Raw genomic sequence first — 223,419 nt, forward strand, 5'->3', positions numbered from 1 at the left:
ATCGGGATCATGTCCGGCCACTCTTGACACCAGGGTGGCCGGACATTTGCATAGGCGCTCAGGACATCCATGACTGGCGCGTTCGCGCGGGGGACACGTGAACTACAACTGGAACTGGGGAATCTTTTTCCAGCCGAACCCGATGGGGACCGGCACCTATCTCGACATGCTGCTGTCGGGCCTGGTGCTGACCCTCAAGACCGCGGCGCTGGCCTGGGTGATCGCGCTGATCACCGGCTCGATCGTCGGCGTGATGCGTACGCTGCCGTCGAAGGGGGCGAACTGGTTCGGCTTTGCCTATGTCGAATTCTTCCGCAACATGCCGCTGCTCGTGCAGCTCTTCCTGTGGTACTTCGTTCTGCCGGAGCTGCTGCCAAAAGCTGCCGGCACCTGGCTGAAGCAGCTCCCGAACGCGCCGTTCTGGACGGCCGCGATCGGCATCGGCTTCTTCATGTCGGCCCGCGTCGCCGTGCAATTGCAGGCCGGCATCGGTTCGCTGCCGCGCGGGCAGAAGATGGCCGCAACCGCGCTGGGCCTGACCACGGTACAGGCCTATCGCTACGTGCTGCTGCCGATGGCCTTCCGCATCATCCTGCCGCCGCTCACCTCTGAATTCCTCAACACCATCAAGAACACGGCGGTCGCGATCACCATCGGCCTGCTCGAACTGACGGGACAGGCGCGCTCGATGCAGGAATTCTCCTTCCAGGTGTTCGAGGCCTTCACCGCCGCGACCATCCTCTACCTCCTCGTCAACGCCGTCGTCGTGACCGGAATGCGCTTCCTCGAGCGCTGGGTCGCGATCCCCGGCTACATTACGGGGAAATAAGCGATGTTCGGCAATCTCGATTTCGACGTCATCCGCCGCGCGCTGCCCTACCTGTTCTTCGAGGGCATGACCTTCACGCTGACGCTGACGGGGCTCGCTGCCCTCGGCGGCCTCATCTTCGGCACGGCACTCGCGCTGATGCGCCTCTCCGGCTACAAGCTGCTCGGCCGCATCGCCGGCGTCTATGTCGACTTCATGCGCTCGCTGCCGCTGGTGCTGGTGATCTTCTGGTTCTACTTCCTGGTGCCCTATATCGGGCAGTGGGTGACCGGCGCCTCGCGCCCGATCAGCGTCGGCGCCTTCGCATCCTCGCTCATCACCTTCATCATGTTCGAGGCGGCGTATTTCTCGGAGATCATGCGCGCTGGCATCCAGTCGATCTCGCGCGGACAGCCGGCCGCGGCGAGTGCCCTGGGGCTGACCTACGCCCAGACCATGCGCTACGTCGTGCTGCCGCAGGCCTTCCGCAACATGCTGCCGGTGCTGATCACGCAGACCATCGTGCTGTTCCAGGACACCTCGTTGGTCTACGTCCTGTCGATCACGGACTTCCTGGGCGCAGCCAGCAAGGTGGCGCAGCGCGACGGGCGCCTGGTCGAAATGTATCTGTTCGCAGCCGTGGTCTATTTCACCATCTCCTGTATCGCGTCCTACGGCGTCCGCCGCCTCCAGGCGCGCATCGCCATCATTCGCTAGGGCTCCCCCCTCATGATCGAAATCAGCCACGTCAACAAATGGTACAGCCCGAGTTTCCAGGTGCTGACCGACTGCACCACCAGCGTCACCAAGGGTGAGGTCGTGGTGGTTTGCGGCCCCTCCGGCTCGGGCAAGTCGACGCTGATCAAATGCGTCAACGCGCTGGAGCCGTTCCAGAGCGGGGACATCCTGGTCGACGGCATCAAGGTCAATGATCCCAAGACCAACCTCCCGAAGCTGCGTTCGCGGGTCGGCATGGTGTTCCAGCACTTCGAGCTGTTTCCTCACCTGAAGATCATCGACAATCTCTGCCTCGCGCAGGAGAAGGTGCTCGACCGGTCGCGCGACAAGGCGAAGGCGAAAGGCATGCAGCTGCTGGAGCGCGTCGGCCTCAAGGAACAGGCGCAAAAGTATCCCGCGAACCTGTCCGGCGGCCAACAGCAGCGCGTTGCGATCGCCCGTGCGCTCGCCATGGATCCGATCGTCATGCTGTTCGACGAGCCGACTTCCGCGCTTGATCCGGAAATGGTTAGCGAGGTGCTCGACGTCATGGTGGATCTAGCTCATGAGGGCATGACCATGATGGTTGTCACCCATGAGATGGGTTTTGCCCGCAAGGTCGCCAACCGCGTCATCTTCATGGACCGCGGCGAGATCGTCGAGGACGCGGCGAAGGAAGACTTCTTCGGCAAGCCCCGTAGCGACCGCGCGCAGAAGTTCTTGTCGAAGATTTTGTCGCACTAATTACCGCCGTCATTCCGGGATGCGCCGAAGGCGCAGGCCCGGAATCCATCGGGCGGCAATGCCCGGGGCAGAACGGATTCCGGGCTTGTCGCTTCGCGCCGCCCCGGAATGACGAATAGAGGGGTGATCCGTCCCCCTAACTGGCGTATAAGCGCGCCAAATTCCCCATCTCGCCAGGAGACCTGCCTTGGACCCGATCGCCTATGTCAACGGCTCATTCGTCCCGCTTTCGGAAGCCAAGATCTCGGTGCTCGATCGCGGCTTCCTGTTCGCCGACGGCATCTACGAGGTCTCCGCGGTGCTCGACGGCAAGCTGGTCGATAATGCCTCGCATCTGGCGCGGCTGGAACGCTCCGTCGGGGAGATCAAGCTGAAGCTGCCGGAGACGATCGAGCGCATCACCGAGCTCCAGAAGGAGCTGATCGCGCGCAACAAGCTCCAGGACGGTCTTGTCTATCTCCAGGTCACGCGCGGCGCCGACAAGGGGCGCGACTTCCCGTTTCCCAAGGCGGACGTCAAGCCGAGCCTGGTGATGTTCACGTCCGAGAAGGACATCATCAACGCGGCGGCGGCGAAGACCGGCATCAATGTCATTACGGTGCCCGACATCCGCTGGGAACGCCGCGACATCAAGAGCGTGGCTTTGCTGGCGCAGGTTCTGGCGAAGCAGGCCGCGGCCGAAGCCGGCGCGGGCGAGGCCTGGATGCTGCAGGATGGCTACGTCACCGAGGGTGGCTCCTCGTCGGCGTTCATCCTGACCAAGGACGACGTCATCGTCACCCGCAAGAATTCCAACGCGATCCTGCCGGGCTGCACCCGCAAGGCCGTGATCGCGCTGGCCGAGGAGCGCCAGCTCCGCGTCGAGGAACGGTCCTTCACGGTCGCCGAGGCGCTCGCCGCCAAGGAGGCGTTCATCACCTCGGCCTCGTCCTTCGTGCAGCCGGTGGTCGCCATCGACGGCAAGACAATCGGCGACGGCAAGCCCGGCCCGGTGGCGACGCGCCTTCGCGAGATCTACGTGGAGTTCGCCAGGGCGACGGCGGTCTGAGCCACGCCCACCGCTGTCATCGCCCGGCTTGAACACTTGACCGGGCGATCCAGGACGCCGTGACGGCAGTGATAGGCCCGATGGGCCGCGGCGTCCTGGATGCCGCGCCTTCGCGGGGCATGACAGTTGCGGATGCCTCACGCCACCGACGCCTTCACCTTCACCGGATGCACTGCGCGGAACGCGATCGCGAGCCTGTTCCAGGCGTTGATGGCGCCGATCAGCATCGTCAGGTTCACCGTCTCCTCATCGGAGAATTGCGCGCCGACCTGTTCGTAGATGTCGTCCGGCGCATGCGTCTGCGAGATCAGCGTCACCGCCTCGGTCCAGGCCAGCGCCGCGCGCTCGCGGTCGGTGTAGAGCGGGGATTCGCGCCAGGCATTGAGCAGGTAGATGCGCTGCTCGGTCTCGCCGCGCTTGCGCGCGTCCTCGCTGTGCATGTTGATGCAGAAGGCGCAGCCGTTGATCTGCGACGCCCGGATCTTGACCAGCTCGATGAGCGATTTCTCGATGCCGGTCGACTGGATCTGCTCCTCCAGCGCCATCAGCGCCTTCATCGTCTCGGGCGCGGCCTGGAGGTAGTTCATGCGAGGCTTCATGATTGTCTCCTTGCTTCTTGGGTTGAGGTCAGTGGGCGCCACCGGCCGAGGTCTGGCCGGGCTTCTTCAGGAAGAGGACGGCGAGCAGAGCCACGATCAGCGCCACGCCGAGCAGATAGAAGGTGTCGCTGAAAGCGAGGATATAGGCCTGCTTCTGCACGATACGGCCGATCGCGACATAGGCGCGATGCGCGGCATCCGCATGGTCGAGGACGCCGTGATTGACGAAATACTGGGTGAGTTGCTCCAGCCGCGTGCGCGTCGCCTGCTCGAATATCGAGACCGACTGCATCAGTACGTTGGAGTGATACTGCTCGCGCTTGGTCAGAACGGTCTGCAAGATCGCAATTCCGACCGCGCCGCCGAGGTTGCGCATCATGTTGAACAGGCCCGACGCCGAGCCTGCGTTCTCGGCTTCGATGCCGGCGGTTGCGACTGCCGACAGCGGCGCCATGACCAGTGCCTGCCCGATCGCGCGAACGATATTGGGCCACAGCAGCTGGTCGGCGGCGTAGTCGCTGGTCATGGTGATGTTCATGAAGTTGGAGGCCGCAAACAGCACGAAGCCGATACCGATCACGATGCGCGCATCGAGCTTCTGCATCAGACGCGGCACCAGCGGGATCAACACCAGTTGCGGCAGTCCGGTCCAGGCCAGCACCATGCCGATCTGCTCGGCATTGTAGCCCTGGATGCGTGACAGATACTGCGGCAGGATGAACACCGAGCCGTAGAGCGCGATGCCCAGCAGGAAGTTCGCGAGCATGCCGAAGCCGAAATTGCGGCGTACCAGCAGGCGCAGGTTCAAGAGCGGCTTCTTCACCGTGAGCTCGATGATCAGGAAGGCGGTCAGCGCCACCGCCGCGATCACCGACAGCTTGACGATGAAGGGTGAGCCGAACCAATCGTCCTTGTTGCCCTCCTCGAGCACGGTCTGCAGCGCCGATAGGCCGATTGCCATCGTGACGATGCCGGCCCAGTCGCCCTCGCGCAGCAGCGAGAGTTTCATCGGCTTGGCCTCGAGCGCGTACCAGAGCATGCCGACCATGATCGCGCCCGGCACGAGGTTGACGTAGAAGATGTACTGCCAGCCGAAATTCTCGGTCAGATAGCCGCCGATGGTCGGGCCGATCGCCGGTGCGAACGTCGCCGACAGCGCGAACAGCGCAAGGCCCACCGGCTGCTTTCCGCGCGGCAGCAGGGTGATGATCAACGTGAAGGCCATCGGGATCAGCACGCCGCCGGTGAAGCCCTGGATGGCGCGCAGCACGATCATCTGCGACAGGTCATGCGCCAGCGCGCAGGCCGCGGACAGGACCAGGAACAGGATCGCGTTGGTGAGCAGATAGATGCGGATCGAGAACACCTGCGCCAGCCAGCCGGACAGCGGGATCACCACGATCTCGGCGACCAGGTAGGAGGTCGAGATCCAGCCGCCGTCGTCGATACCGGCGCCGATCGCGCCCTGGATGTCGGCGAGCGAGGCGTTGACGATCTGGATGTTCAGCACCGCCATGAAGGCGCCAAGCGTTGCGCCGATCACCGCGATCCAGGTTTTGGCCGGCACCGACGAAGCGGCGGGTGCGGGAGTGCTGACGGCGGATGCGGCGTCGAGGGCGGATTGAAGCGTGCTCATGGAAGCCTCGTCTCGGCTACGGAGACAGGATGCGGATGATTTCGACAATCGAGGACGTTCTGGAACGATCTTGCGACAGGGTTTGACAAACCTGCCGGGTCCGGGTCAGCCGCCGTGCGGCCTCAGCATGTTGTCGGCGAGACGCCTCGCCGTCTCGCGCTCGGCCAGCACGGTCGCCTTGGTGTCGATGGTCGGCACCGCGGACATGCCGGGGCGAAGCAGGCCGGTGAGGCTGTGGTCGTCGAGCACGATCTTCACCGGAACGCGCTGCACGATCTTGGTGAAGTTGCCCGTGGCGTTGTCGGGCGGCAGCAATGCGAATTCCAGCCCGCTCGCCGGCGACAGGCTGTCGACATGGCCGTGCAGGACCCGATTGCGAAAACTGTCGACATACAGTTCGACCGGCTGGCCGGGCCGCACATGCGTGAGCTGGGTCTCCTTGAAGTTGGCAACGACATAGACCGCATCGAGCGGCACCACGGCCATCAATTGCGTGCCGGCCTGCACGTATTGGCCGACGCGCAAGCTACGGGCGCCGATCGTGCCATCCACCGGCGCTGTGATCTCGGTATAGGACAGGTTCAGCGTTGCCTGCTGCGCGACCGCACGCGCACGTTCGAGCTGGGCTGCGGCCTGGGCCCGCTGGCTGGTGAGCACGTCGATCTTGCGCTGTGCAGCCACAAGGCCGAACTTCGCGTGCTGCAATTGCGCGCTGCTGGCGCGCAGCGCCGCGTCGGTCTGCTGCGCCCGCTGGATCGTGCCGGAGCCCGACTTCATGAGGTCGTCGTAGCGGGCGCGCTCCTCTTGTGCGAATTTCAGATTGGCGTCCGCAGCAGCGACGTCGGCCGTGCTTTGCTCGATGATCGGCTGTTGCAGTTCGAGCTGGGCGTCGATGTTGCGCACGGAAGCTTCGGCAGCCGCGACGTCGGCGCGGGCCTGATCGAGCGCTGCCCTGAAATCGCGGTCGTCGATCTTGGCCAGCTGCTGGCCTGCCTTGACCTTCTCGTTGTCGCCGACCAGGACCTTGGCGATGTAGCCGGACACTTTCGGCGCGACGATCGTGGAATCGGCCTTCACATAGGCGTCGTCGGTGGATTCGAGGTACCGGCCGGTCTTCAAATAGTCGTAGCCATAGTCGCCGGCCACCGCGATGCCGAGGATCAGCGCCAGTCCGATGGCCGCCCGATTGATTGTCCGGCGAGACAGCTGCAGGCCGATTTTTGCAGTTGTTCCAGACACATAAGAAGCGTTCGACATGACATCCTCGGAATTCCCGGTCGCCCGTTCGAAGGGCGTGCGCATTGACGAGGACAAGATGCGTTGTCCCGATGGTTGTGATAATCCCGGTATTATTTGAAGCATTATCAAGCAATCGCGGATAATCGGAGCTTTCGGCCATGGACCGCTTCACCAGCCTGACCGCCTTCGTCCACGTGGTCGAAAACGGGGGCTTTTCCGCTGCCGCCCGCCGCCTCAACATGTCGACGACCATGGTGAGCAACCACGTCCAGGCGCTGGAGGACCGGCTCGGCGTGCGGCTACTCAACCGCACCACGCGGAAGGTGAGCCTCACGGAAATCGGCAAGGCCTATTACGATCGCTCAACCCAGATTCTCGCAGATCTCCAACAGGCCGACGACATCGCGAGCGAATTGCAGTCGGTGCCCCGCGGCACCCTGCGCATTCACGTCGCCACGCACATGGTGCCGCTTGTCGCGCCGATCGTGGCGAAGCTGCTGTCGACCCATGCGGAACTCAGGATCGATCTGCGCATGGGCGAGGCCGATGTCGATCTCATCGAGGAGGGCTACGACGTTGCCCTGCGCATGACGCCGCCGCCGGATTCGAGCCTGATCGTGCGGAGACTTGCCACCTGGCGTCACGTGCTGTGCTGCTCGCACGATTATCTCGAGAAGCACGGCCGGGTGCAGAAGCTCGATGAGCTCACCGGGCACAATTGCGGCCGGCACTTGAACTATCCATTTGGCGACGAATGGCGCTTCCTTGACCGCAAAGGCACCCCGGCATCCGTTCGCATCTCGGGCAGCTTCGTCACCAACAGCGGGGAAGCGCTGCGGAAGGTCGCACTGGAGGGCGCCGCTGTCTGCCTGATGGCGGGGTTTCTCATTCAGGACGATCTCGAGACCGGCCGCCTCGTGCGCCTCTTGCCGGAATATCGGACGGTCGAGCTGTCCATGAACGCGGTCTATCCGCATCGCCATCATCTGTCGGCGAAGGTCAGGACCTTCATCGACCTGCTCGCGCACCACAGCGCCGAGCAGCAGAAGCTGATCAACCCTTATTCATGAGCGACGCGGCGGCGGCAACCGGCCAAACACGCTGTCGAGTGCCATGCCGATCGCCAGCAGACGACGATCACTTCCCGCGGGGCCGTCGAGCTCGAGCCCGATCGGCAATCCGCTGCTGGCTCCGAGCGCGACCGGGATCTGGATTCCGGGAATGCCGGCATTGCTGCCGGGATCGGTGTTCTGGATGAACAGCGCGAAATTCTCCAGGCTGCTGGAATCAGGGTTGGAGGGGATGGCGACGCGCGGCGTGGTCGGAAAGACGATGGCGTCGAGCTTGTGTCCGGAGAACGTGTTGGCGTAGAGCGCCTGAAGCGCAGGCCGCGCGGTCTTGACCGCGGCGTCGTAGATCGGCTTGGCGTCGACAAGCGTGTCGCCGGGACCCGGCAGCTTTCGCGGGATCACGAGGCCCTCATAGGTACCCTTGACGTCGGCGCTGGAGATGCCCTGCGCCAGTGCCTCGACGCTGAGGCCGGTGCCGGTATGGGCGAGATAGGCGACCAGGTCGTCATAGGCCTCGTACATCGCGACTGGAAAGCTGACCTGGCCATTGAGCTCCGCCAGTTGGGGCATCTCGATCTCGACCACGACCATGCCCTGGGCTTTCATCTGCGCGACTGCCCGATGGAAGGAGGCCTCGGTGTCGCCGTCGAGATTGGCCAGCATCGCCTTGGCAATGCCGATGCGGACCAGCTTGAGATCCGCAGGCAGGACCGCATCGCCGCCCGCAATGACGCGGTCGAGCAGCGCGACATCGGCCATGGTCGCGGCCATCGGGCCGGCGGTATCGCGGGTGTGCGAGATCGGCGCGATGCCGTCTTGCGGATAGCGCCCGACCGTTGGCCGCAGCGAGGCGCACCCGTTCAGCGCGGCGGGCACCCGGACCGATCCGCCGGTGTCGGTGCCGAGCCCGCCCGCGACGATGCGTGCGCCGATCGCGGCGCCCGTCCCGGACGAGGAGCCGCCGGCGATCAGGGACCTGTCATAGGCATTGCGTACGCCGAACTCGGCGCCGGTCTTGAACGCCGTGTTGTAGCCGGAGATGCCGAAGGCCAGCTCGTGCATGCTGGTCTTGCCGAGGATGATCGCTCCCGCGGCGCGCAGCTTTGCCACAACGGGTGCATCGGTCCCTGGAACGTAGTCCTTCAGCGCCGGGGTACCGGCACTACAGGGCAGCCCGGCCACCTCGATATTGTCCTTGATTACCACGGGCACGCCGCCGAGCGGCTTGCTCCTGTCACCCTTGGCGTCGAACGCCGCGGCGGCCTCCAGGGTACCGGCCTCGTCCAGCGTGATGAAAGCGTTGAGATCGGCGTTGGCTTTGGCGCGGGCAAGAGCTTCCCGGGTGAGCGCGGTACTCGTGATTTTCCCGGCGCGGAGGTCGGCCGTGGCCTGGGTCAAGGTCAACTCGTCGTAATTCATGAGGCGTCACCCGATTGCAGAGGTACCGTCAGGGCGCCTCCGCCACGGAAGCTGAAGCTTCGCGGGCGCCGCGTCAACCGGTGGCGTGGATCTTTGCCGGAGATGGCGTGCCTCGTTCGAAAAGCAGCCGCTCGACTTCCGCCTTCACCTTGCCGATTGCGGCATCCTTCACCGGGCCATAACCGCGGATCTCCAAGGGCGCCTTTGCAATCGCGACGAGATCCGCAAGACGCGCCGTGTCGAGCCCGCCGAGCATCCGTTCGATCAGGCCCTCATACCAGGCGACCAGCTCCCGCTCGGCTCGCCGTTCCGCGGCGGAGCCGAACGGATCGAACCGCGTTCCGCGCAGCCCCTTCAAGCGCGCGAGCACGGTCAGAGGCATCTGGATCCACTGTCCGAAGGCCCGTTTGCGCGGACGTCCGCGTGCGTCTCGCCTTCCGGGCAGGAACGGCGGGGCGAGGTGATACTGGATGCTGAAGCCGTCCTCGAACTCGCGCTTCAGCTCGTCGAGGAAGCCGCTTTGCATGTGCAGCCGGGCCACCTCGTACTCGTCCTTGTAGGCCATCAGCTTGAACAGGGTGCGCGCGACGGCCTCGGTCAGCGCCTCGCTGCTCAGGTCGGCTTCGGCGTTGCGGACTCTTGCGACGATCGCCCGGTATCGCGCGGCATAGGCCGCGCTCTGATAGGCCGTGAGGAAATCGACGCGCCGGGCGATGAGCTGGTCGAGGGTCTCGGCTTGGGGCGCATCGTCCGCACTCGGCAGAAGATCCGGATCGGCCGCGGCGATCCGGCCCCAGGCGAAGGCCTGCTTGTTGCGTTCGATCGCGACGCCGTTGAGCTCGATCGCGCGCAATAGGGCTTGCAGCGAGACCGGCACCAGTCCGCGTTGCCAGGCAAAGCCGAGCATGATGATGTTGGCATAGACGGCATCGCCGAGCAGCCGCTCGGCCAGCGCGTTGGCATCGATCGCGCAGAGATTGCTCTCGCCGATCACGTGGCCGATCGCACGCAGGCGAGCTGGCGAGGCGAGATCGGCATCGCGGAAGCGGACGACGTCGCCGGTCGGCATCTCCGCGGTGTTGAGCGCAGCGCGCGTGCCTTTCCGGTAGGTTCCGGACGCCTTCGGTGATGAGCTGACGACGAGATCGCATCCGATCAGCGCGTCGGCCGCGCCCTGGTCGATGCGGACCTGATGCAACGCGTCGGGGCTGACGGCGAGGCGGATGTAGCTCAGCACCGGACCGAATTTCTGCGCGAAGCCGGTGAAGTCCAGGACCGAGACGCCGCGGCGTTCGAGATGCGCAGCCATGCCGATCAGCGCGCCAACCGTGATCACGCCGGTGCCGCCGACGCCGGTCACCAGCAGATCGTAGGGTCGCTCGAGCGTTGCGGGCGTGGGCAGGGGTAGCGTGGCCGCGCGGCCGACCGCGTCGATCTCGCTCGCACTCTTCTTCCGGCGCGCCGCGCCTTCGACGGTCACGAAACTCGGGCAGAAGCCGTTGAGACAGGAGAAATCCTTGTTACAGGCCGACAGGTTGATCTGCCGCTTGCGGCCGAACGGCGTCTCCTTCGGCTCGACGCTGAGGCAGTTGGACTCGACCGAGCAATCGCCGCAGCCTTCGCAGACGAGGTCGTTGATGTAGGCGAAGCGTTTGGGATCGGCCAACTGGCCACGCTTGCGGCGGCGTCGCTTCTCGGTGGCACAAGTCTGCTGATAGATCAGGACGGACACGCCGGAGACGTCGCGCAGTTCGCGCTGCACGGCATCCATCTCCTCGCGCCCATGGATGGTGACACCGGTCGGCAGGCCGGCAGGCGAGAACTGTGCGGGATCATCCGACACCAGCGCGATACGCACCACGCCCTCGGCGCGGACGCTGTGGGCGATGGCATGCACGCTGACCGGGCCGTCGACCGGCTGGCCGCCAGTCATCGCGACGGCATCGTTGAACAGGATCTTGTAGGTGATGTTGGCCCTGGCTGCGATCGCCTGCCGGATCGCCATCGAGCCGGAGTGATAATAGGTGCCTTCACCGAGATTCTGGAACACGTGCTTGTTGCCGGTGAATCTTGACGAGGCCGCCCAGTTCACGCCCTCGCCGCCCATCTGGATCAGCGAGGAGGTCTCGCGGTCCATCCAGCTCGCCATGAAATGGCAGCCGATGCCGGCGAGGGCCTTGGATCCTTCCGGCACTTTCGTCGACGTGTTGTGCGGGCATCCCGAGCAGAAATATGGCGTTCGCGTTGCGCCGCTGACGTTGATGGTGCGCGCCGCTTCGGGCATCAAGGCGGCTGCACGTGCGGCGAGATTGAGGCCCGGAAACATCGGGTCGAGCCGGCGCGCGAGCACAGAAGCGAGTGCCCGCGGCGACAATTCGCCGATCCAGGAGATCAACCTTGTCCCTCGCTCGTCGTGCTTGCCGACCATGCGTTCGGGCTTGCTGCCGGGATAGTCGTAGAAATATTCCTTGAACTGGCTTTCGATGATGCCGCGCTTCTCCTCGACCACGAGGATCTCGCGCTTGCCCTTCACGAAGTCCATGGCGTCATGCAGCGCCAGCGGCCAGACCATGCCGACCTTGTAGATGTCGATGCCGATGCTGCGGCAGGCCGCTTCGTCGAGGCCCATCAGCCGCAGTGCTTCCATCAGATCGAGATGCGCCTTGCCGGTGGTGACGATGCCGTAGGTGGCGTTCGGAATGTCGTAGATGTGCCGGTCGATCGGGTTGGCCTTGGCAAAGGCGTAGACCGCGTGCTTCTTCGCCTCCAGCCGTTCCTCGATCTGCGGGCCCGGCAGGTCGGGCCAACGATAGTGCAGGCCGCCGGGAGGCGGCGTGAAGTCGGGCGTGAGAAAAGCGCGCGGCGGGCGCAGCCCGACGGAGGCGCCTGATTCCACGATCTCGGAGATCGCCTTGAAGCCGACCCACATGCCGGAGAAACGGCTCAGCGCATAGCCATATTCGCCGAACGCCAGATATTCGCCGACGCTTGCCGGATGCAGCGTCGGCATGAACCAGCTCATGAAGGCGACGTCGGACTGGTGCGGCATCGAAGAGGACACGCAGCCATGGTCGTCGCCGGCGACCACCAGCACGCCGCCATGCGGCGAGGAGCCATAGGCGTTGCCATGCTTGAGCGCATCGCCGGATCGATCGACGCCGGGGCCCTTGCCGTACCAGAGCCCGAACACGCCGTCGACTTCGCGATCGGCCTGCGTTTCGACCTGCTGCGAGCCCAGCACCGCTGTCGCCGCGAGGTCTTCGTTGACGGCCGGAAGAAATTCGATGCGGTCCCGTTTGAGCCGTTCCTGGATGCGCCACAGTTCGAGGTCAACGCCGCCCAGCGGAGAGCCGCGATAGCCGGAGATGAAGCCGGCGGTATTGAGCCCGGCCGTACGGTCCCGGCGCGCCTGATCGAGTGCGATGCGGACGATGGCCTGCGTGCCCGTGAGGAAGACGCGGCCCTCCTGGCGCTCGTAGCGGTCGGAGAGCTCGTAACTGTCGAGTGACGGAATGGCGTCCATGGCGGACCTCGCGCGGCATCCTGCCGGATGATGAAAGGTTATGCCCGGGCCGCCGGTAGGTCTTACCTATTCGCCCTACACGTGTTGGCAATTTGGTAGAATTTTGCATCTTATGCGTAAATTTGGTAGAGTTTGCCGCCTGAGAGGTGCGCATGATCGAAGAGCAGGACACCAAGATTCTCGCCCATCTCCAGAGGGACGGCCGTGCCACGAACCAGCAGCTGGCCGATGAGGTCGGCATGTCCACTTCCGCCTGCTGGCGCCGGGTGCGGGCGCTGGAGGACAGCGGCGTCATTCGCGGCTATGCGGCGCTGGTGGCGCGAGAGCAGGCGGGCTTTGCGATGTCGGCCATCCTCCACGTCTCGCTGGAGCGGCATGACGCGAAGTTCGTCGACGAATTCGTGGCCAGGGTCACGACGCGCCGCGAGGTGCTGGAGTGCTTTGCGACCACGGGCGACGCCGACTATCATCTGCGCGTCGTCGTGCAGGACATGGCGGCCTACAACCGCTTCCTCGACGAGTTCATGTTCCGCATCCCCGGCATCCGCTACGTCCGCAGCAATGTCGTGCTGAAGGAGATCAAGACCAGTGTGGCGTTGCCGTTTTGAGGGAGCGCAGGACGACACGGTGGACGCAAGGTGGGCAACTCCATCCCCTCACCCTGAGGAGGCCTCGCAGCGGCCGTCTCGAAGGGCGAGGCCGAGAGGCGGGCCTTCATCCTTCGAGACGCTTGCGTCGCAAGCTCCTCAGGATGAGGATCACCGCTCCTCCCGGACAAACCTGTTCCGCAACGTCCCGACGCCCGTGATCTCGACCTCGACGACGTCGCCATGCTTGATGTCGGGCGAGGCACCGTCGGTGCCCATCCAGATCACGTCGCCGGGCCATAGCGTGAAATACCTGGTCAGCTCGACCAGGAAAGGCACCACGCCGAAGATCATGTCGGCGGTCGCGAAGCGGTTGGTCTCCTTGCCGTTGACGCGGACGATCGTTTCCATCTTTTCGAGATCGGCTTCGGTCTCGATCCACGGCCCCATCGGCTTGAACGTGTCGGCATTCTTGGAGCGCCACAGGCTGCGATCCGCCTTCTGCCAGCTGCGCTCGCTGACGTCGTTGCCGATGGTATAGCCGAACACGCAATCCATCGCGTTCTGCTCGGTGAGATGCTTCACCTTCTTGCCGATGACGACGACGAGTTCGCCCTCGTAATGGATCTTGTCCGTCGCGAAGGAGGGGATCACGACCTCCTCGTCATGCGCGATCAGTGCGTTCTGCGCGCGATAGCCGATCTCGGGCCTGTCCGGGACGGCCGGCACCTCGCCGCGCTTGTCGGCGGCTTCCTTGAGGTGCTTCAGATAGTTCAAGCCGACGCAATAAAAGGTGCGCGGGATCAGCGGCAGTTCGATCTTGACCTCGGACAACGGCAGCGTCCGCGAGGTGCGCTGCCATCCGGCGAAGGGATCGCCATCGACTGCGATCACCCGGTCGCCTTCAACGATCCCCCAGGACGTCTTGCCCGAGGCGGTGAATTTCAGCCAGCGCATGTCTTCTCCTCGTTATTCCGCAGCCTCGCGCGGCTGCAACTTCCAGGCGCCGGCAGCAGGCCGCTCGAGCCCGAGATTTTCCCGTAGCGTCCTGCCGCGATAGTCCGTCTGGAACAGGCCACGACGCTGCAATTCTGGGACGATATGCTTGACGAAATCGGCGTAGGAGCCGGGCACGTAGGTTGCGGCGATGACGAAGCCATCGCAGCCGCGCTCCACGAACATCTCCTCCAGCTTGTCCGCGATCTCCTTGGGACCGCCGACCATCGCGTCCTGCACTTGCCCGCGGCCGGAGAAGGTGACGAAGTCGCGGGCGCTCGGGTTGCTCTTGCCTGACGCCTTCAGCACGCCGTCGCGGATGCCCAAGATGCCCTGCATGCTCTTCAGTTCCTCCGTCGTCAGCGGCTCGTCGAGATCCTTGGAGGCGAAATCGTAGTTGAGTGCTTCGGCGAGCAGCGACAGAGCGTCGATCTGGAGCGGCAGCTTGTCGATCAACGCCATCTTGTCCTCGGCCTCAGCCTTGGTTGCGGCGCAGACCGGCGTGGTCAGGTTGCACAGGAACATCTGGTCAGGGTTGCGGCCGGCCGTCGCCGCTTCGTTGCGCACGGCGGCGTAGCCGTCCTTGGCGGCGGCGAGATTGCGCGCGGCGGTGAAGATCACCTCGCCCCAGCGCCCGGCGAAGCGCTGGCCGCGGCCTGAAGCGCCGGCCTGGATGATCACGGGATGGCCTTGTTGCGAACGCGGAACGGTGAAGGGCCCGCGCGACCTGAAGGCCGGTCCCTTGTGGTCGAGCCGCTTCACCTTGGTAGGGTCGGCGAAGCGACCGCTTTGCTTGTCCATGATCAGCGCGCCGTCTTCCCAGGTGTCCCAATGGCCGAGCACGACCTCCATGAACTCGTCGGCACGGTCGTAGCGGGAATCATGCTCAGGGTGGGAGTCGCGGCCCATGTTGAGCGCTTCGCCGTCATTGAGCGAAGTGACGACGTTCCAGCCGGCGCGCCCGCCCGACATCAGGTCGAGCGTTGCGAAGCGGCGCGCGACGTCGAAGGGCTCATAGTAGGTGGTCGAGCAGGTCGCGCCCAGGCCGAGCTTCTCGGTGACCATGCCCATCGTGGTCAGCACGATCAGCGGATCCATCTTCACGCAGCGGATGCCGTATTCGACGGTGTGGGCGTGGTCGCTGCCGTAGCGGTCCGGCATCGCCAGGCGGTCGTCGAAGAAGGCCATGTGGAACCTGCCGGCTTCCAGGATCCTGGCGATCTCCTGATAATAGTCCGCCGACATCGAATCGCTGCGCGAGTCAGGATGCCGCCAGGAGCTCGGCAGGTTCGTGCAGTTCTGTGCCTGGAGGAAGCCGACCAATATCATCTGCCGATTCATGCTGCTGGTCTCCTGATGCCGTCAGGCCAGATCGAGCACGGCGTCGAGCCTGTACTCACGCGCCAGAGCGCGCAATTTTTCCCATGTGGCATCCTCGATCGCGATGCCGTCGCGCAGGCGCGCGCCGCTGCTCGCGCAAGCCCTCGATCTCACCAGGACAGTAGACGTCCGCGGCATGGCGTTCCCTCGGTTTGGTGCCCGTGACAGGCTGCTTGTTGGGTGCCATCGTTTCAAAGCGCAGGAGCGATATCAATCTCCCGTAAACCATCGCAGGGCTGCAAATTCGTAGAGAGAACGCACCTTGACCGATGATTCGTCCCGCGCGGCGGCGTTTCCCGCAGTTTTGCGTTGCTCATTCGCTGCTCGTTCACTTTGATCGACGGTTTGCAGTGCGCAATAACGACCACTTAGGCGATCGCCGCTGATAAAGTCACCGGGATAAATAGGCAGAAATGCCCGGGAGCTGAGATCGTGCCGACGACACTCGCGCGCACCTTTGCGGCGTTGAGCGCCATCAATGAAGCGATCCTTTACGCGAGATCGCCGGAGGAGCTGTACCAGAAGGTCTGCGACGCCGGATTTTCGAGCGGGGATTTTCTGGCCGTGGCCGTGTTCCTGGTGGAGCCGGACGGCCGGCGGCTGTGCTATGCGGCCGGCTGTGGCGATGACATTCCGCGGCTCCGTTCGATTGTGATCACGACGGAAGCCGGCACGCCTGAAGGATCCGGCGTCGGCGGCGAGGCGTTTCGCGATCAGAAGCTGTGCATCAGCAACGACTATCTGAACGATCCGCGCTCGCTGGCGTGGCGCGAGGGCGCCGCCAAGGCTCACATCGGTGCGGCCGCGGCGCTGCCGCTGCTCTGCAACGGCAAGAGCGTCGGCGTATTGTACGTGACGCGCAGCGAAGCCAACTCGCTGAGCGAGCAGATGGTGTCGCTGTTCGAGCGCATGTCGGCGAACATTTCCTATGCGCTGGACAATTTCGCGCGCGAGACCGCGCGGCAGGCGAGTGAGCGGGCGACACGGCGGCTCAACCGCATGTTCGGCGCCATCAGCGCCACCAACGAAGCCATCCTGCGCGCCAAGACCGAGCAGGAGCTGTACCAGCTCGTCTGCGACGCTTCCGTGCACAGCGGCAAGTCGCTGGCGACCATCGTGCTGCTCCGCGAGCCGGATTCGCACTGGATGAAGCCTGTCGCCGCCACCGGGCAGAACCTCGAGCTCGTCACCCAGGCGCGCTATTCGATCGATCCGGAGAATCCCTATGGCAAGGGCATCTCGGGCGAGGTGTTCCGGACTCAGAAAGCCATCGTCGAGGACGATCTCGCCAGCCGCACCAAGGGCTCACCCTGGGAGCAGGCCAACGTCGACACCGGCGTTGCCGCGTGCGTCGTCGCGCCGCTGATCAAGTGCGGCGAAAGCGTCGGCGTGCTGCTGTTCTTCATCAGCCGCTCCTGGGCCAAGGACGAGGAGATCGTCGCACTGCTGCTGCGCATGGCGGAGAATGTCTCGTTCGCGATCGAGAATTTCGGCCGCGAGGCCGAGAAAGCCAGGATCGCCGCGGAAGAAGAGTGCCTGGCGCGAATGTATGCGGCGCTCAGCGCCACCAACGAGGCGATCCTGCGTGCGCGGTCGCGCTCCGAGCTGTTCGACCTCGTCTGCGAGGCGACCGCGAAGGGAGCCAAGTTCACCTCGGCCACCATCGCGCTGGTCGATCGTCGGGCCGAGCTGCTCCGCGTCGTCGCCTGCTACGGACCGAATGCGGATCAGGTTCGCAACTTCACGTTCTCCAGCTCCGACCGGGTGCCCGAGGGGCGCGGACTGACGGGCACGGCGTTCCGCACCTGCCAGCCCGCGGTCAGCAACGACGTGCTCGCCGATGATCGCATCGCGCCTTGGCAGGCCAGCGCCCGCCGCAGCGGCATCGCATCCGCCGCGGCGTTGCCGCTGTTCAACGGCGACCGGGTGGAGGGCGTCTTTCTGTTCAACTCTCCGGAGCGTGGCACCTTCACGCCGGAGCTCGTCGAGCTGCTGCGCAAACTTCAGGCCAATGTCGCCTTCGCCCTCGAAAGTTTCGACCGCGCCGACGAGAAGGCGCGAGCGGACAAGCAGCGCAATCGTCTGAGCGGCATGTTCGAGGCGCTGAGCGCGACCAACGAAGCCATCATGCGCGCCAAGACGCGCGAGGAGCTGTTCGAGGCGGCCTGCCAGGCGGCCGTGCTCGGCGATCTCTTCGCCTCGGCGACGATCGGCATCATCGATGAGGAGCGCGAGCTCGTTCAAGTCGTTGCGGTCAAGGGGCGCCTGAAGGAGCGCATGGCTGGACGGACCTGTAACATTTCCGCCGACCACCCCGAGGGTCAGGGCATCATCGGCACCTCACTCCGAACCCGCCGGCCCAGTGTCATGAACGACTATCTGAACGAGCCGCGGTCGGCATACTGGCGCACAAAGGCCATCGAGGATGGAACGCGGGCTGCGGCAAGCTTCCCGCTTCTGAGGGCGGGCGACAAGCCGGTCGGCATCCTGCTCTTCCTCGCACTGGAAGAGGATACGTTCACCCCCGATCTGGTCGAGCTGCTCGAGCGCCTGGCGGAGAACGTCTCCTTTGCACTCGACAATTTCGATCGCGCCGAGGAGAAGGTTCGCACCGAAGCGCAGAAGGAGCGTCTGACGCGCATGTTCGCGGCTTTGAGCGCGACCAACGAGGCGATCATGCGGGCGAAGTCGCGTGCCGAGCTGTTCGAGCTCGTATGCCTTGCGGCATCGAACGGTGCCAAGTTCACCTCGACCACGATCGCGCTGGCCAGGGCCGGCACGGACCAGCTCGAGATCGTGGCCGCCGCCGGCCCGTCCGCCGACACCACGCGCAACGTCCGTCTCTCCATCGATCCCGAGCGGCCCGAGGGGCGCGGCATGAGCGGCACGGCGTTCCGCACGCGCCGGCCCTGCATCAGCAACGACTATCTCAACGACGACCGCGTCCGTGTCTTCCACCCCATCGTGCGCGGGGACGGCGCGCGGTCGGGCGCCGCGTTTCCGCTCATCTCGCACGACCAGGCCGTCGGTGTCATGATCTACATGTCGACCGAACCGGCGACCTTCACGCCCGAATTCGTCGAGCTGTTGCAGCGTCTCGCCGACAACGTCTCCTTCGCCATGGAGAATTTCGATCGCGCCGACGAGAAGAAACAGGCAGACGAGCGGATCGAGTATCTCGCCTCGCATGACAGCCTGACGGACCTGCCAAACCGCGAGATCTTCAACGAGCTGCTGCACGCGGCGATCGACACCGCGCAGCGTCGCGATCACCGCTTTGCGGTGCTGTTCATCGATCTCGACCGTTTCAAGGTCATCAACGATTCGCTGGGTCACGAGGCCGGCGACCTGCTCCTGCTCGAAGTCGCGAACCGGTTGCGCGGCGCGCTGCGGGCCAGCGACGTGGTGGCGCGACTCGGCGGCGACGAGTTCGTGGTGATCCTCGATCAGTGCGGCGAGATCGACGACGTCCAGCGCATCGCGACGGGGCTGCTCGCGACGCTTGCCGAGCCGATGGAGCTGGCTGGCCACGAGTGCCACACTACGGCGTCCATCGGCATCGCGATGTATCCGGCCAACGGCTCCGACGCGCAGACCCTGACCAAGAACGCCGACATGGCGATGTACCTCGCCAAGGAAGACGGCAAGAACGGCTATCGCTTCTTCTCCAAGGAGGTGAAGACGCAGTCGATCGAACGGCTGTCGCTCGAGAGCGCACTACGCCGCGCGCTGGAGCGCGAGCAGTTCTCGCTGAACTACCAGCCCAAGGTGGACATGGGGACCGGCCAGATCACGGGGGTCGAAGCGCTGCTGCGCTGGGCTCATCCCGATCTCGGCAATGTCTCGCCGGCGCAATTCATTCCGCTTGCGGAGGAAACCGGGCTGATCGTGCCGATCGGCCGCTGGGTTCTGAATGAGGCCTGCGCGCAAGCCATGGCCTGGCAGCGCCGCGGCCTGTTGCCGCTGTCGATGGCGGTCAACCTGTCGCCACGCCAGTTTGTCGACGAGCATCTGTTGCAGGACGTCGACGAAGCGCTGGCCGCCAGCGGCATGTCGCCTGTGCTGCTCCAGCTTGAGGTCACCGAGAGCATGATGATGCGCAATGTCGGTCGTGCGCTCAAAGTCCTCGACTCCATCCAGAGCCGCGGCATCCGCCTCGCCATCGACGATTTCGGCACCGGCTATTCGTCGATGTCGCTGATGAAGCACTTTCCGATCGACACCATCAAGATCGACCGCTCCTTCGTGCGCGACCTGCCGCAGGATTCGGAGGACCAGGCGATCGCACAGGCCATCATCAGCATGGGCAAGGCACTCGGCATGACCGTCGTCGCCGAAGGCGTCGAGAATGCCGAGCAGGAGGCGTTCCTGCGGACCCATGGCTGCGACGAGATGCAGGGCTTCCTCATCTCCAAGCCGCTGCCGGCGCGGCAGATCGCGGAGTTGCTGCGCCCGATGGTGCTGCCCGTCGCGCCGCCGCTCCAGCCGGAGCGGGATACTGTCGCCGAGCAGGCCGCGGCTCTACGGTTGAAAGGCGCTGTCGTCTGACGGCAGCGGGTGCAGCTCACGGGACTCGTCAGCCTCGCGTTCCGCCTTGCGCGGAAAATCGTCCGGCCATGGCAGTGAGGTCTGATCCTCGAACAGGGCGAGCAGCAGGCACGCTCCGTCGGCAAAGGTCGATCCGTCGCCGAGGCCGAGCGTGGACGACCACGCACCCGGCATCGGCTGGTGCGCGTCGCGCACCGCGATCGCGGGTCCCCACCACCAGGCCGGCGCCGGCGACCGTTCGTCCTCGGGCACAGCGAGCCAGCGGGCGAATTCGTTCACCACGCGCTCGAATTGCAGGCTTGCGGCCTGATGCATTCGCTCCGTGCTCCTTGTCGCGCCTGAAAGCAGGCCGATGCGCGCACGCGGTCGTGGTCCTGAAGCTTTGAAGAACGCCGCGTCGCGCAGCCACGTATGCCGCTCCATCGGCGGCCATACCACAAGCACCCGGCGGCCGGAAAAGCGGCCGGCGCGGGTTTTCATAGTCTCTTCATTCCCTTTAGCGGCTTAAGGTGCCCGTCGGCAAGCTGCAATACGGTCGCCCTAGCGCGATCTGAACGGATGCGCCTTCTGGTGCCAGGCCCACGCCGTGCGGATCACCGTGGGCAGATCGGAGTGGCGCGGCACGAAGTTCAGCACGTTTCTCGCGGCAGAAGGATCCGCGACCAGATAGGTGGGGTCGCCGGCGCGGCGCGGCTTGACGCTGTGCGGCACCTCGCGCCCGGCCTCCTGCCTGATCGCGTCGAGGATCTCGCGTACGGAGAAGCCGGAACCGGTGCCGAGATTGAAGCTGCCGCCGGCATGCCCTTGTTCCAGAAGCTTCAGTGCCGCGACGTGCGCGGCCGCAAGGTCCGTCACGTGGATGTAGTCGCGAATGGCGGTGCCGTCGGGCGTATCGTAATCGTCGCCGAACACCGCGAAGTCGACATGGCCCTGCAGCGCCATCATCGCACGTGGAATGAGATGGGTTTCGTTGTCGCGCAGTTCGCCGATCCCGCCGGCCGGATCGGCGCCGCTGGCATTGAAATAGCGCAGGCAGAACGCACCGAAGCCGTAGGCGGTGCGGTAGTCGGCGAGCATGCGCTCGATCATCAGCTTCGATGCGCCGTACGGATTGATCGGTGCGCAGGGGAAGTCTTCCGGCAGCGCCTTGGAATCGGCGTTGCCGTAGACGGCGCCGGTCGAGGAGAACACGATGCGATGGCAGCCCGCGTTGCGCATGGCCTGCAGCAGCGACAACGTGCCCTGGACGTTGTTGATGTAGTATTTCTGTGGGTCGGTCATGGATTCCCCGACGAGGCTCGCCGCCGCGAAGTGCATCACTGCCGTGACCTTGTGGTCGGCGAAGGCGCGCGCCAGCGTCGCGCCATCGAGCAGATCGCCCGTCACCAGCGGGCCGGAGACGAAGCTGCGATGACCTGTCGAGAGATTGTCATAAACGACGGGCTGATAGCCGGCGGCGGTCAATGCGCGGCACGCATGTGAGCCAATATAGCCCGCACCCCCGGTGACGAGGACGGTCGGTCGGTCGGTCATGTCGTCTTCTGCTCTTCTTCTAGCGGATGGGGCGGTTGCGGCTGAGGAGAAGATAGAGCGCGCGGGGGTTGGTGGTCAAATAGCGCCAGAGCAGGCGGCGTGGCTCGAGCAAGGTGCGCCAGGCCCATTCGAGCCCGATCTTCTGCATCCATTGCGGCGCGCGGGAACGGCTGCCTGACAGGAAATTGAACAGGCCGCCGGACGTCTTGATGACACCCACATTGGTGAGATGCGGCGTGAAATCTCTTACGAATGCCTGCTCATTGGGCACGCCGAGGGCGACCCACAAATAGTCCGGTGCAAGGGCATTGATCTCCTCGACCTTGGCACGCAGCGCCTCGCCTTGCAGATAGCCGTGGCTGCGTCCGACGATTTTGAGCCTGGGATACATCTTCTGGACGTTGTCGACCGCGGCGGCGTTCTCGGCCTCGCTTGCGCCGAACATGTAGAACGTGCGGCCGACGGCCTCAGCCTTGCGCGCAACGATATGAAACAGGTCCGTGGTCGCAACGCGCTCCGGCAGCGGGAACCAGGATTGCAGCTTCGAGGCCGCGACCAGAGGCTGACCGTCCGCGTTGATCAGGTCGGCGGCGCGGAACAGCCGCTCGGTCTGCGGCTCGGTCGAGCAGCGTGCCAGCACCTCGCCATTGGCCGAGGTCAGGAACAGCGGGCGGCCGATGCGACTGTCAGGATCGGTCGCCTCGATCATGAAATCGGCGGTGGCTTCCAGGTCGAGCGCGGCCATGCGAAGCCCGCCGACGGTAATTCTCGGCACCTCGGCAGTCGCTGCCCGTCCTTCGAGGTTGACGCGGCGCTCAAGCATATTGTCTGCCTCGATGGCGCGTTTGGATTGCAGGGGTGAGCTCGTCGAGCACGACGCCGACGAGCTTGCGCTCGGCGGGGCCGAGCGCGGCCAGGATCTCTTCCAGGCTGTCGTTGACGTCGAGGCTGGTCGGCAGCACGGCCACCAGCGAGTCGGTGTCGTCGAGCAGCTTGCGGCCGCCGGCCGAGAGCGGCATCGCCGGGCCGTCGAGGATCACGAGATCATAGCCGCCGGCGGAACGGGCTTGCGCAATCGCCTTGCGGATCGCGGCGGCAGCCTTGTCGGCATCGCCCTCCGCGGCGGGCAGCACCGAGATGCCGTTGACCGTCTTGATCTCGCGTGCGTCCTTGTTGCCGATCGAGAGCCATCCGAGCCTGCTCGGTTCGCTCTTGCTGGGACGGCTGACCTTGTTCGAGAGCGAGCGTGCCTGATGGTCGGCATCGATCATCAGCACGCGGGCGCCGTCGCGGGCAGCGGCCAGCGCAAAATTCAGCGTGGTCACGCTACGTCCGGTGGTTTCGCCGGCACCGACAAGCGCGATGACCGGCATCGCCTTGCCGCCGGCGCGCCGGACGACCGCCGCGCGCATGTCACGCCAGGCGTTGAGCAGTGTCGTCAGCGGAAAGCCGGGGCGGAGCGTTGGCCAACCCAGCCGCGTGAGGTCGACGCCGCCGCCCGTAGCGAGGATGGCGCCGAGCGTGTGGATGACGTCGGCTTCCTGGAAGCGTGCGATCAGCGGCTTCTCGATCACGGGCCTTTCGACCATCGAAGGCTGGAGCGGGGGCGCGACAAGTTCCGGCGGAATCTGTTCGACTTCCGGAACCCGCGAGGCCGGCGGAGGCCGCGACGCCTCCGGCGGGGGCGCGCGCTGCGGAGCTCTCATTGCATCTGCATCCGGCGCCGGCGCGCGCTGTGGACGGGCAGGCGCCGGTGCTGGTGCGATCGCGCTGGTGAATAGCAACTCGGCTGCGACGAACCAGCTCGAGGCCGCGATCGCCCCGAAGATGAAGCCGATCATGGCGAACAAGCTCATCGCGGGCGGGAACGAGCGCCGCTGCGGCACCGTCGCCTCGCCGATGACGCGGGCCGCCGACGTGTTCAGGCTCTCCTGCTCCTCGGTCTCGCGGGAGCGCTTGAGAAAGGACTGATAGACGTCGCGGCTGGCATCGGCTTCGCGCTCGAGCTCGCGCAGGCGCACGGCGGCCTGGCTGAGCTGGACACTCTGCCGCTTCTGGGCCTCCAGCGCCCGGTTGAGCGAGGCTTCGAAATCGCGGGCGCGTGTCAAATCATTCTTGGCCGACTGGGCGAAGCGGTCGATCTCTTCGTTGATGGTGCGCTTGAGGTCCTCGACCTGCTTCTCGGTCTGGCGCAGCGCCGGATGGCGCGGCCCGAGCTCGCCGGCCTGCTCCGCATATTTCTTGCGGGCATCGGCATATTGCGCGCGCAGATTCGCGATCGTCGGCGACTGCAGCGCCTCGGGGATCGCACCTGCATCCGTGGCCGTGCGCCGGCTCGCCTCGATCTGGTCGAGCCGCGCCTGCGCATCCATCGTCGCCGCACGGGCCGCGGAGAGCCGCTGGTTGCTGGCGGAGAGTTGCTGGTCGCTGATCAGCGCATCCTGGGTGCCGACGAAATTGTTTTGGGCCTTGTAGGTGGCAAGCGCAGTCTCGGCGTTGCGCAGCCGGTCGCGCAGCTCCTTCAGGCGGCTGGAGAGATCGTTGGTGGCGCGCCGTGCGGCCGACGCCTGCGAGTTGCGGGATTCGGCGAGGTAGGCATTGGTCAGTGTGTTGGCCAGCATCGCCGCTTTCGCGGGATCCGTCGACCAGACCTCGATGTCGACGATGAAGCTCTTCTCGGTCTTGCGGACGGTGATGTGCTTGTTCAATGCGTCGAGCGCAGCAAGCTGCACTTCATTCTTCTCCGCGGCGGACGGCGCGCGGGGGTGCAGGCCGATCAGGCCGAGCAGCGACGACATCAGGCTCCTGCCGTCGCCACCGCCGAATTCCGGATCCTTGTCGAGACCTGCCTGCTGTATCACCTGGAGCAGTACGCTGTTGGACGTGATCAGGCGCGCCTGGCTCTCCACCACCATGGACATGCCGGAGATGTCCTGGGCGCGGGGCGTGAGCTCGCGATCGACGAGTTGGAGCTCGCGCGGGTCGACATAGAGCTGAGCGGTGGCGGTGTAGCGGGGCGTCACGCTCTTGCCGGCGACGACCGCGAGCGTCGCGCCGAGCAGGGCGGCCGCCGCGATCGCGACCTTTCGCCGCCAGAGCAAATTGACGAGCTCGAGCACGTTGAAGCCGGCCTGAGGCTTCCGTTGCGGGGCCGCCGGTCCGGTTCGATCGATCGGCTGGTTATAGTCAAGCATGATCCCCAGCTTTCATTCCAACTGCCGCGGGCTGAGGGGTTACTCTTCGCTTTACGCCACGCACCCGGCATATGGGTGCCCAATCAACGCAACAGGGAAAATTAACCATACTCGCTGAGGGACTATTCACGGAAATGGCAAACAAAGCGTTTAAGCGCATGCCACCCCTGCGCGCGTCCTCGTGACGCTTGCGATACCGGGATCTTCCAGGGATTAACGATTCGTTACCGCGCGCAGCGTGGCCGCGAGCCGTCGCTCGTCCAGCGATGGGCCGGGCACGCGTCATGGCCGTCAGCGCTTCCGCAGGATGACATGATAGTCGCCGCGACGGACGTCGGTGCCGCGCGGCAGCACGGCGTTCAGCACCGCGGCGCCGGCGTCGACCAGGGCCGCAAGCAACGGCTTGCGCCGGCGCATCTCGGGGTAGCGCGGGCTCTCCACCTCGCGTCGATAGATCATCTCGAGGCTGTTGGCGGTCGCGAAAGCTTCGAGCCGGGGCAGCGTCACCAGCGGATGGAAGAACGTCGGGAACGGCGGCTCGCCGGGCAGACCGGCGTCCTTGATGCCGCGGATATGCCGGTAGAACCAGACGTGAAACCAGTGCGGCGAATACTTGGTGACGACTCCGGAGAGCGAGCGCGGATTGGGCGCGCCGATCAGGATCATCCCGCCGCGCTTGAGCGCGTCACGGAAATTCAGGAGCGCGGCGTCGACGTTCGGCAGATGCTCGATGACGTTGTAGCAGATCACGAGGTCGAAGGTCTCTCGCCCAAAGCTGTAGGTCTGGACGTCGCCGAGGATCGCCTCGTCGGCGTAGGTGTTGTTGCGGACCTGGTCCTCGTCGATGTCGACGACCGTGACCTTGCTGCGGCTCAGCAATTCCGGTGGCAGGACGCTGCACGAGCCGCCGCCGGCCTCATAGATGGCGAGCAGGTCCTGCGGCAGCTCGCGGCACAGCACGTCGTGGACGGCGAGCAGGCTGTCGCGGGCCTCGCCGGGGACGAGATCATGGAGCGCCTGGGTGGGTGTTGTGGCCGCGGAGACATCGATTGCCGTGGCTGTCGCGAAGTCGATCGTGGCTGGCTTGTTCATGATTTTCTGGCCGCGCTTGTTCTATTCAAATTTACAAGAAAAGACTCGCTCGCCCGAAGAGCAAATCCGATGCCGCGCCGTCTCACTGATCGCAGTGCTTACGGCCGGGTTAATGCGTATGGGCGTTAACTACGGCATTGTTCATGTTGAGACGTCGACGGCGCACTGGACCGCGAATTGCACTAACACGCGTGCGAGGTTTTGCGGCAGAAACACGCGAAGGCGGTTAAGCGTATGGTGTCGTGCCAGGATGACTGGAGATTACCGGGATGGCGTGGTGGATGTGCCGCGCGCCGATCGGTCATTTTGGCACGCATCTGTCCCGCAGCGACGTGCCATCGCGGCACGAGGCCGATCTGCGCGATCGAAGCAGGGCTTTCTCAACATATCTCGGCCATCTAGGACGTCATGACTTTGATCCCGACAGACCTGTCCGCCACGCGCATCTCGGACGTCGTGTGCGATCCCAACCGGGAGATCGTGGCGAGCTCCCGCGTCATCGATCTGTCGGTAGGCATTGTCGTCTGCATTCCCTGCTTCCGGCGCCCGCAGCATCTGCGGCTGACGCTGGACTCGCTGGCGAGCCAGCGTACACCCCGCTCCTTTGCCGTCGTCATGGTCGAGAACGATGCTGCGCGGCGCGAGAGCGCGCCGGTCGCCGCTGAGTATCTCGCCGATGGCCGGCTCCAGGGCGTCTGCCTCGTCGAGAAGCGGCAGGGGAACTGCCAGGCGATCAACGCCGCATTCGAGACGGCGCAGGGGCTGTTTCCCGCCGCGACTCGTTTCCTGATGATCGACGACGACGAGATCGCTTCACCGGACTGGCTCGAACTGATGGTCCGCACTGCGGAGGCGACCGGTGCCGACGTGGTCGGCGGGCCGGTGCTGCCGGTCTTCGACGACGACAGCAAGCCCTGGCTTTCGCGTCATCCCGCCTTCTGTCCCGCCTACGATTACAGCGGAGCGGTGCCGCTGATCTATGGGTGCGGCAACTGTCTGATCACGCGTGCCGGCTTCGAACGGTTCGATCGTCCCGCGTTCGACCTGCGCTTCAATTTTCTCGGTGGCGGCGATTGCGATTTCTTCGTGCGGTGCCGGGACGCCGGCATGCTGTTCCACTGGACGGCGGAGGCCGTCATCACCGAGACCGTGCCGCACAACCGCACCAGCCTCGGCTGGATCGCAAAGCGCGGCCTGCGCATCGGTGCGATCAACTATCGTGTCCAGTACAAGGCCGCCCAGACCGCGGCGGCGCGTGCGCGGGTCTTCGCGCAGATGCTTGGGCGGGTGCCGCTGTCGCTGGTCCGCGCCGCAGCCTTGCTGAGGTCGTCGAAGGCAGTCGTCGCGATGCATCCCGTGATGGTTGCGCTTGGCGCGGCCCTGGCGGCCTTCGGGCTCGAGCCGAGGCCCTATGAAGCCTCGAAGATCGTGTCTTGATGCCGCGGCGGCGGACTAGATGCCGAAGCGGGCGAGCACGACCCTGATCGCGGCGCGTGGCAGCGATCTGAGCGACAGCCGGCCGATCATCGCGAGATAGGCGAAGGCTTCGCGATATCTGCCGAAGCGAACCGCTTGCATCGCCGAATAGGTGACGAGGTGAATCTCGGCGGCCTGGCGCAATCCGCTCGCCGTGCCCTCGGGGAGTCGCGCCAGGATCAGCCCGTCGTCGAAGACCCGCGCGACCGCAGGCAGGAAATCCTGCGGGGTTCGCACCGCCGCGTTCATCGTGTTCGACGTATGCAGGCGATAGTCGAGCAGAAGCTTCGGCGCGAATGCGAACTCGCCGATCGCTGCAAGGCGGCACCAGCAATGCCAGTCCTCGCAATATCTGAGCGAGACGTCGAAGCCGCCGACGGCGCGGAAAGCGTCCGCACGTGTCAGCACAATGCCGCCGTTGACGATGAAGTTCCCGGCCGTGAGCTGCACCAGCACGTCACCGGACGGCTTGCGGCGTCCCTTCAACAGGTCGCGCCGGCCGATCTGCCGTCCTTCGCCATCGATCGTATTGTAGTCGCCGTAGACGAGAATCGCGCGCGGAGCACCGCGCGCCGCCGACAGCAGCGCCGCGACCGCACCGGGCCGCAGGCGGTCGTCGGCATCCAGGAAGAGAAGCCACTCGCCGCTCGCATACCGGGCGCCGAGATTGCGTGCCGCCGATACGCCGGCAGCGTCGTTGTGCAACAGGCGCAGCCGCGGATCGCGCACGGCGCGGACGATTGCCACGGTATCGTCGGTCGAGCCGTCGTCCACGACGATCACCTCGCCGACATCGCCTTGCGTCAGTGCGCTCGCGAGAGTTTCGGCGAGATAGGCCGCTGCGTTCTTGGCGGGAATGACGACGGACACCGCGACCGAATTCGCCGGCAGCAGGCTGCGCAGGCCTGCCGGCACGCGCGGCGCAACCGGAAGTTCGAGAACATCGTCGGCGGTGATCAAGCGGCGGCTCGTCTTTTAATGGACCGTTAACCAGGACGCATCTGCCGCGCTTGCCAACGCCAGCATAGGCAACCTCGGCCGTTGCGGATGATATCCCCATTGCGGTCGAAGCGTTGCCGCGAAGGTCTGCGCGGCGCCGGTTTCGTGTATTAGCGTTAAGCCGGTACCAAATCCGACGAGTGCGGCGCGGCTCGGCGGCATCCGTGTCCGCCATCGTCGCGATGCTGGTTGACGGATGGTTAACGGGGATGAGCTAGAACCCGGAGCTTCTCCGGCCCCACCACCTGCCCATGGATTGCAGCTTGGATCGCAGCGCCGCTGACATCACCGACGTCGAGACCCGGTCGTTCGGCCACGTCCTGCGCGATGGGCTCGCGAGGCTGAATGCCGCGCACGCGGCGCGCTGCCTCGTCGCCGTCGCGGCGCTGCTGCTGGTGCTGGTCACGCTCGATCCGTTCCCGGACCTGCGCAATCCCGACCTCGTCACCGTCGTCGGCGGACGCATGGCACTGACCTACATCTCCTTCGGCCTCCTGGCTGCGGTCGCGGTTCTGCTCGCCGCCGCCACCGACGCTCCGTCGCTGAGGACCCTGGTGACGCCGTTGCACCTCTGCCTCGTCGGCTGGCTGCTGATCAACATCGCCTTCTCCGAGAACCGCGGCGTTTCGCTTCAGCGGTTCGTGCTCGCGGCCAGCGTGACCTCGCTCGCCGTCTTGCTGCCGTTGCTGCCGCCGACGCAGCGCAGCTTCAACCTTTGCGTGGGTGTCGCCGCGCTCGTGCTGCTCGCGCTCTGCTATCTCGGAGTCTTCCTCGCGCCGCAATACTCGATCCACACGGCCCTCGACATCACCGAGCCGCAACTTGCCGGCGACTGGCGCGGCAGCTTTGCCCACAAGAACATCGCGTCGCCGGTAATGACGATCCTGGTCTATGTCGGCATCTACCTGTCCGCCGTGGGCTCGTTCGTGATGGGGCCGGCTGTCGCAGCACTGGCCGGCATCTTCCTGATCTTCACCGGCGGCAAGACGTCCTCGGTGCTGTGCCTTGCGATCTACGCGCTCGCCTCGCTGGTCTATGTCACGCCGGGCCTGTGGCTGAAGCGGATCATCTGCTTCGTGCCGCTGATCCTGATGAACCTGTTGACGGTCGGCAGCGTCCTCAGCCCGGCGCTCGGGGCGATGACCCGGCTGCTTCCGCTTGATCCCACCTTCACCGGCCGTTCGGCGATCTGGGAGTTCGCGCTTGCGGCCGTCGCGGAGAAGCCGATCATCGGTCACGGCTATGCGGCGTTCTGGGACGACGTCACTGCGCGGCAGACCGCGCAGGGCGCCGAATGGGCGACAACTGCAGCGCACAGCCACAACAGCTATCTCGACCTCGCGGTCACCATCGGTCTGCCGGGGCTGATGCTCGTGATCCTCGCCTTCGTGGTCGCACCGCTCGGCAACTTCCAGACGGCCCAGGCCCACAGCCGCAGCGGCGCACTGGCCAAGCTGTTCCTGACCGTGTGGTTGTTCGGCCTGTATTACGGAGCCACCGAGACCTTCCTGCTCGAACGGCAGAATCCGATCTGGTTCATGTTCGCTCTTGCCGTGGCCGGCCTGCACTTCCTGGCAAGGTTCCAATGCGTCGAGCAGATAGAGCCGAAACGCTGACAGCTTGTCGCAGCCAAGCCGCCGGTGACACCGGCTTAACGATAAGCGCCGAGGGTGCTTGTGGTCTGCAGCAAAACATAATCTACCGGGAAACATTCAGTAGTCGTATGTCCAGCGGAATGACGTTTCTCAGCGTCGAGCAACTAGACGGCCAGGTGTCCAGCACGTCGGGAATCGCAATCGATTTCGCGCGTGACTGGCGGCACGTGGCCTCGCGCCTGAGCACCGGGCACCGCACCGCGTTCCAGCATGTTGACTGGCTCGACGCCTGGTACGAGGCGTTTCGCGACGTCTCCCCGCTGATCGCCGTGATCTTCGATGTCGCCACTGGCAAGGACATCGCGATCGTGCCGATGATCAGCCATGTCAGGCGTGGCATCCGCATCGTCGAGTTCGCAGACCTCGGGGTCTCCGATAACAATGCGCCGATCCTGGCGCTCGATGCTGCGTTGGATGCGGGGTCGACGGATGCAATCAACAAGGCGCTGATCGACGCGTTGCGCGCGTTGCCCGATCGTTTCGATCTGCTCCGCCTGAGGAAGATGCCGGCGCAGGTCGGAGGCAAGCCCAATCCGCTGGTGTCGCTCGGGCGGATCGGATCCTCCTCGCTCAATGGCAATCTCGTGCTGATGGGCGATGACTATCGCGACTACCAGGCCGCGATCAAGCGCCTGCAGATGCCGCGCTGCTGGCGAGTCTTCAGCCGCCATGCCGGCGCGCGATTCGAGATCGCCACGGACGTCGGGCGCGCGCATGAACTGCTGGACGTGATGGATGCGCAGCAGCAGGCGCGCATGCAAAAGCTCGGCTCGCCGTTCGTCCTCAACGACGAGACCCATGCGTGGTTCTATCGCGAGGTCGTTCGCCAGGGCGTCGCGGAAGGTTATGCCATTGTCTCGGCGCTGGTGTGCGACGAAGGCGTCGTCGCCACCGCGCTCGGCGTCAAGCATGGCGCGACCTATCTCCTGCTGCGCATCAGTCACGCCAGCGATGCATGGTCGAGCTGTTCGCCGGGTCTGCTCGTCACCGAGCGCACCATGGCCGCGCTGCATGCGCAAGGCATCCGCCGCTTCGATCTCAGTATAGGCAACCAGGATTACAAGCGGCGCTTCGGCGCCGAAAAAGTGCCGCTGACCGATGTCAGCGTCGCGCTGTCCTGGCGCGGTTTGCCCTACGCATGGCGCGATCATGCTGCGCAAGGCCTGCGCCGCTATCCGAAACTCGCCGCCCTCGCGGCGCGGGCGATGGGCAAAGGAATTCGATAATAGAGTGCTGCAGGGTGCAGCGTTCGCGTCGTTCGAACAGGCTTACGATCCCGCGCAACTGGCGCAGCGAAGCCGGCCGCGCGAGGCGCGGAACAGGCTGCGACAATACCAGCGGCGCGCAAGTGCCTGCGCGGGCTTGCGGATCATCTGCGCGATCAACAAGAGTTCGAAGGCCATTCGTATCGTTCTTTGTCGAGTATTCCCGTCATAGACGGGGCGGCATCCTCGAATGAGAATGCCGCCCGAGTCGCATCTGCCATGCAGCCGGTCGTAAGCTGAGCTGCGAGGCTCAGCCGTGCAGTTTCTTGGCGGTCTCCGCGATCTGGCGGCCCTGATAGCGAGCGCCGGCGAGCTCGTTGGCACTGGGCTGGCGGCTGCCGTCGCCGCCGGTGATGGTGGTGGCGCCGTAGGGCGCCCCGCCGGTGACCTCGTCGAGTTTCATCTGGCCGGCGAAGCCGTAGTTCATGCCGACCACCACCATGCCGAAATGCAGCAGGTTGGTGATGATCGAGAATAGCGTGGTCTCCTGGCCGCCGTGCTGGGTCGCAGTGGAGGTGAAGGCGCCGCCGACCTTGCCGTGCAGCGCGCCCTTGGCCCAGAGCCCGCCGGCCTGGTCGAGGAAGTTCGCCATCTGCGAGGCCATCCGGCCGAAGCGCGTGCCGGTGCCGACGATGATCGCGTCGTAGTTCGCGAGATCCTCGATTCTAGCGACCGGCGCGGCCTGGTCGAGCTTGTAGTACGAGGCCTTCGCGACCTCGGTCGGCACCAGCTCCGGCACGCGCTTGATGTCGACGGTGGCGCCGGCTTCGCGCGCGCCTTCGGCGACGGCATTGGCCATGGCTTCGATATGGCCATAGGCGGAGTAGTAGAGGACGAGAACTTTGGTCATGGTGGTCTCCGTTGGATTCAGGTTTGATGGATGATTGTTCGGGTCGTGATGCCCGGGCTTGTCCCGGGCATCTACGTTCTTGTTTGCTCGTGGAAAGGCGTGGATGGCCGGGACAGGCCCGGCCATGACAAGGAGATAGCTAGGCCGCGTCGACGAGCACGAGCTCGGAGTCTTCGAGCGCCGTGATCTTCAGCTTGGCCTCGTCGCGGATCGCGGCGCCGTCGCGGGCATTGACGCGGACGCCGTTGATCTCGACGGAACCCGCCGCGGGCACGAGGTAGAGATGCCGCGACTGCTGCGGCTCGTACTCGGCGCTCTCGCCGGCCTTCAGCGTGGTGGCGAGCACCCGGGCATCGGCGCGGATCGGCAGTGCGTCCGCATCGTCCCCGAATCCGCTCGCAATGGTGACGAGCTTGCCGGAGCGGTCCGCCTTCGGGAACGGTTTCGAGCCCCAGGTCGGCTGGCCGCCTCGCGCGGTCGGCTCGATCCAGATCTGGAAGATCCGCGTCCTGGTCGGCTCGAGATTGTATTCGGAGTGGCGAATGCCGCTGCCGGCGCTCATCACCTGCACGTCGCCCGCTTCCGTCCGGCCCTCGTTGCCGAGGCTGTCCTGATGGGTGATTGCGCCTTCGCGCACATAGGTGATGATTTCCATGTTGGCGTGGGGATGGGCGGGAAAGCCGGTGTTCGGTGCGATCTCGTCGTCATTCCACACCCGCAAGGCGCCGTGGCCCATGTTGTTCGGGTCATAATGGCTGGCAAAGGAAAAATGATGCTTGGCCTTGAGCCAGCCATGGTCTGCGCCGCCGAGCTTTGCGAAAGGTCTGAGTTCGATCATCTGTGCAATTCCTTGACGTGAATGGGCCGCGGTTCCGATCAGCGCCGAACCCGCCGTCGACATCGGTCCTGAATTTCTGATGACCCTTGGATAAGCCTGTCTATGTGGTGTAGAAATAGAAACTGTTGAAACTCATTGTTTCCTTAACCGTCCTCATAAGGCCGCTCGCATGGCAAAACTCCCCGATTTCGAAGCGCTCGCGATTTTCGCGAAAGTCGTGGAATTACGGTCGTTTGCGGGGGCTGCGGGCGAGCTGGCGATGTCCAAGGCGACGGTGTCGAAGGCAGTGACCCGGCTGGAGGAGCGGCTCGGCGCGCGGCTGTTCAACCGCACTTCGCGCCGGCTCGCGTTGACCGATGCCGGTCACAAGCTTGCCGACCGCGCGACGCGGTTGCTGGCCGACGGCGAGGCGGCGGAGAACGAGGCGCTGGCGCAATCGGTCGCGCCGCGCGGGCTGGTGCGGCTCGCCGTCCCCATGACGTTCGGCATCAAGGCTGTGGCGCCGCTGCTGCCGGAGTTCTTCGAGGCCTATCCGGAAGTCTCGGTCGATCTGCACTTGAGCGATGCGACCATCGATCTGATCGGCGAGGGTTTCGACATGGCGGTGCGGATCGCGCGGCTGCCGGACTCTTCGCTGATCGCGCGGCGGCTCTTCACCATGCCGCGCTACACGGTCGCCGCGCCGTCATACCTGAAACGCCACGGCAGACCGACGCATCCGATGCATCTCGCCCAGCACAAGTGCTTCAGCTACGCCTATCTCTCGACGCCGAACGTCTGGCACTACACCAATTCGGCCGGTGAGCAGGCCAGCGTGCGGCCGGGAGGACAGCTTCGCGTCAACAACGGCGAAGCCGTGATGCCGGCACTGATCGCCGGCCTCGGCATCGCCGAGCTGCCTGAATTCATCGTCGGCGAAGCCATTTCCTCCGGCGAGGTCGAAGTCATCCTGAAGGACTGGACGCAGGCCGAAGGTGCTGTGCACCTGGTGACGCCGCCCGGCGGCCCGCGTCCCGCCCGGGTCGAGGCGCTCGGCGATTTCCTGGCGGCCAAGCTGCCGGGCACCTGCAAGCGGCGGACGCGCGGAAGGGCGAAAGCGTCGTAGAACGAGCACCTCCAACGACCTCGATTGCTTCGTCGCAAGAGCTCCTCGCAATGACGGTGCTGAACTACGATACATCCACGCCGTCGATCGCGACGATGCGCAAGCTCGGCTTCAGCGTTTCTTCCAGCTGCGACTTCAGTTCGTGAACGCGAGGGTCGTTGGAACGCTTCGCGCACACCGCATATTGATGGACGGATTGCGCCAGCGCGCGCCGCGCTTCCGGTGTTCGCGTCAGCTCGGGCTTTGAAAGCCGCAAGACGATCGCGGCGAGATTCACCAGCATCTCGTCCAACGCGAGGTCGATGGTTCCAACATTTCGCATCGCTCACTCCCTCGGGAGGGCAACGGCGGGTCCCCGGGAGCCGTTCCTGGCTCCCCCGAATATGGTTGACGCTTCGTAAACATCTCGCTTTCCTGTCCATCGCCGCGCCAGGCTGGAGCGAAACCAATCTTCATGGCCGGACGCAATATCAGGATGCGCAGTCCCTGGCGCAGTTCATAGTGGCCGGCAGCGCGCGTCTGATCGCGGCAGTTCTGAAGACCGGCAAGGTGGAGCAGGCCTAGAACCCGGTGCGCAGCACGCCGCGCACCGTGTGCCGGTCATATCCCGGCGCAAACGCGCCCTCGTAGGACGCCTTGAATGAGGTCGCAGTCGTGAGATCCCATCGGATCTCCGCGCCGGTGAGCGCGACCGTCCGCGCGCGTTCGACGCCGGTGATCGCGAAGGGAATGCCGGGGGCCCCCTCCAGGGCCGCCGTGGTGGACGCCGCGCTGCCGGTAAATTCGTGGCGGACGGCGAGGGTCGCGCCGAATTGTGCCGTCTGGCCGTTCGGCATCATCGCTTGGTGATGGGTGCGCAGGCCTGCCGTGCCATAGGCGACGTCGAAGCTGCCGGCCTGCACCAGCTGGTTTACGCCCGGTGCACCCGTTTCGGTCAGACTGCCTTGCCGTGTCGAGTACCAGTCGGCCTTGGCGAACGGCTCCGCCGTGAATCCCCATCCGGTCGCAAAGGGGCGTGCGACGCCGAGCGAGGCGGCAAAGGTGTTCGCCCGCGAGGAGGCGGTCGCCGTTTCGCCGAGGAACGCGATCGAGCGAGAGGATTCGAGCGCCGCGAAGGAATAGCTGATGGCGGATGCGAGATTGAAGCCGCCCCTCTCGCCGCGCGCGTAGAAGCCCACATGGCCGGCATTGGCGTCGATCCGGTCGGCGCGACCGGCCATCCGCAGCTGGCCGGTCGATGCGCCGATCGCAAGGCCTGCCGTGAGGCCAGGCATGTGCCAGAGATCGGCGCCGAGCGCTGCGCCGGCAACGGTCGTGTTCGTTCCGAAGGCAATGCCGCTCGCCGCCACCTTGTCCCAATTGCCGTAGCCGCCGAACCAGACGCTCCGCGCCGGCGTGGGGCGCCGGCCGGCGAGAGCCTTGCCGATCGGATCCGCCGGCTCCGGGGCGTAGGCGGTGGCCGACATGCGCAGGGTTTCGCCGCGCGACTGCGTGCCCGCATTCCACATGAAGGTCTGGAACATGTCGGCCTGATCGGCAACGAAGCGGCGTCCATCGGCGTGAACTTGACCGGCAAGATCATCGAGGCCGGCCTTGATGCCGGACGCATCGAGTGCGGCGAGCGTGTTGATCGCCGCGGTCAGCGTCCCCGATGCGCCGCCGAGCTGTGCCTGGTCCAGCGCGCCGGCCACCGCGGCCTGGTTCGGCGACAGGCCCGACAGCGTGCCGAAGCCACCAATCTGCTGAAGAATGAAATAGACGTTGTTGACGTCGTAGCTGAGCTGGCCCGAAACCAGCGGGCTGCCCGACGTCGTGAGGCTGGCGAAGCTGCCGCTGACGCCGCCTGTCGCGGTCAGGATCGTATACTGGGTGTTGGCGATGAAGCCGGCGCCGAGCGGCACGATCTGCACGGTGCCGCCATTGAGCGCGGCGGTCCCGGTTGCTGCGATCCTGTCGGACTGGCCGGCAGCATTGATCTCGACCTGGAAGGTCGATCCGGCATTGAAGGCCACGTTGCCATTGACGTTGAGCGTGCCGATCGAATTGCCGGGTGCGATCGTGCCGCCACTGCTGACGACGAGCCCACCCACCGTGCCGGTGCCGCCGACATAGCCGCCATTCACGGTGACCACTGACGGCAACGTCCCGTTCACGATGAGGCCGCCGGCGTCCACCGTTGTGGCGCCGTTGAAGGCGGTGGTGCCGGTCAGGGTCCAGACCGAGGAGCCCGTCTTCGTCAGCTGCTCGAACTCATCATACTGGAGAGCCGGGCCGCCGAGATTACCGAGGTCGAACGAGGCGCTGCCGATGCCACCGAAACTCAGCGTGTCGGTGCCGGTCCCGCCACGTACGGTCCCGGTGATCGTCGAGCCTGGGGCGAGGGCGAGCACGTCATCGCCCCCGGACAGGTCGATCGCTCCGCTGCCGCCGCCCGAGATGGTTCCGAGAGTGAGGATTGTGTCGGCGCCGGAAGAGCCCTGGATCGCGATCATGAAGCCGCCGGAAATCGTGCCGGTATTGATGAGAGTGTTGCCCCCGGCAGCGAATTGCACGCCGGTATGGTCGCCGCCGATCGAACCGCTCTCGTAAACGAGGACGACGTTGCCATTCGAGGTCCCGCTTATTCGGAGTCCCGTTGTGTTTGCTCCGGTGCCGACTGCGGTCCCGCGGATGTTGATCAGATTGTTGTTCGAATTGTCGATGACGATCGCCGCCTCGGCGTTGCCCGTACCTTCCGCGATCCCGCCGGCCGCGATCGTCACATTGTTGCTGTTCGATCCGTTGGAGAGCAGAACGGTTCCGCTGTAGGTCGAGACCGTCGCTTGATTGTTGACGGTTACACGCGAAGCGATGGTGCCGTCGAAAGTGATTGCCGGAATTCCGGCCCCCGGCGTGAGCGAGGTCGTCGTCCCGTCGCCGACGTTGACCGTGACGTTGCTGCTGCCAGTGGCGTTGATGTGATCGGTGTTGCCGACGCCGGTGCAGGTCGCCACGTCGCCCGAATCGAGCGCGCCGATCGTGCCGGTGCCGGCCACGGTGCAGGCGGCGAGAGCTTGACCGGGGACCACTACAAGAAGCGAAACCAGCGCCAGCGCGGTGGTGACGAGCAGCTTGTTGCGCAGGGCAGAGGCCCTTGTGGCGCTATGTGCGCAGGTCGGTATTGCAGTCGACATCGACGATTTCCTCATTCCAGCACAATTGCTAGCGGGGACGTCGTCGCGATTCTTGGCGCTGTGCGAAATGCCTTATGGCGAAAGACGCAAGACGCCGGTTTGCGCCACCCCTGTTGCGGCGATGCCACGGACTGTGCCGCCAGCGGGGCGGCGCGTCGCCAAGGGAAGTGGGCTAAAGCGCAAATTCAGTTGGCCTGGGGCGCAACCTCACTTGAAGCGTGTTGCGCGCTGCAACAAACGCGATATTGCTGGGTCCGGAATGAGCTCGGAGACCCGCTTTCATGGCGGCCGATGACCAATCGATCCATGGCGCGCCGCGCCTCGGCTATACCGGCGAACCGCACGGGCCGGCCTATGAGATGTGGCGGGAGGAGTTTTGCCGCCGCGTGATGGCAGCCGATCTTGCGCCCTTGTCCGACGGCTCGTTTCACTGCGACGTCAAGGCGTTGATGTTGCCGCAGGCAACGATATCCTTCTGCAACGGCACGCCGATCAGGTTTATGACGCTCGGCGCCAGCGACAATCTGGCGTTACTGATGGCGCCGGATTCGCGATTGCAAGCTGTCATGGGCCGTCGTGCGCTCGAGGTCGCGCCGCTGGGCATCAGTCTCATCGACGCCTCCATCAAGGGCGCATTCGTCGCGCAACTCGAGAAAGGCGGCAACAAGGCCGCTTTGTTCGACCGCAGGACGCTGCTGTCGTATTGCCCCGATGCCGAAGACAGCGTTGCGCGGCCGCTCGATCATGACCCCGCGCTCACTGCGCTGCTGCATCGATATTACGACTTCGCGGTTCAGCACGCCCCGGGACTCGATGCGCTGGCGCAGCACGCCGTTTCACAACACCTGATGGATTTGATGGTGCTGGTGCTCGGCGGCCGGCGCGACGCCACCGATCAGGCAAGAGAGCGCGGCCTCGCCGCGGCTCGGCTGGAAGCCATCAAGGCCGATATTCTGGCACGGCTCGGCGACGGCGGGCTCACGCTCGCCGACCTCGCGCGGCGCCATCGCGCCAGCCCTCGCACCATTCAGTTGCTGTTCGAGCGCAGCGGCGTCACGTTCTCGGAGTTCGTGCTGGAGCAGCGGCTGCTGCGGGCGGCACGGCTGCTGTGCGATCCGATTCACCGGGCGGGCAAGATCAGCGGCATTGCCCATCTCTCCGGCTTCAACGACGTCTCGTATTTTCACCGGACATTTCGGCGGCGTTTCGGCATGACGCCGATGGACGCGAAGGCGCGGCACGCGGAAACGGGCAACAAGCCGTAGCCGGAAGGACGTCTTCGGTCCGTCCGGGACTCCGAGCGGTGGCGCGGGAGTCGCTGCCGCTGACAGCGCGGCCAGTTGCGGCGGTGAAGAAGACCGGCGAGGTGGAATAGGTTCCTGCGGACCTTTCACATTTTTTTGTTGGTCCAGAACCGGCTCTCGCCTCATTGGTTGAAGAGATTTGCCGGATTGGAGAAGGACCGAGACATGCGAGCAGAGCGGATTGTGCTGGGTGTGGCGCTTGCGGTTGGCGGCATCGTTGCGCAGGGCGCAGCATTCGCTGAGGAATACCGCGGCACGATGGAACAGCAGATGGCTTGTACGCCCGATGTATGGCGTCTGTGCAGCGACCAGATTCCCGATGTGAATCGCATCACGGCTTGTTTGCAGCAGAACACGCCGCAGCTCTCGAGCGGCTGCCGCGCGGTGTTCCAGTCCAACAACCAGATGCCGCAACAACAACAGGTGCCGCGCAATCGCGCCGCTCCGCCACCGCGTTACAACGCGGCGCCGCCACCTCCGCCCGCACAGCCGCAGCCTTACGACGAGGATGACTAGCCGCTCGGAAGCATGATCCGGAAAAAGTGCGCGGCGGTTTTCCGAAAGGATTGTGCTCAAACAACGAGCTCAGTCGCGATGACGATCGTCCTCATCGCGTCGCGATTTAGGGACGGTGCTCACAGACATCGACCCACTCGGCGGCGACCAGCTCGGCCAGCCGATCAGGCGTGATCCGCACCGCGCTGTGGGTCGAGCCTGCGGCCGGAACCACGACGTCGAACGCCTTCAGCGAGACATCGCAATAGATCGGCAGCGGCGATTTCAGGCCGAAGGGGCAGACGCCGCCAACCTCGTGCCCGGTGATGTCGGCGACTTCCTCCAGACCCAGCATCTTCGGCTTGCCGCCGAACTGCGCTTTCACCTTCTTGTTGTCCATGCGTGAGGTGCCGGCGGCGACGATCAGGATCACGCGCTCGCCGATCCGCAACGACAGCGTCTTGGCGATCCGTCCCGGCTCGACACCATAGGCTTCGGCCGCCAGCGCCACGGTCGCGGAGCTGATCGGGGATTCGATGACGGAGATATCGGGGGCTTTTTCGGCGAAGAAGGCGCGAACGGATTCCAGGCTCATTCCGGGTAGCTCATTGCAATCTCACAGGGCGGCGATCCTAAGCGATTCCCGTTAGCTCGGAGAGCGAGCGGACGCGGTAGTCCGGCGCAAAGCCAAGCTCGTCCATCTGGGTGCGGATCGCCCTGAACATGGTGAGCGGTGCCACGAGTTCGTTCTCGACGCAAGCCAGCGCCATGGCTTCGGGCGTGACGCGTTCGATCCAGGCAACGTTCAATCCGAAGGATTTCGCACCAGCAACGTCCCAGGGATTGGAGGAGACGAACAGAACCTCGTTCGGCGCGGTGCCGAGCACCTCGCCGATCAGCTCATAGGCCTCCGGGCTCGGCTTGAAAATCTTCTTCGCGTCGACGCTGATGGTGGCATCGAGCAGGGCATCGAGGCCCGAATTGTGCACGAGCGCATTGAGCATGTCCGGGCTGCCGTTGGAAAGGATGGCGAGCTTGCGCGGCTTCAGCGCCGTGAGCGCTGCCGTCGCGTCCGGATAGAGATCGAGCTGCAGGTATTTCTCGATCACACGCTCGAATGCGTCGTTCTCGTATGCGAGTCCCAGCATTCGGAGCGTATAGGCGAGCGAGTCGCGGGTGACGACGGCAAAATCCTGGTAGCGCCGCATCAGTGAGCGCAGCCATGTGTATTCGAGCTGCTTGATGCGCCAGACCTGCGTGATGATCTCGCCATAGCCCGGAAACGCATCCTCGGTGATCTCTGCGACCGACTGGATGTCGTAGAGCGTTCCGTAGGCGTCGAAGACGACGGCTTTCATGCTCATGACCCGTTCCCTTGGATCGTTGCAGGCGCGCGGACCAACTATACCGATACGGACCGCTTACTGTCGTTTTGTATTCCAGGTCGCCCGCTCGGCGAACACCTGGCTGACCTCCGCCATATGCTCCGTGCCCCAGGAGCAGAGCGGCACGAGGGCCTGGGCCAGGCTGCCGCCCAGAGGCGTGAGGCTGTAGTCCACACGCGGCGGCACCTCCTTGTAGTCGGTCCGCTTGACCAGGCCGTCGGCCTCCAGCTCCTTGAGCTGCTGGATCAGCACCTTGTCGCTGACGTCGCGCACGGCTCGACGGAGTTCGCCGTAGCGGGTCGGGCCGTCCTGGGCGAGGAAGTACAGGATCAGCGGTTTCCATTTGCCCGAGACGACCCGCAAGGTCGCATCCAGGCCGCAAGTGAAGCCGGGCAGATTCGGCGTACAACGCTGGACGTCTGCTTGAGCCTGCGCCGGCGGGGAGAGGAGGTCTGAACGATCTGATGACATTTTTTGGGTACTTACCAAAAGGTGCATACTTGTCGATAGGTGGGTAGGCCGCCAGCTCAGTGCAACCCTAGTGAAGGAGCACATCATGAGCAGACTAGAAGGCAAGACGGCGGTGGTGACAGGCGGCGGAACCGGCATTGGGCTTGGAGCCGCCAAGCGGTTCGTCGATGAGGGCGCGTTCGTCTACATCTTCGGGCGGCGGCAGGAGCCGCTCGACGCTGCCCTTGCGCAGTTGGGGTCCTCGGCGCGCGCCGTCAGGGGCTCGGTGACGGATTTGTCCGACCTCGACCGGCTATACGCAACAGTCAAAGCCGAACGCGGCGGACTCGACATCCTGTTCGCCAATGCCGGGACCGGACTGTTTGCGCCGCTCGGCGAGATCACGCCCGAGCACTACGATCACATCTTCGACGTCAATGTGAAGGGGCTGGTGTTCACGGTGCAGAAGGCCCTGCCGCTGATGCGAAAGGGATCATCGATCATCCTGACCGGTTCGAGCACGGGCGTGATGGGCACGCCGCAATTCAGCATCTACAGTGCGACCAAGGCGGCGATCCGCAACCTTGCGCGCAGCTGGGCGCTGGACCTGCGCGGCACGGGCATCCGCGTCAACGTGCTGTCGCCGGGACCGACCAAGACGGAGCTGGCGCTGGAGGTCGTGGGCGAGGAAGCATTCGATGCACTCGGCAGCTCGACCCCCATCGGGCGTGTCGGCGACCCGAGCGAGACCGGGGCCGTGGCCGCGTTCCTGGCGTCCTCGGACAGCAGCTTCATGACCGGCGGCGAGGTCTTCGTCGATGGAGGCCTTGCGCAGGTCTGAGATCTTGGGTCGGAAGCCTTCCGCTAGATGTCAGGAGGACGGTGCGCTCCCTCTCCCGCTTGCGGGCAGGGCAATCGCATATGGTGTGCACGATGCCGCGGCAGTGGCAGTCGGCTCCCTCTCCCGCTTGCGGGGGAGGGCTGGGGTGGGGGCTGTCTCCGCATTGGGAAAGTCATCGTGTGGAGAAAGCCCCCGCCCGCCGCGCTTCGCGCGTCGACCTCCCCCGCACGCGGGAGAGGTTGCAGCGAGCCAGTGGCGCCTCAGGCGATTCCACCCACAGCCGTTCCGCTCAGATCCCCAACAGCTTCCGCGCGTTGGCCTTCAAGACCTTCGGCCGGATCTCGTCGCGGATGTCGATCTTGGCGAAGTCGGACAGCCAGCGGTCCGGCGTGATCACCGGCCAGTCCGAGCCGAACAGCATCTTGTCCTGCAGGATCGAGTTGATGTAGCGCACCAGGATCGGCGGGAAATATTTCGGCGACCAGCCCGAGAGGTCGATATAGACGTTCGGCTTGTGGGTCGCGACCGACAGCGCCTCCTCCTGCCAGGGGAAGGAGGGATGCGCGAGGATGATCTTGAGGTCGGGGAAATCGGCCGCGACGTCGTCCATGTACATCGGGTTGGAATATTTCAGCCGCATGCCCATGCCGCCGGGCATGCCGGAGCCGACGCCGGTCTGGCCGGTGTGGAACAGCGCGATCGCGCCGCCATTGTTGATCTCTTCATAGAGCGGGTAGGCCATGCGGTCGTTGGCGTAGAAGCCCTGCATGGTCGGGTGGAATTTGAAGCCGCGGACGCCGTATTCCTCGATCAGCTTGCGCGCCTCGCGGGCCCCGAGCTTGCCCTTGTGCGGGTCGATCGAGACGAAGGGGATCAGGACGTCGAGATGCTCGGAGGCGACCTCCAGCATCTCGTAATTGTTGTAGCGGCGGAAGCCGGTCTCGCGCTCGGCATCGACAGGGAAGATCACCGCGGCGATGTTCTTGGAGCGGTAGTAGGCCGCGGTCTCCGGCACGGTCGGTGGATGCTTGTTCGGCGACTTGAAGTACTCGGCCATCTGCGCCTGGAAATCGTCATAGCCATCGTCGGGATGGCAGCCGCAGGGCTCCTCGGCATGAGTGTGGATGTCGATGGCGACGACATCGTCAATGTTCGGCAGCTTCAGCTTCGGCATTGGTTTCCTCCCGACCGGTTGCCAAATTGATTATATGATATAACGAATTTGGCAAGGCATTGCGGCAGGTTATCGGTCGGTAGAACGGGCCGATCCGGCCGCTTCTACTGTGCATGGGGTTGTTTTCACGAATTTGCTGGCCCGAACCGGGGCAGTGAACATTGACATCACCTCCCGCCATGCCTTAAGAACCGCCCCGTCCCGGGCGGTCGGTCCGCCAGCGGGAAAGATCTCATTTTGCCACATTCGCGCGTGCCGAAACGGTAGTGCCGAACACGGCCTTTCGAACGTTCAGGATTCTGCCATGAAGGTCCGTAACTCGCTGAAATCGCTGCGCGGTCGCCATCGCGCCAACCGCCTGGTCCGCCGCAAGGGCCGGGTTTATGTGATCAACAAGGTGCAGCGCCGCTTCAAGGCACGGCAGGGCTGATTCTCGCCCGGCCGGACGCCTTCGCGCGCCCCGCAAGACCACGGCTCACACGAGTTTGACGCCGCCTTTGCTTTGCAAGGGCGGCTTTGCGCGTTTAGACTTTCATCATGGCAGTCAGATTCCCTCATCCGCGTACCCTGTGTCTGGCCCTTGCGCTTGCAGCCGTCGGCTTGGCTCCGGCCCTGGCGCAGCAGGTCGAGCCGCCCGGCAAGCAGAAGAAGCTGCCCGAAGCGCCGGCCAAGCTGCCCAAGGTCGATCGCGGCAAGAATCTCGATTTCCTGTTCGGGGCGCTGAAGGCCGCTCCCGATGAGGCCAGCGCCAAGCATGTCGAGGCGCGGATCTGGGCAATCTGGCTCCAGACCCCGAGCGACACCGCGGCGCTTCTGATGTCACGCGCCAAGACCGCGGTCGATGCGAAGAAGATCGACGTCGCGATCAAGCTGCTGGATTCGGTCATCAAGCTCAGGCCCGATTACATCGAGGCCTGGAATCGGCGGGCGACGCTCTATTACATGCAGAACGACTATGGCCGCTCTCTCGCGGATATCCAGCAAGTGCTGGTCCGGGAGCCGCGCCATTTCGGCGCGCTCGCCGGCCTCGGCATGATCATGCAGGAGGTCGGCGACGAAAAGCGCGCGCTGGACGCCTACCGCAAGGCGCTCGCCGTCAATCCGCACCTCGAAAAGATCCCCGATCAGGTCAAGGCGCTGACCGAGAAGGTCGAAGGTCGCGACATCTAGGGCACGATCCGTAGCGGGAGTGCAGCGGCTTTCCGAAGAAGATCGTGCTCAAGAAATAGGGACAAGTTGATCAACTGCCGAGCGGTTGCGGCGTGTCCGGATTAACCACGATCCGAAGCGAGCCGTCGCGAGGGCTATTGCGGGACCTGCTGCAGGCCTACCTGCAGGGCAGGGAGCACAGCCATGAAGCGTTTGGGAGTAGCAGCCATATTGCTGCTCGCGTCGGGAGCGGTGAGCTTCGCCGACGGATTGTTCTGGGTGGTCGGCAACCGCGCCACCGGAAAATGCAATATCGTGACCAGCAATCCCGTGATCATCGGCGATATCTGGTTCGGCGACGGTCCCTACAAATCCAGGGCCGATGCCAAGCTTGCCCGTTCGACGATCCGCGTCTGTCCCCCGGTCACGTCCGAGGAGGAGAAAGAGGAAGACGGTACGGACTAGTCTGCACTTCGCTCAATGCAGGACGCTGCTGCCGCGCTCGACGAGGCCGCGGTCGGCGGCTGCGGCGTAAGCCTTTGCAAGCTCGGTCTCGAGATGCTCGTTGATCAGGAGCAGAGCCCGCACGGCACCGCGCAAGTCACCATTGCAGCTCGCGACAATTTCGTCGATTGCAGTGTCGTTGGATCTGAAGCTCATTGAAAATTCTCCGGTCAAACCAGGACAAATCCTGCCGGTCTTTCCCGCATCGCCCGAGGTATGCGAGGAGGATCGGCACCTACCCGCGCCTAGATGGCGGAACCGACCATGGCGATTATATGGAAGCGGCGATGACGGCTGCATGAAGCTGGTCCGGGGCTTGCGTGCTCTCCTGGAATATCGTTGATTTTGTTGAATTTTCTCGTTCTGTAATTATGCACATATCCACAGCCCCGGGATTTTCAGTGGAAGCGCGGAAAGCCGGCGGCGAAACTGCCATGCGATCAGACCCGTAGCTGCCCTGTGCCCAGGACCACCCGGATTTTCTCCATGATCGTGATGTCAGTCGTGACGGCGCTGGTCCTGCTGGCACTGGTCACGCAGGCGGGAATCGTCGCCGTGCAACGCGCCTTTCCCCCTCAGGGCCGGATGGTCGAGGTCGACGGCGCGAGGCTTCACGTCGTCGATATCGGTCCCCGCGATTCGGGTCTTCCGATCGTGATGCTGCACGGCGCGAGCTCCAATCTCGAAGCGATGCGACGGCCGCTCGGCGACATCCTCGCCGGGGACCGCCGCGTGATTCTGATCGATCGACCCGGCCATGGCTGGAGCACGCGCGGGCGGCGGCAGGATTCGACGCCGCAAATCCAGGCGCGGATGATCGATGAGGCGCTTCACAAGCTCGGGATCGATCGCGCGGTTTTCGTGGTGCATTCCTGGAGCGGGGCCCTCGGCGCGCGGATCGCGATCGATCATCCGCAGCGCGTTGCCGGTCTCGTCATGCTCGCGCCCGTCACTCATCCCTGGCGCGGCGGTGTCGGCCGCTACAACGAGATCATCGCAACGCCCGTGATCGGCCCGCTGCTCGCCTACACGATCACGCTGCCGCTCGGCTATGTCCTCGCTGAATCCGGCGCGCGCAACGTCTTCCTGCCGCAAACCATGCCGGATGGCTTCGTCAAGGACTCCGCGACGCCGCTATTGCTGCGCCCGCGCGAGTTCATCGCCAATGCCTATGATCTGGTGACTCTGAAAGAGTCGGTCGCCGGGCAAGTCGCGCGCTACGGCGAGATAAAGGCGCCGGTCACGATCGTTGCCGGTGAGCCCGACAAGACGGTGAAAACCAGCATCCACGCGCGCCCGTTCGCCGCAGCGGTGCCCAATGCGAAGCTGATCGTGCTGCCCGACCTCGGCCACATGGTGCAGAACGCCGTGCCGGATCTCGTGAAGGCGGAGATCGAGACGATGTTCGGCAGGATCGTCCCGGCGCAGGCGGCCGCCGATTGAGGCGCTCTCAAGCGAAGTGGATAGCAGTTCGCGTGAAGAAGACGCGTCAGCTCTGGCGGCCGCCTCTTGTGCGCCTACTGCTTGATCTTCCCGTCCTTGTCGTATTGGGCGAGGAAGGCCCAGAGATTGTTGATCTCGGTTTCGTTCTTGATGCCGGCGAACGCCATCTTGGTGCCGGGAATCTTGGCCTTGGGGTCCTTGATATATTCCTTGAACGTGGCCTCATCCCAGGTGATGCCGGAATTCTTGTTCGCGTCCGAGTAATTGTAGTCCGGCGCGGTTCCCGACTTGCGGCCGTTGAGGCCGTTGAGCTCGGGGCCGACCTTGTTCTTGGCGCCTTCGCCGATCGCGTGGCAGGCCAGGCATTTGTTGAACGACGTCTTGCCGGCCGCGACATCCTGCGCCATCGCGGCAGGTGCGGTGGCAATCACGGTGAGGATCGTCAGTGCGCCAAAAGTCAGTTTTGTCATCGGGTGCTCTTCGTCTCTTCCCTGGTGGGTCTGGTCAGTCTCTTGCCTGATCGACAATCGCCGGCCCGCCGCTTTTGGCAGGCCTGCTCGGCTTGGACAAGCCATCAAACCATGACAGGTTTCACGATTTCCTACTTGTCCCAGAGCGAACTCGCGGAACATCGTCGATCCGACTTTCGGATGGCCTACCCAAGCAGACGCGGACGTGATTGATTTGCCGCGACAAATTTGATCGTGAGCGATGAGCCGGAAGGATATGTCATGACCATCATGATGCCTGCGAGCGACCAGGCGGTGCTCGCGCGCCGCGCGGAGATCATTGCTGCGTTGCGCGCAATCGTCCCCGGTGAGGGCGTGATCGACAGCGCAGCCGAGATGCGGGCGTATGAATCCGACGGGCTGACCGCCTACCGCCAGCCGCCGATGGTCGTGGTGCTGCCCGATACGACCGAGCAGGTCTCGCTCGTCCTGAAATATTGTGCTGCGCAAGGCATCAAGGTGGTGCCGCGCGGCTCCGGTACGTCGCTGTCCGGCGGCGCGCTGCCGCTCGAAGACGGCGTGCTGCTGGGGCTCGGCAAGTTCAAGCGTATTCGCGAGATCGATTTCGACAATCGTGTCGTCGTCACCGAGCCCGGCGTCACCAACCTTGCGATCAGCCAGGCGGTCGCGCATGCCGGCTTCTACTATGCGCCCGATCCGTCCTCGCAGATCGCCTGCTCGATCGGCGGCAATGTCGCCGAGAATTCCGGCGGCGTGCATTGCCTGAAATACGGCATGACCACCAACAACGTGCTTGGTTGCGAGATCGTGCTGATGAGCGGCGAGATATTGCGCATCGGCGGCAAGTCGGCGGAGAACGCAGGCTACGATCTGATGGGCGTCATCACCGGCTCGGAAGGCCTGCTCGGCGTCATCACCGAGATCACGGTGCGCATCCTGCAGAAGCCGGAGACGGCGCGCGCGCTGATGGTCGGGTTTGCAGAGGTCGAGGCGGCCGGCGAATGCGTGGCGCGCATCATCGGTGCCGGCATCATTCCGGGCGGCATGGAGATGATGGACAAGCCCGCGATCCACGCCGCCGAGGCCTTCGTCCATGCCGGCTATCCGCTCGACGTCGAGGCGCTTCTGATCATCGAGCTCGACGGTCCCAAGATCGAGGTCGACGAGCTGATCACGCGGGTCGAGACCATCGCCAATGCCTGCGGCTCGACCACGTGCCAGATCTCGACCTCGGAGGCCGAGCGCAATTTGTTCTGGGCCGGCCGCAAGGCCGCGTTTCCGGCGGTGGGCCGCATCTCGCCGGACTATCTCTGCATGGACGGCACGATCCCGCGCGGCGCGCTGCCGAAGGCGCTGGCGCGCATCCGCGAGCTCTCGGAGAAGTACCAGCTCGGCTGCGCCAACGTCTTCCATGCCGGCGACGGCAATCTGCACCCCTTGATTCTCTACGATGCCAACAAGCCCGGCGAGATCGAGCGTGCCGAAGCGTTCGGGGCCGACATCCTGCGCGCCTGCGTCGAGTTCGGCGGCGTGCTCACCGGCGAGCACGGCGTCGGCATCGAGAAGCGCGACCTCATGCCCGAGATGTTTTCCGAGATCGACCTCAACCAGCAGCAGCGGCTGAAATGCGCCTTCGATGCGCAGGGCCTGCTCAATCCCGGAAAGGTGTTTCCGACCCTGCACCGCTGCGCCGAGCTTGGCCGCATGCATGTCCATGCGGGCAAGCTGGCGTTCCCGGATATTCCGCGGTTCTAGGTCCGCAGTGACGGTGCACCCTCTCCCCCTGCGGGGAGAGGCCGACGCGCGTAGCGCGGCGGGTCAGCGACTATCTCTCCGCGCCACCTTCTCCCACAACAAGGGAAGAAGGAAGAAGAGCCCTCACAGCAATCCGTATTGCGCCCGCTCGCGCTTCGCCAGGAGCGGCAGGGCTTCACCGGCGATGAAGGCCTTGAAATGCGCACTCTCCTGATGCGCCTTGAAAGCGGCCTCGTCGCGGAACAATTCGTAGAACAGGAACTGGGCCGGATTGTCCTTGCCGCGCGAGATCAGGAACAGCTTGACGCCGTCCTCGCGCTGCGCGTCCGGCAGGAAGCGGTCGAGAATCCCTGCGACCTTGTCGGCCTCGCCGGGCTTTGCCTCCCATTGCGCGACGACGAGCAAGCCGCCGCCGTCGACGGCGTCGCTGAGGGATTTCTGCGTGGCATAATGGTTCATGGGTCTTCCTCCTCGCTGCAGGACTTCAGTCTCGATCGCGATCGGTGTGAGCTTGTAGCGAGCGCCGGTCCGATTTGGTTCGCCGGTCATCGAAGTGTCGATGTCGTGAACGCTTCGATGATGACCGAAACGTTGCGGAGGTCCGGTGGAGGTCCCGAGCGCGCCGGCCATGGGCGTCCGGCGTCACGCCCCATTTGATTTTGGCGGCGAATTTCGCTACCGCCTTTTCCCGTGGACACGCTTAAAGTCAGAGACGCCAAGGACGTTGAAGAGGTGGTGCGCGCGGCGATTGCCAATGAGCAGCCGCTCGAGATCATCGGCCATGGCTCCAAGCGCAGCATTGGCCACGCGATGGCGACCAACGCCGTGCTCGACGTCTCCGCGCTGAACGCCGTCACCTCCTACGAGCCCAACGAGCTGATCATCACCCTCCAGGCCGGGGCGCCGGTCGGCGACGTGCTGTCCCTGATCGATGCCAAGAACCAGCAATTCGCCTTCGAGCCTGTCAACACCGCGCCCCTGCTCGGCACACCGGCCGTCGGCACCATCGGCGGCATGATCGCGGCCGGGCTCGCCGGGCCGCGGCGCATCCGGGCGGGCGGGGCGCGCGACCATCTGCTCGGGGCGCACGCCGTCTCGGGTTTCGGCGACAGCTTCAAGACCGGCGGCAAGGTGGTGAAGAACGTCACCGGCTACGACCTCTGCAAGCTGCTGGCGGGGTCCTGGGGCACGCTGTCGGTGATGACGGAGGTCACGCTCAAGGTCATGCCGAAGCCGGAAGCCGAGCGGACGCTGCTGCTGCGCGGGCTGGAGGATGCCGCCGCCAACAAGGCCATGACCGCGGCGCTTGGCTCGCCCTTCGATGTCTCCGGTGCCGCGCATCTGCCGAAATCGGCATCCCGGGCCGGGACCGAGGGGATTGGCGACATCGCAGGCCAGGGGGAGGCGCTGACCGTGCTGCGGCTCGAGGGCATCACCGCCTCCGCCGCGCACCGCGCCGGATCGCTGCGCGAATTGCTGGCGCCGTTCGGAACCGCGACGCTAGTCGAGGATGGGGCATCTGCGGCGCTGTGGGCCGCGATCCGCGATGTGCTGCCGTTTGCGGCCGGCGGCGCGCGCGGCGCCTGGCCGGTGTGGCGGATCGTCTGTCCGCCGGCCTCGGGCGCGGCACTCGGCACGCAATTGGTACGCGAGACCGGGGGCGATTTGATCTACGACTGGGGCGGCGGGCTGATCTGGGCGGCAGTGCCACCGAAGCCGGACGCGCATGCCCCGGCCGTGCGCGGGCGTACGAACGCGGTCGGTGGCCACGCCACGCTGATCCGGGCGGCCGAGGATGTCAGGCGCACGATCGACGTGTTCCAGCCGCAAGAGCCCGGCATTGCCGCGCTGAGCGAGAGGGTGCGTGCCAGCTTCGATCCGAAGACCATTCTCAACCGGGGACGCCTGACGCGAGGCGCTGCGTCATGAAGACCGAATTCTCGCTCGCGCAACTCGCCGACCCCGACATCGCGGAAGCCGACAAGATCCTGCGTGCCTGCGTCCATTGCGGCTTCTGCACCGCAACCTGTCCGACCTATGTGCTGCTCGGCGACGAGCTCGATAGCCCGCGCGGCCGCATCTACCTGATCAAGGAGATGCTGGAGAAGGACCAGGCGCCGACGGCCGAGGTGGTCAAGCATATCGACCGCTGCCTGTCGTGCCTTGCCTGCATGACGACCTGCCCCTCGGGCGTGAACTACATGCACCTCGTCGACCAGGCCCGGGTCAGGATCGAGCAGCGCTATCAGCGGCCGCTGCCCGAGCGGCTGCTGCGTCAGGTGCTGGCCTTCGTCCTGCCGGACCCGCAGCGCTTCCGCATCAGCATGTGGCTGGCGCGGCTGGCGCGTCCGCTGAGCGTCCTGCTGCCGACGCCCCGGCCTTCGGCGACGCCCGGATTGGTCCAGCGCATCAAGGCGATGCTGGCGCTGGCGCCGAACCAATTGCCGCCGGCCGGGCCCGCCGCGGGCAGCGTATTCGCGGCGCTGGGCAAGAAGCGCGGGCGTGTAGCGCTCCTCCAGGGCTGCGCCCAGCAGGTGCTGGCGCCACGCATCAACCAGGCCGCCATCAGCCTCCTCACCCGTCACGGCATCGAGGTGGTCCTTGTCCGGGACGAGCAGTGCTGTGGCGCGCTGACCCATCACCTTGGCAACGACCGGGATGCGCTGGCGCGAGCTCGCGCCAACGTCGCGGCGTGGCGCAAGGAAGCGGCCGGCGAGGGGCTCGACGCCATCCTGGTGACGACCTCCGGCTGCGGCACGGTCGTGAAGGACTATGGCTATCTCCTGCGCGAGGACTCCGCGTTCGCGGCCGATGCGGCGAAGGTGTCGGCGCTCGCCAAGGACATCACCGAATACGTCGCCGGCCTCGAACTCGCGGCGACTGCGAGACAGGACGACATCGTCGTCGCCTATCACTCCGCGTGTTCGTTGCAGCACGGGCAGAAAATCACGGGCCTTCCGAAAGAATTGCTTTCCAAGAATGGATTCGTGGTGAAAGATGTGCCCGAGAGTCATTTGTGTTGCGGTTCGGCGGGGACCTACAACATTCTCCAGCCCGAGCTTGCGGGCCGGTTGCGCGACCGCAAGGTCGCCAACATCGCAAGCGTCAAGCCGGACATGATTGCCGCGGGCAATATCGGCTGCATGGTGCAGATTGCCAGTGGCACGTCAGTTCCGGTCGTACACACGATTGAGCTTCTCGATTGGGCTACGGGCGGGTCGCGGCCGACATCGAATGCACAAGCTTGAGCTTTCAAGGGCTCGAGCTTTTGTCCGAAGGTGACGGCAGAACGACGCCCGATCGACCATTGTTCGGCGGCAACAGGAGGACCACGATGGCGAAAGCGAAGAAGAAGAAAAGCAAGAAGGCCAAGAAAGCGAAGAAGGCCGTAGCAGCGAGGAAGACCGCAAAGAAGGCAGCCAAGAAGTCCGCAAGAAAGTCTGCCAAAAAGACTGCGAAGAAAACTGCAAAGAAAGCTGCGAAGAAGTCTGCCAAGAAGGCAGCCCCGAAGAAAGCCGCCAAGAAAGCCGCCAAGAAGGCTGCAGCGAAGTCGGCCAAGAAGGCCGCTCCCAAGAAGGCCGCAAAGAAAGCGGCACCGAAGAAGGCGAAGGCAGCTCCTGCTCCGAAGCCGTCGGCACCGGTGGAAGCTCCGGCTCCCGAGCCTGCCTCCGAGACAAGCTGGGCGATGCCTTCGTCTTCTGCGGAACCCGCGCCGGCAGAGGGGCAGGGGTAAGCCCGGCCGCTCCCTGGCTCTTGAAGCGATCTGCAATCAGAAGGGCCGCGGCGCCGGGCGCTGCGGCCTTTTTGCATCGTCGCAAGCTGATTCAGTCTCAGCCGTTTGCCGCGCCTGTCTGATTCGTGGCCTGGGCGTCACCCAGCCGAAGACCCCCGGACTTACACGGGCTTCCTGTGCACTTTGGAATGAGAAAAATGTGATCGAGAAGCAACACAGGCGGACAACCTTTCGTGAATTGGTCAAAACGCCTAAAAAGTCGGCAGATGCCCGCGCTTTTTGCTTCACGGTTTCTATCCGCCAATCCAGATTGTCGCAGTAATGAATTTGCAATCAGGTCGAGCGCCCCGGGGGGCTTCCGGGATCCGACTGGGGTTTAAGAACTGGTGATGGGGATCGAAATGAAAAAAGTGGCTTTGTTGGCAACGGCGCTGGCATTGATGACGACGGGTTCGGCTTTTGCGGCAGACTTGCGCGTCAAGGCGCTGAAGGCCCCGCCGCCCCCGGCCTTCGATCCGTGGGATGTCGCTTTCGGTGCCGGTATCACGAACGATTACATCTTCCGTGGTATTACCCAGTCGAACCACAACCCGTCGGTCACGGCCTATTTCGAGCCGCGCTACAACGTCAACAAGGACCTCCAGCTCTATATCGGTACGGCCGCTGCGAGCATCTCGTTCCCGAACCGCGCTGCGGCAGAAGTCGACATCTACGGCGGTATCCGCCCGACCTTCGGCATGTTCGCCTTCGACTTCGGTGTCTGGGGCTACCTCTATCCGGGCGGAAGCTGCTTCGGTTCGCAGGGCACCCTCGCGCAGGGCAATTGCGGTACCTCCCTGGATAACTCCCAGGGCGCGATCGGCCTTCCGATCAACGGCAACTTCGCCAAGAAGGACGCGAGCTTCTTCGAAGCCTATGCCAAGCTGAACGTCGCCATCAACGACCAGTGGACGGTCGGCTTCAACGAGTACTATTCGCCGAACTTCCTGAACCTCGGCGCCTGGGGCAACTACGCCTCGGTCACGGCCAAGTGGACTGCGCCGAGCACGACTTTCGGCGCCAGTGGCGTCGGCATGTATGTGTCGGGTGAGTTCGGCCGCCAGTGGCTCGGCACGTCCGACATCTTCTACGGCATCGCAGGCGATCCGGTCTACGCGAACGGCATCAAGGAGCCGAGCTACAACACCTGGAACGTCGGTGTCGGCTTCACCTACAAGGTGTTCACGCTCGATCTGCGCTACTATGATACCGATCTGTCGAAGGGTGACTGCAACGCCTTTACCAGTGACTTCTCCGCCACCAACTCGAGCCCCGGCTTCGTCACCCCGATCAACGGTGGTGCGAACGCAGCCACGGCTTTCGGCTCTAACTGGTGTAGCGCTGCTGGCGTCGCCAAGCTCTCCGTCGACCTGACGGCGATGACCAACCTGAAGTAAGTTTCTTTCCGAGACGACTTGGCAAGGGCGGCAGGACAACCTGCCGCCCTTTTGCTTTGGGGCTCGTGAGAAGGATGCTCGACCGCTGAGCGAGAGTGCGAAGGGTGGGGCTGAAGACCGGCGCTGACGCCTCGCACTCCGTGATTGCGCTTGCAGTGTTGATTTATGGATGTGAACCGCATCTCGTCCTCGTGCCCCGGACGCAACGCAGCGCTTCCCCGGCGATGCGAAGCATCGTCCGGTTCAGCGGTGCGCTGCAGAGCCGGGGGCCCATCCTCCTGAAGTACGACACCTGGGTCCCGACTCTGCGCCTCAACGCGCCGCGCTCGGCTCGGCTGCAGCCCGTTCGCCGCCGAGAACGTGGATCGTACCGTCCTTCACCAGCGCCACCTTGCGCGTGTGGAAGGCGTCGAGCGTCGAGCGGTGGCCGATCGAGACGATGGTGGCGTGCGGCAGCTTCTCCGTCAGCAGGCGGTAGAGCCGAGCCTCGGAGGGTTCGTCGAGCGACGCCGTGGCCTCGTCCAGGAACAGATAGTCCGGGACATGCAACAGCGCGCGCGCAAGCCCCAGGCGCTGCTGCTCGCCGAGCGACAGCATCCGGTTCCAGTGGCCGTCCTCCCCCAGCCGCTCGGCAAGGTCGGGCAGCCCGACGGCGATCAGTGCATCGCGGACTTGCGCGGCGCCGAACGCGCTGGGCGCTGCCGGATAGACAACGGCATCGTGCAACATGCCGACCGGAAAATAGGGCCGCTGCGGCAGCATCATCAGCTTTGCCTTCTCGGGGATGACAACCGTCCCGGTACCGAACGGCCAAATGCCGGCGATGGCCCGGAACAGCGTGGACTTGCCGGAGCCGGACGGTCCGGTCACCAACACGCGCTCTGACGTCTCGATGGTGAAGGCCTTGGCGGCAACCAGCGGCGTGCCGTTGGGCAGGTTCACGCAGAGCTGCTCGAGGTCGATATGGCGGCCGCCGCCGGCGACCTCCAGCGCGATGGCAGGCTCATGTGCCGGCAGGTTCGCGGCTGAATCGACGGACATCTCGAAGCCATCGAGCCGCGCAACGATCGAGCGCCACTCCGCCAGAGACCGGTAGGCCGTGACGAAGAACGACAGCGCGCCCTGCACGCTGGAGAAGGCGGATGCGGTCTGCATCATGTCGCCGAGCTGAATCTTCTTGGCGAAGAAGGCCGGCGCCACCAGTACGTATGGAAAGATCACTGCGGCCTGCTGATAGCTGGCCGTGAACGCGGTGAGGCGTTTGGTCCGGCTCATGATGGCGTACCAGTTGGCGATCACGAAGCCGAAGCGATCGAGCAGGCGGGCCCGTTCGGCGCCTTCACCCCTGAGCAGCGCGATCTGCTCGGAATTCTCGCGGACACGGACGAGATTGAAGCGGAAGTCGGCCTCGTAGCGCTGCTGCTCGAAATTGAGGTTGACCAGCGGCGCACCGATCCAGTGCGTCAGCAGGGTGCCGAAGATCGCGTAGATCAGCGCGCCCCAGCACAGATAGCCGGGGATCATGAGATCGGTGCCGAACAGGTGTAGCGGCGCGGCGTTGGATAGGCCCCAAAGGATGATGACGAATGAGAACAGCGTCACGATCGACGAGAGCAGGCCGAGCCCGATGGTCAGGGTCTGCTCGACGAAATTCTTGACGTCCTCGGTGATGCGCTGGTCCGGGTTATCGGCCGCATCGCCCTTGAGCTGCATGCGGTAATGCGTGGCGCTCCGGAGCCATTCGCCGAGATAATGCCGGGTGAGCCATTGCCGCCAGCGAATCTGCAGCCACTGGTTCAGGTAGAGCTTGTAGACAGCCAGCGCGATATAGGTGGACGCGAGCGCGACGAAGATCCAGATCTCCCTGACGAAGGTGTCCCAGTCGCTGTTCTGGAGCGCGCTGTAGAACCGGTTCTGCCACTGGTTGACGAGCACGTCGATCGCGACCAGTGCCAGCTCCATCGCGACCACGGCGGCGAGCAGGCCGCGGCCGGCCCATTTGTCTTCCGATCGGAAATAAGGGACGGCGATTCGCCAGACGATCGCGAGCGTGGCGCTGATGTTCTTCACAGAGCAGGGTCTCCTCGGGAGATGTGCATAACGGCCCAGAGCCAAACACTTGAGGCGATGGCGGAAACGGGCGCGCTTAGACTAAAGTTGCAAGATCTGCAATTTGCGTTGGATTGTCGCAGCCCACAACCCTAGCATGGGGTTCGATGGCGCGGGGCAGGGTGGTTCGGGATTTCGCGAGCTTGTGAGCGGACGGGAACCGCCTGCATTCGCGAGGAATTGGCGTCCAGCCCGGGGTTATCACTTTCAGCGTCAAGCAGGACGGCTCTCCACGCGGGCCGCCTGCCGCAACATGCGTGGGGAGAAAGTCCATGTGGAATCAGATCTATGATCCTCTCAACAGCCCGGTGCTGTCGACCATCGCGGCGGCGGTGCCGGTCGTCACGCTGCTGATCCTCATCGCCAGCGGCCGCGTCCAGGCGCATATCGCAGCCGTCATCGCCGTGATCGTGACCAACCTGATCACGATCTTCGTCTTCACCATGCCCGCGAACATGTCGATCCGCGCCTCGGTGCTGGGCATCGTCACCGGGTTCTTCCCCATCGGCTGGATCGTCCTCAACGTCATCTTCCTCTACCAGGTGACGGTGAGCACCGGCCGCTTCGAATTGCTCAAGCGCGCCATCGGCGGCGTCACCGAGGACCGGCGGCTGCAATTGCTGCTGATCGCGTTCTCGTTCGGGGCGTTCTTCGAGGGCGCCTCCGGCTTCGGCACGCCGGTCGCGATCACCGGCGCGGTGCTGATCGGGCTCGGCTTCTCGCCGCTCGCAGCCTCCGGCCTGTCGCTGATCGCCAACACCGCACCGGTCGCCTATGGCGCGCTGGGCACGCCGATCCAGGGCCTCGCTTCGGTCACTGGCTTCGATCCCTACATCCTGGGCGCGATGGTCGGCCGGCAATTGCCGTTCTTCTCGCTGATCGTGCCGTTCTGGGTGGTGTGGGCGTTCGCCGGATGGAAAGGCATGAAGGACGTCTGGCCGGCGATCCTCGTCACCGGCATATCGTTTGCCGTCCCGCAATTCGTGATTTCGAACTACATCAATCCCTGGATCGTCGACATCGGCGCCTCGCTGATCTCGATGGGGGCGCTGATCCTGTTCTTGAAGGTGTGGCAACCGAAGCAGCTTTGGCTGTCGCCGGCGCTGCGGGGCCACGATGAATCGGCCTCGACCATGGCGGCGGCAAGGCCGCTCGACAAGACGCCGCTGACGCAGGCCGAGCTCTTCAATGCGCTTCTTCCCTGGATCATCGTCTGCGTCGTGATGCTGATCTGGGGCAACGGCGCCTTCAAGGGCTGGGCGAACTCGATCTTCGTCTGGAACTATCCCGTGCCCGAGCTGCACCAGATGATCAACAAGATGCCGCCCGTCGCTCCAGGGCCGACGAAAGAGGCTGCGGTGTTCAGCTTCACATACCTGTCGTTCACCGGCACGGGCATGCTGCTTGCCGCGATCATCTCCGGCGTCCTGATGGGCGTCGCTCCCGGCCGGCTCGTGGCCGAGTATGGCCGCACCATACGTCTGTGCGCGATCTCGCTGATCACGATCTCGGCCATGCTCGCGATCGGCACCTTGACGCGTCTGTCCGGCGTCGACGCAACGCTGGGTCTCGCCTTTGCCGCGACCGGTGTGCTCTATCCCTTCTTCGGCACGCTGCTCGGCTGGCTCGGCGTGGCGCTGACGGGATCGGATACATCGTCCAATATCCTGTTCGGCAACCTCCAGAAGATCACCTCCGAGCAACTCGGCCTGTCGCCGATCCTGATGGCCGCGGCGAACTCCTCCGGCGGCGTGATGGGCAAGATGATCGATGCCCAGTCGATCGTGGTCGCCTCCACCGCGACCAACTGGTACGGGCATGAGGGCACCATCCTGCGCTTCGTGTTCTGGCACTCGATCGTGCTGGCGTGCCTCGTCGGTGTGCTCGTGACGTTGCAGGCCTATGTCTGGCCGTTCACGGCGATGGTCCTGAAATAGCCGCCGGCGTCTCGTTCGAGGCAAATCCCCGCGAGGTTCGCCTCGCGGGGATTTTTTGCATCCGGGCGAACCTTCTCAATGGCAGCGCCATCTTATAGAAGGTGCCGCAAATCAGGTCGGTCGAGAGGTCTCATGGTTTCGCTCATGCGATTGGTGTGTGCGGCAGTTGCAATGCTCGCGATGTCCACGCTCGCGCGTGCCGAGGACGGTTTCCCGTTCGGCACCGAGATGACGCTCGAAGCATTGCCGCAGCCCGGCTCGAAGCGGATTCCGAACATCGAGATCGGCGACCATGGCGAAGTCGTGCTGGAACTCTGGTGCAAGGGCGGCACGGGCCAGTTCTCGGTTGCCGGCAACACCGTGATCTTCGTTCCCGGCCAGATCCAGGACCGTTCCTGTCCGCCGGCGAAGGCGCAGGCCGACGACGAGCTCGTGGCCGCCCTCGGCAGCGTCGAAACCTGGAGGCGACAGGGCGACGTGCTGACGCTGATCGGCCCCAAGCCGCTGCACTTCAGGACGACGGGGAACTAGGTCTCTCGAACGTTGCTCTCTTGTCCCGGACAAGGCGCGTCGCGCAAGCGATGCGCCGCAGAGCCGGGATCCAGCTTCCTATCCGCGACTTCGCTTGTGGCCTCTGGGCCTGTTCTCTGCAGCGCATCACTGATGTGCTGCGCTGCGTCCGGGGCACGAGAAGCCTACTTCCACTCCGATTTGTCGGCGTCCCAGCGCTGGCCCTTCAGCTCCTTGGCAAGTGCCTCGATCGAGCCGTTGTCGTCAGGCAGATCGCCTTCTTCGTCCAGGCTCGCGTCGTCGGACAGATTGAGCTTGGCACCGCTGCTCTCGTCGGCGGTCGTGGTCGCGGGGCTGCCGATCCAGAGCATGAGCTTGTCGGTCGTGCCGGGCTTGTCCGGCGAGACGAGCCCTGCGACCTCGATCGTGTCGGTGAGATCGAGCGCCGGATAATCCTGGTTCGGCCGCTTGAACACCAGCTTGAGCTTGCCGGTCGCGGGGTTGAAGTTCTGCGAGACCGGCTTTGCCGCGAGTGTCCTGCTCAGCACGCTCGCCACCGCGGTCGCGAGCTTGCCCTTGTTGATCTTGTCGCCCTCGCGCCAGTCCGCGGCGGGGAAGCGGATGGCGCGGTCCATCTCGACCATGCCCGCGGTCCAGCCCGCGGCCGTGACGCCCGGCATCGCCTTGAATTTCGACAGCAGCGCGCCGGCGCGCTCGGGATCGACCGACATGTTGATGGTCTGCTCGCCTGCGCGCAGGGCGTCGCAGCCGACGGTGAGGCTGGCCAGCGTCACCTCGACCTCCTGGCCCTTCAAACCCTTCAGGAAGTCGGTCGCCGCGTCGAGCTTGACCTTGACTGCGATCGCTTCCGGCGAGACGTCGGTGAAATCCTTCGGCTGCGGCGTGATGCCGTCGTCGGAGGTCTGGTTGTCCAGAAATTCCCTTTCACTGAGATCGGAATTGTCGGATGAAGTGACCTCGGTCACCGCCTGGCCGATCGCGATCTGGCCGCGGAATTCGAACGTGTCGACGGACTGTTTGCGCGTCAGCTTGACGCTGACCGGCGACTTCTCACTGATGCTCTGCGTCGTTCCCGTGAGCGCCTGGCCGGCGACATGGAGATTGACGACGAAGCGGTCCTTGCGGTCGGAGCTTTTCGCGATCGGGTAGCAGACGTCGAGCACCGCCGCGGTGACCGTCTTGCCCTGGCGCGTCTCCTTCAGGATCACGTCGGCATTGCCGTCCATCAGCCCGTCGATCGAGGTGAAATAGCGCGTCTCGATGCCGCCCGGCGCCGTCGCCTTCGGCGACAGCTTCATCTGGGCGGAGGCGAACTCGGGCGAGACGGCGAGCAGAGCCGCCAGAAGGGCAATCGAACAAACCGGAAGCGCGCGCATCGACGAAGACCTCGGGCAACGGGCATGATCCGGAAAAGTGTGAAGCGGTTTTCCGAGAGGATCATGCCCAGACAGTTAGAATCGGCGCCACCGTAGTGGTTTTTGGCTGCCGGTTGAATTGGAAAGCGGAGAGGCAGGGTCGGCAAAAAAGAAGGCCGCCCGGAGGCGGCCTTCGCAATACTGCAATGGAACGGAGCCTAGAAGCCACCCATGCCGCCGCCGGCCGGCATGGCCGGCGCAGCTTCCTTCTTCGGCAGCTCGGCGACCATGGCTTCGGTGGTCACCAGCAGGCCCGCCACGGAGGAGGCGTCCTGGAGCGCGGTGCGCACCACCTTGGCGGGATCGATGATGCCCTTCTCGACCATGTCGACATAGTCCTCGGTCTGGGCGTCGAAGCCGAAGGTCTCGGACTTGTTCTCCAGGATCTTGCCGACGACGATCGAGCCTTCCACGCCCGCGTTCTCGGAGATCTGGCGGATCGGGGCTTCCAGTGCCTTCAGCACGATGTTGATGCCGGCCTGGACGTCGTCATTGGCGTTGGTGAGACGGCCCACCGCCTTCTTGGCGCGGAGCAGCGCGACGCCGCCGCCGGGGACGATGCCTTCCTGCACCGCAGCGCGGGTGGCATTGAGCGCGTCCTCGACGCGGTCCTTCTTCTCCTTGACCTCGATCTCGGTGGCGCCGCCGACGCGGATCACCGCGACGCCGCCGGCAAGCTTGGCGAGGCGCTCCTGGAGCTTCTCACGGTCGTAGTCCGAGGTGGTCTCCTCGATCTGGGCCTTGATCTGGCCGACGCGCGCCTCGATGTCGGGCTTCTTGCCGGCACCCTTGACGATCGTGGTGTTCTCCTTGTCGATCACCACCTTGCCCGCGCGTCCAAGCATCTTCACCGTGACGTTCTCGAGCTTGATGCCGAGTTCCTCGGAGATGAGCTGGCCGCCGGTGAGGATCGCGATGTCCTCCAGCATGGCCTTGCGGCGGTCACCGAAGCCCGGCGCCTTGACGGCCGCGACCTTGAGGCCGCCACGCAGGCGGTTGACGACCAGGGTAGCCAGCGCCTCGCCCTCGACGTCCTCGGCGATGATGACGAGCGGCTTGCCCGACTGCACCACGGCTTCCAGCACCGGCAGCATGGCCTGCAGGCCCGAGAGCTTCTTCTCGTGCAGGAGGATGTAGGCATCCTCGAGCTCGGCGGTCATCTTCTCGGCGTTGGTGACGAAGTAGGGGCTGAGATAGCCGCGGTCGAACTTCATGCCTTCGACGATGTCGACCTCGGTGTCGAGCGACTTGTTCTCCTCGACGGTGATGACGCCCTCGTTGCCGACCTTCTGCATCGCCTGGGCGATCATCTTGCCGATGGCGGCGTCACCGTTGGCCGAGATGGTGCCGACCTGGGCGACCTCGGAGGAGGCGGCGACCGGCTTGGCGCGCTTCTCGATGTCCTTGACCACGGCGGCGACCGCGGTGTCGATGCCGCGCTTGAGGTCCATCGGGTTCATGCCGGCGGCAACCGCCTTGGCGCCTTCGCGCACGATGGCCTGGGCCAGCACGGTCGCGGTGGTGGTGCCGTCGCCGGCGGTGTCGTTGGTCTTCGAGGCGACCTCGCGCAGCATCTGGGCGCCCATGTTCTCGAACTTGTCCTCGAGCTCGATCTCCTTGGCGACGGTGACGCCGTCCTTGGTGATGCGGGGCGCGCCGAACGACTTCTCGATGACGACGTTGCGGCCCTTCGGGCCGAGCGTCACCTTGACGGCGTTGGCGAGAATGTCGACGCCGCGCAGCATGCGGTCGCGCGCGTCTCCGGAAAACTTGACGTCTTTGGCAGCCATGTCTGCAATCCCTCGTGTTTCGTGATGTGTCTTGTTCGTGCTGTTTCCTGCCGCGCTCTCTCCGTCTTACCGGGCTTGTCCGGCCTTCACGGCCGTAGCCGCTTCGGCGGGGCAAGCCCGGGCATGACGATGGAGCATTCAGCGGCCGTTCAGGCAGATGGCCTTAGGCCAGCACGCCCATGATGTCCGACTCCTTCATGATCAGGAGCTCTTCGTTGTCGATCTTGACCTCGGTGCCCGACCACTTGCCGAACAGCACGCGGTCGCCGACCTTGAGGTCGATCGGGATCAGCTTGCCGGTCTCGTCGCGGCCGCCGGGCCCGACGGCGACGACCTCGCCCTGTGACGGCTTCTCCTTGGCGGTGTCGGGAATGATGATGCCGCCCTTGGTCTTTTCCTCGGCGTCGATACGTTTGACCACGACACGGTCATGCAGCGGACGAAATTTGGATTTAGCCATGACGTTTCCCTTTGGAGGCTCGCTTCGGAAGGAGTGGAAGTCGGTGGGGCGGCGCGTCCGTCCACCCTCTCCCCGAGAGACCGAACGGCGCGCTTAGCAATCGGGCTTTCCGAGTGCTAATAGTGCGCCCGGAAATATGGCTTGGCCGCGATCCTGTCAAGCAAAGGTGGTTAAGCGATTGTTGAGGCGGATATAGGATGGTGGCATTGGAAACTTGTTCGGGGCGCCGGCGTACAGCAGGACGTCATTGCTCCGGCAGCGGTTTTGCGCTTGGCTGCGGGAGGGGTGCGGCCGTCGTCTTGTTCGGGGGAATGCCATGATCAGTTCAGCTCACGCGCGCACGGTTGCCAATCTGGCGGCAGCCTCCTGTCTGGCGCTGTTGCTGGGCGCCTGCGGCGGCGGCATGAGCCTGCCGTCCTTCTCGTCGTCCTCTCCGCCGCCCGAAGCCGAACCCGGCACAGCGCCGGAAATGCCCGCCACCATCCGCGCGGACGAGATCGTCGGCCGCTGGGGTCTCGCCTCGTTCCAGAACCCGGCCGACCGCGCCCGCACCGAGGCTGCCGCCCGGGCGCAGTGCAAGAACCCCTATGTGATCACCGCGGGCTCCTCCGGCGGCGTGATCATGCATCTCGCCGACCAGGCGACGCCGCAGGAACTGCGGCTGAAGGGCTCGCCGAGCGGCAAGAACTACATAGGACCGGCGGGGCCGACCCCTGGTGAGCAGGATCGCGAGATCATCTCCTTCGACGGCCGCGTCCTGATCACCCGCTTCATCGACAAGGACGCCGCCACCCGCTACGGCAACATGGTCTACGTCCGCTGCGCGCCGCGGGCGTAGTTGCTCCGTCATTCCGGGGCGGTCCGCAGGACCGAACCCGGTATCTCGAGATTCCGGGTTCACGCTTTGCGTGCCCCGGAATGACGAGGTGAAACAGAATCTGAAAACAAAAGAAGCCGGCTTGCGCCGGCGTTTTGTTTTTCCGTATCCCGCGTCCGCTCAGTCGAACAGCGCGTCGATGTCGTCCTGCGAGGCATGGCCGACGTCGCCGGCGAGCTTCGGGCCGTTGAGGAGCTTCTCGTCGTCGCTGCGGTTGTCGACATGCGCGGGGACATGGGCCTTGATGGCGTCGACGCCGCCCCAGATGTCCATCATCGCATTGATGTGCTGCTCGATGAACTTCATCGTGGTCATGACCTTGCTGATGCGCTGGCCGGTCAGGTCCTGGAAGTTGCAGGCCTCGAAGATCGAGATGACACGTTCCTGGATGTCGTCGGCCAGCCGCTTCTGCTGATCGGCCGAGTCCACCTTGGACATCGCGCTGGCGGCCTGGTCGATCGATTCAGCGGCTTCGAGGATCTGCTGGGTCGCCTGCTCGGTGCCGCCGACCACCGCGCCGAGCTCGCCATTGACCTTGGCCATCTCGCCGCCGTCGAAGCTCTTGCCGTGCAGCGTCGCGATCTCGCGCTTGGTGCGGTCGATGGCGTCGTGGATGAGGTCGAGCTCGACCTTCAGCTTCTCGCACTGCTCGATCTGCGCCCGGTAGGTATCGAGCATGGTGCGCGCTTCGGCCAGCTCGTGGGCCGTCGAGGCGTCGATCGCCGCCATGGCTGCGCTGCCGGACAGTGGGGCGGTGCCCTTCGCCATCTGTGCGCGGATCGCGCGCAGCTCGGCCATGATCTCGCTATGCATCGGGGGGGCCTCTTCAACTACATCTGAAATGGGCATCTCGCCACCGACGATATCCTCGACACGAAAACGTTTGCGGTGAACAGCCATCAGGAAACTCCCCCACCTCATTCACGCGTCTTTGTAGGCACAAGCGATTTAACACGAAGTTCACAGCGGGAACTGCCAGGCGGCCGCGGGCGACGCTGGGCGAAGAAGCGATTAACCATGGACGCGCGGCGTTCATGGAAAATAAACGCTGATCGTCAAATTGCGCCGCCACTCGCGACGTGGTGAATCCAAACGGCCGATGCGTTTACCAAACGAAACGGCTTTTGCTCTTTATTGACCACGTCGCGGGCGCCGATCAGCCAGGCAGCTTCCGCGACGCATGTGATCTAGACGAAACAGTACAGAGTACGTCGATGTTCAAGAAAATGTCTGTCGCGCTGCTCGGCAGCGCTTGCACCTTCATGGCCGGCACCAACGGCGCCGGCGCCTTCGACAACAGCGTTCCGAACGATCCGCCCGCGGTGCTCTACGCGCCGCAGGTGCCTCCGGCGCCGGTGCGCGTCGCGTCCAATTCGAACATGGGCGGCGGCTTCATCGAGTTCCTGTTCGGCGACGGTCCCGGCCGCGGTCCGGCCTACGCGCCGCAGCAGCCGGTGTATCAGCAGCAGCCGGCCTATTACGATCAGCGCCGGCTGCCGCCTATGGGCGAGCCGCAGATGCAAGGCGCAGCTCTCCAGCAGGAGGCGATCGATCCGCGGCAGCGTCCGTTCGATCCGAAATTCGAGAAACAGCTCGTTGACTATAACGGGAAGGAAAGTCCCGGCACGATCGTCGTCGATACGCCGAACAAGTTCCTCTATCTCGTCGAGGGCAACGGCAGGGCGATGCGCTACGGCATCGGCGTCGGCCGTCCCGGCTTCACCTGGTCCGGCGTGAAATCGATCACCGCCAAGCGCGAATGGCCGGACTGGACGCCGCCGGCGGAAATGCTCGCGCGCCGTCCCGATCTGCCCCGGCACATGGAAGGCGGTCCGGAAAATCCGCTTGGCGCCCGCGCGATGTATCTCGGCTCCACGCTCTACCGCATTCACGGCTCCAACGAGCCCTGGACCATCGGCACCAACGTCTCCTCCGGTTGCATCCGCATGCGCAACGAGGACGTCATCGACCTCTACGGCCGCGTCAATGTCGGCACCAAGGTCGTGGTGATGTGATCGTCGTTACCCTCTCCACTTGTTGCAGGGAGAAGGAAGAGCCTCCGGGCAAGACACATCTCATGAAAACGGCCGCCTCATCGGCGGCCGTTCGCTTGCATGCGTAGTAGATCGGCGTCACGCGTAATCGCTGCCGCCGTCGTCTCCGTCGCCGAAATCGCTGTCGTCGGCCATGTCCATGTTGTCGTCGCGATTGTCGTCGTAGTTCTGATCGTTGTTGTCGCGATCGTTCGAGGCCTGGTCCAAGAAGCCCTGGCGGGAATCCTGGCTTGAGCCAATGTCGTTGAGGCCGGCATCGCGCGACAGCGATCCGCCCGACTGGTCGCCGCCGCCCCAGGGGCTGCGGTCGCCCAAGGCGTTGGTGTCGCCGAAGGCCTGCTGATGCGATCCACCCATCATGCCGCGGATGCTCGAGAGCAGCAGCGAGCCGCCGACGACGCCGGCCGCGGCCGCGGCCGCCGTGCCGAGGAACGAGCCGCCGCCACCACCCGCGGGCGGGACACCATAACCTTGTCCCGGCCCTTGCACCGGTCCTTGGCCGTAAGCCTGTCCATAAGGTGGCTGGCCGTAGCCCGGCTGCGTCTGCTGCATCGCCTGGCCGGTGTTCCAGACCGGTCGCTGCTCACGCGGCGGCACGTTCGGAACCGAGCCGCGCGAGGGGCTGCCGCCGAACAGCGAGTCGCGCATGGTGTCGAGGAAGCCACCGGACTGGGCGGGCTCGGGCGCCTGGGCGGCCTCCAGCTCCTGGATGCGATTATGAGCGCGCTTCAGCGCTTCGTCCTGCAGCAGCGTGGTCTGCACCAGCGCATAGACGGCGCCGGGCGCCTTGCGCAGACCGTCGGAGATCGCGGCGACCGCATCGGGATCGCGCGGTGCATTTTCCAGCTTTGAAAGCCGGTCGAAAAGGTCGTCGACGAGCTGGCGTTCCTGCGGCGTCATGATCTGTCTCCTTTGCGCAAAATCAAGCGCGCAGGAGATGTAGGGTTCCATTGTGGCCCCAACAGTGCCGGCCGGATTAAATTTCCGTATGCGACAAGCTGCCTCCTGGCCCGCGTCTCGCTGGGTTCATCCCAGTGTCACGTTGCTGTCCGACAGCAGGCGCGCAAAGGCGTCGCTGGCGAGATAAGCATGCTCGCGCTCGCGGACATCGGTCATCGGGTCGAGGCCGGCGAGGACGTCATCGACGAAGCCGGGATGGCACATCACGAGGCCGCCATCGGGGAGCCCTTCCAGGAACTGCCGCATCAGCGCGCCGAAATCGGCGGCGCGCGTGAAATCATAGGCGCCGGCGAAGCCCGGGTTGAAGCTGAGGCCGGCGCTGCCGGCGCGGCGGCGGAATTGCGCGCTGAGACTGTCGAGCACCATGGCTTTTGGTGAGGCCAGCCGTTGCCTGAGCGGCAGATCGCGGCCGCCCTGACGCACCCAGGCGTTTGGCGCAGCCTCAGCGACCGCATCGACGAAGCCGTCGCGGACCTGCGGGTAGAGCTGCACATGCTGGTGGCCGTCGACGAAATCGGGGGCGCGCCCGAACGCTTCCATGAAGGCTGCCAGCTGCGCCTTGACTTCGTTGCGGAAGAATTCCCGGTCGAGCCGCCGCAAAACGCCCGCGCGCAGCAGCTTCGGAAACGGCATGAACATGTCGCCGTCGAGCGGTCGGAAATGCATGGTGAGCGGCCGGAACGGCGCCGACAGCGTCACGTGCAATCCGATCGTGCAGCGCGGGTTCGTCTTCGCTGCGGACTGAAGCGCCTCGATCTCGCTGCGCACGATCGCCGGACCCACCATCATCACCGAGGTGGCGTTGAGGCGGCCGCGTTCGATCAGGTCGCGGATGGCGCGGTTGACGGCCGGGCTGATGCCGTAATCGTCGGCGCAGAGCCAGATTCGCCGCGGGCGCGCGGCCGCGCTCATTCGGCCGCCGTCCTGTTCGGGGCGTCGTCGGCCTTGCCGGCCTCGGAGTGCTTCTCGCTGTGCTCGGCGACGAAGTAGATCGGGCGCGCCTTGAGCTCGGAGAGGATCTTGCCGATATATTCGCCGACGATGCCGATCATGATGAGCTGCACGCCGCCGATCGTCATCAGGCCGATCACGAGCGAGGGATAGCCGGGCACCTGCTTGCCGGTCGTGAACACCTCCCAGAGGATCGACAGGCCGAACAGGAAGGCACCTCCGGCGAGAATGACGCCGAGCAGGCTGGCGAAGCGCAGCGGTGCCACCGAAAACGAGGTCAGGCCCTCGATCGAGAGGCCGAGCAGGCTTGCGGCGTTGAAGGTGGTGACGCCATGGACGCGCGCCGCGGGCTCGTAGTCGACGCGGATCTGGCGAAAGCCGATCCAGCTGGCGAGGCCTTTGAAGAAACGGTTGCGTTCCGGCAACTGCCGGAGTGCGGCGACCGCGCGCGGCGAGAGCAGGCGGAAGTCGCCGGCGTCCTCGGGAATCTTCTGGCGTGCGCCCCAATTGATCAGCGCGTAGAAGCCGTGCACCGCGACCCGGCGCAAGAAGGGCTCGTTGTCGCGATGCGCCTTGGCGGTGTAGACGACGTCATAGCCGTCATCGATCCAGTGCCGCACCAGCTGTTCGATCAGCGCCGGCGGATGCTGGCCGTCCCCGTCCATGAACATGACGGCACCGAGCCGGGCATGGTCGAGGCCGGCCATCAGCGCGGCCTCCTTGCCGAAATTGCGCGACAGCGACACCACCTGGACGTCGATCGCGTCGGCGGGCAGCGACCGCGCGATCGACAGCGTCGCATCCTTGCTGCCGTCGTCGACGTAGACGACCTCGCAAGTCAGCCGATAGCGCTGCCGCAGCGTCTTTGCGAGATCGCAGATACGCTGATGCAGGGCAGCGAGGCCCGCCGCCTCGTTGTAGACGGGGACGACTATCGACAGCCCCTTCGCAGCGGCGCTCGCTGCGGTGGTCGTCATGCCGGAAACGTCAGAGCCCAGCGTCATCGATCAAGGTTCCAGAGGCGTTTAGATGTTCTCAACAGCATATGGTAGCTGCCGCTTGCTGTCGCCATGCTGAACGAACCTCGGGCTCACTGCCCGAGGAACGCCTCGAGCTTGGCGAACAGCGGGTTCTCCCGATCGAACACGTAGTCCAGCGAGACCACCGAGACGGTCTCGGCGCCATGCTCGCGCAGGAAGCTCGCCAGCGCATAGAGCTGACCCGGCGGGCAGTGCAGCGTCAGCATGCCTGACGAAGTCGGACCGCCGAACGGAGCCTCGACGCCGTATCGGCTATGGGCCTCGCCGAGCAGGGCGGCGTCGCATTGCCGGAAGCGGGTGCGGACTTCGCGGTATTTGTTGGCCCGCGCCCGCGCTGCGATGTGATCGAGGATGACACGCGCCGTCTCTCGCGCCTGCGGCGACCAGTCGGCCCCTTTGGATGCGACCAGATTGGCCTGGCTGCGCAGGATTGTACCGTCGTCGAGCACGCGCAAGCCGTTGGCGGCGAGCGTTGCGCCCGTGGTGGTGATGTCGACGATCAACTCGGCGCTGCCGGCCGCCGGCGCGCCTTCGGTCGCGCCTGCGCTTTCGACGATGCGGTAATCGGTGATGCCGTGGGTCTGGAAGAAGCCGCGGGTGAGGTTGACGAACTTGGTCGCGACCCGCATCCGCATGTGATGCTGCTCGCGGAAGCCGGTGGTGACATCGTCGAGGTCCGCCATGGTGCGGACGTCGATCCAGGCCTGCGGCACCGCGACGACGACGTCGGCATAGCCGAAGCCGAGCCCTTCGATCAGCGACACGCGCTTGTCGGCATCGGCGATGTTCTCGCGCACCAGGTCCTCGCCGGTGACGCCGAGATGCGCAAAGCCGCGGGCGAGTTGCGAGGCGATCTCGCTCGCCGAGAGATAGGCGACCTCGACATTGTCGAGACCTGCGATCGTGCCGCGATAGTCGCGGGCGCCGCCGGCCTTCGACAGCTTGAGACCGGCGCGGGCGAAGAAGGCCTCGGTGTTCTCCTGAAGGCGGCCCTTGGAGGGAACGGCCAGAACGAATGGCGCGCTCATGACTTAAGCTCCCACCTTGCGGCCGATCTTCGTCAGCGCATCCACCCAGACCGAGAAGCCGACCGCGGGGATCGGCTCGCTCGAGCCGAGCTGGGTCATCAGCCCGTCATAGCGGCCGCCCGCGACCAGCGGCTCGGCGCCGTTGCCCCGGTGATGCAGCTCGAATTCGAAGCCGGTGTAATAGTCGAGGCCGCGCCCGAACGCCGTCGAGAAGCGGGTCTGCTTCACCTCGATGCCGCGCGCCGCCATGAAGCCGACGCGGCTCTCGAACTGATCGATCGCCGGGGCCAGATCGAGCTTCGCGTCGGTCGTGAGTGCGCGCAGCTCGGCGATGGCGTCGTCGGGATTGCCTGATATCGACAGGAAGCGCTTGAGCACGGCGATCGCCTCGCGCGGCAGCGCGCCGCCCTTCAGCGTCGATTGCTCGAGGAAGCGATCGGCGATCTCGGCCGTGGTGCGCCCGCCGACATTGGTGGTGCCGGCGATCGACATCAGGTCGGTCACGAAGGCGAGTGCCGCCTTCCGATCGGAGCCGGCGAGGGCGGCCAGCACGCCCTCATATTCGCTGCGCGTCGCGGTGCTGGCGGCTGCCAGCCGCTCCAGATCCTGCTCCAGGCTGATCTTGCGGTTGAAATCCTTGACCAGGCGGCGGCGCCAGACCGGATAGAGGTTGAGTGCATCCAGCAGGGCATTGAACAGCGCGACATCGCCGGTACGGATCTCGACATCGCGGACGCCGAAGGCGGCGGTCGCCTCCAGCGCCAGGGCCAGCATCTCGGCATCGGCCGCGGCGCGGTCCTGGCGGCCGAACGATTCGATGCCGGCTTGCAGGAATTCGCTGGCCTGGCCGCTACGGTAACGAAACACCGGACCGAGATAGCTGAACCCGGCCGGCTGGCCGGCGCGGGTCGAGGCGAGATAGTCGCGCGCGACGGGAATCGTCAGGTCCGGGCGCAGGCAGAGCTCCTCGCCGGAAAGGTCTGTGGTGAGGTACAGGCTCTTGCGGATGTCCTCGCCGGAGAGATCCAGGAACGGCTCGGCCGGTTGCAGGATGGCGGGCTCGGCCCGGACGTAACCGGCCTGCGCGAACGACAAGAGCAGCGTATCCGCCCAGGCGGAGCCGGCAGCATTTGAGGTGGCAGTCGCGGTCATCTCGGGGTCCATCGGCCCGGTGGAACCGGGCAGGGCAAGGAAGGAATGGGAGTTGGCGCAGCCCTTAGCACGGCCCGAAAGCGCTTTCGACCTCCAAAGGATCAATCGCTTAACGAGTTTGGAGCGACGCCGGCCCCCGTCGGCAGGGTGTAGAACGCGGCATCGATCAGGTAATTTGATACCGAATTCCGATGGATCACGTTTCGTCGCGGGATGCGCCGGACGAGGGGGGCGGCTTCATTCGGTTGGGCCGGGGACTGGAGCCGGTTCCTCGGTCACGGCAAAGCTCGACCCGGCCGTCGCGGTCCCCGCTGCTTCCGCGAGTTGTTCCGCCAGGTCGAGGACCCTTCCCCTTCTGCCGGGGTCCGCGAGGCGAAGAAACGCCTTGATGAGCCGCAGCGACTCGCGTGATCGCGCCTCGGGCACAAGGTCGTCATTCATTGCCTTGTCTTCCATCGCGATCGCCACCGCCGGCGGCGCCGGCATCGTCCAATCTGTTGGATGCGCGCTCGCGCAATGAAGTCCTGGCGGCCGGGGTCCGGCGGGCACGTCGAAGGTCTCGCCGACAACGATGTCCGGATGCAGCAGCAGGCCGGCGCCACAATGAGAAACTACGGACGGCTGGCAAGTCGTCGCATACTCATTTTGGGTATGGCCGATGATCCGTTCGCCGTAGCCATCGTCTACAAGATGAATGTTGGTTTTCGATTCATGCGCAATGCTTCAGATATTATCCGGACGGTCTCGCGGCATACGCTAGCCTATATGCTGTTCTCGATGAGCGAGTTGTTCCGGCACTACGACGAATTCGATCCGCTGGACCTTCTGATCATTCATGCGGTCCTGAACGCCAATGTCATCCACGTGATGAACGATCCGGCGTTGGACGAGAAATTCTCCAGCATTCATGCCGTCGAGCCGGACGTGATCAAGCAGGGGGTCTCTCGTGCCGCACTCTCCCGCTTCCTCAGCCTGCCACTGGAGACGGTTCGCCGTCGCGTGACGGGACTGAAGAGGCGGAAGATTCTCGCCGAGACGAAGGCCGGACTCATCGTGACCGAGCAGAACGCATTCAGGTTTGGAAATAACCACGAGCTGCAGAAGACGAACATGCTGTTGCTCGCGAAGCTGCTTCGCGATCTCAAGCGTGCCGGCATCAGCGGGCCGGATGATCTGCGCGCCTCCAGGGGCGCGACGTCCGCAAAGAAGGCAAGGTAAGCGACACGATATGGATCAAGGCCATCTCGATACGGCGCGCGACGGAGCGCGAGAGCTGGCGACGGACCGCTTGATGTCCTTCCAGCAGCTCAAGCCATCGTCGGCCCTCGAGCTCAGGGCATATGACATCGACCATTTCGGCGAGACCGAGAGATATGCCGGCGCTTCCAGCATGCCGTTGTCGGTCGGGGCGACGGCAATCATGCGGGCCCGGCTCAGCCTGCCGACCCTGACCCTCTCTCTGGTGAAAACCGTCCCGAGGATCGTTCGCGGCTATCAATTGACCGATGCCGCCGCCGTCGTGGTGCCGATGGATCACGTGACCTCGGCCCGCATCAACGGGCAACCAATGGGCCGTTCCATCGTCGTTCTGACGGGCAGCTCCGATTGCCTGGTCTATGAGCCGGAGGGCCGGCTGATGGCAGTCGTGTATCTCAGTCCGCCGCAGCGCGAACCCTGGGCGCAGCTGGGTGACGGCTATCGCCTGGTGAACCCGCCGTCGGACGTTCTTGCCTCGCTGCGTCGCCTGATCTCCGTTACGCTGGAAACCGCGGCTCATGACCCGGACTTCCTGAACGAGCCGATGTCGCTGACCGCCGTCGAGCAGTCCCTGCTCAGCACGATGGACTCTGCGCTGCGCACCAGCGCGAGCGGCGGACCTGCATCGTCCGCCACGGATGGCTATCGGCGGATCGTCGCGGACATGGAAAGATTGATCCGGCAAGACCCGACGGTCTGGCCCAGGACGCCCGAGCTGGCCGCGCAGGTGGGCGTGTCCGTCCGGACTCTCCAGAGCGCGACACAGGCCATTTGCGGCATGAGCCCGCATCGCTACAGCCGGGTCCTGCGGCTCTGGTCGGTGCGCAAGCAGCTGCGCATCGGTCCCGGGCGGCGCAGTGTGAAGGCCTGTGCAATTGCGCACGGCTTCTGGCATCTGAGCGAGTTCGCGGCGAGTTACAGGGCGGCCTTCGGGGAGCTGCCGTCCGAGACCCTGCACCGCGCGATGCAGGAAACGATCTCAAGCGCGATGCGATCGGGATGAATCGTCATCGCGCTTGAGGTTATTGTTTGAGCATGATCATTCCGGAAAACCGCTGCACGCTTTTCCGGATCATGCTAGCCGCGCCCACCGCCCCAGTCGCCCAGCACCGCCTGCACCAGCGCCAGCGCCGCCACCGCGGCGGTGTCGGCTCGCATGATCCGGGGGCCGAGGGCCAGCCGCAGGATCTTGGGCTGCCGCAGCAGCAGTGCCCGTTCCTCCTCGGCGAAACCGCCTTCGGGGCCGATCAGCACGTCAATACCTCCGCCGGCCTCACGGGTGTCTTGCAGGCTCTGAACGGGGTCCTGGACCTCCGCCGCCTCATCGCAGAAGATCAGCAACCGGCCCGCGGCGCGCTGGCTCAGGAAGCGCTCCAGCGGCACCGGCTCGGCAACGGTGGCGATGCTGAGGATGCCGCATTGCTCGGCCGCCTCGACCACGTTGGCGCGCATTCGTTCGGTATTGACCCGGGAAGCCTGGGTGAACCGTGTCAGGACCGGCTGCAGGGCGGCGGCGCCCATCTCGATCGCCTTCTGCACCATGTAATCCAGCCGGGCATGCTTTAGCGGCGCGAAGACGTAAGTGAGGTCGGGTAGCTGGTCCTGGGGCCGGGTCTGCTGGAGGATCACGAGGCCATCCGGTCGCTTGCGGCCCTCGATGGCCGCCTGCCACTCGCCGTCGCGGCCGTTGAAGGCCAGGACTTCGGCCCCGGCGGCAAGGCGCAGCACGTTGCCGAGATAGTTGCTCTGGTCGCGGTCGAGCGGCACCCTGGCGTCCTGGACGAGGGCGGCATCGACGAACAGCCGGGGAGCGCGAAAATCGTGGGAGGGCATCGTCAGAGGTCCGATTTGCCGCCGTTCTTAACCGAAACCAGTAGTTTTGGGGGTAAATATCGCCGGATTGGTGCGTCCCAGCGCCGCGCTCTTGCCCTATTCCACGGGTTGTTAAGGGCCGGCGGGAATCGTAGAAAAGCGAACACGCTGGTCGCGCTTCAATTGGGAAGACGCCGCCCCCGTAAGCTCCTGCCGGAGAGACTGCCTTCATGATCCGTCGTCTGATGGTTCCGATCACTGCCGCCATGGTCGCCATGGGTGCCGCGGGCGCCCATGCGCAAAGCGCCTTCCCGGCGCCGCTGCCCGGTCAGGCTGCTACCAGCTCCCCCTTTCCGCCCGTGAACGGCGCGGCGCCCGTCGCCTCCGTCGGCACGACGCCGCAATCGTCGTTTCCGGTGAACGGCGCCGCCCCGGTCGGCGGTGCCGGCGCCTTCAGTGCGGCTCCGCCGACGCAAGCCGGTCCCGGTGAGGACTGCATGAAGGCGTTCATGCCCCTGCGCGAGGAAGCCGAGAAGCGCGGCAAGCTGATCAAGGCGGCGAGCGACCGTCACGCGCCGCCGGACGAGGCCTGCAAGCTGATTCGTAATTTCAGCCAGGCCGAGACCAAGATGATCAAGTACATCGAGACCCACGCCGCCAAATGCGGAATCCCGGCGCAGGTCGGCGCGCAGATGAAGGACGGTCACAAGAACACAGAGGCGATGGCGGCGAAGGTCTGCAACGTCGCGCTGCAGATGCAGCAGCAACAGGCGCGTCCGGCCGGCCCGTCCCTGAGCGAGGTACTCGGTTCGGGCTCTGCGCCGGAGGTCAATGCCGGCAAGAAGGGCGGCAGCACCTTCGATACGCTCAACGGCAACGTCCTGACCCGATGAGCGAGACATCCGCCCGCGTTGCCGATTCTACCGGCAACTGGGTCGATACGCTCGCGCCGCATTGGGCGCGGCCTTACCTGCGCCTGTCCCGCTTCGACCGTCCGATCGGCTCCTGGCTTCTCCTGATGCCATGCTGGTGGTCGGCGGCGCTCGCGAGCGGCATGGCGCATGACGTCCGCGGCCTGCCGCTCACCATCGGGCTGTTCTTCATCGGCGCCTTCGTGATGCGCGGGGCAGGCTGCACCTGGAACGACATCACCGATCGCGATCTCGACGACAAGGTCGAGCGCACGCGCTCGCGGCCGTTGCCGTCAGGGCAGGTGACCACGAAGCAGGCGCTGGCCTTCCTGGTCGCGCAGGCGCTGATCGGCCTCCTGGTGCTGCTGCAGTTCAACCGCTTCGCGATCGCGACCGGCATCGCCTCGCTTCTGATCGTCGCGATCTATCCCTTCATGAAGCGCATCACCTGGTGGCCGCAGATCGTGCTCGGGCTTGCCTTCTCATGGGGCGCCTTGATGGGATTCGCCGTCACATTGGGACACATCGACGTCACCGCGCTCGTGCTCTATGCCGGCGCGATTTCCTGGGTGATCGGCTATGACACGATCTATGCGCATCAGGATGCCGAGGACGACGCGCTGATCGGCATCAAGTCGACCGCGCGCCTGTTCGGCGCGCACACCCACCAGGCGCTGATCCTGTTCTACGGGCTCGCGGTGATGTTGATCGGCATCGCGCTGGCCTCCGCCGATGTGCGCTGGCCGGCCTGGCTCGGGCTCGTGGCCTTCGCCGTGCATCTGGCCTCGCAGATCGTGCGCCTGAAGATCGAAGATCCCGAGCTGTGCCTGCGCCTGTTCAAGTCGAACCGTGACGCGGGCTTGCTGCTGTTCGCGGGATTGCTGGCCGACGCGGTGATGCGGGCGTAGGTCTCGTAGGGTGGGCAAAGGCGCACTTGCGCCGTGCCCACGATCTTTCTCCATTCTATGGAGGAGGTGGGCACGCTTCGCTTTGCCTACCCTACGGCACCTCTGGTTGCCGCTTAATTCCGCGCGATGATCTCGCGCTCGCCCTGGTGAACCAGCAGCTCGCGCGCCATGGCGACACGCCGGCGCATCAGGAATTTCGGGCGGCGGGCGCGGATCGCGTTGGCGCGGCGACGGCGCGGCGCGGGCTTGCGGGCGCCTTCGTCGAGCTGCGGCAGCGCGAAGAGCTCGCTCCAGATCGCCCAGGCTTGCGCGATCTCGTCGGCATCGGCGCCGACCAGCAGCGGAATGGACAGCGAGGGATCGCGATGCACGAGGACGAGCGTCTGCACTTCGTCATTGCCGCGCAAGGCGACGCCGGTGAAGTCGGCAACGCGCACGTTGATCGCCATCTGCATGCCGCGGACGGCACGGCGCAGCACGACACGCTCGCGATGAAGCTCGATCTGCCTGACATGTCCGTCGGCGCGCGGGTCATGCGCGTCGAAGCGGACCGGAAGGGAAAGGGGGTCGAGCCGCAAGGAGCGGCTCGACCCGGCGGGAGCGATCCCGCATGTTGCTGTTTGACGCCTCACGGCTTTAGTTCTCCCCGCCGGGATTATGCTCCCGGTCGATGCGAGGACCTTAGCGCGGCCCTTTCCGAAACCGCTTAAAAAGCCTGGTTAACCCACCGTCACCGCTGCTCATGATTGACAAGACCTTGGCGCGCATGATTGACGAGACGTTGCGTCGAAGTTGCGAATCTGAGCTTTTGGCGGGCTGAAAATGCTTGAAGTCCGCGCTATCAGGGCACATCTGTGAGTTCCGGCCCCGAACCCCGCCCCAACAGGATTTCGTTCGTGAACTCTTCACCAAGCTCGACGCTTTCGACCCAAACATCGTCGCAGGCCAATCGCGACCTGTTAGATCAGTCCGCGCTCTCCGATCTCGCGCAGCGGCTGGTCGAGGCGGCCAGGCGCGCCGGCGCGGATGCGGCCGATGCGGTCGCGGTGCGCGGCGTCTCGCAAGGCGTCGAGGTCCGCGACGGCCGTGTCGAGGAATCCGAACGGTCGGAGGGCGACGATGTCGGCCTGCGCGTGCTGGTCGGCCAGCGCCAGGCGGTGGTCTCGACCAACGACGTCAGCGGCGATGCCGTGACCAAGCTTGCCGAGCGCGCGGTCGCGATGGCGCGCGTGGCGCCCGACGACAAATATGTCGGCCTCGCCGATCCCGCGCTGCTCGCGCGCGACTTCCCCGATCTGGACCTGCTCGATCCCGATGTGCCGGCGACCGCCGAGCTCGAGCGCCGCGCGCTCGCGGCCGAAGCTGCGGCGCTCGGCGTGAAGGGTGTGACCAAGTCCGGCGGCGCCTCGGCTTCCGCCGGCATCGGCGGCATGGTGCTCGTGACTTCGACCGGCTTCCACGGCTCTTACCTGCGCTCCAGCCAGGGCATTTCCGCCACCGCCATATCGGGCGAAGGCACCGGCATGGAGCGCGACTACGACTTCACCTCGGCGCCGCACGGCGCCGATCTGCTGTCGCCGGAGACGGTCGGCCGTTCCGCCGGCGAGCGCACCGTGGCGCGCTACAATCCGCGCAAGGTCGAGACCTGCAAGGTGCCGGTCGTGTTCGATCCGCGCGTCGCGGGCTCGCTGGTCGGCCATCTCGTCGGCGCCATCAACGGCGCCTCGATCGCGCGCAAGACCAGCTTCCTGAAGGACAGGCTCGGCCAGCAGCTCTTCGCCAAGAACATCCGCATCATCGACGATCCCTTGCGCAAGCGCGGCCTGCGCTCGCAGACCTTCGATGCCGAGGGCGTCGCGGTGAAGAGGACCGCGCTGGTCGACGAGGGCGTGCTGACGACCTGGCTGCTCGATTGCGCCACCGCGCGCGAGCTCGGCCTCGCCACCACCGGCCATGCCCATCGCGGCGTCTCCTCCTCGCCGTCGCCCGGGCCGTACAATCTGCATCTCGAGCCCGGCACGCCGACACCGGCCGAGCTGATCTCCGACATCAAGCAGGGTTTCTACGTCACCGATCTGATCGGCTCCGGCGTCAACGGCGTCACCGGCGATTACAGCCGCGGCGCCTCCGGTTTCTGGATCGAGAACGGCGAGATCACCTATCCCGTCAGCGAAGTCACGATCGCCGGGCATCTGTTCGAGATCTTCAAGTCGATGCAGCCCGCGAACAATCTCGAGTTCCGCTACGGCATCAATGCGCCGACGGTGCGCATCGAGGGTTTGACGCTTGGCGGACGTTGACGCGCACTCTCTGGACGAAACCATCCTGGCCCGCGACGCGGCGCTGCTGAAGGACACGGTGCGGGAAGCGGGCGCGCTTGCGCAGTCGATGTTTCGCACCGAGCTGAGGAAGTGGACCAAGGGCGCGTCCTCCCCGGTGTCGGAGGCCGACATCGCGGTCAACGATCTCCTCGAAGCGCGCCTGCGCGCGGCGACACCCGACTATGGCTGGCTGTCGGAGGAGAGCGCCGACGATGCGGCACGGCTGTCACGGCGGCTGACATGGATCGTCGATCCCATCGACGGCACGCGCAACTATCTGGGCGGTCATGACGAGTGGTGCGTCAGCGTGGCGCTGGTGGAGGACGCCTCGCCCGTTCTCGCCGCGGTGTTTGCACCAGCGAGCGACGAGTTCTTCTTCGCGGTGCGCGGCCAGGGCACGACGCTCAACGACAAGCCGGTGCGGGCGACGTCCGGATCCGATCTCGACTTCACCCGCGTCGCCGGCCCGAAGCCCCTGGTCGAGCGGCTGAAGCCGTCGCTCGGCGAGATCAAGCTGCATCGGCGAATCGGCTCGCTGGCGCTGCGGCTGTGCCGGGTGGCCCATGGCGCGCTGGATGCGGCTTTTGCGGGGGGCAGCAGCCATGATTGGGACCTTGCGGCGGCCGATTTGATCGTGCAGGAAGCGGATGGTAGGATGAGCGACCTCTCCGGAGAACCCATCCTCTATAACCGCCGGGAAGTGGCGCACGGAGTGCTGGTGGCAGCGGGACGCGATCGTCATGCGGGCATTGTCGCGCATTTTCGCAACCGTCCCTTGGCCTGAAGCGCTTCGTCGTGCTTGTCGGACACTGCTTTGCCGGGCAGCCCGTTAGGAACAGAACTCATGCCAGATAGTGCCCCGCAACAACTGCTCCACCTCGTCATCGGCGGCGAACTCGTCGATCTCGAGCACAACATCTTCAAGAATCTGGACGATGTCGACATCGTCGGCCTCTATCCGAACTATGCCGCCGCCCACGCCGCCTGGCGCGCCAAGGCGCAGAGCACGGTCGACAACGCACAGATGCGCTATTTCATCGTCCATCTCCACCGGCTGCTCGACCCGAATCAAGAACCGGCGCGTTGAAAAGACTGCTTCGCAATACGCTGCGAAGCAGCTGGCTTCAGCGTGCCGTCGGGGTCCTGGCGGCCGAATATCTGCGTCTGGTCTGGCGGACCAACAAATTCACGTTCGATCCGCCTGATGTCTATGGACGCGTCGAGCCGCAGCTCCCCGCGATCTTCGCGTTCTGGCACGGCCAGCATTTCCTCACGCCCTTCATCAAGAATCGGGACAAGGCCTCCTATCGGGCCAAGGTCCTGATCTCCCGCCATCGCGACGGCGAGTTCAATGCGATCGCGGCCGAACGGCTCGGCATCGGCACCATCCGCGGCTCCGGCGACCATGGCGGCGCGTTCCACCGCAAGGGAGGTGTGGGCGCCTTCAAGGAAATGGTGCGGACGCTCCAGGCCGGTTGTAATGTCGCGTTGACCGCCGATGTCCCCAAGCGCTCGCGCGTGGCGGGGCTTGGCATTATCATGCTGGCACGGGAATCGGGACGGCCGATCATGCCTTTCGCGATGGCGACCAGCCGCTTCGTCCGGCTCAAGAACTGGGACCGCACCACCATCAATTTGCCGTTCGGGCGCGGCGCACTGGTCGGCATCAAGGAAATCCACGTTCCCGCAGATGCCGACGCCGCCGCGATGGAAGCGTTGCGGCAGGAGCTGGAAGACACGTTGAACGAAGCGACCCGCCGCGCCTACGCCCAACTCGGCCGTCCGGGACCGGAAGATGCCTAAGTCGCTGCCCATTGCGCTGCCGATCACGCTGCGGATGTATCGGCGCCTCGCCTCCGGCCTGGTGCCGCTTGCGCCTGCACTGATCAAGCGGCGGCTGAAGCAGGGTAAGGAGGATCCTGCGCGCGTTGGCGAGCGGCGGGGGCTGTCCCGCGACGTGCGGCCGCATGGCCCGCTGGTCTGGATCCACGGCGCCAGCGTCGGCGAGGTGCTGGCCGCCGCGGCGCTGGTCGGGCGCCTGCGCGATCTCAATCTGCGCATCCTGCTCACCTCGGGCACCGTCACCTCGGCGGCGGTGGCGGCAAAGCGCTTTCCGCCTGACGTGATCCATCAATACGTACCGTACGACTCTCCGCGCTATGTCGCGCGCTTCCTCGATCACTGGAAGCCGTCGCTGGCGCTGTTCATCGAATCCGACCTGTGGCCGAACCTGATCCTCGCCGGGGCGGCGCGTCGGGTGCCGATGGTGCTGATCAACGGACGGATGTCGCCGCGCTCCTTCCCGCGCTGGCGGCGCATGCACGGCACCATCTCGGCGCTGCTGTCGCGGTTCGACATCTGTCTTGCGCAGTCGAAGACCGATGCCGAGCGCTTTTCCGCGCTCGGCGGCCGCGACGTCGTCACCACGGGCAATCTCAAGCTGGACGTGCCGGCGCCGCCGGCCGATCCCGCAAAGCTTGAACGGCTGATGGCGATGACGCGCGGGCGTCCGATCATCGTGGCGGCCTCGACCCATCCGGGCGAGGACGAGATGCTGATCGCGGCGCATCGCAGCCTCTCCGGCTTCTTCCCGCAGCTTCTCACCGTGATCGTGCCGCGGCATCCGGATCGCGGCTCCGCGATCGGGGGCCTGGTCACGTCCTCCGGCCTGAAGCCGAGCTTACGCTCGCGCGAGGAGCTGCCGACGGTCACGACCGACGTCTACGTTGCCGACACCATGGGCGAGCTCGGCCTGTTCTACCGTCTCTCGCCGATCGTGTTCATGGGCGGATCGCTGATCCCCCATGGCGGCCAGAATCCGATCGAGGCGATCAAGCTCGGCGCGGCGATCGTCCACGGTCCGCACGTCTTCAACTTCGCCGACGTCTATGAAGCGCTCGACGGCAGCGGCGGGGCGCGCCAGGCCGATACCCAGGAGGCGCTGGTCAAGCAGCTCGGCCTGCTCCTGGCCGAGCCGATGGTGCGCGACAAGATGCAACGCGCAGGCGCAGGCGTGGTCGAGCAGCTCGGCGGTGCGCTCGATCGCACCATGACCGCGCTCGAGCCGTATCTGCTGCAGTTGCGGATCGAGATGGGGGCCGCGAATGCGTGAGCCGGCCTTCTGGTACCGGCCACATTCCCCGCTATCGCATGTCCTCTTTCCGCTAGGTGCGCTCTACGGCGCCGTCACCGCATGGCGCATGCAGCGCGACGGCGTGGACGCCGGCATTCCCGTGATCTGCGTCGGCAACTACCATGTCGGCGGCGCCGGCAAGACGCCGACCGTGCTGGCGCTGACGAAGCTGCTTCGCGAGCTCGGCGAGACGCCGGTCGTGCTCAGCCGCGGCTATGGCGGGCACCTGAAGGGCCCGGTGATGGTCGACCGCGCCCGTCATGCCGCGGCCGACGTCGGCGACGAGCCTCTGATGATGGCGCGTGACGTCCCGGTCGCAGTCGCGCGCGACCGCCTCGACGGCGTCGCGCTGGCGAAATCGCAGGGCGCCACCGTGATCGTGATGGATGACGGTTTCCAGAACCCGCGTCTTCTGAAGGACGCATCGCTGATCGTGATCGACAGCGAGCGCGGCCTCGGCAACGGCCAGGTGTTTCCCGCAGGCCCCCTGCGCGCGCCGTTGCAGGCGCAGCTCGCGCGCACCGACGCGCTGGTGCTGATCGGCGATGGCCGTGCCGCCAACGATGTCGCGGCCGAGCTTGCCAAGCGCGACAAGCCGGAGCTGCGGGCACGCCTGAAGCCGATTGAGGCCTCGCTCGCTCAGCTGTCCGGCAAGCGGGTCTTCGCGTTCGCCGGCATCGGCGACCCCGGGCGTTTCTTTCGTACCCTGCACGCCAGCGGCATCGCGGTCGCGCGCACGCGCGCCTTCGCCGACCACCACTCGTTTTCGCAGGAGGAGATCGCGGCGCTCGCAGCGGATGCCCAGCGCGAGCAGCTCACGCTGGTGACGACGGAGAAAGACCTTGCACGCCTGCGCGGCCGCGCGGACGTGCCCGAGGGCATCGTGCCATTCGCCGTTCAGCTCGAGTTCGACGAGCCGGCAAAGCTGCGGCAATTGATCAGCGATCATCTCTACAGGGCGCGCGAGCGGCGGTTCAGCGCGCGTTGATCTCGTGCACTAAAGCATGATCCGGAAAAGTGCGCAGCGGTTTTCCGAAAAGATCATGCTTGCTTAGACAACAACCTAAAGCGCGATGACGATTCATCCTGGTCGCATCGCGCTTTAGGCAAGCGTCTCTGCCATAGCTCATACGGCGCGGGTGACGAATTCTCTTCCGCGCTCTTGGCAGTTGATGTAGCCTTTCACGAGAGCCGTCACCAGGACGTGCCGAACTCCCGGCAATCATAGACGGCGTTTATGCCCACGGCGGGCGCGATCTTATTATTTCAGATGTGACGGCCGCAACGACCAGTTCGGAGCGGCAGGGAGAGTCATTGCCAAAAGCAGAGGAGAACATGCCATGCATTTTTGCCTCACCGGCCAATACACACCACGCGCTCTCAACGCCATCTTGGAAAACCCGGCAACCAATCGCCAGGAGGCCGCCAGGAAGCTCATTGAAGCGGCCGGTGGAAAACTGATTTCAATGTACAGCGTTGCGGCCGACGGCCCCGGCGTCCTCGTGATCTTCGATGTGCCTGATCCCAGTGCGGCTCCGGCCATTTCCGGCCTGACCGTCACGGCGGGCACCCTGCAGGACGTGAAACTGGTCAGGTTGTTCACGCAGGACGAGATCAAGCAGGTCCGTCAGAACGCGGCGAAGCTGCGTTCTTCGTATACCCCGCCTGGAAGCTGATATCCGGATCTGACGCGCAGCCGCCGCAGTCGAACGACGCGGCGGCTGTGCTCATGTCGAAGCCAGAACATGTCTGCAACGAAGCGAGGGAGCCTGCTCACCACGCCCCGACGGCCATCAATGCGACGATGGTCGCGCACGACATGCAGGCCACGATGACAGTGTAGCATTCGGGTGTATTCATTGCTGTCTCCCAAACTGTCGCCAATTGCCTGGTCACTGCTACGCGAGTGATCGCCGGTCTTGCGGCCGCTTCAGTTCGGCATGCCCTGACCGGTCTTGCGGCCTGCGTCCGTTCTCTCATCGTCGTCCTGCTTCGCAGGATGATGAGCCGCTTCGCGAGTTTCAGAGCGTTGAGCTGCGATCAGAAGCTGCTTGCGCATCTCGGCGAGACGGGCTCGGCAATATTCACGATAGAGCAGGTCTAGTATGGCGGGCATGATCACCCCCATCGTTTGACTTTCAATTTACAGAAATTCCACCGCGAATTTTCGCGATGATCATAGCCCGTCAGATGACTCTTCGATATGAGCCCGTTCACAGACTGTGCCAATTCCGAAGCTCGATGGCTGTTTGGTTGTTCTGCTCGTCTGCGCGCAAAATGGAACAGGGCTGGTGACCTGACATGCACTTCTTACCTGACATGCACTTTAGCAGTGATTTGTTTCGCCGAGACTTCATCAAACAACTTAAGGGCGCCGAACGGCAACGAAGCATCCAACCACAGCGTGCGTCTTCTCGGTCCTGCAGGTCATTCAGGCGGCATTCATCGCAAGACTTCTATCGGTTCGGACGATCGGGAGAATGCGATGAAATTGCCGTCCGCGACTGTCGCCGCCAGCCTTGTGTGTCTGATCATTGCGCCTGTGTTTGCTGCGCAAGCGGCGCCGTCCGCTGCTCCGGCAGCGACGGTGCCGGTTCCCGCCACCAAGCGGGTCACGTGCTTTGCTACGACGCAAAACCTGAAGGGACAGGACAGGCGCGACCAGTTGCAGCTCTGCATGGCGCAGGCGCGGGTCGATTGTCTGAAGCAGGCGATCGATCAGAAAATCGTCGGAGAGGCCCGGAAGGATTTCATCAAGACCTGCGCAGGCTCGTCGGATGGCACGGCGCAGCGATAGCCGCGCGCCGCGGACGTTACGCCTGCGGCTTGAGCGCGCCGGGGAAATGCCGCTGCAGCACCGCGGCGGGTGTGGCGTAGGCCTCCTGCAGATCCACGCTCCAGTACTTCAGCTCGTCGAGCGGAATCCGCGTGTCGGTGATCGCGCAGCGCACGAAGGTCCCCGGCGAGATCACGCGGAAATCGCCGTCGAGATACTGCACCTGCGCTTCGCCATGGCCCGAAGGGCCGAACTTGTTCAGCACGGTCGAAAGTCTCCGTGGAAGGCCCCTCCCAGGAAGAACCCTGGAGGGCACGATGTGTTGGCTTGGATGTAGCATAGATAAGGGTGGCTTGTCCGCCCGTCAAACCCACCGGTTCGTGATGTTTTACCGCCGTTTCTGCGTGATAAGGCTTCGAGCGAAGGATCGCTGGTTCCGGCATCTTCTCCGGCAGAGTCCGATGCGCTTTCGACTGACCACCCTGTTCCTGGCGCTGCTGATATCGGCCGCGCACGCCGGATCGGCGCCGCAGCCGGTCGACATTCCGCTCGCGTCCGGGGTCCTCCATGCGCAGCTCTACAAGCCCGAGGGCGAAGGCCCGTTTCCGACCGTGATCGCGCTGCATGGTTGCGGCGGCCTCGGTGGCCATTCCGATCCCGTGCTGCCGCGCTATCGGGATTGGGCCGAGCGCCTGCTCAAGGCGGGCAATGCCGTGCTGCTGCCGGATAGCTACGGCTCGCGCGAACTCGGGCCGCAATGCCGCGTCAGGGAGATGCATGTCAAGGCGCGGCGCGAGCGCGTCGCCGATATCGCGGCCTCACGCGCCTGGCTGATGAAGCAGGCCTGGGTGGCGCACGACCGCGTCAGCCTGATCGGCTGGGCCAACGGCGCGAGTGCGCTGCTCTGGGCGGTGCGCCCGCAGAGCGCGGCGCGCGATCTCACTCCGGATTTCCGTGCCGCGATCGCGTTCTATCCGGATTGCCGGATCTCCGCGGGTCTGGGGTGGAGCACGCGAGTACCGACGCTGGTGCTGATCGGCGCCGATGACGACGTGTCGTCGCCGCCGGCCTGCCGCCAGATGGTGGACGGCGCGCGCGGCCGCAGCGCGCTCGCGCGCATCGTGGTCTATCCCGGTGCCGATCACGATTTCGATCGCACCAGCATGCCGCTGCACGCAGCTGCCGGCAGCCGCGACGCCGCCGCGCCCGAACACGGCCATGTCGGCCTGGACGCCGAGGCGCGTGCGGAATCGCAGAAGGACGTCGCACGCTGGCTGGCGCGGTAAGGGTGCTGCCGTAAACCCGGATAGAGCGACTTCGCCCGCCATAGATCGGCGGAAGCGGGGCCGCCCGGGGAACAACGTGGGCGGGCAGCCCCGCATCGACCACCGCCCTGCACAGAGCATGGCCGACCGGGAATCTACGGCCCCATGCCGCGCCGGTTTCGGCTGCGACCGTGCCATCTTTCGACCACGATGGCGGTTAAACGCATTCACATGCGCAACCGCATCGTCCTCTTCGCCTCCGCCCTGATCGTCTTCACTGTCGCGATCTTCCTGTTCGAAGCCCGCGCCGGCGCGCCAATGCTGGCGCCGGAACATTGCGGCTTCTGGACCACGATCGACGCGGGATTGTCGTGTAGGTAGGGCACGCCGTCTCCACACACGCCGTCATTGCGAGCGCAGCGAAGCAATCCAGAATCTCTCCGCGGAAGGATTCTGGATTGCTTCGTCGCAAGGGCTCCTCGCAATGACGAGATGAGAGAGCGCTCGTTGGTCGCTTGTCAGAACAGGCTGCCCTGATCCACCTTCTTGGCCACGCGCTTCGGTGCCGGCTTTGCCTCCTGCGCGGCCGGCTTGGGTTGCGGCGGCGCGCGCGTTGCGGCGGGGTCCGCGCGATCCGCATCCGCCGTCGCGCCGACGCGGCCATCGGCGAATTCGATCTCGACACGTGCGCCGGGACCGATCGACTCCGCCGCATGCAGGGGATGGCCGGCCTCATCGCGCACCAGCGCAAAGCCGCGCGCGAGCACGCTGCGATAGGACAGCGCGGAAAGCAGCTTGCCGCTGTTCTCGACCCTTGTGTCGAGCCGGTGCAGCAGCGTCGCCAGCGCGCGTTGCGCCCGTTCGGCCAGCCGATGCGTGCGCTCGCGCTGGCGGGCAATCGCGTTGCGCTGCGCCTGCGCATTCGAAAGCTTCGATGCGCGCAGGCGCACCTCCAGCCCGGCAAAGCGATCGCGCCGCCGTCGCAACAGCGAGCGCGCGGACAGGCCGAGCCGCTCGCCGCAAACCGTGAGACGATGATCGGCCTGCGAGATCTGGCCGTGCAGCACGCGCAGCGTCAGCTTCGAGCTTGCGGCGGTGAACCTGCGGAAATGCGCATGCGTGTTGGCCTTGAGGCAGCGGGGCAGGGAGGCGCCCGCCGAATCCAGCCGCTGCCGCGGGATCGCGAGCAGATCGCCGGCCGCGGGCAGTGCACGCGCGGCGGCGCGCAGCTCGCTGCGGCGGCTCTCCTGGGCGCGCTGCCAATAGGCGCGGGTGCGGCGGCCGAGATCGGCGACCTCGACGAACAATTCGCTGCGCACCGGCACCGCCATCTCGGCCGCCGCCGTCGGCGTCGGCGCACGCTTGTCGGCGACGAAGTCGATCAGCGTGATGTCGGTCTCGTGGCCCACCGCCGAGATCAGCGGGATCATGCTCTCGGCGGCCGCGCGGACCACGATCTCCTCGTTGAACGACCAGAGATCCTCCAGCGAGCCGCCGCCGCGCGCGACGATCAGCACGTCAGGCCGCGGGATCTTGCCGCCCTCGGGCAGCGCGTTGAAGCCGCGGATCGCGGCCGCGACCTGTTCGGCCGAGCCGTCACCCTGCACCTTGACCGGCCACACCAGCACGCGGCGGGGAAAGCGGTCCTCCAGCCGATGCAGGATGTCGCGGATGACGGCGCCGGTCGGCGAGGTCACGACGCCGATCACCTCCGGCAGCCACGGCAGCAGCTGCTTGCGCGCCTCGTCGAACAGGCCTTCGGCGGCGAGCTTCTTCTTGCGCTCCTCCATCAGCGCCATCAGCGCGCCGATGCCGGCCGGCTCCAGCGCCTCGATCACGATCTGGTATTTCGAGGAGCCCGGATAGGTCGTCAGCTTGCCGGTGGCGATGACCTCGAGCCCCTCCTGGGGCTTGAAGCGCATCCGCCCGTGCACGCCCTTCCAGATCACCGCCTCGATCTTGGCGCTCTCGTCCTTGAGCGCGAAATAGCAATGGCCGGACGAATGGGCGCCGCGGAACCCTGAGATCTCACCGCGGACCCGGACATGGCCATAGGTGTCCTCCACCGTCCGCTTCAGGGACTGCGAGAGCTCGGAGACGGTGAATTCGAAGGCGTTGTTGAGTTGTTCCGCAGGCGGCATCTAGCAAACGATTCGGCATTTTGGGGTCGAGCCGGACGTTAGGGATTTTCGCATCGCGGCGCCAATCGATTCGACGAGGCGCGGAACCGCTTCCGCGGAAGGCTGCTTGACTCGTGTGTAATTTCATATATGAAAGTTAAAAATCATATATGAATAAAGAGGAGGAAGCGGACCCGATGAGCGTGGCCGATCCCGACGATCCAGCTCGACGCATGTTTGCGCAGTACCGGCTCAAGCCGAATAGCGGGGTCAATCCGCCCTATTCGCCAGCCTACCCGGTCGAGTGGGGCTGCACCTTGCGGACCGTCGAGATCACGACGCGTGTCGCGCCGGGCAAGGTCGCGGCCCTGCTCGCCGACACGCCGTTCGAGATCGCGAGCGATCGCGTCGCCTTCCGCTTCATGCGTTCGCCCGGCCACTCCCTGGCCGTGCACACGGGCGAGATGTTCGACCTGATGATCTCCGTGCCTGTCCGGTACAAGGGACTTTTCACCGAGACGCATATCTTCATGTATTGCAGCGATCCCATGGGGATCTGCGCCGGGCGCGAAGTGTTCGGCTACACCAAGAAGGACGCCCACTACGCCTTCGACGAGCATCCGGACGGCTCGATCACCGGATGGGTCCGCCGCCGCGGAATTCCACTCGCCGATTTCGCCTTCACGCCGGATGCATCCGCACCCGTCGTCCGCATCGTCGATGGCGACGAACTGCCGGCCGGCGAAATCCATGTGCGTCGCCTGCCGCATCCTGAGCGCCTCGGCATCGCCTATGCGGACATCGCTTACCGCCGCACCCCGTTGAAATACTCGCAGCCGGTGCCGGGCCGTGCCGCGATGACGCTGCACGCCAGCGAGTACGATCCGATTGCCGAGCTCGAGCCGGAAATCCTCGGCGCGCATTTCATGGTGTCGGAGGTCTATGGCGGCGGATTCGAGGTCGAGGACCGGCGGCTCATCGAGCGGCTCATTCCCTGACGACAAGATCAGCCTGCGCGCGATGTACGTGCGGGCGGCGAATACCGGGAAGAAACACGCGCGAGGCAAAGGAGGGATTCGACATGGAAGGACGATTTCGGGTGAGCCGCCGGCGGCTGCTGGCCGGCGCCGGCGGACTTGCTTTGGGCATGACGGGACTCGGTGCGCGGGCGCAGGAGGCAAAGCCGCTTCGCATCGGCGTGCTGACGGACATGTCCAGCCTCTATGCCGATGTCACAGGCCCGGGCTCGCTGCTGGCTGCAAAGATGGCGGTCGAGGATTTCCAGGCTTCGGGTCCGAAGATGACCCGGCCGATCGAGATCATCAGCGGCGACCACATGAACAAGGCCGATGTGGGCGCCAACATCGCGCGCGAATGGATCGATCGCCAGGGGGTCGATGTCATCGTCGACGCGCCGAATTCGGCCGTCGCGCTCGCGGTCCGCAACATCGTGCAGCAGAACAACAAGACCCTGCTGGTCTCCGGCGCCTCGTCGTCGGACCTGACCGGAAAGTCCTGCTCGCCCAATCTCGTGCACTGGACCTACGACACCTACGCGCTGTCGTCGGGTGTCGCGCGCGCCGTCGTCGAGAGCGGGGGCAAGAGCTGGTTCCTGCTCACCGCCGACTATGCCTTCGGCCATGCCATGGAAGGCGACATCAAGACCGTCGTGCAGAAATCCGGCGGCAAGGTTCTCGGCGGTGTCCGCACGCCGATCAACACGCAGGACTTCTCCTCCTTCCTGTTGCAAGCCCAGTCGTCGAAGGCGGAGATCATCGCGTTGATCAATGCCGGCGGCGACACCATCAACTCCATCAAGCAGGCGGTCGAGTTCGGCATTCCGCAAGGCGGCCAGCGCGTCGTCGCGACGGTGCTGTATCTCAGCGACGTGCATTCGCTCGGCCTGAAGATCGCGCAAGGCCTGCAGTTCACCGAATCCTTCTACTGGGATCTGAATGACGACACGCGCGCCTGGACGAAGCGCTTCGCGCCGCGCAACAACGGCCGCTATCCGACGGCTTTGCATGCGGGCGCCTATGCCACGACGCTGCACTACCTCAAGGCCGTCGATGCGCTCGGCGCCTCCATCGACGGCAAGGCCGTCGTTGAGCAGATGAAGAAGCTGCCGACCGATGATCCCCTGTTCGGCAAGGGCAGCGTGCGCGCCGACGGTCGCAAGCTGCACAACATGTATCTGTTCGAGGTGAAGACTCCCGGCGATTCCAAATATCCCTGGGACTATTACAAGCTGGTCAAGACCATCGCGCCGTCCGAGGCCTGGCGGCCCTTGGCGGATGGCGGCTGCGAATTCCCCAAGTCGTGAGCGGCACGGACCGGCCGCCGGTCGCGCTGGTCACCGGCGGCGGGGGCGATATCGGGCGCGCCATCGCGTTGAGGCTGGCGCGGATGAGCGCTGCGGTCGCGATCGTCGACCGCGACGAGGCGGCCGCACGCGCCACCGCGCAACTGGTCGAGCAGGGCGGGGCAAGGGCGCTCGCCATCCGCGCCGATGTCTCGCTCGCGCAGGATACCATCGCCTTCGTCGAGGCGACCGAAACGCGCCTGGGGCCGATCGGCATCTTCGCCAACAACGCCGGCATCGAGGGCGTCGTCGCTCCTGTTCACGAATACCCCGACGAAACGTTCGATCAATTGCTGCAGGTGAACGTCAAGGGCGTGTTCCTCGGCCTCAAGCACGTGATCGCAAGGATGATGCAGCGCGGGACGGGCGCAATCATCAACACCGCATCGACCTCTGCGATCCGGGGGCGCGCAGGGCTCGCCGGCTATGTCGCCTCCAAGCACGCCGTGCTCGGGCTGACACGCACGGCGGCGCTCGATGTCGCCGGGACCAGGATCAGGGTCAACGCCGTTCTGCCCGGACCGGTCGAGTCGCGCATGATCCGGGAACTGGAAGGCCAGGCGCGTGACAGCGCCATCGCGTTGCGCCGAAACGTTGCGACCGCGCATGGGCGGCCGCAGGACGTCGCGAACGTCGTTGCGTTTCTCGCCTCCGACGAGGCTGCGCATGTGAATGGTGCCGCCTGGGTCGTCGACGGCGGGATGACGCTGGCCTAGCGCCTGACGCTTCGCCGTCAGGAGACAGCGACTGCGTGCCCCCGATGGCCAGACAGGCTGGCGAGGTTGGCTTCGGGCTGCCGCATCGCGGCAAGTCCCTGCTTCATCGTGATTTGCGGCGCGTAGCCCAGCTCGGCCTGCGCCTTGGCTGTGCTGATCGTGAACGGCTTGCCGATAAGGCGCAGCATCTGGCGCGTGATTGGCGGCTCGCCGCTGAGGCGCAGGATGCGCCACGCTGCTCCCATCAGGCCGGCCATGGTCCAGGCCATTGCGAACGGGACGGACTTGTCTGGCGGGCTGACCCCGCGGGTGGCGAGCAGCGACGAGATGAAGCTCCTGAGGGTGCTCTGCTCCGCATCTGCGACGAAATACGCCTCGCCGCCGCGCCCCCGATCTGCGGCGAGTATCAGCGCGGTGCATAAATTGTCGACGTGACAGCTCGACATGGCCTGCGTGCCTCCAGCGACCCATTGCCACCGGTCAGCCTTCACAGTCTCCACCATGTGATCGAGAGTCGGCATGTTGCCTCCCCAGATAAAGGGCGGCCGCAGCGCGATCGTCTCCAGGCCCGGGCGGACGCCGCTCGCGGCCAGCAAGGCGCGTTCGCCTTCAGCTTTCGATGAGGCGTAGGGCGAGAAGGCGCGGACTTGTAACGGAAGGCTCTCGTCGGCATTCAACATCGGCTCGGGATCACCCATGACCACCGCCGCTGCGCTGACCGCGACCACGCGGCGCACGCTGGCCGACGATGCTGCCGCGTTCACGACAACGCGCGTGCCCTCGACGTTGGTTCGATCGAAAAGCTCTTGCTTGCCCCAAAGCTTGAAGTGCGCAGCGGCGTGAAACACGATCTCGCAGCCTTGCATCGCCGTTCGCAGCGCCTGCTCGTCGTCGAGCGCACCCCGAACTGGTGTCGCTCCGAGCGCCTTGACTTGCGCCTCGCTCGAAGCGCTTCGGGCCAGCGCCCGCACCTGCCAGCCCCGGGCGAGAAGCTGCGAGATCAGGCGGCCGCCGACAAAGCCGGAGCCGCCGGTCACGAGCGCAATTCGGGCCTGTTCGGATGGCTTCAGGGGATCAGTCATGGCGAACCTCTCGGGCTGAATGGAGCCCGATGATGTCGCGCGTCCGTTCAAAAGTCAACGAACATAATTCATATTTTGTTCGGATTTGCACGCAGGGCGGCTTTGCTGTACTTTTTCGCCAGGAAACGCAGGTCGATATGCCCTCAAGTCCCTCTTCCGACGACAATTCGTTCCGAGAGCAGATTCTCGAAACCGCTCGAGCCCAGGTGCGTCGGCATGGTGAGGCAAAGACGAACGTGGTCGACATCGCGCGTGCGCTTGGCACGTCGCACACCACGATCTATCGCCACTTTCGCTCCAAGGCCGACATCTTCGACGCCCTCGTCGTTGAGATGATGCGCGACGAGGAAGAGATGGCGAAAAAATTCGTCGAGGCGAAAGGATCCTTCGCCGAGCGCCTGGAGGGCATGGTGATGGCGCTGCACGCCCGCAAGCGCGAACGGTTTACTGCCGACGCAGAGGTCTACGGCCTGTACCGCCGGATCGTGGAGGAGCGGCCGGAGATCATCGCGGCGTATTCGAAAGCGATGACGTCTCTGGTCGGCCGCATCCTGGCTGATGCAAGAAAGCGCGGTGAGATCCGGGTCGATGATGTCGAGGCCGCGGCCGGTGTCGTGCGGGACGCGGTGACCGTGTTTGTCCATCCCGTCCACGTGGCAACCGCCGTTGCGGCCAATCTCCCCAGCGAGAGGATGGCTCGCAACGTTGTGCGCACGATTTGCGCCGGATTCAAAGCGGGTGCCAAACTGACGTGAACCCGGCGTTGGCGCGCTGATCGACCCGGAGCGGAAGTCGCGCCCGGCCGGGCTGTCGCTCGCAGCGCGCCTCAGGTCTCTCGCTCAGGCTTTGCCGAGATCAGGCGTGAGATAGCCTCGGCACTCTCAGACGGCTTCAGATTATTTACATCGAGGGTGAGTGCGGGGTGAGGCATTGATACCATGCAGGCGTCGAACTGCGAGCGGAGTGCGCGCAGTAGCGACAGATCCCGCATCTTGCCGAAGGCGGCACGATCTTCATCAACCAGGCGTCGCTCTTGCTCGGCCTGTTCCAGGTGAAGTGCTACGAAGATGACTTCGCCGCCATTCCGCTCCACCAGTTCTTGTACCCGGACCGGAAAGTCTTCAGCCACCGTCGGCTCGGGGGCGAATGTGAATATCAACGATCGCTTCTGCTTGGCAGCTTCCTCGAACACGGCCATCCAGAACTGTTCACGTAAACGCGAGAATGCCTCCGTGCCAAACGGAAATACCGCGCCAACTGCGTCGACGACGAGGTGATTGTGAAACAGCGCAATCCCTGTCCGGGAGGCAAGATGGCGCGCGATAGTCAGTTTTCCCGAGGCGACTTGCCCATAGATGAAAATAAGCTGCATCGGATCGTAATATCACAGGGACTCCCTCGAAGGCTTCTCCCGGAGTCGCCACGTCCAGGCATTGCGGCCGCTCCAATGTCGCCTGTTGGCCCCGGAGCTGACATCAGGACGCAGGGATTGGCCCTTTCGGGAACTTCAGGCTTGGTGCAGACTTCAGGCCATATTTCGAAGAATTGGATAGGGTGCTGCCGATGCCAATTTTCCTCGATCGACACGATCTCTCGGGGCTGACCGCCGCCGATATCGCCGAGGCGCATCGCAAAGATCTGGAAGTGCAAGATCGATACGGCGTTCGTTTTCTAACGTACTGGTTTGATGAATCGCGCGGTACGGGCTTCTGTCTCATTGACGCACCGGATATCCGAACGGCGATGAGGGTTCATGACGAAGCTCACGGCGACGTAGCGAAAGATGTCATCGAAGTGGACCTCTCGGCGGTCCAGGCGTTTCTGGGGAGGGTGTCCGACCCGGTCCCTGGCGGCGGGGCAGACGATGTCAAATTCGATTCAGCGCTGCGAGCTATCATGTTCACCGACATCGTTGGCTCCACCAGCATGACGGAGCGTCTTGGCGATGCCCGTTCAGTGGAGATGGTTCGGGCTCATGACGCGCTGGTGCGCCGGGCCTTGAAGGACGAGGGCGGGCATGTGGTGAAGCACACCGGCGATGGTATCATGGCATCCTTTGCCGACGCCTCTGCCTCCGTGCAATGCGCCCGCGCCATCCAGCGTGCATTTGAAGCCTTCAATCTGGCAAGCACGGAGAAGCTTCAGGTGCGAATTGGCATCGATGTCGGCGAGCCGATCGCTGACAGCAACGACCTTTTCGGTGCGACCGTTCAACTGGCCGCACGTTTGTGTCAGTTGGCCGAACCGGATGCTATTCTCGTATCGAAGGCTGTACAGGATTGCATCCGGGATCGCGTGCAAGTTTCAAGCTTGGGTGCCTACCATCTCAAAGGCTTTCAGCAGCCCATTGATGCATACGGAATCGAATGGCGTTAGCTGTCGCGACTGCTGGCGACGTTGCGTTTGGCCCTTGTGCGACCCTGGAAGATTGCTGCTTCTCCGCCGCTGTCGGGTCTGAGTGGACCTCACGCGACGAGCCGCTTGTGAGCACACGTCCCAGCGGGTTGGCTTCGGCTGGAAGGGATTGCTGCGGATCGTTCACCTCTCCCGCTTGCGGCGGGGGCAAGGGGACTTGGCCTATTGAATATTGTTTCTTTGAGGATCCACCCTCTCTCGAGCCCTTGTCCGCAAGCGGGAGAGGGCGTGCACCTCCGTCGTTGCAGCAATGGAGCCTCATCCCACCATGCGTCAGGAAACGCCGCCGATCTTCTCGGAGACGATCTTGGCCGCGCTGCGCAGCTCGGCGGCGATGGTGCTGGCTTCCGCGGCTGGGATTTGCTCCTGCTTCACCAGCGGGACGGTCATCGCGGCCACCGCGCGGCCGGAAGCTTCGATGATCGGGCAGCTATAGGCAAGGATGCGCGTATAGCCGTCGTCGTTGGAGAAGTTTCCCCCCTCCGCCGAAATGCGGTCGAGCGCCGCGAGCGCCTTCCTGGTGCTGATCCGGTCATTGGTCGCGATGACCTGCGCAAGCTCCTCGCGCCGGCCCTCGAGCTGGAAGGCCGCCAGCACCTTCGCCGAAGCATATTGCTGGGTGAGCGGAAACACCGCGCCGACCTTGACCGACCAGCCCATCAGCCATTCCGGCTCGATCCGGGCAATCACCATGAACTGCTCGCCGTGCAGCACCGTGAGATGACAGGACAATTGCACGCGCGAGGCCAGCTGCTCCATCACCGGCAGCGCCGCCTTCAGCAGCCGCTCGGTCGGCGGGAATTGCGAGGCGATCCGGAACAGCTTCAGCGTCAACGTGTATTCGCCGGTGGCGGGGTCGCGCGCGACATAGCCGCGCCGCTCCAGCGCCACCAGCATCCGGAAGATCTCGCTGACGGAGCGCCCGACGCGTTCGGCAAGCTGCTTCTGGCTCATCCCGCGTGCAGCGCCCGCCAGCGCCTCCAGAAGGTCCAGCCCTTTTTCCAGGGCGGGCGCGCCCGGCTGCGGCTTTTCAGGGTTCATTCATCAGGCCTGTTGGGTCCACTGCCGGGAGCACATGTTGGCAGTGCGCTTTCGTGTACCCGATCACCCGAGCCCTTCTGGGAACTCTGAAAGCGAATGTTCTCGCCGCAGTTTCGGTAGCAATCGCTAGCGTGATCTTGTTGGAGTTCCTTGTGAATAACAGTGTGACAGGTGGGAATCTTCGGGCGATGCGATGTCGGACGCATATTACCGGTTCGTCAGAACGCAACCGGTGATCGCACAAACCGACGACACGAATGCGATGAGAATTTGTTCGTCTGATAATTGTGAGAAGATCGGAAAGTCGGTCGCATTGCCGGAAGGTCCCTTGTCGTATTCGTCGACCCGGACAACATTGAGGTAACGGCCTGTGCTGGCCCAATCTTTGTCTGCTTCACGGTGCTGAATCCACGCTCTTTTAAAGCCGCCCGGACCGATTTCCCATTCGATATAGGGCTGACCTTTGCCGTCCTTCTTGATGTTCATTCCACTGTGCTCCGATGAATATGCGCGACAATGAGTAACGACGAGACCCTAACCCTACGCTCGACCAGGGTTGTTCGGAACTCATCGAATAGCGATAGCAGCTCCTTCGCCTTAGCTTCGTCTAATGGCCCGTCCGGAAATGGGCCTTCCTTACCGCTCCAAATCGCATGAAGATACTCAAGCACGAGTTGGTATAACTCGAAGCCCTTTGTTGGCGGCTCCTTGTCGTCGTCCGCTTGATTTCGGATGCGGCCGATAAAGACCTGTCCCCATACGAAGCCAAGAAGGGTGATAGGCGGCTGGACCAAGGTCAGCTCTGCTACCTTTGCCCCCAACTGTTCTAGTTCGCCGCGTAAGGCGTCGGCAGCCTCCTCTAGCTTCTGTTGCTTCTCGGGGCCGTCCGCCATCAAAGCTGCTTCGAACCCGGACACGTTTGATCCTCCTTATCTGAACTGTCGCCCCATCTTGCATAGGTTCACGATACGAACAACCAAAGCGAGCATGGTGCCTGTCCTACGCCGCGCAAGTCATGCAAAATAGAATCCCAAGGATTCCAAAAATGTGCGTAGAGGCAGCTCAAAGGCAGCTGTTAGACATTGATCTAACGTTCGTTGCTGCAGTCAGCATCGGCAACATTCGTTATACCGCCGAAAGCCGAGGTAAATTCCGGAGCTTCGCCAACCGACTGGCACATAGCAGCGGACAATGAATCCCGGCTCGCGCCTAAGCAGCTCGCCCTCGGAATGACGGGAAATTCGGGGGAAAGCCCCCCTTGAGCCCCATCCCGATTCGTGCGACCTCCGCCCCCATCCAAACCCCTCATCCTGAGCCCCTGATGCACATTCTCCTGCTCGGTTCCGGCGGCCGCGAACATGCCCTGGCGTGGAAGATCGCAGCCTCTCCCCTGGTGACCAAATTCTGGTGCGCGCCCGGCAATGCCGGCATCGCCAGGGAGGCGGAATGTGTGGCGCTCGATGTCGCCGACCATGCCGCGGTGATCGAGTTCTGCAAAAAGAACGCGGTCGAACTCGTGGTGGTCGGGCCGGAGACGCCGCTGGCGGCCGGCATCGTCGATGATCTCACAGCTAGCGGCATCAAGGCGTTCGGTCCGAGCAAGGTCGCGGCCCAGCTCGAAAGCTCCAAGGGCTTCACCAAGGCGCTGTGCACCGAGTTCGGCATTCCGACCGGCGCCTACAAGCGATTCACCAACGCCGATGACGCCCGCGCCTATGTCCAGAGCCAGGGCGCGCCGATCGTGGTCAAGGCCGATGGGCTTGCCGCCGGCAAGGGCGTCGTCGTCGCCAAGACCGTCCGCGAGGCCGAGGACGCCATCGCCATGATGTTCGAGGGCGCCTTCGGCGAGGCCGGCGCGGAGGTCGTGATCGAGGAGTTTCTGCCCGGCCGCGAGATCAGCTTCTTTGCGCTGTGCGACGGCGAGACGGCGATCCCGCTGGCCTCCGCCCAGGACCACAAGCGCGTGTTCGACCACGATGTCGGCCCGAACACCGGCGGCATGGGCGCCTATTCGCCGACGCCGCTGGTCACGCCCGCCATCCACGACGCGATCATGGCGAAGATCATCCTGCCGACGGTGGCCGGGATGAAGCAGCGCGGCACGCCGTTCCGCGGCGTGCTCTATGCCGGAATCATGCTGACGACGCAGGGGCCAAAACTGTTCGAGTTCAACGTCCGCTTCGGCGATCCCGAGTGCCAGGTGCTGATGCTGCGCATGATGAGCGACATCGTGCCGGCCTTCCTTGCGGCCTGCGATGGGCAGCTGAAGAATTTCGACCTGCGCTGGCATCCGGAGTCCGCGCTCACCGTGGTGATGGCGGCGAAGGGCTATCCCGGCGACTACCAGAAGGGCACGCGCATCCAGGGGCTGGAGGAGGCCGCCAAGGTCGAGACCGTCGAGATCTTCCACGCCGGCACGGTGGCCAAGGACGGCGCGATCCTCGCCAATGGCGGCCGCGTGCTCAATGTCTGCGCGCTGGGGGCGACCGTGACCGAGGCGCAGAAGCGCGCCTATCAGGCCGTCGACCGCATCGACTGGCCCGAAGGCTTCTGCCGCCGCGACATCGGCTGGCAGGCGGTGGAAGCGGAGAAGGGCAAGACTTAGCTTGTCATTCCGGACGGCGCGCAAACGCGCCGATCCGGAATCTCGAGGCTGTGGTGTCACCGCGCCGCCACATCGATGTTCCAGAATGTGCAATCAGCTGTTGGGGTTAGCGGCCCCGCCGATAATACCGCTACTGTGCATGGGGTTGTTTTCGACATTTGGTGTGTCGGGGCGGCTCCGGGACTGACCAGACAAGGATGCAGAAAGATGTCCGACCTCGCCGACCTCTATCCGGGCTTTGCCGCCGAATGGATCGATACCTCCTTCGGCCGCATCTTCGCCCGCGTCGGCGGCAAGGGCCCGCCGCTGCTGCTCCTGCACGGCTTCTCCGAGACGCATGTGATGTGGCACCAGGTGGCGCCCGAGCTTGCCGAGCACTTCACGCTGATCATCGCCGACCTGCCGGGCTACGGCTGGTCGGACATGCCCGCGAGCGATGCGCTGCACATGCCCTACAGCAAGCGCGCGATGGCGAAGGCCATGGTCGAGGCGATGGAGCGTCTCGGCCATGTGCACTTCGCGCTCGCCGGCCACGACCGCGGCGGCCGCGTCTCCTACCGCCTCGCGCTCGACCATCCCGGCCGGCTGTCGCGCCTGGCCGTGCTCGATATCCTGCCGACCTATAATTACTGGGAACGGATCAACCGCGCCTATGCCCTGAAGATCTATCACTGGACCTTCCTGGCGCAGCCCTATCCGCTGCCGGAGACGCTGATCTCGAGCAATGGCGAGTTCTTCCTGCGCTTCAAGATGGCGAGCCAGACCAAGTCGAAGACGCTCGATGCCATCGACCCGCGCGCGCTCGAACACTACCTCGCCCCGTTCCGCGATCCCGCCCGGGTGCACGCGATGTGCGAGGACTACCGCGCCGGCGCCTATTTCGACTACGACCTCGACAAGGCGGATTTCGAGGCCGGCAAGAAGATCACGATCCCGATGCTGGCGCTGTGGGGCAATGCCGGCATCGCCCAGGCCGCCGCGACGCCGCTGGACACGTGGAAGCAATGGGCGACCAATCTGGACGGCATGCCGGTCGATTCCGGGCACTTCCTGACCGAGGAGAATCCGGAGGTGACCGCGAAGGCGCTGCGGGAGTTCTTCTCCGCGGGTTAACGCCGCTCGCGAAAGAACTCCTTGAGCAGCCGCGCCGCCTCGCTCTCGCCGACGCCGGAGTACACGTCCGGTGCGTGGTGGCAGGTCGGCGAGGCAAAGAAGCGCACGCCGGATTCCACCGCGCCGCCCTTGGGATCGGCGGCGCCGTAATAGAGCCGCCGGATCCTTGCAAACGAGATCGCGCCCGCACACATGGTGCAGGGCTCCAGCGTCACGTAGAGGTCGCAGTCGACCAGGCGCTCGCTGCCGATCTTCGCGGCGGCCTCGCGCAGCGCGATGATCTCGGCATGGGCGGTCGGATCATGGTCGGTCAGCGTCCGGTTGGCGGCGGTGGCGATGACCTCGTAATCGCGGACCACCACGCATCCGATCGGAACTTCGCCCGATTTTCCGGCGTTTTCGGCCGTCAGAAGCGCCAAATCCATGAAAGAAGGGGCTTTCAAGCCTCGTATCATCGCCAGAAACCTGCTACTAGCTCCGCCTTCAGCAAGAGTGAATACCGGATCTGCCTGAGCATGCGGCTCGCAGCGAGCGCGCGCAATGCTCATCGCGCTACCCCCCTTAGGTGAGATTATTCATGCCTCGCGACAGCGACAAAGACAACGATTCCCGCGGCCGGCGAGGCCCGCCGAAGGGCCGGTCCGGCAAGCCGCGTGGCCCCGAGAAGAAGTTCGCCAAGCGCGGCCCTGAGGGCAGGGGCGATGCCCGCCCGGCCCGTGGCGACCGCGACAGCCGTCCGCCTCGCGCCGACCGCGGGGATCGTCCGTTCCGCCGCCGCGAGGAGGGCGATGCCCCGCGCCGCGATTTCAGCGACCGTCCGAAATTCAAGCGTGACGACCGTGGTGGCGAGGGGCGCGGCGAGCGCAGCTTCAAGCCGCGCGGCGACCGTCCGTTCTCCGACCGCACCTCGCGCGATGGCGAGAAGCGGCCGTTCAAGCCGCGCGGTGATCGTCCGTCCTATGGCGGCGACCGTCCGCCGCGCAGCCGGGATCGCGACGATTCCCGTCCGGCCGGCCGGTTCGGCGACAAGAAGTTCGGCGACAAGCGGCCCTATACGCCGCGCGGCGACCGTCCGGACCGCAAGTTCGACGGCGAGCGGAAGTTTTCGCGGGGCGCGCCCGATCGCAGCGATCGTCCGCGTGATTTTGGCGACCGCCCGCGCGGTGGCGAACGTAGCGGGTCCAAACCCTGGCAGAAGCGCGATGCAGCACCGCGCGGCGACCGGCCGCCGCGCAAGGACTTCAGCAAGGGCCCGCGCAAGGATTTTGGCGACCGTGACCGCAGCGGGGACAAGCCCTGGCAGAAGCGCGAAGGCGGCGAGGACCGTCCCCGGTTCTCGCGTTCGCGCGACGATCGTCCGTCGGGCGAACGTCCGTTCCGCGAACGGCCCAAATTCGATCGCCCGCGCGATGATCGTCCGAAATTCGATCGGCCCCGTCGCGACGGCGATGGCGAGCGTGGCGGCGACCGTCCGAAATTCAACCGTCCTCGTGAGCGATCCGAGGGCCGTGCCGACTGGCACGAGCATCCGCGCAGCGAAGGCCGTTTCGGCGATCGTCCGCGCCGCCAAAACGAGGATGAGAGCAGGATTTTCGAGAAGCGCCCCGCCTTCGGCGGCCGCGGCGCCTATCGCCAGCGCGATCGCGATTTCGAGGGACGGCCGCGTCGCGAAGACGCGCCGAAGCCGAAGAAGGCCGGCGAGCGCATCGCAAAGGTGCTGGCGCGCGCGGGTCTTGCCTCGCGCCGCGACGCCGAGGAGATGGTCACGCAGGGCCGCGTCACGGTCAACGGCCGCGTGATCAACTCGCCGGCGCTGGACGTGACGCAGAACGACGCCGTCGCCGTCGATGGCAAGCCGTTGCCGCCGCGCGAGCGCACGCGGCTGTTCCTCTATCACAAGCCGCGCGGGCTGATGACGACGCATGACGACCCCGAGGGACGTCCGACGGTGTTCGACAACCTGCCGGAAGGGTTGCCGCGCCTGATCAGCGTCGGCCGGCTCGACTTCAACACCGAGGGCCTGTTGCTGCTCACCAATGACGGCGGGCTCGCGCGCACGCTCGAGCTGCCCGACACCGGCTGGCTGCGCCGCTATCGCGTCCGCGCCCATGGCGACGTCACGCAGGCGCAACTCGACGAGCTCAAGAACGGCATCGAGATCGAGGGCGTCAAGTATGGTCCGATCGAGGCGACGCTCGAGCGCGACCAGGGCGCCAATGTCTGGCTGGTGTTCGCGATCCGCGAAGGCAAGAACCGCGAGGTGCGCAATGTCTGCGCCCATCTCGGGCTCGAGGTGAACCGGCTGATCCGGGTCTCCTATGGCCCGTTCCAGCTCGGCGAGATCCCCGAGGGCCAGGTCGAGGAGGTCCGCTCGCGCGTGCTGCGCGAGCAGCTCGGCGACAAGGTGATCGAGAAGTCGGGCGCGCAGTTCGACGTACCGCAGAAATCGGCTGCAGCCGATGACGATGCGCCCCGCGAAAGCAAGCCCGCCAGCAAGCGCGCCGTGATCAACGACCGCAAGGGCCGCCGCGTGCTGGTGCAGCGCACCGGCAGCGAGGAGGCGCGGGAGCGCAACGAGATGGACGCGAGCGGCTACGGCCCGCCACGCCGTCCCAAGCGCGGTTATCACGGCAAGCGCGACCTGACGCCGCGGGACGGCGAGTAGGTCCAATGGGTGGAGCGAGCCTGGCACCGCGTAACTGGTTGTCATGGCCGGGCTTGACCCGGCCATCCACGTCTTGCTTGCGCCTACAGCTGAAGAACGTGGATGCCCGGGACAAGCCCGGGCATGACGGAGCGGTGTGATGCGCGTCGTCGGTGGCAGGTTGAAGGGGCGCAATCTGGCCTCACCGTCCTCGCGCGACATCCGCCCCACGGCGGATCGGTTGCGCGAGTCCGTGTTCAACATCCTCGTGCACGCCTACGAGGATCCAATCCAGGACGCGCGCGTGCTCGATCTCTTCGCCGGCACCGGCGCGCTCGGTATCGAAGCCGCGTCACGCGGGGCGAAGTTCACGCTGTTCGTCGACAACGGTGCCGAGGCGCGTGCGCTGCTCCGTAGCAATGTCGAGGCGCTCGGCCTCGGCGGCGTCACCAAGGTCTATCGCCGTGATGCCACCGATCTCGGCCCTGCGCATCCCGTCGAACCGTTCTCGCTGGTGTTCCTCGATCCGCCCTATGGCAAGGGATTTGCGGAGAAGGCGCTCGCGAGCCTGCGCGACGGCGGCTGGCTGACGCCGGGCGCGCTGCTGGTGGTGGAGGAAGCGAAGGCCGCGCAGTTCGTCACGCCCGAGGGGTTTGAGGAATTGGAGCGGCGCGCGTATGACGACACGGAGTTCGTGTTTTTGAGGAAGCCGTAGCGTCACTGCGTAGGGTGGGCAAAGCGAAGCGTGCCCACCATCGATGTCGAGTGCGCGGATACATGGTGGGCACGGCGCGCGAAGAGCGCGCGCCTTTGCCCACCCTACCGGAGCGCCACTCACCTCCGTCCGAACAGCTTCTCCACGTCGCTCAGCTTCAGCTCGACATAGGTCGGCCGGCCGTGATTGCACTGGCCGGAGTTCGGCGTCTCCTCCATCTCACGGAGCAGCGCGTTCATCTCCTCCGGTCTGAGCCTGCGGCCAGCGCGCACCGAGCCGTGGCAGGCCATGGTGGCGGCGACGTGCATCAGGCGGCGCTCCAGCGGCAGCGCCTCGTCCCACTCGGCCATGTGCTCGGAGAGATCGCGCAAGAGGCCGCCGGCATTGGTCTTGCCGAGCAGCGACGGCGTCTCGCGCACCGCGACCGCGCCGGGGCCGAAGGATTCGATGGCGAGGCCGAACGAGGCCAGCTCCTCGCTGCGCTCCAGCAGGCGCTCCACCGTCGCCTCGTCCATCTCGACGATCTCGGGGATCAGGAGGATCTGCCGCTGCACGCCATTGGCAGCCAGCGAGGCCTTCAGCCGCTCGTAGACGATGCGCTCATGCGCGGCGTGCTGGTCGACGATGATCAGGCCGTCGCGGGTCTGCGAGACGATGTAGGTCTCGTGGATCTGCGTGCGCGCTGCGCCCAGCGGGCGATCGACGAGGTCGCCGCTTGGCTGTGATTCGAACCGCACGTCCGCGCTGGGCGCGCCGACATCGAATGCAGCCTGCACGCGCTCGGCGAAGGCGGGGGCGGCGGCGCCTTCGAAGGACGGCATGGGCGCGACCGGGGCGGCTGGAGAGACCCGCCAGTCCCAGCTAGCGGGACGCGGCGTGAAGGCAGGCCGGAACGAGGACAATGCGCTCTCGCCGCCGTTGGCGGCGGTGCGCCGGCCCTCGCGCGCGAGTGCTTCCTTCAGCCCGTGCACGATCAATGCACGCACAAGGCCGGCGTTGCGGAATCGTACCTCGGTCTTCGCCGGATGCACGTTGGCGTCGACCTCGCGCGGATCGAGCATGACGAACAGCGCCAGCACCGGGTGACGATCGCGCGGCAGGTAGTCGGAATAGGCGGCGCGCACCGCCCCCAGGATCAGCTTGTCGCGGACCGGCCGGCCGTTGACGAAGAGATATTGCCCGAGCGCGTTGGCCTTGGTCAGCGCCGGCGCCGCGGCATAGCCGTCGACCACGACGCCCTCGCGCTCGGCATGAACCTCGATGGCGTGGCTGCGGAATTCGGCTCCCAGAATATCGCCGAGCCGCGTCAGCCGTCCGGCGGCGCCGGGCAGGGCGGCGGCCCAGGTCACCGGCGCGCGCTCCTCGCCCGCGAGCGTGAAGGCAATGTCCGGCCGGGCCATGGCGAGGCGCCGCACCACCTCGCGGATGGCTTCCGCCTCGGTGCGATCGGTCTTCAAGAACTTCAGTCGCGCCGGCGTCGCGTAGAAGAGGTCGCCAACCTCGACGCGGGTGCCGTGGGCCAGCGCAGCCGGCATGATCTCGGACTTCGCGCCGCCCTCGACGGTGAGAGCCCAGGCATGCGGTTCGCCGGCATGTCGCGTGGTGATCGAGAGACGCGCTACCGAGCCGATCGAGGGCAGGGCCTCGCCGCGGAACCCGAGGGTGCGGATCTGGAGCAGGTCCTCGTCGTCGAGCTTGGAGGTGGCGTGGCGCTCGACCGCGAGCGAGAGATCCTTTGCGGTCATGCCGCTGCCGTCGTCAGTGATACCGATCCGCCGCCGCCCGCCGCCGTCGGTGAAGACGTCGATCCGGCTCGCGCCGGCGTCAATGGCGTTCTCGACCAGCTCCTTGACCACGCTCGCCGGACGTTCCACCACCTCGCCGGCGGCGATGCGGTTGACGACCTGTTCGGGTAATTGGCGGACGGGCATGAATTCGATCGGGCTCGGTCTTGGATTCGTTGACGTTCTATTCTAGGCCGTGTTGCGTCAAAAGCATGCGTTGGGCAACAGCCGCATGACGGGCTGGGGAAGAAGACCCCCTATCACATTGAAGACATTGGACGTTCGGGACAATGCCGCGGTGTCGATGGACCGGCTGTCGGCCGTGGTTGTGATTGTGAGGCGCCGGGCAGCGGTGTAGCATCGTGAAAAAACGGCAACAGGACGGGAGGACGCCATGTGCCATCTCTTCGCGCATCAGCCCCAACGCGATTACGAGTCCCAGACACGGTCTTTGCGGATCGGTGGGCACTGCACGTCGATCCGTCTGGAAATGGCGTTCTGGGACACGCTGGAGGAGATCGCGGCCAAGGAGAGCATGAGCCTCGGCAAGTTCCTGACCACGCTCTACAACGAGGTGCTCGACCATCATGGCGAGGTCAACAATTTCGCCTCGCTGCTGCGCTGCTCCTGCCTGATCTATCGATCTCGAAGCGTTGCGCCGGTCCGGGAGTTCAAGGCGATTGTTGCGCCCATTCTCGACGCGGCCGAATAGCTGCTGAACCCTCGGTGTCGTCCATCGGGCTACGCGAGTCCCTCCACATCGTCATTGCGAGGAGCTCGCGACAAAATTGCGTAGCAATTTTGCGCTGATGCAACGAAGCGACCAGAATCCTTCCGCGCCGGCAGTCTGGATTGCTTCGCTTCGCTCGCAACGACGGGGGAGAGAGCGGTTTGCCCGTCGGGCGTTAGATCTCCTTCTTCTGCATCGCACCGGCGATGTAGTCCGCCTGCCGGATCGCGAGCGCGACGATGGTCAGCGTCGGGTTGCAGGCCGCGCCGCTGGTGAACTGGCTGCCGTCCGAGACGAACAGGTTCTTGATGTCGTGGCTCTGCCCGAACTTGTTGACCACGCCGTCCCGGGGCTTTTCGCTCATCCTGTTGGTGCCGAGATTGTGCGTGCTCGGATAGGGCGGTGTCGGATAGGTCACGGTGGCGCCGACGGCGTCATAGACCGCGGCGCCCTGCTTGTAGGCGTGCGCGCGCATCGCGACGTCGTTGGGATGGTCGTCGAAATGCACGCTCGCGACCGGCTGACCGAACTTGTCCTTCACGACCGGATCGAGCGTGATGCGGTTGGTCTCCTGCGGCATGTCCTCGCCGACCAGCCACATGCCGGCCATGCGCGGGTAGCCGTCGAGCGCGGACGTGAACGAGCGTCCCCAGGCGCCGGGGTTGAGGAACGCCGCCATGAACGGCAGGCCGATCGACAGCGTCTCCATCTCATAGCCGCCGACGAAGCCGCGCTTGGGATTGTTGGCGGCCTCGTCGCGGATGATGCCGGCCATGGTGGTGCCGCGATACATGTGCACCGACTTCTCGAACACCGCGTAGACGCTGCCGGTCATGTGACGCATGTAGTTGCGGCCGACCTGACCGCTGGAGTTGGCGAGGCCATCGGGGAACATGGGCGAGGCGCTGTTGAGCAGCAGCCGCGGGCTCTCGATCGAGTTGCCGGCCACCGCAACGATGCGCGCCTTCTGACGCTGCATGGCGCCTTGCTCGTCGGCGTAGACGACACCGGTGACCTTGCCGCTTGCGTCGTGCTCGATCTTCACCACCATGCTGCCGGGGCGGACCTCGAGATTGCCGGTCGCCTCGCCCTTGGGGATCTCGGTGTAGAGCGTCGACCATTTGGCGCCGGATTTGCAGCCCTGGAAGCAGAAGCCGATCTGCTGGCACGAGCCCCGTCCGTCGCGCGGCTGACTGTTGATGGCCATGTTGCCGGTGTGCACGGTCTTGTAGCCGAGCTTCTTCGCGCCGGCCTCCAGCACCTTGAAGTTATTGTTGCCGGGCAGGCCGGGAATGCCGTTGGTGCGAGTCACGCCCATCTTGTTCTCGGCCTTCGCGTACCACGGCTCCATCTCGGCGAGCGTGACCGGCCAGTCCAGCAGGTTTGCACCGGGAATGTTGCCGTAGGTGCTCTTCACTCTGAACTCGTGCTCGTCGAAGCGCAGCGAGGCGCCGGCCCAATGCACGGTCGAGCCGCCGACCGCCTTGACGATCCACGCGGGAAGACCGGAAAAATCCTTGGCGACGCGCCATGTGCCCGACGTGGTGCGCGCATCGGTCCAGGCGAGCTGGGAGAAGCTCTCCCATTCGTCGTTGATGAAGTCGTGGTTCTCGATGCGGGGACCTGCCTCGAGAATGACGACCTTGACGCCTTTCTGCGCGAGCTCGTTGCCCAGCGTGCCGCCGCCTGCACCGGAGCCGACGATCACCACGACGCTGGAGTCGTTCAGATCGAATTTTGCCATATGCGTTCTCCTGAACCGTTGGGGTGGCGATCTAAGCCTTCGGCAGCCAGTCGATGTCGGCAAAGCCGCGGTTGATGTAGCCGCCGAGCTCGGCGGAGGAGCCCTCGTAGCCGAACCGCGGCCAGACCTCTTTCTGGTTGTAGAGCGAGACGACGAGATCGCCGCGTACCTTCTGGAAAAAGGCGCTTTGCTCGATCTCCTTCAGGAGCACAACGCGGTCGGCTTCCCAGGCCACTTCGACATAAGGCACCTTGTGGCGGTCGCGCGCGTTCTGATCGAGCCGCGCAATGCCGTCGCTGATCAGCGATTTGACGGCGGGATCCTTCGCCGCCTTGCCGTCCCACGGCTTGATCGCGGTGATGTAGTAGCTGTCGCCGAGCACGTCGTGCGGATAAATATCGCGCGCGACCTTCAGCAGCGTCTTCATCGTGGCGGGTGAGAGTGCGCTCGTCTCTTCGGCCCAGGCGTTGTCGATGCTGACGCCAACGCTGGTCGCAACGGCCGCGACCGGCACGGCGGTGGCCGCGCCCTTGAGAAAGACGCGGCGGCTGTGCTTGCTTCGACGATCGATTTCTCTCATGGCATGTCCTCCGTAGATTTTTGATTTTGGTTTGGTCAGTTGAAACGGCCGCCCCGCTGGATCACTTCGATCTTGTAGCCATCGGGGTCACTGACGAAGAAGAAGCGCGCCAGCGTTCGGCCGTCGTGCTTGAAATCGCGTAAGGGGCCCGGTGCGAGCTTTTCGCGTTCGAAGCGGGCATGCTCGGCATCGATGTCCTCGACCACCACGGCGAGATGGCCGTAGCCGTCGCCGAGTTGGTACGGCTCCTTGCGATCGAAATTCACCGTCAGCTCGACCTCGAAAGGCGAGGAGGGGTGACGCAGATAGATCAGGGCGAAGTCCGCGAACTTCAAATGGTCGGTGACCTCCAGGCCGAAGGCACGCTTGTAGAAGTCGAGCGAGCGCGCCTCCTCCAGCACGCGGATCATGGAATGGACCGGCTTTGCCATTCAGTTCAGCTCCTTGAGGTAAGTGATGATGGCGGCGCGTGTCTCGGGCCTGGCCTGCCGATAGGCCATGATCACACCGGGGATGACGGCTTGCGGATTGGCCAGCCACGCGTCCAGCCGGGCCTCGTCCCAGGTGAAGTCAGCTTTGGCGAGGCCGTCCGAATAATGAAAGCCCTCGACCTTGCCGGCGGCCCGGCCCACGATTCGGACCAGCGGCGGACCTTGTCGCATCGGGTCCGAGAGATTGGTGGTATGGCACACCGCGCATTGCTGCTTGAACAGCGTCGCGCCATCCGGCGGCTTTGCCGCCGGCAATGGCATCTGCGCGTCGGCGCCTCGCGCCATCAGCACCATCGCGGTGCACAATCCCAGCACGATCGTGCGCATCGCCAAGAGCTCGCTCATCCACGTCAAATCCAGCGTGTGCAAACTCTAGTCGGCGTCAAAGATGTGGTGGTAGTAGCGGGCTGTTTCGCGGCAAGCGGAAACGTGTGGGGCGCGTGTGATGTTCCGCGGCGCCTTATATGCGGAGCACAATTCCGCGAAACCGCCGTCAAATCCCTCAACGATCACCACACCATCCGGATTGCATGACGATCACGCCGCTCGAACTCTCGACGCGATGACATGGCCGGTGCAGATGAGCGGCGTGGGGAGCCGCCGAGCCGTTCCTCGCGAAAGAATCCAGGAGAAATGGATGAAGTTGGTCAAGACCTCGATGATCGCATGCGCTCTATCGGCTCTCGTTGCCACGCCCGTTCTCGCGCAAGGCGCGCCACCTGCCAAGTCAGGCGGCACCGTGCAGAGCAAACCGATGCAGGGCAGCACCATGGGCAGCGGCGACGAAGAAATGAACCCTCAGGCGGGCGCGGCGGGTGAGAAGACCGGCATGAAGTCGACCAAAGGCACCAGGGGCACGGTCGGCACCACGGGCAGCGCTACGCACAAGGGAACGGCTGACGACGCCGCGACGGGCGGCGCAGCCCCGTCCAAACGTTACTAAAGCATGATCCGGAAAAGTGCGCAGCGGTTTTCTGAAAAGAACATGCTTAAACAACAACCTAAAGCGCGATGACGATTCATCCTAATCGCATCGCGCTTTAGTCTCGCCGGGTGGATCGGCAAAGCTCCGGTCGCCTCGCGGCCGGAGCTCTTTGCCGCACCGGCTAGTCGTCGAAGCTCCGGCCGCGTCCTGCCTTGACGTCACTGCGGTGCTTCTTGCCCTCGAGCCGGCGCTGCTTGGAGGCGAAGGTCGGCCGCGTCGCGCGCCTCGGCGTCGGCCTGATCATCGCTTCGCGCAGCATCTCCGTGAGACGGTCGATGGCATCCTGACGGTTGCGCTCCTGGGTGCGGAAGCGCTGCGCCTGGATCACAATGACGCCGTCCTTGGTCATGCGCTGGCCGGCAAGGCGCGCAAGCCGCAGGGCCGCGTCCTCCGGCAAGGTCAGCTTGCGCGTGTCGAAGCGCAGCTGTGCCGAGGTCGCGACCTTGTTGACGTTCTGCCCGCCCGGGCCGGAGGCGCGGACAAAACCGATCTCGATATCGTCCTCGTCGATGACGAGATTGCGGGATATCCGCAGCATGTAGGCACCATCCGTGATGTCTGGACATATCGCGGACGCTCAGGTTCGGCAATGGCGCTCATGCAAACGCAAATGGCCGGGCAGGGCCCGGCCATTCAGGACGCGCTTGCAGAAGAGATCAGTTCGACTTCGGCGTCGCAGCCGCCGGTTGGGCCGCGGCCTGCGGGGCGCGGCCGACGACGACGGTGAGGAGGCCCTGGCCCCAGAGGCGCTTGGCGGCCGCCTTGGCATCGTCCAGCGTCACGGCGTCGACGATGGCGTTGCGCTTCTCGATATAGTCGATCGGCAGCTTGTCCTGCTGATATTGCAGCAGCGCCTGGGCCAGCTTGGAGGAGGTGTCGAGCGCCAGCATCTGCGAGCCCTTGAGGTAGGACTTGGCCTCGTCGAGCTCCTTCTGCGTCGGACCCTCCTCGGCCATGCGGCGCACCTCCTTCTCGATCGCGTCGATGGTGTCGCCGGCGCGGTCGGCGCGCGTGCCGGTGTTGCCGATGAAGATCGCCGAATGCTCCATCCAGAGCAGCGATTCGAACACCGAATAGGCCAGTCCGCGCTTCTCGCGGACCTCGCGATAGAGCCGGGAGGACAAGCCGCCGCCGCCGAGGATGTGGTTGACGACATAGGCCGCCATGAAGTTCGGATCGCTGCGCTTCACCCCGGGGCCGCCGAAGGTGATCACGGTCTGCGGCACGTCGAGCGTCACGAAGGTGCGTTGCGGCGGCTTTGCAGCCTCGACATCGGGAACCGGCGTCAGATTGGCCTTGGCAGGCAGGCTGCCGAATGTGTGGTCGAGCAGCTTGCCCAGGGTCGCCGGATCGACGTCGCCGACGACGGCGATCTTGAGCCCGTCCTTGGCGAGGACGCGGCCGACATAGTCCCTCATGTCGGCGACCGTGATGGTCGGCACGCTGTCGAGATTGCCGTTGGTCTGCCGGCCGTAAGGATGCTCGCCGAAGGCGACTTCCAGGAACTTGCGGCTCGCCAGCGAGGTCGGATTGGTGGTCTCGCGGCGCAGGCCCGAGATGACCTGCGAGCGGATGCGTTCGACGTCGGCGGTGTTGAAATGCGGCGAGGTCAGCGCGCCCCTGAGCAGGTCGAAGGCCTCGTCCTTGTTGTCGCGCAGCATGCGCAGGCTGCCGCGAAACGTATCGCGGGTGGCGTTGAAGGAGAGCTCGATGGCACGGCGATCGAGCCGTTCATGGAACGTCTTGGAGTCGAGATCGCCGGAGCCTTCGTCGAGGAGATCGCCGACCAGATTGGCGACGCCCGGCTTATCCTTCGGGTCCTGGGAGGAGCCGCCGGCGAAGGAATATTCCATCGCGATCAGCGGCACGGTTGCGTCCTGCACGAACCAGGCTTCGATGCCGCCGGGCGAGATCAGGTGCTGGATTTTTGCGGCGGCATGTGACGGCGAGATAGCGGCGAGCGCGAGCGTCGCGCCGCTGGCAAGGGAGAATGCAACGCGTCGAAGGAAGGGATAGGTCACGAACGCTTCTCCTCGCGCTTGGCGGTAGCGGTGTCCTTGATCAGATAGCCCGTCACCGAGCGCTTCTTCTCGAGCCATTTCTGCGCGACGGCGCGAACCTGCTCGGCGGTGACGGCGCGGATGCGGTCGGGCCAGCTCCGGATGTCCTCGATCGACAGGCCCGTGGTCAGCGCGCCGCCGTACCAGCGCGCCAGCACCGCCTGGTTGTCCTGGGCGTAGATCGCCTCGGCGATGAGCTGGGTCTTCACGCGCTCCAGATCCTCGGCGCGGATCGGGTTCTGCGCAACGCTGGCAATGACACCGTCGACCGCCTGCTCCACTTCTGCGAAGCTGACGCCGGGCCTCGGCGCAGCCGAGATCGCGAACTGGGTCGGGTCGAGCGAGATGCTCGAATAGCTGGCGTTGGCGGAAACCGCGAGCGGCTTGTCGACGACGAGCGCGCGGTAGAGATAGGAATTGCTGCCGCTGCCCATCAGCTGCGCCAGCACGTCGAGGGCCGCGCTCTCGCCGGCTGCTGCCGTGGTCGCGGAGGGCACCAGATAATAGCGCCGCATGCTCGGCTGCTCGACGCGCGGGTCGGCCAGCGTGACGGTGCGCGGGGCGGCGGGCTCCGGCTCCTGCGGACGGACGCGCCGTGCCGGAATCGCGGGCTGCGCCGGGATCGAGCCGAAATTGCGCTCGACCAGCGGGCGGATTTCGGCGGCGTCGACGTCACCGGCGATCACCAGGATCGCGTTGTTCGGCGCATAAAAGCGGCGATAGAAGGCGAGCGCATCCTCGCGATCGAGCTTTTCGATCTCCTGATGCCAGCCGATCACCGGACGCCCATAGGGATGGTTGAGATAGAGCGCGGCCATGATCTGCTCGTTCAGCCGCGCATCCGGATTGTTGGCGACGCGCATGTTGTACTCTTCGAGCACGACGTCGCGCTCAGGCAACACGTTCTCGTCCTTGAGGACGAGGCCCGTCATGCGGTCGGCCTCGAACTCCATCATGGTCGGCAGCTGCTCTTTCGGCACACGCTGGTAGTAATTGGTGTAGTCGACCGAGGTGGAGGCGTTCTCGTTGCCGCCGACGCGAAGCACGGTCTGGGAGAATTCTCCGGCCGGATGCTTCGAGGTGCCCTTGAACATCAGGTGCTCGAGGAAGTGCGCCAGCCCGGACTTGCCGGGAGTCTCGTCCGCCGAGCCGACCTTGTACCAGATCATCTCGGTGACGACGGGCGTGCGGTGATCCGGGATCACCACGACCTGCATGCCGTTGCTGAGCGTGAAGCTGGCTGGCGGAGCCGATGTTACCGTGGTCTGGGCGAGGGACGTGCCGGCTGAGAGGACACTCGTCGAAAGCAGCGCGGCAAGGAGGCAGGCAGCCGATCGGTAAGAGGACATCATGATCCTTTTGAAAGGCCGAGCCCGGATGTCCGGCTCGGAGGCACGGCATGCTACACCGTGCGGCTGAGGCTTCGCGTCACGAAGCAGAGAACGCATGTCGTAGGCAAGTTACTGATAGGCAATTTACGGCTGCGCCGGGCGTGCAGGGATGCGCCGGCGCCGGCCTCGCTTTTGTCAGGATGTCGCAGTGGACAGGAACGCTATTGTTCCTTCTCCTTGCCAGACATGATGTCGTAATACATCCGCCGCGACTTGTCCGGCCCGGCGCCATAGGCGTAGTTCGGCGATGGCGTCTGGTAGCCCGGCGGCGGCTCGACCAGCGACTGGCGCGGCGGCTCCGACGTGAACTCCTTGGACTCGGAGCTGTTGCCGCCCTTCATCATGTTCCACAGACCGCCGGTGAAACCGAGCTCGGCGGGGCTCAGCGACGGGTTGCCGTTGGTGCCCGGCTGAATCGGATCGTTGCTCGTGCGGGGCGCCGCGGCGACCTGGCCGGCCTTCATCTCGGCAGGCGTCAGCGGCTGGGCGGCCTGCCAGTTCTCCGTTGCCTTGGTGGCCTTCTTGCGCGCGGCGATGGCTTCCTTGCGGCGCTTTTCTTCGGGGTCCTTGGGCCAGTTCGGCGCAGCCTTGGCTTCGGTCGCAGGCGGCGGCAGATCGAGCTTGGGCGGCACCACCAGCGGCGAGCGCTCGCGGTATTCGATGCCCTTCTTTTCCATGCTCTTGGCGCCGATGCCGGACATCAGATTGTCGATGAGCCTCTCTTCGAAGGTCATATCGTCTTCCTCGTCGTCGTCACCGGCGCGGGCCGCGCCGGTCGACATGACGAGGCCGATGCCAAGTGCGACAGCGGACAATTTCAATGCCCGCCAGAGCCCCCACCGGAGGTCTCGCACCATCGAATCGCTGGTCATCGCGCTGCGCATTGCTTTACCTGTTCCATATTGTGGCAGATCGCCGCGCGCACGCGGCTCTCATCCTCGCAAAGGCCGGGTTCCACCGCCGGTCCGTATCGGCCGGGATCAGGGCGCTTTTGCGGCGGGTACCCCCAGGAAGGAATCATACAATAGCGCCGCCACCCCAGCAACGATGGCCACGTCGGCGAGGTTAAACACATACCAATTATAGGTTTTTCCGGCGATCTCGATGTGGAGCAGGGCGAAATCCACCACCGCGCCATAGGCCAGGCGGTCGATGCCGTTACCGATGGCGCCGCCGATGATCAGGCCGAGCGCGATCGTAGCAAGCATGGTGTGCGAGCGGGCCATCCAGATCGCCAGCGCGACCACCGCGATACCTTTGACGGCCATCAGCGCGAGCTGCGCTGCCTGGCTGTCGTTCTGGAGCCAGCCGAAGCTGATTCCGATGTTCCAGGCCAGCACCAGGTCGAAGAATGGCGTCACCCGCACCGCCCCGCGGCCGGCGAGGTCGAACACATTCAGGAGCCAGAGCTTCGAGGCCTGGTCTGCCACCAGCGTGACCATTGCCGCGAGGATGCCGGCGCGGAGCGGGGTCATGGGCGACCGATCAGACGCTCACCCCCAGCGCCTTCCATTCGCGCAGCGCCTTGGCGTCGCGCGGGGTGACGTCGGGGTATTCGGGGTCCTCGCCGACGGTCGGCGAGATCTTCCAGGAGCGGGCGCATTTGGTGCCGACCGCCTTCTCCACCACGACCGCAACGCCGGGCACGGCATCGAGACGGAACGCCGAAGCCGGCGCCTCGCCCTCCCGCACCTCGTAGTTCGAGGTGATGCAGATCTCGGCGAGATCGGTGTCGAACAGCGTCATCAGCATGTCGCGGTCGGCGACATAGATCACCGGCGACGCCTCGAGCGAGGAGCCGATGTTCTTGGCGGCGCGTTCGAGCTCGAGCGCCCCGGTGACGACGCGGCGGACGTTGCGGATCGTTTCCCACTTTGCGGCGAGCCTGTCGTCGCGCAGGTCTTCCAGGTCGGTCGGGAACAGCGTCAGATGCACGGACGGCTCGGCGTCGGGCCGGTACATGCGCCAGCCTTCCTCCGCGGTGAAGCTGAGGATCGGCGCCAGCCATTTCAGGATCGAGGCGCACAGCAGGTCGATGGTCGTCAGCGCCGCCTTGCGCGTCAGCGAAGAGGGCGGATCGCAATACAGCGTGTCCTTGCGGATATCGAAGTAGAACGCGGAGAGCTCGCTGTTCAGGAAGGCGGACAGGATCGCGACCACGGTCTTGTAGTCGAACTCCCGATAGGCCTTGCCGATCGCGGTGGCGCGCACCGCGAGTTCGTGCAGCATCAGGCGCTCCAGCTCGGGCATCTCGGCGGGCGCGACTGCGTCGGTCGGCTTGTAGTGATGCAGCGTGCCCAGCATCCAGCGCACGGTGTTGCGCAGCTTGCGATAGGTCTCGACGGTGTTCTTCAGGATCTCGGGCCCGATGCGCTGGTCGTCGGTGTAGTCGCTGGATGCGACCCAGAGCCTCAGGATGTCGGCGCCGGAGTCCTTGATGACGGACTGCGGCTCGATGGTGTTGCCAAGCGACTTCGACATCTTGCGGCCGTCCTCGGCCTGGGTGAAGCCGTGGGTCAGCACGATGTCGTAGGGCGCGCGTCCGCGCGTGCCGCAGCTTTCCAGCAGCGAGGAGTGGAACCAGCCGCGGTGCTGGTCCGAGCCTTCCAGGTACATCACCGTGTCGGTGCCGCCGTCGACCTTGCGCTTGATGCCTGACAGCCCCGGGAAATGCACGGGGTCTTCGAGCACGAAGGCGTGGGTCGAGCCTGAATCGAACCAGACGTCGAGGATGTCGTCGACCTTCTGCCAGTCTTCGTTCGCGCGCGCCCCGAGGAAGCGCTCGCGCGCACCCTTCGCGTACCATGCGTCGGCGCCTTCTTTCTCGAAGGCTTCACCGATGCGCGCATTGACGGCCTCGTCCTGGAGGATCTCGGCGGAGCCGTCGCCCTTCTCGCGCACGAACACGGCGATCGGCACGCCCCAGGCGCGCTGGCGCGAGATCACCCAGTCCGGGCGCGCCTCGATCATGCCGTTGATGCGGTTCTCGCCCGACGGCGGCACCCATTGCGTCACCGAGATCGCGTGCAGCGCGCGGGCGCGCAGCGTGTCGCCGGCCTTGGTCTTGCCAGCCGTCGCAATCGGCTTGTCCATCGCGATGAACCATTGCGGCGTGTTGCGGAAGATCACCGGCTTCTTGGAGCGCCAGGAGTGCGGATATTGGTGCTTGAGCCGGCCGCGCGCGAGCAGCATGCCTCTGTCGACGAGCGCCTTGATCACGGCCTCGTTGGCATCGCCCGTCTCGCCCTTGTCGGTGATGACGCGCTTGCCGGCAAAACCCGGCGCGTGATCGGTGTAGGCGCCGTTCTCGTCGACGGTGTAGGGGATCGCGGTGTTGATGCCGCGCGCGTCGAGATCGCGCGCCTGCGCCGTCCAGACATCGAAGTCCTCGCGGCCATGGCCGGGCGCCGTGTGCACGAAGCCGGTGCCGGTGTCATCGGTGACATGGTCGCCGGGCAGCAGCGGCACGACGAAGTCATAGCCGCCGCCAAGGCCCTTCAGCGGATGGGCACATTCGATCGCGTCCATGGTGTCGCCGGGGACTTCGCGGACCTTCTCATAGGCCGTCACGCGCGCCTGCTTGAAGACTTCTTGCGCAAGCGCGTCGGCGAGGATCAGCAGATCGCCGGTCTTGGCCCAATTGTCGGCGGGCGCGTCCGTCACCTTGTAGAGGCCATAGGCGATCTTCGGCGAGAACGAGATGGCGCGGTTGCCGGGCAGCGTCCAGGGCGTGGTGGTCCAGATCACGACGCTTGCGGAGGCGAGCGCACCATGCGCGGGCGAGGTCACCGGGAATTTCACCCACACCGTATCGGAGGTGTGGTCCTCGTATTCCACTTCGGCTTCGGCCAGCGCGGTCTTCTCGACCACGCTCCACATCACCGGCTTGGAGCCGCGATAGAGCGTGCCGTTGGCGGCGAACTTCATCAGCTCGCGCGCGATCTGGGCTTCGGCGGGATAGCTCATGGTGGCGTAGGGATGGTCCCAGTCGCCGATCACGCCGAGGCGCTTGAACTCCTCGCGCTGCACGCCGAGCCAGTGCGTGGCATAGGCGCGGCACTCCTTGCGGAAATCGATCATCGCGGCAGAGTCGCGGAAGTCGGGCTTCTGCTTGCCCTTCTTGCGGTAGTGCTCTTCCTCGACCTTCCACTCGATCGGCAGGCCGTGGCAGTCCCAGCCGGGCACGTAGTTGGAATCGAAGCCGAGCATCTGCTGGCTCTTGGTGACGAGATCCTTCAGGATCTTGTTCAGCGCCGTGCCGATATGGATGTTGCCGTTGGCGTAGGGCGGGCCGTCATGCAGCACGAACTTGGCCCGGCCCTTCGCAGCTTGGCGTAGCTTCTCGTAGAGGCCGATCTCGTACCAGCGCTTGAGGATCTCCGGCTCGCGTTGCGGCAGGCCGGCGCGCATCGGGAATTCGGTCTGCGGCAGGAACAGGGTTTTCGAATAGTCTTTGGCTTCAGACTTTTGGGACTTCTGCGGCTTTTCGGACATGAGGCTGACTGGCTCGGAAGGGCGCGGGAACGGATCGCGATGCGGAATCGCGGGAGTGAAACGACAAAATCCCGGTCTTGCGCCGAGCCAAAGGCTCAGGCGGAAGCCGGGCCGCTAATCCCTATGATGCGCCGCGCAAACATGGGCCTCTCCATAGCAGGGGGCCAAGGGAAGCGCAAAGGGCTAGGGACCCAATTCGGCGACGCGAGACGCTATTGCGGAATTCCATGGCGCAGTTAATGTATTGATTAACGGAGATAAATTCCATGAGCGCAGGCCACCTTGCTGAGGTCTTTGAGGAGCTCAAGCAGATCCGCCGACGCGGCGGGAAGCAAAATGCTCAGGCGCATTCAGAAATTGCATCATCGCTTGAAGACGCCTACGCGGTGTTGATTGAGGCTGGTCAGCGTGAGACCGCGGACCTGCTCCGTGTCGTGATAGTTGAACTCAAATCGCTCGAGAAATCTGGATCTTTGGTCAGGGCTTTGGAGATCAAGACGCTCGCTGATCGCGTTTTTGGCGATCCGGCAAAGGCGGAGACTTGGCTGCAGCGACCAAATCGCTCTCTATCAGGTCAGAAACCGGCCGACTTGCTAGAGGATGAACTGGGAGCAGCCGTTGTTCGTGAACTGTTAGAACGGATCGATCACGGAATCTTTGCCTGAGTTCACAAGATGGAGCTCTGGCGAATTTCCAACTACGTCGATCTTTCCGGGATTGGTGGCCTGAGGGCCGCAGGCCGGTGGCATTCTCAGGGCAAGCGGATCGTTTATCTTGCCGATCACCCATCGAGCGCATTGTTGGAAATGCTGGTTCACATGGACCGCGATCTCATACCGTCGACGTACCAGCTGCTGCGGATTTCCGTCCCTGAGGGCATCAAGGTCGAAACCGTCGAATCAGAATTGCCTCCGGATTGGCAGTCGCACACGATTGTCAGCCGTGAAATTGGTGATCGATGGCTTGATCGGTCAACCAGTGCGCTCTTGCAGGTGCCCTCGGCGATCAGCACGCAGGGATCCAACTTTCTCCTGAACCCTGCACATCCAGACGCGGCGCGCGTTGGCGTGGCCGAGGTGATCCAGGCGCCGTTCGATCCACGGCTGGTCTGATTGATCAATCGATCACGCCCAGCCTCGGAAACGCGTCCGGGGCGGCGGCCAGGATAGCGCGGGCGCGGGCGGAATCGTCGTCCATCTGGCGGATCAGGGCCTCCAGGCTGTCGAATTTCAGCTCTTCGCGGATGAAGCCGATGAAGGCGCAGTCGAGGCGCTGCCCGTAGAGGTCGCCCTTGAAGTCGAACAGGAAGATCTCCAGGAGCGGGGCGCCATTGTCGAAGGTCGGACGGCGGCCGAAGCTGGCCACGCCGTCGAGCCGCCCGGCACCGCGGCCGACCCGCACCGCGTAGATGCCGTGCTTGAGCCCGCAATTGGCGTCCAGGCGAATGTTGGCGGTGGGATAGCCGAGGTCGCGGCCGCGCTTTTCGCCATGGATGACCTCGCCCGTAATGAACCAGGGCCCGCCCAGCATGGTGGTCGCGTCGTCGAGCTGGCCCTCGGCGAGGGCGATCCGGATCGCGCTGGAGGAGACGGGCCGCTCGTCGATATCGACATGCGGTTGCACGTCGACCTCGATGCCGAGCCGGGGCGCCTCGTTGACGAGAAGGCTCGGCGAGCCGACCCGTCCCTTGCCGAAATGGAAGTCGTAACCGACCGCGATGCCGCTGACGCCGAGGCGCCCGATCAGGTCATGGTGAATGAAATCTTGCGCGCTGGTTCCGGCGCGCGCCTTGTCGAAGGTCATGACAACGGCGCCGGCCAGCCCGGTGCCGGCCAACAGCCGCAGCTTGGCCCGCTCGTCCGTCAGGCGGAATTGCGGGGTGTTGGGGCTGAAAAACCGCCGCGGATGCGGCTCGAAGGTCAATGCCAGCGCAGGGCGGCCATGCGTCCGGCCCATCTCCAGCGCTGCCGCGATCACCGCGCGATGGCCAAGATGAACGCCGTCGAAATTGCCCATGGCGACCACGGCGCCCCTCGGAATCGCGGAATCCGGCGTTGTGTCGCGGATAACGGTAAAAGGCGGAGCCATCAGGGGAAATTCTCGAACCGGGCAGGACCGCCCGGACCGTGGCGCGACCGGCCTGACCGAGTCAAGCGGGGGGAGCGCAGAGATTGAACACGATTTCAGTCCTTTGGCGATGTCCGCAATTAACGCGCTGTTTAACGCCTTGATGCTAGTCCTTGAGGCGTGGAACTGCCGGGCTCCGGCTTGGCAGGTCCGATCCTAATATTCCTGGGTTTGCGTTGGGGGAGTCGAGATGGCGGTTGATTTGTCGATGCCGGTTCTGGTGGTGGATGACTACAGCACCATGATCCGTATCATCCGGAATCTGCTGAAGCAGCTTGGCTTCGAGAACATCGATGATGCCAGCGACGGTTCGGCAGCGCTGAACAAGATGCGTGGCAAGAAATACGGGCTCGTGATCTCCGACTGGAACATGGAGCCGATGACGGGTTACGACCTCCTGCGCGAAGTCCGCGCGGATCCGAACCTCGCCACCACGCCTTTCATCATGATCACGGCGGAATCCAAGACCGAGAACGTGATCGCGGCCAAGAAGGCCGGCGTGAACAACTACATCGTCAAGCCGTTCAATGCGGCGACGCTGAAGACCAAGATCGAGGCGGTCTTCCCGGACATGGCGAGCGCGTAAGCGCGATCGTGTCCCGGACAAGGCGCGTCACGCCAGTGACGCGCCGGCAACTGTTATGTTGATGGTGCGATTTTATAGGGTTTTCGGTCGCGCAGCATTGCGTTGAGGATGGTCAGCAGCTTCCTTGCGACAGCAATGAGGGCGAGCTTTGCTGGTTTGCCGGCCAGACGGAGCCGGTCATAGAAGATTTTGAAGTGATCGGCGCGACGAACGGCGTTGAGAGCAGCCATGTAGAGGGCGTCGCGGACGCGCTTTCGTCCGCCGCCGATCTTGCGCTTGCCACGATAAGCCCCGCTATCGACATTGAAGGGAGCCAGGCCGGCAAGAGCGGCCACCTCCTTTGGCCCGAGACGCCCAAGTTCGGGCATCTGGGTGAGGAGTTGCATGCAAGCGACGGGTCCCACGCCGGGCACCGAGCGCATCAACTGTGCATCATTGGCAAGCTCCGGTTCGGCTTTGACGAGCGCATGAATCTCAGTGTCGATTTCGGCGATCTCATCATTGAGGACCTCGATGAGGCGAGCGATGCGTTCCACCATGGCGCGGTCCTCGGCTTCGCTGCGGCGGTTCTTTTCCTGGGCCCTCATGGCAACCAGTTGGTCCCGCCGTTTTGCAAGCCTTGCCAAAGTGTTGCGAGCAGGCGTCGCGGCCTGCTCGGTGGCGGGCTTCATGGCGCGGGCAAAGGCCGCCAGCATCCGCGCATCGATCGGATCGGTCTTGGCGAGCTGGCCGCTGGCGCGGGCAAAGTCGCGGGCACGGGCCGGATTGATCCGGGCAAAGCGGATGCCGGCCCGATGCAGAGCCTCCCGAAGCTCGAGGTCATAGACCCCCGTAGCCTCGAAGACGATCAGCGCATCGCATCGCCAACGCGCCACCAGCTGTGTGATGGCCTGTGTCGCGTTGGCGATGCGTTCCGCTACGCCGATGGCCTCATCGAAAATATCAAGGTGATGTTTGGAGATGTCGATCCCGACGCAACGAGAGGATATGATCACGGTGCCTGTCCCTGTGATGCGAGGTCTGTTGACGCAGCCTCGTGCAACTGTTCAGGTTGATAGATGGAACGGGCGGGAGACCGAGCCGGCTCACGGCGTCAAGCGCCAAGGACCCAACGGCTTCCCGCCCACCATCATCATGCCAGACTTCCCAGACACAGGGACCCAGTCCATCCACGATATCGCTTGTGGCTTATGGGCCCCGGCTCTGCAGCCCTTCGAGCTGCGTCCGGGGCACGACATTTTCTACCACTTCAATTCGCGCATCAGCGCCTTCGGCGGGTGGCCGAACAATTCCACGACCGATGTCGGGTCGAGCTGGTCAAGACCCTCGAACTCCTCGGCATGGATGCCGCGGGTCACGAACAGGCAGTCGATGCCGAATTCGCGCGCGCCGGTCAGGTCGGTGCGGACGGAATCCCCGATCGCCAGCACCTTCTTGCGGTCGATCTGGTTGCCCTGGCGTTCCCCGGCGAGTGACATGGCGCGCTCGTAGATCGGCCGGTGCGGCTTGCCATAGAAGATCACCTCGCCGCCGAGCTCGCGGTAGAGCTCAGCGATCGCTCCGGCGCAATAGATCAGCCGGTCACCGCGTTCCACCACGATGTCGGGGTTGGCGCAGACCAGCGTCAGCTTGCGCTCGCGTGCCTTCAGCATCATGCCGCGATAGTCTTCCGCCGTCTCGGTCTCGTCGTCATAGAGGCCGGTGCAGACGATGTAGTCGGCTTCCTCCAGCGGCGCGGTCACGGCATCGAGGCCGCGGTAGATCGAGTTGTCGCGCTCGGGGCCGAGCCAGAACATCTTGCGGCCGGGATGCTCGGCGACATAGAGCCTGGTCAGGTCGCCTGAAGATACGATCGCGTCGTAGGTCTCATCGGGGACACCGAGCTTGCGCAATTGCCGCTGGACCGAGTCGGCCGGGCGCGGCGCGTTGGTGATCAGGATCACTGTACCGCCGCGGCTGCGATAAGTGTGCAGCGCCTCGCAGGCTTCGGGGAAGGCTTCCAGTCCGTTGTGGACCACGCCCCAGATGTCGCTGAGCACGACGTCCACACCGCCCACGAGCTCGCGCAGGCCTTCGGCAAAATGCAGCGTGGTCATGATCTGCGCGGTCGATCAGATGCGGCGCGCGAGCGCCGCGTTGCCGGTGATGCGTTGTGGCGGAGGCGCAGAAGACGTCGCGCCTGAGCTGGGTGTGCCGGAGCCATGAGGTCCCTGAATGTCTTTCGTCTGGTTCGGCGGGGCCCCGGCGGTAGCAGATGCCCCCTCCGGCCGCAATGGCCGCGGCGGCGCGAACAGGAACCCCTGTCCGAAGCGCACATCGTAATCGAGCAGGTCGACCACCGCGCGCTCGCCCTCGATCCGCTCGGCGATCAGGTCGATGCCGAAGCGGCCGAGCAGGTCGGAGAGATCGGAGGGGTGGATGTCCGAGGTCGAGGCCTGCCTGGGATCGAGCAGCAGCGTGGCCGGCACCTTGATGAAGCGCACCCCGCGATCAGCCAGTTCGCGCGGCTCGATGCGCAGATCCGTGACATGGTCGATCGAGAAACGGAAGCCGCGCTGGGCGAGCGCCGCGAGATTCTCGGTCTCGGCCGGGCCGAGATTGCGGAACGTCGACTGCTTGAACTCCAGCACCAGGGAGGGCGCCAGCGCCCGGTTGGCTTCGAGGAAGTCGAGGCATTGCGCGAAGGTGGTGGAATTGCCGAGCGTGGAGGCTGCGAGGTTGCAGAACACGCCGACGTCCTTGTTGCGCACCATCAGGCGCCGCAGCACCTGCACGCAGCGCAGCATCACCATGTTGTCGATGCGGCCGATCAAGCCCGAAGCTTCCGCGATGCTGATGAACTCCTCGGCGGCGATCAGCTGGTCGTGCTCGTCGCGCAGGCGCGTCACCGCCTCGTAGAACCGCACCTTGCGCTGCGGCAGCGTCACCATCGGCTGCAGGAATATGTCGATGCGGTTCTCGTCGATTGCATTGCGCAGCGTCGCCAGCATCTGGGTCTGGCTGCGTCCGTTGCCGGTCTGAACCGGGGTGGCGGGCTGGGCCTGGACCGCCGGCGCCGGCCGGGGCGGCACGGGAGGCGGGGGAGCGGCGACCGGCTTCTCCTCGAAGGGGGCAGCCAGATCGATCGGCGTCTCCGGCTCGGGCCTCATGACCGGGGCGGGGGCCGGCGCGTGACCGGCCAGCAGATCCTCATGGGCCGACACGGTGGTGGCAAGCTGCCTGACCAATCCGCCGAGTTCGTTGATCTCGCCGATCACCGACTGGACGCGGTCGGAGTTGGCCGAATTGGACGAGGCGATGCGGCCCTCGATCGCGGCGAGCCGGCGGCCGAACTCGGCCACCTGCCGGGCGAGGTCGGCGGTGCCCCGCGAGAGGTCGGCGATCTGCCCGCCGACGTCGCTGCGGTCGCGCAGCCGCATCGACACGGCGTTGTAGAGGATCAGGAACGTCAGCGCGGTCAGCGCGACGATGGCCGATTCCGTTCCGCTGATGCCGGCGACCGAATAGAGCACGAGCCCGAGCGAGGCCGCGACCAGGACCATGCAGATGGCGATGAAAATCGTCGAAATGCGAATCATGCCGCGCGTTATGCCTCAAGAGCTGACTGCTTCACCGGGAAAACACGGGTCGCGCTCCAACCCGTCACGGCTCATGCTCCCCCAAGCAATGCATGACCCTAACATCATTGTTGATTCGAGGGGATAGTGAGTGTCTGGCAGCCTGCATCAGGCCCGCTGCGGCTCCGTCCGGAAATCAAGGCGCTCTCAGCGTAAAATAACGCTGCTCTCAAGGCCAGCGGGCCGCATGCGCCCTATCGTCCCGGCGTTTTCAACCCCAGGAGATTTGCCCATGTCGATATCCGCAGCCCTGAAACAGCCCACACCCCCGCCTGACCTTGCCGCCGTCAAGCAGCGCCAGCACGGCGCCTGGTCGTCGGGCGACTATGCCGTTGTCGGCACCACCTTGCAGATCGTCGGCGAACAGCTCTGTGAGGCAATCGACTTGCGCGCCGGCAGCAAGGTGCTTGACGTCGCCGCCGGCAACGGCAATGCGACGCTGGCTGCGGCGCGGCGCTGGTGTGACGTCACGTCCACCGACTACGTGCCGGCATTGCTCGAGCGCGGGCAGGAGCGCGCGGCGGCCGAACATCTCAAGGTCGAGTTCCGCGAGGCGGATGCCGAAGCGTTGCCGTTTGCCGATGCCACCTTTGACGTCGTGCTCTCGACCTTCGGCGTGATGTTCACACCGGATCAGGACAAGGCCGCCTCCGAGCTCGCGCGGGTCTGCAGATCCGGAGGCAAAATCGGCCTCGCCAACTGGACGCCGCAAGGTTTCATCGGCCAGCTATTCAAGACCATCGGCCAGCATTTGCCGCCGCCGGCGGGGGTGAAGTCACCGGCGCTGTGGGGCACGGCTGCGCGGCTGGAAGAGATGTTCGGAAGCCAGGCTTCCGAGATCGCCGCCGAGCCGCGCATGTTCGTGTTCCGCTATCGCTCGCCGGACCACTGGCTCGACATCTTCAAGACCTTCTACGGGCCTACGCTGAAGGCGTTTGCCGCGCTCGACGAGAGTGGCCAGGCTGCGCTGAAGCGCGATCTCCTGGCGCTGCTCGGGGAGTTCAACCACGCCGACGACGGCACGATCGTGGTGCACAGCGAATATCTGGAAGCCGTGATCACCAAGCGCTGATGGCCCAAGATGCGGTCGGGCCGGCTCCGGCCTGACCGCACCGATCAAAATGGCGCGGTGGCGCCGACCGTATCGGCCGAGACGGCTTCGCGGCTGCCGAGCGGTTTCGGCTGCCCGGTGGTCGTGTCGCGCAGCGTCTGCCGCTCGATCTCCGAGTTCAGCTCGGCGCCGAACATGATGACGATCGCCGACATCCACATCCACATCATCAGGCCGATCGCAGCACCGAGAGAGCCGTAGGTCGCGTTGTAATTGGCGAATTCCGAGAGGTACCAGGAGAGCAGGGCCGAACCGGCGATCCAGAGGATCGCGGCCGTCACGGCGCCGAGGCTCAGCCATTGCCAGCGCGGCGCATCACGGCTGGGAGCGAAGCGGTAGAGGATGGCGAGTGCGACGAGCAGGATCAGGAACAGGAGCGGCCATCGTGCCAGCGCCACGATCAGCTTGCTTTCAGGCGCCAGGCCGAGATGATTGAGCGCAAGCGGGAAGGCGACAACGGCCCCCACCATCAACAGCAGCGCTACGATGCCGCCGACGGTAAAGGCCAGCGAGACCACGTTCAGCCGGACGAAGCTGCGCTTCTCGCGTTCCTCGTAGGCGACGTTGAGGGCGTCGAAGATCGCCTTGACACCGGCATTGGCGCTCCAGATCGCAAGCAGCAGGCCGAACAGGAACGTGACACCCAGCGTGGCGGTGCCGTTCGACACCACGCGCGCAACCTGGTCCTCGACGATCTGGAACGAGCCCTCGGGCAGCATGGTCGCAAGCGTGTGGAGGTTGGCGCTGATCGTCGCCGGGTTGGCGAACAGCCCATAAGAGGAGACGAGCGCCGTGACTGCGGGGAAGATGGCGAGCAGCCCGAAGAAGACGACGCCGCCCGCCGTCGCGAGCAGGCGATCCTCGTCGATGCGCTGATAGGTCCGCCAGAAGATATCCTTCCATCCCGCCCAGGGGATCGTGAACGGGCTCTTCGCCTGGCGGCCCCGGCCGGGCTGCGTCGCCGCGCTGGCCGGGTGCGTTTCCGGTGAGCTCGCTTCGCCGTTGCGGTGGTCTTGCGGGGGCCCCGGCCGGATCAGTCCCGAATCCTGAAAGTAGCGCTCCGCCGTCAGCACGAAGACGGCCGTCGCCGCCACCAGCAGCCAGGAGTCGATCTGCTCGGAGCGCCGCGCCGGCATCACGCATCCAGACTGTGCCTGTGGCGCCGCCGGCGGGCGGCCGTCAACCCGACCAAGCCGACGGCTGCGAGCATCAGGCCGAGCTGCACGGGGCGGTTGGCGCGGGCCGGCCAGGCCTTGCCGTGATAAGCCTTGCCGTCATCAACCTTGCTGTCCTGACCGCGTTCACCCGGCGCAAGCGGCACGAGGGGAATCGTCGTTGCGACCTCCTTTACCGCCTGCTTGACCGTTCCACGTGGGATCCGCGGCGTCGCGACCGCCACGCGCAGACGGCTCGCAAGCGGCACGATCGGCTTGGCCTTGCGTTTCATCTGCGCCATTGCCACCCCGGCACAGACCGCAGCCAGCGCCAGCAGCAGGGCGCCGACGGCACCAAATCCCCAGAATTGGCCGTAAGTGATCGCGATCCAGCGGTACAGGGCGATCAGTCCGACGAAAAATGCTGCGACAACGAACAGGCCCGCGACCGCGAACAGTCCGCCGGCCACCGCGTAAGATGTCATTCTGCCGGTTGCGCGGCCGGTCTGGTCACGCAAATAGGATTGAGCGGCGCGTTTGACGTGATTGAGCTTGAGCGCCATGCCGGCGCGCAGCAATTCGCCCGATGGCGCGAGCATGCGGACATCCTCCGAGAGCGAGAAAATTCCTCGGGGGATGAACGTGGCGGTATTTGACTTGTTCCGACGGAGCGGGATCCGCCGTGCTGAATCAGCCGAGATCGGCGGCTGCGATCCAGAACACCTCGCCTTCGGAATCCTCGGTGTCCAGCCAGAGCAGCGGCAGCTCCGGAAAGGCTTCGTCGACCAGCTCGCGGCCGCGACCGATCTCGCAGATCAAGCCGCCATCCGGCGTCAGGTGATCGGGCGCATCGCGCAGGATGCGGCGCACCACGTCGAGACCGTCGGCGCCGCCGTCGAAGGCGAGCTGCGGCTCGGCCCGGCACTCCGGCGGCAACGCCGCCATACCTTCGGCATCGACGTAAGGCGGGTTGGTGATGATCAGGTCGTATCTGTTGTCGCCGAGCGGGGCGAACAGGTCGCCGCGATAGAGGTTGATCCGGTCCTCAAGCCCGTAATCGCAGACATTGCGCGCGGCGACTTCAAGTGCCCCCTTGGAGATGTCGACGGCATCGACGGTGGCGTTCGGGAAATGATGCGCGGCGAGGATCGCGAGGCATCCCGACCCCGTGCAGAGGTCGAGCACGCGCGCGACCGCCGTGGGGTCGTCGATCAGCGAGCCGGCCTCGCCGCCAACGCCGAAATGCGAATCCAGGAGTTCGCCGATGAAGGAGCGCGGAACGATGACGCGCTCGTCGACATAGAAGGGCAGGCCGCGCATATAGATCTTGTTGACGAGATAGGCGGCCGGTTTGCGTGTGGTGACGCGCTTGTGGATCAGGTCGAGCAGGATCTTGCTCTCGGCGGCGGTGACGCGAGCGTTGGCAAAGATCTCGAACTGTTCGGGATTGAGATGCAGCGCCTCGCAGACCAGGAAGGCGGCTTCCGCGACCGGATCGGTGGTGCCGTGGGCAAAGGCGAGCCTGGCTTCGACGAAGCGGCTGACCGCGTAGCGGACGAAGTCGAGCAGCGTGAGAAGCTCGCCGCGTCCGACCTTCGCAAGCTTCGGCGCCGCGCGGCCGCGCGGGGGTTTTTTCGAGACTTTTGCCATCAGGATTTGGTCCAGCGCGCGGCGGCTTCGTCGTCGCGGGCATGGGCCTCGACCCAGCCCGTGCCGGTGGCGCTCTCTTCCTTCTTCCAGAACGGCGCGCTGGTCTTGAGATAGTCCATCAGGAACTCGGCCGCCTGGAACGCGGCCTGCCGGTGCTGCGAGGCGGTCAGCACCAGCACGATGTTCTGGCCCGGCATGAAGCGGCCGACGCGGTGAATGACCGTGACGCCGTTCAGCGGCCACCGCGAGGTCGCCTCGTCGACATGGCGCCCGATTTCTTCTTCTGCCATGCCCGGATAATGTTCGAGCGTCAGCGCGGCGATCTTGGCGCTGTCCTCGTCGGCGCGGCAGATGCCGGAGAAGCTCACGATCGCGCCGATGTCGGTGCGGCTGTTCGTCAGGAGCGCGATCTCGCGCGCGATGTCGAAATCGCCCTCCTGGATGCGGATGGTGACGGGGCAGGTCATGATCGTGTCGCTTCGATGGTGCCACACCTCTCCCATAGGGAGAGGTCGCGCCGAAGGCGCGGGTGAGGGGAGCCGCCCTCTCGTGAGACCTGTGCCCCCTCACCCGGATCGCTGACGCGATCCGACCTCTCCCCGTCGGGGAGAGGTGAGGCGACACCGTACGCTCGTCTATTCGAGAACATCGGTCTAGCCGCCGGTCATCGGCGGGAAGAACGCGATCTCGCGCGCGCCCGCGATCGCGGCGTCCGATTTGACGTGGGCGTGGTCGATTGCGGTGCGGATCACCTTTGGCTTCTCGAACGCATACGCATAAGCCTCGCCCTGGCCGGACAGCCAGGCGATCAGATCCTCGACGGTGCGCACGTTCGGGGGCGGCTCGATCGTCTCCTCGGCCTTGCCGACGCGTTCGCGCACCCAGGCGAAATACTTCACCTTCATCCCTCGTCCTCCTTGATGAGGTGATGGATGCCCGCGCGGAAATAGTCGTAGCCGGTGTAGATGGTGAGGATCGCCGAGGCCCACAGCAGCGCCAGTCCGATCATCGAGACGATGGGCAGCACCTCGTCGCCAGCCGGGCCGGCGAGCAGGAAGCCGATCGCAACCAGCTGGACCGTGGTCTTCCACTTCGCAAGCTTGGTCACGGGCACGCTGACGCGGAGCGCAGCGAGGTATTCGCGCAGGCCCGAGACCAGGATCTCGCGGCACAGGATCACGATGGCGGCCCACAGCGACCAGCCGTGGATGATGCCGTCGGCGGCAAGCATCAGCAGGCAGGAGGCGACCAGCAGCTTGTCGGCGATCGGATCGAGCATCCGGCCGAATGCCGATTGCTGATTCCAGATCCGCGCGTAATAGCCGTCGAGGTAGTCCGTGACCGCAGCCGCAATGAAGATGGCGACCGCAACCCAGCGCAGCCACAGCGGCTGATCCAGGATGGACTGCGCATAAATGCATCCGACCACGACCGGAATCGCGGCGATCCGGCCATAGGTCAGGATGTTCGGGAGGGACATCGCGCGCCTGGTCGTCCCTCGTGTCGTGGCGATGTTCATCCGTCCTACCAATACCGCTCGGGCCTGAAGGTCAACCGTTCCGCTTCCCAGATGGGTGCGGGATACGACGACCATATGACCGCGGTCCCCCTTTAGTTCATCCCGGCTGGGGATGGAAATACTCGAAAATCCTGCGGGCGCTCTCGGCGCTCACCCCCGGAACCTTGCCGAGATCGGCGATCGAGGCCCGCTCGATCTCCTTCAAGGTCCCGAAATGATGCAGCAAGGCACGTTTGCGGGACGGGCCGATGCCCGGAATCTCCTGCAAGCCGGCCTCGCGGATGTCCTTCTTGCGCAGCTTGCGGTGCGAACCGATGACGAAGCGGTGAGCCTCGTCGCGCAGGCGCTGAATGAAATAGAGCACGGGATCGCGCGGCTCGAGCTTGATGGCCTCGCGTTCCGGCATGAACAGGGTCTCACGGCCGGCATCCCGGTCCGGCCCCTTTGCGACCGACATCAGCGACACCTGGGTCAGGCCGAGATTGGCGAAGATCTCGCGGACGGCGTTGAGCTGCCCGCGGCCGCCGTCGATGATGACGAGATCGGGCCATTGCGGGAAGTCGTCGTCCTTCGCCTTGATGTTTTCCTTGGCCGCGCCCTCCTCGGGCGGGTTGATCAGGCGTTTGAAGCGCCGCTCGAGTACCTCGCGCATCATGGCGAAGTCGTCGCCGGGCGTGATCCCTTCCGACTTGATGTTGAACTTGCGGTACTGGTTCTTCACGAAGCCGTCGGGGCCGGCGACGATCATGGCGCCGACCGCATTTGTGCCCTGGATGTGACTGTTGTCGTAGACCTCGATGCGCTTGGGCGCATGCGGCAGGCCCAGCGTCGTCGCGATGGCGTCGAGCAGGCGGCTTTGCGTGGCGGTATCCGCAAGCTTGCGGCCGAGCGCCTCGCGCGCATTGGTCAGCGCATGGGTGACGAGTTCCTTCTTCTCGCCGCGCTTGGGCGTGGTGACCTCGATCTTGTGGCCGGCCTTGATCGACAGCGCATTGGCGAGCAGCTCGCTCTCCTCGATCTCGTGCGACAGCAGGATGTTCTTCGGCGGCGGCTTGTCGTCGTAGAACTGGGCGAGGAACGAGCCGAGCACTTCCTCCGGGGTGTACGTCTTTTCCGCGCGTGGGAAATAGGCGCGGTTGCCCCAGTTCTGGCCGGTGCGGAAGAAGAACACCTCGACGCAGGAGAAGCCACCCTCCTGGTGGATGGCGAACACGTCGGCTTCTTCCACCGTGCGCGGATTGATGCCCTGCTGCGACTGGATCGCCGAGAGCGCAGCAAGGCGGTCGCGGTAGAGCGCGGCGCGCTCGAATTCGAGCTCACCCGCCGCCTTCTCCATCTCCCCGGCAAGCTCCTGCTTCACCGCATGGCTTTTGCCCGAGAGGAAGTCGGTCGCCTCGCGCACGAGCGTCGTATAGCCGGGAAAATCGATCTCGCGGGTGCAGGGGCCGGCGCAGCGGCGGATCTGGTAGAGCAGGCAGGGCCGGGTGCGGCTCTCGAAGAAGGAATCGGTGCAGGAGCGGATCAGGAATGCGCGCTGCAGCGCCGTGATGGTTCGGTTGACCGCGCCGGCGGAGGCGAACGGGCCGAAATAGCGCCCGGGCCGGGTCTGCGCGCCGCGATGTTTCAGGATCTGCGGCGCCCAATGGTCGCCGGTGATCAGGATATAGGGAAACGACTTGTCGTCGCGCAGCTGAACGTTGAAGCGCGGCCGCAGCTGCTTGATGAGGTTCGCCTCGAGCAGCAGCGCCTCGGTCTCGGTGTTGGTCGAGACGATCTCCACGGTGACGGTGGCGGCGATCATGCGCAGGATGCGGGCCGGCAGCGGCGCACTCTGGCGCGCATAGCTGGACAGGCGCTTTTTGACGTTCTTGGCCTTGCCGACATACAGCACGTCGGAATTCGCATTGAGCATGCGATAGACGCCGGGCGAGGTGGGGGCGAGCCGAACCGCGCGTTCGATCGCCTCGTGGCCGGTCGCGAGCGGGCCTTCGCCGACGGCGCCACTTTCTTCCAGGATATCAGGTAGCCGCGCATCGTCCTCGTCGTCGCCGCTTGCGCTGGCGGGATCGAGGTCCGGCGGCGCCGTCTCCTGTTGGATCTCCTGGGGCGGGCCATCCGGTGCCATGCCGCGCGGGGATTTGCGCGCGCGTGCGTCGTCCGGATTGTCGGTGGAATCGTGAACCATGGGACGAATTTAGGCGCTGGGGGTGTCGATTTGAAGTTCCGGCCCTGCCGCACGCACAGGTCCCGGTAACGCTTCCTTAAGTCTGTTAACAGCGCAGTAACCCGACTTAACAGCCCTTTAACTTAAAACTCTCGATAAATCCTACGCGAAAAGTTCTTGGTTCCGTAACCATGCATGGCCGGCGCGGCGGCGCGGGCATCGCGCAGGTTGCGACAGTTGCGTTGGAGTGAGTGATGAAGGGGCTCGTTGTGGGCGCGGCCGCGTTGGTCGCGGCCGGCTGGACGGCTTCGGCAGAAGCCGCCGATCTCAGTTATGGGCAGCGTGCGCCCTATACCGTCAACCAGCCGCTCAATGCCTATAGCTGGGCAGGTCCCTATCTCGGCGGCAACATCGGCTATGAATGGGGCTCGGTGGACAACAACCCCTCGAAGCCGTCGGGCTTCGTCGGCGGTGTGCAAGCCGGCTACAATTTCCAGAACGGTCCGTGGGTGTTCGGTGTCGAGGGCGACATCCAGGCCGCCGGCGCCGACGACACCTTCGCGCCTTGGAAATTCTCCAATCCGTGGTTCGGCACCCTGCGCGGCCGCGCGGGATATGCGTTCAGCAACGTGCTGTTCTACGGCACCGCCGGCCTTGCGTTCGGCGAGCTGCGTGGGCAGACCTTCGGCTGGACGGAGTCGCACACCACCGCGGGCTGGACCATTGGCGCCGGCGCGGAAGTGGGCCTCGCGCCGAACTGGAGCGTCAAGCTCGAATATCTCTACATCGATCTGTCCACGAGTCAGTTCGCGATTACGGGCGTGTCAAACGGCTATAGCGCCAGCGTTGTCCGCGCAGGCGTGAACTATCACTTCTGACGTCTCAAGAAGAAAATACCGGACCAGCCTCCCGGCCGCTCGCGGCCGGGATTTTTTTCGCGCCAGGCTCGCTAGGCGAGGATCACCAGATTGACCGCCTTCGGTCCTTTCCCCTTCTTGTCCGGTTCGACTTCGAAAGTGATACGCTGTCCTTCGGCGAGGTCCTTCAGTCCCGCCCGCTCCACAGCGGTGATGTGAACGAAGACATCGCGACCGCCGTCGTCAGGCTTGATGAAGCCGTAGCCGCGCTCGCCGTTGAAGAACTTGACCGTTCCCGTCATGGCCATCGGGAAACTCCCCCTCATTGCTCCTCCGCCGCGACGCAGATTCACGTCACGACATGACCGGGCCTTACGGAGCCCGGGAGCTGGCCATCCTTGAACGGACCATCGGTCCGGCCGGATCTTTCTTAGGCCTTCACTCCGCCGCAACCATTCGCGGAAGCGGAACGTAAAGCCAGTCACGGAAACAGCATAATACGGTTCTTCGCAGATTGACTACCGGTCCTGCATATTTTTCCCAAGAATGCCGGAGTGTTACGGCTTGGCTCTACGGCTTGGGCACCTCCAATCGGAATCTGGCAGCTCCACCCTGGCCGAGCGGCATTTCCAGTTCGGGCAGGATGGTCTTGAGTTCGCCTTGCAGCGTGTAGGGCGGATTGACGATCAAAAGCCCGGTCGATGTGAGGGGCCCGCCATCGACTTGCGGCGCAGCGCTGAATTCGAGACGCAGGCATTTTCCCGGCGGTTTTGCTGCGGCTGCGAGCCGCGCCACAAGCTGCGCCAGCGTGTCGGTGGCACGCCGGCTCTTGGCGGGATACCAGATTACATAGATACCGGTTGGCCATTTCGCGAAGGCTGTCGAGAAGGCTTCGCCCAGCCGTTCGAACTCGTCCTTGGCCTCGAAGGGCGGGTCGATCAGCACGAGGCCGCGCCGCTCCTTCGGCGGCACGAAGGCCGGCAGTGCCATCCAGCCGTCGAGATCGACCACGCGGGCCTGCTCGTCGCGGCGCAGCACGTCGATCAGCGATTTCCGCGCCTTCGGCTCGAGCTCGCATGCGACGAGCCGGTCCTGCGGCCTGAGCAGGCCGCGCGCGATCAACGGCGAGCCGGGGTAGGCCTTGAGCTCGCCTTTCGGGTTGAAGGCGCGGACGATGTCGAGATAGGGCTTGGTCAGCGCCGCGGTCTCGTTCGACAGGCGCGCCTGCAGCAGCCGCGCAATGCCGGTCAGCCATTCGCCGCTCCGCCGCGCCTCGTCGCTGTCGAGATCGTAGAGGCCGGCGCCGGCATGGGTGTCGATGACGCGGAACGCCGCCGGCTTGTCCTGTAGATAAGTGAGGATGCGCGCCAGCACGATGTGCTTGATGACATCGGCGAAGCTGCCGGCGTGGAAGGCGTGGCGGTAGTTCATGGCGGAGAGTTACGACATCGCGCGATGAAAGTAACTCCCGTCATTCCGGGGCGGTGCGCAGCACCGAACCCGGAATCCATGTGTCAGCAATGTTTGTGGCAAGATGGATTCCGGGTTCGCGCTTCCGCGCGCCCCGGAATGACGAACTCTACCCGCCCCTGATCGGCGGCATCGTCACCTGGTCGCGGCGGCAGGCGCGGCGCTCGATCTCGTCGCAGGCGCGGAATTGCAGGTCCTTGCCGAGGCAGATGCGGACCTCGGACAGCCGTGTCCGGTTGCAGGTGACCGAGATGCTGGCATTGCTGAGGCCCGGATTGGCCTTGATGAAGGCCTCCTCGACCTCCGCCGGCGCCACGGTCTTGGCCTGCGACAGGTCGAGATAGTCGGCCGGGATCTTGATCGCGGCGCGCGCCTTCCGGATCGTCTCGAAATAGCTGCGGCCCTCGAGCCCGGAGCAGGTGCCATGCTTGTCCCATTCGTTGAAGATCAGGCCCGGCGCCGGCATCAAATCGAGCATCGAGGACACGATGTTGCGGTTCAGCCGCGGCGCCGGGCGCTGGCAATATTCCGGGAAGCCGTTCTCATATTGCGGCCACAGCCCATGCACGACGAAAGCGTAGGGCCGTCCGCCGCACTGGATCTGGGAGCGGCCGCCGCGCTCGGCCGCCTCTTCGCAGAACGAGGGCGACCACGACAGCGCGAGCACATAGAAGTCGAACTCGCCCGGCGCGTTCTGCCGCTTGTCCTGGGCTTTCGCGCCGCCGGCGAACGTTGCCAGCCCGGCGGCGAGGGTCAGCGAGATCATCAGACGGGACAACGGACGCAATCTGGGATGAAACATGGCAACGCCCCTCAACTAGACAGTGCGCGCAGTCTAGCAGGCAAAGAGAACATTTCAAGAACAAAATGCGAGCCGACTGTCGTCTGCGGGTTGATCAGCCCGAATCAGTCGCTCTTCGGATCAGGGCTTGGCGGCGCGGCAGGCCGGATTGTAGGCCCAGTTGCGGTCGAGCCCGACCACGCACCATTCGACACCGTCGCCGTAGCCGGCAAAGCCGCCATCCTCCATGATCGAGAAGTGCACCTTGCGCACCTTGCCGTCAGTGAGCAGGGCGTCGCCGGTGCAAAAGCGGCGCGGAATGTTGTCGGACTGCCAGGGTCGAAACGCGACCTCGCGAACGGAGGAGAAGCTGGTGATCTTCAACGAGGAATTCCAGAACGAGCTCTCTTTTTCCCAGAACTGGGTGGCGATCGTCGGCAGGGCCTTGTCGCAATCGACGACGGCGCCGTCGTAGCGCGGTCCGCTCAGCCAGAAATTCAGCTCGAGCGGATTGGCGGCCCTGGCCTCGCCGAGCGACAGCGCCCCGAACATGAGGCCGAGCAGAGCGGCAAAGCGAAGCGATTTCGGGGAGGGGGCGCGCATGGGTCAATCCAGACAGCTTAGGTCTTGCGAAGTTCGGACGGTGCCGCGAAGGCCGGGGGAGGTCAAGTGCAGGGCGGCAACACTTGGCGAGGAGTTGACCGGGACGTCGCGGCCAACCGGGCTTCTGTTCTTTTCACTTCCATCCCGGCACCGTAGACTGGCGCCAGCCAATTGGAGTGACGGGAATGCGAATCATTGCGGCCGCTGGCCTTCTTGCCCTGGGTATGATGGCGGGCCAGTCGGCGCGGGCCGACATTCTTCCGGTGCCGCCGTTCAAGGGCAACGACACCGGCGGCATCATCGCCTATTCGATGGCGACCCAGGTCGACGCGCGTCAGGTCGCGGTCGATCACTGCGCACGCTACGGCAAGGTCGCCAAATTCCTCGCGGTGCAGGGCTATGATGGCGGCTACATCTCGTTCGCCTGCCGCTGGGTACCCTATGGTGCCGCCGATCGCCCGATCCGCACGCTGTACTGAGGCGCTGTCGTAGCGCCGCACTCTCTCGGCCGGGAGCCTCCCACATGACGCGCAAACTCGCTTTGCTCGGCTCGACGCTTTGCCTCGCGTTGTCGGCAGGCAGCGCCAGCGCCGACGACCTGCCGGTGCGCAAGGCTGGTCTTTGGGAAATGAAGCTGATCACGACCGGCTCGCCGGTGCCCGAGATGACCATGCAGCATTGCACCGACGAGACCGTCGACAAGGAGATGAGCAACAACGTCTCCCCGATGGCCAGGCAGATCTGCGCCAAGCAGGAGATCAAGAAGACTGCGACCGGCTATGTCAGCGATTCCGAGTGCAACGTCGCCGGCGTCAGCACGACGTCGCATGCCGAGATCACGGGCGATTTCAACTCGGCCTACACGGTGAAGACCACCTCGCACGCGCAGGGCGGCGTCGCCGGCGCGGCCGGCCGCGATAGCAACATGACGCTGCAAGCCAAGTGGCTGGGCGCCTGCAAGCAGGACCAGAAGCCCGGCGACATCGTGATGCCCGGCGGCTTCAAGATGAATGTGCGCGACATGGACAAGCTGAAGGCGCTGCTGCCGAAGTGAGTTGGTTTTCCCCTCTCCGCTTGTGGGAGAGGGTGGCTCGCCGCGCAGCGGCGAGACGGTGAGGGGTTTCGTTCGGCGCGTGGCTCTCCTGCTTTTGAATTTGCAGACGCGCCCCCTCATCCGGCGCTTCGCACCGCCTTTTCCCACAAGGGGAGAAGGAAGATCGCAGCTACACCGGAATCCGCACGCTCGCCCTTAATCCTCCCATCGGGCTGTCACCCAGCGTGATGTCGCCGCCATGCGAGCGGGCGATGTCGCGGGCGATGGCAAGGCCGAGGCCGGTGCCGCCTTCGTCCTGGTTGCGGGCGTTGTCGAGCCGCAGGAACGGCTTGAACACTTCTTCGCGCAAGTGAGCGGGAATGCCCGGGCCGTCGTCGTCGACCGTGACGGTCAAATAACGGTGATCGCGCTGGCCGGCGATCGCGATGTTCCTGCCGTAGCGCGCCGCGTTGGTCACGAGGTTGGCGAGGCAGCGCTTGAACGAGGCCGGCTTCACCGTCACCACGGGCAGGCCGTGGAACGCGACGGTCGCGTTGTGGCCGTGGCGTTCGGCATCGCTGCGCAGCTCTTCGAGGGCCTGGGCCATGTCGGTCGGCTGCGACTGCTCGCCGGAATCGCCGCGGGCGAAGGCGAGGTAATCCTCCAGCATCATCGACATCTCGTCGACGTCCTTGCGCATGCCCTCGAGCTCCGGACTGTCGCCGATCAGCGCCAGCTCGAGCTTGAAGCGGGTCAGGATGGTGCGCAGATCGTGGCTGACGCCGGCGAGCATCGCGGTGCGCTGCTCCATCGTGCGCTCGATGCGCGACTTCATTTCCAGGAAGGCAACTGCCGCGCGCCGCACCTCGCGCGCGCCCCTCGGGCGGAAATTCGGCGCCTCGCGGCCCTTGCCGAAGCTTTCGGCGGCATCCGCAAGCCGCAGGATCGGCTTGATCTGGTTGCGCAGGAACAGCACGGCGACGATCAACAGGATCGAGGACGTGCCGACCATCCAGAACAGGAAGATCTCCGAGTTCGAGGCATAGGCGGCGCTGCGCTGCGCGAACACGCGCATCACGGCGTCGTCGAGCTGGATGCGGATCTCGACGAGGTTGGAACGGCCGACCGTGTCGATCCAGAACGAGCGCCCGATCTGGCGGCCGAGCTGCACCGACAGCGTCTGGTCGAGCAGCGAGAAGAACGGCTTTGGCCCCGGCGGCGGCATGTCGCCGGCGGGCAGGAAGTCGACGACGAGGCCGAGGCGCTGCTGGGCGATGCGGCGGATCTGGTCGCGGTCCTTGTCCTGCGGATAGCCCTTGTAGACGTCGATCAGCGCGGCGATGTCCTGCACCACCGCAGCCGACAATCTGCGCGTCACAGTGTTCCAGTGCCGCTCCATGAACACGAAGGCGACGACCGATTGGAGCACCACCATCGGCACGATCATGATGAGGAGCGCGCGGGCGTAGAGGCCGGTCGGCATCCAGCCCTTGAACGCGTTGCCCATCCAGCCATTGGCGGCGGAGACGCGGCCGGCGGCGCTTCGCAGCAGCGTCAGGCCGGTATCGATCGTGCTCATCGGTCGCGCTTCACTGCTCTGGTCTCAAGGCGAGGCCACCAGCCGGTAGCCGATGCCACGGACCGCCTGCAGAAATAGCGGATTGGCGGGGTCGGTCTCGATCTTGCGCCTGAGACGGTTGATCTGTACGTCGACGGCGCGCTCGTTGACGCTGCCGTTGCCGGTCAGCGCGCTGCGCGGCACGGTCTCTCCCGGTGTTTCCGAGAGAATCCGCAGCATCTCGCGCTCGCGGTCGGTGAGATGGATGACCTCCTCGCCCTGGCGCAATTCGCCGCGCTCGAGATGGTAGACGTAGGGACCGAAGGCAATTTTCTCTGCGATCGCGACCTGTGGCGGCGGGGCGGCGCGCTTGAGGATGTTGTTGATGCGCAGCGCCAGCTCGCGCGGCTCGAACGGCTTTGCCACGTAATCGTCGGCGCCGATCTGCAAGCCCTCGATGCGGGATTCCGGTTCGTGGCGCGCCGTCAGCATCACGATCGGCACCGAGGAGGAGGTCCGGATGAAGCGGGCGAGATCGAAGCCGGTTTCGCCCGGCATCATGACGTCGAGGATCAGGAGGTCGAAATGCAGGCCCAGCAGTTTCGAGCGTGCATCGCCGGCGCTCGCTGCGGTGGTGACGCGGTAGCCTTCACTGGCGAGAAAGCGCGAGAGCAGATCGCGGATGCGGCGGTCGTCGTCGACCAGGAGCAGATGCGGGGCATCGTCGGCGGGTTGCACCGGCGGGCGGGCGAGCGTGGCAGCGAGCGGCACGGTCACTCCTTGGCGTCGTGGTTGACGGAAGCGAAGATCGTCTCGAGCACCTTGTCCGGGTCGTCGCGGTCGATCATCGCGCGCAGGAAGCGCTTCACGGTCTCGGCGTCCTGCGGAGCCATCTCCGCGAGCGCCCTGTTGATCCGCGTGGTCTGGAGGCCGGCGAGCTTCTGCACCAGCGCCTCGCCCTTCGGCGTCGCGTAGAGCAGGCGCTGGCGGCGATCATTGTCGCCGGTCTTCTGCACGATGTAGCCCTCGTCCAGCAGCTGCTTGAGCACGCGGCCGAGCGACTGCTTGGTGATGCGCAGGACGTCGAGAAGGTCGGCGACCTTGAGGCCGGGATAGCGATAGACGAAATGCAGGACGCGGTGGTGGGCCCGGCCGAAGCCGAATGCCTCCAGCTCCTGGTCGGGATCGCCGACGAAGTCGCGGTAGGCGAAGAACAGCAGCTCGATGATATCCCAGCGCAAATTGCCTCCAGCGTCTGCGGCCGGCCTGGGCTCGGCGGCGTCGTGAGAGGAAGTCGCGAAATTTATGTCAGGCATATTGACGTATCTTGGGTTCAATGTTACAAAACGATCGACCCGCACGAAATTTTAGATCGCTTCGCGTCGGGTAGCATCGGAGCAAGGCGCCGGAGAGAGCCGGACAGGCGACGACGGCCGGATCAGATCTACCGTGCGATTGTCGAGCGGCATTTCGGCAAAACATACTGGACTTCCGCCTTCCGCAAAAGCATGTCCTCGGCGACATGCTGTCCACGGAAACCGGCCGTAAAAAGGCTGGCGGTGGTCCGGCAGAAACCAATCGAAGCCAGCCGGGCCCCGAAAGCGGGCAGGCGGGCGCCAGAACAGCGCCGCCACCGGCAGCGGGAGGCAAGGACATGAGCATGAAATTCGACATCCAGCCCGCATCCAATCCAACCCCCGAGAAGGACCGCGTCGCCAAGCTGGTGGACCCCGGCTTCGGACGGGTCTTCACCGATCACATGGCGATCGTCCGCTACAGCCAGGCCAAGGGCGGCTGGTACGACGCGCGGATCGAGGCGCGCGCCAACTTCCAGCTCGATCCGGCTGGCGCGGTCCTGCACTACGCCCAGGAAATCTTCGAGGGGCTCAAGGCCTACAAGCGCGACGACGGCGGGGCGAACCTGTTCCGCCCCGACGCCAATGCGCGGCGCTTCAGGGACTCGGCCGACCGCATGGCGATGGCCCAGCTGCCGGAAGACGTCTTCATCGAGGCGGTCGAGCAGGTCGTGCGGATCGACCGGGCCTGGATTCCGGGCGGCGAGGGCAGCCTTTACCTGCGCCCCTTCATGATCGCGAGCGAGAACTTCCTCGGCGTCAAGCCGTCGTCCGATTACATTTTTGCTGTCATCGCTTCGCCGGTCGGTTCCTACTTCAAGGGCGGGCCTGCGCCGGTCTCGATCTGGGTGTCCGAGAATTACACCCGCGCCGCTGTCGGCGGCACCGGCGCCGTCAAATGCGGCGGCAACTACGCCGCGAGCCTGCGCGCCCAGGCCGAAGCGATCCAGCACGGCTGCGATCAGGTCGTCTTCCTGGATGCGGTCGAGCGCCGCTACATCGAGGAGCTCGGCGGCATGAACGTGTTCTTCGTGTTCGACGACGGCTCGCTCTCGACGCCGCCGCTCGGCACCATCCTGCCCGGCATCACCCGCGACTCCATCATCACGCTCGCCCGGGACGCGGGCAAGACGGTGCGCGAAGAACCGTATTCGCTCGACCAGTGGCGCAAGGATGCAGCCAGCGGCAGGCTCAAGGAAGCCTTCGCCTGCGGCACCGCCGCGGTGATCTCCCCGATCGGCAAGGTGCGCTCGGTGAGCGGCGACTTCGAGATCTCTGGCGGCGGCGCCGGCCCTGTCGCCATGGGCCTGCGCAAGCAGCTCGTCGACATCCAGTACGGCCGCAACAACGATCCGCACAACTGGATCCGGAAGGTGTTTTGAGGTCTTCACCCTCCCCTGGAGGGCAGGGCAATCGCATTTGAATATTGCAGCGGTCGTCATGCCCGGGCTTGTCCCGGGCATCCACGTTCTTGTGCTGCATGGAAAGGCGTGGATGGCCGGGACAAGCCCGGCCATGACGCTGTGGAAACAGTCGGTACCCATAGCCACATCTCATATGCGATAGCCCTGCCCCTCCAGGGGAGGGTAAGAAGCGCAACGTTTGTGGCTTATTGCGCACCGAACGCGCTGCTGCCGGCATGCGACAAAGCCAGGACACAACAAGCATCCTGGACATTCCGATCGTGGCTGCAAAACTCTCCCAACCCGTGAAATGGGTCGTTCTCGCCGCAATCACCGGCCTTTCCGTCTTTGGCATCCTCACCATCGGCCCGACGCACGAGGTTGTTGCGCAAGACCGCTCGCCGATCGTCGACGTGCGCACCAGCGATCCCGAGATGAACGCGGCGATCGCGCGGGCCCGCGGCACGCTCCCGACCTTCTGGGCCTCCTACGAATCGCCGAAGGCGGCGGAGACCGGGCATGCCCTGAAGGTGCGTTTCTCGACCCGCAAGGGCGGCGAGCACATCTGGATCGGCGAGGTGAAGAAGCTGCCGGATGGCACTTATTCCGGCCTCTTCGCAAACGAGCCACGCGACTTGCCGGGCAAGCACGCCGGCGACAAGGTCACGTTCAGCGACGCCGACATCTCGGACTGGATGTTCATGCGCAACGGCAAGATCGTCGGCGGCGAAACCATCAAGCCGACGCTGAAATCGCTGCCGAAGGCGGATGCCGACGCCATCAGGGCCCGGATGGAGCAGCCGTAACGGCAAGCCAGCGGTTGCCGCCTCGCGCCCCGGCTGGTAAACGCCGCGCATGGCCGAGAAACCCAAGAAACCGCAGAAGCTGAAGGCGCGCCTGCCGCGCGGGCTCGAGGATCGCGATCCCGCCGCGATCCGGGCGACGCGCGAGATGGTCGAGAAGATACGCGCCGTCTACGAGCTCTACGGCTTCGAGCCGGTGGAGACGCCGGCGATGGAATACACCGACGCGCTCGGCAAGTTCCTGCCCGACCAGGATCGTCCGAACGAGGGCGTGTTCTCGTTCCAGGACGATGACGAGCAGTGGATCAGCCTGCGCTACGACCTGACCGCGCCGCTCGCGCGCTACGTGGGCGAGCGCTACGGTACCGACGGTCTGGTCTTGCCGTACCGCAGCTACCGCGTCGGCTATGTCTTCCGCAACGAGAAGCCCGGCCCCGGCCGCTTCCGCCAGTTCATGCAATTCGACGCCGACACGGTGGGCTCGGCGACGCCGGCGGCGGACGCCGAGATCTGCATGATGGCGGCCGACACGATGGAGGCGCTCGGCATTGCGCGCGGCCAGTACGTCGTGAAGGTCAACAATCGCAAAGTGCTCGACGGAGTTCTGGAAGCCATCGGGCTCGCCGGTGACGAGAACGCAGGCCGCAGGCTGACCGTGCTGCGTGCGATCGACAAGCTCGACAAGTTCTCTGTCGACGAAGTGCGCAAGCTGCTGGGTCCCGGACGATGGGACGGCGGTGAAGAAGGCAAGGGCGACTTCACCAAAGGCGCCAACCTGAGCGCGGCGGAAGCTGACGTTGTTCTCGCCATCACCAAGCCGCGCGACGATTGGAAAGAGGCCATTGCTGCGGCGGAAACTTACCTTGCCAGGAGCCCAGTCGGTCAGGCCGGCGTGAGCGAGCTTGAAGAGATTGCCGGGCTGGTGACGGCGTCGGGTTATGGCGCGGATCGCATCAAGATCGATCCCTCCGTCGTGCGCGGCCTCGAATATTACACCGGACCGGTCTACGAGGTCGAACTCCTGCTCGACACCAAGGACGAGAAGGGCCGCCCGGTGCGGTTCGGCTCGGTCGGTGGCGGCGGGCGCTACGACGGCCTCGTCTCGCGCTTCCGCGGCGAGCCGGTGCCGGCGACCGGTTTCTCGATCGGCGTGTCGCGGCTCCAGGCCGCGTTGACGCTGCTCGGCAAGCTCGACACGCGGCCGGAATTCGGCCCCGTCGTCGTCACCGTGTTCGACCGCGACCGTGTCGCCGACTACCAGAAGATGGTGGCATCCTTGCGCACCGCCGGCATCCGTGCCGAGCTCTATCTCGGCAATCCCAAGAACATGGGCAACCAGCTCAAATATGCCGACCGCCGCAACTCGCCTTGCGTCATCATCCAGGGCTCGGATGAAAAGGCGCGCGGCGAGGTGCAGGTCAAGGACCTGATCGAAGGCGCGAAGGCCGCCGCCGCGATCGCCTCCAACCAGGAATGGCGCGAGACCCGGCCGGCGCAGTTCTCGTGCAGCGAAGCCGACCTGGTTTCAAAGGTGCGTGAGGTCCTCGCGCGCCATGACGTAAAGTGGGGATAGCCATTCCGGCGGGCGTCATGCCCGGGCTTGTCCCGGGCATCCGCGTCCTGTTTGATGCGCACCTTCATGAAGGACTGGGGCGTGCCCGGTCATTGCGACAGCAGCAGGGAGACAACGATGCCTGAGATCACCATCAGCATGGCCGAAGGCCGAACCGACGAGCAGAAGGCCGGCATGATGCGCGACATCACCCAGGCACTGGTGAAGAATCTCGGCGTCGATGCCGACGCCGTCGTCATCCAGATCAACGAAGCCCCGCTCCGCCACAAGATGAAGGGCGGCAAGACCTTCGTGGAGCGCGCGGCGGCGGCGAAAAAATAGTTTCGGCTGGAGCAGTAAACACGACTGTCGTCCCCGCGAAGGCGGGGACCCATAACCACAGGGAGTGGTTATCGAGCGAACTGGTAACTCCGAGTCCTCGTCAAACTACTCCCTGTGGCTATAGGTCCCGGATCGGCGCTCCGCTTCGCTGCGCTTGTCCGGGACGACAGCGGAGTTTGAGGCACTATGGATGCACGCGACTTCATCACAACAGGCATGAGTGCCGAGCGCACGCTGGTGGTCCCGGCGGAGCGCACGGTCGGGCATTTCGTGCCCGGCATGCCGTTTGTTTATGCGACCCCGATGATGATCCTGGAGATGGAGATGACTGCGGGCGATGCGATCCGCTCGGCGCTCCAGCCGGGCTGGGTCACGGTAGGCACCGAGGTCGACATCCGGCATCTGGCCGCGGCGCTGGTCGGCGCGACGGTACGGACCACGGCGAAGGTGGTTGCGGTCGAGCGCCGCGTCATCCGCTTCGAGGTCGAGGCTTTCGAGGGCACGCGCAAGCTCGGCGAGGGCCGCCATGCCCGCGGTCTCGTCAATGTCGAGATGTTCAACAAGCGGCTGGGGGCGTAACGCGCGCCACCTGTTACTTCGCCAATTCCTTGGATCGCTGCGTCGCCGCCGCGACCGCGCGGATCATGAGATCGCGCAGGCCGGGCTCACCCATGAGCACGCCGAGGGCCGCGGCGGTGGTGCCGCCGGGCGAGGTGACGTTCTGGCGCAGCGTGGCCGAGGGAAGCTCCGACTGGTGCAGCAGCTCGCCGGAGCCGGCGACGGTCTCGCGGGCGAGCTTCGTCGCCAGCGCTTCGGGCAGGCCCGCTTCCACACCGGCGCGGGCGAGCTCCTCGGCGAGCAGGAACACATAGGCCGGCCCCGAGCCGGACACGGCGGTGACCGCGTCCATCAGGCCTTCGTCCTCGACCCATTCCACCGCGCCGGTGGCGCGCAGCAGCGCATCGGCCACGGCACGCTGGGCGGCGCTGACGCTGTTCGCTGCAACGGCGACGGTGATGCCGCGGCCGATCGCGGCTGGCGTGTTCGGCATCGCGCGCACCACGGTGCCGCCGCAGACTTCGGCAAGCGAGGCGATCGTGGTGCCCGCCATGATCGAGACCACCAAGGTCTGGTTCGAGACGAACGGTTTCAGCTTGGCGCCGGCCTCGCGGAACATCTGCGGCTTCACCGCGACGACCAGCGTCTCGACGGGGCCGGCGGTCTTCGCATCGGGATTGAGCACGACGCCCTTGGCGGCGAGTGCGGAGATCTCGGGCGAGACGTGCGGCTCGATCACCGCGACGCGGCGCGGATCGAGCCCGCCTGAAAGCCACCCGGTCAGCATCGCGCCGCCCATCTTGCCGGCGCCGGCGAGCAGGATGGTGCCGGTGATGTTTTGGAGGGGATTGCTGTTTGCCACTTTGATCACCCAAGCAAGAGGTGTCGTCCCTGCGAACGCAGGGACCCATAACCACGGGGCGGTTCTAATGGATGGAGGGCAGAGCAACAAGCACCGCACGCTACGGCGAAATCACGCGGTATGGGTCCCTGCGTTCGCAGGGATGACGATGAGGTGAGAGCGTGGTCGCCTCACAGCGCCGGGAAGGTGAGGCGCGCCTTACGCCTCGCCCACCGTGTCGAACATTGCTGCGTCCATGGCTTGCGCGGTGGTTTTGCCGGCCCACACCACGAACTGGAACGCCGGGAAGTAGCGCTCGCAGGCGTGGATGGCGCCGGCGAGCATGGCTTCGCACTGCGCGGTCGAGGCGATGAGGCCGCCCGGCAGCACCAGGGCCTGGCGATGCATCACCATGCCGGTGTTGATCCACAGGTCGAAATGGCCGACCCACAGCTGCTCGTTCACCGCTGCGACGAGCCGCTGCACCTCGCTCCGCCGCGGCAATGGAATCTTCATGTCGAAGGCGCAGGCCAGATGCAGCGCCTCGATCTCGCCCATCCAGGTGAAGGAGAGCTGGTAGTCGGTCCATTGTCCCTTGGAGACAATCGTGAGTTCGTCTTCGCCGGAGCGTTCGAACGGCCAGTTGTTGCTGGCAGCGATGTCCTCGACCACCGCGAGCGGATGGCTTCTGGAATCGATGGTGCCTTCGAGCAGGGACATGCCGTCTCGACCTCTTGCCTTCTTGTTGTCTTTAAATACGCACGCGGTTGGGCCCGGCGCGCGCTCCCTAGACGCTAACCGCGATCCCCGGAGTCGCTCTCGCGATCCCCTCGGATCAGCGCGGGCCTTTCGCGGATCAAGTGATGTGATTTGCGGAATCTGCGCAACGGGGTCCCGAGTCCGTCCACAAGCCAGGACTCCTTCGTCCACAGCTCATCTCCGCCACAATTATTAACGTGCGGCGGTGCCAATCCCGACCAAGGAGAACAAACCGGAATCGGATTCGAGCCGGCGCCGACGGTTCATTCCGCCTGGCGAGATCCCAACCGCCAAGAGGGCCTCAACCCCGGCATGGGACCATGCGATTTGCCCATGCGGAACGCGCTTGCCGCGCCGGCCCGCCGGCGGCATATTTCCGGGCAGGCCGTTCATCCCGGACGGCCGATGTTCTCAGGGCGGGGTGAAAGTCCCCACCGGCGGTAAGGGCCGAAAGGCCCAAGCCCGCGAGCGCCTTCCGTGAGGGGTATCCCGAAGGGAAGGGTCAGCAGATTCGGTGCAACTCCGAAGCCGACGGTTAAAGTCCGGATGAAAGAGAACGGTCGCTGGCAGACGCATCGAGACGATGCGGCTGTTTGTCGTTCCGTGTGCCCTGATTCTGGTCCTTAAACCGAGGAAAGCCATGAATCAGATGCTGCAAGATCCCCAAGCCGAAACGTCCCAAATACAGCCGCCGCCGGTTCCCGCGGACCCGGCACCTTCGCATCCGCGCTTCGCCAAGCCGCAGCGGGTGGCTTTCGTGCAGGCCTGCTGGCACCGCGACGTGGTCGCGGAGGCCCGCATCGCCTTCATGAAGGAGGCGGAAGCCCGTCACCTCACCCACGTCGACGTGTTCGAGGTGCCGGGTTCGTTCGAGATCCCGCTGCACGCGCAGGTCCTCGCCAAGACGCGGCGCTACACCGCGATCGTCGCCGCCGGCCTCGTCGTCGACGGCGGCATCTACCGGCACGAATTCGTTGCCGACACCGTGATCAAGGCGCTGATGGATGTGCAACTCCGCACCGAGGTGCCGGTGTTCTCCGCGGTGCTAACCCCACAGCAGTTCCACGAGACCGAGGTGCACTACGACTTCTTCCGCAAGCATTTTGCCATCAAGGGCGTCGAGGTCGCGGCAGCCTGTGCGGAGACGTTGCACGGCCTGGAGCGCCTGCGCGGCCAGGTCGCGGCGGGAATCGTGGGGTAGGCAATGGTCATTCCGGGGCGCGCGTAGCGCGAGCCCGGAATCCATTTATCGACACGGAATGCTGCAAGATGGATTCCGGGTTCGGCGCTGACGCGCCGCCCCGGAATGACGGTGTCAGTCGAACAGGCTCGACACCGATTCTTCCGCCGCCGTACGTGCGATCGCGTCCGAGATCAGGCTGGCGATCGGCAGCGTGCGGATGTTCGGCGCCTTGCTCACCGCCTCGGTCGGCAGGATCGAGTCGGTAATCACGAGCTCCTTCAGCCTGGAGTTCGTGATGCGGGCGGCCGCCCCGCCGGAGAGCACGCCATGGGTGATGTAGGCGTAGACGTCCTTGGCGCCCTTGGCGATCAGCGCGTCGGCCGCGTTCACCAGCGTGCCGCCGGAGTCGACGATGTCGTCGACCAGGATACAGCTGTAGCCGGAGACGTCGCCGATCACGTTCATGACCTCGGACTCGCCGGGACGCTCGCGGCGCTTGTCGACGATCGCGAGCGGGGTGTTGATGCGCTTGGCGAGGCCGCGGGCGCGGGCGACGCCGCCGACGTCGGGCGAGACCACCATCACCTTGCCGAGGTCGAAGCGTTCGCGGATGTCGCGCACCATCAGGGGGGCAGCGAACAGATTGTCGGTCGGGATGTCGAAGAAGCCCTGGATCTGGCCGGCATGCAAGTCGAGCGTCAAGACGCGGTCGACGCCGGCATGGGTGATCAGATTGGCGACGAGCTTGGCCGAGATCGGCGTGCGCGAGCCGGAGCGGCGGTCCTGCCTGGCATAGCCGAAATAGGGGATCACTGCGGTGATGCGGCGTGCCGAGGAGCGGCGCAGCGCGTCGGTGATGATCAGCAGCTCCATCAGGTTGTCGTTCGCCGGAAACGAGGTCGACTGAATGATGAAGGCATCCGAACCGCGGATGTTCTCCTGGACCTCGACGAAGATCTCCATGTCGGCGAAGCGCCGCACCACCGCCTTGGTCAGCGGCATGTGGAGCCCTTGCGCGATGGCCTGCGCGAGAGCCGGATTGGAGTTGCCGGCGACGAGCTTGATGGAGCCGTTCTTGCCCGACATGGACGCTTCCTCCCGCGCTTTGCTGGATACGACGTTCAACATCAGAAAATACCCACTGGAAGCACGGTTACGACGGGCGAGGAAATATCAGGCCGGAGGCTGCAATGGCAACCCGGGATGCTACGTTTTCCCTTTGAAAATCCAGAGTCGGGTCAACGGCTTGGCCGCAACTTGAGGCCGTGGTTTAGCGAGGGTTATTGCTCGGCATAGCCGAGGGCCGAGGCCGGCATGTCCGACCGCGGAGCGTCCTTGATGACGCTCGCCACCGCCGGTCCGCGCAAGGCCGGAGCCGCGCCCGGTGCATCCGGCGTTCCGTTGATCATGTTGGAAAGTCCGCTGAATCCGGCCTGGGCGATCTTCCGCAACACGAGATCGTCAGCAGCCGCCCAAGCATCACGTGTCGCGTCGCGGCCGCCCTTGGCCGAGGTCGGTTCCTCGCCGGAGAGGCGCAGCGCCCGCTGCTGGTTGGCGTCGTAGACGTCCCAGACCCAGGCGATCACCGTCTTGCCGCGCACCACCTGGGCGGAGAGGTAGCTGCGCACGCGGTAGGCGGCCGTGCCCTCGCGGGAGACCACGGACAGGCTGCGCAGCTTGGATTCGCTGTCGAGCACCCCGACCATGCGGTCGAACACCTGCGGCGGCGGTCCGTCGATGGATTCGAACGCCACCGTGGCGCCGCCACCGCCGCTCGGCGCCATCGCATAGGAATTGCCCGGCGCGTTGCCGCCGGCGCAGCCGCCAAGCGCAGTCGCAGCCGCCAGCAGCACGACCGCTAGCACGCGCGACCCCGCGCGGCGCAGAAAAGATGACGCTTCCCTCATTATGGAGGGCAGCGATATCGTTAAAACGCATTAACGTCTAGGGCGGCGGCGCCACAGGCTGCTGTCATCCGTGTCTAAGCACCGTCATTCCGGGGCGATGCGAAGCATCGAACCCGGAATCTCGAGATTCTCTGGTGCGCAAGCGCACCATGGTTCGGCTCTTCGAGCCGCCCCGGAATGACGGCGTGTTGCCCCTGTGTTCACGCTTCGAGCGCGATCGCGTGAACGTGCCGGCCGTAGTCCGGCTCCTTGCGATGCACCGAGCGGCGATAGCTGAAGAAGCGCTCGTCGGCATAGGTGTCGAGGCCGAGATCGTCGATCATCAGGATGCCCGCCATGTCCAGCCGCCTGCGGATGAAGCCGGCGAGATCGAACATCGCGTGGCCCTCGCGCACGGACGGGATGAAGAACATCGCGTTCTCGGCGTCCGCCTCGATGAAACGCGTCACGAACTCGTTGCCGACCTCGTAGCTCTCCTGCCGGATCAGGGGGCCGATCGCGGCGATGATGCCGCCGCGCGTTGCGCCGAGCGTCTCCATCGCCGAGATCGTCGCTTCCAGCACGCCGGTGAGTGCGCCCTTCCAGCCGGCATGCGCGCCGCCGATCACGCGCGCATTGGGATCGACGAACAGCACCGGCCCGCAATCGGCAGTGGAGACGCCGAGCGCAACGCCTGGCGTCCTGGTCACCAGCGCGTCGCCCCTGGGTCGTGGCCCGTTCGGCCACGGCGCATCGGCCACGAGCACGTCGGGCGAATGGATCTGGTGCAGGCTGAGGAAGCGCTCGGGCGCGACGCCGACATGCTCGGCCATGCGGCGGCGGTTCTCGGCGACGAGGGCCTGATCGTCATGGGAGCCGAGCCCGCCGTTCAGCGCGGAATAGATGCCGCCGGAGACGCCGCCTTCGCGGGTGAAGAAGGCATGGCGCAGGCCCGGCACGGCGGACAGCAGCGAGGAAGCCAGCGTCATGAGGTCTCTCCGGCCTGTTCGAGATCGCTGAGGCCGGCAAGGCCCGTCAGCCGCGGCTCGGAGATGCCGAGCACCTTGAACATCGAGCCCATGCCGCCGCGCCCGGTATCGGTCAGGCGCTTGAGCGCGACCGAAATGTCGGTGGCGACTTCGGGTGTCGCCTTCTGCATCAAGGCCGCGGCGCGGGTGTCGATGCCGATCCGCTTGAGGAAGTCGCCTTGCGTTACCGGGCCGTGCACGCGGGCGCCGACATCCTCGGCCGCGCGCGCCAGCGCCTGGAAGTCGACATGGGCGGTGACGTCGGCCTGGCCCGGGGCTTTCAAGGGATCGGTGAAGCTGTGGCGCGCGATGGCCTGGAAGGTGTCGCCGGCATCGCTGCGCAGATGGCCGTAGTCGATGATGAGCGCCGCGCCGTCCTGGTCGCGCACGCGCGTGGCGAGCTTCATGATCTCGCCGTCGGGCCGCCACTCGAAGACCGCCCCGATGGGCGCCGCGCGCACCAGAGGCGGCAGCAGCACCTCGAAGCGCGGTGTCGGCTCCGGCGCCGCGCCGAACTGAAGCTTGCCGTTGGGGTCGATCTCGATCACACGCTCGTGCCAGCCGTTCTCGAGCCGCACCATCTGGCGGACCGGCAGCACGTCGAAATATTCATTGGCGAGGATGATGCTTGGGCCGTCCGGTACGTCGTCGATGCTGTCATGCCAGGCGATGTTGCGCACGTTCGCCAGCATCGCGCTCTGCCGTTCGCGCAGGACGAGATTGACCTCGACCAGGTGGATGTTGAGCGCCTGGTAGAGCGGCGGCAGCACGCGCAATGCGCGCAGCGCATCCGCCATCATGGTGCCGCGGCCGGGGCCGAGCTCGATCAGCCGCAGGAATTGCGGCGAGCCCATGTGCTTCCAGACCGAGGCAGTCCACAACCCTAAGAGCTCGCCGAACATCTGGCTGACTTCGGGGGCGGTGGTGAAGTCGCCCTCGCGCCCGAGCGGATCGCGCGAGACGTAATAGCCGTAGCGCGGATGCATCAGGCACAATTCCATGTACCGCCAGACCGGCATCGGGCCTGAGGATTTGATCAGCGCCTTGATCTCGTTCAGGAGCGGCGAGTCGGTCACGGCTGTCTTCTCGAAATGAACTAACGAATGGCCTGGAGGGGCTTCGCCGCCCCCCGCTTGACAGCCCATACAATAAGTAGCGCGCCGACGATAAGCATCGGGATCGACAACAGCATGCCCATGGTTAACCCGCCCCAGAGGAAACCGAGCTGCGCGTCCGGCTCGCGGAAATGCTCGCCGGCGATGCGGGTCAGGCCGTAGATCAGGATGAACGCGCCGAGGATCATGCCGGGGCGCTTCAGCGCGCCGAAGCGGATCATGATCGCGAGCACCGTGAACAGCAGGATGCCCTCCATGCCCGCTTCGTAAAGTTGGCTCGGATGGCGCGGCAGCTGCGTCGGATCGTTGGGGAAGACCATCGCCCAGGGCAGGCTCGCATCCGTGGCGCGGCCCCACAATTCGCCGTTGATGAAGTTGGCGATTCGTCCGAGCAGCAGCCCGACCGGGGCGACGGCGGTGGTGATGTCGCCGAGCGACAGGATCGGGATCTTGTTGCGATAGGCGAACCACATCACTGCGACGACGCAGCCGAGGAAGCCGCCGTGGAAGGACATGCCGCCCTCCCACAATCTGAAGATCGCGGCGGGATGATCGATGAAGAAGGGCAGGTTGTAGAACAGCACGTAGCCGGTGCGGCCGCCGAGGATGATGCCGAGCGTGACCCACAGGATGAAGTCGTCGACCTGCACCAGCGAGATCGGCGCCGGTCCGCCCCACAGGCGCTGGTTCTTCAGGAGCGAGCGCGCATAGAGCCAGCCGAACACGATGCCGCAGATATAGGCCAGCGCATACCATCGGATCGCGAATGGACCGATCTCGATCGCGATCGGCTTGAAGGCGGGAAAGTCGATCAGCAGAAAGGGCATCGCGCCTTCTATGTCTGGACGAGATTGCGGCGACGGAGCACCAGCAGCGGGCGCCGCGTGATTCTTCTTATGCAGGCACGTTGAATACGATTGCAAGGAAACCGGTTCATGACAAGGATACCGGCGATCGGCTCTTGAACCGTTCGATGCGGATTGCCATTGTCTTTTCGACAGTTCGCGCAAAGTTTATCGGAGGCCGAAATGACCCAGACCAGCAACCGGTTGTTCGACGAGATCGGCCGCCTGATGAACGACGCCGCCGGTGCCGCCCAGGGCGTCAAGCGCGAGTTCGACACCGTGATGCGCACCCAGGCGGAGAAATTCCTGCGCGACATGGACCTCGTCAAGCGCGAGGAGTTCGAGGCGGTCAAGGACATGGCGCGCCTCGCGCGCGAGGAGAACGAAGCGCTGAAGGCAAGGATTGCAGCGCTGGAGGCCAAGCTGGGCGGGTAATAAGACGGCCGGACGTCTCTGACCCTCCCCTGGAGGGGGAGGGTCGATCGCGCGTAGCGCGAGCGGGGTGGGGTGACAGTCTCTCCGCGTTGAACAGTGCCCGTGGGGAGAGATCACCCCACCCCGTCTCACATTTCGCTGCGCTCAATGTGAGCCTACCCTCCCCCTCCAGGGGAGGGTAGGAACCCGTTCCTGCCAGCCCATTCTCCTTGTCATTTCCGCATCTTCCGGGTAAAAGCCCGCCACGTTCGCGGCCCCCGCACCCCTGGAGGCTTGCTGCGGATGATGCCATGGGCCGCGCTGCGGCCCATTAACTTTTGCAAAAACAAGGACTTAACGACATGGCGACGACCGTCAAGGAATTGAAGGCGACCGCACGTCCGAAGAGCGGCAAGGGGGCCGCCCGGGCTGAGCGTCGCGCCGGCAGAGTGCCCGGAGTGATCTACGGCAACAACCAGCCCCCGCTGACGATCTCGATCGAAGATCGTGAACTGCGCCAGCGCATCCTCGCCGGCCGGTTCCTGACCACGCTGGTCGACATCGACCTCGAGGGCAAGAAGCACCGCGTGATTCCGCGCGACTACCACCTCGATCCGGTCAAGGACTTCCCGATCCATGTCGACTTCATGCGGCTCGGCGAAGGCGCCACCATCCGCATCAGCGTGCCCTTGCACGTGGTGAAGGCGGAAGGCTCGCCGGGCGTGAAGCGCGGCGGCACCGTTAACATCGTCGCCCACGCGATCGAGCTCGAATGCGGCGTCGAGAGCATTCCGCAGTACATCGAGGCCGATGTCGGCTCGCTCGAAATCGGTCACTCGCTGCATCTGTCGGACGTCAAGCTGCCGGCCGGCGTGAAGGCGCTGACTCGCGAGGACGCGACCCTCGTCACCATCGTGCCGCCGTCCGGCTACGCCGAAGAGCAGAAGGCCGCGGCTGCGGCGGCTGCCGGTGGCGCGGCTCCGGGCGCTGCGGCGGCTCCGGCGGCTGGTGCGGCTGCTCCGGCTGCTGCTGCTCCGGCGGCGGCTGCCAAGGCTCCCGCCGGCGGCGACAAGAAGAAGTAATCTCTCAAGGCTGGCGCGCGGTCCCTGATCGCGCGCCGAGCGAGGGGCGCGCCGCGTCATGCGACTCTTTGTTGGGCTCGGCAATCCCGGCGCGAAATACGCACGCAACCGGCACAATATCGGCTTCATGGCCGTCGACGAGATCGCGCGGCGTCATGGTTTCGCACCATGGCGCCGCCGCTTTCAGGGCGAGACCTCGGAAGGCACGCTCGGGTCTGAGCGCGTGATCCTGCTCAAGCCCACGACCTACATGAACGAGTCCGGCCGCAGCGTTCAGGAAGCGGCAGGTTTCTTCAAGATCGCGCCAGGCGACGTCACCGTGTTCCATGACGAGCTCGAGCTGCCGCCGGGCAAGGTGCGGGTGAAGATCGGTGGCGGCATCGCCGGCCATAACGGGCTGCGTTCGATCTCGGCGCATATCGGCAACGACTACCGTCGGGTCCGGCTCGGCATCGGTCATCCCGGCGTCAAGGAACTGGTGCACGGCCACGTGCTGTCGGACTTCGCCAAGGCCGACAACGAATGGGTGGCGACGCTCTGCGATGCCGTCGCCGAGCACGCTGGCCTGGTCGCCAAGGGCACGGACGCGACCTTCGCCAACAGGGTGCATCTCGCCATGCAGGCGAAGGGATTTTTGAGCAAGGACGACAACGGAGAGAAATCGAACTGATCTCTCTCCGTCACGGCCGGACAAAAGCGCGAAGCGCGTCTTTGCGCCAGATACCCGGCCATCCACGCCTTTCTTTCTCCGCGGAGCGAAGGACGTGGATGCCCGGCACAAGGCCGGGCATGACGACTTCAACGAACGCACGCGCCCGCGGCGCGAAGACTGGAAGAGACCATGGGATTCAAATGCGGGATCGTCGGATTGCCCAATGTCGGCAAGTCGACCTTGTTCAATGCGCTGACCGAGACGGCCGCGGCGCAGGCCGCGAACTATCCATTCTGCACCATCGAGCCGAATGTCGGCGAGGTCGCCGTGCCCGATCCGCGGCTGGAGAAGCTGGCCGCCATCGCCAAGTCCGGCCAGATCATTCCGACGCGGCTGACCTTCGTCGACATCGCGGGCCTCGTGCGCGGCGCTTCCAAGGGCGAAGGCCTCGGCAACCAGTTCCTCGCCAATATCCGCGAGGTCGATGCCATCGCGCATGTGGTGCGCTGTTTTGAAGATTCCGACATCACCCATGTCGAGGGCAAGATCGCCCCGCTGGCCGACATCGAGACCATCGAGACCGAGCTGATGCTCGCCGATCTCGACAGCCTCGAGAAACGCGTCGACAATCTCACCAAGAAGGCCAAGGGCAACGACAAGGACGCCAGGGAGCAGCTCGATCTCGTCAACCGCACCCTGGTGCTGCTGCGCGAGGGCAAGCCCGCGCGCCTCGTCGAGCGCAAGCCCGAGGAGGAGCGCGCCTTCTCCATGCTCGGCCTGCTGTCGTCCAAGCCCGTGCTCTATGTCTGCAACGTCGAGGAAGGCTCGGCCGCGACCGGCAATTCGTTCTCGAAGGCCGTGCAGGAGCAGGCCGCCAAGGAAGGCGCGGTCGCCGTCGTCATCTCCGCGAAGATCGAGTCCGAGATCGCCACCATTTCACGCGAGGAGCGCGCCGAGTTCCTGGAGACGCTGGGGCTGGAGGAAGCCGGCCTCGATCGCCTGATCCGCGCCGGCTACACGCTGCTCGACCTCGTCACCTACTTCACCATCGGCCCGAAGGAAGCGCGCGCCTGGACCATCCATCGCGGCACCAAGGCGCCGGCCGCGGCCGGCGTGATTCATACCGACTTCGAAAAAGGCTTCATCCGCGCCGAGACCATCGCGTATGAGGACTACGTCGCGTTCGGCGGCGAAGCCGGCGCGCGCGATGCCGGCAAGCTCCGCCTCGAAGGCAAGGAATACGTCGTCGCCGACGGCGACGTGATGCATTTCAGGTTCAATACGTAAGCTGGATTTCGTGCCCCGGACGCAGCGCAGCGCTTCCCTGGCGATGCGAAGCATCGTCCAGTGCGGTGCGCTGCAGAGCCGGGCCCAGAAGTCTTGATTGCGGAGGCATGGTCCCGGCTCTGCGTCGCGTCATTTCATGCCGCGCCGCGTCCGGGACACGAGGCCTCACCGTATCCCGCCGCCCTGGTCGCGGATCGCGCCGAGATGCTCGTTGATGCGGAAGACGATCAGGATCAGCTCCGCGACGATGCGCGAGAACACGATGCCGACCACGACGCTGGCGATCGAGGAGAGCAGCACCAGGAAACCGCCGAACGGGCTGATCGCCATCGCGGCCAGGCCAGAGAAGATGCCGGAGAGGCCGAACAGGCAGATCAGCGCGATCACCAGCCAGTAGAAGGTCTTGATGATCGTCGGCGTGATGAAGCGGTCCCATTGAAACAGGTCGCTGAATGAAAACATCGCTCTCCCCAGGGGCAAATCAGGCCTCGGCCGTCGGTAGATCCGACTCAGGATCAACGCCGACACCCCATATGTAGCACGAGCCATGCGGGCCGGCGGGTTGAGATTGCCGCAAAGTGCGGCCACAATCTGTCATTTCCGCCAACCCATCCCAAGATGACCCTGACCTTCGAAGATTTCCCGCCCGGCCGGTTCGGAACGTTCGGCCCGCGCCATGTCACCCGCGACGAGATATTGGCCTTTGCCGCCGAGTTCGATCCGCAGCCGATGCACCTCGACGAGGCGGCGGCGGCGAAAAGCATGCTGCGCGGCCTGTCCGGCTCGGGCTGGCACCTGTGCTCGCTGATGATGCGGATGATGGCCGACGGCTTCATCACCCGTGCCGCATCGCTCGGCTCGCCCGGCGTGGATGAGGTGCGCTGGATGTCGCCGCTTCGACCCGGCGACGATCTCATGCTCGAGGTCGACGTGGTGGAGGCGCGCGCCTCGAAGAGCCGACCGGAGCTCGGCATCGTCAAGTTCAAATGCACCGTGCGCAACGCGGCGGGACAGGCCCTCGCCGAGATGACCTCGCCGATCCTGATCAAGCGGCGCGAGGGAGCGGCCTGATGCGGTTCTTCGAAGACATCGCGATCGGACAGCGCCGCGAGATCGGCAGCTATACGTTCACGGCCGAGGCCATCAAGACGTTCGCCGCAAAGTTCGATCCGCAGCGTTTTCACCTCGACGAGGAGGAAGGCAAGAACTCGCTGTTCGGCGGGCTCGCCGCCTCCGGCTGGCATGTCGGCTCGGCCTGCATGAGCCTGCTTGTCGCCGACGGCCAGCGTCTGGCGCGGGAAGCCGCTTCGCGCGGCGAGGAGGTCGCGGTGTGGGGCCCGTCGCCGGGCTTTCGCGACCTGCGCTGGATCAGGCCCGTGCTCGCCGGCGACATCGTTGCTTTCGTCAATGTCGTCGTCGACAAGCGCACCTCCGCCTCGCGCCCCGGCTGGGGCATTCTGACGGCCCGGACCACCGGCACCAACCAGCGCGGCGAGGAGGTCTATTCGATCACCGCCAGCGCGTTCGTGCCGACGCGTGCAAACAGCGCTTAGACTCGTTCCAGAATGAACGTGCAAATGAGTGCGCGAGTGTTGCCCGCGCGCTATGGACGCGATTCCGGGTGGCTGCCATAAGCCTGCGCAACATGGTTACCGCGAGCAGTTTGGCGGAACCAGTGAGTTGCTAACTAATTATGAACCTGTCGCTGTCTATTTGAAACGAATTGGCTGAGGACAGGGGACGAGGACCATGGCAGATCGCGGCGCACTCAAATTCGTTGGATTCATCTTCGCGACCGCGACGCTCGCCGTGATGCTGGTCGCCGGCATGGTGGTGAAGGGCTATGCCGATGGCGGCTACACCCTCGACGCCTCGACCGTGGAGGCCGCCCGATAAGGGGGCGCTGATTTCTGAAGCATGATCCGGAAGAGCGCGCAGCGGTTTCAGGAACGATCTGCTTAAACGACAATCTGGACCGCGATGACGCTTCATCCGAATCGCATCGCGCTTTAGGGGGCGGCGTCCGGCCCGCTGTCAGCGGCTGTAGACGAACGCCAGCAACGCGACCGCAACCGCCAGCAATCCGACAAAGCGCAGCATGATCGTGCCGAGCTGATTCGGCGCGGGCTGCAGCGATATAGGGTCCGTGTTGTCGGGCCGAATGCTTTCCATGACGTGTCCCCAGGGCCCGGCCAAAACGGCCACGAGCGCTTGGCGTTTGTCGCCGGAGCGGGGTGGAGGGTTCAAAGGTGGGGCTCTGCGTCGAGCCGCGTGACCGCCTGTTCACTGCCGCGCTGTCATGTCCTTCGCAGCAACACCCTCCACCGCCATGCCCCGGCTCGACCGGGGCATCCAGGACGCCGCGGCCTCTCGGCTCCTGCCTCACCGTCCCGGGAGTACTGGATCGCGCGATCAAGTCGGGCGACGACACCTTCGTTCGGGAGATCGCACCCCCAAGAATCAAAACCAAGAATCAAAACCGCCGCGCCCCTTCCGGAACGCGGCGGCCGGTGATGCGGTGCTTTGCGATCAGCTGTTGCGCAGGCCGTCGGCGGCGCGCTTCCACTGCGCGACGTTGTCGGCGATCATGCGGGTCGACTTCATCGCAGCCTGGCTGAGCTGGGCGTAGCCGGAGATCTCGCGCTGGACGCGCTGGCCTTCGGCGTGGAGCAGGTCGCGCAGGCTCTCGAGCTCGGAGATCAGGTTCTCGATCTCGGCGAGCGACGTGCCGGCGACGCGCTGGATCAGCGAGTTCACGTTGTTGACGGTGGCTTCCGCGCTCGGGTCGAGCGGCGGCGCGTCGGTCGTGGAGGCTGCCGGGCGGCGCAGATAGGCGATGTCGTTCCGGACGAAATCGCGGATGCCGGCTTCGACCTCGGTCACGGCGGCGAGGTTGGTGTCGACCGTCTCGGTCTCGGTGGCTTCGATCTTTTCGGGACGGGTGGCGTTCATCGTTATTCCCCTGTTCGCGTTGAGCGCAGCGCGAGTGTCCCCCGCACGACGACGTCTGTGAGGCTGCCCCATCAAGGCGTCCGAATTTGGCCGCAAATGGGCCGAGATGCGGCAAGGGGGGACGATTCAGGGGTTTTGCCGTGGCGCATGGTTAGGAGAGTGTGAATGCTGTCGCGGCGACGACAATCCTATCCCCTCATGGTGAGGAGCGCGCTCTTCGCGCGCGTCTCGAACCAGGCAGGCCCGGCTGTGGCAGAGGGGCCTCGATCCTTCGAGACGCGCTCCTTCGGAGCGCCCTCAGGATGAGGGGAGAAGGTGGAGCGAAGGGCTCACCAGCTCTTCTTGAAACCTGCCGTCACGCTCTTGTTGATCGCGCCCTGCGAGGTCTCGCCGACCGAGCCGGAGACGGTGACGTTGTCGAACAGCTTCTGTTCGGCGCCGAATCTGTGCAGCCATTTGTCGTCGGTGGTCGACAGCGTCTGGCCGGCGGTGATGCTGGTGCCGGTGTCGGTGAGGGTGACCTTGGCGGTCTGGTCGGTCTCGTAATTGCGCGTGACGTGGCCGCCGATGCCGGGGACTGCGGTGGTGCCCTGCTGGTTGACGCTGTAGCCGTTCTGCAGCGTCAGCGAGGTGTCGCCCGACAGCGGCACCGACTTGGTCAGCGATGCCCCGATCTTGCTGTGCTCGGCGCCGGGATCGACCCGGGCTTCCACGGCGGTCTTGTCCCAGAGCGAGCCCGCGCCCGGCGCGGTCGCGGTGGCCCAGGCACTGCCGGAGGATTGCGGCAGGCTGCCGCCATTGGTGGCCTTCTGCGCCAGCAGCTCGGACATCGTCCGCGGCTCGCTCGTCACCGTCATGTCGGCGCCGATCCGCGTATCCCAGAACGAGAACACGGATTGCTTCACGGTCACGGCCGAGGAGCCGTTTGCATTGGGGTTCGAGGACCAGTCCAGGCCGTCCCTGGCTGCGGCCTGGGCGCGCTTCTTGGCGGCCATGGGGTCGATACCGGTCCCGGCATCGACCGCGAGCTGGCTCCAATCGAGCTTGTCGACATCGATGCCCTTGAGCACGTCGGGGTCGTTGGCGTCGGGGGTCTCGGCGGCCTCGGTCTCGGCCTCCTCGTCGGGCACTGCTGCGACCGGCGGAATGATCTGCGCCTGTAACGTCAGCACCGAGCCCAGAATGAATGCGGCCGCCAGCACCGGCAGCCTGGTCCAGCCAAACCCTGTCGAGAATTCCATCGTCCTGCCCGCGAACCCCAGCGCATGCTTGCCGATAGTATAGATCGACGTTCGGCCATGCGCCATTCCGCTCACAGGATGCTGATCCATCGTTGCGGAATTGTGGCGGTTCTCCAAAGGGGACGCGAACCAACGGGCCGCGCGAACCGCGCGCGCCCGACGACGAGCTTTTGATGCGACGGCATCCGGCGGGGCTGGAGGCCAGGACGTCGCGATAGCCTTGTCGTCGGTCCCGACAAGCGGGGCCCGTTGGCGTCCCCCCTAAAGCGCGATGATCATCATCGCGCTTCAGGTTGTTGATTGCGCATGATCTTCTCGGAAAACCGCTTCGCACTTTGCGCTAACGCGGCCCTTCGGGTCCGGATCATGCGTTAGCCGACGCTGGTCATCTTCGGCAGATGAATGGCGCGGCCGAGTGCCTGCTCGACCAGATCGAAGGTGTCGATCAGCACGCGCATGCTGGCAAGCTTGCCCGCCCTGAACTGGGCGAACTGCGCCACGCGCAGGCTGATCGGCCTGTTGGAATCCAGTGCGGTCAGTGAATAGCGCAGCATCGAGGCGGCGGAATCGACGCCGAGCATGATGCTCTCGCGGTCGAAGCGGCGAACGTGGAAATTGTCGGCGATCTGGCGGATGACGTCGAGCACGGCCTCCTTGCCCTGGCGCGCGCCGAGGAACGGAAACATGTCGATCGGGCCGTAGAGCGCCCACTCGACGTCCTCGTCGATGAGCGCTTCGATGTCCTCGAAATGCCGGTCGTTGATCGCGCGGTGCAACGCGCGCGAGAAACGCCAGAGGCTGTGCTCTGTCATTTTGGGCAGTCCTGAAGCTGGCTTGCGAAAGAAACGGAAAACAACCCCATGCACGGTCTCGTGCCGGGGCTCAACTCGTTTGTATACGAATAAAATAAGGGGCTTCGGCCAAAGCGCAATTCACATTTTTGCAATGCACCATTGAGCGGAATTTGTAAGATTTACAACAGAACCCCGTAATCTTCCGGGTCCGCACGCAAGCCCCGGATGCGGGTTCCGGGCGAGGCGAGAAGCATCAATCTCCTCGCGCCCCCGTGATCAGCGGCCCGATCTCCCGCTCCAGCACCTGCTGCACCAAGTCGTAGGAATCGATGATTTCGCGGATCTCCGCCACCAGCCCGCCGCGGAAGGTGTAGAACACCGCCATGTCGAACTGCACGATGCGGCCGTTGCTGCGCTTCCTGAAATAGGCCTGCATGTAGGTCGCGACCGCCTCGCCCTCGGCGAGGATGTGCGGCGCCTTGTAGCGGATTTCCGAATAGCGCGACCAGACCGTCTGCCAGAGCTCGCGCAGCTCGGCCTTGCCGTGGCGCGGCCCCATGTGCGGCAGCACGTCGATCGGCGCATGGGTGAGGAAGTCGACGTCCTCGGTGCAGCAGGACAGCGCCGTCTCGATATCGCCGCGCGCGAAGGCCTCGAGCAGATGCACGATGCGTTGGCGATTCAGCTTCTCGACCGTCATCCTGCCCGTCCTCGTCTGGCCCGTGCCGTCGCGCAGTGCCAAGGCGCGGTCGCGCGCACCGGCAGTTCGCGAGGTCACAGGGACGTTGCAGACGATATGACGCGCGAGCGCCATGCCTGGTTCATGGCATGCAATTGCGGGTTGAATTGCGGTATGCAGCAATTCCCGCCCATCCGGTTGCGTGGCGCGCATGGCGCAATGCGCGCGGAGCAGGCTGCCTGGTGCACCCAGCCTGTCGCCTCGTTCCAGCTCGTGATGATCGTGCTGCTGCAGTCGGTAATGACGGCGAGCGTGGGGTGAGGAGAGCAAATCTCTCCTCGTCATTCCGGGGCGCTGCGAAGCACGGAATCCATAGCCACCACTCGCGCGGTTACGCCTACCTCTTCTTCCACCCACCCCTTCGCCCCGGCATCCCGCCCGTCGACTTCGGCGCCGGCCCGAACTCCGGACCGGACTGCCGCGAGTCCGTCGGCTGGATGATCCGGCTGGTGCTGCCGAACGGCTTTGACGGCAGGCTCGGGTTCTCGCGATAGGGCAGGGATTCCGGGCCGTGCATCTCGTCGAGATGCGGCTTGTGCACTTTCGAGCCGCTGCCGCCGCCGCTGGCCTTCAGCGCGGAGCTCACGGTCTTCTTCTTCATCGCGCTGACCGGCAAATTCGCCGCGTCGCCGTACTTCTTGCTGCCGGCATAGGCGCCGGCCTTGCCCTGCACGGTTCGCTGCTTCGCGGTGGGATCGTCGACCACCGCGAGCTCGGTCGCGCGCAGGCGCTTGACCTCGTCGCGCAGGCGGGCGGCTTCCTCGAAGTTCAGGTCGGCGGCGGCCTCGCGCATGCGGGTTTCGAGATCGGCGAGCACGGCCTCGAAATTGTGGCCGATCGAGATGACGTCGTCGGTCATGTCATGGCCGCCGACCTCGACCAGCACGTGGTCGCGCTCGTAGACCGAGTTGAGGATGTCGCCGATCTGCTTCTTCACGCTCTCCGGCGTGATGCCGTGGGCGGTGTTGTACTCGACCTGCTTCTCGCGGCGGCGGTTGGTCTCGGCGATGGCGCGCTCCATCGAGCCGGTCATCTGGTCGGCATAGAGGATCACCTTGCCGTCGACGTTGCGCGCGGCGCGGCCGATGGTCTGAATCAAGGACGTTTCGCTGCGCAGAAAACCTTCCTTGTCGGCGTCGAGAATCGCGACCAGCGCGCATTCGGGGATGTCGAGGCCTTCGCGCAGCAGGTTGATGCCGACCAGCGCGTCGAACGCGCCGAGGCGCAAATCCCTGATGATCTCGATGCGCTCGATGGTGTCGATGTCCGAGTGCATGTAGCGGACGCGGATGCCCTGCTCGTGCAGATATTCGGTGAGGTCCTCCGCCATGCGTTTGGTCAGCACCGTGATCAGCGAGCGATAGCCGGCCTGCGCGGTGGCGCGCACCTCGCCGACGAGATCGTCCACCTGGGTCCGCGCCGGGCGGATGTCGACGGGCGGATCAATCAGGCCCGTCGGGCGGATCACCTGCTCGACGAAGACGCCGCCGCTCTCGTTCAGCTCCCAGCTGCCGGGCGTGGCGGAGACGGCGACGGTCTGCGGCCGCATCATGTCCCACTCCTCGAAGCGAAGCGGGCGATTGTCCATGCAGGAGGGCAGGCGGAAGCCGTATTCGGCCAGCGTCGCCTTGCGGCGGAAGTCGCCGCGGAACATGGCGCCGATCTGCGGAATGGTGACGTGGCTCTCGTCGGCGAAGATCAGCGCGTTGTCGGGGACGTATTCGAACAGCGTCGGCGGCGGCTCGCCGGGGCGGCGCCCCGTGAGATAGCGCGAATAGTTCTCGATGCCGGCGCAGCTTCCGGTCGCCTCCATCATCTCCAGGTCGAACGTGGTGCGCTGCTCCAGCCGCTGGGCTTCGAGCAGGCGGCCCTGGTCGTGCAGCTGGTCGAGCCGCTGCTTCAGCTCCGACTTGATCGACTTGATCGCCTGCACCAGCGTTGGGCGCGGCGTCACATAGTGCGAGTTGGCGTACATCTTGATGAATTCGAGCTCGTCCTGCTTGTGGCCGGTGAGCGGGTCGAACTCCTCGATGGTCTCGATGGTGTCGCCGAACAGGTTCACGCGCCAGGCGCGGTCTTCGTAGTGCGCGGGGAAGATGTCGATGACGTCGCCGCGCACCCGGAACGTGCCGCGGGTGAAATCGGCCTGGGTGCGCTTGTATTGCAGTGCGACCAGGTCTGCGATGAGCTGGCGCTGGTCGATGCGCTCGCCCTTCTTCAGCGCGAACGTCATCGCGGTGTAGGTCTCGACCGAACCGATACCGTAGATGCAGGACACCGACGCCACGATGATGACGTCGTCGCGCTCCAGCAGCGCGCGCGTCGCCGAGTGGCGCATGCGGTCGATCTGCTCGTTGATCGAGGAATCCTTCTCGATATAGGTGTCGGTGCGGGGGACGTAGGCCTCCGGCTGGTAGTAGTCGTAGTACGAGACGAAATACTCGACCGCATTGTCCGGGAAGAAATTCTTGAACTCGCCATAGAGCTGGGCGGCGAGCGTCTTGTTCGGCGCCAGGATCAGGGCGGGGCGCTGCGTCGCCTCGATCACCTTGGCCATGGTGTAGGTCTTGCCCGAGCCGGTGACGCCGAGCAGCACCTGGCTGCGGTCGTTGCGGTTGATGCCCTCGACCAGCTCGGCGATCGCGGTCGGCTGGTCGCCCTTGGGCTCGTAGGACGACTTGATCTCGAAGCGCACGCCGCCTTCGGACTTCTCCGGGCGCGGCGGCCGGTGCGGCGTCCACACCTTCATGGAGCCGTCGCCCTTGCGGAACTCCGGCCGGCCCTCGCGGATCAGCGATTCCAGCGCGTCCGCGGTGGCCTTGACGCCGAGCGCCTCCATCTTGCTGCGCGGCGGGCGCGCCAGCGCCTCGGCATCGTCCTCCTCGGTGGGAAGGCCGAGCTGCCGCGCCAGTTCCGGATCGAGCGTCGGAATCGTGGCCGCGGTGCCGTAATTGGCCTGCGGCGCCTCCTCCAATCCTGCGAGCTCACTGGACTGACGGGCGCCCGGCGGCTGCGGATTGGGCCGCAGCGGCATCGGCCGCGCGGTATCCTGAGGGAACTCCTTCGGCGTCGAAGCGCGCGCGCGATGCGCAGCGGCCTCGCCTCCCGCGCGGCGGTCGCGCGAATTGTCCGGCGGCGGCTGAAGCCCGGTGCCCGACCCCAGGCCCGCATCGCCGCGATTGATCGCGGGATTGAGCAACTCGGCCAGCGCCGGCCCGATCGGCTGCACGTCGGGGCGGTGTGCCTTCGAGTTCGGAGCCTTGGTTTTCGGGGATTTTGCGGGGGGAGCAGGTTTCTTCGCCATCAGCCGAATATGGGACGAGTCCGCCCCGCAATAAAGGGCGAATGGCCGCCGCCATGCAGGCTGCTGACAGCAGGTTGGCAGCAGGCCGGGACCTTCAGGCCGCCGCCAGCGGCCCGCCGTCGTCCCCGGCCGGGACATGCGGCTCGAGGATGTCGAGATGGATGCCGCCGCAATCGCTGCAGCGCATGGCCCAGTACTCGCATCCGGCGCGGCCGGGGATCACGCGGAGCACCGCGAGATCGCCGTCGCATTCCGGGCAGTTGGACAGCACCGCGCGGATGTAGATCCGCGGCCGCGCTGCGTCGGTTTCGATGATGGACATGACCGGTGTTCCCCCTGCGCGCTTTTTCTCTGGTCCGCCCGCGGACCCGCTGGGCTATTCGTCGTCGCCTTCAGCCCGCCGGCGGAAGCGATCGATGTGGTGCTTGGCATCGGCGATCGCCGCATCGGGATCGGGCCAGGCGAAGCCGACTTCCATGGCAGGAAACAGCACGCCGTCGATGGCTACCGGGCTGAAATCGGCCCGGCGGATCCGCGCGTGCCACAGCCCCTTGCCAGCTTCGAAGGATTCGATGTCAAAGCCGTCGTAAAGGGTCGTCATGAGTGTAGGTCCCACTTTTTTTCGGAGGGTCAGGGGACCACGATTGCGGGTTTTAGAATGTGAAGCGGTTCACAAGCGACGCGGCTTTTTTTGCTCAAGCTTGTCGAAAAGACTTCAGTTCCGCGCGCCGGCGCGGCCGATCCGGCGGGGGCGGGCGGCGGGTTCCGAGGCCGCGCGCATGATCCAGCGGCGGAAGGCGGCAAAGTCGCGCTGCTCGGTTTGAAAGCTGCGATAGAGCAGGTACCAGCGCATGCCCTTGGGCACCGAGAGATCGAAAGGCGCCACCAGCCGGCCGGCCGCGAGATCGTCGTCGATATAGGGGCGGATGCCCATGGCGATGCCGAGCCCGTCGGCAGCTGCCTGCAACGCCTGGCCGTAGAACTGGAACTCGGGCCCCCGCGCGTTGATCCGCGCAACGCCCGCGGCCTTCAGCCAGATCGGCCAGTCCTCGGGCGAGTGCGCGACGCGGATCAGGCTCGGTCCCTTCAGGTCGGCCGGACGCTTCAGCCCGCCCGCGAGGCGTGGCACGCAGACCGGCGTCAGGTCGCCGGCAAACAGCGGCTCGGCGACGAGGCCGGGCCAGTCGCCGGTGCCGAGCTTGATGCCGCAGCTCCAGTCCTCGCCGAACGGCACCGACGCGCCGCCGGTGGTGAAGCGCACCTCGATGTCGGGCTCCTCGTTGCGAAACTCGGACAGGCGCGGGATCAGCCAGCGCATCGCAAAGGTGTGGCCGACGCCGATGGTGAGCACGCGCACGCTCGAGGGCGCCGTCACCTGCGCGGTGAGGCTCGCCAGCGCATCGAAGATCGGGGTCAGCCCGCTCTGATAGGCGCGGCCGGCCTGCGTCAGCACCAGGCGGTTGGCCTTGCGCTCGAACAACGCGACGCCGAGCCGCTCTTCGAGCAGATGCACCATGCGGCTGACGGCGGCCGCCGACACGCTCAGCTCCAGCCCGGCCGCAGCAAAGCTGCCGGTCCGCGCCGCCGCCTCGAACGCCTTGATGCCGTTGAGAAACAGCAGTCGCCGCAAATGCCCGACCCTCAGGAAAGCTGATGCCAGGGCAAGATAACTCAGTTTGCGGAGAGGGGGCAAGCAAGGCACGTTCCGCTCCCCTGACCCGAGAACCTGGAGATCCTGCGCGTGACGCCCCTCATGATCGCGGCCCTCGGATTGCTGATGGTCGCCACCGCATTCCTGTCCGGGCTGTTCGGCATGGCGGGCGGGCTGGTCCTGATCGGCGTGCTGCTGGCCCTGATGCCGTTGCCGACCGCGATGGTGCTGCATGCGATCACGCAGATGGCCTCGAACGGCTGGCGCGCGTTCCTGTGGCGGGCGCATATCCGCTGGCGGCCGGTCGCAAACTATATGGTCGGCGCTGCGGTCGCGCTCGCGGCCTGGTCGCTCACCCGCTACGTGCCGGACAAGCCGGTCGCGCTGCTGATGCTGGGTGCCACGCCGTTCATGGCGCGGCTCCTGCCGGCGAACATCAAGCCCGATCCCGACCGTCTCTGGCAGGGCACGGTCTACGGCACGATCTGCATGGGCCTGATGCTGATGACCGGCGTCTCCGGTCCGCTGCTCGACACCTTCTTCCTCGGCGGCAATTTCGGCCGGCGCGAGAAAGTCGCCACCAAGGCGATGTGCCAGCTCGTCAGCCATTTCACCAAGCTGGTCTATTTCGGCGGCATCATCGACCAGGCGGCGAGCCTCGATCCCGTGCTCGCCGGCGTCGCGATTGCCGCCTCGATGCTCGGCACCACGCTGGCGCGGCGCATCCTCGAAGCCATGACCGACCAGCAATTCCTGGCATGGTCGAACAAGCTGATCACCACCATTGCCTGCTACTACATCGCCTATGGCGGCTGGCTCCTGGTTCGTACCCCGGTGCTGGCCGCCTTCGACAAGGGAGGTTTGCAATGAGCCGCAACGCCGATCCGCTGGTGCTGGACTTCGTCGAATGGGTCGCGCGCGAGCCGCGCGCCTATGCCGAGGTGATCGCGACCTGGAAGACCTCGTGCCCGCGCCTCACCATCTGGGAAGACGCCGCCGACCGCGGCTACGTCGCCCGCGAGACAATAGCCGGCGTGGGGCTGGTCATCGCGGTGACGGAGGACGGCGAGAGATTGCTGCGCACGAACGGGCGGTGATACGCACAGTTGTCTCCACATCGTCATTGCGAGCGTCAGCGAAGCAATCCAGAATGCGTCCGCGGCGGCAGTCCGGATTGCTTCGTCGCACCAGCGCAAAATTGCATTGCAATTTTGTCGCGAGCTCCTCGCAATGACGGAGCAAGCGGAGGCCTTGCATGTCACTCAAACTCTATGAACTCGTCGGCACCGACGCTTCGCGCCCCTTCAGCCCGTATTGCTGGCGCACGCGGATGGCGCTGGCGCACAAGGGGCTGGCGGCGGAATCGCTGCCCTGGCGCTTCACCGAGAAGAGCACGCTTGCGCCGCACGGCTCGGAGAAGGTGCCGGTGCTGTTGCACGACGACAAGGCGGTGGTCGATTCCTGGACCATCGCGAATTATCTGGAAGACAATTTTCCGGATCGTCCGTCGTTGTTCGGCGGCGAGGGCGGCCGCGCCATGGCGCGCATGATCAACGCATGGGGCGACATCGCCATCGTCGGCGGCATCTTTCCGCTTGTAGTCGCCGACATCCCCAACAACCTCGCCGAGGTCGACGCCGCCTATTTCCGCAAGTCGCGTGAGGCGCGCTTCGGCGGCAAGAGCCTGGAAGAGGTGATGGCGAGCCGCGACACCGGCGTGGTCGCGTTCCGCAAGTCGCTGGAGGTGATGCGGCAGGCCTTGAAGAAACAGCCCTATCTCGGCGGCAACGCGCCGAACTACGCCGACTACATCGTGTTCGGCGGATTTCAATGGGCGCGCGTGGTCAGCCCGTTCAAGCTGCTGGAGGCGGATGATCCGGTCTATGCCTGGCGGGAAAAGCTGCTGGACGCGTTCGACGGCATGGCGCGGAAGTCGCCGGGATTTGCGGTGTAGCTTCGTGGGGTGGGCAAAGGCGCAAAGCGCCGTGCCCACCATCTCGCTCGATCGCCAAAAAATGCGTGGGCACGCTTCGCTTTGCCCACCCTACGACACGGCCTCCGCCGCCGCTTTCCTCAAGCACTCCCGGCACAAGCAATCCTCACCCGCGAGCGGCATCGGCAGTTTTGCCGTCTCCTCCGCGCACCAGCAGCTTCCCGAGAGGTCGCAGCCGAACTCGGTGCCGCAGCGGGAGCAGGCGAGGCGGCGCGGTTCCTGCAACGCGGATTCTTTCGGATTTGTCATGATCTACGCCGAAGCTTCGCCGTCATTTTCATGTCGGGTTCATCTGTCGCTGCGGTATATTACGCGCCGCGAACGTAGCAGGAAAGCGGCTCCAACGCGCGAAGGACAGATCGATGGCCCGCGACACGCAAGCTGCCCTCGTCGCGCTCAACCGCTTTGGCTTCGGCGCCCGCGGCGGCGCGTCGGGCGATCTCATCAACGCAGCATCCGACCCGCGCGGCTTCGTGAAGGCCGAGCTTGCGCGTCCCAACGGCGTGCTGCTGGAAGCGCCGGGACTGCAATCGACGCCGCAACTCGGGCAGGCCGTCTTTGCCTATCAGGACCAGGTCAAGCAGGCGCGCGAGGCGGCGAAGGCCGCCACGCCCGCTGAGACGCCGCCGGCCGCGCCGACCGAACGGAACGCCGGGCTCCGCCGCAATCCCTCGCTGAACGCGGCGGCGACGGAGATCGCCGGCCAGATGGCGGATGCGAAGCCTGTGGACAATGCGGCAAAGCCGGACGCCATGCAGCCCGACGCCGCGGCACCGCCGGCCGCAAAGCCCGCGCCGCAGCCGCTCAACGTGATCCAGAAGACGTTTCGCGCCGAGGCACTGGCGCGGCTGCAGCGCGCGACGCTGGCCGAGTGCGGCTTCACCGAGCGCCTCGTCGCGTTCTGGTCCAACCATTTCTGCATCTCCGCCAGCAAGGGCGAGCTGACACGAATCTGGGCGGGCGCGTTCGAGCGCGAGGCGATCAGGCCGCACGTGCTCGGGCGCTTCGCCGACATGCTGAGGGCGGTCGAGCAGCATCCCGCGATGCTGTTCTTCCTGGATAACCAGCAATCGCTCGGCCCGGATTCGCGCGCCGGGCAGAATCGCAAGCGCGGGCTGAACGAGAATCTCGCGCGCGAGATCATGGAGCTGCATACGCTCGGCGTCGGCGGCGGCTACACGCAAGGCGACGTCACATCGCTCGCGCGCATCATCACCGGCTGGACCTTCGCCGGCCGGCAGGGGCAGCTAGGGTCGCCCGGCTCCTTCGTCTTCAACGTCAATGCGCATCAGCCCGGGCCGCAAGTCCTGCTCGGCAGGAGCTACGAGGCCACCGGGCTCGCACAGGGCGAAGCCGCGCTCGCCGACCTCGCGCGCCATCCGTCGACCGCGAATTTCATCGCCGCCAAATTCGTCCGCCACTTCGTCGCCGATGATCCGCCGCCGGCGCTCGTCGGGCGCCTGCGCGATGTCTTCGTCAAGTCCGACGGCGATCTCAAGGCGCTTGCCATGACGCTGGTCGATTCCGATGAGGCGTGGAGGGCGCCCCTGACCAAGATGCGCAGCCCTTACGATTTCCTGGTCGCGAGCGGCCGGCTGCTCGCGCAGGTGCCGGAGGACCCGAGCCGCTATCTCAACGGCCTCAACCTGCTCGGTCAGCCGCTATGGTCACCGCCCGGCCCCAACGGCTTTCCCGACACCAATGCCGCCTGGGCCGCGCCCGAAGGCATCAAGCTCAGGCTGGACATTGCGGCGCAGATCGGCGCGCGGCTCGGCAACAACATCGATCCGCTTGACTTGCTCGAATTTGCCGCTGCAGACGCGGCCTCGATCGAAACGCGCAAAACCATCGAGCGCGCGGAGTCGCGGCAGCAGGCGCTGGCGCTGCTGTTGATGTCGCCGGAAATGCAGAGGAGATGAAGATGATCGACTGCGTCGAAAACCGGCTCCTCACCTCGCGCCGCGGCCTGCTGCTCGGCGGCGCTTCCTTCGCGGCCTGGGCCTACCTGCCGAAATTCGCCCGCGCCGCCGATGGGCGCGATCCACGATTGATCGTGGTGATCCTGCGCGGCGCGCTCGACGGTCTCTCGACCGTCGGGCCGATCGGCGACCCCGACTATGCCGGCCTGCACGGCTCGATCGCGCTCACCGCCGATGGTGCGCATCCCGCGATCATGCTCGATTCCTTCTTCGCGCTGCATCCGGCAATGCCGGAATTTGCGCGCATGTATCGCGACAGGCATGCGGCGGTGATCCATGCGGTGGCGACGCCCTATCGCGACCGCTCGCATTTCGACGGCCAGGACGTGCTCGAAAGCGGCTTTGCCGGCCCGGGCCGCGTGCAGTCCGGCTGGCTCAACCGCGCGCTGGAAGCGCTGCCGCGCGGCGAACGCGTGTCGAGCGGTCTCGCCGTCGGGCCGACCACACCGCTGGTGCTGCGTGGCAACGCGCCCACCGTCGGCTGGGCGCCGGTGGCGCTGCCGCAGGCCGATGACGACACCGCGATGCGCCTCACGGAGCTCTACCGTCACCGCGATCCCGCACTGGCCTCGGCGTTGTCGCAAGGCCTCCAGCTCGACAAGGTCGCAGCCGGCGCAGATATGAAGGCGAAGGGCGGCAACGCCGTCGCGCAGATGCGGCAGGTCGCGCGCGGCGCGGCGAAGCTGATGGCGGCCGATGACGGCCCGCGCATCGCCGCGCTCGCCTTCGACGGCTGGGACACGCATGCCAATGAAGGCGGCCCTGTGGGGCGTCTCGCCTTCCTGCTCGGCGGCCTCGACGGCGCGCTCGCCGAGTTCGAAAGCGGCCTGGGGGATCGATGGCGCGAGACTGTCGTCGTCGTCGCCACCGAGTTCGGCCGCACCGCGCGCATCAACGGCACCGACGGCACCGATCACGGCACGGGAACGATCGCGCTGCTCGCCGGCGGCGCGGTGAAGGGCGGCCGCGTCATCGCCGACTGGCCTGGCCTCAAGCTCGCCGACCTCCATGAGGCCCGCGACCTCAAGCCGACGACGGATCTGCGCTCCGTGATCAAGGGCGTGCTGCAGGACCGGTTCGGCCTGTCCGACCGCGTGCTGGCGGAGACGGTGTTTCCGGATAGCGCGAGCGCAAGGCCGATGAAGGGGTTGGTGGCTTAGGCCGTCATTCCGGGGCGCGCGGAAGCGCGAGCCCGGAATCCGTTCATCGACTTGTTCCGTGGCGAAATGGATCCCGGGCCTGCGCCTTGCGGCGCATCCCGGAATGACGACATGATGGGCCGGGCATCAGGAGAGACCACCCAATGTACATTGCCATGAACCGCTTCCGCGTCGCCAAGGGCTCCGAGGCTGCCTTCGAGCAGGTCTGGCTTTCGCGCGACACCCATCTCGACAAGGTGCCGGGCTTCGTCGAATTCCATCTGCTGAGGGGCCCCGAGCTCGAGGACCACACGCTCTACGCCTCCCACACCGTGTGGGCGAACCACGCCGCGTTCGAGGCCTGGACCAAGTCGGAGGCGTTTCGCGCGGCGCATCACAAGGCGGGCGACAACAAGCCGCTTTATCTCGGCCATCCCCAGTTCGAGGGCTTCGAGGTGGTGCAGACGGTCGGGCGCGGCGCGAAGTAGCGCGCCGCAGAGCTCAGCCCAGGGTGATCTTGTCGATCTCCGCCATCTCATCCGCGCTGAGCTTCCAGGCGATCGCCTTCACGTTCTCCTCGATCTGCTCGACGCGCGTGGCGCCTGCGATCACGCTCGACACCTGCGGGCGCGCGGCGAGCCAGGAGAAGGCGAGTTCCAGCATCGAGCGGCCGTGCGCCTTGGCGAAGGCCTGGAGCTTCTCGACCATGTCCTCGTTGCGCGGCGTGACGTAACGGTCGCGCAGCGCCGGCGCCTTGGCAAAGCGCGTGTCGGCCGGCGCCGCCGCGCCGCGCTGGTACTTGCCCGTCAGCAGGCCGCTCGCGAGCGGGAAGAACGGCAGCAGGCCGAGCCTGTACTCTTGCGCCGCCGGCAGCAGGTCCTTCTCGATGTCTCGCACCAGCAGTGAGTATTCGTCCTGGCACGAGATGAAGCGGCTGACATTCATCGCGCGCGCGGCGAATTCGGCTTCCGCGATCCGCCAGGCCGGGAAGTTGGAGTTGCCGATGTAGCGCACCTTGCCTTGCCGGACGAGGTCGTCGAGCGCACGCAAGGTCTCCTCCATCGGCGTCAGCGGGTCGTAGTCGTGCTGCTGGTAGAGGTCGATGTAATCAGTCTTGAGTCGCCTGAGGCTGGCCTCGACCGCATCCATGATGTAGCGGCGCGAGGCGCCCTGCCTGGTGCCGTCGGTCGCCATCGGCTTGGCATATTTGGTGGCGAGCACGATGTCCTTGCGGCGATCGCCGAGCACGGTGCCGAGCACCGTCTCCGAGCCGCCCATCCCGGCATAGATGTCGGCGGTGTCGAACAGCGTGATGCCGAGATCGAGCGCGCGATGGATCACCTTGCGCGATGTCTCCAGATCCGTGCGCTGGCCGAAATTGTTGCAGCCGAGCCCGACCGCAGACACGCGAAGGCCGGAGGCGCCGAGATTGCGAATTTCCATGGGAGATCCTGTCAGATGAGCAGCGGCACATTGTGACCACCGTGCGCCGCATCAGCAAGCTGATGCCCGCGCTGCTGCCATGCAGACAATCCCGGACAAAAAAATGCGGCCCCTGTCAGACGCGGCGACTGACGGGGGCCGCTTTGGGGCGCTTGATCGGTGACGGGGGGCCTGACCAGACGCAGGCGCAGCGTAGTCTTGCTGTGTTACGCCCGGGTGACAGGCGGAGTTATCCACAAGGCTTCAGGGCGCAGGACTCAGAAGATCTTGCGATAGACGATGAAGCCGGACCGCTCCGCGACCTTGTCGTACAGGCGCTGCGCCGTCAGATTGGTCTCGTGCGTCTGCCAGTACACGCGCGTCGATCCCGCGAGCTTTGCCCGCTCATAGACGCCATGGATCAGCGCCGAGGCGACGCCCTTGCCGCGCGCGGATTCGAGCGTGAACAGGTCCTGCAAATAGCAGGACGGCTCGATCGCGGTGGTGCTGCGATGAAACAGATAATGCGTCAGCCCGAGCAGGCGGCCGTCGTCCTCGGCCACCAGCGCATGCATCGGCTCATAGGCATCGAAGAAGCGCTGCCACGTCATCTTCGTAATCTCGGGCGACAGGGCGGTCGGGCCCGAGCGGCCGTAGAAGGCGTTGTAGCCGTCCCACAGCGGCAGCCATTGATCGTAATCCTGCCTGGTCAGGGCGCGAATGGTGAGGGACATGAGAGAATTCCAGGATCGATGAAGCGTCCTTCATACGTGATGAAGGGTGCGCCGATCAATTGCGCCATCACTTGGACGGTTGGGCATTGGGTGAATCGATGCAGGCTCAGAATCGGATCACCTCTCCCCGTCGAGGAGAGATGATCCCCGGGCGCCGTCAGAGCTTGATTTCAACATGCTCTACTCCGCGACGCGCAGGTAGCGGGTCAGCTTGCGGTTTGCGGGGTCGCGCAGCGAGCGGTAGTAGTCGGCGCGTGATGGCTCGTCAGTGTGGCGCACGAGGTCGGTCACCGGGGTGTAGCTCAGCATGCGTCCACCGTCGGGCAGCGCGGTGCAGACGAAGCGCAGCACCTCGCCGTTGCTCAATTTGATGTTGATCGGCGTGGCATCGCCGCCCCGCACCATCTCCATGCGTCGTGCGATGAAGGTGCCGAGCTCGTCCTCCGGCAGCTCGAACGCGCCGGTGTCGCGGCCGTGATACATCAGCGCGATGAAGGGTGGCTTGCTTTCGGCGATCTCGTCCGGCACCGCAAAATAATCGCGGAACGCGCGGTTGATGAACTCGGCCCGGGTCTCGGCATCGAGCAGCACGATGCCGATATCGACCTGGTCGAGCGCGGCCGACAGCCGCGCGGCCGTGGCGTGGCTCCGGCGCTCGGCCGCGACCGTGCCGAGCAGCCGCTCGCGCATCAGGCCGGTGATGCCGGCGGTGCCGACAGCCGTGACGGCCAGGAGACCGAGCCGGACCAGATCGGCGGCGCCATAGCCGGAAACGCCGTGGCGGTTGAGGAAGAACAGCGCCGCGCCGATCACTGCGACAACGGCCGTCGTCATGGCGGAGGCGAGCCCCGCGAGCGCGCCGGCGAGAGCCACGATGCAGACCAACAGCGGCGCGGGCGAGGGGGTGGAAAAAAGGCGATCGAACAGCATTGCCAGCAGCAGGGCCGCTGCCGTCAGCGCCGGACCGGAGATCGCGCGCCATCCGAACCGCATGGACCAGTCTCGCTCCTCACGAACGAGGTCAGGCCGCAACACTGACTGATTGTTGCGTGACTGCGATGCGGTTTCGTGCGGCGTGCTTAAGGCGCGCTTGCGTGCACCCCTCAAGCTTTCCGATGATTTTAGACCATGTGCGCGTGCTTGACGCGCTGTTGCAGTGCGGGCGCATTCAGCGTCGACGTCCCGACGCCCTTGCGCGTGCCGACGATGATCAACAGCGACGCCGCGACCAGGATGGCCGCGGTCAGGGTGATTGCAACGACTACCACAGGTGATTTCATCGACGTCCTGTCGCGATGCCGGTCGGCGCGGGCCGCACGGTGCCCTGAAGGTAGGTCCAGGATGAAACGGGAATCAGACCGGCAGGCCCATCGCCATGGTCGCCTTGGTCGATAGCACCGTCAGGGTGACGATCAGGCACAGCGAGAGCGCGGCGACGGCTAGCGAGGCCGCGACCGCATGGGTGAGCCGGGAAGACGCGACGGTAGCGGATGGGCTCTGAAAGCCTGCCGTGCCGGACGCCCGCATCATGGTCTAAATCCTTCAACACGCGAGCGAATCACCCGCGACTTCCTGGAATTTCCCAGTTTCAACCGGCAATATTGCGGCGGCTATCGCGCCAAAAATGGCGAGATTGCGGCAAAGGGGGCCCTTATGCCCGCTATTCGCCCGGGCGCGGCGCCCGTCAGGCGCCCGCCGCGATGCTGGCGGGGTCGTCGATGTCCGCCGGGCGCCAGTCCATGGTCACGAAACCGGGTGCGGCTTCGACGCGCTCGAGCCAGTCCCGGATCGCCGGGAAGGTGGAAAGATCGAAGTCGCAGCGGTCGGCGAGGTGGGTGTAGCCGTACAGCGCGATGTCGGCGACCGTGAGCTGGCGCGCAGCGAAGTAGGCGTTGGTCTTGAGATGGTTCTCCATCACCTGGAGCGCGCCATAGCCGCGCTCCATCCAGTCCTCCAGCGAATGGGTCTGGAGATCGCGGCCGCCCTTGACCAGCGACAGCCAGAAATAGGCGGCGCCGATGTTCGGCTCGAGCGCGTGCTGCTCGAAGAACATCCATTGCAGCGCTTCGGCGCGATCGATGCGGTTTTCCGGCGCGAGCGGCGTGCCGACGGCGACGTACCAGAGGATGGCATTGGACTCGGCGAGATAGCGGCCCTCGCCGACCTCGAGCAGCGGCACCTGTCCCGACGGGTTCTTGCTGAGAAAGTCCGGCGTGCGGCTCTCGCCGCGCAGGATGTCCACCTCCACCGCTTCATAAGGCAGGTTGAGCAGCGCCAGCGCAAGGCGGACCTTGTAGCTGTTGCCCGAGCGTTGCATCGAATAGAGCTTGTACATTCTGCAGTTCGAATCCGAGGACGTGAAGACGCGGCGATCGTGCCCCCGCGAGGCGGCTAAACAATGATGCCGATGCGAATCCGCCGCAAGAGCCGGCCAATAGAAAAACTTGAAAACCCTGCCGCACTGCAACGTTGCGGAAGATCATTTCCGCGCGACGATGCAATTCAGTTCACGTGTACGTCAATCTGCGGACGCATCGCTCTACGAGGCCGTGAAGCACGTAGGCCATCGCATGGACGATCGGGATTAGGACGCCAGTGCTTCCGCATCGTCATGGCTGGGCTCGTCCCGGCCATCCACGTCTGACTTGCCGCACGAAGAACGTGGCTGCCAGGGCCTTCGCCTCGCCGAAGCGGCTTCGGCCGCGCAGGCGGGACAAGCCCGGGCATGACGACGAGCGGTCTCCTGGCGACGCTCAACGCGCAAAAATTGCTCCGAGGACAGGCCTTGCCGGATATGAGGAATTCCGGAGGTTGAATTGCGCAATATTGCTGGGAAACCGCACCTCGAAACGCCGGAAATCGGCAATCTTTTTCGAGATCGGGCCGAAGTTTCTTGCGGCGCAGCGGCACACGTTTTAGGGTGGCTCATTCCCACAATTGGAGTCGTGAGGCGAATGGCTTCACGACGCTCGCCAGGAGATGATGATGTCCTTCCTTGCCGCTGCGCTCGACCGTGTGAAGCCGTCCGCGACCATCGCGGTCACGGACAAAGCACGCGCGCTGAAAGCGGCTGGCCGCAACGTCATCGGCCTCGGCGCCGGCGAGCCCGACTTCGACACGCCCGCCAACATCAAGCTGGCGGCGATCCACGCCATCGAGGCCGGCAAGACCAAGTACACCGCGGTGGACGGCATCCCCGAGCTGAAGGAAGCCATCATCGCCAAGTTTCAGCGCGAGAACGGCGTCGCCTACAAGCCGAACCAGATCATCGTCGGCACCGGCGGCAAGCAGGTGCTCTACAACGCGCTGATGGCGACCATCAATCCGGGCGACGAGGTGATCATTCCCGCGCCCTATTGGGTCAGCTATCCCGAGATGGTCGCGCTCGCCGGCGGCGAGCCGGTGCCGGTGGTCTGCACCGCGGCGACCGGCTTCAAGCTCCAGGCAGAGGCGCTCGAGCGTGCGATCACGCCGAAGACCAAATGGGTCATCCTGTGCTCGCCGTCGAACCCGACGGGAGCCGCCTACACGCGCTCGGAACTGAAAGCGCTCACCGACGTGCTGGTGAAGCATCCCCATGTCTGGGTGATGACCGACGACATGTACGAGCATCTCGTCTATGACGACTTCCAATTCACCACCGTCGCGCAGGTCGAGCCTGGTCTCTACGACCGCACGCTCACCGTGAACGGCGTCTCCAAGGCCTACTGCATGACCGGCTGGCGTATCGGCTACGCCGGCGGTCCGGCGCATCTCATCAAGGCGATGGCGACGATCCAGTCGCAATCGACCTCGAACCCGTGCTCCATCGCGCAATGGGCCTCGGTCGAGGCGCTGAACGGTCCGCAGGAGTTCATTCCCGCCAACAACAAGGTCTTCAAGGAGCGGCGTGACCTCGTCGTCTCCATGCTCAACCAGGCGAGCGGCATCGAGTGCCCGCGCCCCGAAGGCGCGTTCTACGTCTATCCGTCCTGCGCCGGCACCATCGGCAAGAAAGCGCCGTCGGGCAATGTGATCTCCAACGACGAGCAGTTCGTCACCGAGCTGCTGGAGACCGAAGGCGTCGCCGTGGTGCAGGGGTCGGCCTTCGGCCTTGGACCCGCGTTCCGCATCTCCTATGCGACCAAGACCTCGGACCTCGAAGACGCCTGCAAGCGCATCCAGCGCTTCTGCGGCAATCTGCGCTGAGGCTCTGCCGCGACAGCAGCGACAAGGCATCGAAAAGGCCCGCCTCTGGCGGGCCTTTTTAATTGTTTGCACGCTTATCCTCGTGCGCGATCTGGCACCACCACGGCTGTTGTGGCATAGACCATCACGCAACACGGGTGGGGCGCTCTCGCTGCTCGCATCACATCATCGCCGGAGACATTCATGCGCCGTTCATTCCTCCTCGCAGGGCTCACTGCCGCCAGCCTTCTTGCCTCCGTCGCGACCGGTGGCGCGCAGCAGCGGATGACGCGGGTCGGCGTGCTCGAGTGCCGCGGCGGTGCCAGTGTCGGCTTCATCGTGGGATCGGTAACCCATCTCGGCTGTGTGCTGCGCGCCGACGGCTTGCCCGAGGACCGCTACGTCGCGACCATCCGCAAGGTCGGCCTCGACATCGGCATCACCCAGGAGACGGCGCTGGCCTGGGGTGTGTTCGCACCGGTCGACCGGCTCGGCCCCGGCGACCTCTCCGGCAATTACGCGGGCGCGCAGGGCAGCGCCTCGGTCGGTGTTGGACTTGGCGGCAACGTTCTGGTCGGCGGCTCCAACAACTCGATCGCGCTCCAGCCGCTCAGCGTACAGGGCCAGGTCGGCCTCAACGTCGCCGCCGGACTCGAAAGCCTGGAACTGCGCCCGGGGCGTTAGTTTAGTTTGCGGGCCATTTGTCTCGGTAGGCCTCTAGCCGAGTAGCGTGTTTCAGTCTTTCCTCAAGGTCGTGAGCATCAATTTCTGGAAACAGAGCGCGAAATCTCTGTTCGGTTAGCATCGAAAGCAGCATCCTGATGTAAGCTGGTTCACTCGGATGGTAGGGATCGGCAAATTCATCCGGCCGGCCACCGAAACTCTCCAGTCTGCTGAAGTCAAAATAGAGCACGCCCTGGTTTCGGATCCATTCCTGCGTTTCTGCCGATCGAAACTGTCGCCACGCCCCGTAGTGTGATGATCGCTCTATGGCGTCGCGCACCTTGGGAATGTAAGGCATGGTCACCCCGACGAGCGCGATACCTTTCTGTCTTGCCAACTCGGTGAAGCGTTCGAAGTCCCGGAGAATAGAGCTGTCGAGACGCTGGGCGGGAACGAGAGGCCATTGCTTTCCTGCCTCGATTGCAGAAACGCTGTCCGTTCCGTCGTCGAAAGTGCGCGATCCGTAATTGTAGGATCCGTCAAGACGAAATCCAGAGCCGGTCCGTATCGCAGATAAACCCAATGCGGGGGTGCCATCGTAAGAGGGCCAGGGAAATCTGCGGGTGCGCACCAGATCCTCGAATACGCCGAGAATAATGCCGATCTGTTCAGGTGTCGCCCAGCCGCCTATTTCGCCGCGAGATTGAGATGAGTAGGTTGTCTCGAATGTGGGAACGAAGGGAAAATAGTCGATCGAGAAAATAATAACGCGGGGGCTGAAGTCGCCGAATTCCTCGAGCATGCGAGCGAAGTCACGGACCACAAAAACTGCGTTCGCAGCATTATAAAACCTTGTGGGATGAAACATGGCGCTACGCCACTGATTTGCGCGTGAGGATCCCATCGCCACCGCTTCCGGTTTTCTCTGGAGAACCGCATCTACCTTCAGCCGGTACGAATGATCCGACAGCTTGGGAAGGTATACGAATGACGCTCCATGGGCCTGCAGCCACGCGACGGTGCTGACGGGCAGCAGTTCGCCGCACAGAAGGGGGATTCCGAGTCCAGGAACTGCGATCATCGCCAGGGGCAGCAGAAAGATGCCCAGCCGTAGGAGGAATCGCCTGGCCGGGTGAGTGCCGGTGAACGGGCTAGAACTTGAAATAAATGAACTGCTGGACATTCGAAGATGCTTGTGAAGCGTGCTGGATCATTGCGGAGACGATGCATGCGACGGCGGCGTAGTAGCCTGACCAGCGGAGCCAGACCGGGAAGGGCTTGGCGTCCTTGGCCCATGTGACCAGGAGGTCGTATGCGATGACTGCCGCGATTGCTAGCAGAGGCTTCGTCTGCGCGACCGTTGCGACGCCCTCGGCTCCGGTGAAGAGTGTCTTGTAGATCCAAAGCGCCTCTCGGAGACCGCTGGCGCGAAATAGGATGAACGTCAGGGTGACGATGACGAACGTCGTCACGGCACGCAGCACCAGCAGCACCGGGCGCGGAATGCGGGATCGCCAGAACCGATCGCGCCGGGCGAAGGTGAGCGTCGAGAATGCGACGAGGGCGCCGTGGATCAAGCCGAAAACGGCGAAGTTGAATCCGGCGCCGTGCCAGATGCCGACCAGCACGAAGGTGAAGACCAACGCCCCGGCAAGACCATACTTCCCCCAACGCCTTGCCTGGAACTGCAATGGCATGAAAACATAGTCGCGAAACCAGGAGGACAGGCTGATGTGCCAGCGCCGCCAGTAGTCGGGCAGATTCTGGCTGAGCCAGGGTTGCATGAAATTGATCGTGAGTTCGATACCCAGCAGGCGAGCACTTCCGATCGCGATCAACGAGTAGCCGGCAAAGTCTGCGTAGACCTGAAATGAAAAATAGATGGTGGCGAGCGCCAGGTCGACGGCCCCGTGATTGCGGGGCGCCGAATAGATGGCGTCAACATAAGGTGCCAGCGTATCGGCGACGACGATCTTGAGGAACAGGCCGGTGAGGATGGCGCGCAGGCCGGTAACCGCGCGTTCGTAGTTGAACACGCCGAGATTTTCGAGTTGCGGCAGCAAATGCCGCGCGCGCTCGATCGGACCGGCGGTCAGATGCGGGAAGAAGAGCATGACTGCGCCGAATCGGATTGCGTTCCTTTCGGCCGGCTGGCTTCCGACAAAAACGTCAATGACGTATCCGGCTGCCAGAAACGAATAGAACGAGATGCCGATCGGCAGGATGACGTTGGCCATCGTCGACCATCGGACCGCCAGATCGCTGTCGGGTGGCAGCAGATGATAGGCGGTTGCTGCGTACTTGAAGAACAGCAGCGGCAGGAGGGTCGCTGTCAGGAGCGCCGCAAACAGCATACCCCGCACCCGGCCCTCGGGCACGCGAGACAGGACGAGTCCGGAGAAATAGGCCAGCGTGGCGACTGCGACCAGCACGTACCACGTGCCAGGATTGAGGCTGACATAGAAGAGTAGGCTGATGAAGGTCGTCGCGAGCAGGCGTGGCGCGCCCTGCGGAATGGCGTGCACGATCAGCGTCACAATTCCAAGAACCAGCAGGTAACGCAGATCGCTGAACGCCATTGGCTACGCCGGAAGCTTCCCGCGCAAGCAGTCCATCATCTCGCCGACGTTCTGGAAGCCCATCACCTCGCGGGTGCTGAACTTCACCTTGAAGGTTTCCTCGAGCGTCATGATCAGGGTGATGTGATTCAGCGAATCCCAACCGACGACGTCCTTTGCCTGCATCTCCCGATAGATGTTCAAGTCCGGATTGTCGAACACCTCGCGGAAGACGTTCTGTACGCGTGTTTCAAAATTGCTCATTATGATTGTGGCTCTGGTTCGTGAATGATGATCGGGATGGATTGGAGCTGGTATTGGCCAAGATCCAGCGAATAGACGCGCGTTGTGCCTTCTTCGCCGGCCGCGGCGAAACCTTGCTGCGGATAAAGATTTTCGACGATGCCGTTCTTTGTAGTCGGGATGTAGCGCCCGACCAGCCTGCGGCAGCCCAGTTGCCTGGCCTTTTCGGCCATAACCTGAACCGTCAGATCCTCGACGCGGCGCCCGAGCACGCGGCAGCTCATGATCCACGTGTCGACGATGGCATCACTGCCCGACTTCCTCAAGATCACCGTTGCGATGATGCCGTTGTCGCCGAGCCGGTCGGCCAGCCGGATGCAGAAAGCCGCGGCGTCGCGATCAGCGGCAAGCTGGCGCAGATCGGCCTCGCTGTGCCGGATCGTCGTGAGGTTGAATTGGTTGCTGCGCTGGACAAGCTGAAGGACACGGGGCAGCGCGTAGCTGTCGAACGGCAGGATGTGCGCCTCCATCCTGAGTTCGGCGATGAAGTCGTCCAGCCCGTGGAACTTCTCCCGGATCGTCTGACGCTGGTCGTCCGCTTGATAATAGGCGAGCCGGGCCAGATCCTCGGCCGTCGCCGACCGGCCTTCGAACAAATTCCAGCGGGCCAGATCGCTGATGAAGTCGGCGGGGTCAGTCGACAACTCCGGTACCTGCATCGCGGGAAACGCCGTTCGGATGAGCGACCGCTCGAAAGCTGTGTCGTCTAGGAAGACGAAGCTGTCGAGGCCGAGGTTCAACTTTTCCCGGATCGCGAGAATATTGCTGGCCTTGTCGCCGAAATTGGCGACGACGGCCGCGAAATCATCCCAACGCAAGATCATGTCTGGATGATTTTTCAGGACGTCAGTTACGTTCGCCTGGTCGTTCTTGCTGCAGACCGCGAGCAGGACGCCGCGAGATTTCAGTTCGAGCAGAGCGATCTGGAAGCGCTGGAAAGCGAGCCCGAGTTCGGTCTGCCCAATCTCGAGCCGGTCCGCGCCGTCCTCGGCCAGAATGCCTCCCCACATCGTATTGTCGAGATCGACGATCACGCATTTGATGCCGGCGCCGCGTTCCACCAGTATGGTATCGCTGACGTTCTTGACCAGTGATGGGATGAAGGACGGGGACAATGCCTGCTTCGCTTGGCACCAGAGTCGTTCGTCGAGCCAATGGCGCTTGCCGTGGTAGCCGGCCTGAAATTCGGTATCGACGATCTTCACGCCCTGCTCGGAAGCGGCGTCGAGAAGGCGCTGATTTATCCGGGTTACGGTGGACGTCAAAGTATCGCGCTCGCTCGCGGTGCGATTGCCAAACGGACGATTGAGCGGCACCACGAAATTGTGCTGAATCAGGATAGCGTTGCTGCGCGACCGAACCCGCTTCCACAGTTCAACCATCTCGCTGCTGACGCTATCCGCGAACGCGGCCTTTTCGGCACTTCGCGCAAAACGGTGGTAGAGCGCCTGGGTTGCCGTGAACAGGATGACCACTTCCGGATCGAAGCGATAGAGTTCGCTCGCCGGGTTCAATATCTCCTGGCGTATCGTATCGAACTCGGCCTCGTATATCTCAGGCCACCATCCCCTCAACTTCAAGGTGGCGGCGAGTGCCTGCCCGTAATGTTGGGTGGCCGCGTCGCCGAGCAGCGCAATACGCAAGTTCGGCTGCCCGTCCTTTCGTTCGATGCGCCGGCCGAGCGAAATCAACCGATGGAACGGCAAATCGGCCAGTTCCCACGCCTGCGGCAAGTTCAGCAAATCCATACGCCGGGAGTTCCGATTAGAGCTAGACGGTTACTGGTAAATCGTTATCGGTCGCGTCATTGAGCGACCTCACATCCAGAATGCGATGCCAGGTCTTGCCCGATGCCAGAACAGTCCCGCTGTCGTCAGTGATCGCGATATCAAGTACAATCGTCGCGACAGCCTCGCTGATCTGCCTGACCGTCGCTGCCAGCTTGACGTCACAGGGTGCGTAGCATGGCTTGCGAAAGGCAATATCCGCTCGCTCAAGGACCGATCGCGGGCCCGGAAATTCCGTTCCGACGAGGCGTGACACTAGGGCCATTAGGTAAGCCCCGTGCACGACGACGCCGTCGAAGCCTGCGGCCTTTGCGAACTCCGCGTCAACATGCAAAGGAGCAGTGTCGCCGGACAGCGCGACATATCGGGCCAGGTCATCCCGGGTGATCGGAATTCCCAGATGATGGGTCTGGCCGACGTGAAAGGCTGTCAACATTCGTGGCTGGTCCGCTGTAGGCCGCAATGATGGCGATCGATAGCTGATTATTGCCGAACTGTTGCCCGACGTTGCAGACTATTGCCATGAAGCGGGTGTGGCAGTCAAAGCCCAACTAGAGTTAGAGCTCAGACCACAGCTCTGCGGGGTTGAAGCGGCGAGGTGCCGGCCCGGTGGTGCGTCCGGGGCGAATTGCCGATGTTCCTGTTCAGCTTGTTTGCCGCGGGATTTCGGTGGTACTTTCGCAGTTCACAGGAAAGACGAGGTCAATTTGTTGAACAATCTGCAAAAATGGGCCGCCATTTGTAACGAGATGCAGGAAAATTATCCGGTTCTCGCGACCCCGTTTCTTGCTGCAGAAAAGCGATTCGGGCCGCGTTGGGTCGAGGAAGCGGTGCCGGCCATCGAGGGGATGTATGGTGACATCGGCAGTCCGTTGTCGGGTCGACTGAAAGACGCCTTGGGTTGCTACGCCGAGTTCGCGAACGATTCCATGCGCCATCAGGTCATGTTCGAGCGAAGCGGAAAATATCGTGCCTCCAATTATGAGGAGGTGCGCGCGGCGTTGTACGACAACGCTGACCACATGACTCAGAACTATCTGCCGGGTCTCTGGTTCTCGCACTACGTCTGGCCGCAGCATTACTTCACGCTGATCGGATTCACGAGCTGCGTCTTGCCGCGGATCGAAGATGAGGGCGTATTCTTCGAAGTCGGCGTCGGCTGTGGCATGTATTCCAAGATCACCCTGGACAACAAACCGGGCATTCGGGGCATTGGTTTCGACATCAGCCAGCACTCACTTGATTACACCGGCCGGGTGATGAAATCGTTCGGCTACGAATCTAGGTATAGGTTGGAAAACCGCGACATCCGCTACGGCTATGACGTCAAGGCGGATTTCCTGATTTGCCAGGAGGTCCTCGAACATCTGGAAAATCCAGCGGAGTTCTGCCGCTGGCTATTCGACATGATCCGCCCGGGAGGGCAAGCTTTTATCACCGCCGCACTCAACGCGGGCCATTCCGACCACATCTTCCTCATTCGTCATCCCGTCGAGGTCGAGAAGATGCTTAGCGAAGCCGGCTTTCAAATCTCGCGTATCCAGGAAGAGAGCGCTCCGGGTTCTAAGCCGCGCAATCTGACGCCCAGTCTCGCCGGTTTCCTCTGTGCAAAACCGCTTTGAAGATGACCAATCTCGTCATCATCACGGGCACGAGCCGGGGACTGGGCAGGGCTCTTAAGCAGGAATTCGAACGGGTCGGGTGGCGCGTGGCGGAATTGAACCGGCCCGCGTTCGATCTATCCGCCGTCGATGTCGAAAAGCTCGATACCATATTCAAGTCGCTGCGTTCGGAACAGTTCGATCGTGCGGTGTTCGTCAACAATGCAGCGACCCAAGTCATAGGTGCAGCGGCTTCGTTTGGTGTGGCCGAAATTTTGCATGAAATTACCGTCAACGTGGCTTCCCCGATCATCGCGATCACGACCTTCCTGCGCCATTTCCCCGACGGCGAGATCGCCAACGTGACATCCGGAGCGGCGGCCAAGCCGATACCCCATTGGTCCCTCTACTGTGCTGCGAAGGCCGCGCTCGAAGGCTATGTCCGTGCCGTGGAGACGGAAGGGCGACGCGTGTTCAATCTGAATCCGGGTGTGGTCGACACGGACATGCAAGCACATATCCGCGGCTCCGAATTTCCCGGCGTGCAGGACTTCATCGCCTTGAAGAAGGACGGGAAATTGCGATCGTCGGAGGCTGTCGCGAGAACTCTTGTCTGGATGATTGATCGGGCCGGATGAGGCGGCCGACCCGCGGTCTCTGCAGGGAACCAATGCTGGCTCGCCTCATGCCGAAGAACGGGTGCGCTTGACCGGTTCTTCGCCGGTCGCGACGAGCGAGATCAATCAGGCTTGACGACGCACCGCAGCGACGTTTGATGCTTGCCAAATCTCGGGGAGGGGCAGAGCATCCGCGTTTGCCGACCCAATCACGGGCCGAGCTCCACACCAAGGAGGCGGCGAATGGGACAAGACGTCAGAAGTCCCCCGGTCAATAAAACATTGGGTCCACGGTGCATCGCGCTGGTGGGCCCTTTCCAAAGCGGTAAAACCACACTTCTCGAAGCAATTCTGGCGCGAACGGGCGCAATCCCGCGCGCGGGCAGCGTCGACGGCGGAACCTCCGTCGGCGACGCCACGCCGGAGGCCCGTCATCACAAGATGACCGTCGGGCTGACTGCCGCGACCACGAGTTTCATGGGCGACAGCTACACTTTCCTCGACTGTCCCGGTTCCGTCGAGTTTGCCCACGACATGCGCGCCGCGCTTCCCGCGGTCGACGCCGCAATCGTGGTCTGCGAGGCCGACGAGAAGAAGCTGCCGCAGCTTCAGATCATCCTGCGCGAGCTGGAGGAGCTGAAGGTCCCGCGTTTCCTGTTCCTGAACAAGATCGATCGCGCCAACAAGCGCATCCGCGAGACGCTCGCCATGCTGCAGCCTGCCTCGCGCGTGCCGCTGGTGCTGCGCCAGATCCCGATCTGGAAGGACGAGTTGATCGAGGGCTTCGTCGATCTCGCGCTGGAACGCGCCTTCATCTATCGCGAGCACAAGGCCTCCGAGGTGGTCGCGCTCGAAGGGGGCGATCTCGATCGCGAGAAGGAAGCCCGCTTCTCGATGCTGGAGAAGCTTGCCGATCACGACGATGCGCTGATGGAGCAGCTTCTCGAGGACATCCAGCCGCCGCGCGATGCCGTGTTCGACGATCTCGCCCGCGAATTGCGCGAAGGCTTGATCTGCCCGGTGCTGCTGGGCTCGGCTGCGCGCGAAAACGGCGTGCTGCGCCTGATGAAGGCGCTGCGCCACGAGGCGCCCGGCATCGCGGAGACGGCGAAGCGTCTCGGCGTTCCCGAGTCCAGGGACGCGCTCGGCTACGTCTTCAAGACACTGCATTCGCAGCATGGCGGAAAACTGTCGCTGACGCGCCTGCTTGCCGGCCATCTCGACGACGGAGCGACGCTGCAATCCGCCTCCGGGGGCCTGGGGCGTATCTCCGGCATCCTCGCCGTCAACGGCGCCTACGATACCAAGCGTGCCTCGGCCGAAGCCGGCGACACGGTGGCGCTGGCCAAGCTCGAGGCGATCAAGACCGGCGACACGGTGTCGAACGGCAAGACCCCGCCCGCGGCCTTGATCACGATCGAGCCGACGGCGCCGGTGCTCGCGATCTCGATCGCGGCCGTCGATCGCAAGGACGACGTCAAGCTCGGCCAGGCGATGACGCGGCTGCATGAGGAGGATCCGTCACTCGTCGTCGTGCAGAACGCCAAGACCCATGACACCGTGCTGTGGGGGCAGGGCGAGATGCACCTGCGCGTGGCCGGCGAGCGGCTGCGTGATCGCTTCGGCGTCAAGGTCACTTCGCATCCGCCGGGGATCGGCTACCAGGAAACCATCCGCAAGCCGATCACCCAGCGCGGGCGGCACAAGAAGCAGTCCGGGGGCCACGGTCAGTTCGGCGACGTCGTGCTCGACATCAGGCCGCTGCCGCGCGGCGACGGCTTCAGGTTCGGCGAGAAGGTCGTGGGCGGCGCGGTGCCGCGCAACTACATCCCGGCGGTGGAAGAAGGCGTGGTCGACGGATTGGCCCGCGGCCCGCTCGGCTTCCCCGTCACCGACGTGGAGGTGACGCTGACCGACGGCTCCTATCACAGCGTCGACTCCTCCGATCTCGCCTTCCGTACGGCCGCGCGGATCGGGCTCAACGAAGGCCTGCCGCAATGCCAGCCGGTCTTGCTGGAGCCGATCCACGTGGTCGAGATCGTCTGCCCGACCGACGCCACTGCCAAGATCAATGCGATCCTGTCGGCGCGGCGCGGCCAGATTCTCGGCTTCGACACCCGCGAGGGCTGGAGCGGCTGGGACTGCGTCCGCGCCATGATGCCCGAAGCCGAAATCGGGGAACTGATCGTCGAGCTGCGCTCGGCCACCGCCGGCGCCGGCAGCTTCACCCGCCAGTTCGACCACATGGCCGAGGTCACCGGCCGCGCCGCCGACCAGATCATCGCCGCGCATCAGCACGCGGCGTAAGACGTTAGGGAGTCTCAGCTCCCTCACACCCTCTCCCCCCTCTTCGCGGGGGGAGGGCGGGGTCAGGGGCTGTTTCCGCGGGCGCGGTAAGAGTTGGGCTCTCCGTTCTCCTCCCACCGTCATTGCGAGCGCAGCGAAGCAATCCAGAATCCCTCCGCGGAAAGACTCTGGACTGCTTCGCTGCGCTCGCAGTGACGCTGTGGATGCGGACCTGCCTCAGGCAGACGTGAGGATTCGCAGAACCTCTCCCCGCGGACGAACCGGGAGAGGTTAGCTCTTGTGTTCGATTCCTGTTGATGTATTTTACATCATTGTATATGTTTTAGATATCATTTATAGGGACTGATAAGTGAGGCCAAGGTGATCACGGCATTCCAGATGCGGGCAGCGCGCGCGCTGCTCGGCATTGACCAGAAAACCTTGGCCGAGCTCGCCGGCGTTTCGCTGCCGACCATCCAGCGGATGGAGGCCAGCACCGGCAATGTTCGTGGCGTGGTCGAAACCCTGATCAAGGTGGTCGAGGCGTTCGACCGGGCCGGCGTCGAGCTGATCGGCGAGCAGGCCCGCAGCGACGGCGGCGGGCGTGGCGTTCGCCTGAAGGAGCCGGGGCAGCCGCGCCGCGTCGGAGCATGATCGAGCGTTGATCGTGCCCGGGATCAGGATGGGCTAGCGCATCGTCGCACCTCGGCAACGAAGGGGCGCACGGTGCTTTGGAGCATTGTGGGCATGAGCATCACGACCGATCAGGCAAACCGGCTGCACCAGCTGCGTCAGCCGACCTTTGCCGAACTGTATTTGCCGAAACTCGTCACCGTCTGGCGCGAAGGCTATGGCATCGCGGATTTCCGTGCCGACGTCTTCGCCGGCCTGACGGTTGCGATCGTCGCGCTGCCGCTGTCGATGGCGATCGCGATCGCCTCGGGCGTGACGCCGGACCGCGGTCTCTATACCGCCGTCGTCGGCGGCTTCATCGCTTCCCTGCTCGGCGGCAGCCGCTTCCAGATCGGCGGACCGGCCGGCGCGTTCATCGTATTGGTCGCGGCGACCGCGGAGCGGCACGGCGTGGATGGCGTCATCCTCGCCACCATGATGGCGGGCCTGTTCCTGGTCGCCGCGGGCCTGCTACGGATCGGCACCTACATCAAGTTCATCCCCTATCCGGTGACGGTCGGCTTCACCGCCGGCATCGCCGTGATCATCTTCGCCAGTCAGCTCCGCGATCTCTCGGGCATCACGCTTGCAGGGAAAGAACCCAGCGAGTTCGTGCCAAAGCTCGTCGCGCTCGCCGGCGGCCTCAACACCATCAATCCGTCCGCCGTCGCTGTCGCCATCGTCAGCATCGCCATCATCGCCGGCTTGCGCCGCTGGCGGCCGTCCTGGCCCGGCATCCTGATCGCGGTCGTGTTTGCGGCGGTGGCGACTGCGGTGCTGTCGCTCCCGGTCGAGACCATCGGCTCGCGCTTCGGCGGTATTCCGCGCGAATTGCCGTCGCCGGCGCTGCCCGCGTTCTCGGTCGCGAAGGCGACCGCCGTGCTGCCGGATGCGATCGCGTTCGCGCTGCTGGCCGCCATCGAATCGCTGCTGTCGGCGGTGGTCGCGGACGGCATGACCGGCCGCCGTCACCGCTCCAATTGCGAGCTGGTGGCGCAGGGAGCCGCCAATGTCGGCTCGGCGCTGTTCGGCGGCATCTGCGTCACCGGCCTGATCGCACGCACCGCCACCAACATCCGCGCCGGCGCGCGCGGACCGCTCGCTGGTATGCTGCATTCGGTGTTCCTGCTGCTGTTCATGCTGATCGCGGCGCCGCTGGCGAGCTACATTCCGCTGGCCGCGCTCGCCTCCGTGCTGGTCGTGGTGGCTTGGACCATGGCGGAGAAGCACGAATTCGCCACGCTCCTGCGTTCGTCATGGGGCGATGCCGTGGTGCTGCTGGCGACCTTCCTGCTCACGGTCTTCCGCGATCTCACCGAGGGCATCCTGGTCGGCTTCGCGCTCGGCGCGGTGTTGTTCATCCACCGCATGGCGGAGATGACGGGCATCGAGGAACGCACGCCGCTGGTGGCGGCCGATCGCCCCGACGACGGCAATGGCGATCGCGTTCCCTACGATTCCGCCCTCGCGGTCGACCGCGACGTGCTGGTCTATCGCATCACCGGTGCGTTCTTCTTCGGCGCAGCCTCGGCGATCGGCGGCGTGCTCGATGGCATCGCCGACGAGCGCAAGGCCTTTGTGGTCGATTTCGCTGCGGTGCCGTTCCTGGATTCGACCGCGGCCAACGTGCTCGGCCGCGTCGCCGCCAAGGCGCACCGTCAGGGCATCAAGTTGTTCATCACGGGAGCCTCGCCCACGGTCCGCCGCGCGCTGCTCACCCATGGCGTGACGCCGCCGCGCGCGCGCTATCGCACGAGCCTCGAGCGCGCCATCGCCGACATCAAGAGCCGGGCCGCCGACGAGGCTGCCGCGAGCTGACGACGCTGCTATCGCGCCGGCCGATCTGACCGACCCTGCCGCGGCCGCGCGGGCCGGCGTCTTGACAGGGCCTGCGGGACGCGAAATGGATCGCCTCCCACACTTCCCGAGGGACGGATGACCCTGACCAAGGCTCCTGCAGCCTGTCTGATCGGATGGCCGGCCGCGCATTCGCGCTCGCCGCTGATCCATCATTACTGGCTGCGCACGCTCGGCATTGCAGGCGGCTACGTCATCGAGGCGGTGCCGCCCGAGAATCTGCGCGATTTCGTGCTGCGGCTGTCGCTCCGCGGCTTCGTCGGGGCCAACGTCACCATCCCGCACAAGGAAGCCGTGCTGGCGCTGTCGACGCCTGACGCCCGCGCAAAGGCGGTCGGCGCCGCGAACACGCTGTGGTTTGCTGACGGTGAGCTGCGTTCGACCAACACCGATGTCGAAGGTTTCCTCAACAATCTCGACGCCAGCGCGCCCGGCTGGGGCGCGTCCGAGGAGGCGCTGGTGCTGGGCGCCGGAGGCTCCGCGCGCGCGGTCGTGTTCGGCCTGCTGGAACGCGGCATCAAATGCGTGCATGTCGCCAATCGCACCGTCGCGCGGGCCGAGGCGTTGGCAACGCAGTTCGGGCCGAACGTGCGTCCGCTGCCGTGGGACGCGATCGACGACGTGCTGCCGCGCGTGAAACTTCTCGTGAACACGACCTCGCTCGGCATGCACGGCCAGCCTTCGCTCGATCTCGATGTCGCGCGTCTGCCGCAGGCGGCCGTCGTTGCCGACCTCGTCTATGTTCCCCTGGTAACGCCGCTGCTGGCCGCAGCAACGGCGCGCGGCCTGAAGACCGCCGACGGGCTCGGCATGCTGCTGCACCAGGCGGTGCGCGGTTTCGAGCTGTGGTTCGGCCGGCGGCCCGAGGTCACGGCCGAGCTACGCGCGCTGGTCGAGGCCGATCTCACAAAGACTTGAGTGGGGCGCGGCGAATAGCACACCATCTCCGGAGTTCTACCGTCGTGGGACAATCGGAGACCGTCATGTCTGTTCAACGTGCAACTTTCACGCGCCCCCTGATCGCCGTCGCGATGGTGGCCGTCTCGACTTACTGCGCCTTCGCGCAGAGGGCGCCGGTGCCGACGCGCGTGCGCGGCACCATCGAAAGCGTCAATGGCGACACCATGCAGGTCAAGTCGCGCAGCGGTGAAGACATCAAGCTCCATATCGCCTCCGACGTGAACGTGTCGGGGATCACCAGGATTTCACTCGCCGACATCAAGCCGGGTTCGTTCATCGGTGCGACCACCGTGCCGGGACCGGACGGCAGTCAGAACGCGGTCGAGGTTCACGTGTTTCCGGAGAGCATGCGCGGCACCGGCGAGGGCTCCCGGCCCTGGGACCTCAAGCCGAACTCCAGCATGACCAATGCGACCGTGGCCGAAAGCGTCGTCGGCAATGACGGCCACACGCTGCTGGTCAAGTACAAGGACGGCGAGAAGAAGGTGTTCGTCGCCGACAACACGCCGGTGGTGACCTTCGTGCCGAGCGACAAATCCGAGTTGAAGCCGGGTGCGAAGGTCATCGCCTTCATGAAGCAATTGCCCGACGGCTCGTTCGAGACCAACCGCGTCAGCGTCGGCCGCGACGGCCTGGCGCCGCCGATGTGAGGGGCGGAGCACGCAGCTACCGCCACAAATTCCCTCGTCGTCCCGGACAAGCGCACTCCAAGGCGCGCTCGTCCCGGATCTGCGCTCCGCTCCGGTCAACGCTGCGCGTTGTCAGGAGCTGCGCTTGTCCGGGACGACAGTGGTGATTGAGGCGGCTTTTTGCGCCTCGGTGCTCACATTGCAATGATATGATCGTCGATCTCGTCGATCCGGTTGACGCCGCACAGGCCCATGGTCGTGAGCAGCTCCTTCTGGATGATGTCGATCGCCTTGGCGACCCCGGCCTGGCCGCCGGCACCCAGGCCATAGGCATAGGCGCGGCCGATCATGCAGGATTTCGCGCCGAGCGCGAGCGCGCGCATCACGTCCTGGCCGGAGCGGATGCCACCGTCGAACATGATCTCCATCTTGTCACCGACGGTGTCGACGATCTCCGGCAGCACCTCGATCGAGGACGGTGCGCCGTCGAGCTGACGGCCGCCATGGTTGGAGACCACGATCGCCTGCGCGCCGGTCTTTGCGGCGAGTTCGGCGTCATCGACGTCGAGAATGCCCTTCAGGACCAGCTTGCCCGGCCAGATGGAACGGATCCAGTCGATGTCGTTCCAGTTCAGCGAGGTGTCGAACTGCGAGTTGATCCAGGTCGACAGCGAGGTGATGTCGTCACTGACCTTCAGATGACCGGCGAGATTGCCGAAGGTGCGGCGCTTGCCCTGGAGCACACCCGACACCCAGGCCGGCTTGGTGGCGAAATCGATCAGCTTCGACAGCGACCATTCGGGCGGCACCGTCATGCCGTTCTTGATGTCCTGGTGGCGCTGTCCGATCACCTGGAGGTCGACGGTCAGCACCAGCGCCGAGCATTTGGCCGCGATCGCGCGCTCGATCAGCGCCTTGATGAAGCCGCGGTCCTTCATCACGTAGAGCTGGAACCAGAACGGCTTCTCGACATTGGCGGCGATGTCCTCGATCGAGCAGATCGACATGGTCGATTGCGTGAACGGGATGCCGGCGGCCTGCGCGGCGCGGCAGGCGTGGATCTCGCCGTCGCCGTGCTGCATGCCGAGCAGGCCGACGGGCGCGAGCATCAGCGGCATGGTCGAGGGTTCGCCCAGGATCGTGGTCGAGGTGTCGCGCTTGGAGACGTCGACCAGGATGCGCTGGCGGAATTTGATCGCCTGCATGTCCTCGCGGTTGGCGCGCAGCGTTTCCTCCGCATAGGAGCCGCGGTCGCAATAATCGAAGAACGCCTTCGGCACGCGGCGCTGATGCAGCGCGCGAAGATCATCGATACAGGTGATGTGCTTCATGTCTTTTCCCCGGCCCGTCTTGCTTGGAAGTCTTGCATCGGAAGATTTCGGGGTCATCTAGCATGGTTGGATGCATAGCCAAATCGTTTGCAGGACGTTTTGCAGGAGGGCGCGATGACGAGGCCGCACGCTGGACCTTCGCCGGAAGAGATCAAGGAGAAGCACGATCTCGAGGAGGCGCTGGAAGAGGGATTGGAGGAGACCTTTCCGGGCTCGGATCCCGTCAATGTCACCCAGCCGGCGCCGAGCCGGGAGGATGGCCATGTGAAGCGCACCCGCTAGGGCAGGTTCCGCCTCGGCGCCGCGCTTCGGCCGGAAATATAGTGTTAACAAGATCTTACTGAGCCGGCGTCGCGCCCGGTTCCGTAATGATTCATCATATTTCTTGAAGCCAAGTTAGCCGCGATAGCATTATAAGACCCCAGCAAATCAGGGATGCGGGGCCCTTTCGGGCATCCCGTGGTTGTAGAGGGGATCCCCTGGTTGTTGCCTTTTGGGGGACGATATGAGCCGCAAATATTTCGGGACGGACGGGATTCGGGGCCGCGCCAACGGACTGATCACGCCGGAGCTCGCGCTCAAGGTCGGCCAGGCCGCAGGCCTTGCGTTTCAGCGCGGTGACCACCGCCACAGGGTCGTGATCGGCAAGGACACCCGCCTGTCCGGCTACATGATCGAATACGCGATGGTCGCGGGCTTCACCTCGGTCGGCATGGACGTGCTGCTGGTCGGCCCGATGCCGACGCCTGCGGTCGCGATGCTGACCAAGTCGATGCGCGCCGATCTCGGCGTGATGATCTCGGCCTCGCACAATCTGTTCGAGGACAACGGCATCAAGCTGTTCGGCCCGCAGGGCTTCAAGCTTTCCGACGACGTCGAGAAGCAGATCGAGCAGCTACTCGACGAATCTCTCGACAGGAGGCTGGCACAAAGCGCGAGCCTGGGCCGCGCCCGCCGCATCGACGGCGTGCACGACCGCTACATCGAATTCGCCAAGCGCACGCTGCCGCGCGATCTGTCGCTCGACGGCCTGCGCGTCGTGATCGATTGCGCCAACGGTGCCGCCTACAAGGTGGTGCCGGAGGCGCTGTGGGAGCTGGGCGCCGACGTGGTGCCGATCGGCGTCGAGCCTGACGGCTTCAACATCAACAAGGAATGCGGCTCGACCTCGCCGGAAGCGCTGTCGAAGAAGGTGCGCGAGATGCGCGCCGATATCGGCATCGCGCTGGACGGCGACGCCGATCGCGTCATCCTGGTCGACGAGCGCGGCCACATCGTCGACGGCGACCAGCTGCTCGCGGTGATCGCGCAGAGCTGGAAGGAGGACGGACGCCTGTCGCGCCCGGGCATCGTCGCCACCGTGATGTCCAATCTCGGCCTGGAGCGCTTCCTGAAAGGGCAGGGGCTCGATCTCGTGCGTACGCCGGTCGGCGATCGCTACGTGCTCGAGCAGATGCTGAACGGCGGCTACAATCTCGGCGGCGAGCAGTCCGGTCACATCATCCTCTCCGACTACGCCACCACGGGCGACGGTTTCGTGGCTGCCTTGCAGGTGCTGGCCGTGGTGCAGAAGCTGCGCCGGCCGGTCTCGGAGGTCTGCCACCGCTTCGACCCGCTGCCGCAGATCCTCAAGAACGTCCGTCACAAGGGCGGCAAGCCGCTCGACGATTCCGACGTCAAGTCGGCGATCTCCGACGGCGAGATGCGCCTCAACGGCCACGGCCGTCTGCTGATCCGTTCTTCCGGCACCGAGCCCGTGATCCGCGTCATGGGCGAGGGCGAGGACCGCATCCTGGTCGAGGACGTCGTCGACACCATCGTCCTGGCGCTGGGGCAAGCCGCGGCTTGATGTTTTTCCTACCCTCCCCCTCCAGGGGAGGGCGATCGCATATAAGCGATCTCGCCTGTGGCCATCCTTCGAGACGCCCGCCGTTGGCGGGCCCTCAGGATGAGGACCGAGGTCGTGGCGACCGTTTCAACGAGCACGGATGCTGTTTAGCCTCATCCTGAGGAGACCGCGCAGCGGTCGTCTCGAAGGACGAGGCGTGCGCACCGGCCGCCGCCACAAGTCATATGCGATCGCCCTGCCCTCCAGGGGAGGGTAAGCGACGGGAACACCCACGCATCCCAGCCATTTGTGATTGACGGTGGTTCGACCGCCGCTCGCATCGTAATCAGCAATTCGCGGCAATCTGTCGCGCCGGGATTGCTGCATTGAACAAGCCTGTCGTCGTCTCCGAGGAAACGCTGACCGAGCCCGTCGTCGTCAGCGACGTGTCGCCCGCCGCCGCCAAGGCGGCGGGGCCGGCTTACGTCGTGCTCGCCGGCATCAGCTTCTCGCACTTCCTCAACGACACCATGCAGTCGCTGATCGCCTCGGTCTATCCGATCCTGAAGGACACCTACGCGCTCGACTTCGCGCAGATCGGCATGATCACGCTGGCCTTCCAGTTCACGGCCTCGCTGCTCCAGCCGGTGGTCGGGCACTACACCGACAAGAAGGCACAGCCCTATTCGCTGGCGATCGGCATGGCCTCGACCTTCTTCGGCCTGCTGCTGCTCAGCGCCGCGCATCAGTATCTCGTCATCCTCGTCGCTGCCGCGCTGGTCGGCCTCGGCTCGGCCGTGTTTCACCCCGAGTCGGCGCGCATCGCGCGACTCGCATCCGGCGGTCGCTACGGTTTTGCGCAGTCGGTGTTCCAGCTCGGCGGCAGTTTCGGCACCTCGATGGGACCGGTGCTCGCCGCGCTGATCGTGGTGCCGTTTGGGCAGGGCAGCATCGCCTGGTTCTCCTCGATCGCGTTCCTCGCGATCCTCGTCCTCTGGCGCATCGGTCGCTGGTATGCGCCGCAGATCAAGGCGAAGACGACGGCCTCGGTTCAGGCCCATCCCGACGCGCCGAGCTCGCGCCGCGTCGCCGTTGCACTCCTCGTGCTCGTCGCGCTGTTGTTCTCCAAACAGCTCTACGTCTCGAGCCTGTCGAGCTATTACATCTTCTACCTGATTGATCGTTTCGGCGTGTCGACGCAGGCAGCCCAGATCTATCTCTTCATCTTCCTCGCCGCGAATGCCGTGGGTGCGTTTGTCGGCGGTCCCCTGGGCGACCGCTTCGGCCGCAAGATCGTGATCTGGATCTCGATCCTGGGCGCGCTGCCGTTCACGCTGGCGCTGCCCTACGCCGGGCTCGTTGCCAGCGCCGTGCTCAGCGTCGTCATCGGCCTGATTATCTCCTCGACGACCTCGTCGATCATCGTGTTCGCGCAGGAGCTGGTGCCGCACCGCTTCGGCATGATCTCCGGCGTGTTCTTCGGCGTCGCGTTCGGCATCGGCGGCCTCGGCGCGGCCGTGCTCGGCAAGCTCGCCGACCACACCTCGATCGAGTTCGTCTACCAGGTCTGCGCCTATCTGCCGGCGATCGGGCTGCTCGCGGTGTTCCTGCCCAAGCTGCCCCGGCACGTGCGTTAACGCATTACTATTCGCTGCGTTGCAGCTTCATACATCGTTAGGAAATGCGGCCCGCCCCGCGCTGCATTTTTGCAACGCTGCCGCCGCAGCGGCGTGTGCGGTGAGGAAAAATCAACCTTAAAAATTAGGGTTAAGTGGCGCTTAAACATTTGCTGCCATCGTCCGGGTCGTGAGTTTCCAGAACGTGGGGCGCCCGTCTTTGCCTCACCGGCCAAAAGGACGAAGCAATGCGTAGCGTTAAGTCTCTCCTTGCCGCGGGTGCGGCAACCCTGATCTCGTCGATGGCGTTCGCCGCCGATATGCCGATCGCGGCGCCCCCTCCCATGTACGCGCCGCCCGCCCCGCCCGCCGATTTCGGTGGCTGGTATCTGCGCGGCGACATCGGCATGACCAACCAGCGCGCCAAGAGCATCGACGCCTCCTTGCCGGCTGGGTATCAGAAGACGACGGAGGGGCTCGGCTTCGACTCGGCGCCGCTGTTCGGCCTCGGCGTCGGCTATCGCTTCAACAACTGGTTCCGCGCGGACGTGATCGGCCAGTATCGCGGCAAGGCCAACCTGCACGGTGCAGACAACGTCATCGGGCCCGGCTTCGTCGGCTCCGACAACTACAGTGGCAGCAAGTCCGAATGGGTCGTCATGGCCAATGCCTATGTCGATCTCGGCACCTGGTGGTGCATCACCCCGTTCATCGGCGCCGGTGTCGGCGGCTCGTACAACAAGATCAGCGGCTTCCGTGACGACGGCGTCGCATATCTCGCCGCGCTGACCCCGACCCCGAGCGCCAGCGTCGCCTATTTCGCCGACAACGGAAAGTGGAACTTCGCCTGGGCCGCCCATGCCGGTCTCGCCTACAAGGTCAATCCCGGCTTCACGGTCGAACTCGCCTACAGCTACATGAACCTCGGCGACGCCGCGCCCGGCAACTACCGCTTGTTCGACAACAGTGCCTCCGGCCCGACCTCGATCAAGGTCAAGGACATCACCTCGCACGACATCAAGCTCGGCGTGCGCTGGGATCTCAACAGCCCGCCGGCCTACATGCCGCCGCCGCTCGTCACCAAGGGCTGATCGTCAGCCTCATCGCTTAACGTCTCTTAACGGCGCGGGATCATCCCGCGCCGTTTTGCTTTGCGTATTTTTCACGGCTCGCAGTGACGAAATTGCCTACCGCAACCATTGGTTAAGGTTAACGAGCCATGATCACGGGCGAAAGTTCGAGTCGATGGAGCGTTGCGATGCGTGGGCTTTTGTTGGGGGCGGCGATGTTGGGGACGGTGTCTGCCGCGCACGCGGCCGACATGCCGGATCTGCCCGTCCTGCGCGGCGGCTTCACCGACGGCCTGTCGAAGACGACACGCAATTGGGATGGCGTCTATATCGGCGGCAACGCCGGCTACACGACCGACGCGACCGATTTCAGCCAGAGCGTGGTCGGCCTGACCAACTACATCTTCCGCGACAGCGTCCTGCAGCAACCAACCGCGAACTGGTCGCTCCTGAACAAGGCCAACACGCAGGGCGTCAATTTCGGCGGCTTCATCGGCCGCAATTGGCAATGGTACGATGCCATTCTCGGTCTTGAAGGCACCTATAGCTACTTCAACACTCTCTACACGCAGACCAGCGGCTACAACTCGCTCGTTATCACCAACCCGCCCGGGGATAACCCGCCGGAGGGCACGACCAACAATTACAACGTGACCTTGACCGGCACCGCCGCGGCGAAGGTCAAGGACATGATTTCGCTCCGTGGCCGCGTAGGCTGGGATGGCGGCGATTTTATGCCGTATGCCTTCTTCGGCGCCGCGGTAGGCCGAATGGACGTCTCCCGCACGGTGACGAGCGACGTGACGCTCACGCAGGTCGTATCGACAACGGTCGGCGGCGTTACGACGACCACGAGCAATACCTATGCTGTTCCGGCGCAGTCGCAGACTCAGAGCCAGCACAGGACCAACACTTTCGCTGTCGGTTGGACCGCGGGCCTCGGGCTCGAATATTGCATTTGGGACGGGTTGTTCGCACGCGTGGAATACGAGTATGTGCGATTCTCGCCCGTCATGAACACGCAGGTTACGCTGAACAACGCGCGCGTCGGGCTCGGCTACAAGTTCTGAGCCGTCCGCCTCCTGTTGACAGATTCCCTCTGTCCTGATGCTCTGTCGCCCGAAGGCGGGGCGGCAGCGATGAAGATCTACGGCGACGGCAATTCCGGAAATTGTCTGAAGGTGAAGTGGGTCTGCGACAAGCTCGCAGTGCCCTACCAGTGGATCGAGATCGACACGCGCAAGGGCGAGACGCGCACGCCGCAATTCCTCAGGATGAACGGCGCCGGCCAGGTGCCGACCGTCGAATTCGACGATGGCCGCACGCTCGCACAGTCCAACGCCATCATCCGCTATCTCGCCCGCGACAGTACGCTCATTCCGTACGACGCCTTTGCAGCGGCCAAGATGGACGAATGGCTGTTCTGGGAGCAGTACAGCCACGAGCCCTATATCGCGGTGTGCCGCTTCCTCCTGGTCTACCTGGGCAAGGACGCATCCGAGCTCGATCCCGAGAAGGTCAAGCGCGGCTATGCGGCGCTCGACCGCATGGAGCAGCATCTCTCCGGCAGCCGCTTCTTCGCCGGCGATGAGGTTTCGCTCGCCGACGTGTCGCTGCTCGCCTATACGCGTGTCGCGCATGAAGGCGGCTTCGATCTCGGCCGCCATGCGTCCGTCCGCCGCTGGATCGGCGAAGTCGAAGCGTTTCTCGGCCTTGTGCCGGCGCGCTGAGGTGCGGAGTTGTCTGACATGAATGCCGAAGCCGTTTCCATCCGTCCCGCGCGCCGCGAGGACGTCGCCGCGATCGTGGCGATGCTCGCCGACGATCATCTCGGCCGTGCGCGCGAGCGCGTGGAGGATCCGTTGCCAGCCTCCTATTACGACGCATTCGCGCGGGTCGAGCGCGATCCGAATCTGACGCTCGTCGTTGCCGAGAGCGCGGGCAGGGTGGTCGGCTGCCTGCAACTCGCGATCCTGCCGGGACTGAGTTCGCAAGGCGGCGTGCGCGGCCTGCTCGAGGACGTTCGCGTTGCTTCCGATTGTCGCAGCCGCGGCATCGGCGAGCAATTGGTGCAATGGGCGGTCGCGGAAGCGAAGGCGCGCAATTGCAATCTCGTCGAGTTGCTGACGCATCAGACCCGCGTCGACGCGCAGCGCTTCTACAAGCGGCTCGGATTTGCCGCGAGTCATGTGGGCATGACTGTCCGCTTTTGAGGCAGCGGAAAGCGTTTTCGAGCGAAGTGGGTTCGCGTAAACAAAACGCTCAATACAAGACTCCAGAGTTCCGTTCCAATTGTATCGGAATGGGGCTCTGGCCGCGAGCCTTGCGCGATCAGCAAATTCGGATCGCGCATTCGTTCATCTTAATGGGCGGTAAACTACCCGTCCGTCGTTCACGTTGAATCGGGAACGAACAGTGCTACGGCAGCTTCTGGCACCGGGCTCGGTTGGTTCGGGGATTTCGATGACAAGCTATTCAATGATCAAGGTCGGCAACGACTACGTCGTGCAGGCCCATGACAAATGCATTTTGAAGGTCGGCAGCCGGCGCAGGGCCGCGCAATTGATCAGCGATGCCACGGACTTGCTGAATGCGCTCGCCGTCGTCCAATCCCCGGAGATCGCACCCGAGGCGCCATCACTCGCACGTGAGGCCCCGGAACTTCCTTGACTGGTCTTCCCGATTCCCGTATCAGCCGCGGCGGGACACCTCCCCCCAACGGGAGGCTTACTATCTGGAAGGGTAGATCATGACTGTAGCGAAGCCCGCTTCGCGGCCCACCGTGCCGCATTTCTCCTCCGGTCCCTGCGCCAAGCGCCCCGGTTGGAACGCCCAAAATCTCAAGGACGCAGCGCTCGGCCGCTCGCATCGTGCGAAGATCGGCAAGACCAAGCTCAAGCTTGCCATCGACCTGACGCGTGAAGTGCTCGAGGTCCCCGCCGATTATCGTATCGGCATCGTGCCGGCCTCCGATACCGGTGCGGTCGAGATGGCGCTGTGGTCGCTGCTCGGTGCGCGGCCCGTCACAACGCTCGCCTGGGAATCCTTCGGCGAGGGCTGGGTCAGCGACATCGTCAAGGAATTGAAGCTCAAGGACGTCACCAAGCTGAACGCGGCTTACGGTGAGATTCCCGATCTGTCGAAGGTCGATCCCAAGAGCGACGTCGTCTTCACCTGGAACGGCACCACCTCAGGCGTGCGCGTGCCTGATGCCAACTGGATCAGCGCGACCCGCGAAGGCCTGACCATCTGCGACGCGACGTCCGCCGCATTCGCGCAGGCTCTTGATTGGCCGAAGCTCGACGTCGTCACCTTCTCCTGGCAGAAGGCGCTCGGCGGCGAGGCCGCGCATGGCATGCTGATCCTGTCGCCCCGCGCGGTGGAGCGGCTCGAGACCTACAAGCCGGCCTGGCCGCTGCCGAAGATCTTCCGCATGACCAAGGGCGGCAAGATCAACGAAGGCATCTTCGTCGGCGAGACCATCAACACGCCGTCGATGCTCTGCGTCGAGGACTATCTCGACGCGCTGAACTGGGCCAAGTCGATCGGCGGCCTCAAGGCGCTGATCGCGCGTGCGGACGCCAACACCAAGGTGCTCGCCGACTGGAAGGCGAAGACGCCCTGGATCGACTTCCTCGCCAAGGATGCGTCGATCCGCTCCAACACTTCGGTGTGCCTCAAGTTCACCGATCCCGCGATCACCTCGCTCTCGGAGGACGCGCAGGCCGACTTCAGCAAGAAGCTGGTCGCGCTGGTCGAGAAGGAAGGCGCCGGCTACGACTTCGCCTATTATCGCGATGCGCCGGCGGGCCTGCGCATCTGGTGCGGCGCCACGGTGGAAGCGAAGGACGTCGAACTGCTGACGCAGTGGATCGACTGGGCCTTTGCCGAGACCAAGGCCACGCTCGCGAAGGCGGCGTAAGTTTCTTACCCTCCCCCGGAGGGGGAGGGTCGACGCACCGGCGAGCATGATCCGGAAAAGTGGTCTCCGGTTTTCCGACAAGATCATGCTCAAACAAGCAGGTGCGGCGGGGTGGGGTGATCTCTCCACACGGCGCACCGGCAATTTTCTTTAGTTGCAGCTTCACCCCACCCCGGCGCTTCGCGCCGACCCTCCCCCTCCAGGGGAGGGTGTGAAGGACACATCCCCATGACCAAACCTAAAGTTCTCATTTCCGACGCGCTCTCGCCCGCCGCCGTACAGATCTTCAAGGATCGCGGCATCGAGGTCGACTTTCAGCCCAACCTCGGCAAGGACAAGGACAAGCTGGCCGAGATCATCGGCAATTACGACGGCCTTGCGATCCGCTCGGCGACCAAGGCAACTGCCAAGATCCTGGAGAAGGCGGCGAAGCTGAAGGTGATTGGCCGCGCCGGCATCGGCGTCGACAATGTCGAGATTCCCGCCGCCACGGCCAAGGGCATCATCGTGATGAACACGCCGTTCGGCAATTCGATCACGACCGCCGAGCACGCCATCACCCTGATGCTGGCGCTGGCCCGCGAGATCCCGCAGGCCGACGCCTCGACCCAGGCCGGCAAGTGGGAGAAGAACCGCTTCATGGGCGTCGAGATCACCGGCAAGGTGCTCGGGGTGGTCGGCTGCGGCAATATCGGCTCGATCGTCGCCGACCGTGCGCTCGGCCTGCGCATGAAGGTGATCGCGTTCGACCCGTTCCTGTCGCCGGAGCGCGCCAAGGACATCGGTGTCGAGAAGGTCGAGCTCGACGACCTGCTGAAGCGCTCCGACTTCATCACGCTGCACACCCCGCTCACCGACAAGACCAGGAACATCATCGACGCGGCCGCGATCGCCAGGATGAAGAAGGGCGTGCGCCTGATCAACTGCGCCCGCGGCGGCCTCGTCGATGAGCAGGCGGTGGTCGATGCGCTCAATTCCAAGCACATCGCCGGCGCCGCCTTCGACGTGTTCGTCGAGGAGCCCGCGACCAAGAACGCGCTGTTCGGCCATCCCAACGTGATCTGCACGCCGCATCTCGGCGCTTCCACCACCGAAGCGCAGGAGAACGTCGCGCTCCAGGTCGCCGAGCAGATGTCGGATTACCTGCTCACCGGCGCGATCTCGAACGCCGTCAACTTTCCCTCGATCACGGCCGAAGAAGCGCCGAAGCTGAAGCCGTTCATCGCGCTTGCCGAGAAGCTTGGCTCCTTCGCCGGTCAACTCACCGAGACCGGCATCCTCAAGGTCGAGATCACCTATGAGGGCCACGTCGCCGAGATGAAGATCAAGGCGATCACCTCCGCCGTGCTGTCCGGCCTGCTGCGGCCGATGCTGGGCGAGGTCAATGTCGTCTCGGCGCCGGTCGTCGCCAAGGAGCGCGGCATGGTGGTGGACGAGATCGTGCGCGCCGCCCAGAGCGACTATGAGAGCCTGATCACCGTCACTGTCACCACCGAGCGGCAGGAGCGGTCGGTCTCGGGCACCGTCTATGCCGACGGCAAGCCGCGCCTCGTCGACATCAAGGGCATCCGCGTCGACGCCGAGTTCGGCAAGTCCATGATCTACGTCACCAACGAGGACAAGCCGGGCTTCATCGGCAAGTTCGCGAGCCTTCTGGGCGACGCCAAGATCAACATCGCGACCTTCCATCTCGGCCGCGTCGCGCCCGGCAGCGATGCCATTGCGCTGGTCGAGGTCGACGGCGCGGTGCCGGCGGACCTGCTCGCCAAGGTGCAGGCCCTGCCGCAGGTCAAGCAGGCCAAGGCGCTGACGTTCTGAGAGGCCGTCACTCCGGGGCTCGCGAAGCGAGAACCCGGAATCTCGGGATTCTGAGGTGCGCAATAGCGCACCAGAGTTCGGCTCTGCGAGCCGCCCCGGGATGACGGCCATCATATTCCGACCCGCGGAACAACGCCGCCTCCGTCACCCGGAGGCGGCGTTTTTATTTTCCGCGCCCGTCAAACTTTGTGTACCAATGGCGCACAGAACGCGTCGTAACCACGCTCCGTTCAAATCGTTCGACAAGGGAGAAACACATGCGTGAAGCCGTCATCGTTTCCTATGCGCGCACGGGCCTGGCAAAATCCGGCCGCGGCGGGTTCAACATCACGCCGCCGATGTCGCTCGCGGCCCACGCCATCCAGCACGCGGTCGATCGCGCCGGCGTCGAGAAGGACTATGTCGAGGACTGCTATCTCGGCAATTGCGCCCACGGCGCGCCGAACATCGGCCGCCAGGCCGCGCTGCTCGCCGGCCTGCCGAAGACCACCGCCGGCGTCTCGGTGAACCGCTTCTGCTCCTCGGGCCTGCAGACCATCGCGATGGCCGCCAACTCGATCCGCTCGGACGGCGCCGACTGCATCGTCGCCGGCGGCGTCGAGAGCATCTCGATTCCGGGCGGCGCCACGCCGAAGGAATCGGTCGACCCTGAGCTGCTCAAGGTCGCGCCCGACATCTTCATGGCCATGATCGACACCGCCGACATCGTCGCCGAGCGCTACAAGCTCAGCCGCGAATATCAGGACGAGTTCTCGCTGGAGTCGCAGCGCCGCATGGCCTCCGCGCAGCAGGCCGGCAAGTTCAAGGACGAGATCGTCCCGATGAAGACGAAGATGAAGGTCGTCGACAAGCAGACCAAGGCCGAGAGCATCGTCGACTACGTCGTTGACCGCGACGAGTGCAACCGGCCGGAGACCACGCTGGAGGGTCTTGCCAAGCTCGAGCCGGTGAAGGGGCCCGGCAAGTTCGTCACCGCCGGCAATGCCAGCCAGCTCTCCGACGGCGCCGCCGCGGTGGTGCTGATGGAAGCCAAGGACGCCGAGAAGCGCGGCCTGAAGCCGCTCGGCCGCTTCGTTGCCTGGGCGACCGCCGGCTGCGAGCCCGACGAGATGGGCATCGGCCCGGTGTTCGCGATTCCGAAGCTGCTCAAGCGCACCGGCCTCAAGATCGACGACATCGATCTTTGGGAGCTCAACGAAGCCTTCGCCAGCCAGTGCCTGTACTGCCGCGACCAGCTCGGCATCGATCCCGCCAAGTACAACGTCAACGGCGGTTCGATCGCGATCGGCCATCCCTTCGGCATGACCGGCGCCCGTCTCACCGGCCACCTCTTGCAGGAAGGCGCCCGCCGCAAGGCCAAGTGGGGCGTGGTGACGATGTGCATCGGCGGCGGCCAGGGCGGCGCCGGCCTGTTCGAGATCTACAGCTGAGACCAGGCGACAGGAATGCGAAAGGGCACGGCGCCGCAAGCGCCGTGCCCTTTTTGTTATTCGGGCATCAGGCGGAGACGCGACGTCTGGGCGCTGTCGGCGTCGGCGGACCCAGGCAGCGCGCCACAGTCTCGAACAGCCAGGCGACACCGGCATCCGCCATCGCAGCTTGTGAGGCGACGACACGCACCGGGTCGGGCGTCCACGGAAACGGCACGGGACGCACCACCAGGTCGAAACGCGCAGCATGGCGTTCGACCAGATGGCGCGGCAAGGTCGCAATAAAATCGCTCTCGGCGAGCTGCGCCAGCGCCAACATGAAGTTGGGCACGGTCAGCGCCACGCGCCGGGAATGGCCCCGTTCGGCAAGCCTGACGTCGACGATCCCGAGCGCATCACCGGTCGCCGAGACCAGCATGTGCCGTGCTGCCAGATAGGTCGCGAGCGTGACCTTGCGGGCCATCGTATGGCCCTTGCGCATGGCGACGATGAAGTCCTCCTCGAACAGAAGCCGTTCGGCGTAACGTGACGGCAGCGGACCGACCGGAAGCACGGCGAGGTCGAGCCGGTGCGAATCAAGCTCGGAGAGCGTGTCCTGCCAGACCTGGCCGGACGCCTTGCCATGACGTTGCGGCATCAGCTGCAGCAGCCGGATGTCGATCCCCGGACCCTCCCGGGCCAGGGTCTCGAGGAGAGACGCGAGAAACACCGCGGCCAGCGCATCCGGTGTGCCGATCGTGAACGACCGCCTCGCCGTTCGCGCGTCAAAGGGCTCGGCGGCCGACATGATCGCATCGAGGCGCGACAGGAGTTCGGCGACGGGACCTGCAAGCGCGAGCGCACGCTCCGTCGGCTTCACGCCGCTCGGCGTCTTCAGGAACAGCGGATCGTGGAAGATGCGCCGCAGCCGGGCCAATCCGTGGCTCACCGCCGAGGGCGTGAGCTTGAGCTTGTCCGCCGCGCGCGAGACCTGGCGCTCCTCCAGCACGGTGCTGAACACGACGAGGAGGCTGACGTCGATCCGGGCAAGCTGAGCAGGATTCAGCATGATCCTGAGATCTTATCACTGGCTTCATCACGGTCAAAGCGGCATCCAGCGTCTCGTGCAACCGCATGAACCCTCAACACCGGAGCCCTCGCATGAAGAACGACCAATATCCGCATCGCGCAGCCGCGCCCGCGGTGTCCAGGCGTCACACGCTCGCCGGGATGGCATGCATGCCGCTCGTCGTCGCCGAGGCGGCCACGGCCGACGACGTCATCGCGAAACTGATCGACCATACCCAGCAGGCGAACGCGGCGCTGATGCGCGGCGACGCCGGCACCTACCGGCAGATGGTCTCCCTCACCGACGACTTCGTGCTGATGTCGCCCTTCGGCGGGGTGCCGTCAAAGGCCGCGGAGTACACGCCCGAAAGGTGGGAGCGGATGGGCCGGTTCTTCAGGAACGGAACGCACAGGCAGGAGGTCGTGCAGACCTATGGCTCGCAGGACATGGTCGTCCTGGCGCTGATCGAGCGGGACAGCGTCGAGGTCGGAGGGCTGCCGGCCCAGGAGTGGGCCTTGCGCGTGACGCTCGTCTACCGGCGCGTGGGCACCGAGTGGCACCTGGCGCATCGCCACGCCGACCCGCTGGCCAACGGCATCAACCTGCAGCAGGCGGCGGCGCTGGCGCGCGGTCTGCCCGCAAGCCAGTGAGCCCCTCACGCCCCCGCCAGCACCGGCGCGAACACCACCTCGATCAGCGTGCCGTGGCCCGCGCTCTTGATGTTGAATCGGGCGCGGTTGGCTTCGACCAGGGCCTTGGTCAGCGACAGGCTCAGCGCCGAGCTGTCCGCGGCATCGCCGGGCGGCGGGGTGCGGAACGGCTCCATCGCGGCGGCGACCTCGCGCTCGGTGAGGCCGTGGCCGGTGTCGCGGATGCGCAAGGCAATCTCGCCGTGGTCGGTCAGCGCGGTCGAGACGATGACCTGGCCGCCGGCGCTGGCGAGCCGGATCGAGTTCGAGATCAGGTTCATGGTGATCTGCCGCATCGCGCGCGCATCCACGTTCACCTGCGGCAGCGCATGGGCGAGCGAGGTGCGGATGATGATGCGCTCGCGGTTGGCCTGCGGCTGCATCACCGCGACGCAGGCCTCGACGAGATCGTTGAGGTTGAGGTTGTCGAAGGTGAGGTCGAGCTTGCCGGTCTCGATCCGCGACAGCTCGAGCAGGTCGTCGATGATGGCGATGACGCGCTCGCCGGAGGCGCGGATGTCCTTCATGTATTCGCCATAGCGCTCGTTGCCGAGTGCGCCGAAGCGTTCGGAGATCATCACCTCGGCAAAGCCGATGATGGCGTTGAGCGGCGTGCGGATCTCGTGGCTGATCCGCGCCAGCATGTCGGCTTTGGCATTGGCCGCGCCGTCGACGAGGCGGCGGGCCTGCGTCAGCTCGCTCTCGCCCTTCTTGCTCTGCGAGAGGTCGCGGAACACGGCGAAGAAGTTCGGGCCGTCGGGCCGCGTGCGGCCCATGATCATCGCGAGCGGAATGACGCCGCCCTTCTTCTCGCGTCCCAGCACCTCGCGGCCGTGGTCGAGCAGGCTGGCAATGTCCTGGCTCTTCAGGCTTTCGAGATAGTCGGCGACGATCTGCTGGCTTTCCGGCGCGAACAGCGTCGAGAGGTTCTGCTCGAGCAGCGCTTGCCCGTCATAGCCGAACAGCGCCTCGGCGCTGCGGTTGCAGGCGTGGATGTTGCCCTCGGCATCGAACATGACGATGCCCTCGGCCGTGGTGTCGAGGATGGCGGCGAGATCCTCGGCCTCGGCTTCGCCGGCCGCGGACTCGGGTTCGTAGGTGTAGGACGCTGCGACGACGGATTCGGTGACGACGGATTCGGCAATCACGGTTTCTGCGATGACGGGCGCCGCGGCGACCGGTGTCGCCTGCGGCAGCGCGCAGATCAGCGCGTGCGCACTCTCGCCGTCCCAGTCGATCGTGTGCAGATGCGCGTCGGTCGTCGCAAGCGGCGCTTCGCCGTTCGCAACCGTCGCGCTGATCGTGACGGGTGTGCCGCCTTGCGAGGTGCTGCTCGCCGACGACACGCCGGGCTCGACATAGAGCGCGTCGAGCCCGCCGGCATTCTCCAGCGCGCCGAGGCTGGCATAGCCCATGCGCGCGAGGAAGGCGGGATTGGCGTAGAGCAGGCGGTCGAGCCGGTAGATCAGGATTCCCGTCGGCAACAGATCGAGCAGCGTGCGGTCGCGCGCGCTGATGCCGCGCGCCGGGGCTGCGGGCTCGCTCAGCCATTCGGCCGCGGTGTGCGGCGCCTCGGGCTCCGGCGCCGATGGCTCGGCCGCGATCTCCGCCGCCGGCTCGGCCGCATCGGCCGCGATCGTCTCGCGATCGCGTTCGAGCCGTTCGGACAATTGCCGCGCGAGCTCGTTGAACGCGCTGTTCTCGACCGGCGTCAGCGTCGGCGGTCGCGTGTCGCCGGGCGGTCGGAACGGCACGACATTGGGGGGCGTTTCCACGGGCGTTTCCAGATCGGTTGGGTGTGAATTCGCGTCGGCTGTGGCGGGTGTCGGTTCAGGCTCGGGTTCGGGCGGCTCGATCGGCGGAGGCGCTGCCGTTGCTTCCGGCTCGGCTGCGGGCTCTGTTTCGAGCTTGGCTTCGGGCTCAACGTCGGGCTCGACGTCGGGCTTGGCCTGCGGCTCCGGAGCGGGCTCGGCGGCGTCAGCGGCGAGGTCCTGCTGCGCCGGCGGCGCGGCGAGTAGCTCGAAGCGGCGCAGCGCCTCGAGCCGGTTGAGGCCGTCGAGATCGCGGCAGACGCCGAATCCCCTGAAGCCGGCAAAGTTACGCTCGTGGTCGTAGACCGGCAGGCCCGCGAGCTCGACCGGAAGACGTTCGCCACCATCGGCCGGCCAGTTCACGGTGATGCCGGCCCAGGTGTCGTGGCTCGCAAGCGCCTGCGCGACGCGCCGGTCCGGGTCGAGCGAGAATGTTTCGGCGATCTCGCGCCAGGGGCGGCCGAAGCCGGCGGCCGTGTGCGCGCCGATCAGGCGGATGAATTCATCGGAGAGAAGCACAAAGCGGCCCTCTGCATCCATCTGCCAGAGGAAGCGCAGCGGATGCTGACGCGGTGCGGGCGGCGCCTGCTGGCCCGAGGACTCCGACTCCGGCTCGACCATGCCTCGAGTGATCGGCACAACCTGCGGCGACACAATGGCCCCTGCCGGGTTTTCAACCGGAGTCTTGGACGTGGCTTCGGGCGTGGCTTCGGGCGCGGCGTCGGCCGCGGCGGGGACGATCGGCTCTTCAATGGTCGGGCCCGGTGCGACGTCCGGTGTCGCCTCGCAGCCGGGCTGCGTGGGCGTGTGCGCGACCGTCTCGGCCGGCGCAGCTGTTTCGGCCGGTTCGGTGAAGGCGTCGAACAGCGCGAACGCGGACGGCGCCGCGTTCGACGACGCAGGCTGCGCGTCCTCCGGCCCTGCGGCCGCAGGCTCGACGGGGGGGACTTCGGGCGCGGGTGGTGCGGGCTGGCTCCGTGCGATATCGGGCGCCATCTCGGGCGCGGCCTCGGGCGCGGCCTCTGTCCGGGCGGCAGGCTCGATCAGCGCGACCAGGCCGACATCGGCCCCCGTGCCGACCCGCTGCAGCACCATCTGGCCGATGCCGATCGGCGTCGCGGCGCGGCCGGTCGCCAGCGCATCGCTGCGTGCCCGGTCGAGGCCGGCCTCGAAGAGATCGCGGAAGCCGAGCAGGGAGCGGGCGGCCTCGCTGGCGCCGACGAACAATCCGTCCGGCGCGAACGCGGCCATCGGCACCTTGGCGCCCGCGACCAGGCGAGACAGCCGCTCGACCAGCGGCATCGGGCGCGAGGTGGGATCCATGGCGGTGACCAACACCGCATGGCCGCCATCGGCGAAGTCGAGCCGCGCGCAGGCGCAGGTCATCAGCGTGCCGAGTCGGGCGCCGAAACCGCGCAGCCGTTCGAGCCGCACCGTGCCGTTCGCCGGCAATTGGCCCGCGAGCCGGGCGACCTGGCGGCGATGGCTGTCCGCCGGGCCGAACACCTTGTCGGAGAGGCCGGCGCTGGTCGCCGCGCCGAACAGGTTTGCGCCGACCGGATTGGCCCACAGCACCCGCGAGCCGTCGACCGACCACAGCCAGGTGGCCAGCGGCGAGGTCGCATGCACGGCCAGCCGCGGATCGCCCACACCTCGCAACTGGAAATCCGAACGCTTCATGAGGCCGGCTGTCGCTCACGCATCAGGTGGCGGCTGCCGGAATGGCAGCCTTAAGAAAGAGTTATCGCCCGAGAGGCGCGGGCAGGTCCACGGCCGCAAGCCCGGAAGGGCGCCCCAAGCGGCGATAACCTTAATGGTGCCAACCCCGCAAGCCGCAGCGCCGTTGCATCCAAGGGATTCGCGGGGTGAAGCGGTTCAAAGCCCGTGCCGCACAAACGGTGCCATCCTCCCCTGGAGGGGTCCGGGACGAGCGTAGCTCGCCCGTAGATCGGTTCGCATCGAGCGAAGCGAAATGCGAACCGAGGTGGGGTGACAGTCTTTCCGTAGACGCGCTGCCCGCGGGGAGAGATCACCCCACCCCGCTCGCGCTGCGCGCGATCGACCCTCCCCCTCCAGGGGAGGGTAAGAAAGTCGCCGCGGCGCCGCGCACCCAATTACCTCAACCCTCGGTTCCCCCGCCCGGGAACCTCACCCTGACCTAGATTAAATTTCGCAGCGCACCCGCCTGCCGCGTTGCGATGCACAATGTTGACATGATAGGCAATTATAGTGCTGGGCGCTGGGCGAGCCATCTCATTCGTTTCGCGTTTCCAGTCTTTCGTACCCGCTGAATGCGAGGGCCCGCGATCGGGGCCGGCGGGCGCGCCAGAAGGCTCACTCGATTTTTTCATTAGCGTGAGGGACAACCATGACAGGTGCGACTGATCCGTTTTCTGCCTCGATCATCCCGTTCGAGGTTCCCGAGCAGATGCGTGCGTTCGCCGAAAAGGGCGCGGCGCAGGCCCGCGAGAACTACGCCAAGTTCAAGGACGCCGCCGAGACCCACAACGGCACCGTCGAGGCCGTCTTCACTTGCGCCTCCAAGGGCGCGAGCGAATACACCGCCAAGCTGGTCGAGTTCATGAAGGCCAACACCAGCGCCCAGCTCGACTTCGCCCAGCAGCTGTTCGGCCTGAAGTCGCCGGCCGAAGCCTTGGAGCTGTGGACCGGCCACACCCGCAAGCAGTTCGAGACCCTGCAGTCGCAGGCCAAGGAGCTGGTCGAGCTCAGCCAGCGCGTCGCCGCCGAGACCGCCGAGCCGATCAAGGCCTCCGCCTCGAAGTACTATCCGTCCGCCGCCTGAGCGGAGAGGCCGGTTTGAGCCAACGAAACCCGGGCCGAAAGGCCCGGGTTTTTTCTTCGGCTCTCCCACGTGCGCAGGGCAACCGCCGGAGCGCACGCCTCGTCCTTCGAGACGACCGCTCCGCGGTCTCCTCAGGATGAGGCTAATAGGCACCGGTGTCCGCTTAGATTGCCGCCTCGCACTCCGCCCTCATCCTGAGGAGCCCGCGCAAAGCGGGCGTCTCGAAGGATGGCCGCAAAGAGCCTTGCCAGGTGAGGGCTTTCTCCCCAAGGGGTCTGCTCGCAGCCGGGAAGACACCCTCATCATCCCCATCGAGCCCGATTTCATCGCACTGACGGTGAATTCCGCAAGTTTTCCACCCCATTGCGGCCTTGCCAAAAACCCCCGTTGCACCTAGTTTCCGCCCCGTCCAGCCCCCTCGGCACCGGCCCTTTTTTGAGGGCGTCCCAAGGCGCGGCTCGCCAGGATGCAGTTGTAGCTCAGTTGGTTAGAGCGCCTGTCTGTGGAACAGGAGGTCGGTGGTTCGAGCCCACCCAACTGTACCAGTTATCAAGCACTTAGCGGATCGCTCGAATTTTTTGGCTCGTCGAAGCAAAAGCGCTTGAGGGAAGAAATTTCTGCGACGGCATGTATCCTGCCAATGCCAGCGGAAGCGGAGGCTTCTGGCGAGCGGGGGTTTCGTATGGACTTGTGGGGGATTATCGGCGGTCTCGGCGTTGGAGGACTGCTCGGCACGATCGGCACTCAGTGGGCGATCGGCCAGCGCGAGCAAGCCGCGCGACGTGTAGCCTTCAAAAAGCAGCAACTCGCGGAGTTCTACGGTCCGCTACTCGCCGCGCACAACGAGATCAGCGCGCGAAGCGAACTGCGAGTGAAGCTGCAGAACGCGCTCGACGGCCGGCACATTGAAGCGATGTTGGAGGCGGCAGCGTCAGGCGGTGGCGCGGGGCGGAATGATCGAATCAGCGCGGCAACCGATACCCAAGGGCCAACGATCCTCACCAACATTCGGGACGAGGAGCAAACGTTCCGCCACGTGTTGATGCCGCGCTACCGCAGCATGATCGACATTTTTCGCGACAAGATGTGGCTCGCCGAGCCGGAGACGCGCAACTACTTCGGCCAGTTCGTTGAGTTTGTCGATGTGTGGGACAAGATTTTAGAAAACAAGCTGCCGCGCTCGGTCGCGCCGACGATCAACCACACCGAGGCAAACTTAGCGCAGTTCTATACCCACCTCCAGGAAGTGCACGACCGGCTTCGCCGCGAGATCAGTTGATATCGCCAGCGAACTGCGACAGCCGACGCTAAAATTACCCATTACGGTGACAGTGCACTAATCTGCACGGCGCGCCATCTGAAGCGCTGGTCAGGGCCAAACGTAATTAGCTTTGTGCGCGGTCACCGTAGCTCCTCGGTTCGCAATGCGCTATCGGTAGCGAGCCACGGACGTTCATGGACAAGCAAGCTAGGCGAAAAACATCGTGAGTTTCTTCGAGCGTCTCAAGACAGAAGCATCCGTTGAGTGGCGGGCTTATACCGAGCATCCCTTCACGAACGGATTGGCAGACGGCTCGCTCCCCGAAGCGGCGTTTCGTCACTACCTCGTTCAGGACTATTTGTTCCTCATCGAGTTTGCGCGCGCCTACGCGCTCGCGGTCTACAAGTCGCCCAGGCTTGCCGACATGCGTGAAGCCGCGGCCGGCCTTTCGGCTATCCTTGATGTCGAGATGAATCTGCATGTGAAGCTCTGTGCCGAATGGGGTCTGTCCCCGAGCGACCTTGAACAAGCCCCTCCGGCGGCCGAGATGCTGGCCTATACGCGCTACGTGCTGGATGCGGGAATGCGCGGCGATCTGCTGGCGCTCAAGGTGGCGCTTGCGCCTTGCGTGATCGGGTACGCGGAAATCGCAACGCGGCTCGCTTCGCGCCCCGATGCGGATGCTGCGAGGAACGCCTATCGCGTCTGGATCGCCGAGTACGCTGGCGCGCCGTACCAGGAGGTCGCTGCCAGGGCTCTAGCGCATATGGAGCATCTCGCCGATCTCTACGCCACGCCGGCCCGCGAGGCCGAGCTGATTGCGATCTTCAAGGAAGCCACCCGCCTCGAGGCAGACTTCTGGGAGATGGCCTGGCGCGCGGGCCAACGTGTTGAATAGCGGTGTCGGCAATCGTCAGCCGCCCCTACTTCCTCCCGCCACCATCAACACCACCACCGCAATAGGTCTCCTGAACGCTTATATCCAGGCCGCGCGAGCGAATTGTGGGCCTGCGTTCGACTGGACAAATTCGCCATTTGGAGTAGCCTTTTCAGACACAGCAACATGTTAGCGGAGGTTCTCCGTGGAACATCGCGGCGTAAGCTTCTCAATCGTTGAAATGAGCTACCCGGCTGGTTGGAAGTGGACTGTCGGAAAGGGCCGAACAGTGTCGGTCGGTGTCTGCGCGACGAGGCTCGATGCGATCCGCCAGGCTCAGACCTTCATCGACGCGATCATGGACTGGGCTGCCTAGGCTAAAGTCAAAATGCTCGCCTTCGATTGGTCGTGCCGAGCACCGTAAACCCAGCAGCTGAGTTTCTGTCGGCGCGAGATTACCGCGACAGTGCACTAAACTCTAAGAAGTCGTCCTCACGAAATCATCATCTTGACCTGTGCCGTATCCGCAAACTCGATCAGCTCGACAATCTTGCCGTCCTGAAATCTGAACAGGTCCAGGATCTCGGTGCTAACCGCCTTTCCGGTTGGACGATATCGAACGTCGACGCGGGAATGGATGGCGACCCTATCTCCGTCAACCAGCTCAGCCAGGATCTCGCGGCCTTCGAAACCGAAGTCTTCGATCAATTTGCTGAAGGCCCCACGCAGGCTTGGGTGTCCCTCCACGCTTCCCGTCAATTCGAGTGCGTTCTTGTCGCCCATCAGGGTGAACAGACCCTTGGGATGAAAAGCGGCTACCAGACTCTCGGCGTCATCATTGTCGCGTGCGGCATAGGCGCGCCGGACCACTGCGAGCATCTCTTCGCGTTGTGCCATGTTACCCTCCCTGAACGTATCAGGAGAGACTAGCGACCTTTGCGTGCAAAGGCAAAATCATCTGGAGGTGGCACGGGCCCCGGCGCGGCGGAGCGGATGGCGCGTTTTCGTTCCCCGCTTCTGACAGAAAATGGCGAGATGTACCGGCGAACCTTTTCAGGCCCCCGACTGTTTGTAGCAGCGGCAGGACGGATAACGCTGAGGAGCTGAGCTATGAACGGTATTATCTATATCATCGGGCTGGTCGTCGTGATTGGTGCGGTGCTCTCGTTCCTGGGTCTGCGCTGATCGAGGCAATGATATCCGAAGCCGCGCGGCATCGCCCGCGCGCCTTGAACGTCCGCGCGGCTTGGACGCGTTACGTCGTGACGATCAGCACGACCACCGGCAGCGTCACCGCCGCGCGCGGCGTGCCCAGCGCCTCGTCCTTCGAGACGACCGCGGAGCCTGTCATCGGGCCGCGCTTCGCGCGGACCCGGTGGTGATCTCCTCAGGATGAGGCTAAGCGGTACTGGTGCCCGTCGAAACTGCTGCTGCGCACTCCGTCCTCATCCTGAGGAGCCCGCTTGAAGCGGGCGTCTCGAAGGATGCGCCGCAGGGGGCGCCACATCAATGAATCCCTACGACCCCAGCCCAATAATCCTCCGCGCCATCCGCACATTGGCATAATCAATCATCTTGCCGTCGAGCGTGACCGCGCCCTGTCCCTGCGCCTCAGCCGTCTCCATGGCCTCGACCACCCGCCGCGCCTGGGCCAGCTCTTCGGCCGACGGCGTGAAGGCGCGCAACGTCGGCTCGATCTGGTCGGGGTGGATGACCTGCTTGCCGTCAAAGCCCATCGCGGCGGCCTTCTGCGCGCTGGTCTCGGTTAGCTTGGCATCGCGGAAGGCGCCGCAGGGGCCGTCGATGGCGCGCAGGCCGAAGGCGCGCGCGGCGACCAAAAGGCGCATCATGGGATAGGCGAACAGGTCGAGCGGCGCGGCGGCGTAGCCGCTTTGCGCGGAGCCGACGTGGCGATAGCCGTCCGGCGAAATGCCGATGTCGGAGGTGCGGGCGCCGAGCGAGGCCGCGAGATCGCCGACTCCGAGATGCAGCGCGGCCACGCTGTCGTGCGCGGCGGCGAGCGTGTCGACATTGACGAGGCCGAGCGCGGTCTCGATCAGCAGTTCGAGCGTAACAGGCGCGGCGCGTTGCGGCGCGGCGGCGCGCAGCTGGTCGGCGATGGCGGCGATGTCACTGGCGCGCTCCGCCTTCGGCACGATCGCCGCATCCAGCCTCGGCAGCGCCGCCAGCGTGCGGATCTCCTCTGTAATGAACGGGCTGTCGACGGCGTTGAGCCTGACCGTAACGCGCTTGTTGCCCCAGTCGAGGGAGGACAGCGAGCGGACAGCTTCCTCCAGCGCAACGCCCTTCTCGGCGGGCGGCACCGCGTCCTCAAGATCCATGAACACGGCATCCGCGCTTGACGCCGCCGCCTTGGCGACGAGGCGGGCGCGATGCGCGGGAACAGCCAGATAGGCCCGGCTCGGGCGCTGCGAGGCCATCGTCATGTCTCCCTGGCCAGGCCGAGTTCAGCGAGGATGGCCTCGTTGTGCTCGCCGACATCGGGCACCGGATCCATCCGCGGCGTCACGCCGGGAATGGTGAGCGCGGGCAGGAAGCTCATCACCGGCCCGCTCGGCGATCTCACGCTCTGTACCCGCGAGCGTGCATGAAGCTGCTCGTGCTTCAGGAAGGCCTCGACCGAGTTCAGATGCGCATTGGCGATCGCGGCTTCGTCCAGCAGCCGCAGCACCTCCTCGCTCGTCATGGATGCAAAGCGCTGCTCGATATGCGCCTGCAGATCGTCGCGGTTCTGCATGCGCAGCGGATTGGTGCGGAAGCGCAGGTCGTCGGCAAAGCCGGCATCGCCGAGAACGGTGCGGCACAGCGACCGCCATTCCCGGTCGTTCTGGATGCCGAAGAAGACGGTCGTTCCGTCGCCGACGCGGAACGGTCCGTAAGGCGCGATCGTCGCATGTTTCGCGCCGGTGCGCGGCAGCGGACGGCCCGTGCTCTCGGTGTAGAACGCAGGATAGCTCATCCAGTCCGTGATGGAATCGAACAGCGAGGCCTGGAAGGCCGTGCCCTTGCCGGTCCGCTCGCGGGCGTACAGCGCCATCAGCACGCCGTTGAGGATGTACATGCCGGTGGCGATGTCGACCACCGAGAGCCCGACCTTGGCGGGCTCCGCCTCGGTGCCGTTGATGGCGAGCACGCCGGCCTCGCACTGCACCAGCAGATCATAGGCCTTCTTGTCGCTGTAGGGGCCGCCGCCGCCATAGCCCGAGACGTCGCAGGCGATGAGGCGCGGAAATTTTCGCACGAGCGATGCGGCATCGAGGCCGAGCCGCTCCGCCGCGCCGGGCGCGAGGTTCTGGATGAACACATCGGCGCGCGGCAGCAGGGCGTCGAGCACCTTGCGCCCCTCGGAGCTCTTGATGTCGATGGCAAGGCTCTCCTTGGAGCGATTGGTCCAGACGAACTGGCTCGACATGCCGTTCATGACATGATCGTAGTCCCGGCAGAAATCGCCGCTTCCGGGCCGCTCGATCTTGATGACACGCGCGCCCCAATCCGCCAGGTGCCGGCTGGCCAGCGGCGCGGCGATGGCCTGCTCGATTGAGACAACCGTAACCCCCGCGAGCGGCAGTTCCGCCTCATTCCCATCCATGCGATCGCCTCCACTCCCGCCAACGCTTTTGACCGGCGCAGGAGACAGGCCGACCACCCCACGCGCATCCTTTTTTGATGATGCCATCATGCCCCTGTTTTGCCCGACAAGTCAAATTCGACTTCGTGAAATCCTAAAAACGGAAATGCCGAGGGATTGCCGTCCCTTGGCTACTGTGCATGGGGTTGTTTTCGCAGTTTTGTGGAGTTTGTCACTGCCACGGGAACTGGTGCGATCCCTCGCTCGCGAGCAGGGCTATCGCGTTTGACAGCCTTTCTCTGCGGCCATCCTTCGAGACGCCCGCCTTTGGCGGGCCCTCAGGATGAAGACGGGGTGTGCGGCAGCAGTTTCAGCGGGCACCGATCCCACTTAGCCTCATCCTGAGGAGACCGCGAAGCGGTCGTCTCGAAGGACGAGGCGCGCGCTCAGGCCCCGCCAAGCGGGAGAGGTTGGGCGAGGGACGCCGCCAACGTTTTACCTCATTCGTCGCCCCTGTTGCCGAGACCGCACACGTCGCGGCTTTCGCATCTGCCCTCGTTGCCAACGCACCGCCGTTCACCCACTATTCCCAAGGACTCATCACGTGGGGACATCGATGCCGGCATTTCGCTTCAACACGTCATTGGCCGCTGCAAGCCTCTCGCTTGCCCTGGCCGTCCTGGCCCTGCCGCGCGCCGGCTTCGCCTACACCCAGGAGGAGCAGCAGGCCTGCTCGCCGGATGCGATGCGGCTGTGCAGCGAGTTCGTTCCGAACGTCGATGCCATCACGGCCTGCATGATCAAGAAGAAGTCGCAGCTCTCGCCGCAATGCCGGGTGTTCTTCCGCTCCGGTCCCGAGCCGGGCGAGGCCCGCGCCGGCAGGCCGACCAACATCGCGCCCAAGGCTGCGAAGAAGCCGGCGCCGAAGGTGGCCAGAAAGAAATCCAGCGAAGGCTGAGCGCGGACGCCGGCTTCGCGACAGCCACTGGACTCCTTTTGTTCACACGAGGCCGCGCGAGGCGTGCGGCCACGACAGTCCCGGGCGACGGAAAAGAATCGCCCGCAGGTTTGCGCGGCAAGGTTGCGTTGCCCCGCTTGTTGCTCAAAAAACGCACAAATGCCCGCGCGAGCGGTATTTCGGCTGGGTCCGCGTCTCCGTCCTGCGATGCAGTGTGACTCAAAAGCCAACACGCCTTGTTATTTCGTGGCCGTAACGCAACCCCTGATAAATTTTTCTTTCCCGAATCAGCGCGCTGATTCATTTTCGCGGCCTGGGGTCAATCTGGAGGCCGAAGGTATGAACGTTATTGTTTTTGCATCGCGTAAGGGCGGCTCGGGCAAGAGTACCCTGGCTGCACATCTCGCCGCGCAGATCAAGGCGAGCAAGCAGGTCATGCTCGTGGATGCGGATCCGCAGGGCTCGCTCACGCTGTGGCACAAGCTGCGTGGCACCAACGAGCCGCCGATCAAGGCTGCCGTGAACTCCGTCAGCGGCATCGTCTCCGCCGCCAAGCGCGACGGCTATGAATGGGTGTTGATCGACACGCCGCCGAACCTGTCGGCCGTCGTCGACGACGCGATCAAGAACGCCACCATGGTGGTGATCCCCGCCCGTCCCGGCGTGTTCGACGTCAACGCGGTGCAGGAGACCATCCAGATGTGCCGCGCCGCGCGCAAGCCCTATGCGGTCGTGCTCAACGGTGCGCCGGCCAAGCGCGACGAATCCGAAAGCCCGATCGTCACCATCGCCCGCGAAGCGCTGGCCAAATTCCGTGCTCCGGTGTGGGGCGGCCAGATCACCAATCGTTCGGACCTGCTGATGGCGCTGAGCCACGGCGAGGGTGCGCGCGAGTATCAGGCCGAGAGCCGTGCAGCCCAGGAGATTGCGAGGCTGTGGGCGGCGATCGAGCGTTCGGTCAAGGCTATTCGCGGCACGGCGTCGGCTTCCGGCGCAATGCACAAGCAGGCAGCTTAATTTTCATTGTTCATTCCCCGGACGACAAACGCGCGGACAAGCCGCGCGTTTTGCGTTTCTGCACCGGTGAAGACGAGCTACGCCACCATCAGCATGTAGAACACGATGACCGGCGACAGGGTCAGGATCACCGACCAGATGCCGGCGGCCCAGAGAATGTCCTCGGTGGTAAAGCCCTGCTGTCCGGCGTCGTAATGCGACGCCATTTCATTCTGACTATTCACAAACGCCTCCGCGATTTCTTCGCTTATGGGCGTCAGTGTTAGCGGGGATGTTTTAAGATCCGGATCGCAGCTGCCCCGGCATTTTGAACGCAGGTGCTACCGCGGATTAACCATCCCGCGCGCGTCCGTCAGCCGAGCAGCCAGAGCCGAAACAGCAGCACCGGCATCAGGCCGAGCATCACCGCCCAGAACCCGAACGACGACACCACCAGAATTCCCTGCAGGAGATCGGCCGGCGCGAATTGCCGCGCGGCCGTCGGCCGGATGCGCTGTCCCATGGTCATTCCCCCTCTGTAGGTCCCGGAGGGTAGGCGCGATTGTGTAAACGAGCCGTGGATGCGCCATGCCGCAACAGCGAAGGCGATTGAGGCGCGGTTAACCACGGGGCGGTGCTCTTACCCTCCCCTGGAGGGGGAGGGTCGATCGCGCGAAGCGCGAGCGGGGTGGGGTGATCTCTCCACTCGGGCAGTGTTCGCCGCGGAGAGACCGTCACCCCACCCCGCTCCACATATCGCTTCGCGACATGTGAAGCGACCCTCCCCCTCCAGGGGAGGGTAAGCGAGGCCGCTACGCCGCGACCTTTGTCCGTCGCTCGATCTCGCGATCGATTGCCGCTGCGAGCTCGCTGCTCACTTCAACCATCGGCAGGCGCACTTCAGGACTGTCGATCAGGCCGCTGCGCCACAGCCAGTACTTCGCCGGCGCGGGGCTCGGCTCGGCGAACAAGAGCCGCGTCAGCTCGGCGACCTCGTTCCAGCGCGCCAGCGCAGCATCATGATTGCCGCGCTTCAGCTCGGCATGGACGGCTGCGAACGTCGCGGTCTCGACATGAGCCGACAGCACGATGCCGCCGTCGGCGCCGTCGCTGAGCGCCTCGAAATAGTTGGCATCCTCGCCGGTGAGCACGCGGAATGCCTTCGGCCGGTCGCGCAGCAGCGCGATCGACTGCTCGCGGCTCGCGCCGCAATCCTTCAGCCCGACGATGTTCCTGTGCTCGGCGAGCCGCAGCAGCGTCTGGTTGGTGATGTTGACGGCGGTGCGATACGGGATGTTGTAGAGCGCGAGCGGCCATGCCGCGTGATCGGCGAGCGCTTGGAAATGCGCCAGCAAGCCACGCTGCGACGGTCGCACGTAATAGGGGCTCGCGATCAGGTAGCCGTCGATCGGCCAGTCCGCGGTCTCGTCGAGGCGCTCCTTCAGCCGCGAGGTGTCCGCGCCCGAGAGCCCGAGGCAGATCGGCATGGTGCGGCCGCTGGCCGCCATCTCGTCGCGCACCACGGCGACGAGACGTTCGAGCTCGGCCTCGCGCAGCGTCATGCCTTCACCGGAGGTCGCCCCCAGGATGAAGCCGTCGACGGCTCCAGCGCCGTAGTGCCGCGTCAGCCGCCGCAGCGATCTCTCGTCGAGCGCGCCGCCGTGAAACGGCGTCACCAGCGGCAGCCACAGCCCGTGCAAGTGATCTTCAAGTCCGGTCATGGTCCATCTCCTTCCAGGGAAAAGCCTGAGACGGAGGGCACATGAAAAAACCCCGTCCAGGCGGCGGGGTCTTCGGGATTTGCAGCGATGACGAAGTCAGCTAGTGCGCGCAAAAATCCGAGGTCCCCGGATGGGGGCCTTTTTTCGAATTGGCTGCGCACGACTTCGTGATCATCTGCAAATGATGCGGGGTGTGTCTGGAACTGTCAATACACGCGGAGGGCGAAAGCCCATGCGGACGAAAAAAAGCCGGACCCGAAGGCCCGGCTTAGGTATTGGCCACGTGAGGCCGACACAATCACCTTCCAAGAGGGATTACTGAACTCCCGCGCCACTGGAGGAGGGGGACAAATGCGCAACGCGAAGGCTCAGCGTGCAAACATTATGGGCTTGGCCAGCGTCATGCAGCAACAGCCGAGGCCGCATGTCAGTCATGCGGAAATCAGGACGGCCAGCGCTGCGCCTTGCTCACCACGAAGTCGCGGAACACCTGCACGCGCGCGACCGTCTTCAATTCCTCGGGATAGACGAAGTAGGTGTCGAGCTGGATCGAATCCGACTCGCCGAACAGCTGCACGAGTTTGTTCTGTTCCTCGACGAGATAGTCCGGCAGCGCGGCGATGCCGAGGCCCTGCTGACAGGCGCGCACGAGACCGAGGATGTTGTTCACCTTGAAATAGGCTTCGCGCGGACCGGAGCCGTTGCGCCCGGCTTCGATCAGCCAATTGCGATTCTGAAGATGCGGCGCGAAGCTGCCGTCGCTGAGCGTGATGATGCGGTGGGAGTCGAGCTCCTCCAGCGTGCGCGGCGTGCCGAAGCGCTTGATGTATTCCGGAGAGCAATAGGCGTGGAAGCCCATCGCGAACAGCTTGCGCTGGATCAGGTCCGGCTGCGTCGGCTTGCGGGTCCGGATCGCGACGTCGGCCTCGCGCATCGACAGATCGAGCTCCTCGTCGGTGACGATCAGCGAGATGCGGATCTCCGGATAGAGCGCGGTGAACTCGCCGAGCCGCGGGATCAGCCAGTTGATGCCGACGCCGGGCGTGGTGGTGATCTTGAGGTCGCCGCTCGGGCGCTCGCGGCTGTCGGTCAGCTTGGCGCGCGCCGCCTGCAGCTGCATGAACACGTCATGCGCGGTGCGGAAGAGCAGGTCGCCCTGCTCGGTGAGGATCAGGCCGCGGGCGTGGCGGTGGAACAGCGAGACCGAGAGCTCCTGCTCCAGCGCCGAGACCTGGCGCGAGACCGCCGATTGCGACAGGCCGAGCTGCTCGCCCGCATGCGTGAAGCTGCCCGCTTCCGCCGCCGCGTGAAACACCTTCAGCTTGTCCCAATCCATATCCGTAAATCCGTCGCGTGTTCGAGGCATGATGTTATTCCGCTGCCGCGCGCTCGCTGGCGCGAAGGGCCAAGAAACGTTCGGCTTCGAGTGCGGCCATGCAGCCGAGGCCTGCGGCCGTCACGGCCTGGCGAAAGGTCTCGTCGGCGACGTCGCCGGCGGCGAACAGGCCGGGCACCGAGGTGGCGGTCGAGTTCGGGGCGACCTCGACATAGCCCGACGGTTTCAGCTTGACCTGGTCCTTGACGAGTTCGGTCGCGGGCGCGTGGCCGATGGCGATGAAGACGCCGTCCGCCTTCACGTCCGTGAGCGCGCCGGTCTTGACGTTCTTGAGCCGGACATGGGTGACCTTGTTCGGGTTCTCGGTGCCACAGATCTCGTCGACGGCCGAGTCCCAGATCACCTTGATCTTCGGGTGGTTGAACAGGCGTTCCTGCAGGATGCGCTCGGCGCGGAAGTGATCGCGACGATGCACGATGGTGACCTGCGAGGCGTGGTTGGTGAGGTACAGGGCCTCCTCGACCGCGGTGTTGCCGCCGCCGACCACGATCACGTCCTTGCCCCGGTAGAAGAAGCCGTCGCAGGTGGCGCAGGCCGACACGCCGCCGCCCTGGAACTTGGCTTCGGACGGCAGCCCGAGCCAGCGCGCTTGCGCGCCTGTGGCGAGGATCACGGTGTCGGCGAGATAGACGTCGCCGCTGTCGCAGGTGAGGCGGAACGGCCGCTGCGCCGTCTCCAGCCTGGTGACCAGATCGGTGACGATCCGGGTGCCGACATGGACCGCCTGCTTCTCCATCTGCTCCATCAGCCAGGGGCCCTGGATCACGTCGGCGAAGCCCGGATAATTCTCGACGTCGGTGGTGATGGTGAGCTGGCCGCCGGGCTGGATGCCCTGGATCAGGATCGGCTCGAGCATCGCCCGCGCGGCATAGATCGCCGCCGTGTAGCCAGCAGGGCCGGAGCCGATAATGACGACCTTTGCATGAACAGGAGCGGACATTTCGATGGACGCCTTTCACGGGGGATTTGCAGCGCGGGCGCGGAAGGTGCCGGGAGGCCTCGCGGAGGCGCTGAAATATCAGAGCTAATCTAAGCCTTCTGGTGAGCTATGCAAGAATTGCATTCCCTCTCAGCGGATTTTTCCAACAGGGAACAAAACTCGATTGCGTTGCACGCGCAATAAAATTGCGCTGCCCGTGCCGACTGGGCTATGAGGATTTCGACAAACCATCCAATACCGCTGCAAAGGGCAGGAGTTCCAATCACGTGTCGCGGAACCTAGACGAGATCGACCTGAAGATTCTCACCGAGATTCAGGCCGACGGTCGAATCACGAATGTCGAGCTGGCCAAGCGCGTCGGAATCTCGCCGCCCCCCTGCCTGCGCCGTGTCCGGGCGCTTGAGGAAGAGGGCTACATCCACGGCTATCGGGGCCTGCTCGACGCCCGCAAACTCGGTTTCGATGTCACCGTGTTCGCGGCCGTGCACCTGTCCAGCCAGGCCGAGGCGGATTTGCGCGCTTTCGAGGATTTCGTCCGCGCCGAGCCCCTGGTGCGGGAATGCTGGATGCTGTCGGGCGAGGTCGATTTCATCCTCAAATGCGTCGCCCCTGACATGGCGACTTTCCAGGATTTCGTCACGCACCTGACTGCCGCGCCACATGTCCGCAACGTGCGGACCTCGCTGGTGCTGCACAATTCGAAGTACGAGGCGGCCGTGCCGCTGGAGGTGAAGGGGAGAAGGTAGGCCGCGCGAACTCGTGCCCCGGACGCAGCGCAGCAACGCTAAGGGCGTTGCAGTGCCTCCGGGACACGAGACGCAGAAACAAAAAGGCCGCGCACTGCGCGGCCTTTTCGAAAGTATCATCTCGGCGCAGGCGGCAAATCCTTACCGCCACTCCACCTTGGTGATCTCATAGGCCTTGGCGCCGCCGGGCGTGTTGACCTCGACCGAGGCGCCTTTCTTCTTGCCGATCAACGCGCGCGCGAGCGGCGAGGTGATGGAGATGCGGCCCTTCTTGGCGTCGGCCTCGACCTCGCCGACGATCTGCCACACCGTCTTCTTCTCGGTGTCCTCGTCGACCAGCGTCACGGTGGCGCCGAACTTGATGGTGTCGCCGGAGAGCTTGGAAATGTCGATGATGTCGGCGCGCGCGAGCTTGTCCTCGAGCTCGGCGATGCGGCCTTCATTGTGGGACTGCTCTTCCTTCGCGGCATGATATTCCGCGTTTTCCGACAGGTCTCCGTGCGAGCGCGCCTCCGCGATATGCTCGATGATCCGCGGACGATCCACGGACTGGCGCTGCTTCAATTCTTCCCCGAGCGCGACAAAGCCGGCCTGGGTCATCGGAACCTTTTCCATCGTCTCTCTCGTCCTTCGATCGTGCGCCCCAAACGCGGATGGACGCCGCAACCTTGATTCGTCAGTGTTTCCGGAGCCCAACGCAGGGACTGCCGGACGTTGACAGATATGGGCTTTTAGCGCCGGAACAGAACCACCACCTGGCCGGACAGTTCCTCCGGCCATTGTGGCTTCATCGCCAATCACTTAGCAGCGGCTTCGCCGGAGCTAGCGATCAGGTTTCCGAAAAGTAGCTCTGCAGGGTACGAACCTCAAGGTCCCCGCCCAAATAGGCGCGGATGCCCTGCGCGGCCGCCACGGCCCCGGAAAGAGTGGTGTAATACGGCACTTTATGCAAGAGGGCCGCGCGCCGCAGCGAGCGGCTGTCGGCCAGCGCCTGCGGGCCTTCGGTGGTGTTGAAGACGAGCTGGACGTCCCCGTTGGTGATGGCGTCGACGATGTGCGGCCGCCCCTCCAGCACCTTGTTCACCTTTTCGGTCGGGATGCCCTGGTCGGTCAGGAAGCGCTGGGTGCCCGAGGTCGCCAGCACCTTGAAGCCGAGCGAGTGCAATTCGCGAACGGCCTCGGCGATGCGCGTCTTGTCGCTTTCGCGCACCGACACGAACACCGTGCCCTTGCGCGGCACCCGCGTGCCGCCGCCGAGCTGGCTCTTGGCGAAGGCCACCGCAAACGAACGGTCGATGCCCATGACCTCGCCGGTCGAGCGCATCTCGGGGCCGAGCACCGTGTCGACGCCGGGGAAGCGCGCGAACGGGAAGACCGATTCCTTGACGCCGACGTGCTTGAGCCTGGCCTTCTTCAGCTTGAAATCGGCGAGCTTCTCGCCCGCCATGACGCGCGCGGCGATCTTGGCGACCGGCGTGCCGACCACCTTGGCGACGAACGGCACCGTGCGCGAAGCGCGCGGATTGACCTCGAGCACGTAGATCTCGCCGTCCTTGATGGCATATTGCACGTTCATCAGGCCGATGACGTCGAGGCCGAGCGCGAGCTCGCGGGTCTGGCGCTCCAGCTCCTCGATCATCTCAGGCTCGAGCGAGTGCGGCGGCAGCGAGCAGGCGCTGTCGCCGGAATGGATGCCGGCTTCCTCGATGTGCTCCATGATACCGACGATGAACGTGTCCTTGCCGTCGGAGAGGCAGTCGACATCGATCTCGGTCGCGTCCGACAGATAGCGGTCGAACAGCAGCGGGTTCTTGCCGAGCACCGTGTTGATCTGCCCGGTCTTGTCGTTCGGATAGCGCGCCTTGACGTCGGCTGGCACCAGCTCCGGCAGCGTGCCGAGCAGATAGTCGTTGAGCTGGTTCTCCTCGCGGATGATCTGCATGGCGCGGCCGCCGAGCACGTAGGACGGGCGGACCACCAGCGGCAGGCCGAGGTCGGCGGAGACAAGACGCGCCTGTTCGACCGAATAGGCGATGCCGTTCTTCGGCTGCTTGAGACGAAGCTTGTCGAGCACGCGTTTGAAGCGGTCGCGGTCCTCCGCGAGGTCGATGGCGTCCGGCGAGGTGCCGAGGATCGGCACTTCGGCGGCCTCCAGCGCGCGCGCCAGCTTCAGCGGCGTCTGGCCGCCGAACTGCACGATCACGCCGTGCAGCGTGCCCTTGCTGCGCTCCTTCGCGATGATCTCCAGCACGTCCTCGGCGGTGAGCGGCTCGAAATAGAGCCGGTCGGCGGTGTCGTAGTCGGTCGACACCGTCTCCGGATTGCAGTTGACCATGATGGATTCGTAGCCGGCGTCATGCAGCGCGAAGCAGGCGTGACAGCAGCAATAGTCGAACTCGATGCCCTGGCCGATGCGGTTGGGACCGCCGCCGAGAATGATCACCTTCTTCTTGTCGGACGGCGTGCTCTCGTCGGCCGGCGCGCCCGCAAACGGCGCCTCATAGGTCGAATACATGTAGGCGGTGGGGGAGGCGAACTCGGCCGCGCAGGTGTCGATGCGCTTGTAGACGGGGCGAACGCCGAGCGCGTGGCGCTTCGCCGTCACCTCCGCTTCCGTCGTCTCGGCGAGCACGGCGAGGCGTGCATCGGAGAAGCCCATGGCCTTGAGCGTGCGCATGCCGAAGGCGTTGCCCGGCAGGCCGTTCTTCCTGACCTTCTCCTCCATGTCGACGATGCCGCGCATCTCGCCGAGGAACCAGGGATCGATCTTGCAGGACTTGAAGATGTCCTCGTT

General features: G+C 64.9%; 226 protein-coding genes, 1 tRNA gene and 1 riboswitch (1 of these 228 only partly in view). Of the genes, 109 read left to right on the forward strand and 118 right to left on the reverse strand.

Annotated features, from left to right (window positions below):
* Window positions 1-97: 97 nt before the first annotated feature.
* The 4 genes from XH96_RS05660 to XH96_RS05675 all read left to right on the forward strand — a co-directional run bounded on the left by XH96_RS05660 (window position 98) and on the right by XH96_RS05675 (window position 3,317).
* Complete coding sequence (locus XH96_RS05660; protein WP_131869092.1) at window positions 98-829, forward strand: amino acid ABC transporter permease; 732 nt, start codon at window positions 98-100, stop codon at window positions 827-829.
* A 3-nt stretch (window positions 830-832) separates the two neighbouring features.
* Window positions 833-1,525 carry an amino acid ABC transporter permease gene (locus XH96_RS05665; RefSeq protein ID WP_194391420.1) on the forward strand — a complete coding sequence of 231 codons (693 nt, stop codon included), beginning with the start codon at window positions 833-835 and terminating at the stop codon, window positions 1,523-1,525.
* Window positions 1,526-1,537: 12 nt separating this feature from the next.
* Window positions 1,538-2,269, forward strand: a complete 732-nt coding sequence (locus XH96_RS05670; RefSeq protein WP_061879045.1) for an amino acid ABC transporter ATP-binding protein — start codon at window positions 1,538-1,540, stop codon at window positions 2,267-2,269.
* Between the two features lie 187 nt (window positions 2,270-2,456).
* Window positions 2,457-3,317 (forward strand): D-amino-acid transaminase, encoded by an 861-nt coding sequence (locus XH96_RS05675; protein ID WP_194391421.1) that lies wholly within the window; start codon window positions 2,457-2,459, stop codon window positions 3,315-3,317.
* Window positions 3,318-3,454: 137 nt separating this feature from the next.
* Here XH96_RS05675 and XH96_RS05680 read toward each other — a convergent pair whose 3' ends face one another.
* The 3 genes from XH96_RS05680 to XH96_RS05690 form a co-directional block, all read right to left on the reverse strand.
* Window positions 3,455-3,916: a carboxymuconolactone decarboxylase family protein gene (locus tag XH96_RS05680; protein WP_194391422.1), complete on the reverse strand. Its 462-nt coding sequence runs from the start codon at window positions 3,914-3,916 to the stop codon at window positions 3,455-3,457.
* A 28-nt stretch (window positions 3,917-3,944) separates the two neighbouring features.
* Entirely contained in the window at window positions 3,945-5,552 is a 1,608-nt protein-coding gene (locus XH96_RS05685) for an MDR family MFS transporter (RefSeq protein ID WP_194391423.1), read from the reverse strand.
* Between the two features lie 105 nt (window positions 5,553-5,657).
* Complete coding sequence (locus XH96_RS05690) at window positions 5,658-6,809, reverse strand: HlyD family secretion protein (protein ID WP_194391424.1); 1,152 nt, start codon at window positions 6,807-6,809, stop codon at window positions 5,658-5,660.
* A 140-nt stretch (window positions 6,810-6,949) separates the two neighbouring features.
* Between XH96_RS05690 and XH96_RS05695 the strand changes: the two genes are divergently transcribed.
* The gene (locus tag XH96_RS05695; protein ID WP_194391425.1) at window positions 6,950-7,861 is read left to right on the forward strand and encodes a LysR family transcriptional regulator; all 912 of its coding nucleotides are present in this window, start codon (window positions 6,950-6,952) and stop codon (window positions 7,859-7,861) included.
* Here XH96_RS05695 and iaaH read toward each other — a convergent pair.
* Both iaaH and XH96_RS05705 read right to left on the reverse strand, forming a co-directional pair.
* Window positions 7,856-9,280 (reverse strand): indoleacetamide hydrolase, encoded by a 1,425-nt coding sequence (gene iaaH / locus XH96_RS05700; protein ID WP_194391426.1) that lies wholly within the window; start codon window positions 9,278-9,280, stop codon window positions 7,856-7,858. The two genes, XH96_RS05695 and iaaH, sit on opposite strands and share 6 nt — an antisense overlap.
* 73 nt (window positions 9,281-9,353) lie before the next feature.
* Window positions 9,354-12,803 carry an indolepyruvate ferredoxin oxidoreductase family protein gene (locus tag XH96_RS05705; protein ID WP_194391427.1) on the reverse strand — a complete coding sequence of 1,150 codons (3,450 nt, stop codon included), beginning with the start codon at window positions 12,801-12,803 and terminating at the stop codon, window positions 9,354-9,356.
* 152 nt (window positions 12,804-12,955) lie between these two features.
* Between XH96_RS05705 and XH96_RS05710 the strand changes: the two genes are divergently transcribed.
* Window positions 12,956-13,411, forward strand: a complete 456-nt coding sequence (locus XH96_RS05710; RefSeq protein ID WP_194391428.1) for an Lrp/AsnC family transcriptional regulator — start codon at window positions 12,956-12,958, stop codon at window positions 13,409-13,411.
* Window positions 13,412-13,561: 150 nt separating this feature from the next.
* On the opposite strand, the gene XH96_RS05715 is transcribed toward XH96_RS05710, so the two are convergent.
* Genes XH96_RS05715 through XH96_RS05725 form a run of 3 tightly spaced genes read right to left on the reverse strand, consistent with a single transcriptional unit; the run spans window position 13,562 to window position 15,904 of the window.
* Window positions 13,562-14,347, reverse strand: coding sequence for a fumarylacetoacetate hydrolase family protein (locus tag XH96_RS05715; protein ID WP_194391429.1), 786 nt, complete (start codon window positions 14,345-14,347; stop codon window positions 13,562-13,564).
* A gap of 12 nt (window positions 14,348-14,359) precedes the next feature.
* A complete protein-coding gene (locus tag XH96_RS05720) occupies window positions 14,360-15,727 on the reverse strand; it encodes an LLM class flavin-dependent oxidoreductase (RefSeq protein WP_194391430.1) in 1,368 nt (455 codons plus the stop codon).
* Window positions 15,728-15,748: 21 nt separating this feature from the next.
* Window positions 15,749-15,904: a hypothetical protein gene (locus tag XH96_RS05725; protein ID WP_246789966.1), complete on the reverse strand. Its 156-nt coding sequence runs from the start codon at window positions 15,902-15,904 to the stop codon at window positions 15,749-15,751.
* 294 nt (window positions 15,905-16,198) lie between these two features.
* Here XH96_RS05725 and XH96_RS05730 point away from each other — a divergent pair, with 294 nt between their 5' ends.
* Window positions 16,199-20,314 (forward strand): GAF domain-containing protein, encoded by a 4,116-nt coding sequence (locus XH96_RS05730; protein ID WP_194391431.1) that lies wholly within the window; start codon window positions 16,199-16,201, stop codon window positions 20,312-20,314.
* On the opposite strand, the gene XH96_RS05735 is transcribed toward XH96_RS05730, so the two are convergent.
* From XH96_RS05735 to XH96_RS05755, 5 genes are all read right to left on the reverse strand, one after another.
* Complete coding sequence (locus tag XH96_RS05735; RefSeq protein ID WP_194391432.1) at window positions 20,288-20,629, reverse strand: hypothetical protein; 342 nt, start codon at window positions 20,627-20,629, stop codon at window positions 20,288-20,290. The two genes, XH96_RS05730 and XH96_RS05735, sit on opposite strands and share 27 nt — an antisense overlap.
* Window positions 20,630-20,854: 225 nt before the next feature.
* Window positions 20,855-21,847 carry a UDP-glucose 4-epimerase GalE gene (galE, locus tag XH96_RS05740; protein WP_194391433.1) on the reverse strand — a complete coding sequence of 331 codons (993 nt, stop codon included), beginning with the start codon at window positions 21,845-21,847 and terminating at the stop codon, window positions 20,855-20,857.
* A 19-nt stretch (window positions 21,848-21,866) separates the two neighbouring features.
* The gene (locus XH96_RS05745; RefSeq protein ID WP_194391434.1) at window positions 21,867-22,670 is read right to left on the reverse strand and encodes a WecB/TagA/CpsF family glycosyltransferase; all 804 of its coding nucleotides are present in this window, start codon (window positions 22,668-22,670) and stop codon (window positions 21,867-21,869) included.
* Window positions 22,663-25,041 (reverse strand): Wzz/FepE/Etk N-terminal domain-containing protein, encoded by a 2,379-nt coding sequence (locus XH96_RS05750; protein ID WP_194391435.1) that lies wholly within the window; start codon window positions 25,039-25,041, stop codon window positions 22,663-22,665. Before XH96_RS05750 ends, XH96_RS05745 begins: the two co-directional genes overlap by 8 nt.
* A 291-nt stretch (window positions 25,042-25,332) precedes the next feature.
* Complete coding sequence (locus XH96_RS05755; protein WP_194391436.1) at window positions 25,333-26,133, reverse strand: class I SAM-dependent methyltransferase; 801 nt, start codon at window positions 26,131-26,133, stop codon at window positions 25,333-25,335.
* Window positions 26,134-26,541: 408 nt separating this feature from the next.
* Here XH96_RS05755 and XH96_RS05760 point away from each other — a divergent pair, with 408 nt between their 5' ends.
* Window positions 26,542-27,570, forward strand: a complete 1,029-nt coding sequence (locus XH96_RS05760) for a glycosyltransferase family 2 protein (RefSeq protein ID WP_194391437.1) — start codon at window positions 26,542-26,544, stop codon at window positions 27,568-27,570.
* Window positions 27,571-27,585: 15 nt separating this feature from the next.
* Here the strand turns inward: XH96_RS05760 and XH96_RS05765 are convergent, their stop codons facing one another.
* Entirely contained in the window at window positions 27,586-28,569 is a 984-nt protein-coding gene (locus tag XH96_RS05765; protein WP_194391438.1) for a glycosyltransferase, read from the reverse strand.
* Between the two features lie 302 nt (window positions 28,570-28,871).
* Here XH96_RS05765 and XH96_RS05770 point away from each other — a divergent pair, with 302 nt between their 5' ends.
* Both XH96_RS05770 and XH96_RS05775 read left to right on the forward strand, forming a co-directional pair.
* Window positions 28,872-30,224, forward strand: coding sequence for an O-antigen ligase (locus XH96_RS05770; RefSeq protein WP_194391439.1), 1,353 nt, complete (start codon window positions 28,872-28,874; stop codon window positions 30,222-30,224).
* A 119-nt stretch (window positions 30,225-30,343) separates the two neighbouring features.
* A complete protein-coding gene (locus XH96_RS05775; protein ID WP_194391440.1) occupies window positions 30,344-31,489 on the forward strand; it encodes a GNAT family N-acetyltransferase in 1,146 nt (381 codons plus the stop codon).
* Between the two features lie 289 nt (window positions 31,490-31,778).
* On the opposite strand, the gene wrbA is transcribed toward XH96_RS05775, so the two are convergent.
* Entirely contained in the window at window positions 31,779-32,378 is a 600-nt protein-coding gene (gene wrbA / locus XH96_RS05780; protein ID WP_194391441.1) for an NAD(P)H:quinone oxidoreductase, read from the reverse strand.
* Between the two features lie 139 nt (window positions 32,379-32,517).
* The gene (locus XH96_RS05785; RefSeq protein WP_061879078.1) at window positions 32,518-33,216 is read right to left on the reverse strand and encodes a pirin family protein; all 699 of its coding nucleotides are present in this window, start codon (window positions 33,214-33,216) and stop codon (window positions 32,518-32,520) included.
* A gap of 169 nt (window positions 33,217-33,385) precedes the next feature.
* On the opposite strand from XH96_RS05785, the gene XH96_RS05790 reads away from it, so the two are divergent.
* On the forward strand, window positions 33,386-34,321 hold the full coding sequence (locus XH96_RS05790) for a LysR family transcriptional regulator (protein ID WP_194391442.1): 936 nt from the start codon (window positions 33,386-33,388) through the stop codon (window positions 34,319-34,321).
* Window positions 34,322-34,385: 64 nt separating this feature from the next.
* Here the strand turns inward: XH96_RS05790 and XH96_RS05795 are convergent, their stop codons facing one another.
* On the reverse strand, window positions 34,386-34,643 hold the full coding sequence (locus XH96_RS05795) for a hypothetical protein (protein ID WP_194391443.1): 258 nt from the start codon (window positions 34,641-34,643) through the stop codon (window positions 34,386-34,388).
* Between the two features lie 65 nt (window positions 34,644-34,708).
* Between XH96_RS05795 and XH96_RS05800 the strand changes: the two genes are divergently transcribed.
* A complete protein-coding gene (locus XH96_RS05800) occupies window positions 34,709-34,885 on the forward strand; it encodes a hypothetical protein (protein WP_194391444.1) in 177 nt (58 codons plus the stop codon).
* Here XH96_RS05800 and XH96_RS05805 read toward each other — a convergent pair.
* Window positions 34,882-37,494 carry an autotransporter domain-containing protein gene (locus XH96_RS05805; protein ID WP_194391445.1) on the reverse strand — a complete coding sequence of 871 codons (2,613 nt, stop codon included), beginning with the start codon at window positions 37,492-37,494 and terminating at the stop codon, window positions 34,882-34,884. The genes XH96_RS05800 and XH96_RS05805 overlap by 4 nt on opposite strands.
* Before the next feature lie 389 nt (window positions 37,495-37,883).
* Between XH96_RS05805 and XH96_RS05810 the strand changes: the two genes are divergently transcribed.
* Together XH96_RS05810 and XH96_RS05815 are read left to right on the forward strand one after the other, a co-directional pair.
* On the forward strand, window positions 37,884-38,759 hold the full coding sequence (locus tag XH96_RS05810) for an AraC family transcriptional regulator (protein ID WP_246790149.1): 876 nt from the start codon (window positions 37,884-37,886) through the stop codon (window positions 38,757-38,759).
* Window positions 38,760-38,963: 204 nt separating this feature from the next.
* Window positions 38,964-39,314, forward strand: coding sequence for a hypothetical protein (locus tag XH96_RS05815; RefSeq protein ID WP_194394044.1), 351 nt, complete (start codon window positions 38,964-38,966; stop codon window positions 39,312-39,314).
* A gap of 106 nt (window positions 39,315-39,420) precedes the next feature.
* Here the strand turns inward: XH96_RS05815 and XH96_RS05820 are convergent, their stop codons facing one another.
* From XH96_RS05820 to XH96_RS05830, 3 genes are read right to left on the reverse strand one after another with little or no spacing between them, the layout of a single operon-like run.
* The gene (locus XH96_RS05820; RefSeq protein ID WP_124163069.1) at window positions 39,421-39,888 is read right to left on the reverse strand and encodes a YbaK/EbsC family protein; all 468 of its coding nucleotides are present in this window, start codon (window positions 39,886-39,888) and stop codon (window positions 39,421-39,423) included.
* A gap of 37 nt (window positions 39,889-39,925) precedes the next feature.
* Window positions 39,926-40,657, reverse strand: coding sequence for a haloacid dehalogenase type II (locus XH96_RS05825; protein WP_194391447.1), 732 nt, complete (start codon window positions 40,655-40,657; stop codon window positions 39,926-39,928).
* Window positions 40,658-40,714: 57 nt separating this feature from the next.
* Window positions 40,715-41,074 (reverse strand): helix-turn-helix domain-containing protein, encoded by a 360-nt coding sequence (locus XH96_RS05830; protein ID WP_194394045.1) that lies wholly within the window; start codon window positions 41,072-41,074, stop codon window positions 40,715-40,717.
* Between the two features lie 160 nt (window positions 41,075-41,234).
* Between XH96_RS05830 and XH96_RS05835 the strand changes: the two genes are divergently transcribed.
* The gene (locus XH96_RS05835) at window positions 41,235-41,969 is read left to right on the forward strand and encodes an SDR family NAD(P)-dependent oxidoreductase (protein WP_194391448.1); all 735 of its coding nucleotides are present in this window, start codon (window positions 41,235-41,237) and stop codon (window positions 41,967-41,969) included.
* A 289-nt stretch (window positions 41,970-42,258) separates the two neighbouring features.
* On the opposite strand, the gene XH96_RS05840 is transcribed toward XH96_RS05835, so the two are convergent.
* Entirely contained in the window at window positions 42,259-43,143 is an 885-nt protein-coding gene (locus XH96_RS05840) for an amidohydrolase family protein (RefSeq protein ID WP_028180449.1), read from the reverse strand.
* Between the two features lie 304 nt (window positions 43,144-43,447).
* Here XH96_RS05840 and ykgO point away from each other — a divergent pair, with 304 nt between their 5' ends.
* The 3 genes from ykgO to XH96_RS05855 all read left to right on the forward strand — a co-directional run bounded on the left by ykgO (window position 43,448) and on the right by XH96_RS05855 (window position 44,757).
* Window positions 43,448-43,573, forward strand: coding sequence for a type B 50S ribosomal protein L36 (gene ykgO, locus XH96_RS05845; protein WP_006611362.1), 126 nt, complete (start codon window positions 43,448-43,450; stop codon window positions 43,571-43,573).
* Window positions 43,574-43,680: 107 nt separating this feature from the next.
* Window positions 43,681-44,313, forward strand: a complete 633-nt coding sequence (locus XH96_RS05850; protein WP_194391449.1) for a tetratricopeptide repeat protein — start codon at window positions 43,681-43,683, stop codon at window positions 44,311-44,313.
* 183 nt (window positions 44,314-44,496) lie between these two features.
* Window positions 44,497-44,757: a hypothetical protein gene (locus XH96_RS05855; RefSeq protein ID WP_194391450.1), complete on the forward strand. Its 261-nt coding sequence runs from the start codon at window positions 44,497-44,499 to the stop codon at window positions 44,755-44,757.
* Between the two features lie 12 nt (window positions 44,758-44,769).
* Here XH96_RS05855 and XH96_RS05860 read toward each other — a convergent pair whose 3' ends face one another.
* Window positions 44,770-44,952, reverse strand: coding sequence for a hypothetical protein (locus XH96_RS05860; RefSeq protein ID WP_028180446.1), 183 nt, complete (start codon window positions 44,950-44,952; stop codon window positions 44,770-44,772).
* A 330-nt stretch (window positions 44,953-45,282) separates the two neighbouring features.
* Between XH96_RS05860 and XH96_RS05865 the strand changes: the two genes are divergently transcribed.
* Window positions 45,283-46,239, forward strand: coding sequence for an alpha/beta fold hydrolase (locus XH96_RS05865; protein ID WP_194391451.1), 957 nt, complete (start codon window positions 45,283-45,285; stop codon window positions 46,237-46,239).
* A gap of 74 nt (window positions 46,240-46,313) precedes the next feature.
* Here XH96_RS05865 and cycA read toward each other — a convergent pair whose 3' ends face one another.
* Window positions 46,314-46,709, reverse strand: coding sequence for a cytochrome c-550 CycA (cycA, locus tag XH96_RS05870; protein ID WP_028182288.1), 396 nt, complete (start codon window positions 46,707-46,709; stop codon window positions 46,314-46,316).
* A 261-nt stretch (window positions 46,710-46,970) separates the two neighbouring features.
* Here cycA and XH96_RS05875 point away from each other — a divergent pair, with 261 nt between their 5' ends.
* Complete coding sequence (locus XH96_RS05875) at window positions 46,971-48,464, forward strand: FAD-linked oxidase C-terminal domain-containing protein (protein WP_035673981.1); 1,494 nt, start codon at window positions 46,971-46,973, stop codon at window positions 48,462-48,464.
* A 123-nt stretch (window positions 48,465-48,587) separates the two neighbouring features.
* Here XH96_RS05875 and XH96_RS05880 read toward each other — a convergent pair whose 3' ends face one another.
* Complete coding sequence (locus XH96_RS05880) at window positions 48,588-48,923, reverse strand: putative quinol monooxygenase (protein ID WP_194391452.1); 336 nt, start codon at window positions 48,921-48,923, stop codon at window positions 48,588-48,590.
* Window positions 48,924-49,154: 231 nt separating this feature from the next.
* On the opposite strand from XH96_RS05880, the gene XH96_RS05885 reads away from it, so the two are divergent.
* From XH96_RS05885 to XH96_RS05900, 4 genes are all read left to right on the forward strand, one after another.
* Window positions 49,155-50,393 (forward strand): FAD-binding protein, encoded by a 1,239-nt coding sequence (locus XH96_RS05885; RefSeq protein WP_194391453.1) that lies wholly within the window; start codon window positions 49,155-49,157, stop codon window positions 50,391-50,393.
* Window positions 50,390-51,712 (forward strand): glycolate oxidase subunit GlcF, encoded by a 1,323-nt coding sequence (gene glcF / locus XH96_RS05890; RefSeq protein WP_194391454.1) that lies wholly within the window; start codon window positions 50,390-50,392, stop codon window positions 51,710-51,712. Before XH96_RS05885 ends, glcF begins: the two co-directional genes overlap by 4 nt.
* A gap of 86 nt (window positions 51,713-51,798) precedes the next feature.
* On the forward strand, window positions 51,799-52,197 hold the full coding sequence (locus XH96_RS05895; protein ID WP_194391455.1) for a histone: 399 nt from the start codon (window positions 51,799-51,801) through the stop codon (window positions 52,195-52,197).
* A 401-nt stretch (window positions 52,198-52,598) separates the two neighbouring features.
* Complete coding sequence (locus XH96_RS05900) at window positions 52,599-53,633, forward strand: TorF family putative porin (protein WP_194391456.1); 1,035 nt, start codon at window positions 52,599-52,601, stop codon at window positions 53,631-53,633.
* Between the two features lie 312 nt (window positions 53,634-53,945).
* Here XH96_RS05900 and XH96_RS05905 read toward each other — a convergent pair whose 3' ends face one another.
* A complete protein-coding gene (locus XH96_RS05905) occupies window positions 53,946-55,703 on the reverse strand; it encodes an ABC transporter ATP-binding protein/permease (RefSeq protein WP_194391457.1) in 1,758 nt (585 codons plus the stop codon).
* A gap of 311 nt (window positions 55,704-56,014) precedes the next feature.
* Here XH96_RS05905 and XH96_RS05910 point away from each other — a divergent pair, with 311 nt between their 5' ends.
* Together XH96_RS05910 and XH96_RS05915 are read left to right on the forward strand one after the other, a co-directional pair.
* Window positions 56,015-57,679, forward strand: coding sequence for an L-lactate permease (locus tag XH96_RS05910; protein ID WP_194391458.1), 1,665 nt, complete (start codon window positions 56,015-56,017; stop codon window positions 57,677-57,679).
* Between the two features lie 132 nt (window positions 57,680-57,811).
* A complete protein-coding gene (locus XH96_RS05915) occupies window positions 57,812-58,210 on the forward strand; it encodes an META domain-containing protein (RefSeq protein WP_194391459.1) in 399 nt (132 codons plus the stop codon).
* A gap of 164 nt (window positions 58,211-58,374) precedes the next feature.
* Here XH96_RS05915 and XH96_RS05920 read toward each other — a convergent pair whose 3' ends face one another.
* From XH96_RS05920 to groES, 3 genes are all read right to left on the reverse strand, one after another.
* Window positions 58,375-59,586 (reverse strand): hypothetical protein, encoded by a 1,212-nt coding sequence (locus tag XH96_RS05920; RefSeq protein WP_194391460.1) that lies wholly within the window; start codon window positions 59,584-59,586, stop codon window positions 58,375-58,377.
* Window positions 59,587-59,783: 197 nt separating this feature from the next.
* Complete coding sequence (groL, locus tag XH96_RS05925) at window positions 59,784-61,415, reverse strand: chaperonin GroEL (protein WP_028179556.1); 1,632 nt, start codon at window positions 61,413-61,415, stop codon at window positions 59,784-59,786.
* Between the two features lie 163 nt (window positions 61,416-61,578).
* Window positions 61,579-61,875: a co-chaperone GroES gene (gene groES / locus XH96_RS05930; RefSeq protein ID WP_025033779.1), complete on the reverse strand. Its 297-nt coding sequence runs from the start codon at window positions 61,873-61,875 to the stop codon at window positions 61,579-61,581.
* A gap of 316 nt (window positions 61,876-62,191) precedes the next feature.
* Between groES and XH96_RS05935 the strand changes: the two genes are divergently transcribed.
* Window positions 62,192-62,713: a hypothetical protein gene (locus XH96_RS05935; RefSeq protein ID WP_061879002.1), complete on the forward strand. Its 522-nt coding sequence runs from the start codon at window positions 62,192-62,194 to the stop codon at window positions 62,711-62,713.
* Window positions 62,714-62,872: 159 nt separating this feature from the next.
* On the opposite strand, the gene XH96_RS05940 is transcribed toward XH96_RS05935, so the two are convergent.
* Window positions 62,873-63,652, reverse strand: a complete 780-nt coding sequence (locus XH96_RS05940) for a protein phosphatase CheZ (protein ID WP_194391461.1) — start codon at window positions 63,650-63,652, stop codon at window positions 62,873-62,875.
* Between the two features lie 314 nt (window positions 63,653-63,966).
* Here XH96_RS05940 and XH96_RS05945 point away from each other — a divergent pair, with 314 nt between their 5' ends.
* Window positions 63,967-64,767, forward strand: a complete 801-nt coding sequence (locus XH96_RS05945) for a L,D-transpeptidase (protein WP_194391462.1) — start codon at window positions 63,967-63,969, stop codon at window positions 64,765-64,767.
* Window positions 64,768-64,884: 117 nt separating this feature from the next.
* On the opposite strand, the gene XH96_RS05950 is transcribed toward XH96_RS05945, so the two are convergent.
* From XH96_RS05950 to XH96_RS05975, 6 genes are all read right to left on the reverse strand, one after another.
* Window positions 64,885-65,706 (reverse strand): DUF2076 domain-containing protein, encoded by an 822-nt coding sequence (locus tag XH96_RS05950; RefSeq protein WP_194391463.1) that lies wholly within the window; start codon window positions 65,704-65,706, stop codon window positions 64,885-64,887.
* A gap of 126 nt (window positions 65,707-65,832) precedes the next feature.
* Window positions 65,833-66,678 (reverse strand): ChbG/HpnK family deacetylase, encoded by an 846-nt coding sequence (locus tag XH96_RS05955; protein WP_194391464.1) that lies wholly within the window; start codon window positions 66,676-66,678, stop codon window positions 65,833-65,835.
* Window positions 66,675-67,721 (reverse strand): glycosyltransferase family 2 protein, encoded by a 1,047-nt coding sequence (locus tag XH96_RS05960; protein WP_194391465.1) that lies wholly within the window; start codon window positions 67,719-67,721, stop codon window positions 66,675-66,677. Before XH96_RS05960 ends, XH96_RS05955 begins: the two co-directional genes overlap by 4 nt.
* A gap of 86 nt (window positions 67,722-67,807) precedes the next feature.
* Window positions 67,808-68,785, reverse strand: coding sequence for an ATP phosphoribosyltransferase (hisG, locus tag XH96_RS05965; RefSeq protein WP_194391466.1), 978 nt, complete (start codon window positions 68,783-68,785; stop codon window positions 67,808-67,810).
* 3 nt (window positions 68,786-68,788) lie between these two features.
* Window positions 68,789-69,937 carry an ATP phosphoribosyltransferase regulatory subunit gene (locus XH96_RS05970; protein WP_194391467.1) on the reverse strand — a complete coding sequence of 383 codons (1,149 nt, stop codon included), beginning with the start codon at window positions 69,935-69,937 and terminating at the stop codon, window positions 68,789-68,791.
* Between the two features lie 237 nt (window positions 69,938-70,174).
* Window positions 70,175-70,423: a hypothetical protein gene (locus tag XH96_RS05975; protein ID WP_246789967.1), complete on the reverse strand. Its 249-nt coding sequence runs from the start codon at window positions 70,421-70,423 to the stop codon at window positions 70,175-70,177.
* A 30-nt stretch (window positions 70,424-70,453) separates the two neighbouring features.
* Here XH96_RS05975 and XH96_RS05980 point away from each other — a divergent pair, with 30 nt between their 5' ends.
* Window positions 70,454-71,155: a hypothetical protein gene (locus XH96_RS05980; RefSeq protein ID WP_246789969.1), complete on the forward strand. Its 702-nt coding sequence runs from the start codon at window positions 70,454-70,456 to the stop codon at window positions 71,153-71,155.
* Between the two features lie 73 nt (window positions 71,156-71,228).
* The gene (locus XH96_RS05985) at window positions 71,229-72,197 is read left to right on the forward strand and encodes a helix-turn-helix domain-containing protein (RefSeq protein WP_246789971.1); all 969 of its coding nucleotides are present in this window, start codon (window positions 71,229-71,231) and stop codon (window positions 72,195-72,197) included.
* 74 nt (window positions 72,198-72,271) lie between these two features.
* Here XH96_RS05985 and XH96_RS05990 read toward each other — a convergent pair whose 3' ends face one another.
* A complete protein-coding gene (locus XH96_RS05990) occupies window positions 72,272-73,027 on the reverse strand; it encodes a 16S rRNA (uracil(1498)-N(3))-methyltransferase (protein ID WP_194391468.1) in 756 nt (251 codons plus the stop codon).
* Window positions 73,028-73,236: 209 nt separating this feature from the next.
* Here XH96_RS05990 and XH96_RS05995 point away from each other — a divergent pair, with 209 nt between their 5' ends.
* Window positions 73,237-73,899, forward strand: a complete 663-nt coding sequence (locus XH96_RS05995; RefSeq protein ID WP_194391469.1) for a hypothetical protein — start codon at window positions 73,237-73,239, stop codon at window positions 73,897-73,899.
* Window positions 73,896-74,825 carry a 4-hydroxybenzoate octaprenyltransferase gene (gene ubiA, locus XH96_RS06000; RefSeq protein ID WP_194391470.1) on the forward strand — a complete coding sequence of 310 codons (930 nt, stop codon included), beginning with the start codon at window positions 73,896-73,898 and terminating at the stop codon, window positions 74,823-74,825. Before XH96_RS05995 ends, ubiA begins: the two co-directional genes overlap by 4 nt.
* 113 nt (window positions 74,826-74,938) lie before the next feature.
* Here ubiA and XH96_RS06005 read toward each other — a convergent pair whose 3' ends face one another.
* Window positions 74,939-75,457, reverse strand: a complete 519-nt coding sequence (locus XH96_RS06005; protein WP_194391471.1) for a DUF6101 family protein — start codon at window positions 75,455-75,457, stop codon at window positions 74,939-74,941.
* Window positions 75,458-75,721: 264 nt separating this feature from the next.
* On the opposite strand from XH96_RS06005, the gene XH96_RS06010 reads away from it, so the two are divergent.
* The 7 genes from XH96_RS06010 to XH96_RS06040 all read left to right on the forward strand — a co-directional run bounded on the left by XH96_RS06010 (window position 75,722) and on the right by XH96_RS06040 (window position 81,955).
* On the forward strand, window positions 75,722-77,125 hold the full coding sequence (locus XH96_RS06010; RefSeq protein WP_194391472.1) for a TldD/PmbA family protein: 1,404 nt from the start codon (window positions 75,722-75,724) through the stop codon (window positions 77,123-77,125).
* Window positions 77,112-77,930, forward strand: a complete 819-nt coding sequence (locus tag XH96_RS06015) for a 3'(2'),5'-bisphosphate nucleotidase CysQ (protein ID WP_194391473.1) — start codon at window positions 77,112-77,114, stop codon at window positions 77,928-77,930. The genes XH96_RS06010 and XH96_RS06015 overlap by 14 nt, the downstream gene beginning before the upstream one ends.
* Before the next feature lie 60 nt (window positions 77,931-77,990).
* Window positions 77,991-78,233, forward strand: a complete 243-nt coding sequence (locus tag XH96_RS06020; protein ID WP_028179575.1) for a DUF4170 domain-containing protein — start codon at window positions 77,991-77,993, stop codon at window positions 78,231-78,233.
* Entirely contained in the window at window positions 78,230-78,949 is a 720-nt protein-coding gene (locus XH96_RS06025; RefSeq protein WP_194391474.1) for a lysophospholipid acyltransferase family protein, read from the forward strand. Before XH96_RS06020 ends, XH96_RS06025 begins: the two co-directional genes overlap by 4 nt.
* Entirely contained in the window at window positions 78,942-80,258 is a 1,317-nt protein-coding gene (locus tag XH96_RS06030) for a 3-deoxy-D-manno-octulosonic acid transferase (protein ID WP_194391475.1), read from the forward strand. Before XH96_RS06025 ends, XH96_RS06030 begins: the two co-directional genes overlap by 8 nt.
* Complete coding sequence (lpxK, locus tag XH96_RS06035) at window positions 80,251-81,267, forward strand: tetraacyldisaccharide 4'-kinase (protein WP_194391476.1); 1,017 nt, start codon at window positions 80,251-80,253, stop codon at window positions 81,265-81,267. Before XH96_RS06030 ends, lpxK begins: the two co-directional genes overlap by 8 nt.
* Before the next feature lie 352 nt (window positions 81,268-81,619).
* Complete coding sequence (locus tag XH96_RS06040; protein WP_028181254.1) at window positions 81,620-81,955, forward strand: GYD domain-containing protein; 336 nt, start codon at window positions 81,620-81,622, stop codon at window positions 81,953-81,955.
* A 254-nt stretch (window positions 81,956-82,209) separates the two neighbouring features.
* Here XH96_RS06040 and XH96_RS06045 read toward each other — a convergent pair whose 3' ends face one another.
* Window positions 82,210-82,407 carry a hypothetical protein gene (locus tag XH96_RS06045; RefSeq protein ID WP_246789973.1) on the reverse strand — a complete coding sequence of 66 codons (198 nt, stop codon included), beginning with the start codon at window positions 82,405-82,407 and terminating at the stop codon, window positions 82,210-82,212.
* A 75-nt stretch (window positions 82,408-82,482) separates the two neighbouring features.
* On the opposite strand from XH96_RS06045, the gene XH96_RS39775 reads away from it, so the two are divergent.
* Window positions 82,483-83,076, forward strand: a complete 594-nt coding sequence (locus tag XH96_RS39775) for a hypothetical protein (RefSeq protein ID WP_371739978.1) — start codon at window positions 82,483-82,485, stop codon at window positions 83,074-83,076.
* 16 nt (window positions 83,077-83,092) lie between these two features.
* Here the strand turns inward: XH96_RS39775 and XH96_RS06055 are convergent, their stop codons facing one another.
* Window positions 83,093-83,320 carry a DUF2093 domain-containing protein gene (locus XH96_RS06055; protein WP_131869153.1) on the reverse strand — a complete coding sequence of 76 codons (228 nt, stop codon included), beginning with the start codon at window positions 83,318-83,320 and terminating at the stop codon, window positions 83,093-83,095.
* 196 nt (window positions 83,321-83,516) lie between these two features.
* Between XH96_RS06055 and XH96_RS06060 the strand changes: the two genes are divergently transcribed.
* Both XH96_RS06060 and XH96_RS06065 read left to right on the forward strand, forming a co-directional pair.
* The gene (locus XH96_RS06060) at window positions 83,517-84,341 is read left to right on the forward strand and encodes a dienelactone hydrolase family protein (protein WP_194391477.1); all 825 of its coding nucleotides are present in this window, start codon (window positions 83,517-83,519) and stop codon (window positions 84,339-84,341) included.
* Window positions 84,342-84,530: 189 nt separating this feature from the next.
* On the forward strand, window positions 84,531-84,701 hold the full coding sequence (locus XH96_RS06065) for a hypothetical protein (RefSeq protein WP_194394429.1): 171 nt from the start codon (window positions 84,531-84,533) through the stop codon (window positions 84,699-84,701).
* Window positions 84,702-84,838: 137 nt separating this feature from the next.
* Here the strand turns inward: XH96_RS06065 and xseA are convergent, their stop codons facing one another.
* Window positions 84,839-86,461, reverse strand: a complete 1,623-nt coding sequence (gene xseA / locus XH96_RS06070) for an exodeoxyribonuclease VII large subunit (RefSeq protein ID WP_194391478.1) — start codon at window positions 86,459-86,461, stop codon at window positions 84,839-84,841.
* 176 nt (window positions 86,462-86,637) lie between these two features.
* Here xseA and XH96_RS06075 point away from each other — a divergent pair, with 176 nt between their 5' ends.
* From XH96_RS06075 to XH96_RS06085, 3 genes are all read left to right on the forward strand, one after another.
* Entirely contained in the window at window positions 86,638-87,438 is an 801-nt protein-coding gene (locus XH96_RS06075) for an acetoacetate decarboxylase family protein (RefSeq protein ID WP_210337860.1), read from the forward strand.
* A gap of 149 nt (window positions 87,439-87,587) precedes the next feature.
* A complete protein-coding gene (locus XH96_RS06080; protein ID WP_194394052.1) occupies window positions 87,588-88,763 on the forward strand; it encodes an ABC transporter substrate-binding protein in 1,176 nt (391 codons plus the stop codon).
* A complete protein-coding gene (locus XH96_RS06085; protein ID WP_194391479.1) occupies window positions 88,760-89,518 on the forward strand; it encodes an SDR family NAD(P)-dependent oxidoreductase in 759 nt (252 codons plus the stop codon). Before XH96_RS06080 ends, XH96_RS06085 begins: the two co-directional genes overlap by 4 nt.
* Window positions 89,519-89,535: 17 nt before the next feature.
* Here the strand turns inward: XH96_RS06085 and XH96_RS06090 are convergent, their stop codons facing one another.
* Entirely contained in the window at window positions 89,536-90,600 is a 1,065-nt protein-coding gene (locus tag XH96_RS06090) for an NAD-dependent epimerase/dehydratase family protein (RefSeq protein WP_194391480.1), read from the reverse strand.
* 29 nt (window positions 90,601-90,629) lie between these two features.
* Between XH96_RS06090 and XH96_RS06095 the strand changes: the two genes are divergently transcribed.
* Entirely contained in the window at window positions 90,630-91,355 is a 726-nt protein-coding gene (locus XH96_RS06095; RefSeq protein WP_194391481.1) for a TetR/AcrR family transcriptional regulator, read from the forward strand.
* 71 nt (window positions 91,356-91,426) lie between these two features.
* On the opposite strand, the gene XH96_RS06100 is transcribed toward XH96_RS06095, so the two are convergent.
* On the reverse strand, window positions 91,427-91,972 hold the full coding sequence (locus XH96_RS06100) for an AAA family ATPase (protein WP_194391482.1): 546 nt from the start codon (window positions 91,970-91,972) through the stop codon (window positions 91,427-91,429).
* 191 nt (window positions 91,973-92,163) lie between these two features.
* Between XH96_RS06100 and XH96_RS06105 the strand changes: the two genes are divergently transcribed.
* Window positions 92,164-92,976, forward strand: a complete 813-nt coding sequence (locus tag XH96_RS06105; protein WP_194391483.1) for a nickel-binding protein — start codon at window positions 92,164-92,166, stop codon at window positions 92,974-92,976.
* Window positions 92,977-93,288: 312 nt separating this feature from the next.
* Here the strand turns inward: XH96_RS06105 and XH96_RS06110 are convergent, their stop codons facing one another.
* The 3 genes from XH96_RS06110 to XH96_RS06120 all read right to left on the reverse strand — a co-directional run bounded on the left by XH96_RS06110 (window position 93,289) and on the right by XH96_RS06120 (window position 94,973).
* Window positions 93,289-94,056 carry an IclR family transcriptional regulator gene (locus tag XH96_RS06110; RefSeq protein WP_194391484.1) on the reverse strand — a complete coding sequence of 256 codons (768 nt, stop codon included), beginning with the start codon at window positions 94,054-94,056 and terminating at the stop codon, window positions 93,289-93,291.
* A gap of 207 nt (window positions 94,057-94,263) precedes the next feature.
* Window positions 94,264-94,542 (reverse strand): hypothetical protein, encoded by a 279-nt coding sequence (locus XH96_RS06115; protein ID WP_194391485.1) that lies wholly within the window; start codon window positions 94,540-94,542, stop codon window positions 94,264-94,266.
* Window positions 94,539-94,973, reverse strand: a complete 435-nt coding sequence (locus tag XH96_RS06120; protein ID WP_194391486.1) for a hypothetical protein — start codon at window positions 94,971-94,973, stop codon at window positions 94,539-94,541. Before XH96_RS06120 ends, XH96_RS06115 begins: the two co-directional genes overlap by 4 nt.
* Before the next feature lie 404 nt (window positions 94,974-95,377).
* Between XH96_RS06120 and purD the strand changes: the two genes are divergently transcribed.
* On the forward strand, window positions 95,378-96,661 hold the full coding sequence (gene purD, locus XH96_RS06125; RefSeq protein WP_194391487.1) for a phosphoribosylamine--glycine ligase: 1,284 nt from the start codon (window positions 95,378-95,380) through the stop codon (window positions 96,659-96,661).
* A gap of 207 nt (window positions 96,662-96,868) precedes the next feature.
* Window positions 96,869-97,774, forward strand: a complete 906-nt coding sequence (locus XH96_RS06130) for an alpha/beta fold hydrolase (protein WP_194391488.1) — start codon at window positions 96,869-96,871, stop codon at window positions 97,772-97,774.
* Here XH96_RS06130 and XH96_RS06135 read toward each other — a convergent pair.
* On the reverse strand, window positions 97,771-98,229 hold the full coding sequence (locus tag XH96_RS06135) for a nucleoside deaminase (RefSeq protein WP_131869425.1): 459 nt from the start codon (window positions 98,227-98,229) through the stop codon (window positions 97,771-97,773). The genes XH96_RS06130 and XH96_RS06135 overlap by 4 nt on opposite strands.
* Before the next feature lie 122 nt (window positions 98,230-98,351).
* On the opposite strand from XH96_RS06135, the gene XH96_RS06140 reads away from it, so the two are divergent.
* Together XH96_RS06140 and rsmD are read left to right on the forward strand one after the other, a co-directional pair.
* Window positions 98,352-100,439: a pseudouridine synthase gene (locus XH96_RS06140; RefSeq protein WP_194391489.1), complete on the forward strand. Its 2,088-nt coding sequence runs from the start codon at window positions 98,352-98,354 to the stop codon at window positions 100,437-100,439.
* A 139-nt stretch (window positions 100,440-100,578) separates the two neighbouring features.
* Window positions 100,579-101,133, forward strand: coding sequence for a 16S rRNA (guanine(966)-N(2))-methyltransferase RsmD (gene rsmD, locus XH96_RS06145; protein WP_194391490.1), 555 nt, complete (start codon window positions 100,579-100,581; stop codon window positions 101,131-101,133).
* A gap of 119 nt (window positions 101,134-101,252) precedes the next feature.
* On the opposite strand, the gene mutL is transcribed toward rsmD, so the two are convergent.
* Window positions 101,253-103,064 carry a DNA mismatch repair endonuclease MutL gene (mutL, locus tag XH96_RS06150; RefSeq protein ID WP_194391491.1) on the reverse strand — a complete coding sequence of 604 codons (1,812 nt, stop codon included), beginning with the start codon at window positions 103,062-103,064 and terminating at the stop codon, window positions 101,253-101,255.
* A 247-nt stretch (window positions 103,065-103,311) separates the two neighbouring features.
* Between mutL and XH96_RS06155 the strand changes: the two genes are divergently transcribed.
* Window positions 103,312-103,629: a ribbon-helix-helix domain-containing protein gene (locus XH96_RS06155; RefSeq protein WP_194391492.1), complete on the forward strand. Its 318-nt coding sequence runs from the start codon at window positions 103,312-103,314 to the stop codon at window positions 103,627-103,629.
* A 193-nt stretch (window positions 103,630-103,822) separates the two neighbouring features.
* Here XH96_RS06155 and XH96_RS06160 read toward each other — a convergent pair whose 3' ends face one another.
* From XH96_RS06160 to XH96_RS06175, 4 genes are read right to left on the reverse strand one after another with little or no spacing between them, the layout of a single operon-like run.
* Entirely contained in the window at window positions 103,823-105,391 is a 1,569-nt protein-coding gene (locus tag XH96_RS06160; protein WP_194391493.1) for a GMC family oxidoreductase, read from the reverse strand.
* 31 nt (window positions 105,392-105,422) lie between these two features.
* Complete coding sequence (locus tag XH96_RS06165) at window positions 105,423-105,971, reverse strand: gluconate 2-dehydrogenase subunit 3 family protein (protein WP_194391494.1); 549 nt, start codon at window positions 105,969-105,971, stop codon at window positions 105,423-105,425.
* 35 nt (window positions 105,972-106,006) lie between these two features.
* Window positions 106,007-106,402: a VOC family protein gene (locus XH96_RS06170; protein WP_061877409.1), complete on the reverse strand. Its 396-nt coding sequence runs from the start codon at window positions 106,400-106,402 to the stop codon at window positions 106,007-106,009.
* Window positions 106,403-106,789, reverse strand: coding sequence for a cytochrome c family protein (locus tag XH96_RS06175; protein ID WP_194394053.1), 387 nt, complete (start codon window positions 106,787-106,789; stop codon window positions 106,403-106,405).
* 310 nt (window positions 106,790-107,099) lie between these two features.
* Here XH96_RS06175 and XH96_RS06180 point away from each other — a divergent pair, with 310 nt between their 5' ends.
* Complete coding sequence (locus XH96_RS06180) at window positions 107,100-107,405, forward strand: hypothetical protein (protein WP_194391495.1); 306 nt, start codon at window positions 107,100-107,102, stop codon at window positions 107,403-107,405.
* Window positions 107,406-107,568: 163 nt separating this feature from the next.
* Here the strand turns inward: XH96_RS06180 and arfB are convergent, their stop codons facing one another.
* The 6 genes from arfB to ileS all read right to left on the reverse strand — a co-directional run bounded on the left by arfB (window position 107,569) and on the right by ileS (window position 115,392).
* Window positions 107,569-107,985, reverse strand: a complete 417-nt coding sequence (arfB, locus tag XH96_RS06185) for an alternative ribosome rescue aminoacyl-tRNA hydrolase ArfB (protein ID WP_194391496.1) — start codon at window positions 107,983-107,985, stop codon at window positions 107,569-107,571.
* 118 nt (window positions 107,986-108,103) lie between these two features.
* Window positions 108,104-109,468 carry a pitrilysin family protein gene (locus tag XH96_RS06190; RefSeq protein WP_194391497.1) on the reverse strand — a complete coding sequence of 455 codons (1,365 nt, stop codon included), beginning with the start codon at window positions 109,466-109,468 and terminating at the stop codon, window positions 108,104-108,106.
* A complete protein-coding gene (locus tag XH96_RS06195) occupies window positions 109,465-110,859 on the reverse strand; it encodes a M16 family metallopeptidase (protein ID WP_371739981.1) in 1,395 nt (464 codons plus the stop codon). The genes XH96_RS06190 and XH96_RS06195 overlap by 4 nt, the downstream gene beginning before the upstream one ends.
* A 200-nt stretch (window positions 110,860-111,059) precedes the next feature.
* Window positions 111,060-111,782, reverse strand: a complete 723-nt coding sequence (locus XH96_RS06200; RefSeq protein ID WP_194391498.1) for a hypothetical protein — start codon at window positions 111,780-111,782, stop codon at window positions 111,060-111,062.
* 96 nt (window positions 111,783-111,878) lie between these two features.
* Window positions 111,879-112,373 carry a signal peptidase II gene (gene lspA, locus XH96_RS06205; protein ID WP_028176617.1) on the reverse strand — a complete coding sequence of 165 codons (495 nt, stop codon included), beginning with the start codon at window positions 112,371-112,373 and terminating at the stop codon, window positions 111,879-111,881.
* A 10-nt stretch (window positions 112,374-112,383) separates the two neighbouring features.
* Window positions 112,384-115,392, reverse strand: a complete 3,009-nt coding sequence (gene ileS / locus XH96_RS06210) for an isoleucine--tRNA ligase (protein ID WP_194391499.1) — start codon at window positions 115,390-115,392, stop codon at window positions 112,384-112,386.
* A gap of 266 nt (window positions 115,393-115,658) precedes the next feature.
* Between ileS and XH96_RS06215 the strand changes: the two genes are divergently transcribed.
* Complete coding sequence (locus tag XH96_RS06215; RefSeq protein ID WP_194391500.1) at window positions 115,659-116,057, forward strand: MbcA/ParS/Xre antitoxin family protein; 399 nt, start codon at window positions 115,659-115,661, stop codon at window positions 116,055-116,057.
* A gap of 9 nt (window positions 116,058-116,066) precedes the next feature.
* Window positions 116,067-116,504: an RES family NAD+ phosphorylase gene (locus tag XH96_RS06220; RefSeq protein WP_194391501.1), complete on the forward strand. Its 438-nt coding sequence runs from the start codon at window positions 116,067-116,069 to the stop codon at window positions 116,502-116,504.
* A gap of 4 nt (window positions 116,505-116,508) precedes the next feature.
* On the opposite strand, the gene XH96_RS06225 is transcribed toward XH96_RS06220, so the two are convergent.
* Complete coding sequence (locus XH96_RS06225; protein ID WP_194391502.1) at window positions 116,509-117,480, reverse strand: bifunctional riboflavin kinase/FAD synthetase; 972 nt, start codon at window positions 117,478-117,480, stop codon at window positions 116,509-116,511.
* 229 nt (window positions 117,481-117,709) lie between these two features.
* On the opposite strand from XH96_RS06225, the gene XH96_RS06230 reads away from it, so the two are divergent.
* Complete coding sequence (locus XH96_RS06230) at window positions 117,710-118,105, forward strand: response regulator (protein ID WP_008567674.1); 396 nt, start codon at window positions 117,710-117,712, stop codon at window positions 118,103-118,105.
* Between the two features lie 53 nt (window positions 118,106-118,158).
* Here the strand turns inward: XH96_RS06230 and XH96_RS06235 are convergent, their stop codons facing one another.
* The 3 genes from XH96_RS06235 to XH96_RS06245 all read right to left on the reverse strand — a co-directional run bounded on the left by XH96_RS06235 (window position 118,159) and on the right by XH96_RS06245 (window position 121,683).
* Entirely contained in the window at window positions 118,159-119,100 is a 942-nt protein-coding gene (locus tag XH96_RS06235) for a transposase (RefSeq protein WP_194389766.1), read from the reverse strand.
* Between the two features lie 246 nt (window positions 119,101-119,346).
* Window positions 119,347-120,201, reverse strand: coding sequence for a TIGR01459 family HAD-type hydrolase (locus tag XH96_RS06240; protein WP_194391503.1), 855 nt, complete (start codon window positions 120,199-120,201; stop codon window positions 119,347-119,349).
* Between the two features lie 15 nt (window positions 120,202-120,216).
* Window positions 120,217-121,683, reverse strand: coding sequence for an EAL domain-containing protein (locus XH96_RS06245; RefSeq protein WP_194391504.1), 1,467 nt, complete (start codon window positions 121,681-121,683; stop codon window positions 120,217-120,219).
* 271 nt (window positions 121,684-121,954) lie between these two features.
* Here XH96_RS06245 and XH96_RS06250 point away from each other — a divergent pair, with 271 nt between their 5' ends.
* Window positions 121,955-122,794 (forward strand): class I SAM-dependent methyltransferase, encoded by an 840-nt coding sequence (locus XH96_RS06250; protein ID WP_194391505.1) that lies wholly within the window; start codon window positions 121,955-121,957, stop codon window positions 122,792-122,794.
* A gap of 44 nt (window positions 122,795-122,838) precedes the next feature.
* On the opposite strand, the gene XH96_RS06255 is transcribed toward XH96_RS06250, so the two are convergent.
* From XH96_RS06255 to uvrC, 7 genes are all read right to left on the reverse strand, one after another.
* Complete coding sequence (locus XH96_RS06255) at window positions 122,839-123,969, reverse strand: YihY/virulence factor BrkB family protein (RefSeq protein ID WP_194391506.1); 1,131 nt, start codon at window positions 123,967-123,969, stop codon at window positions 122,839-122,841.
* Entirely contained in the window at window positions 123,969-124,586 is a 618-nt protein-coding gene (locus XH96_RS06260) for a phage holin family protein (RefSeq protein WP_194391507.1), read from the reverse strand. The genes XH96_RS06255 and XH96_RS06260 overlap by 1 nt, the downstream gene beginning before the upstream one ends.
* Before the next feature lie 91 nt (window positions 124,587-124,677).
* Window positions 124,678-125,637, reverse strand: a complete 960-nt coding sequence (gene prmB, locus XH96_RS06265) for a 50S ribosomal protein L3 N(5)-glutamine methyltransferase (protein WP_194391508.1) — start codon at window positions 125,635-125,637, stop codon at window positions 124,678-124,680.
* Complete coding sequence (locus XH96_RS06270) at window positions 125,637-126,104, reverse strand: molybdenum cofactor biosynthesis protein MoaE (protein WP_194391509.1); 468 nt, start codon at window positions 126,102-126,104, stop codon at window positions 125,637-125,639. The genes prmB and XH96_RS06270 overlap by 1 nt, the downstream gene beginning before the upstream one ends.
* Window positions 126,105-126,290: 186 nt before the next feature.
* The gene (gene moaD / locus XH96_RS06275) at window positions 126,291-126,542 is read right to left on the reverse strand and encodes a molybdopterin converting factor subunit 1 (protein WP_194391510.1); all 252 of its coding nucleotides are present in this window, start codon (window positions 126,540-126,542) and stop codon (window positions 126,291-126,293) included.
* Entirely contained in the window at window positions 126,539-127,156 is a 618-nt protein-coding gene (gene pgsA, locus XH96_RS06280) for a CDP-diacylglycerol--glycerol-3-phosphate 3-phosphatidyltransferase (protein ID WP_028176628.1), read from the reverse strand. The genes moaD and pgsA overlap by 4 nt, the downstream gene beginning before the upstream one ends.
* A 97-nt stretch (window positions 127,157-127,253) precedes the next feature.
* Window positions 127,254-129,341 (reverse strand): excinuclease ABC subunit UvrC, encoded by a 2,088-nt coding sequence (gene uvrC / locus XH96_RS06285; protein ID WP_194391511.1) that lies wholly within the window; start codon window positions 129,339-129,341, stop codon window positions 127,254-127,256.
* A 233-nt stretch (window positions 129,342-129,574) separates the two neighbouring features.
* Here uvrC and XH96_RS06290 point away from each other — a divergent pair, with 233 nt between their 5' ends.
* Window positions 129,575-130,198, forward strand: a complete 624-nt coding sequence (locus XH96_RS06290; protein ID WP_061877423.1) for an outer membrane protein — start codon at window positions 129,575-129,577, stop codon at window positions 130,196-130,198.
* A 71-nt stretch (window positions 130,199-130,269) separates the two neighbouring features.
* Here the strand turns inward: XH96_RS06290 and XH96_RS06295 are convergent, their stop codons facing one another.
* From XH96_RS06295 to XH96_RS06310, 4 genes are all read right to left on the reverse strand, one after another.
* Window positions 130,270-130,485, reverse strand: coding sequence for a cold-shock protein (locus XH96_RS06295; RefSeq protein WP_028176631.1), 216 nt, complete (start codon window positions 130,483-130,485; stop codon window positions 130,270-130,272).
* A gap of 262 nt (window positions 130,486-130,747) precedes the next feature.
* Window positions 130,748-131,608: a 23S rRNA (adenine(2030)-N(6))-methyltransferase RlmJ gene (locus XH96_RS06300; RefSeq protein WP_194391512.1), complete on the reverse strand. Its 861-nt coding sequence runs from the start codon at window positions 131,606-131,608 to the stop codon at window positions 130,748-130,750.
* A 148-nt stretch (window positions 131,609-131,756) separates the two neighbouring features.
* Window positions 131,757-132,449: a ribonuclease T2 gene (locus tag XH96_RS06305; RefSeq protein WP_194391513.1), complete on the reverse strand. Its 693-nt coding sequence runs from the start codon at window positions 132,447-132,449 to the stop codon at window positions 131,757-131,759.
* A gap of 120 nt (window positions 132,450-132,569) precedes the next feature.
* Entirely contained in the window at window positions 132,570-133,031 is a 462-nt protein-coding gene (locus XH96_RS06310; protein ID WP_194391514.1) for a hypothetical protein, read from the reverse strand.
* A gap of 185 nt (window positions 133,032-133,216) precedes the next feature.
* Between XH96_RS06310 and XH96_RS06315 the strand changes: the two genes are divergently transcribed.
* The gene (locus tag XH96_RS06315) at window positions 133,217-133,510 is read left to right on the forward strand and encodes a hypothetical protein (protein WP_194391515.1); all 294 of its coding nucleotides are present in this window, start codon (window positions 133,217-133,219) and stop codon (window positions 133,508-133,510) included.
* Between the two features lie 44 nt (window positions 133,511-133,554).
* Window positions 133,555-134,085: a DUF3617 family protein gene (locus XH96_RS06320; protein WP_194391516.1), complete on the forward strand. Its 531-nt coding sequence runs from the start codon at window positions 133,555-133,557 to the stop codon at window positions 134,083-134,085.
* Between the two features lie 169 nt (window positions 134,086-134,254).
* On the opposite strand, the gene XH96_RS06325 is transcribed toward XH96_RS06320, so the two are convergent.
* The 3 genes from XH96_RS06325 to XH96_RS06335 are packed head-to-tail and all read right to left on the reverse strand — an operon-like array spanning window position 134,255 to window position 136,938.
* Window positions 134,255-135,643, reverse strand: coding sequence for an ATP-binding protein (locus XH96_RS06325; protein WP_194391517.1), 1,389 nt, complete (start codon window positions 135,641-135,643; stop codon window positions 134,255-134,257).
* Between the two features lie 24 nt (window positions 135,644-135,667).
* Window positions 135,668-136,399 (reverse strand): response regulator, encoded by a 732-nt coding sequence (locus XH96_RS06330; protein WP_131869194.1) that lies wholly within the window; start codon window positions 136,397-136,399, stop codon window positions 135,668-135,670.
* Entirely contained in the window at window positions 136,396-136,938 is a 543-nt protein-coding gene (locus XH96_RS06335) for a MarR family winged helix-turn-helix transcriptional regulator (RefSeq protein ID WP_194391518.1), read from the reverse strand. The genes XH96_RS06330 and XH96_RS06335 overlap by 4 nt, the downstream gene beginning before the upstream one ends.
* A 338-nt stretch (window positions 136,939-137,276) precedes the next feature.
* On the opposite strand from XH96_RS06335, the gene XH96_RS06340 reads away from it, so the two are divergent.
* The 5 genes from XH96_RS06340 to XH96_RS06360 all read left to right on the forward strand — a co-directional run bounded on the left by XH96_RS06340 (window position 137,277) and on the right by XH96_RS06360 (window position 141,656).
* Window positions 137,277-138,359, forward strand: a complete 1,083-nt coding sequence (locus XH96_RS06340; RefSeq protein WP_194391519.1) for a branched-chain amino acid aminotransferase — start codon at window positions 137,277-137,279, stop codon at window positions 138,357-138,359.
* A 302-nt stretch (window positions 138,360-138,661) separates the two neighbouring features.
* Window positions 138,662-139,186: a YegJ family protein gene (locus tag XH96_RS06345; RefSeq protein WP_194391520.1), complete on the forward strand. Its 525-nt coding sequence runs from the start codon at window positions 138,662-138,664 to the stop codon at window positions 139,184-139,186.
* A 49-nt stretch (window positions 139,187-139,235) separates the two neighbouring features.
* Complete coding sequence (hisS, locus tag XH96_RS06350) at window positions 139,236-140,756, forward strand: histidine--tRNA ligase (protein WP_194391521.1); 1,521 nt, start codon at window positions 139,236-139,238, stop codon at window positions 140,754-140,756.
* 117 nt (window positions 140,757-140,873) lie between these two features.
* A complete protein-coding gene (locus XH96_RS06355; RefSeq protein WP_025033847.1) occupies window positions 140,874-141,077 on the forward strand; it encodes a tautomerase family protein in 204 nt (67 codons plus the stop codon).
* Between the two features lie 186 nt (window positions 141,078-141,263).
* Complete coding sequence (locus XH96_RS06360) at window positions 141,264-141,656, forward strand: thioesterase family protein (RefSeq protein WP_194391522.1); 393 nt, start codon at window positions 141,264-141,266, stop codon at window positions 141,654-141,656.
* Window positions 141,657-141,669: 13 nt separating this feature from the next.
* On the opposite strand, the gene proC is transcribed toward XH96_RS06360, so the two are convergent.
* Both proC and XH96_RS06370 read right to left on the reverse strand, forming a co-directional pair.
* Entirely contained in the window at window positions 141,670-142,497 is an 828-nt protein-coding gene (proC, locus tag XH96_RS06365; RefSeq protein WP_194391523.1) for a pyrroline-5-carboxylate reductase, read from the reverse strand.
* Between the two features lie 198 nt (window positions 142,498-142,695).
* Complete coding sequence (locus XH96_RS06370; RefSeq protein ID WP_194391524.1) at window positions 142,696-143,196, reverse strand: YbjN domain-containing protein; 501 nt, start codon at window positions 143,194-143,196, stop codon at window positions 142,696-142,698.
* A 442-nt stretch (window positions 143,197-143,638) separates the two neighbouring features.
* Window positions 143,639-143,797: riboswitch (FMN riboswitch) on the forward strand.
* A 78-nt stretch (window positions 143,798-143,875) separates the two neighbouring features.
* On the opposite strand from XH96_RS06370, the gene XH96_RS06375 reads away from it, so the two are divergent.
* Window positions 143,876-144,436 (forward strand): 6,7-dimethyl-8-ribityllumazine synthase, encoded by a 561-nt coding sequence (locus XH96_RS06375; RefSeq protein WP_194391525.1) that lies wholly within the window; start codon window positions 143,876-143,878, stop codon window positions 144,434-144,436.
* Between the two features lie 114 nt (window positions 144,437-144,550).
* Here XH96_RS06375 and XH96_RS06380 read toward each other — a convergent pair whose 3' ends face one another.
* From XH96_RS06380 to lgt, 5 genes are all read right to left on the reverse strand, one after another.
* The gene (locus tag XH96_RS06380; RefSeq protein ID WP_194391526.1) at window positions 144,551-145,504 is read right to left on the reverse strand and encodes a ribose-phosphate pyrophosphokinase; all 954 of its coding nucleotides are present in this window, start codon (window positions 145,502-145,504) and stop codon (window positions 144,551-144,553) included.
* Window positions 145,505-145,698: 194 nt separating this feature from the next.
* On the reverse strand, window positions 145,699-146,325 hold the full coding sequence (locus tag XH96_RS06385; RefSeq protein ID WP_194391527.1) for a hypothetical protein: 627 nt from the start codon (window positions 146,323-146,325) through the stop codon (window positions 145,699-145,701).
* Window positions 146,326-146,525: 200 nt separating this feature from the next.
* Entirely contained in the window at window positions 146,526-147,293 is a 768-nt protein-coding gene (gene pgeF / locus XH96_RS06390; RefSeq protein WP_194391528.1) for a peptidoglycan editing factor PgeF, read from the reverse strand.
* The gene (locus XH96_RS06395; RefSeq protein WP_194391529.1) at window positions 147,290-148,408 is read right to left on the reverse strand and encodes a class I SAM-dependent methyltransferase; all 1,119 of its coding nucleotides are present in this window, start codon (window positions 148,406-148,408) and stop codon (window positions 147,290-147,292) included. The genes pgeF and XH96_RS06395 overlap by 4 nt, the downstream gene beginning before the upstream one ends.
* Before the next feature lie 20 nt (window positions 148,409-148,428).
* Window positions 148,429-149,274 (reverse strand): prolipoprotein diacylglyceryl transferase, encoded by an 846-nt coding sequence (lgt, locus tag XH96_RS06400; protein WP_194391530.1) that lies wholly within the window; start codon window positions 149,272-149,274, stop codon window positions 148,429-148,431.
* A gap of 201 nt (window positions 149,275-149,475) precedes the next feature.
* Here lgt and XH96_RS06405 point away from each other — a divergent pair, with 201 nt between their 5' ends.
* The 4 genes from XH96_RS06405 (at window position 149,476) to ychF (ending at window position 152,727) form a co-directional block, all read left to right on the forward strand.
* Window positions 149,476-149,727 carry an accessory factor UbiK family protein gene (locus tag XH96_RS06405; RefSeq protein ID WP_194391531.1) on the forward strand — a complete coding sequence of 84 codons (252 nt, stop codon included), beginning with the start codon at window positions 149,476-149,478 and terminating at the stop codon, window positions 149,725-149,727.
* 341 nt (window positions 149,728-150,068) lie between these two features.
* Entirely contained in the window at window positions 150,069-150,788 is a 720-nt protein-coding gene (locus XH96_RS06410) for a 50S ribosomal protein L25/general stress protein Ctc (protein ID WP_194391532.1), read from the forward strand.
* 58 nt (window positions 150,789-150,846) lie between these two features.
* A complete protein-coding gene (gene pth / locus XH96_RS06415) occupies window positions 150,847-151,458 on the forward strand; it encodes an aminoacyl-tRNA hydrolase (RefSeq protein WP_194391533.1) in 612 nt (203 codons plus the stop codon).
* Window positions 151,459-151,629: 171 nt separating this feature from the next.
* Entirely contained in the window at window positions 151,630-152,727 is a 1,098-nt protein-coding gene (ychF, locus tag XH96_RS06420) for a redox-regulated ATPase YchF (RefSeq protein WP_194391534.1), read from the forward strand.
* A 165-nt stretch (window positions 152,728-152,892) separates the two neighbouring features.
* Here ychF and XH96_RS06425 read toward each other — a convergent pair whose 3' ends face one another.
* Window positions 152,893-153,189, reverse strand: coding sequence for a DUF4282 domain-containing protein (locus XH96_RS06425; protein ID WP_028176656.1), 297 nt, complete (start codon window positions 153,187-153,189; stop codon window positions 152,893-152,895).
* A 156-nt stretch (window positions 153,190-153,345) separates the two neighbouring features.
* On the opposite strand from XH96_RS06425, the gene XH96_RS06430 reads away from it, so the two are divergent.
* The 3 genes from XH96_RS06430 (at window position 153,346) to XH96_RS06440 (ending at window position 154,623) form a co-directional block, all read left to right on the forward strand.
* Complete coding sequence (locus XH96_RS06430) at window positions 153,346-153,798, forward strand: MaoC family dehydratase (protein ID WP_194391535.1); 453 nt, start codon at window positions 153,346-153,348, stop codon at window positions 153,796-153,798.
* On the forward strand, window positions 153,798-154,280 hold the full coding sequence (locus XH96_RS06435) for a MaoC family dehydratase (protein WP_194391536.1): 483 nt from the start codon (window positions 153,798-153,800) through the stop codon (window positions 154,278-154,280). Before XH96_RS06430 ends, XH96_RS06435 begins: the two co-directional genes overlap by 1 nt.
* A 196-nt stretch (window positions 154,281-154,476) precedes the next feature.
* Window positions 154,477-154,623 (forward strand): hypothetical protein, encoded by a 147-nt coding sequence (locus tag XH96_RS06440; protein ID WP_194391538.1) that lies wholly within the window; start codon window positions 154,477-154,479, stop codon window positions 154,621-154,623.
* A 138-nt stretch (window positions 154,624-154,761) separates the two neighbouring features.
* On the opposite strand, the gene XH96_RS06445 is transcribed toward XH96_RS06440, so the two are convergent.
* The 5 genes from XH96_RS06445 to XH96_RS06465 all read right to left on the reverse strand — a co-directional run bounded on the left by XH96_RS06445 (window position 154,762) and on the right by XH96_RS06465 (window position 158,528).
* Complete coding sequence (locus XH96_RS06445) at window positions 154,762-154,899, reverse strand: hypothetical protein (RefSeq protein ID WP_194391540.1); 138 nt, start codon at window positions 154,897-154,899, stop codon at window positions 154,762-154,764.
* Between the two features lie 357 nt (window positions 154,900-155,256).
* Window positions 155,257-155,679, reverse strand: a complete 423-nt coding sequence (locus tag XH96_RS06450) for a hypothetical protein (protein WP_194391541.1) — start codon at window positions 155,677-155,679, stop codon at window positions 155,257-155,259.
* A gap of 329 nt (window positions 155,680-156,008) precedes the next feature.
* Window positions 156,009-156,920 carry a hypothetical protein gene (locus XH96_RS06455; RefSeq protein WP_194394055.1) on the reverse strand — a complete coding sequence of 304 codons (912 nt, stop codon included), beginning with the start codon at window positions 156,918-156,920 and terminating at the stop codon, window positions 156,009-156,011.
* Window positions 156,921-157,291: 371 nt separating this feature from the next.
* Complete coding sequence (locus XH96_RS06460) at window positions 157,292-157,732, reverse strand: nuclear transport factor 2 family protein (RefSeq protein WP_194391543.1); 441 nt, start codon at window positions 157,730-157,732, stop codon at window positions 157,292-157,294.
* A 235-nt stretch (window positions 157,733-157,967) separates the two neighbouring features.
* Window positions 157,968-158,528 carry a nuclear transport factor 2 family protein gene (locus XH96_RS06465; protein ID WP_246789975.1) on the reverse strand — a complete coding sequence of 187 codons (561 nt, stop codon included), beginning with the start codon at window positions 158,526-158,528 and terminating at the stop codon, window positions 157,968-157,970.
* Here XH96_RS06465 and XH96_RS06470 point away from each other — a divergent pair.
* On the forward strand, window positions 158,511-158,714 hold the full coding sequence (locus XH96_RS06470; protein ID WP_194391545.1) for a hypothetical protein: 204 nt from the start codon (window positions 158,511-158,513) through the stop codon (window positions 158,712-158,714). The genes XH96_RS06465 and XH96_RS06470 overlap by 18 nt on opposite strands.
* Window positions 158,715-158,790: 76 nt before the next feature.
* Here XH96_RS06470 and uvrB read toward each other — a convergent pair whose 3' ends face one another.
* The 4 genes from uvrB to XH96_RS06490 all read right to left on the reverse strand — a co-directional run bounded on the left by uvrB (window position 158,791) and on the right by XH96_RS06490 (window position 163,387).
* Window positions 158,791-161,757 carry an excinuclease ABC subunit UvrB gene (gene uvrB / locus XH96_RS06475; protein ID WP_194391547.1) on the reverse strand — a complete coding sequence of 989 codons (2,967 nt, stop codon included), beginning with the start codon at window positions 161,755-161,757 and terminating at the stop codon, window positions 158,791-158,793.
* Window positions 161,758-161,851: 94 nt separating this feature from the next.
* Window positions 161,852-162,079, reverse strand: a complete 228-nt coding sequence (locus tag XH96_RS06480; protein ID WP_194391548.1) for a hypothetical protein — start codon at window positions 162,077-162,079, stop codon at window positions 161,852-161,854.
* 54 nt (window positions 162,080-162,133) lie between these two features.
* The gene (locus XH96_RS06485; protein ID WP_028176666.1) at window positions 162,134-162,358 is read right to left on the reverse strand and encodes a hypothetical protein; all 225 of its coding nucleotides are present in this window, start codon (window positions 162,356-162,358) and stop codon (window positions 162,134-162,136) included.
* Between the two features lie 114 nt (window positions 162,359-162,472).
* Window positions 162,473-163,387, reverse strand: a complete 915-nt coding sequence (locus tag XH96_RS06490; protein WP_194391550.1) for a LysR substrate-binding domain-containing protein — start codon at window positions 163,385-163,387, stop codon at window positions 162,473-162,475.
* A 111-nt stretch (window positions 163,388-163,498) separates the two neighbouring features.
* Here XH96_RS06490 and XH96_RS06495 point away from each other — a divergent pair, with 111 nt between their 5' ends.
* The 3 genes from XH96_RS06495 to XH96_RS06505 all read left to right on the forward strand — a co-directional run bounded on the left by XH96_RS06495 (window position 163,499) and on the right by XH96_RS06505 (window position 165,362).
* The gene (locus XH96_RS06495; protein WP_061877456.1) at window positions 163,499-164,278 is read left to right on the forward strand and encodes a sulfite exporter TauE/SafE family protein; all 780 of its coding nucleotides are present in this window, start codon (window positions 163,499-163,501) and stop codon (window positions 164,276-164,278) included.
* The gene (locus tag XH96_RS06500; RefSeq protein ID WP_028176669.1) at window positions 164,275-164,505 is read left to right on the forward strand and encodes a hypothetical protein; all 231 of its coding nucleotides are present in this window, start codon (window positions 164,275-164,277) and stop codon (window positions 164,503-164,505) included. Before XH96_RS06495 ends, XH96_RS06500 begins: the two co-directional genes overlap by 4 nt.
* Window positions 164,506-164,663: 158 nt before the next feature.
* Window positions 164,664-165,362 carry a glutathione S-transferase family protein gene (locus tag XH96_RS06505; protein WP_194391552.1) on the forward strand — a complete coding sequence of 233 codons (699 nt, stop codon included), beginning with the start codon at window positions 164,664-164,666 and terminating at the stop codon, window positions 165,360-165,362.
* A gap of 90 nt (window positions 165,363-165,452) precedes the next feature.
* Here XH96_RS06505 and XH96_RS39040 read toward each other — a convergent pair whose 3' ends face one another.
* The gene (locus XH96_RS39040) at window positions 165,453-165,650 is read right to left on the reverse strand and encodes a cysteine-rich CWC family protein (protein WP_246789977.1); all 198 of its coding nucleotides are present in this window, start codon (window positions 165,648-165,650) and stop codon (window positions 165,453-165,455) included.
* Window positions 165,651-165,763: 113 nt separating this feature from the next.
* Here XH96_RS39040 and XH96_RS06510 point away from each other — a divergent pair, with 113 nt between their 5' ends.
* The 3 genes from XH96_RS06510 (at window position 165,764) to XH96_RS06520 (ending at window position 169,007) form a co-directional block, all read left to right on the forward strand.
* Window positions 165,764-167,320 carry a DUF1800 domain-containing protein gene (locus tag XH96_RS06510; RefSeq protein ID WP_194391553.1) on the forward strand — a complete coding sequence of 519 codons (1,557 nt, stop codon included), beginning with the start codon at window positions 165,764-165,766 and terminating at the stop codon, window positions 167,318-167,320.
* A 2-nt stretch (window positions 167,321-167,322) separates the two neighbouring features.
* The gene (locus XH96_RS06515; protein ID WP_194391555.1) at window positions 167,323-168,540 is read left to right on the forward strand and encodes a DUF1501 domain-containing protein; all 1,218 of its coding nucleotides are present in this window, start codon (window positions 167,323-167,325) and stop codon (window positions 168,538-168,540) included.
* Between the two features lie 143 nt (window positions 168,541-168,683).
* Window positions 168,684-169,007 (forward strand): antibiotic biosynthesis monooxygenase, encoded by a 324-nt coding sequence (locus tag XH96_RS06520; protein WP_024340421.1) that lies wholly within the window; start codon window positions 168,684-168,686, stop codon window positions 169,005-169,007.
* Window positions 169,008-169,020: 13 nt separating this feature from the next.
* Here XH96_RS06520 and XH96_RS06525 read toward each other — a convergent pair whose 3' ends face one another.
* The 6 genes from XH96_RS06525 to XH96_RS06550 all read right to left on the reverse strand — a co-directional run bounded on the left by XH96_RS06525 (window position 169,021) and on the right by XH96_RS06550 (window position 173,010).
* Window positions 169,021-169,962 carry an aldo/keto reductase gene (locus XH96_RS06525; RefSeq protein WP_194391557.1) on the reverse strand — a complete coding sequence of 314 codons (942 nt, stop codon included), beginning with the start codon at window positions 169,960-169,962 and terminating at the stop codon, window positions 169,021-169,023.
* A 257-nt stretch (window positions 169,963-170,219) separates the two neighbouring features.
* Window positions 170,220-170,675 (reverse strand): GNAT family N-acetyltransferase, encoded by a 456-nt coding sequence (locus XH96_RS06530; RefSeq protein WP_194391559.1) that lies wholly within the window; start codon window positions 170,673-170,675, stop codon window positions 170,220-170,222.
* 180 nt (window positions 170,676-170,855) lie between these two features.
* Window positions 170,856-171,668 carry a PAS-domain containing protein gene (locus XH96_RS06535; protein WP_194391561.1) on the reverse strand — a complete coding sequence of 271 codons (813 nt, stop codon included), beginning with the start codon at window positions 171,666-171,668 and terminating at the stop codon, window positions 170,856-170,858.
* A 128-nt stretch (window positions 171,669-171,796) separates the two neighbouring features.
* Window positions 171,797-171,943 carry a hypothetical protein gene (locus XH96_RS06540; RefSeq protein ID WP_162131603.1) on the reverse strand — a complete coding sequence of 49 codons (147 nt, stop codon included), beginning with the start codon at window positions 171,941-171,943 and terminating at the stop codon, window positions 171,797-171,799.
* An 85-nt stretch (window positions 171,944-172,028) separates the two neighbouring features.
* A complete protein-coding gene (locus XH96_RS06545; RefSeq protein ID WP_162832045.1) occupies window positions 172,029-172,205 on the reverse strand; it encodes a hypothetical protein in 177 nt (58 codons plus the stop codon).
* A 154-nt stretch (window positions 172,206-172,359) separates the two neighbouring features.
* Entirely contained in the window at window positions 172,360-173,010 is a 651-nt protein-coding gene (locus XH96_RS06550) for a glutathione S-transferase family protein (RefSeq protein ID WP_194391563.1), read from the reverse strand.
* A 650-nt stretch (window positions 173,011-173,660) separates the two neighbouring features.
* On the opposite strand from XH96_RS06550, the gene XH96_RS06555 reads away from it, so the two are divergent.
* Together XH96_RS06555 and XH96_RS06560 are read left to right on the forward strand one after the other, a co-directional pair.
* Window positions 173,661-174,863, forward strand: coding sequence for a pyridoxal phosphate-dependent aminotransferase (locus XH96_RS06555; protein WP_028176678.1), 1,203 nt, complete (start codon window positions 173,661-173,663; stop codon window positions 174,861-174,863).
* A gap of 183 nt (window positions 174,864-175,046) precedes the next feature.
* The gene (locus XH96_RS06560; RefSeq protein ID WP_194391565.1) at window positions 175,047-175,526 is read left to right on the forward strand and encodes a DUF992 domain-containing protein; all 480 of its coding nucleotides are present in this window, start codon (window positions 175,047-175,049) and stop codon (window positions 175,524-175,526) included.
* Window position 175,527: 1 nt separating this feature from the next.
* On the opposite strand, the gene XH96_RS06565 is transcribed toward XH96_RS06560, so the two are convergent.
* The 5 genes from XH96_RS06565 to XH96_RS06585 are packed head-to-tail and all read right to left on the reverse strand — an operon-like array spanning window position 175,528 to window position 180,589.
* Window positions 175,528-176,688, reverse strand: a complete 1,161-nt coding sequence (locus XH96_RS06565) for a hypothetical protein (protein ID WP_194391567.1) — start codon at window positions 176,686-176,688, stop codon at window positions 175,528-175,530.
* Complete coding sequence (locus XH96_RS06570; RefSeq protein ID WP_194391568.1) at window positions 176,657-178,042, reverse strand: MBOAT family protein; 1,386 nt, start codon at window positions 178,040-178,042, stop codon at window positions 176,657-176,659. The genes XH96_RS06565 and XH96_RS06570 overlap by 32 nt, the downstream gene beginning before the upstream one ends.
* Before the next feature lie 45 nt (window positions 178,043-178,087).
* Window positions 178,088-178,327 (reverse strand): acyl carrier protein, encoded by a 240-nt coding sequence (locus tag XH96_RS06575; protein ID WP_194391570.1) that lies wholly within the window; start codon window positions 178,325-178,327, stop codon window positions 178,088-178,090.
* A complete protein-coding gene (locus tag XH96_RS06580; protein WP_194391572.1) occupies window positions 178,327-180,114 on the reverse strand; it encodes an HAD family hydrolase in 1,788 nt (595 codons plus the stop codon). The genes XH96_RS06575 and XH96_RS06580 overlap by 1 nt, the downstream gene beginning before the upstream one ends.
* Window positions 180,115-180,136: 22 nt before the next feature.
* Window positions 180,137-180,589 (reverse strand): MaoC/PaaZ C-terminal domain-containing protein, encoded by a 453-nt coding sequence (locus tag XH96_RS06585; RefSeq protein WP_194391574.1) that lies wholly within the window; start codon window positions 180,587-180,589, stop codon window positions 180,137-180,139.
* A 274-nt stretch (window positions 180,590-180,863) separates the two neighbouring features.
* On the opposite strand from XH96_RS06585, the gene XH96_RS06590 reads away from it, so the two are divergent.
* The 7 genes from XH96_RS06590 (at window position 180,864) to XH96_RS06620 (ending at window position 188,796) form a co-directional block, all read left to right on the forward strand.
* Window positions 180,864-181,775 carry a bifunctional 2-polyprenyl-6-hydroxyphenol methylase/3-demethylubiquinol 3-O-methyltransferase UbiG gene (locus tag XH96_RS06590; RefSeq protein WP_194391576.1) on the forward strand — a complete coding sequence of 304 codons (912 nt, stop codon included), beginning with the start codon at window positions 180,864-180,866 and terminating at the stop codon, window positions 181,773-181,775.
* Window positions 181,776-181,777: 2 nt separating this feature from the next.
* A complete protein-coding gene (locus tag XH96_RS06595; protein WP_194391578.1) occupies window positions 181,778-182,392 on the forward strand; it encodes an SDR family NAD(P)-dependent oxidoreductase in 615 nt (204 codons plus the stop codon).
* 222 nt (window positions 182,393-182,614) lie between these two features.
* Complete coding sequence (locus tag XH96_RS06600; protein ID WP_194391580.1) at window positions 182,615-184,678, forward strand: elongation factor G; 2,064 nt, start codon at window positions 182,615-182,617, stop codon at window positions 184,676-184,678.
* A 360-nt stretch (window positions 184,679-185,038) separates the two neighbouring features.
* Window positions 185,039-185,311 (forward strand): helix-turn-helix domain-containing protein, encoded by a 273-nt coding sequence (locus XH96_RS06605; RefSeq protein WP_131869233.1) that lies wholly within the window; start codon window positions 185,039-185,041, stop codon window positions 185,309-185,311.
* Between the two features lie 93 nt (window positions 185,312-185,404).
* On the forward strand, window positions 185,405-187,147 hold the full coding sequence (locus XH96_RS06610; RefSeq protein WP_194391582.1) for a SulP family inorganic anion transporter: 1,743 nt from the start codon (window positions 185,405-185,407) through the stop codon (window positions 187,145-187,147).
* Window positions 187,148-187,264: 117 nt separating this feature from the next.
* Window positions 187,265-188,104, forward strand: a complete 840-nt coding sequence (locus tag XH96_RS06615) for a shikimate dehydrogenase (RefSeq protein WP_194391583.1) — start codon at window positions 187,265-187,267, stop codon at window positions 188,102-188,104.
* Window positions 188,105-188,169: 65 nt separating this feature from the next.
* On the forward strand, window positions 188,170-188,796 hold the full coding sequence (locus tag XH96_RS06620; RefSeq protein ID WP_194391585.1) for a hypothetical protein: 627 nt from the start codon (window positions 188,170-188,172) through the stop codon (window positions 188,794-188,796).
* Between the two features lie 173 nt (window positions 188,797-188,969).
* Here XH96_RS06620 and XH96_RS06625 read toward each other — a convergent pair whose 3' ends face one another.
* Window positions 188,970-190,106, reverse strand: coding sequence for an alpha-hydroxy acid oxidase (locus tag XH96_RS06625; RefSeq protein ID WP_194391587.1), 1,137 nt, complete (start codon window positions 190,104-190,106; stop codon window positions 188,970-188,972).
* 114 nt (window positions 190,107-190,220) lie between these two features.
* Here XH96_RS06625 and XH96_RS06630 point away from each other — a divergent pair, with 114 nt between their 5' ends.
* The 11 genes from XH96_RS06630 to XH96_RS06680 all read left to right on the forward strand — a co-directional run bounded on the left by XH96_RS06630 (window position 190,221) and on the right by XH96_RS06680 (window position 201,790).
* Window positions 190,221-190,388, forward strand: a complete 168-nt coding sequence (locus XH96_RS06630; RefSeq protein WP_165935878.1) for a hypothetical protein — start codon at window positions 190,221-190,223, stop codon at window positions 190,386-190,388.
* 223 nt (window positions 190,389-190,611) lie between these two features.
* Window positions 190,612-191,955 (forward strand): phosphoglucosamine mutase, encoded by a 1,344-nt coding sequence (gene glmM, locus XH96_RS06635; protein ID WP_061877473.1) that lies wholly within the window; start codon window positions 190,612-190,614, stop codon window positions 191,953-191,955.
* 365 nt (window positions 191,956-192,320) lie between these two features.
* Window positions 192,321-193,571 carry an MFS transporter gene (locus XH96_RS06640; RefSeq protein ID WP_194391589.1) on the forward strand — a complete coding sequence of 417 codons (1,251 nt, stop codon included), beginning with the start codon at window positions 192,321-192,323 and terminating at the stop codon, window positions 193,569-193,571.
* 227 nt (window positions 193,572-193,798) lie between these two features.
* A complete protein-coding gene (locus XH96_RS06645; protein ID WP_194391590.1) occupies window positions 193,799-194,641 on the forward strand; it encodes an outer membrane protein in 843 nt (280 codons plus the stop codon).
* A 167-nt stretch (window positions 194,642-194,808) separates the two neighbouring features.
* Entirely contained in the window at window positions 194,809-195,690 is an 882-nt protein-coding gene (locus XH96_RS06650) for an outer membrane protein (RefSeq protein ID WP_194391592.1), read from the forward strand.
* Window positions 195,691-195,759: 69 nt separating this feature from the next.
* Window positions 195,760-196,350, forward strand: a complete 591-nt coding sequence (locus XH96_RS06655; RefSeq protein ID WP_194391594.1) for a glutathione S-transferase family protein — start codon at window positions 195,760-195,762, stop codon at window positions 196,348-196,350.
* An 18-nt stretch (window positions 196,351-196,368) separates the two neighbouring features.
* Window positions 196,369-196,833 (forward strand): GNAT family N-acetyltransferase, encoded by a 465-nt coding sequence (locus XH96_RS06660; protein WP_131869240.1) that lies wholly within the window; start codon window positions 196,369-196,371, stop codon window positions 196,831-196,833.
* 265 nt (window positions 196,834-197,098) lie between these two features.
* Window positions 197,099-197,290: a hypothetical protein gene (locus XH96_RS06665; RefSeq protein ID WP_239621322.1), complete on the forward strand. Its 192-nt coding sequence runs from the start codon at window positions 197,099-197,101 to the stop codon at window positions 197,288-197,290.
* A gap of 79 nt (window positions 197,291-197,369) precedes the next feature.
* On the forward strand, window positions 197,370-198,542 hold the full coding sequence (locus tag XH96_RS06670) for a phosphoserine transaminase (RefSeq protein WP_194391595.1): 1,173 nt from the start codon (window positions 197,370-197,372) through the stop codon (window positions 198,540-198,542).
* A 228-nt stretch (window positions 198,543-198,770) separates the two neighbouring features.
* Window positions 198,771-200,360, forward strand: a complete 1,590-nt coding sequence (gene serA, locus XH96_RS06675; RefSeq protein WP_194391597.1) for a phosphoglycerate dehydrogenase — start codon at window positions 198,771-198,773, stop codon at window positions 200,358-200,360.
* A 257-nt stretch (window positions 200,361-200,617) separates the two neighbouring features.
* Entirely contained in the window at window positions 200,618-201,790 is a 1,173-nt protein-coding gene (locus XH96_RS06680; RefSeq protein ID WP_194391599.1) for an acetyl-CoA C-acyltransferase, read from the forward strand.
* Window positions 201,791-201,857: 67 nt separating this feature from the next.
* Here the strand turns inward: XH96_RS06680 and XH96_RS06685 are convergent, their stop codons facing one another.
* Entirely contained in the window at window positions 201,858-202,838 is a 981-nt protein-coding gene (locus XH96_RS06685) for a LysR family transcriptional regulator (protein WP_194391601.1), read from the reverse strand.
* 92 nt (window positions 202,839-202,930) lie between these two features.
* Here XH96_RS06685 and XH96_RS06690 point away from each other — a divergent pair, with 92 nt between their 5' ends.
* The gene (locus tag XH96_RS06690) at window positions 202,931-203,488 is read left to right on the forward strand and encodes a nuclear transport factor 2 family protein (protein ID WP_246789979.1); all 558 of its coding nucleotides are present in this window, start codon (window positions 202,931-202,933) and stop codon (window positions 203,486-203,488) included.
* A 5-nt stretch (window positions 203,489-203,493) separates the two neighbouring features.
* On the opposite strand, the gene XH96_RS06695 is transcribed toward XH96_RS06690, so the two are convergent.
* On the reverse strand, window positions 203,494-207,018 hold the full coding sequence (locus XH96_RS06695) for a PAS domain S-box protein (RefSeq protein WP_194391603.1): 3,525 nt from the start codon (window positions 207,016-207,018) through the stop codon (window positions 203,494-203,496).
* Between the two features lie 688 nt (window positions 207,019-207,706).
* On the opposite strand from XH96_RS06695, the gene XH96_RS06700 reads away from it, so the two are divergent.
* The 5 genes from XH96_RS06700 (at window position 207,707) to XH96_RS06720 (ending at window position 210,655) form a co-directional block, all read left to right on the forward strand.
* Window positions 207,707-208,141 (forward strand): phasin, encoded by a 435-nt coding sequence (locus tag XH96_RS06700; protein WP_028180061.1) that lies wholly within the window; start codon window positions 207,707-207,709, stop codon window positions 208,139-208,141.
* 468 nt (window positions 208,142-208,609) lie between these two features.
* Window positions 208,610-208,686: transfer RNA gene (locus XH96_RS06705), tRNA-His, on the forward strand.
* Window positions 208,687-208,781: 95 nt separating this feature from the next.
* Window positions 208,782-209,420 carry a hypothetical protein gene (locus tag XH96_RS06710; RefSeq protein WP_194391604.1) on the forward strand — a complete coding sequence of 213 codons (639 nt, stop codon included), beginning with the start codon at window positions 208,782-208,784 and terminating at the stop codon, window positions 209,418-209,420.
* 205 nt (window positions 209,421-209,625) lie between these two features.
* A complete protein-coding gene (gene tenA / locus XH96_RS06715; protein WP_194391606.1) occupies window positions 209,626-210,300 on the forward strand; it encodes a thiaminase II in 675 nt (224 codons plus the stop codon).
* A 184-nt stretch (window positions 210,301-210,484) separates the two neighbouring features.
* Entirely contained in the window at window positions 210,485-210,655 is a 171-nt protein-coding gene (locus XH96_RS06720) for a hypothetical protein (RefSeq protein ID WP_165424819.1), read from the forward strand.
* Between the two features lie 116 nt (window positions 210,656-210,771).
* Here XH96_RS06720 and XH96_RS06725 read toward each other — a convergent pair whose 3' ends face one another.
* From XH96_RS06725 to XH96_RS06735, 3 genes are all read right to left on the reverse strand, one after another.
* The gene (locus XH96_RS06725; protein WP_194391608.1) at window positions 210,772-211,176 is read right to left on the reverse strand and encodes a nuclear transport factor 2 family protein; all 405 of its coding nucleotides are present in this window, start codon (window positions 211,174-211,176) and stop codon (window positions 210,772-210,774) included.
* 620 nt (window positions 211,177-211,796) lie between these two features.
* Window positions 211,797-212,720: a CoA ester lyase gene (locus XH96_RS06730; protein WP_194391610.1), complete on the reverse strand. Its 924-nt coding sequence runs from the start codon at window positions 212,718-212,720 to the stop codon at window positions 211,797-211,799.
* A 2-nt stretch (window positions 212,721-212,722) separates the two neighbouring features.
* Complete coding sequence (locus tag XH96_RS06735) at window positions 212,723-213,889, reverse strand: CaiB/BaiF CoA-transferase family protein (RefSeq protein WP_194391612.1); 1,167 nt, start codon at window positions 213,887-213,889, stop codon at window positions 212,723-212,725.
* A 595-nt stretch (window positions 213,890-214,484) separates the two neighbouring features.
* Here XH96_RS06735 and XH96_RS06740 point away from each other — a divergent pair.
* A complete protein-coding gene (locus tag XH96_RS06740; protein WP_194391614.1) occupies window positions 214,485-214,826 on the forward strand; it encodes a hypothetical protein in 342 nt (113 codons plus the stop codon).
* Window positions 214,827-215,165: 339 nt separating this feature from the next.
* On the forward strand, window positions 215,166-215,843 hold the full coding sequence (locus tag XH96_RS06745; RefSeq protein WP_061880428.1) for a ParA family protein: 678 nt from the start codon (window positions 215,166-215,168) through the stop codon (window positions 215,841-215,843).
* Window positions 215,844-215,920: 77 nt separating this feature from the next.
* Here the strand turns inward: XH96_RS06745 and XH96_RS06750 are convergent, their stop codons facing one another.
* The 5 genes from XH96_RS06750 to trxB all read right to left on the reverse strand — a co-directional run bounded on the left by XH96_RS06750 (window position 215,921) and on the right by trxB (window position 219,879).
* The gene (locus XH96_RS06750) at window positions 215,921-216,067 is read right to left on the reverse strand and encodes a hypothetical protein (protein ID WP_162131096.1); all 147 of its coding nucleotides are present in this window, start codon (window positions 216,065-216,067) and stop codon (window positions 215,921-215,923) included.
* A 128-nt stretch (window positions 216,068-216,195) separates the two neighbouring features.
* On the reverse strand, window positions 216,196-216,351 hold the full coding sequence (locus XH96_RS06755; protein ID WP_194394430.1) for a hypothetical protein: 156 nt from the start codon (window positions 216,349-216,351) through the stop codon (window positions 216,196-216,198).
* Window positions 216,352-216,634: 283 nt separating this feature from the next.
* Complete coding sequence (locus tag XH96_RS06760; protein ID WP_194391616.1) at window positions 216,635-217,543, reverse strand: 4-hydroxy-tetrahydrodipicolinate synthase; 909 nt, start codon at window positions 217,541-217,543, stop codon at window positions 216,635-216,637.
* A gap of 442 nt (window positions 217,544-217,985) precedes the next feature.
* Window positions 217,986-218,909 (reverse strand): LysR family transcriptional regulator, encoded by a 924-nt coding sequence (locus tag XH96_RS06765; RefSeq protein WP_028178742.1) that lies wholly within the window; start codon window positions 218,907-218,909, stop codon window positions 217,986-217,988.
* Between the two features lie 4 nt (window positions 218,910-218,913).
* The gene (trxB, locus tag XH96_RS06770; RefSeq protein ID WP_131869256.1) at window positions 218,914-219,879 is read right to left on the reverse strand and encodes a thioredoxin-disulfide reductase; all 966 of its coding nucleotides are present in this window, start codon (window positions 219,877-219,879) and stop codon (window positions 218,914-218,916) included.
* Window positions 219,880-220,145: 266 nt separating this feature from the next.
* On the opposite strand from trxB, the gene XH96_RS06775 reads away from it, so the two are divergent.
* Window positions 220,146-220,625, forward strand: coding sequence for an Lrp/AsnC family transcriptional regulator (locus XH96_RS06775; RefSeq protein WP_166818364.1), 480 nt, complete (start codon window positions 220,146-220,148; stop codon window positions 220,623-220,625).
* 141 nt (window positions 220,626-220,766) lie between these two features.
* Here XH96_RS06775 and greA read toward each other — a convergent pair whose 3' ends face one another.
* Complete coding sequence (gene greA / locus XH96_RS06780) at window positions 220,767-221,240, reverse strand: transcription elongation factor GreA (RefSeq protein ID WP_027563740.1); 474 nt, start codon at window positions 221,238-221,240, stop codon at window positions 220,767-220,769.
* 214 nt (window positions 221,241-221,454) lie between these two features.
* Window positions 221,455-223,419, reverse strand: partial view of a carbamoyl-phosphate synthase large subunit gene (gene carB, locus XH96_RS06785; protein WP_194391623.1) — the 3' portion only. Its footprint extends 1,500 nt past the window's final position; 1,965 of the gene's 3,465 nt are visible here — the last part of the coding sequence; its start codon lies off the right edge, out of view — the gene reads right to left on this strand; the stop codon is at window positions 221,455-221,457.

It is taken from the genome of Bradyrhizobium sp. CCBAU 51765 (assembly GCF_015291725.1).
Lineage (GTDB): Bacteria > Pseudomonadota > Alphaproteobacteria > Rhizobiales > Xanthobacteraceae > Bradyrhizobium > Bradyrhizobium liaoningense.

Coding starts and splice junctions, on each gene's coding strand:
- XH96_RS05665 (WP_194391420.1), top strand. CDS start 833: ATGTTCGGCAATCTCGATTTCGACGTCATCCGCCGCGCGCTGCCCTAC.
- XH96_RS05670 (WP_061879045.1), top strand. CDS start 1,538: ATGATCGAAATCAGCCACGTCAACAAATGGTACAGCCCGAGTTTCCAG.
- XH96_RS05680 (WP_194391422.1), bottom strand. CDS start 3,916: ATGAAGCCTCGCATGAACTACCTCCAGGCCGCGCCCGAGACGATGAAG.
- XH96_RS05685 (WP_194391423.1), bottom strand. CDS start 5,552: ATGAGCACGCTTCAATCCGCCCTCGACGCCGCATCCGCCGTCAGCACT.
- XH96_RS05690 (WP_194391424.1), bottom strand. CDS start 6,809: ATGTCGAACGCTTCTTATGTGTCTGGAACAACTGCAAAAATCGGCCTG.
- XH96_RS05695 (WP_194391425.1), top strand. CDS start 6,950: ATGGACCGCTTCACCAGCCTGACCGCCTTCGTCCACGTGGTCGAAAAC.
- iaaH (WP_194391426.1), bottom strand. CDS start 9,280: ATGAATTACGACGAGTTGACCTTGACCCAGGCCACGGCCGACCTCCGC.
- XH96_RS05705 (WP_194391427.1), bottom strand. CDS start 12,803: ATGGACGCCATTCCGTCACTCGACAGTTACGAGCTCTCCGACCGCTAC.
- XH96_RS05710 (WP_194391428.1), top strand. CDS start 12,956: ATGATCGAAGAGCAGGACACCAAGATTCTCGCCCATCTCCAGAGGGAC.
- XH96_RS05715 (WP_194391429.1), bottom strand. CDS start 14,347: ATGCGCTGGCTGAAATTCACCGCCTCGGGCAAGACGTCCTGGGGGATC.
- XH96_RS05720 (WP_194391430.1), bottom strand. CDS start 15,727: ATGAATCGGCAGATGATATTGGTCGGCTTCCTCCAGGCACAGAACTGC.
- XH96_RS05725 (WP_246789966.1), bottom strand. CDS start 15,904: ATGCCGCGGACGTCTACTGTCCTGGTGAGATCGAGGGCTTGCGCGAGC.
- XH96_RS05735 (WP_194391432.1), bottom strand. CDS start 20,629: ATGCATCAGGCCGCAAGCCTGCAATTCGAGCGCGTGGTGAACGAATTC.
- galE (WP_194391433.1), bottom strand. CDS start 21,847: ATGACCGACCGACCGACCGTCCTCGTCACCGGGGGTGCGGGCTATATT.
- XH96_RS05745 (WP_194391434.1), bottom strand. CDS start 22,670: ATGCTTGAGCGCCGCGTCAACCTCGAAGGACGGGCAGCGACTGCCGAG.
- XH96_RS05750 (WP_194391435.1), bottom strand. CDS start 25,041: ATGCTTGACTATAACCAGCCGATCGATCGAACCGGACCGGCGGCCCCG.
- XH96_RS05755 (WP_194391436.1), bottom strand. CDS start 26,133: ATGAACAAGCCAGCCACGATCGACTTCGCGACAGCCACGGCAATCGAT.
- XH96_RS05760 (WP_194391437.1), top strand. CDS start 26,542: ATGACTTTGATCCCGACAGACCTGTCCGCCACGCGCATCTCGGACGTC.
- XH96_RS05775 (WP_194391440.1), top strand. CDS start 30,344: ATGACGTTTCTCAGCGTCGAGCAACTAGACGGCCAGGTGTCCAGCACG.
- wrbA (WP_194391441.1), bottom strand. CDS start 32,378: ATGACCAAAGTTCTCGTCCTCTACTACTCCGCCTATGGCCATATCGAA.
- XH96_RS05785 (WP_061879078.1), bottom strand. CDS start 33,216: ATGATCGAACTCAGACCTTTCGCAAAGCTCGGCGGCGCAGACCATGGC.
- XH96_RS05790 (WP_194391442.1), top strand. CDS start 33,386: ATGGCAAAACTCCCCGATTTCGAAGCGCTCGCGATTTTCGCGAAAGTC.
- XH96_RS05795 (WP_194391443.1), bottom strand. CDS start 34,643: ATGCGAAATGTTGGAACCATCGACCTCGCGTTGGACGAGATGCTGGTG.
- XH96_RS05805 (WP_194391445.1), bottom strand. CDS start 37,494: ATGTCGACTGCAATACCGACCTGCGCACATAGCGCCACAAGGGCCTCT.
- XH96_RS05810 (WP_246790149.1), top strand. CDS start 37,884: ATGGCAGCCGATCTTGCGCCCTTGTCCGACGGCTCGTTTCACTGCGAC.
- XH96_RS05815 (WP_194394044.1), top strand. CDS start 38,964: ATGCGAGCAGAGCGGATTGTGCTGGGTGTGGCGCTTGCGGTTGGCGGC.
- XH96_RS05820 (WP_124163069.1), bottom strand. CDS start 39,888: ATGAGCCTGGAATCCGTTCGCGCCTTCTTCGCCGAAAAAGCCCCCGAT.
- XH96_RS05825 (WP_194391447.1), bottom strand. CDS start 40,657: ATGAGCATGAAAGCCGTCGTCTTCGACGCCTACGGAACGCTCTACGAC.
- XH96_RS05835 (WP_194391448.1), top strand. CDS start 41,235: ATGAGCAGACTAGAAGGCAAGACGGCGGTGGTGACAGGCGGCGGAACC.
- XH96_RS05840 (WP_028180449.1), bottom strand. CDS start 43,143: ATGCCGAAGCTGAAGCTGCCGAACATTGACGATGTCGTCGCCATCGAC.
- ykgO (WP_006611362.1), top strand. CDS start 43,448: ATGAAGGTCCGTAACTCGCTGAAATCGCTGCGCGGTCGCCATCGCGCC.
- XH96_RS05850 (WP_194391449.1), top strand. CDS start 43,681: ATGGCAGTCAGATTCCCTCATCCGCGTACCCTGTGTCTGGCCCTTGCG.
- XH96_RS05855 (WP_194391450.1), top strand. CDS start 44,497: ATGAAGCGTTTGGGAGTAGCAGCCATATTGCTGCTCGCGTCGGGAGCG.
- XH96_RS05860 (WP_028180446.1), bottom strand. CDS start 44,952: ATGAGCTTCAGATCCAACGACACTGCAATCGACGAAATTGTCGCGAGC.
- XH96_RS05865 (WP_194391451.1), top strand. CDS start 45,283: ATGATCGTGATGTCAGTCGTGACGGCGCTGGTCCTGCTGGCACTGGTC.
- cycA (WP_028182288.1), bottom strand. CDS start 46,709: ATGACAAAACTGACTTTTGGCGCACTGACGATCCTCACCGTGATTGCC.
- XH96_RS05875 (WP_035673981.1), top strand. CDS start 46,971: ATGACCATCATGATGCCTGCGAGCGACCAGGCGGTGCTCGCGCGCCGC.
- XH96_RS05880 (WP_194391452.1), bottom strand. CDS start 48,923: ATGAACCATTATGCCACGCAGAAATCCCTCAGCGACGCCGTCGACGGC.
- glcF (WP_194391454.1), top strand. CDS start 50,390: ATGAAGACCGAATTCTCGCTCGCGCAACTCGCCGACCCCGACATCGCG.
- XH96_RS05895 (WP_194391455.1), top strand. CDS start 51,799: ATGGCGAAAGCGAAGAAGAAGAAAAGCAAGAAGGCCAAGAAAGCGAAG.
- XH96_RS05900 (WP_194391456.1), top strand. CDS start 52,599: ATGAAAAAAGTGGCTTTGTTGGCAACGGCGCTGGCATTGATGACGACG.
- XH96_RS05910 (WP_194391458.1), top strand. CDS start 56,015: ATGTGGAATCAGATCTATGATCCTCTCAACAGCCCGGTGCTGTCGACC.
- XH96_RS05915 (WP_194391459.1), top strand. CDS start 57,812: ATGGTTTCGCTCATGCGATTGGTGTGTGCGGCAGTTGCAATGCTCGCG.
- XH96_RS05920 (WP_194391460.1), bottom strand. CDS start 59,586: ATGCGCGCGCTTCCGGTTTGTTCGATTGCCCTTCTGGCGGCTCTGCTC.
- groL (WP_028179556.1), bottom strand. CDS start 61,415: ATGGCTGCCAAAGACGTCAAGTTTTCCGGAGACGCGCGCGACCGCATG.
- groES (WP_025033779.1), bottom strand. CDS start 61,875: ATGGCTAAATCCAAATTTCGTCCGCTGCATGACCGTGTCGTGGTCAAA.
- XH96_RS05935 (WP_061879002.1), top strand. CDS start 62,192: ATGATCAGTTCAGCTCACGCGCGCACGGTTGCCAATCTGGCGGCAGCC.
- XH96_RS05940 (WP_194391461.1), bottom strand. CDS start 63,652: ATGGCTGTTCACCGCAAACGTTTTCGTGTCGAGGATATCGTCGGTGGC.
- XH96_RS05945 (WP_194391462.1), top strand. CDS start 63,967: ATGTTCAAGAAAATGTCTGTCGCGCTGCTCGGCAGCGCTTGCACCTTC.
- XH96_RS05950 (WP_194391463.1), bottom strand. CDS start 65,706: ATGACGCCGCAGGAACGCCAGCTCGTCGACGACCTTTTCGACCGGCTT.
- XH96_RS05955 (WP_194391464.1), bottom strand. CDS start 66,678: ATGAGCGCGGCCGCGCGCCCGCGGCGAATCTGGCTCTGCGCCGACGAT.
- XH96_RS05960 (WP_194391465.1), bottom strand. CDS start 67,721: ATGACGCTGGGCTCTGACGTTTCCGGCATGACGACCACCGCAGCGAGC.
- hisG (WP_194391466.1), bottom strand. CDS start 68,785: ATGAGCGCGCCATTCGTTCTGGCCGTTCCCTCCAAGGGCCGCCTTCAG.
- XH96_RS05970 (WP_194391467.1), bottom strand. CDS start 69,937: ATGACCGCGACTGCCACCTCAAATGCTGCCGGCTCCGCCTGGGCGGAT.
- XH96_RS05975 (WP_246789967.1), bottom strand. CDS start 70,423: ATGCCGGCGCCGCCGGCGGTGGCGATCGCGATGGAAGACAAGGCAATG.
- XH96_RS05980 (WP_246789969.1), top strand. CDS start 70,454: ATGAAGTCCTGGCGGCCGGGGTCCGGCGGGCACGTCGAAGGTCTCGCC.
- XH96_RS05985 (WP_246789971.1), top strand. CDS start 71,229: ATGTCCTTCCAGCAGCTCAAGCCATCGTCGGCCCTCGAGCTCAGGGCA.
- XH96_RS05990 (WP_194391468.1), bottom strand. CDS start 73,027: ATGCCCTCCCACGATTTTCGCGCTCCCCGGCTGTTCGTCGATGCCGCC.
- XH96_RS05995 (WP_194391469.1), top strand. CDS start 73,237: ATGATCCGTCGTCTGATGGTTCCGATCACTGCCGCCATGGTCGCCATG.
- ubiA (WP_194391470.1), top strand. CDS start 73,896: ATGAGCGAGACATCCGCCCGCGTTGCCGATTCTACCGGCAACTGGGTC.
- XH96_RS06020 (WP_028179575.1), top strand. CDS start 77,991: ATGCCAGATAGTGCCCCGCAACAACTGCTCCACCTCGTCATCGGCGGC.
- XH96_RS06030 (WP_194391475.1), top strand. CDS start 78,942: ATGCCTAAGTCGCTGCCCATTGCGCTGCCGATCACGCTGCGGATGTAT.
- lpxK (WP_194391476.1), top strand. CDS start 80,251: ATGCGTGAGCCGGCCTTCTGGTACCGGCCACATTCCCCGCTATCGCAT.
- XH96_RS06040 (WP_028181254.1), top strand. CDS start 81,620: ATGCATTTTTGCCTCACCGGCCAATACACACCACGCGCTCTCAACGCC.
- XH96_RS06045 (WP_246789973.1), bottom strand. CDS start 82,407: ATGGGGGTGATCATGCCCGCCATACTAGACCTGCTCTATCGTGAATAT.
- XH96_RS39775 (WP_371739978.1), top strand. CDS start 82,483: ATGAGCCCGTTCACAGACTGTGCCAATTCCGAAGCTCGATGGCTGTTT.
- XH96_RS06060 (WP_194391477.1), top strand. CDS start 83,517: ATGCGCTTTCGACTGACCACCCTGTTCCTGGCGCTGCTGATATCGGCC.
- XH96_RS06065 (WP_194394429.1), top strand. CDS start 84,531: ATGGCGGTTAAACGCATTCACATGCGCAACCGCATCGTCCTCTTCGCC.
- xseA (WP_194391478.1), bottom strand. CDS start 86,461: ATGCCGCCTGCGGAACAACTCAACAACGCCTTCGAATTCACCGTCTCC.
- XH96_RS06075 (WP_210337860.1), top strand. CDS start 86,638: ATGAGCGTGGCCGATCCCGACGATCCAGCTCGACGCATGTTTGCGCAG.
- XH96_RS06080 (WP_194394052.1), top strand. CDS start 87,588: ATGACGGGACTCGGTGCGCGGGCGCAGGAGGCAAAGCCGCTTCGCATC.
- XH96_RS06090 (WP_194391480.1), bottom strand. CDS start 90,600: ATGACTGATCCCCTGAAGCCATCCGAACAGGCCCGAATTGCGCTCGTG.
- XH96_RS06095 (WP_194391481.1), top strand. CDS start 90,630: ATGATGTCGCGCGTCCGTTCAAAAGTCAACGAACATAATTCATATTTT.
- XH96_RS06100 (WP_194391482.1), bottom strand. CDS start 91,972: ATGCAGCTTATTTTCATCTATGGGCAAGTCGCCTCGGGAAAACTGACT.
- XH96_RS06105 (WP_194391483.1), top strand. CDS start 92,164: ATGCCAATTTTCCTCGATCGACACGATCTCTCGGGGCTGACCGCCGCC.
- XH96_RS06110 (WP_194391484.1), bottom strand. CDS start 94,056: ATGAACCCTGAAAAGCCGCAGCCGGGCGCGCCCGCCCTGGAAAAAGGG.
- XH96_RS06115 (WP_194391485.1), bottom strand. CDS start 94,542: ATGAACATCAAGAAGGACGGCAAAGGTCAGCCCTATATCGAATGGGAA.
- purD (WP_194391487.1), top strand. CDS start 95,378: ATGCACATTCTCCTGCTCGGTTCCGGCGGCCGCGAACATGCCCTGGCG.
- XH96_RS06130 (WP_194391488.1), top strand. CDS start 96,869: ATGTCCGACCTCGCCGACCTCTATCCGGGCTTTGCCGCCGAATGGATC.
- XH96_RS06135 (WP_131869425.1), bottom strand. CDS start 98,229: ATGATACGAGGCTTGAAAGCCCCTTCTTTCATGGATTTGGCGCTTCTG.
- XH96_RS06140 (WP_194391489.1), top strand. CDS start 98,352: ATGCCTCGCGACAGCGACAAAGACAACGATTCCCGCGGCCGGCGAGGC.
- rsmD (WP_194391490.1), top strand. CDS start 100,579: ATGCGCGTCGTCGGTGGCAGGTTGAAGGGGCGCAATCTGGCCTCACCG.
- mutL (WP_194391491.1), bottom strand. CDS start 103,064: ATGCCCGTCCGCCAATTACCCGAACAGGTCGTCAACCGCATCGCCGCC.
- XH96_RS06155 (WP_194391492.1), top strand. CDS start 103,312: ATGTGCCATCTCTTCGCGCATCAGCCCCAACGCGATTACGAGTCCCAG.
- XH96_RS06160 (WP_194391493.1), bottom strand. CDS start 105,391: ATGGCAAAATTCGATCTGAACGACTCCAGCGTCGTGGTGATCGTCGGC.
- XH96_RS06165 (WP_194391494.1), bottom strand. CDS start 105,971: ATGAGAGAAATCGATCGTCGAAGCAAGCACAGCCGCCGCGTCTTTCTC.
- XH96_RS06170 (WP_061877409.1), bottom strand. CDS start 106,402: ATGGCAAAGCCGGTCCATTCCATGATCCGCGTGCTGGAGGAGGCGCGC.
- XH96_RS06175 (WP_194394053.1), bottom strand. CDS start 106,789: ATGCGCACGATCGTGCTGGGATTGTGCACCGCGATGGTGCTGATGGCG.
- XH96_RS06180 (WP_194391495.1), top strand. CDS start 107,100: ATGAAGTTGGTCAAGACCTCGATGATCGCATGCGCTCTATCGGCTCTC.
- arfB (WP_194391496.1), bottom strand. CDS start 107,985: ATGCTGCGGATATCCCGCAATCTCGTCATCGACGAGGACGATATCGAG.
- XH96_RS06195 (WP_371739981.1), bottom strand. CDS start 110,859: ATGATGTCCTCTTACCGATCGGCTGCCTGCCTCCTTGCCGCGCTGCTT.
- XH96_RS06200 (WP_194391498.1), bottom strand. CDS start 111,782: ATGCGCAGCGCGATGACCAGCGATTCGATGGTGCGAGACCTCCGGTGG.
- lspA (WP_028176617.1), bottom strand. CDS start 112,373: ATGACCCCGCTCCGCGCCGGCATCCTCGCGGCAATGGTCACGCTGGTG.
- ileS (WP_194391499.1), bottom strand. CDS start 115,392: ATGTCCGAAAAGCCGCAGAAGTCCCAAAAGTCTGAAGCCAAAGACTAT.
- XH96_RS06215 (WP_194391500.1), top strand. CDS start 115,659: ATGAGCGCAGGCCACCTTGCTGAGGTCTTTGAGGAGCTCAAGCAGATC.
- XH96_RS06220 (WP_194391501.1), top strand. CDS start 116,067: ATGGAGCTCTGGCGAATTTCCAACTACGTCGATCTTTCCGGGATTGGT.
- XH96_RS06225 (WP_194391502.1), bottom strand. CDS start 117,480: ATGGCTCCGCCTTTTACCGTTATCCGCGACACAACGCCGGATTCCGCG.
- XH96_RS06230 (WP_008567674.1), top strand. CDS start 117,710: ATGGCGGTTGATTTGTCGATGCCGGTTCTGGTGGTGGATGACTACAGC.
- XH96_RS06240 (WP_194391503.1), bottom strand. CDS start 120,201: ATGACCACGCTGCATTTTGCCGAAGGCCTGCGCGAGCTCGTGGGCGGT.
- XH96_RS06245 (WP_194391504.1), bottom strand. CDS start 121,683: ATGATTCGCATTTCGACGATTTTCATCGCCATCTGCATGGTCCTGGTC.
- XH96_RS06250 (WP_194391505.1), top strand. CDS start 121,955: ATGTCGATATCCGCAGCCCTGAAACAGCCCACACCCCCGCCTGACCTT.
- XH96_RS06255 (WP_194391506.1), bottom strand. CDS start 123,969: ATGCCGGCGCGGCGCTCCGAGCAGATCGACTCCTGGCTGCTGGTGGCG.
- XH96_RS06260 (WP_194391507.1), bottom strand. CDS start 124,586: ATGCTCGCGCCATCGGGCGAATTGCTGCGCGCCGGCATGGCGCTCAAG.
- prmB (WP_194391508.1), bottom strand. CDS start 125,637: ATGGCAAAAGTCTCGAAAAAACCCCCGCGCGGCCGCGCGGCGCCGAAG.
- XH96_RS06270 (WP_194391509.1), bottom strand. CDS start 126,104: ATGACCTGCCCCGTCACCATCCGCATCCAGGAGGGCGATTTCGACATC.
- moaD (WP_194391510.1), bottom strand. CDS start 126,542: ATGAAGGTGAAGTATTTCGCCTGGGTGCGCGAACGCGTCGGCAAGGCC.
- pgsA (WP_028176628.1), bottom strand. CDS start 127,156: ATGAACATCGCCACGACACGAGGGACGACCAGGCGCGCGATGTCCCTC.
- uvrC (WP_194391511.1), bottom strand. CDS start 129,341: ATGGTTCACGATTCCACCGACAATCCGGACGACGCACGCGCGCGCAAA.
- XH96_RS06290 (WP_061877423.1), top strand. CDS start 129,575: ATGAAGGGGCTCGTTGTGGGCGCGGCCGCGTTGGTCGCGGCCGGCTGG.
- XH96_RS06295 (WP_028176631.1), bottom strand. CDS start 130,485: ATGGCCATGACGGGAACGGTCAAGTTCTTCAACGGCGAGCGCGGCTAC.
- XH96_RS06300 (WP_194391512.1), bottom strand. CDS start 131,608: ATGAACTACCGCCACGCCTTCCACGCCGGCAGCTTCGCCGATGTCATC.
- XH96_RS06305 (WP_194391513.1), bottom strand. CDS start 132,449: ATGTTTCATCCCAGATTGCGTCCGTTGTCCCGTCTGATGATCTCGCTG.
- XH96_RS06310 (WP_194391514.1), bottom strand. CDS start 133,031: ATGCGCGCCCCCTCCCCGAAATCGCTTCGCTTTGCCGCTCTGCTCGGC.
- XH96_RS06315 (WP_194391515.1), top strand. CDS start 133,217: ATGCGAATCATTGCGGCCGCTGGCCTTCTTGCCCTGGGTATGATGGCG.
- XH96_RS06320 (WP_194391516.1), top strand. CDS start 133,555: ATGACGCGCAAACTCGCTTTGCTCGGCTCGACGCTTTGCCTCGCGTTG.
- XH96_RS06325 (WP_194391517.1), bottom strand. CDS start 135,643: ATGAGCACGATCGATACCGGCCTGACGCTGCTGCGAAGCGCCGCCGGC.
- XH96_RS06335 (WP_194391518.1), bottom strand. CDS start 136,938: ATGCCTGACATAAATTTCGCGACTTCCTCTCACGACGCCGCCGAGCCC.
- XH96_RS06340 (WP_194391519.1), top strand. CDS start 137,277: ATGAGCATGAAATTCGACATCCAGCCCGCATCCAATCCAACCCCCGAG.
- hisS (WP_194391521.1), top strand. CDS start 139,236: ATGGCCGAGAAACCCAAGAAACCGCAGAAGCTGAAGGCGCGCCTGCCG.
- XH96_RS06355 (WP_025033847.1), top strand. CDS start 140,874: ATGCCTGAGATCACCATCAGCATGGCCGAAGGCCGAACCGACGAGCAG.
- XH96_RS06360 (WP_194391522.1), top strand. CDS start 141,264: ATGGATGCACGCGACTTCATCACAACAGGCATGAGTGCCGAGCGCACG.
- XH96_RS06370 (WP_194391524.1), bottom strand. CDS start 143,196: ATGTCCCTGCTCGAAGGCACCATCGATTCCAGAAGCCATCCGCTCGCG.
- XH96_RS06375 (WP_194391525.1), top strand. CDS start 143,876: ATGAATCAGATGCTGCAAGATCCCCAAGCCGAAACGTCCCAAATACAG.
- XH96_RS06380 (WP_194391526.1), bottom strand. CDS start 145,504: ATGTCGGGCAAGAACGGCTCCATCAAGCTCGTCGCCGGCAACTCCAAT.
- XH96_RS06385 (WP_194391527.1), bottom strand. CDS start 146,325: ATGAGGGAAGCGTCATCTTTTCTGCGCCGCGCGGGGTCGCGCGTGCTA.
- pgeF (WP_194391528.1), bottom strand. CDS start 147,293: ATGACGCTGGCTTCCTCGCTGCTGTCCGCCGTGCCGGGCCTGCGCCAT.
- lgt (WP_194391530.1), bottom strand. CDS start 149,274: ATGCCCTTTCTGCTGATCGACTTTCCCGCCTTCAAGCCGATCGCGATC.
- XH96_RS06405 (WP_194391531.1), top strand. CDS start 149,476: ATGACCCAGACCAGCAACCGGTTGTTCGACGAGATCGGCCGCCTGATG.
- XH96_RS06410 (WP_194391532.1), top strand. CDS start 150,069: ATGGCGACGACCGTCAAGGAATTGAAGGCGACCGCACGTCCGAAGAGC.
- pth (WP_194391533.1), top strand. CDS start 150,847: ATGCGACTCTTTGTTGGGCTCGGCAATCCCGGCGCGAAATACGCACGC.
- ychF (WP_194391534.1), top strand. CDS start 151,630: ATGGGATTCAAATGCGGGATCGTCGGATTGCCCAATGTCGGCAAGTCG.
- XH96_RS06425 (WP_028176656.1), bottom strand. CDS start 153,189: ATGTTTTCATTCAGCGACCTGTTTCAATGGGACCGCTTCATCACGCCG.
- XH96_RS06430 (WP_194391535.1), top strand. CDS start 153,346: ATGACCCTGACCTTCGAAGATTTCCCGCCCGGCCGGTTCGGAACGTTC.
- XH96_RS06435 (WP_194391536.1), top strand. CDS start 153,798: ATGCGGTTCTTCGAAGACATCGCGATCGGACAGCGCCGCGAGATCGGC.
- XH96_RS06440 (WP_194391538.1), top strand. CDS start 154,477: ATGGCAGATCGCGGCGCACTCAAATTCGTTGGATTCATCTTCGCGACC.
- XH96_RS06445 (WP_194391540.1), bottom strand. CDS start 154,899: ATGGAAAGCATTCGGCCCGACAACACGGACCCTATATCGCTGCAGCCC.
- XH96_RS06450 (WP_194391541.1), bottom strand. CDS start 155,679: ATGAACGCCACCCGTCCCGAAAAGATCGAAGCCACCGAGACCGAGACG.
- XH96_RS06455 (WP_194394055.1), bottom strand. CDS start 156,920: ATGGAATTCTCGACAGGGTTTGGCTGGACCAGGCTGCCGGTGCTGGCG.
- XH96_RS06460 (WP_194391543.1), bottom strand. CDS start 157,732: ATGACAGAGCACAGCCTCTGGCGTTTCTCGCGCGCGTTGCACCGCGCG.
- XH96_RS06470 (WP_194391545.1), top strand. CDS start 158,511: ATGACGCGCGAGCGCCATGCCTGGTTCATGGCATGCAATTGCGGGTTG.
- XH96_RS06465 (WP_246789975.1), bottom strand. CDS start 158,528: ATGGCGCTCGCGCGTCATATCGTCTGCAACGTCCCTGTGACCTCGCGA.
- uvrB (WP_194391547.1), bottom strand. CDS start 161,757: ATGGCGAAGAAACCTGCTCCCCCCGCAAAATCCCCGAAAACCAAGGCT.
- XH96_RS06480 (WP_194391548.1), bottom strand. CDS start 162,079: ATGTCCATCATCGAAACCGACGCAGCGCGGCCGCGGATCTACATCCGC.
- XH96_RS06485 (WP_028176666.1), bottom strand. CDS start 162,358: ATGACGACCCTTTACGACGGCTTTGACATCGAATCCTTCGAAGCTGGC.
- XH96_RS06500 (WP_028176669.1), top strand. CDS start 164,275: ATGAGCCGCAACGCCGATCCGCTGGTGCTGGACTTCGTCGAATGGGTC.
- XH96_RS06505 (WP_194391552.1), top strand. CDS start 164,664: ATGTCACTCAAACTCTATGAACTCGTCGGCACCGACGCTTCGCGCCCC.
- XH96_RS39040 (WP_246789977.1), bottom strand. CDS start 165,650: ATGACAAATCCGAAAGAATCCGCGTTGCAGGAACCGCGCCGCCTCGCC.
- XH96_RS06510 (WP_194391553.1), top strand. CDS start 165,764: ATGGCCCGCGACACGCAAGCTGCCCTCGTCGCGCTCAACCGCTTTGGC.
- XH96_RS06515 (WP_194391555.1), top strand. CDS start 167,323: ATGATCGACTGCGTCGAAAACCGGCTCCTCACCTCGCGCCGCGGCCTG.
- XH96_RS06520 (WP_024340421.1), top strand. CDS start 168,684: ATGTACATTGCCATGAACCGCTTCCGCGTCGCCAAGGGCTCCGAGGCT.
- XH96_RS06525 (WP_194391557.1), bottom strand. CDS start 169,962: ATGGAAATTCGCAATCTCGGCGCCTCCGGCCTTCGCGTGTCTGCGGTC.
- XH96_RS06530 (WP_194391559.1), bottom strand. CDS start 170,675: ATGTCCCTCACCATTCGCGCCCTGACCAGGCAGGATTACGATCAATGG.
- XH96_RS06535 (WP_194391561.1), bottom strand. CDS start 171,668: ATGCGGTTCGGATGGCGCGCGATCTCCGGTCCGGCGCTGACGGCAGCG.
- XH96_RS06545 (WP_162832045.1), bottom strand. CDS start 172,205: ATGATGCGGGCGTCCGGCACGGCAGGCTTTCAGAGCCCATCCGCTACC.
- XH96_RS06550 (WP_194391563.1), bottom strand. CDS start 173,010: ATGTACAAGCTCTATTCGATGCAACGCTCGGGCAACAGCTACAAGGTC.
- XH96_RS06555 (WP_028176678.1), top strand. CDS start 173,661: ATGTCCTTCCTTGCCGCTGCGCTCGACCGTGTGAAGCCGTCCGCGACC.
- XH96_RS06560 (WP_194391565.1), top strand. CDS start 175,047: ATGCGCCGTTCATTCCTCCTCGCAGGGCTCACTGCCGCCAGCCTTCTT.
- XH96_RS06565 (WP_194391567.1), bottom strand. CDS start 176,688: ATGTCCAGCAGTTCATTTATTTCAAGTTCTAGCCCGTTCACCGGCACT.
- XH96_RS06575 (WP_194391570.1), bottom strand. CDS start 178,327: ATGAGCAATTTTGAAACACGCGTACAGAACGTCTTCCGCGAGGTGTTC.
- XH96_RS06580 (WP_194391572.1), bottom strand. CDS start 180,114: ATGGATTTGCTGAACTTGCCGCAGGCGTGGGAACTGGCCGATTTGCCG.
- XH96_RS06585 (WP_194391574.1), bottom strand. CDS start 180,589: ATGTTGACAGCCTTTCACGTCGGCCAGACCCATCATCTGGGAATTCCG.
- XH96_RS06595 (WP_194391578.1), top strand. CDS start 181,778: ATGACCAATCTCGTCATCATCACGGGCACGAGCCGGGGACTGGGCAGG.
- XH96_RS06600 (WP_194391580.1), top strand. CDS start 182,615: ATGGGACAAGACGTCAGAAGTCCCCCGGTCAATAAAACATTGGGTCCA.
- XH96_RS06610 (WP_194391582.1), top strand. CDS start 185,405: ATGAGCATCACGACCGATCAGGCAAACCGGCTGCACCAGCTGCGTCAG.
- XH96_RS06615 (WP_194391583.1), top strand. CDS start 187,265: ATGACCCTGACCAAGGCTCCTGCAGCCTGTCTGATCGGATGGCCGGCC.
- XH96_RS06620 (WP_194391585.1), top strand. CDS start 188,170: ATGTCTGTTCAACGTGCAACTTTCACGCGCCCCCTGATCGCCGTCGCG.
- XH96_RS06625 (WP_194391587.1), bottom strand. CDS start 190,106: ATGAAGCACATCACCTGTATCGATGATCTTCGCGCGCTGCATCAGCGC.
- XH96_RS06630 (WP_165935878.1), top strand. CDS start 190,221: ATGACGAGGCCGCACGCTGGACCTTCGCCGGAAGAGATCAAGGAGAAG.
- glmM (WP_061877473.1), top strand. CDS start 190,612: ATGAGCCGCAAATATTTCGGGACGGACGGGATTCGGGGCCGCGCCAAC.
- XH96_RS06645 (WP_194391590.1), top strand. CDS start 193,799: ATGCGTAGCGTTAAGTCTCTCCTTGCCGCGGGTGCGGCAACCCTGATC.
- XH96_RS06650 (WP_194391592.1), top strand. CDS start 194,809: ATGCGTGGGCTTTTGTTGGGGGCGGCGATGTTGGGGACGGTGTCTGCC.
- XH96_RS06655 (WP_194391594.1), top strand. CDS start 195,760: ATGAAGATCTACGGCGACGGCAATTCCGGAAATTGTCTGAAGGTGAAG.
- XH96_RS06660 (WP_131869240.1), top strand. CDS start 196,369: ATGAATGCCGAAGCCGTTTCCATCCGTCCCGCGCGCCGCGAGGACGTC.
- XH96_RS06665 (WP_239621322.1), top strand. CDS start 197,099: ATGATCAAGGTCGGCAACGACTACGTCGTGCAGGCCCATGACAAATGC.
- XH96_RS06670 (WP_194391595.1), top strand. CDS start 197,370: ATGACTGTAGCGAAGCCCGCTTCGCGGCCCACCGTGCCGCATTTCTCC.
- serA (WP_194391597.1), top strand. CDS start 198,771: ATGACCAAACCTAAAGTTCTCATTTCCGACGCGCTCTCGCCCGCCGCC.
- XH96_RS06680 (WP_194391599.1), top strand. CDS start 200,618: ATGCGTGAAGCCGTCATCGTTTCCTATGCGCGCACGGGCCTGGCAAAA.
- XH96_RS06685 (WP_194391601.1), bottom strand. CDS start 202,838: ATGCTGAATCCTGCTCAGCTTGCCCGGATCGACGTCAGCCTCCTCGTC.
- XH96_RS06690 (WP_246789979.1), top strand. CDS start 202,931: ATGAAGAACGACCAATATCCGCATCGCGCAGCCGCGCCCGCGGTGTCC.
- XH96_RS06695 (WP_194391603.1), bottom strand. CDS start 207,018: ATGAAGCGTTCGGATTTCCAGTTGCGAGGTGTGGGCGATCCGCGGCTG.
- XH96_RS06700 (WP_028180061.1), top strand. CDS start 207,707: ATGACAGGTGCGACTGATCCGTTTTCTGCCTCGATCATCCCGTTCGAG.
- XH96_RS06710 (WP_194391604.1), top strand. CDS start 208,782: ATGCCAGCGGAAGCGGAGGCTTCTGGCGAGCGGGGGTTTCGTATGGAC.
- XH96_RS06725 (WP_194391608.1), bottom strand. CDS start 211,176: ATGGCACAACGCGAAGAGATGCTCGCAGTGGTCCGGCGCGCCTATGCC.
- XH96_RS06730 (WP_194391610.1), bottom strand. CDS start 212,720: ATGGCCTCGCAGCGCCCGAGCCGGGCCTATCTGGCTGTTCCCGCGCAT.
- XH96_RS06735 (WP_194391612.1), bottom strand. CDS start 213,889: ATGGATGGGAATGAGGCGGAACTGCCGCTCGCGGGGGTTACGGTTGTC.
- XH96_RS06740 (WP_194391614.1), top strand. CDS start 214,485: ATGCCGGCATTTCGCTTCAACACGTCATTGGCCGCTGCAAGCCTCTCG.
- XH96_RS06745 (WP_061880428.1), top strand. CDS start 215,166: ATGAACGTTATTGTTTTTGCATCGCGTAAGGGCGGCTCGGGCAAGAGT.
- XH96_RS06755 (WP_194394430.1), bottom strand. CDS start 216,351: ATGACCATGGGACAGCGCATCCGGCCGACGGCCGCGCGGCAATTCGCG.
- XH96_RS06760 (WP_194391616.1), bottom strand. CDS start 217,543: ATGACCGGACTTGAAGATCACTTGCACGGGCTGTGGCTGCCGCTGGTG.
- XH96_RS06765 (WP_028178742.1), bottom strand. CDS start 218,909: ATGCCTCGAACACGCGACGGATTTACGGATATGGATTGGGACAAGCTG.
- trxB (WP_131869256.1), bottom strand. CDS start 219,879: ATGTCCGCTCCTGTTCATGCAAAGGTCGTCATTATCGGCTCCGGCCCT.
- greA (WP_027563740.1), bottom strand. CDS start 221,240: ATGGAAAAGGTTCCGATGACCCAGGCCGGCTTTGTCGCGCTCGGGGAA.